The sequence below is a fragment of the uncultured Algibacter sp. genome (genome assembly GCF_947487605.1).
Taxonomy (GTDB): domain Bacteria; phylum Bacteroidota; class Bacteroidia; order Flavobacteriales; family Flavobacteriaceae; genus Algibacter_D.
On record NZ_CANKXK010000004.1, the window covers coordinates 57,672 to 288,357 of the forward strand.

Sequence of the window (230,686 nt, forward strand, 5' to 3'; positions counted from 1 at the left end):
ACCGATTTACAAAAGCGTATTTGGACTATTGAAAAAGAAACTCAACAAGCTGCATTTAATGCTGCTCAACTAGGAGAAACTTGTGCTTCCGTAGATATTGCTTCAAGAAAAACCTTAGAAGCTCATGGTTTAGGACCAGATTATAACTTACCAGGATTACCGCATCGTACAGGACATGGTATTGGTTTGGATATACACGAATGGCCATATATTGTTAGAAACGACACAACTGTTTTAGAGACGGGGATGTGTTTTAGTAACGAGCCTATGATTTGTGTTCCAAATGCATTTGGTATTCGTCATGAAGATCATATTTATATGACAGATGAAGGTCCAAAATGGTTTACAGAGCCTATGCTATCTATTGAAAATCCTTTTGGAGAAGGGATTAAGTAGCTTTGATTATATAGTTAAAGATTAAAACCCTGAAATTTTATTGAAGTTACTATAGTTTCTATAAACTTTTTTGATGCTAATTGATATTTCGAATGGAGTGAGAAATCTCATTATAAATCCGAAATTATGAGATTCCTTTTCGTTCTTCATTCAGAATGACACCGTTCCTATGTTAAATAATTTAAAATTTCGACTGTCAATGTTTTAATATATCTAATTCAAGTTATTTTAAATTTTTAATATCTAGGCGCATATTAATCATATGTTTTTTAAATCCTGTTTTTTCGTAAGCCTTAATAGCTGGTAGATTATCTTGGTAGACATCTAACCTAATTTCAAATACATTCTTGTTTTTGCACCAGTGTAAAAGGGCATCTATAATAAGTTTATTGAGTTGTTTGCCTCGGTGTTTTTCTGATACGTACATGAAGCCTAAATAGCCTTGTTCGGCATGTTTTAAATAATGTCTATCGGGTTTAATCTTTGCATAGCCAGATGCAACAATTTCATCATCAATTTCGGCTACAAAAACTTCAGAGTTTTCATTTGTTATTAATTTAGAAATATCATAGTATGTAATACAACCCGCTTTAATGGTAGGGTCGAAGGGACGTTCTGCTTCAATAACGCCTTGTTCAAAAGACAATAAAGTTGGTAAGTCGTTTAGTGTCGCTATTCTAACAATGGGTACCATAATCTAGCAAGAGGTATCTGCAATAATTTTCCAGATACCATTTATTTTCTTGAATATTATCATAAATATTCCATTGGCATCACCAACATGGCGTTCTAAAAAGAATTCACCCATAACATAGTAAGCGTTATTATTTATTTGATTAATAGCGTTTATCTTAAAATCTAATTTTCCAGTATGATCTTTAGTGGGGTAACCTTTCTTATATCTGGATAAGGTGTTTTTCCAACCGTAAGTGATACCTCCAGCACCATAGAATTTTAGAGAATCATTTTTCCAATAGCCTTCCATAAACGTTTCAATATCACCATTAGACCAGGCGATGCGTTGAGATTCAAGAACAGCTAATATAGCTTCGGAATCTTCTTTGTAATTGCTTTGCGCATATGTAGATAGGTGAAAGAATAAAAAAAACAATAGAATATAAAATTTCATGAAGTATGAGTTAATTAAACCATTTAAAAGTAAAAAAGCTTTAGATATAAAAGGGTTATAAATGCTTTAAATAGAAGAAAAAGATTCTTTATAACCATTTTGATTTTCCGTTTGTCGAAAAAATTCTACAAATACAGAATTTATTTATATATTTACCTGATAGTCAAAATATTAAACTCCCTAAGTCTAATGTTTAACCTTATAATTTATGTTGTATGAATCTTAGAATTACCAGTTACGGAAACTTTTTAAAAATTAAAGGCGCATTAAATAAACGGAACGTACATTTATTTAAGCACGAATTTTACAGTATTCTTGAACGAGAAAATAGTATTGTTGTTAATGTGGAAGGTCTGGAGCATATTGACCGTCATGGTATAAAAGCAGTATTAGAATTACACAAAGAATCTGTAAAAAACAGGAAAAATGTTTCAATAATAGGAAGCGGTCCTACAAGTTTGTATAATAAGTTTAAGTCTGAAACAGCTGCTTAATCTCTAAAGTGCATTTTTTTGTTTCTTAAAAAAAGCATCTGCTTGTAGTTGCATGAGTTCTCTTGCTTTTTTGCGCTTATAATTGTATAAGTCCTCTTCATTTTTAATATCGCCATAAACGCGGTCATTAATAGCGTAATCGGTTTGCAGTAATGCTTCTCTTTGGTTTCTGTTCTGCATTACGTGAGTTTTTACGGCAGTTTCTTGGTCTTCAAGTTTAAAGTCGTATGCGCCCTTTGGGGATAATAATTTTGCAAATATTGGCGATGTTTCAATGGCTAAAAATAATAGGAAAATAAAGAAAGAAGGTAGCCAAGGAAGTTTACTTAAAGCATTTACTCGAGCCATCAAACCGTCAAAGCTGTTTATAATTGGTTGGGTATTTACAACTTCTGTTTCATAATTTCCTTTTAAATTGGCTATTTCGGTTTCAGCTGCTAATATTTTAGCCTTGTTTTCCTGTTTTAAAGCTTCAAGTTCGAGCAATAAGGCATCATGTTTTTCTCTTTTTTCTTTGTAAACAGGGCCTTTTCCTAGTAATTTGGTGCCAGCAGTTCCTTCTGCTTCAGCAATATAAACATCGTAGAACGCATTGACCTCGGCTTCTTTGGTCTCAATTTGTTTGTTTAATGCTATAATTTCATTATTGGCTGCTTCTAAACTAGGATTAAATTGTTCAGCGATTTGCTGTTTATTCGCAAGTGTTAGTTCATTTTTTTGTTCAAGTAGCACTTGATTAATTTCTTTCTCAAAAATTTTAAGTTCTAAAGGTTTTGAAATAACAATGGCTATAATTACTGCTAATACAATTCTAGGAGAAGCCTGAATTAATTCATCAATAACACTACCTGTCTTTTTAATAGTAGAAACAATATAACGGTCTAGATTAAAAATAAGCAAGCCCCAAATAAGTCCGAAAAAAATGGATGAATATAGATTATCGAAAACAGTAAATAGAGCATAACTAGCCGCAATAAATGCCATAACAGCAGTAAAGAAAACGGTGGCTCCAATACCTGCATATTTGTTTTGTTCTCCAATAGAACAGTCTTCTAAAATGTCGGTGTCTGCTCCAGAGCAGATGATGAAAAAGCGCTTTAACATAACGTGATTGTTTTTTGATTGATACTTCGACTGCGCTCAGCACAGGTTGACTATTAGAACGTTAAAGCGGGTGATTTGTTACATTTTTATTAATTATCTTTTCTAGAACGCACACTTTCAACAACTACGGTTGTAATAATTAAAGCCCCACCAATAATAGTGTTTAAGTTTGGGATTTCGTTGAGAAAGATAAAAGCGATTATAATTCCAAAAATAGGTTGGGAACTACCTACAATACTTGCAGTACTTACCGAAAAATATTTTAAGCTATTAATAAATAGTGAATGGCCTATGGCTGTGGTTACTAAAGCAAGTAAAATAATATACGGGTACTGTGTTATAATATTATCAGTCCCTTTTATAAATAGGAAAGGAAGTAAAATAATACTTAAGAATAATGTTTGATACATCATTAATGATGTGCCATCATATCTTGAAGTTTGATTTTTTAGAATTAAATTTCTGAGCGCGTAAAATAATGCTGATATCACACCAAATAGAATTCCTTTTACTTGTGTGCTTTCAAAATTAAATTCTGGGGCTAGAATATAAATACCTAGTAATACTATTAGTGCTAAAAGAATATGAATAGGGTTTAGTTTTGTTTTAGTAAAAAAAGGCTCTAATAAAGCGGTTATTACAGGAAATGTATATAATGATAGCATACCTAATGCAACGTTTGATAGTTTTAATGCGTAGAAATAGGTAATCCAATGGGCTCCTAAAAAAAAAGCGCTTAAGAATATTTTGGTAGCATCTTTTCTTGAATGAATTTTAAGGTTTAATGTTTTGTATTTACAGAATATAAATAGAAAGAGTGCTCCTAATGCGCAACGCCACCAAATGATAACTTCGGTTGGCATGCTGATAAACCTCCCTAAAGCGCCAGATGTACTAATAAGCAGGGTGGCAAATGTGAGTAATAAGAGTTGATTGGTATGTTGGTTTTTCATAGGTGCTGCTAACTTGTGTTAGCGATTGTAATGGCATTCTTTTTTTGCTTTAATAAGTGGCAAAAAAAGATATAATGAAACATTTATGTTCATGAATTCTTTAATTTAAAATAAAAGCGTATGAATAAAAGCGCGACCCTTGTGGTAACACCCAAAAAATTAACTTGATAACTCAGTAAAATATTTATAAAAGTACGGGATGGTTTCGATACCTTTTAGGTAATTCCATACCCCGAAATGCTCGTTTGGCGAATGTATGGCATCACTATCTAAACCAAAGCCCATTAAAATGGTTTTGCTTTTTAATTCTTGTTCAAAAAGCGATACTATAGGAATACTACCGCCGCTTCGCTGTGGGATTGGAGTTTTTCCGAATGAGTTTTGATAGGCTTTACTGGCGGCTTGATAACCAATACTGTCTATTGGCGTTACATAACCTTGTCCGCCATGATGTGGCGTTACTTTTATTTTTACGCCTTTGGGGGCAATATTTTCAAAATGCACCTTAAATAGCTGTGTAATTTCTTCCCAATCTTGGTGTGGCACCAAACGCATAGAAATTTTAGCGTAGGCTTTACTTGCAATTACGGTTTTTGCACCTTCACCTGTGTAGCCTCCCCAAATGCCATTAACATCTAATGTGGGGCGAATGGAGTTACGCTCGTTGGTGGTGTAGCCTGTTTCGCCATAAATAGCCTCAATATCTAAAGCATTTTTATAATCCTCTAAAGAGAAGGGTGCTTTTGCCATTTCTGCGCGTTCTTCTAAAGAAAGTTCTTCAACCTTATCGTAAAACCCAGGAATGTTAATATGATTGTTTTCATCATGTAACGACGCAATCATTTTTGTTAGAATATTGATGGGGTTGGCTACAGCACCGCCGTAAAGCCCTGAGTGTAAATCACGATTCGGTCCAGTAACCTCTACTTCAACATAGCTTAAGCCTCTTAAACCTGTTGTTATTGATGGTACATCGTTAGCAATCATGCCAGTATCTGAAATTAAAATAACATCGTTCTTTAATTTTTCTTGATTATTTTTTACAAAGGTTGCTAGATTTGCGCTTCCTACTTCTTCTTCGCCTTCAATCATGAATTTAACATTGCAGGGGAGTTGGTTAGTGGTAGTCATAAACTCCATAGCTTTCACATGCATGTACATTTGCCCTTTATCATCACATGCGCCTCTAGCGAAAATAGCACCTTCTGGGTGTTTTTCTGTGTTTTTAATTACTGGCTTGAAAGGAGGGGAATGCCATAAATCTAGAGGGTCTGGTGGTTGCACATCGTAATGACCATAAACTAATATGGTTGGTAAATTAGTATCTATTGTTTTTTCGCCATAAACAATGGGATATCCATTGGTTTCACATATTTCGACGGTATCGCAACCTGCTTTTTCTAAGCTAATTTTAATGGCTTTGGCGGTTTTTAATACATCTTTTTCGTAAGCTGAATCCGCACTTATAGATGGAATCTTAAGTAGTTCGATAAGCTCATTTAAAAAACGGTCTTTGTGGGTTTCAATATAAGTTTTAACTTTATTCATAAAGTGATAATATGGTTTCTTTCAAAAGTATAAAAAAGAATGTTTTTAAGGTCTATTAAGTTTGCAATTTAAAAATGTTGTTTATATTTGCAGTCCTTTAGCGGGCGTGGTGGAATTGGTAGACACGCTAGACTTAGGATCTAGTGCCGCGAGGTGTGGGAGTTCGAGTCTCCCCGCCCGCACTGTAAAGGAAAAGCATCTCAAATTTGAGGTGCTTTTTTTATTTATAATATTACTATTAGTTACATTAAAAATTAACATTTCTTATTGTAACATTTTTTGTGTTAGCAAGTCTTCTAAATAACGACTAAACCAATAATTCGTAACTTTGTTCTATAAGCAGTATAATATAATGGATATTAACGATAATATCGAATCGCCAATGACGCTTAAAGTAAGCTTTAATAAGTTACTTGAGCATTATGAAAAATTGGCTAAAAGTAAAGATGAATTTTTGTCTGCTAAGGCAAAACGTGTTTTAAAAACAGCAAAACCATATCCAAAGTTAAGAGAAGGCTTTAGTGACTTTACTATTTTAAAAGAAAGAGAAAAAGAAATTAGTGTAATTCTTCAGGACTCTTTTGCGCCAGTTTTAACTAAAAACGAAATTAAAACGGCTTCTGTACCATTTCATAATTTAATTTTTAATTCTTCTGAAAGGTTTAAGAATATCATTCAAACAGCAGGGGACGATTTTGAACTACAAATTAAAAACATGCCAGAAGATGATAGGTACATTATAGCTTGTACTATCATTTTAAATTTTTGTTATGGTTATACTTTAAACTTCAAGCGTCCATTCTTTTATGAGATTCCAGATGCTAACGGCATATTACGTTATTATAAGATTTTATATAATGCAGATTTTACCGAAATTATAAAGACCGATAATGCTCCAGATATTACTAGAGAAGATTATGAGTTGCTATTAGATAGCTTCGATAATATTGACATTTGGAAAGAAAAATTTCCGCCAAACAGCTATATTTTTAAAGGTTTTGTTATTTCCAATATTTTTGATGTTACAGATGATCAATCAATCTCCAACATTAAATCTAATCTTATAGGGGAAGACAAACGTCAAGATGAGAATTTCATGGAAGAGTTTCATGAGATATTCAGATCGTTACTTAATATTAAAGAATTAAAAGTAGGTTTTTCAATATATAACAAAGAGGAGGACACGCTTGAGAGTGTTTATGGGGTTGGAATGAATAGTTTTTTACTTAACGGTAAAAGCGATAATGCTACAGAAAAGTCATTTTGTAAAAGATCTTATAGTCATATACTTGAAGATAAAAAATTCTATGCTATTTCCGATGTAGATAAATACTATAAGCTCTCTAAAGGTAAAGCGCCACAATATAAATCGTTAAAAGAGCAAGGAATTAAAAGTGCTATTTTGGCTCCAATTGCAAACGATGATGGTTTGCTAGGTATTATGGAGTTGGTTTCAGAAAAACCATATATCCTTAATAGTATAAATGCCAATAAATTGATTGATGTCATGCCGTATATTCTTTCTGCGGTTGAACGCTCTAAGAAAGAAGAAGAAAACTTGATTGAAGCAGTGATTCAAAAAGAATGTACTTCAATTCATCCAAGTGTACATTGGCGTTTCGAAAAGGAAGCTAAAGACTTTATTAAAGCAGAGTTTAATGGAGAAAAGGCTGCGTTTAATAAAATAGCATTCGAAAACATATATCCACTATACGGACAAATTGATATAAAAGGTTCATCTGAAGCTAGAAATACAGCTACTAAGTTGGATTTAACATTGCAGTTAAATGCTATTAAAAATATTTTTACGAAAGCATCCGAAATTGAAATGTTGCCAATTTATGAGCAGTATACTTACCAGATTGATGATTTTTTAAAAGGACTAAGTGAGAATTTTCAAGTAGATAGCGAACAACACATTTCAAACTTTTTTAAGGATGAAATAGAACCAGTATTAAATCATCTTTATGAGTTAAGTGAATTAAAAGAGCATATTGATGCTTATTTTAAAAGTATTGATGATAAGATAAATGTGCTTTACCATCACAGAAAGGATTATGATGATACCATAGCTACTATTAACAAAGAAATGGCTTCGTTATTAGATAGTAAGCAAGTAGAAGCACAAGCCATGTATCCACACTTTTTTGAACGTTTTAAAACCGACGGAGTTGAACATAATATGTATATAGGAGAGTCGATTACTAAAGAAGATTCTTTTAACCTTATATATCTTTATAACTTGAGATTATGGCAGTTGCAAGTTATGTGTGAAATGGAAAACTCCTATTATCAAATGCAAAAGAATTTCCCTATTGCACTAGATGTAGCTTCTATGATTTTAGTTTTCAATCAACCATTATCTATTAGTTTTAGAATGGATGAAAAACAATTTGATGTAGACGGAACGTATAATGCCAGATATGAAATTGTTAAAAAACGTGTAGATAAAGCCTATATAAAAGGGACTAACACAAGAGTTACAGATAAAGGTAAAATCACGATTGTTTATTCTCAAAAACAAGACGAAAGAGAATATTTAAGGTATATAAAATTTTTACAATCGAAAAACTATTTAGATACCGATGTTGAAATTGTTGAATTACAAGATTTACAGGCTGTTACTGGATTAAAAGCAATACGTGTTAGTGTGCTTTATCATAAAAATGAAGAAGATAAAGCCTTTTATACCTACGATGATTTAATGAAAGAAATTAAAGCCTAGGTGTTTGATATTGGAATGCAATGGCAAATGCAATTACGCTAACTATAATACCTATCATAAAAACAGAATAGGTAATCCTGAGAATTTTATATTTTTTATCTAGTACTAATCCTAGAAAGTATAAATCTTTTTTCATTGAAGAATAAAGATAGTTTTTGTCTTGCATCATTTCTCCCATAGCCCATTCAAAATCTTTAAGACTCATTTTATGAAAATTGCCAAAGAATAACAAATTCACTTTTTTGTTAGCAACATCTTCTTTGGTAAATTTACCACTTGTAACATTTGGTCGTGTTGCTAATACCGATAAAATAATTGAAGCTACAGTAACGGTAACAAAAATAATGGTTGGGTAAATAAGGTATTGATTAGATGGATTATCTAACTTAGGAATTAAATTAGCTAAAACTAAAGATACAATTATAGCATTTACAGAGAGTAGAATATTAGCCTTGGTATCGGCAATATTACTTAAAGTTATATGGTTTTTAAGCGTTACCCTAAACATGGTTTCTATACCTCTTTCGGGTAATTCAATTTTATTCTTTTTAAAACTCAACTCCTCTTTTTTCTGTTTTAATTTTTTATTATCAGTATCTAGTTTTTTCTTAATTTTTAATAATTCAGAAAGGTTTTTACCCTTTCTTTTATCCCAATTTAAAGCAGCTTCGGTAGTATTAAAGCTATGCTTGGTAGTTAAAAAATGAATGTTTTCATCTAACCATTCACTTTCAGATAATGTTCTATTACATGTTAATTCCCATTCTTTTCTAAGTAACTCAGAAACCTCTAGATAGCTTTTGCTTCCTATGTGAGCACAATCAGCATCCCTAATAATTTTTTCTAATTTATTTTTAGGAACATAATCCATTTTAGTTGCCAAAATTAAGTTACAAACGGCATCAATATCTTCTTTAGTAAATTTCTGGGAACTTAAAAAATCCTTAGTAATAACAACACTTTCTTCTTCATGATTTTTTATATTTTTTGTATAGCCAGTGTCATGAAACCATGTTGCTAATGTAAGTATGTCTTTTTCAGAATCAGATAATCCACTTTGTTCTGCTAGTTCTTTTGCTTTCTCTACCACGCGTTGGGTATGCGTTAAATTATGATAGAGAAAAGAAGAATCTAACTTTTCGTTTAAAAGATTGGTTGCAAATTTTTCAGCTTCAGCAATAAGATTGTTCATAGAAACAATAATTTTAGTAAAAATACTAAACTTTATTTAACATAAAGTTATAGCACTTAAAACGTAAATATTTGTCGTAAATTTCATGAATGCTTTCAATAATATTTTTGATATTATTATGTGTAAGTTTTTGATTGTTTTTTAGACTAAAATTTGGTTGAAAAGCATATTATAATTAACTAAAAAAGAAAGGAAACATAATTATGCTAACTTGGAAAGAAGTAATCAACTTTTCCGTAAAAGGAAACCCAAACCCAGACAAACGTGTCGAAAAAATTGAAGCAGATTGGAAGGCACAACTCACTCCAGAGCAGTTCAGAATCACAAGATTAAAAGGTACCGAGCGACCCCATAGTGGTGCGCTTTGCAGGATTCATGAGGCTGGAAAATACAACTGCATTTGCTGTAACACGCCTTTATTCGATTCTACTATTAAGTTTGAATCTGGTACAGGGTGGCCTAGTTTTACACAACCAATTAAAGAAAATGCTATTAAGTATCAAAGAGATACCGCTTTTGGTATGGTGCGCGTTGAGGTTATGTGTAATACTTGTGATGCCCATTTAGGTCATGTGTTTCCAGATGGACCAGAACCAAGCGGATTACGATATTGCATTAATTCAGAGTCTATGCAATTAGAGAAAGAATTGAAAGACGGAAAGGAAAAAAATGAATAATAAAAATGTACAAACAGCTACAGTAGGTGGCGGATGCTTTTGGTGTACAGAAGCAGTTTTTAAAGAGGTAAAAGGAGTTGAAAAAGTAGTGTCAGGATACTCTGGAGGTAATGCCCCAGGGCATCCAACATATCGCGAAATTTGTTCTGGTTTAACGGGACATGCTGAAGTGATTCAAATAACTTTTGATGTAAATATTATTTCGTATGAAGATATTTTAATCATTTTCATGACAACCCATGACCCTACAACTTTGAATAGGCAAGGTGCCGATAGAGGTACGCAATACCGTTCGGTTATTTATTATCACGATAATACTCAAAAGGAAATTGCAGAAATTGTTGTAAAGGAAGTTGCTGCGTATTATGATAACCCAATTGTAACCGAAATAAGTACTTTGGATGCTTTTTATGAAGCAGAAAAAGAGCATCAAGATTATTACAGAAATAATCAAGAACAGGGGTATTGTAGTTTTGTAATCACACCAAAATTGGCAAAACTACGCAAACTTCATGCAGATAAATTGAAGTAGATTAAATGAAAATTAAATTTAAAGAAAGGGACAATTATATGTCAAATCAGTTAGGACATGAAAATGTATTTAAAGCTCCAGAATTTGAAGTTAAAGATTGGATAGATGCTAATGGTGTAAAAACAGATAGTATTAAACTTTTTAATTTTAAAGAAAAATTTAAAGTCGTGTATTGTTTTCAAAGCTGGTGCCCAGGGTGTCACAGTAAAGGATTACCAGACCTTAAAAAAATGGTAAATGCTTTAGAAGAGAATAATAATGTGGTATTTCTAGCAGTACAAACCGTTTTTGAAGGGCATCATGAAAATACTTATGAAAAGATGCTTGAAACTCAAAAGCAATACGAATTAAAAATTCCGTTTGGTCATGATGCTGGTGATGACGGGAAGTCTGTGTCCAATATTATGAAAAACTATCAAACAGGAGGCACACCTTGGTTTTTGTTTATAGATAAGTATGATAATGTGGTGTTTTCAGATTTTCATTTGAATCCAGATGCGGCAATCGAGTTGCTAAAAACAATGTAAGTCATGTTAAATGAAATTAAACTTTATGGCACCGAAAGGTGCCATAAAAGTCAATATTATAAAAAGTTTCTAGAACATTTAAATTTGAAATATGAGTTTTTAGATGTTGAATTAGAAGCTGAGCATGCAGAGACATTGCGAAATCTTTATGAAAACAGAAAACTTAATTTTCCAACCATTACAATTGGGGCAAAGAAGTTAAGAAATCCATCTGATAAAGAATTAAATAAGTGGATTGAAAAATTATTGTGATAAATAGATCAAATAAAATAGCGTTGGGTGGTGGTTGTCATTGGTGTACAGAGGCTGTATTTCAATCGTTAAAAGGTGTTTTAAAAGTAAAGCAAGGTTTTGTGGCTTCAATTGGTGCAAACAGTGAATTCTCAGAAGCGGTTATTGTATATTTTGATGAATCTAAAATCCCACTTTCTATTCTTTTAGAAGTTCATTTACATACGCATAAAAGCACCTCAAATCATTCTATGCGAACTAAATACCGTTCTGCGGTTTATACGTTTTCAGAAGATCAAAATAATATAATAAATTCTTATTTGGAGCTATTGCAGTTCCAATTTCAAAATAAACTTATTACACAGGTTTTACCTTTTGATAGGTTTAGAGCCTCGCGAGAGCAAATTCAAAATTATTATTATAACAATCCAGAAAAACCGTTTTGTGAAAGCTTTATCAATCCTAAGCTGCAAATGCTATTGAATAAGTTTTCAAAGTACACAGACCAAAATAAATTAAAGCATTTAAAAGATGAATCGCGAACGACTAAGTATTCAGAATAAAAAAGGGCATAAATTACAGGCATATCTTGAGTTACCTGCAGATCAAAAGCCGCACTATTTTGCCATTTTTGCGCATTGTTTCACTTGCAATAGTAATTTGTCTGCGGTAAAAAATATTAGTCGATCATTAACGTCTCATGGTTTTGGTGTGGTGCGTTTCGATTTTACAGGTTTAGGTAAGAGTGAGGGGGAGTTTGCTGAGAGTTATTTCTCTGCCAATGTAGACGATTTAATAGCAGTAAACGATTATATAACTAAGCAATATAAAGCACCAGGCTTATTAGTTGGGCATTCTTTAGGTGGTGCAGCAGTTATTGTTGCTGCCTCAAAGTTAGAAAACATAAAGGCAGTTGCTACAGTAGGAGCACCATCAACAGTAAATCATGTAACGCACTTATTTTCTCATGGGATTGAAGAAGTGAAAGAAAAAGGTGAAGTTGAGGTGAATATTGGCGGAAGACCCTTCAAAATAGATAATCGTTTTGTTGAAGATTTTGATAAAATAAATTTACCAGAGATTACTAAAAACCTAAGAAAGCCATTGTTGATTATGCATGCACCGTTTGATGGTGTGGTGGGCATAAATAATGCGCATGAATTATATCACAATGCACATCACCCAAAAAGCTTTATTAGTTTGGATAACGCCGACCACCTTTTATCAAATTCTAATGACAGCAAATACGTTGGTAATATTATTGGTGCTTGGGCAGATCGTTATTTTATGCCTCTGGATAACACCATGTTAGACCCCAAAGGAGAACAATTAGTCGCGCATTTAAATTTGGTGGAAGACAATTTTACAACGTCTATTCAAACCAAAAAGCACAATTTTATAGCTGATGAACCAGCAAGTATTGGGGGCGATGATTTTGGACCTTCGCCTTACGATTTTTTAAGTGCAGGATTAGCGGCGTGTACAGTTATGACTTTGAAAATGTATGCAGAACGTAAAAAATGGGATTTACAAGAAGTATATGTCTATATTACTTATTCTAAGAAGCATAGTGACGATTTAATGTTAGACTTAGAAAAACCTAAACGTATAGATCACTTACAAAAACGGTTAAAATTTATTGGTAATTTAGATGAGATTCAAAAAGTAAAACTCAAAGAAATTGCTTCAAAATGTTCAGTACACAGAACCTTAATGTCCGATACTTTAATAGAAACCGAAGTTATAAATTAATGAAAAAAAGTAACACAAAAATAGGTTTAGGGCTAGCGGCTTTGGGACGTCCAGAATATATCAATATAAGGGAAGATGAATCTATAGATAAAACTGAAGTAGCTTTTAAACAGAACACGCTTTCGGTTTTAGATGAAGCTTATACCCTAGGTATTCGTTATTTTGACACGGCACCTTCATATGGAAAAGGTGAGGCATTTTTACAAGAATGGAATGATACCAGAAAACATAAAGATGCTGTTTTAGGAACAAAATGGGGTTACACTTATGTAGCTAATTGGGAGTTAGGTTATTCTGGGAAACACGAAATTAAAGAACATTCGTTAGCGAAGTTGCAGGAGCAATGGGAAGAATCAAAAGCACTAATGCCAAAGCTAAAATATTATCAAGTGCATTCAACTACTTTTGAAAGTGGCATTCTTGAAAACGAAGCTGTTTTAAATCAATTACATCAAATAAAAAAGGCAACAGGGTTAAAAATTGGAATCACCACAAGTGGTGAAAATCAAAAAGAGGTGATTGAATCTGCGTTAAGTATAAAAGTTGAAAATAAATCGCTATTTGATAGTTTTCAAGTAACATTTAATGTGTTTGAACAAGATGCTTTTGAAATTTTGAAAACTGCTTTGTCACAAGAAAAAGTTATCATTATTAAAGAAGCTTTAGCGAATGGAAGGGTTTTTATTAATGAAAAATTCAAACATTACAAAAAGGCTTATCAGGTTTTAAATCAGTTAGCAAAAAAGTATCAAGTGGGGGTTGATGCTATTGCATTACGTTTTGTGATTGATAATTTACAACCTACTTATGTTTTAAGTGGCGCTTCAAATATAATTCAGCTCAAGGAAAACATGAAGGCTTTAGACTTTAGTTTTTCGGAAAATGACATTCTTTTATTGAAGAGTTTAAAGGTGTCTGTAAAAGACTATTGGGAGGAACGTAGTGAGTTAAGTTGGAACTAAATAAATTTCTAATCATTATCTTTATTGAATTAATCCACCAACCAATGAAATTTCAAAAAAGAGCAATATTAGTCGCCCTTATATTTATACTAAATGCCTGCGCTACATATAATCTGCAGTATAAGGATAAGACTGTACAGTCCAATTTTCCAGATAAAACAATTAAGCATTCATTTTATCTCATTGGAGATGCGGGAATAGCAGGAGATTCTAAATCTTCTAGCGCTATAACTAGTTTTAAAGCCGAACTTTCAAAAGCTTCTAAAAATAGCACTGTTATTTTTTTAGGTGATAATATTTACCCCAAGGGCTTACCTAAAAAAGGAGAAGAAGGTCGTGTTCAGGCAGAAAACCAACTCAATACGCAAATTGATGCAGTCAAAGATTTTGAAGGTGAGACAATTTTCATTCCTGGAAATCATGATTGGTATAGCAATGGATTAAAAGGTTTAAAACGTCAAGAAAAATATATTGAAGATGCGCTTGGAAAAAACACCTTTTTACCTGAAGATGGTTGCCCAATTGAAAAAGTTGAGATTGCTAAGAACATTGTTTTGATTATAGTTGATTCAGAATGGTATATGACCAATTGGGATAAACATCCAACTATTAATGACGATTGCGATATAAAAACAAGACAAAAGTTTTTTGATGAGTTGGAAGGTGAAATAAAAAAAGCGCGTGGTAAAACCACCATTATAGCGCTTCATCATCCTATGTTTACAAATGGCTCTCATGGTGGACAATACTCTTTTGGAAGCCATATGTCTCCAATTCCTGTTCTTGGAACTTTAAAGAATTTAATTAGAAAAACGGGTGGCATAATAACAGTAGATGATCAAAATAAGCGTTACAACGAATTTAGAAAACGTGTTATTACATTGTCTCAAGAGAATGATAAAACAATTTTTGTTTCTGGTCACGACCATAACCTGCAATATATTATAGAAGATAATCTACCACAAATTGTAAGTGGATCTGGCTCTAAAACCAACCCTACCAGAAATGTAGGTGGTGGTCAATTTTCGTATGGTGCTCCTGGTTATGCTCGATTAGATGTGTTTAAAGATGGATCGTCTCATGTTCGTTTTTATGCTGATGATAAAGTGGTTTTTCAAACGCAAGTACTTAAAGAAGACGATAAAAAAGTATTTAATACCTATCCAACATCTTACCCAACTAATAAAACCGCTTCAATTTATACAGATGATGAAACTACCAAAGGAGGATTATATAAAATGTTCTGGGGAGATCGATATCGTGAAGATTTTAGCACTAAAGTTAGTGCCCCTACTGTAGATTTAGATACTCTATTTGGCGGACTAAGAGTCATTAGAAAAGGAGGCGGTCATCAATCAAAATCATTACGTTTTAAAGATAAGAAGGGACGGGAATATGTTATGCGCGCATTGCGGAAAAATGCTGTTCAATATTTACAAGCGGTAGCATTTAAGGATCAATATATTGAGGGGCAGTTCAATGATACTTATACAGAAGGGCTGTTGCTAGATGTCTTTACTGGGGCACACCCGTATGCGCCATTCACTATCGGAAAATTATCTGATGCGGTAGGTGTTTATCACACCAATCCAGTGTTGTATTATGTGCCTAAACAAAATGCTTTGGGACATTTCGCTAGTGAGTTTGGAGATGAATTATATATGATTGAAGAACGTACAGATTCAGGTCATGGTGATAAAGCAAGTTTTGGATTTTCAGATGAACTAATTAGTACCGACGATGTCTTAAAAAAGTTAAATAAAGATGAAGATTTTGTGTTAGATGAAGCATCTTATATTCGTGCGCGCTTATTCGATATGCTCATTGGCGATTGGGATAGACATGAAGACCAATGGCGATGGGCAGAATTTAATGAAGATGAAAAAAAGATATACCGACCTGTACCTCGTGATCGCGATCAAGCTTTTTCCATTATGGCCGATGGCGCCTTATTGAGTTTAGCAACTAAAATTGTGCCTTCGCTGCGTTTGATGCAAAGCTATGATGAAGAATTAAAGAGTCCAAAATGGTTTAATTTAGAACCGTACCCTTTAGATATGGCACTTATCAATCAATCAAATAAGCAAGTTTGGGACGCGCAAGTTACACGCATTGTAGAAGGCTTAACGAATAATGTGATAGATGAAGCATTTAAAAATTTTCCGCCAGAAGTGAATCAAAATTCTATTCAAGAAATTAAACGAAAGCTTATTGGAAGACGTGCAAATCTTCAAAAGATATCCGATGCCTATTACGATCACATTAATAAATACGCAGTTGTTAAAGGAACAAATAAAGATGATTGGTTCGATATTGAGCGTTTGCCAAATGGTGCTACTAAAGTAAGTGCTTATAGAATAAAGAAAGGAGAAAAAGCAGATATGTTTCATAGTAGAACATATACCTGCGAGCATACTAAAGAAGTTTGGGTATACGGTTTAGATGATGATGATCGGTTTGAAGTTTTTGGAGTAGGTGATAAACTTATTAAAATACGATTAATAGGTGGACAAAATAAAGACGTTTACAACATTACAAACGGAAAGAAACTTAAAATTTACGATCATAAATCGAAATCTAACGAATTTGTTACTAACAAAGGGAGTAAGAAGCTTACAGATAATTACGAAACCAATGTTTACGATTACAAGAAGTTAAAAAATAGCTCAAATCAGTTTGTGCCATCTTTGGGTGCAAATCCAGATGATGGATTTAAAATTGGTTTTGTAAACACCATTACTAACTATGGTTTTGAACGTAATCCGTTTAGTTCGCAACATACATTATCTGCAGCTTATTATTTTGCTACTAGCGGTTTCGATTTGGGTTATCATGCAGAATTTGCAAATGTTGTTGGACATTGGAATTTAAGTATTGATACTAAATTCACAAGTCCAAATTACGCGGTTAACTTTTTTGGATTTGGTAACGAAACCATCAATCCAGAAGCCGAAGATGGCGATAATTTCGATTTAGACTATAACCGTGTAAAGCTAAGAACTTTTAAAGTATCACCAGCGTTAACCTGCAGAGGTGACTTAGGGTCTACCTTGAGGATAGGACTGTCTTATGAATCGAATGAAGTCGATAAAACATCTGGAAGATTTGTTGATATGCTGGGAGTCTTACCAACATCTGTATTCGATAAACAAGATTTTTATGGTGTAGATGCCAAGTACCAATATGCAAATTCAGATAATGAGGCTTTTCCAACGCTGGGGATGTTGTTTGCAATTCAAACAGGATATAAAAATAATGTAAGCACGTCTAAAGGTTTTGGTTATATTATTCCAGAATTGGCCTTCGATTATAAACTTATACCAAGCGGACAATTGGTGCTAGCAACCAAACTAAAAGGGCATGTTAATTTGGGTGATGATTTCGAGTTTTATCAAGGTGCCAGTTTAGGAGCAAACAATGGTTTACGAGGTTATAGAAATGAGCGTTTTGTAGGTAATTCTGCTTTTGTGCAAAGCACAGATGTACGCATAAATCTTCGTCAGGTTAAAACAGGCCTATTACCACTTAATATAGGTATTTATGGTGGTATAGATTATGGTCGTGTGTGGTTAGATGGCGAAGATTCCGATAAATGGAACAACTCTTTTGGAGGCGGTATTTTTGCCAATGCCGCAGATATGATAACTCTTAATTTATCAGCATTTAATAGTAATGATGGGTTGCGTTTAGCCTTTAGAATGGGGTTTGGGTTTTAAAAAAAGCTTCGTAATATTCAACTACAGTTTAAACTCATACAAATTCCCACCATCGCCTTTGGTTTTTTCATCAGTAATATAAACTGTTTTGGCATCCTTAAAGCAAATGCCTTCTTTTTGAGAATTATGGTCGAATTTTAATTCTTGTATGTTGCCTTTAAAGAAATTATCATCTTTAAACCCTGTAATTTCCCACAGTTTGTTATGATTTAAGAGGACTATGGTTTTACCATTATCGCTTATAGCTGCCGAGGTAATTCTATGGTTCTTACCTTCTAAGTTAAATTTTTTAAGTAACGTTGCTTTGTGTAATCCAATTTCATTGGGTACTTTAAAAACCATACTCGATTTGTTTTCTTTACTAAACAGGTAGAAAAAATCTTTGTAAAGAAAAAAGCTTTCAAAATCTTTTGGTTTAACGCCTTTTGGTAAAACAAAATTTATACGTTCTGCGTTGGTTTTATTTGCCTTCAAATCCGAAACTTTATAAATGGTGAAATCGTCTCTATTTTTACTATTGTTGCCAAAGTCGCCAATGTAGAGATTTCCTTGTTTGTCGGAGGTTAAATCTTCCCAATCAATATTACTGGAATTACTAATATCTACATCTTTTACAATGTTTCCTTTTAAATCTAAACCGTAAATATTGTTTTTGTTTCCAGAATCTTCAATCGTCCAAAGTAAGTTGGAATTCTCAACTTTTTCAATAGCAGAAGCTTCTTTTAAACTAGATGGTAAATCGGCGATAACATGCAATTTTCTAGTGCCGCAACTAGAAATAATTAAAAAAAATAGTGATAGAATTTTATTCATTTTAGGCAATCAAATTTTATAGTGCTAAATTTACACAGATAATATTTACTTTTTTATAATTCATAAATGAATTTACCTGTTTTAAAAATTGGCCACAGAGGCGTAAAAGGGCACGTTGCAGAGAACACTTTAGCATCCATAAAAAAAGCTTTACAATTAGGTGTTGATGGCATCGAGATTGATGTACATCGCTGTGCTTCAGGAGAGTTAGTTGTTTTTCATGATTTTACTTTAGATAGAATGACCGATGGAACTGGAGAAATTTCAAAATTTACCTATAGAGAATTAAAGAAATTGAAGACAAAAGGGAATTATGAAATCCCCACTTTAGCACAAGTTTTAACTTTAGTTGAAAACAAATGTTTGCTTAATGTTGAATTAAAAGGCCATGGTACAGCAAAGGAAGCCGCTAGAATACTAACTTTTTATGTAGAAAAAAAAGGATGGGATTATAGCAATTTGCTAGTTTCCAGTTTTGAAAAAGACTTATTAGAAGCGGTTTTTAGCATAAACAAGAACATACCTCTTGGAGTACTAACAGATAGTAGTATAGAGCGTGCCGTTACCTTTGCAAAAAAGGTTAACGCAGTTGCTATTCATCCAGATTATACCATGCTTACAGCAGAAATTGTAGAAGAACTAAAACAAAATTACAAGGTGTTTGCTTTTACAGTCAATAATTTAAAACCCTTGGCACGAATTAAATCGTATGGTGTAGACGGTATTATCTCCGATTACCCAGATAGAATATGATTCGTAAAGATGTCATCATTATTGGTGGTGGGGCAGCAGGTTTCTTTGCTGCAATTAATATCGCTGAGCAAAACCCTAGTTTAAAAGTTGCGATTCTGGAACGCGGAAAAGAAGGATTAACCAAAGTAAAAATATCTGGTGGCGGTCGTTGTAATGTAACACATGCCGAATTTATTCCGCAAGAATTAATTTTGAATTATCCGCGGGGCGAAAAAGAATTGTTAGGTCCTTTTCATCAATTTATGACAGGAGATACCATTGAATGGTTTGAAAAACGAGGCGTTGCTTTGAAGATTGAAGATGATGGTAGAATGTTTCCTGTTTCTAATTCATCTCAAACCATTATCGATTGTTTTTTAAGTGAAGCTGAAAAATACGGAGTTGAAGTGCTATATAATCATTCCGTTAGAACGGTTGAGAAACCTGATAGCATTTTTAAAATTGAAACAACACAAGGCGACTTTTCTTCTGAAAAACTTTTGGTAGCCACAGGAAGCAACCCTAAAATCTGGAATATTCTGGAACATTTAGGGCATACTATTTCTCAACCCGTGCCTTCTTTGTTTACATTTAATATTCAAGATAATCGAATTAAAGACATTCCAGGAGTTGTAGCAAAAAATATTGAAGTTCAAGTTTTAGACACCAATTTATGGAGCGAAGGACCGTTGCTAATTACACATTGGGGAATGAGTGCACCATCGATTTTAAAACTGTCAGCATTTGGAGCCTTAGAATTAGCAAATAGAGATTACAAGTTTGAAATAGAAATTAATTTTATCAAGCAGTCTTTTGAAAACTGTATGGAAACCTTAAAAGCATTAAAACAAGATTTAGCTAAAAAAACGGTTTATAAATCTACACAATTCGATTTACCGAAAAGACTTTGGCATAAATTGGTTATAGCATCTAGTATGCATGAGGACACCAGATGGGCAGATTTAAATAAAACACAATTAGAAAATTTAGCCAATCAACTTACCCAAGCCGTTTTTAGTGTGGATGGGAAGAGTACTTTTAAGGAAGAGTTTGTAACTGCTGGAGGTGTGAATCTTAAGGAGGTTAATTTTAAAACTTTTGAAAGCAAGAAAATTGAAAACTTATATTTTGCAGGCGAAGTTTTAAATATTGATGCCGTTACAGGCGGATTTAATTTTCAAAATGCTTGGACAGGTGCTTATATTGCAGCTAAAAATATCTCACAACAGTTTGCCCTCTAAAAAGAGGGGATTAAGGGGGTGTGTCGAAAGAACAAATATGAAAATCTACTACAATCCAAAACTTAAGGAACTAGCAAGACAACTTCGAAACAGTTCCACCAAATCGGAGATAAAACTTTGGACGTATTTAAGGAGAGACCAAATGCATGGTTACGATTTTCATCGGCAGAAGCCAATTGATGAATATATTGTTGATTTCTTTTGTAATAAACTACAATTAGTGATTGAATGCGATGGTTATTCTCATGAAATACAAGAGGTTTATGAAAAGGATTTGAAAAAAACGAAGCGTTTAAATGAATTAGGTATTTATGTTTTGAGGTTTTCAGATTTCCAAATAATGAATGATGTTGATAATGTAATTAGAGCTATTGAAGATTATATTTTTAGATTTGAAGCAAATGATTTTACACCTCCCTTACTCCCTCCTTGTTAGGAGGGAAACATATATTTTTTTAAATGAAAAATTAAAATTTAAAGAATATCTCACAACAGTTTCCTCTCTAACAAGAGGGGAGTAAGGGGTGTGTATTTAAAAGATAAAAAGATGAACACATATATCGCACTTTTAAGAGGTATAAATGTAAGTGGGCAAAAGAAAATACCAATGGCTGATCTGCGTGTGGTTCTGGCTGAAATCGGATTGAAAGATGTTCAGACTTATATTCAAAGTGGGAATGTAATATTTGAATCTTCCCAGAGTGATAAATTAAAATTACAATCTAAAATTCATAATGCAATCAAATCTCATTTTGGCTTTGAAGTCCCTATTTTAGTTAAAACACCTCTTGAATTACAGCAAATATTTGATAACTCTCCGTTTCCAGAAGAAAGTAAAATAAACAGTTATTTTATGATGCTGTATACCATTCCAGATAAGGTTTTAGTTGATGAGGTAAATAAAATATCATACCCAAATGAAGAATTTAAAATAGCAAATAGTTGTGTTTATTTTTATAGTTCGGTAGGTTATGGAAAAGCTAAACTTGGTAATAATTTTTTCGAAAGAAAATTAAAAGTTACCGCAACGGCAAGAAACTATAAAACAATGCTAAAGTTATTATCTTTGTCGGCAGAATAATTAGTATGATAGAAAAAGATTTTATTTCAAATCCTTATAAAAAATCAATAGAAAATGGAAGTTTCACTTGGTCTTCGCCAAGTAATATCGCCTTAGTTAAATATTGGGGTAAAAAAGAAAACCAAATTCCAGAGAATCCATCGATAAGCTTTACTCTTAATAATTGCAAAACCACCACAACTGTTAGTTTTTCTAAAAAGCAATTAAATACAGATTTTTCGTTAGAGGTTTTTTTAGATGGACAACTAAAGACCGATTTTAAGCCGAAGATTCTAACTTTCTTTAACCGAATTGAAACCTATTTACCTTTTTTAAAAGACTATCATTTTAAAATAGAAACATCCAATACGTTTCCTCACAGTTCAGGAATAGCTTCTTCTGCTTCGGGTATGAGTGCTTTGGCATTGTGTTTAATGAGTATTGAAAAAGAGTTAATTAAATCTAGTGTCATTCCGAGCGCAGTCGAGGAATCTCACAATGAAGATTTCTTTATAAAAAAAGCATCATTTTTAGCAAGATTAGGTTCAGGAAGTGCATGTAGAAGTTTGGAAGGAGATATAGTGGTTTGGGGAAAGCACGATACCATAGAAGGTAGTTCAGATTTATTTGGAGTTAAATACCCATATGAGATACATAATAATTTTAAAAATTATCAGGATACCATTTTATTAGTAGACAAAGGAGAAAAGCAAGTGAGTAGCAGTGTTGGTCATAATTTAATGTATGGGCATCCGTTCGCACAAAAACGCTTTAAGCAGGCAAATAAAAACCTTTCGAATGTTGTGTCTATTCTAAAAAAAGGTAGTTTAGATGCCTTTATAGCATTGGTTGAAAGCGAAGCATTAACCTTGCACGCTATGATGATGACTAGTATGCCTTATTTTATTTTAATGAAACCAAACACATTAGAAATTATTAATAAAATTTGGTCTTATAGAGAGAAAACAAACTCGAAACTTTGTTTTACATTGGATGCGGGAGCAAATGTACATGTGCTATATCCAGAAAGTGAAACTAAGACATGTCTAGAATTCATTCAAAATGAATTAGTTGCATATTGCCAAAATGGACAGTATATTTGTGACAGAATTGGTTTTGGAGCAAAACAGTTGTAACTTTATATTCCAAATCAAAATTGCTAAATGAAAGGACCGCTTTTTTATTCAAAAATATTACTCTTCGGCGAGTATGGTATTATCAAGGATTCCAAGGGTTTATCAATTCCTTATAACTTTTATAATGGTGCTTTAAAATTAGATGAAAGTTCTTCAGAACGCGTTAAACAATCTAATGAAAGCTTAAAGCAATTTGCGAAATATTTATTGACTATCGATTCAAGTTTGGTTGAGTTTGATAGTAAACAACTTAGCGTAGATGTTAAAAAAGGCATGTACTTTGATTCATCCATACCTCAAGGATATGGAGTTGGAAGTAGTGGTGCTTTAGTCGCAGCTATTTATGATAAGTATGCAAAAAATAAAATTACAGTTTTAGAAAATTTAACTAGAGAAAAACTTCTAAAGTTGAAAAGTATTTTTTCTGCAATGGAATCTTTTTTTCATGGTAAATCTTCTGGTTTAGATCCTTTAAATAGTTACTTGAGTATTCCTATTCTTATTAATTCTAAAGATAATATAGAAGCTACGGGTATTCCATCTCAAAATATTGAAGGGAAAAACGCTGTGTTTTTAATAGATAGCGGTATTATTGGCGAAACAGCACCAATGGTTGGTCTTTTTATGGAAAACATGAAACAGGAAGGGTTTCGTAATATGTTGAAAGACCAGTTTATAAAACATACCGATGCTTGTGTTGAAGACTTTTTAAAGGGCAATATAAAATCGTTGTTTAAAAACACAAAGCAATTGTCTAAAATCGTACTAAGTCATTTTAAGCCTATGATTCCAAAACAGTTTCATGAACTTTGGAAAAAAGGATTAGATACTAACGAGTATTACTTGAAACTTTGTGGATCAGGTGGTGGCGGTTATATTTTAGGTTTTACCGAGGATATAGATAGAGCGAAACTAGCGCTTAAAGATTATAAATTAGAAGTCGTTTATAACTTTTAATCTTCATTTTGTACATTGCTGAAATAGTTTCAGGTTCTGATTAAAATAATATTTTATGTTAAGCAGAAAACACAAGCATGTTCTACTTAAGTTTTTTAGTATGTTTTCTGTGGTTCGGGGATACAACATCTTAATAGTAGTTCTAGCTCAATATCTTACTTCTATTTATATTTTGGCGCACGATAAGCCTTTGAGAGAAGTTCTTTTTGATGTTAATTTATTTATGATTGTACTTGCATCTTCGGCAACTATAGCTGGAGGGTATATTATCAATAATTTTTACGACTCAGAAAAGGATTTAATTAATAGACCAATTAAATCGAGGTTAGATAAATTAGTTAGTCAGAATACTAAGCTTTCATTTTATTTTGTGCTTAACTTTATTGCTGTTGTTATGGCAAGCTATGTGTCATTTAAAGCTGTTATCTTTTTTTCATGCTATATTTTTGGAATATGGTTTTATTCACATAAACTAAAGCGTTTGCCTTTTATTGGTAACTTAACTTCGGCTGTTTTAACCATAACGCCATTTTTTGCCATTTTTATGTATTACAAGAATTTCGAGACAGTTATTTTTGTTCATGCGGTGTTTTTATTTCTCATGATTTCTATGCGAGAACTAACAAAAGATTTAGAAAATATAAAAGGAGATTTAGCACAAGACTATAAAACAATTCCTGTTGTTTATGGAGAGAAGGTTTCTAAAATTATGCTAACAGTTTTATTGCTTTTAACAGTTATACCAACATACTTACTTCTTTTTAATTTTGAAATAGGATATATGTTTATATATTTCTATTTCTGCATTGCTCTATTGTTTGTTTTTATTTTTGTTCTATGGAAATCTAATACAAAAACTCATTATTTAATACTTCATAATATTTTAAAATTCATCATTGTTGCTGGTGTTTTCTGTATCGTTCTTATAAATGTTGATTTGGTGCTAAATAGAATTTAACAAAATTGCTGTTCAAAAACGCCAATCGTAATTTTAACTATATCTTTGCAGCAAAATTAGAGTGATGAGTAAACAACAAGGCGGACAGAGAAAAGGGAAAACTTTAGATAAAGGTTCTAAGAAAAACTTTAAAAAAAGTTTTACTAAAGGTAGTACACCATATAAAAAAGCTGAACCTAAATTAAAAAACCTATCAAATCCAGATGAGATTCGTTTAAATAAATATGTAGCTAATTCGGGGATGTGTTCACGACGCGAAGCAGATGTACATATAGCAACAGGTTTAGTTTCTGTAAACGGAAAAGTGATTACAGAAATGGGTTACAAAGTTAAGTTAGGTGACGAAGTGAGGTATGATGGCGCTAGAATCAATCCTGAAAAGAAAGCATACGTATTACTTAATAAGCCAAAAGGGTTTGCTACAACCACTAGCGAGGGTAAGGGAAGAACCGTTATGGATTTAGTAGCCAATGCTACCAATTCAAAAATAAAACCTATAGGACGCTTAGGTAGAAATTCTAAAGGTTTATTGTTATTTACAAACGATGATGCCATTGCAAATAAGTTTACCAACTCTAAAAATGGTGTAGCACGATTGTTTCATATAGAATTAGATAAAAACCTTAAGCTGGAAGATTTGAAAAAAATCCAAAATGGATTTAAAGTTGAAGGAAAGTTAATTGAAGTTGAAGAAATAAGTTATATCCATGGTGTTAGCAAAAAAGAAATTGGATTAAAAATTAAGAACACCGGAAACACAATTATTCGTACTATTTTCGAATATTTCAAATACGATATTTTAAGTTTAGATTGTGTTGCTATAGGACATCTTACAAAAAAAGATATTCCTCGAGGTAGTTGGAAACATCTTACAGAGCAGGAATTGAATACACTTAAGATGCTTTAATTTTTAAATGTTAGTTTTTTTTTAAATAAAATTTCCCAAATAAACATAATATAAACAATAGCATATTCAATGGCTATTATCCACAAATTTTCAGATTTATCTGCCTTATCAACGTGTATATAAGCTAAATAGCTGAGTATAATTACGCAACTCCAGACTAACGGGAATTTATATTTTGTAAATATCGATAAAATTAATAGCGTTGCTATATACCAAGGATGCACGGTGGTTGCCGTAAAATAATAGAATGTTAATACGAATAACATACCAGTTATAAGTTCGATAGTTGTTTTGTTTTTCCTAAACAAGCTTAGTGCAATAACAAATAGAATGACAATAATTGCTGTTGTTTTTCCAATTATAGCAATCTCGTTATAGCCTCTAAAAGTGTACCCTATTTCTCTTGCTAAATAATAAAGACTACCATTAAATTCAAAATTTTGAAACCACAGAGCCACAGTTGTTGTGTAGTTATTTATGAATTCTGAAGAATAAAATGGAGCGAAAAGTAAGAGTGTGACTGTGCCAACTATTCCATAAAAACCTATTAGTTTTTTCAAATTTATTAGAGTTGGAATCTTTTTACTCTCGTTTTTAGCTTTAACAAACCACTGAAAAAATAGTGGTAGAAAAATTAACGGAATGAGTTTAACTGAAATTGATAATGCCAAAACAACCGCTGCAAATTGCCATTTTCCTATATGAAGTAAATACAAACTCCAAATTAAAAAGAATATCATGACACCTTCAAAATGAAGGTTACCTGTGAGTTCGATAATTATAAAAGGATTTAATAAATACCAGAAAATGTTATAAGCTGGAATTTGTAATTTCTCTAATAATTTTCTACCAAAATGTAGTGTTCCAAAATCGGCTAAAATTATTAATAAACGTAATACAACAGCCGATCCTAAAATACTTTTGCCTGCAAATATGCCTGCAATCGCAAAGCACAATTGATTAATAGGGGGGTAATTGGTAAAATGACTAGCATTAAGAGTTCCCATACCTTCGCGAAGTTCTTGTGCTTGTTCTACTAGAAGTTGACCCTTAGAAATAAAAGATTCAACTGTTTGTAAATAAGGATTAAAACCTTCTAAAATCATTCTACCATCCCAGATAAATCTATAAAAATCTTGGGATAAATTTGGTATAGCCAAAATAAAAATTGCTCGAAATCCAAAAGCTAAGACGGTAAGTATTTTTAAGTTATGCTTAAGTATTTGCACTAGTTTATAGAATAAGAAGAACAAGGCTACATAGAGCGTAATTAACTTTATATAATCTGTACGCAACAAATCATAAGCAAAAGAGAAATAGAATAGTAAACTAGAGAGTACTAATAGAATTGGTGTTCTGTTTAGTTTTAAGAAAGTAGAATTCAAAAGCATGCTTCAAATATAGTTGTTATTTGTTTGTTGGGTTTCTTAACAAATACTTACTTGATAGTCTTAAATAAAACGAGTAAATTCGTTAAGTCTCCTTCTAATTATTTATAATTCAATTTTATGAAAAAGTATCAATTAGTTTTGTTTTTATTTTGTTCAATTTTATTATGTAATGCTCAAGATAGAATAACTGGAGAGCTTTGGTCTACTCGTTCCGAAATTATTGCCCAAAATGGTATGGTAGCTACCAGCCATCCACTAGCTACACAAGTAGGTTTAGATATCCTGAAAAAAGGAGGGAATGCTATTGATGCAGCCGTTGCAGCTAATGCTGCTTTAGGTTTAATGGAACCTGTAGGTTGCGGAATTGGGGGCGATTTATTTGTCATTCTTTGGGATGCTAAAACCAAAAAATTGTATGGACTTAATGCTAGTGGCCGTTCACCTAAGAACTTGACATTAGAATATTTTGAAAAGAATAAATTAACTAAAATACCCTCTTACGGACCTTTGCCAGTAAGCGTTCCTGGAGTAGTAGATGGCTGGTTTGAATTGCACAATAAATTTGGGTCTTTGCCAATGACAGATATTTTGGAGCCTGCTATTAAATATGCCGAAAATGGATTTCCTCTATCAGAACTTATAGCACATTATTTTAGTTTAAGTGTAAAAAGATTTAAAGCGTCTAATTATCCAAACATTGAGGATAATTATATGATTGATGGACAAATACCAAAAGAAGGAGAAATTTTTAAAAACCCATATTTAGCAAATACCTATCGAAAAATAGCAAATGGCGGAAGAGATGTGTTTTACAAAGGAGATATAGCACAAAAGATAGTAGATTTTATAAAATCTCAAGGCGGCTTTTTATCAATGGATGATTTAAAAAATCATAAAAGCGAATGGGTAGATCCTGTTTCAGTTAATTATAGAGGCTATGATGTTTGGGAATTACCACCGAATGGACAAGGAATTGCTGCTTTGCAAATGTTACAAATTTTAGAAGGATTTGATTTTTCAAATATTGAATTTGGAAGTGCCGAACATCTTCATTTGTTTACAGAAGCAAAAAAACTAGCTTTTGAAGATCGCGCTAAGTACTATGCCGATATGGATTTTGCAAAAGTACCTGTGGAGAGACTAATTTCGGATGATTATGCAAATGAAAGACGAAAATTAATAACTGCTAATGCTTCAAAATATGAAGCAGGCGAAATAAGTGCGGGTGAAACTATTTATTTAACCACTGCCGATAAAGAGGGTAACATGGTTTCTTTTATACAAAGCAATTACCGCGGTATGGGCTCTGGAATGGCACCGCCAAAATTAGGTTTTATGCTTCAAAATAGAGGGGAGTTATTTAATTTAAAACGTGGTTATTTTAATACTTATGAGCCAGGTAAGAGACCTTTTCACACTATTATTCCTGCATTCGTAACAAAAGATGATGAGCCATTTTTAAGCTTTGGCGTTATGGGTGGCGATTTTCAACCTATGGGACATACTCAAATAATTATGAACATTGTTGATTTTGGTATGAATATTCAAGAGGCAGGAGATGCACCACGTTGGAATCATTCTGGTACATCAACACCAACAGGAGAACCAGCAGAAGGCACAGGTACCATTCATATTGAATCTAGAATACCTTATAAAACAGTAAGAGGTTTAATGCAGAAACGGCATAAAGTAGGATTTGGTTTAGGAGGTTATGGGGGTTACCAAGCTATTTTATGGGATGCTAGAAATAAAGTATATAGAGGTGCATCTGAGAGCAGAAAAGATGGGCAGGCTGCTGGTTATTAAATAGAATAATTTTAAACTAAACGTTTAAACTTTCGAAGCCAAAGATTTAAAAAACACATAACCAAAACCCACAAAGAGCATTAAATGAAAAGGAAAGAGGCCAAAATCACCTCCTTGATTACCAACAATAAATGCACTATACATTCCAAACCCAAAATAAAGAGTAAGTAAGCCTTCGAAAATAACATGAACTGAAACAGTTTTTTTCATGTATTTATTGTTTTTCCAATTGTCTTTATATTTACTTATGTTGAATTTTGGCGTTCTAACAAACTCACTTTTTTTACCTAAGTGCCCTTCTAATACAGCTATAGAATTATGAAGAGAAAAGCCCATGGCAATTGAGAAAAACACAAAAAACATCCCGACATATTTTATAAAATTTTTAATGCCGCCTCCATAAATATTCTTGTACATAAACCAGTAACATATAAAAAATATTATACTACTTACAACAAAAAAGCTCATGACATAAAAGTATGGCTTCAAGTGTTCGTATTCATTTTTAATGTAGAGCATAGGAATACTAAAAACACCTACAATAAGTACGTTTAAAAACATGGTACTATTCAGTAAATGTAATATGCCATGTAATTTAGTTTTAGTAGAAATATTTTTACTGTTTACTACCCGACCAAGCATTTTTCTAAAGTTTTCAGCGCCTCCTTTATTCCATCTAAATTGTTGCGAACGAGCTGCACTAATAACCACAGGGAGTTCGGCAGGCGTTTCAACATCTTCTAAGTATTTAAACTTCCAATTTTTTAATTGTGCTCGATAACTTAAATCTAAATCTTCAGTAAGTGTGTCACCTTCCCAGTTTCCAGCGTCTATTATACATTCTTTACGCCATAAACCAGCAGTTCCATTAAAATTAATAAAATGTCCTTTACTGTTTCTTCCTGTTTGTTCTAAAGTAAAATGAGCGTCCAGCGCAAAAGCCTGTATTCTAGTTAGGATGGAATAATTACGATTAATATGTCCCCAACGGGTTTGAACAACACCTATAGATTTATCCTTAAAATAAGGAACTGTTTGTTGTAACCAATTTTTTTTTGGAAGAAAATCGGAGTCAAAAATGGCAACAATTTCTCCTTTGGCAATTTTTAACCCTTCCTTTAAAGCTCCTGCTTTAAAACCAGTACGATTAGTTCTTGTAATATGAACTATATCTAGCCCAGTAGCTTGAAGTTTTTCAATATGTTTGAGAGTTGTTACAATAGTTTCATCAGTAGAATCGTCTAGTACTTGAATTTCCAGCTTGTCTTTTGGGTACTCAATTTTGGCAATATTCTCTAACAAACGTTCCATAACGTACATCTCATTATAAACTGGAAGCTGAATGGTAATATATGGTGTTTCGTCTGGATTATTTAAATTAAACTTTGGGCAATTGTCTTTAATTTTTTTTGAAGACAGGTAGTTAAATAGTAAATTTAATTGCGCCAATGCATACATAAATATGAGTACAAGTGCAACAGAATAAATAATTATGACTACTGTTTCTAAAATCATTTTTTAATGCTGTATTTAAAAATCCAACCTAAAATTTTTATGCCAGCAAATATAGCACCTTTTATCGTACCTGACACTTTTGAAACACCAATTCTATTTCTATAATTTACTGGTATTTCGGTATATGTAAATTTTTGTTTAAGTGCTTTTAGCTGCATTTCTACTGTCCAGCCATAGGTTTTGTCTTCCATATTAAGAGCAAGTAATTTTTGGTATTTAATAGCTCTAAATGGCCCGAGATCTGTAAATCTTGCTCCAAAGAATAATTTCATTAAGTTAGTCGCTAGCCAATTGCCAAATATTTGAGGCTTGGTCATTGAGCCTACTTCTCTTAGTTGTTTGACTCTTGAACCTATTACAAAATCAATATTGTCGTTAATAATAGGTGCCACAATTTTGGTTAATTCTTCTGGGTAGTCGCTGTAGTCTCCATCTAGAAACACAATAATATCTGGTTTATCAGGTTGATTTGAGATATAATTCATTCCTTTTAAACAAGCATATCCGTAACCTCTGTTTGATTCAACTAGAACTGTAGCTCCTGCTTTTTTAGCATTTGTTTCGGTGTTGTCGCTAGAATTGTTACTAACAACAATTATTTCTTCTACTATGTTAGGTATATCACGTATAACTTTTGCTATAGAATCAGCTTCGTTATAGGCAGGAATGATGACTTTTATATGGGTCATATCAAGTCGCTAAGTTTGTTTTCTCTTTTAAAAGATACAAAGGTAGTCCATTCTTTTATTTGTTTCCCGTTTTTATATTTTCTTGCTGAAACTAATTTTTCGTTGTTGTACATCAAGCAGTATCCGTTTTTTTGATTGTTTTCAAGCTGGCATTTATGATTTACTTTTTCCATGTCATCATAAAACAACCACCAATTATTTTTTTTGCCATCAATAAAATGCCCTTCACTATGCTTAGTACCATTTTCTCGGTAAAAGTGCCAATAGTTAATTTTCACACCATTTTCAATCCAGCCTTCAGCCTTTAAATGCCCATTAGCATAATAAACTTTTTTGTATGTTTTTTGGGCATTACTAGTTAAAGTGAATAAGAAAATCATACCGGGGATTAAAATAAGTGACTTCAAAATGTATTTATTTTTTGTTTACCAAATCCATCAAATCAACATCGTTCCCTAATAAAATTTCAGTAGGGTTGATTCGTCCTTCCATACTATCGTTCTCAAGTTTTAAAACACCTCTTGGACATACCGCAGAACAAATACCACAACCTACACAACTAGAACGTACAATGTTTTCTCCTTTCTGGGCATAGTGTCTTACATCTATTCCCATCTCACAACTGTTAGAGCAGTTTCCGCATGAAATACATTGCCCGCCATTGGTTGTAATTCTGAATTTTGAAAACAAACGTTGTTGAAATCCTAATATTGAAGCCATCGGGCAACCAAAACGGCACCAAGAGCGGTTTCCTAAAATAGGGTAAAACCCTGTGCCGATAACTCCTGAAAATATGGATCCAATATATAGGCCATAAGCAGCGCGTAAAGTACTTCCTTTAATATAAAAAACATGATTTGTAGTTCCTGTAAAATGCATAATCAATAATACTGCGATGACTATGAAGAAACCTATTGCTCCGTATTTTGCATCTTTCCCTAATTCTTGTCTTTTAAAGAACATAACACCAGCAAAAACTATACTTAAGAAACCAATAACTAAAGCAATAAAAAGCCCTCTTGTTAGCCAAAAATCATTTTTACTATACCCTAAATAGGTGTAAATCATAGCGGTTGTCATCACAACTGAAAACACTAAAACGGTATGAATTAACCAGCGTTCTAATTTCCAAGCGGACATTTTTTTAGAGGATAATTGCCTGAATGCATCACCCGCAGTTTCAGCTAAACCTCCACAGCCACAAACCCAAGAGCAATACCAGCGTTTTCCGTATTTGTAAGTTAAAATTGGAGAAATCACAAAAATGGAAAGAATACCAAAAACAATTAATGCTAAACCTATATTTCCATTTGAAAGAAATCCTTTTACAGACCATTCATCAAAAATATAGTAGTTAAGTGGCCACATCGATTTTAAATCGTAATACGGTAAATCGTTATTCATTACATACATAAATTCTGGAATCAAAAAGGCAAACCCTAATTGAAAAAACATTACAGAACCCGTGCGTAATTGTTGATAGCGATTATGTCTGTATTTTAATATGAATTTATAGCCGAAAGCTAAAATAGCAACCGTATAAAGTGTTCCGTAAACAAACCATTGACTTGCGGGTCTTCCACTTAATAAGTTGCTTAAGGGGTCGAATAAACTTATTAAACCTGTGTTTTCTGCACCATTTGTTCCTAGCCCTAAATATTTTGGGTAAAAGTATAAAACAATATAAAATGTTGTAAGTATAACGCCAACAATCCACCCCCAAATGCCTCTTGAGGAAACAGATTTAAACCAAACACCATCGTTTTTTATGCCTTCTAATTTGGTTAAGTAGGCGTCTCTAGAATAGATTATTGTACCAAGCGTTATTAGTCCTAAGGCTAGCGTTAAGAATAATCCTTTATTTGGAAAATTGGTATTGAAAAGTGCTAGGGTTAATATAAACAACCCAATAATACCAATGGCTAATGCTATTTTTTGTTTGTTTGAAATATCTGTAGCATCTGGTTTTGCTAAAGCCATACTATGATTTATTTTATTGCTCATGCTTATACGATTTGTAATTGTTTGTTGTAAACTGAAAGGATTTCAGCTTCAAAATAACTATAAAATTCAGGGTCGAAATTTGCTTCAGGGAGATGATTCATCACATAATCAACATCACGTTTTTCAGTAAGCCATCTGTCAAATGTTTCATGTCGCATTCTAATCCCGAAGGTGTTAATGCCTAAAAATGCATTCGTGTTTTTATCATAACAAACGGTAATACATTTGGTGTCATCTTCATGTTTCCAATGAAAATGCCTCTCGTTTTCTCGGGGTTTAGAAAACACCCAACCATAGGTTTGGTATTCAATATCTAGAAATTTAGCAGAGTTAAACCAATGTCCAGGGTTGTATTGAATTCTGTTTCCACAAATGGTTTGTGCTAAAGTTTCCCCCATCATACGCCCTGTGTACCAAACGGCTTCAATAGGTCTGCGTCCATTTATACCTTCATGTTGTTCAGCACAATCGCCAATAGCGTAAACATCGGGACTGTTAGTTTCTAAATAACGATTTACTTTTACGCCTCTACCAGTTTCAATATTTGAATCTTTTATAAAATCAATATTAGGAGATACGCCAGCAGTTAATCCAACCACATCACAATCAATTTCTTCGCCAGTTTCCTGAATGATAATCGATTTTACTTTACCGTTTTCATCTGCTTTAATTTCTTTTAAATTCATGCCCAATCGTAAATCAATATGATGATTTTTTATATGCCTGTTAATCATGGCACTTTCACCTTCGGGCAATACCCCATTCCAAAAGCTATCTTCACGTACTAAAAATGTAACGGGAATGTTTCGAGAGTTTAGCATTTCAGCAAGTTCAATACCAATCAAGCCTCCACCAACAATTACAGCACGTTTACAAATACTATTATTTGGAGCGTATTTTTCAAGGCTTTCCAAATCTTGTTTATGATACATGCCCATAACGCCCTCTAAATCTTGCCCTGGCCATCCAAATTTATTCGGTTTGCTTCCTGTGGCAATAATCAATTTATCGTATTTAAGGGTGTCGCCTGCTGCGAAATGAAGTGTTTTAGATTCGGTTTCAACTTGTTTTACATAACCCTTTTTAAGCTCAATCCTATTCTTCTTCCAAAACCAATTTTCATAAGGTTGTGTATGCTCAAATTTCATGTGTCCCATATAAACATACATGAGTGCTGTTCGAGAAAAGAAGTAATCGGTTTCAGCCGAAACAACGGTGATTTTTTTATCCGAAAGTTTTCTAATATGTCTTGCGGCTGTAACACCAGAAATTCCGTTTCCTATAATAACGATATGCTCCATAATTTTGATTGTATGTGATGTTAGGTCGTAGTTAAAGATAAGAACTTAATACCAGAGCTTTAATTTAGAATAGCTTTAAATTGATTTTCCTTTGTAAGGAATAATGTGAATTTCAGACGAGGAATAATTTTTATTCGTTTTGAAAGTATATCGAAATTTAGCAGACTTAAGCTTTTAGTGAATAGAAATTTAATAAATCAATAATGAAAAAAATCATAATTATCATAATCGTTTTTTCAGGAATTGTTTCCGCTAATGCACAAAGTATAGATGCTTTTTTTAATAAATCGGATGCATTTTTTAAAACAAATGTGTCTAATGGAAAAGTGGCCTATTCTAAGATACACCAAAACTCAAATGCATTAAATGCATTATTAAAAATAGCAGAAGGTATTTCGGTTTCAAAAAATGATGCAAATATATATCAAGCCTTTTGGATTAATGCCTATAATTTAGCTGTAATAAAAGGCATTGTTGATGCTTACCCTACCAAATCGCCTTTAGACCAAAAAGGATTTTTTGATAAAACGCTGTATAATCTAGGAGGTGGTGAAATTACTTTAAATACTATTGAAAATAAGATGTTAAGAGCGCAGTTTAAAGACCCTAGATTTCACTTTGTGTTAGTATGTGGTGCAGTAGGTTGCCCGCCATTAATTAGTGGTGCTTATCTTCCAAATACATTGAATAAACAATTAGAAACACAAACCAGAAAAGCAATTAACGGAAGTTTTATTAAACTAAATTCTAAAAATAAGCAGGTTGCTGTTTCTCAAATTATGGAGTGGTATAAAGAAGATTTTACCATGAATGAGGCAACCGAAATCGATTTTATTAATACTTACCGAACAAATAAAATCCCTAACGATTTTAAAGTAAGTTACTTTCCTTATGATTGGAATTTGAATAAGCAGTAAGCACTGTTTTCTTTTAACACAGGTTTAAGAAGTCGCTTTAGTTTTTATAGTAAATTAGGAGTTTTAATATCATAATAGAATGAAATTAAAGCTCTTAATTTTTTTATGTGTATTTAGTATGTTGTCTTGTACCACACAAACGCCTAAAATTAATGGGGTAAGTTTTGTGGCATCTAGTGAGCGGGTAAATGAAACTCATATTAACCCTATTGTAAATGTAAATGCTAATTATGCAGCAATTATGCCTTTTGGGTTTATAAAAAACTTAGCGCACCCTGAAGTAATTTATAATACTGATAGACAATGGTTTGGTGAAACTAAAGCAGGTGCTGAACAATATATTTCAGAGCTTAGAAATAAGCAGATTAAAATCATGATTAAACCTCAAATTTGGGTTTGGCGAGGTGAGTTTACAGGATTAATAGAAATGAAAAATGAAGCCGATTGGAAAACTTTAGAAGATTCTTATGCAAGTTTCATTTTAGAATATGCAGATTTAGCTAATCAGGTTCAAGCGGAACTTTTTTGTATGGGTACCGAGTTGGAAAAGTTTATTGAAAATAGGCCTAAATTTTGGAATTCTTTAATAAAAAAGATAAAAGCAAAATACAAAGGAAAGCTTACTTATGCAGCAAATTGGGATGAGTTTAAACGAACCCCGTTTTGGAATGATTTAGATTATATTGGCATTGATGCTTATTTTCCTGTGAGCGATAGTAAAACACCAACTGTTGATGAATGTTTGGAGGGCTGGAAAAAACATAAACAAGTGGTTAAAGAGGTCTCTGATAAAAATGCTAAACCTATTTTGTTTACAGAATTTGGATATAGAAGTGTTAATTATTCTGGGAAATCGCCATGGGTTAGCGATAGAAGTATGAGTCAAGTAAATTTAGAAGCTCAAACCAATACAACTCAAGCCTTGTTTGAAACCTTTTGGAAAGAAGAATGGTTTGCGGGTGGTTTTCTTTGGAAGTGGTTTCATAATCATGATAAAGCAGGAGGGAATGACAATTTTATGTTTACACCACAAAATAAGCCTGTAGAAGCTTTGATAAAAAAGCAATATAAATCAAAATAATGTTCTTGTTAAGAATAGAGAATATGGAATAATACGCTTGTTTAGAGTGTCTTATAAACTGTCTGTTTATTAAATCATCAAAATTCAGGAATAAAAGTAATTTCAATTAACTTCATACGTCTAATCTCAAAATTAATAAATAGCATGAGATTGAAATACAGGTTGTTAATCGTTTTAGTATTATTTATAACAGGAGTTTTTGCACAAACTAATGTCATTTCACAAGTAAACATAGAAGGCAATAAAAGAACAAAAACCAGTTTTTTAAAACGATTAGCCTTTGTAAAAGATGGCGCGGTTTTAGACTCTACTAAAATTGCTTCAGATATTAGGCGTTTAAAGTTATTACCATCAGTAGCCAATGTAAGCTATAAAGTAGTACCAGCAAACAATTCTAGGTATCATCTAACATATATTATAGAAGAAAATTTTGCCATCATACCAGGTTTAAATATTTCAACAGATAATAATGGCGAGTTTGCTTATAGAACCTCCATATTCGATTTTAATTTTTTAGGCAGAAACCAAATAATAGGCGGTTTTTATAGCAGAAATGTATTCAATTCTTATGCGGCGTTTTGGGAAGCTCCAAACTTATTCACTCGTAAATTAGGTGTCGGTATAAACTATCAAAATTTAGTATCTCAAGAACCCGTATTTTTTGAAAATGATAACGATGTTAATTATAAGTTTAGCACAAAAGCATTCGAAATAAAATTACAATACGAACCCAATTTTCACAACCGTTTAGAGTTAGGTTTAAACTTATCTTCAGAACATTATAATTATTTAGAAGGCAATTTACAAGCGGGAATTCCAGAACAATTAAAAGCCAATAAAACCGCTATTATAGGCGAGTATGAGTATAATAATATCAATATATTTTACCAGTATCAAAGCGGTTTCAGAAGCCTTTTAACCTACAGATTTGTAACAGGAGCAACGGGCGAAAACGATTTGTTAAACAATTTTTTTATAGGCTGGAACGATTTTGAATATTTCAAAAGAATAGGCAATAAAGGCAATTGGGCAAACAGATTACGACTCGCTTATGCCTCTAATGACGATACCCCATTTGCGCCATTTGCCGTAGATAATCAATTAAATATTAGAGGCGTAGGCAACACCATTGATAGAGGTACAGCGTCCATTGTTTTAAATACAGAATACAGACACACATTATATGAAAAAGGCTGGTTTGTTATACAAAGCAATGCCTTTATAGATGCGGGTTCTTGGAGAAATCCAGGAGAAAATTTAAACGAATTATTCGATGGTAGTACCGTTAAGTTTTATCCAGGATTAGGGCTTCGGTTTATACATAAACGCATATTTAATGCCGTTTTCAGGCTAGATTATGGCTTCGGGGTAGGGAGTGATGCTACAAATGGTCTTGTTTTTGGTATAGGTCAATATTTTTAATCTCTTTTTTTGGGTGTTCCCTACGTTCAAACCTACAAGGTTTTTTTAAACCTTGCAGGAATCACTTCGGTCGGGCTTTCGGCAGTCGCTTTTTTGTGTTGCATAGGTGCAACAACACAAAAAGAGCTTCAACAAATGCCTCAATCCCTAACACACAGATCCGCCATCGCAGTTTATAAACTAAAAACGCAAGATTGTTTGCTAAAAACAGTTCATTAGCAACTTCATTTCGAGAAATAAAATACAGATTATAAATTAGTTGTTTTAAACCTGCGAAGTTTAAAAACCTTCTAAGTCTATTTTACTAAATTCTATACCCACAAGGCTAAAACAAGACTTTTCTGAGTATAAATAGTTCTGTTTTGTATTGGTTTTAAGTCGCTTATATTTTATTAATATTTATCTAACACAGATTAATAAGTTAATTTAAACAACTAATTTTGTGAAAAAAATATAAGCATGCGCACATTCGCAATAGGAGATATACACGGGGGATTAAAAGCGTTGATTCAAGTCTTAAATAAAATTGAAGTTAAAGATGAAGATACTTTAATCTTTGTAGGCGATTATGTAGATGGTTGGAGCGAGTCTGCACAAGTTATTCAATTCTTAATCGAGCTTTCAGAAAACATAAACTGTGTATTTATAAAAGGAAATCATGATGTTTGGTGCGAAGAATGGTTAAGAAGCTCAGATGTAAACCCAACGTGGTATATGCACGGAGGAAAGGAAACCATAGAGAGTTACGAAGGGATTTCTGAAAATGACAAAAAAGTACATTTAAACTTTTTTAAAAATATGCCTTTGTATTATTTAGATAATAAGAATCGTTTGTTTTTGCATGCTGGATTTACCTCTATGCATGGAGTAGAAAAGGAAGTGTTCGAAACTACCTTCTATTTCGATAGAACGCTTTGGGAAATGGCATTGACTATGGATAAACAAATTGAAAAAGATTCTGTAATTTATCCAAATAGATTGAAGCATTATAAGGAAATTTATATCGGTCATACACCAACAATAAATTTTAAAGTTGATGTGCCTATGAATGCTATTAATGTTTGGAATATTGATACAGGAGCTGCATTTACAGGAAAGCTTTCAGTAGTTAATGTGGATACTAAGGACGTTTTCCAAAGTGATAATTTGCCAAACTTATACCCTAATGAGCAGGGAAGGAATACGTTCTAATTAGTGCAAATTTTCTTTTTATAATAACGATACAACTCATTGGCATCTGCACCAAACCACCTTTTAACATAAATACTCCAAAAATAATACTGTAGCTTCCAAACACCATGTTTTTTGTATAATCTCGCTGAAGTACGTATTTTTTCATTAATAACTACAAACTCTTTTCTGGCAAATAATTCATTTATTAAAATATTATCTTCATAAATAATATAACTCTCATCATAGCCACCAATTTCATTAAATAATGTTTTTTTTATAAACTGGCTTTGGTCACCACCTCTGCATGCCCGCCAGCTAAATTTTGTAAGCCAACTGGCTAATTGTAACCACCAATGGGCGCTTTCAAATTGCATTCTAAAACAACCTGCGTTATTACCTTTTGTAATTTCATTTAAAATTAATTTATCGAAATTTTTTGGCGGAAAAGAATCGGCGTGTAAAAAATAGAGGATGCCGCCATTTGAAAATTTGGCACCTAAATTCATTTGTTTAGCACGCCCTTTTTCTGAATTTATAAGTTTAATCTTTGTTTTTGAAATTTGCTTTTCTGTAATACTATTTTGCGAAATGTTATTATCTATATAATGGTATGCTTCTTTTGTGGTGTTACGATTAAATGTTGAAAAGGCTTTAACAATGTCTTGTGTATTATCTTTACTTCCTCCGTCAACAACTATAATTTCAGAAATGTTTTGTGTTGACGATTTAGCCAATAAATGTTCTAATAGTTTACCTATGTAAACTTCTTCATTTAAAACAGGTATAACAATAGAAATTTGTTTATTCATTTAGATTCCAGTTGTAATCCATGAATCGCTTTTTTGCATTAGGAGATATTTTAATATCTGAATATAGATTTAAAAAGACTATTAAGCTACCATCTTGTTTGAAATCTTTGGCAAACCACTGAAATATTTTTGATAATTTTATGCTGTTTGCACCTATTTGATTGCGTTTCGAATCGTTCAAGAATTCTTTGGTGGCAGATGTGAGTTGTTTTTCTAAGTTTATTGCGGTAAAGGCTTCGTTTTGTAATTTAGGACAAGAAAATGAAGCACAAACTATAGCAAAATGAATTCTGGGTTCATTCATTTTTCGAAGAATTTGATGCTCTATATCATTAAGATTATACCATTTTTTACCAAATTTCCAAAGGCGTTGATCCCAAGGATCTTTAATATCTTTAATGCTGTTTATGGGATAGTTTCTTAATATCAAATCGATAGTTAGTGCGTTATATGCGTTTATCCAAAAAGCTAATTTTTCTTCTTTAGACCAACTTTCATTTGGAAGATTTTTGCCGAGGCTTACAATATAATCTCTTAGACTTTTTGCATCATCTTTTTTCAATGCGTCGTAGTTTACATTCCCCTCATTAGAAACATATTTATATAGTAATGCGTTATAAGAGCTATGATTGGAAATTTCAGTTTTGTTAACTGTTGTTTTGTCTACTGCTATTATTTCTTCTGTTTCTGGTAGTATAGGATTTTCTTTTATTGCTTTGGTAGAATCGATGTCCGCTACATTATTTTTCTCCTCGATCTGTAATTCGTTTTTAGTAAATGGCTTAGGCACATTTTTTACAACAGTTTTTGTGCCACAGCAAGCGCTAAAAAAACTAATGAATACAATAAAAATTAATAAAATTCTCAAACCATAAATGTTATATCATGTTTGTCTTAAAATTACCTATAACTTACAATATTAACTTTGAATTCGTTTTTACAATTCTATTTTTATTAACTGTTTCCTCATATTGCCTTGTCCCAGATTGAAGATCTTGTTATGATTTGTTTCTATTGATTTTTCGGCAATAAATAATATTTCTGAATCTGAGTTTTTAATAAAAATTTCAGAAGAAATATTTCCCTTTTCAGATATAACCAAGTTGTATAAATTGGTCTTAGAATTTCTCTTATCTTGTTGTATGACTAACTTTTCTTTTGATGGGTTAATATATCCATTCAATAAAATATTTAATTGGTCGTTTTTAAGATATGCAAAATATGATGAGTCTTTTTGATTGAATTTAGATTGTATTTTTTCAGTCTGTTTTAACCCCAAGACCTTATCCCAAATTAAGTTTCCACTAGCGTCTATTTTTGCTATTAAAATGTCGTCATAAACTTTGTAAGTAGTGCTTATTGGGTTGTATGTTATAAAAGCCGCCATACTACCAATTGTGAAAGTAGCTAAAGGAATACCTACTGGAGCATATTGCTTTCGTAATGTGTAAAATTGCCCAACAATAAAGGTATTATTATTTGTATCAATAAAGATGTCCTTTATATCGAGGCTTCTATTAGCTTTAAATAAGCCAATAAAATATTTTTTTGCTTCTTCAGATTTGAATTGAGATAATTTGCTTGATGATATTTCAAACTTAGTAAGATTTATGTTATAATGTGCTAAGCCTTGGAAACCACCTTTCTTTTTTTTCGAATAAAGCCCACATATTGTGTAATTATTGTATTCAATTTTAGAATTTATTAGTTGATAGAATTCTTGTTCTATAGGTATTATTAGTTCTCTTGTTTTTTCATTAGAAATATTAATTAATTTATAATAATTCCCAGCTTCTTCATCTTGAATATTGTATAGAAGATATATGTTCTTGCCATGTAATTTTGTGTTTAAATGGCTGATATTTTTAATTTTAGAGTTGTGGTTTGGTGTAATTTTCTCAGATTTTATTAAATTGAAATTAGAATCAAAAAGTTTCAAATATGAGTATATAGACTCTTTATTTAAAACTTGAAAACTTAGTAAGTAATTTGAGTTATAATCTAGTGATAATGTGTTTTCAGATTTTAAAGCCTTATATAAAACTTTGTCTGTTTCTTTATTAGCCGTAATTAATATTTTAGAGGATTTTTGCTTTTCAAATAAATCGAATAAATCAAACCGGACAGATATTTCTTTACTAGTCGTTTCTCTTATTAAAACATGTATTTTATTGTCTTTAATAAAGAAGTCGAGAATCTCTGTTAAGTTTTTTGTCTCTATTTCTTGTCGTTCTATAAAGTTCAAATCATTAAAAAATTCAATAAAATAATTTCTTAAGCTGCCATTTATTCTATGTGGTCTAAGAGCTACAAAATTTCCTTTGTTATCACATGCAGTCATTTCATTTTTATCAATTAAAAACTGTCTGTCTTTAGTAATTTCTCCTTTTGTTATTTCAATATTTTGTGATAACCCACTAAATTGAATTACCATTAGTAAAATCAGAAATAGTTTTATGTTCATGTTATATTGAATTTGGTAATTATGGATGAAAATAAAAAATCCTATGAGAAAACTCATAGGATTTAAAACATAATTATATTATTTAATTAACAACATCCACCACCATCATAATGAAAAGTAGATTCTGATAAATAAATATCATCTCTATTTAGAGCTTGCAGTGCTCTTGCTGTTTTATCGCAAATTGCTAAGGGTTGATTTTTTAATAATACATGACCAGCATTATCATCAAAATAATCTTCATCACCATAATAAATAGCCGCTTTTCCCGTAAATATACAAGGGCCATCTTCTGGCATGGGGTCTTTTATGGCTGCAACTTCTATAGATTCTATATATATTAATTCATCTGTTGGATAGTTTTTTGGATCCAATATTCTATATGGTTTACGTGCACGAATTTCAATAGTGCCAAAACCAGCATCTGTTAGTGCTTTTATGTATTCTGAAATAGGAAGGCTGCCACTTAAGCATAAAGCTCGTAAGCGCTCGTCATTTCGTAGTTCTTCATTCATTGGCTGCTCACATGTTGGATCACTCATTACTAAACGTCCATGAGGTTTTAAAACGCGATACATTTCGGCTATGGCTTTTTTTAAATCGTCTGCTTTAAAAATATTGAACAAACAATTTTGTGCCGCCACATCTATGCTATTATCTTCGACTGGAAGATTTAAGGCATCACCTTTTTTTAATTCAACAAATTCACTTTTAAACCAATCATTTTGTGCTTCGGCTTCAATAAAGTTTTTACGAGATGCTTCTAACATTTCATCAACAACATCAATACCAACGACACCATTTTTTTGACGATTAAAATAGGAGAATTGTAATAATTCCATGCCGCCACCAACGCCAACATAAAGCATTTTTGGGTTGTTTGTTAAATCGCGTGCATGTACTGTAGAACCACAACCATAGTTCATTTCTTGCATGATTCTAGGGATTTTAAGTCCTGGTAATTCCCAAATAGGATTTGTGGTACAGCAAAGGCCAACATCTGGAGTTAAGGCTGCTTCTTTATATACATCGTGTGTGGTTTCTAAATAGTTATCCATAATGTGATTCTTAAAAATTATTTGAAAGAATAAAGGTAGTTTCTTTAGTCTAAAATGATGTAACAAACATTACACCACTATAAGGTTTTTATTAGTTCTTTAAATAGGGTAATCATGTTTGGTTCAGCCTTTGTTGCCATTTCGATAATTTCTCCAATGTCGACGGCCTTTAAGCTATCTGGGTCGCATTCATCTGTTAAAACTGACACGGCCGCCACTTTTAATTTCAAATGATTTGCAACTATAATTTCTGGAACCGTACTCATACCCACAGCATCGGCTCCAATTACTTTAAGCATACGATATTCTGCTCTAGTCTCTAATTGAGGTCCAACAACACTTGCGTAAACGCCTTCGTGAAGCTTGATGTTATTTTGTTTGGCAATGGCTTTAAAGGTCTCATTTATAGCTTTATCGTAAGGTGCGCTCATATCTGTAAAACGTTCACCTAAAAGTTCGACGCCTTTAAAAGCTAGGGGTGAACTACCTTGAAGATTTATATGATCTTCGATTAGCATTAATTCTCCTTTTTTAAAGTTTAGATTAATGGCTCCAGCTGCATTAGAAACCAACAAAGTTTTAATGCCTAATTTTTCCATGATTCTAACAGGGTAAGTAACATCTTGTAGCGTATATCCTTCGTATAAATGAAAACGCCCCTGCATAACAATTACTTTTTTCCCTTCTAAGACACCATAAATAAGTTTGCCTTTGTGAAACTCAACCGTAGCCGTAGGGAAGTTAGGAATATGGTTATAACTAACTTCTTTTAAAACGTTAACATGGTTTATAAGTTGCCCTAAGCCGGTTCCTAAAACGATTCCTATTTCTGGATTATCGAAACCTTTGTCTTGTAAATATTCAACCGTTTCGTTTATATATTTAATCATGTAATTGTGTTATTTTTTTCTGTAATTCTAAATTGGATTTATAAAATTCTGAAGTTGTTAAATCTTCAAAAGTATCAATATCGTTTAAAGGTTCAAGTAATGTGTAACTAATTTTTTGTAGATCCAATTCTTTCAATGTAATTTCTAATAAGTTTGATTTACTCCATGGTTTATTATTAAAAATTATTTCATGAAATGAGTTTAGACCAATTAAATAATATCCTCCATCTAATGCTGGTCCAAATGTAACCTCATTATCATGTAATAATTTCAATCCTTCTTCAATATGTGTAGCACTTATGTTTGGTAAGTCGGACCCAATGAGTACAATACGCTTATAGCCATCTTCAAACCCTTTTTTAAAGGCGTTTTTCATGCGCTCACCTAAATCTTTTCCTTCTTGAACCATTTTGTGGTTGCCTTTCCATTGAGTTTTTACAATAGCTTCAGAAAAATAAATACGTTTATCTGCTTTAATATTTTTTGTAGCTTCTTGTGTTACTTTAACAAGTTCGCTATACACATTAAAAGCCCCTTGATTACCAATAGTTTTAGCTAACCTAGTTTTTACTTTACCAAGTTTAATATTCTTTACAAAAACGATAACGAGTTCCTTATTCATATACTTTTACGCCTTTTTTTAACCATTTGCTCCAAGTTTTGGAGAACGTGTGAATACTATCAGTTTCTTTTTCTTCAATATTGTAAACTGGAAAATTATTGTTTTTCCATTCAAAAATACCGCCAAATAGGTTTTCAACTTGATTATAACCAGCAAGTTTTAAGCTATCTGCTATGGATTCTGATCGTATTCCGACGGAACAATAAACAACAATTCTTGAATTTTTGTTAGGGATTTTTTTTTGAAGACTGTCAATACTAAAGTTATCATACCCAACATGAATCGCATTTTTTAAATGGCTTGTTTTATATTCGATTAGCTCTCTAGAATCCAAAATTATAGCATTTGTTTTAGGCATAGCTAGTTCTTGAACGGTTATATATGGTACACTATTGTCGTTATATTGTTTCAATAATTTATCAATTGATTTTTGAGCAAACAAAGAACAATGAAACGCAATTAATATTATAGAGAGAGTGTTTTTCATTCAAAAGTTTTAAGCCACTACACCTTGACAGCTACTGCCTGCGCCTGCGGTACAACCGTAGCAATGTTGTGATATAACAACGTTTCTGCCTTCCAATAATTTTTCATTATAATCAGAAATATGTTTCACTTTACTATTTACTGGTAATTCTAACATTTGATTAAAATCGCAGTCGTAAAGATAGCCATCCCAACTAACAGAAAGTGTATTTGTACACATAACGTTAGCAACAGCAGCAGGATTATAAGCATCAACTAAAGAATACATATAATCTTCGTAATTTTCTGATGCAATTAGGTAATCTAAAAACCTTGAGATTGGCAGATTTGTGATAGCAAATAGGTTATGAAATTGAATATCGAAATCTTCTTTTAATGCTTTTTTGAAATCCTTTTCCATGGATGCTTGATCTCCTGGTAAAAATGCTCCCGATGGGTTATAAACTAGGTCTAAACGTAAGTTGCTATTGGGCATGCCATAACCTACAGTGTTTAATTCTTGAAGCGCTTTTATGGACTTATCAAAAACACCATCACCACGTTGCTTGTCTGTTTTACCACGAGTCCAATGTGGCATAGAGCTTACTACGTGAACATTGTGTTTTTTAAAAAACTCGGGTAAATCGTAATATTTTTTATTTGCTCTAATAATTGTGAGATTAGAGCGAACTATAAAATCTTTAATACCTGCCTTAGCAGCTTCTTCAACAAACCATCTAAAATCTGGATTCATTTCTGGAGCACCGCCAGTTAAATCTAGTGTGTGGGCATCAGTATTTTTTATAACCTCCAAGCATTGCTTCATCGTCTCACGTGTCATAATCTCTTTTCGGTCTGGACCTGCATCTACATGACAATGATCGCAGACTTGGTTGCACATGTAGCCGACGTTTATTTGGAGAATTTCTAATTTTCTGGCTTTTAATGGAAATTGATTGCTTTCTGCAATTTTCTTTTTAAAAGTAGGTAGGTCGCCATTTTGAAAAATTCCATTGGATAAAATCTCAAGTTGTCTATTGCTATTTGCTAAATCGCTTTCGCGTTTATGTAGGGACTTTGTTGCCATTAATTGTTTTTACTAATATATATTTCTTGCGGTAAATATTGAGTTCTGGTTTTGCGTTAGGGATTGAGCGGTCTGTTTGAGCTCCCCGACGATAGGAGGGAGCGAGTAGTGAAAGCCCGACCCTTGTGGTAACGCCCAAAATATTATCCGTCTAACTTGTTTACTTTATTCATCATTTGTACCCCATGTACTAGTGTTGCACCACTTTTTATAGCAGCACCAACATGAATGGCTTCCATCATTTCTTCTTTTGTAACACCACGTTGCAATGTGTCTTTAGTGTAAGCATCTATGCAGTATGGGCATTGTTCGGTATGTGAAACGGCTAATGCTATAAGTGCTTTTTCACGAGCCGTAAGTGCGCCTTCTTCAAAAACTTTAGAGTAATACTCGAAGAATTTATTCCCCAATTCTTCATCCCATTCTGTGATATTGCCAAATTTTCTAAGGTCAGCAGGATCGTAGTATGTTTTTTGCATATTATATTTTTTGATAAAGATAAAAATCTAATAGTTGTAGTCGCATAAAAGAGGTTTACTTAACAATAAAATTAACTATTGTTTAAGAATTTTTATGGATATTGAGAATCATTAAAAGTCTGATGATTAAATTTGTTTCAGCTTTACCAATTGGTATTATCTGCATTTTTTTTGCCATCAATAATACTTTGAACCACTTCAGGATTTAATAAGGTGCTAGTGTCGCCTAAATTAGAGATATCGTTATGTGCTATTTTTCTTAAAATGCGTCGCATTATTTTTCCAGAGCGTGTTTTAGGTAGCCCTTCGGTGAATTGAATTTTATCTAACTTAGCAATTGGTCCTATGTGTTCGGTAATTATTTGATTTATTTCTTTTCTTAAGTTATTATGATCTCTGGTTTCACCAACATCCTTTAAAATAACATAACCATAAAGAGCATTACCTTTAACATCATGAGGAAAACCTACAATAGCCGATTCAGCCACTGCTGGATGTTCATTAACTGCATCTTCAATTGGAGCCGTGCCTAAGTTGTGTCCAGAGACAATAATAACATCATCAACACGTCCAGTTATTCTATAATAACCAACTTCATCTCGTAATGCACCATCTCCTGTAAAATATTTGTTTTCATAAGCAGAAAAGTAGGTGTCTTTATAGCGTTTATGATTTCCCCAAATGGTTCGGGCTATACTTGGCCATGGAAATTTAACGCATAAGCGACCACTCACTTGATTGCCTTTAATTTCGTTACCATTTTCATCCATTAAAGTTGGTTGAATTCCAATAAAAGGGAGCGTAGCGTAAGTTGGTTTAGTAGGCGTTACAAATGGGATAGGGGTAATCATAATACCACCTGTTTCGGTTTGCCACCAAGTATCTACAATGGGACTTTGTTTTTTGCCAATATTATCATTGTACCAATGCCAAGCTTCTTCATTTATAGGTTCTCCAACAGAGCCTAAAACTTTAAGTGATGATAAGTCATGTTTTTCAACTACTTCGAGGCCTTGTTTTGCAAGCGCTCTAATAGCAGTAGGAGCCGTATAAAATTGATTTATTTTGTGTTTTTCAACAATCTCCCAGAAGCGTCCGTAATCTGGATAACTAGGTACTCCTTCAAACATAACGGTTGTTGCTCCATTTGCTAATGGTCCATAAACAATATAACTATGTCCAGTAATCCAACCTATATCTGCTGTACACCAATAAATGTCGTCTTCTTTATATTGAAATACATTCTTAAAAGTGTAGGCAGTATAAACCATATAGCCTGCAGTTGTATGTACCATACCTTTAGGTTTCCCTGTAGAACCTGAAGTGTATAGAATGAAAAGAGGATCTTCTGCATCCATGATTTCTGCTTTGCAATCTATTGAAGCTTCATCTAAAAGGGGTTGTAGCCATTTGTCACGTCCATTTTGCATATTTATTCCAGAATGGATTCGTTTAGCTACTAAAACAGAATTGACTCCAGAGCAACTTTCTAGCGCTTCGTCAACGATGCCTTTAAGGTCTATTGTTTTAGGACCTCTGTAAGAGCCATCGCTTGTGATAACCATTTTACAATCTGAATCATTAATTCTTGTAGATAATGCTGTAGCTGAAAACCCTGCGAAAACAACAGAATGTATAGCACCTATTCTAGCACAAGCTAATACAGAAATGGCTAGCTCTGGAATCATGGGTAGATATATGCAAACGCGATCTCCTTTTTTAATTCCTTCTTGTTTTAGCACATTTGCAAATCGATTTACACGTTCGCTAAGTTGTTTGTAAGTAATGTGTTCTGCTAGTTCGGATGGATTGTTAGGTTCAAATAGAATAGCCGTTTTGTTACCACGAGTAGCTAAATGCCTATCTATACAGTTTTCGGTAATATTAAGTTTAGCACCTTCAAACCATTTAATCTCTGGTTTAGAGAAGTCCCAACTCAACACATTGTTCCATTTTTTTTGCCACATAAAATGTTCCTCAGCAATTTCTTCCCAAAAGTGTTCAGGACATCTTATCGATTTTCGGTATACTTGATAGTATTCTTCTAAGTGTTTTATGTGGTAATTACTCATGATTTATTGATTTTTTAATATCTAGTAGAGGTGTAATTAGACTTTTATAAAAATATTTTTTATAAAGTATATATGCTAATATAATATAAAAAAGTTGCTACTACTAAAGCGTATAGCAAAGAAGATAGCTTATTTGTTATTGAGTTATTTTTAATATGAAAGAGATTAAAGTTATAAAGAAAATTAATATTAATCAATCGCCCCCATTTAATTCAATGTAATAAAAATAGTAGTTTGACAATATTAAAGTTAAAAGTGCTTAACAAATTCCGAATGATGTTAAGTTAGTAGAATTAATCGGGTGCCCTGTAAAAACAAAAAATCCCGTAAACAGTAATGTTTCGGGATTTTTTTGTGGTACCTCCAGGAATCGAACCAGGGACACAAGGATTTTCAGTCCTTTGCTCTACCAACTGAGCTAAGGTACCTCGCCAAAGCGGATGCAAATATATTCATTTTTATTATTCACCAAAAGAAAATTATAAAAAATAGTGTAGTTTATTTTGTAATGCACATCTTAAAAATTGTATCTCATTAAATAAGAGCGTTTACAAGGCTTTATTTTTGTAAATTTGACGTTTTCTCGAAAAATGAATTTAATAATAGATGTAGGAAATACGTTTGCTAAACTCGCAGTTTTTAGTGATGGTAAAATTGTAAAGAAAAAAACAGTAAAACCTGCATATATTTTGAAGCATGTTGAAGCCTTAATTGAGGCCTACCCATTAATAGAAAAGGGTATAATTTCTTCGGTTGGTCAAGTGAATAATATTGATTTACAATTAATTAGTAACAAAATCTATCTATTAATTCTAGACACCACAACTAAACTTCCTTTTAAAAATAAATACGAAACCCCGAAAACCTTAGGGAAAGATCGTTTGGCTTTAGTGAGTGCCTCTGTATTAAAATTTCCAGAAGAGAACGTTCTTGTTATTGATGCTGGAAGTTGTATTACTTACGATTTTATTACAATAAAAAATGAATACTTAGGTGGTGCAATTTCACCTGGAATAAGAATGCGCTATAAAGCGTTAAATAATTTAACGGCTAATTTACCATTGTTAGATACAGAAATGCCAAAGAATATTTTTGGCAATTCAACTAAAGAATCTATTAATTCGGGTGTTATTTATGGGGTTCTTAATGAAATTGATGGTGCAATTAATGCTTATAAACTAAAATATTCAGATTTAACAGTAATTTTAACAGGAGGAGATGCTAAATTCTTGTCTAAACAATTAAAAAGTAGCATATTTGCCAACTCTAATTTCCTTTTAGAGGGATTGAACTATATTTTACAATTTAATTCAAATTAATGATTAAAAAACTTGTATTAGTTTTTATTGCTGTTTTTGCAATTCAAAGTTACGCACAAGAGGGTACAGCCTCACCATATTCTTTCTACGGTATTGGAAGCTTAAAATTTAAAGGTACTGTCGAGAATAGAAGTATGGGAGGTATAAGTATTTACAATGATAGTATTCATGTAAACTTGAGAAATCCAGCATCTTATGCAACCAATAATTTAAATTTTTATGGTAACGAAAGTAGACCAGTTAAGTTTTCGGTTGGGGGTAGTTATTCTTCTATAGATTTAAAAAGTAGTTCTTCTGAAGGAACTGCAAACGCTACAACTTTTGATTATTTAGCGCTGTCCATTCCTGTTGGAAAATTTGGATTTGGGTTTGGAATTCTACCATTTACATCGGTAGGTTATAAGTTAGAATCTCTTAATAGTAATGGCGATATTGAAAATAGATTTCAAGGAGAAGGCGGTTTAAATAAAACTTATTTAGGTGTTGGTTATCAAATTGCTAAAGGATTAAGTATTGGTATAGATGCTAATTACAATTTTGGGAATATTCAAAACAGTACTATCGAGATTAATTATGATACAGAAAATGTGCCTTTACAATACCAATCTCGTGAAAACAACAGATCAGATTTAAGTGGTTTAAGTTTTAATTTTGGGTTGTCTTACAAAGCGATGTTAAATGAGAAATTAGAATTTGTTTCTGGACTTACATATACACCAGAAAGTAGTTTGACTTCTATAAACGAACGTTCTTTTTCAACGGTTTCTCTAGGCTCTAACGGTAACGAATTTGTAATAAATACTATTGAAACAGATTTAGAAGCCCAAGGATTATTAGAAACAGATCTTACATTACCATCTAAATTATCCCTTGGCGCAGGAATAGGACAGCCTAGAAAATGGTTTGTAGGTGCAGAGTATACATCTCAAAAAACTAGTAATTTTTCAAATCCATTATATACAAGTAGTGCAACAACTTACGAAGATGGTTCTACATTTTCGTTAGGAGGCTTTTATATTCCGCGATATAATTCGTTTAGTGGTTATTTTAAACGAACTGTTTATAGAGCTGGTTTACGTTACGAAAAAACAGGTTTAATTATAAATAACGAATCTATTAACGAGTTTGGCATATCTTTTGGAGTAGGATTACCAGTTGGTGCAGTAACATCGTTTTCAAATATAAATCTAGGAGTAGAAATTGGAAAACGTGGGACTACCAATAACAACTTAATAGAAGAGAATTTTATAAATTTCCAAATAAGTTTATCTTTGAACGATAGATGGTTTGTTAAAAGGAAATATAACTAACAGCGTTAAATTATTATCATGAAGACGAAAATTACATTATTATTAACAGTATTATTTTTAGCATTTAATATAAGTTTTGCACAACAAGACGAAGAGTGCATGACAAAGCTTTCCATCTTTCACGAATATGTAAAAGCTAAAAATTATGATGCTGCTTATGAGCCTTGGATGGCTGTAAGAAACAAATGCCCTAAGTTTAATAACGCCATTTATATAGATGGGGAAAAAATATTAAAAGATAAAATAGATAAAACTTCGGGTGCAGATCAAATAACCTATATCAACGATCTTTTAAAACTTTGGGAACAACGTGCACAGTATTTTGCTAGTAAAACAGCAAAAGGAGAATATGCGGCAAAAGCTTGTCAATTAATGTATGACAATAAAGAGGTTCTTGGAAAAACAGATTTAGAATTGTACGAGTGCTATGATGCTGCTTATAAACTAGATAAAGCTACGTTTACAAACCCTAAAAGCTTATATACTTATTTCTCTTTAATGGTAGATTTGTTTGATGCTAAAAAGAAATCAGATTCAGATTTATTTAATAAATATGATGATGTAGTTGAAAAAGTTGAAGATGAAGTTAAAAATTATTCAAGTAAAGTAAATAAGTTAATTGCTAAGGAAGATGCTGGAACAGCATTGACAAGCAAGGAAAAAAGATATAAAAAATCTTATGAAAGTTACTTAAAGGCTTACGATAAAATTTCTGGTAGTATCGATTCTAAATTAGGTGATAGAGCAAATTGCGAAAACTTAATTCCTTTATATACTAAAGATTTTGAAGCTAATAAAGGTGATGCTTTGTGGTTACAAAGAGCTGCTGGAAAAATGTCTGAAAAAGAATGTACAGACGATCCATTATTTTTCAAGCTAGTAAATGCATACCATGAGTTAAGTCCTTCTGCAAATTCAGCATATTATTTAGGGATTTTAAAAGATAAAGAAGGAAAACCAAATGAAGCTATTGCATTTTATAAGCAAGCAATTGATTTAGAAACAGACGATTTTAAAAAATCGAAACTTAACAATAGAATAGGTTTAAAATTAAAAGCTAAGCACAGATACGGTCAAGCTAGAGGGTTCTTTAGAGAAGCTTTAAAATTAAATCCTTCTAACGGACGTCCACATTTATCTATAGCAGCTATGTATGCTGCGAGCGCTAAAGATTGTGGAGATACTAACTTTAATAAAAGAGCGGTTTATTGGTTAGCAGCAGACGAAGCTAGAAAAGCAGCACGAGTAGATGCTACATTATCAAAAGCAGCTTCTCAATCTGTAGCAAATTACATGGCTAAGGCACCAAGTAAAGCAGAAATATTTAGTTGTGGATGTTCTGGACAAGTTATTAAAGTTGGATGCTGGATAGGTTTGTCAGTTACAGTTCCTAAAATCTAAATGAAGGTATTTTTAAAATATAATTTTTTAAACATAGTCACCATATTTATGGTGACTATGTTTTTTTCATGTAAGGACAACTTTAACGATGTTCAAAAAATGGGTATTTCAGAAAATGAGCCTATTGGAGTTGCCGAAAACATCAATTTAAAGTATACAGATTCAGGTAAAATAGAAGCAATTTTACTTAGCCCTAAAATGTTAGATTACTCTAATCGAGAGTTTGCATTTAATGAATTTCCCGATGGTATTATTTTAGATGTTTTCGATGATAAAAATCAAAAAAGTGTTATTGTTTCAGATTATGCGATTGTATACAATAAAACAGATTTAATTGATTTGCAAGGTAATGTTAGAATTGCAACACATAGTCAAGACACGTTGTTTGCAGAACAACTATATTTCGATAAAAAGCGAGAATGGCTCTTTACAAACAAACCAGTTACCTTTAGAACAGGTTCCGATGTTATTAATGGAAACGGATTCGATTCTGACACAAAGTTTACAAACGCTAGAGTGCTAGAAGTTACTGGTATTATTAGCGTAGATGAATAACAAGCATTTCTTATTTTATTATCTTTGCAAATAAATATTACCAATGAAATATTCAAAGTTTTTTCAATATGCCTATTTAATATTTGCAGCACTTTTTATTTACGATGCAATAGATAAGTATTTTAACCAGGGTGTTGTTGCTTACACATCTTTATTACTAGGTGCTACGGCAGTATTTATGTTTTTCTTTAAAAGAAAATTTGCTAAAAAGTTTGATAAAAAAGATCCATCAAACTAAATGAGTACCGAGGTTATTGTCATTATTTTATCCTTATTACTTTCAGCTTTTTTCTCAGGTATGGAGATTGCTTATGTGTCTTCAAATAAAATCCATATAGAAATTGAAAAAAAGCAAGAGGGGCTATTAGCTAAAATATTAGGAAAACTTACTACAAAACCATCCAAATTTATTGCAACAATGCTTATTGGTAACAATATAGCATTAGTTATTTATGGATTGTTTATGGGAGACTTATTAATGAATTGGTTTTTGTCTTTGCTTCCAACTTCTTCGGTTTTTATAAATTATATGCTAAGCGATTTAAGCTTATTATCACAAACCATTATTTCTACCATTATAATATTAATTACTGCAGAATTTTTGCCAAAAGTGTTTTTTCAAATTTATTCTAATACGCTTATTAAGGCATTAGCATTACCTGCTTATATTTTTTATGTTTTATTCACGTATGTTTCAGATTTTGTAATGTGGATATCAGATACTGTTTTAAGATTGTTTTTTAAAACAGAAGGCGATCAAATTCAATTAGCATTTACTAAAGTGGAATTAGGAAACTACATTAGTGAACAAATGGAATCTGTTGAAGAGCATGACGAAGTAGATTCCGAGATTCAAATATTTCAAAATGCATTGGAATTTTCAGAAGTTAAAGCTCGGGAGGTTATGGTGCCTAGAACCGAAATTATTGCGGTTGAAATAAATGAATCACTAAAAACGCTTAATGCCATTTTTACAGAGTCTGGCCGTACTAAGATTTTAGTATACAAAGAAACTATTGACGACATTTTGGGTTACGTACATTCATTTGAGCTCTTCAAGAAACCAAAAACGATTAAATCGGCAATGCTTCCTGTTGAGTTTATACCAGAAACTGTACTAATAAAAGATGTGCTAAATGTATTAACTAAAAAGCACAAAAGTATTGCAGTAGTTTTAGACGAATATGGTGGTACTTCAGGAATTATGACGGTTGAAGACATTGTTGAAGAGCTTTTTGGAGAAATTGAAGATGAGCATGATACTGTTGATTTAATAGAAGAGAAAATAGAAGATGATACCTACAATCTTTCAGCACGATTGGAAGTTGATTATATAAATGAAACCTATAAGTTAAATCTTCCAGAAAACGAAAATTACGAAACTTTAGGAGGGTTAATTGTTAATCATACCGAAGAAATACCAGAACAAAACGAGATTGTAATTATTGAAAATTTTCAGTTTACAATTTTAGAAGTTTCAACTACAAAAATTGATCTTGTAGAACTTAAAATTTTAGAAGAAGATTAGATTTTAGTGTTCTGTATGCTTTAATAAGTTGGTGCCCTTAGTGTATATCTTATTTAATAGCTTGAAATCTATGACTTGGTTCAACAATTTTCAGTGAACAAAACCCAGTTAAGCCTTTTATTATTAAATAGAAAATGGTATTTTCGCGCACGATATTTTTGTCAAATCGTAATTTTTGACAAGTAAATTAACAAGCAATTTCCCTTTTGGAATATAAAATTTAAATGACAGATGGCAGTTTTAAATAAAATTAGACAACGTTCACTTTTTTTAATCTTAATTATAGCGTTAGCATTATTTTCTTTTGTGCTAGCAGATTTATTCAAAAACAGTGATGCTTTAACAGCAAAATCGCAAAATGTTGTCGCAACCATAAATGGAAAAGATGTTACTCGAGAAGATTTTTTACAAAAGGTAGAAGCAGCTCAAAGACAAGCTGGACCAAATGCTACAAGCACACAAGTTATGAACCGTGTATGGGATCAAGAAGTTAGAAAAGCGGTTATGGAAACGCAATATGATGCGTTAGGAATTTCTGTTGAGAAAGACCAAATGCGTGATATTTTAAAAACATCTTTAGCAACGAGACCAGAATTTTTAAACGAAGCAGGATTATTTGATGAAAATAAATTAAACGAGTTTATTGCGAATTTAAAAGATGTCTATCCGCAACCAGGTTTTTTTGGAGGACAACCATTGACTTATTCAGATTGGGTAAATTATGAAAAGCAATTAGCGTCAAGTACCTTAAGTCAAAATTATTTTAACTTGGTTAAAGCAGGTTTAACTGGGACTTTAGCTGAAGGCGAATTGGAGCATAAACTACAAGGAAATAAAGTAGATATTAAATATGTACAAATACCTTATTCTTCTATCCCAGATAGTACGGTAACTGTAGGTAAGTCTGATATTTCATCTTACATCAAAAAAAATAGTAAAAAATACGAAGTTGAAGCCTCTAGAGATATAAGATATGTTGACTTTAAAGAAGTAGCTACTGTTGAAGATGAAAATGCTATAAAAGCAGATCTTGAAACATATCTAAATGGTAGGTTAGTAGATGAAACAGGAAGAAAAGATACGATTGTAGCTTTTTCTAAAGTAAAAAATCATGCCGATTATATTAATTTAATTGCAGGTTCTACCGAGAAATTAAATGATCGTTTTGTGTTTAAGGCAAATTTACCTGCGGCACATGCTGATAGTATATTTAAATTAAATGTTGGTGAAGTTTACGGGCCATATAAAGATGCTGGAAGTTTTAAGTTGACAAAAGTTATAGAATTTAAAAAGATAGCAGATTCTGTTCAGTCAAGCCATATAATCGTACCATTCATTGGTTCTAGAGCAGCAACTGCAGAAACTAAAACAACAAAAGAAGAAGCACAGAAGATTGTTGATAGTATATTGCCTCTTGTAAAAAATAGTGAGTCAAAGTTTAACGAAGTTGCTAACGAAATTAATACAGATGGTACCAAAGGGAAAGACGGTAGTATCGGTTGGATTAGATATTCAACTTTTAATCCAGCTAGTTTTGATCCAGATTTTGCAGACTTTTTGTTTGAGAACAAAATTGGAAAGGTAGATGTAGTTTTAACACAATTTGGTTACCATATTATTAGAATAGATGACAAAAAAGCTGTCGAAAATGCTATAAAAATTGGTACGATTGCTAGAAAGATAGAGCCATCAGAAGCTACTATAAACAAAGTTTTTAGAGATGCTTCTAATTTCGAGATTAAAGTTGATAAAGAAGATTTTGAAGCAACAGCAACCGAAAGTAAATACACAGTACGTCCAATAAACGGTATTAAAGCTTTAGATGAGAATATTACGGGTATAGGCAACCAAAGAAGTATTGTACGTTGGGCTTTTGAAGATGCTTCGGAAGAAGGAGATATTAAACGTTTCAATATTCCTAACGGTTATGCTATTGTGCAATTAGTTGCAAAACATAAGGAAGGACTTATGTCTGTTGAAGATGCTTCTATTACAGCACTTCCAGCAATTCGTAAGGAGAAAAAGGCACAAATTATCAAGGATCGTATTTCTGCTACAACTCTCGAAGATGTAGCAGCTGTAGAAAACACTACCGCAAAATCTGCCTCGGCGCTTACAATGAAAACTCCAACTATTTCTGGAGCTGGACGTGAGCCATTAATTGTTGGAACAGCATTTGGACTAAAAGAAGGTGAGACTTCTAAGTTAATAGCAGGAGAAAATGGCGTATATATGGTTGAAGTAACTAAAGTGACTCCAGCAGTAGAATTAGATAACTATCAAGCTTCTGCAAATAGGGTAGCGCAACAAAAAGCAAGTGCAGTAAACACTAAAGTATTTGAAGCATTAAAAGATGCTGCAGATATTGAAGATAACAGAGCTGCTTCTCAAGTTCAATAGAGAAAAATTACAGTTCATATAAACATAAAAGAGCCTCATTAATGAGGCTCTTTTATGTTGTTATAATACCATATCCTTGTAAGGGATAATGGTATTGTACCCTTTATTTTTAAAATAGGAAGCTGGGTTTGCCTTTGAAGTAACTAATATGAAATCGCCTCCCCAAGCTCCTAAGCTTTTAATACCACCCTCAAAATCATTAAAAAAAAGGTCTTTGATGGGTTTTTGCTTTGTTAGTTTACCAATTATATTTTCGTGCTTCGTTATTAAATCTTCAAAAATTGCCAGAGAATTACAAGACGTTATTTGGTTGGTTATAGAATCAATTTCTGTAATAGCCGATTTCGAATTTTCTTTATTAGCGTGATAATGTTTAATGCCATCACGACTATTTTGTTTTCTGTTTAAATAAACAAAGAAGATATGTTCTTTAAATGAAGGGCGAAAATCAACTTCTTTAATATTTCTTTTTGCAAAATCATCTTTAGAGAGAAGCTGATACGATATAGGCATATTATGTTTAGCACATGCGATATCATATCCACTTCCACCAAAAGTTAATTCAAGTAGTTTGTAGGCATCGACCTTAGCCCATTGCGCGATATTATTTATTAAGGTAGAAGAAGTGCCAAGTCCCCAAGTTCTAGGGAAATCTAGTTTTGTAGTAACCTTATATCCGTTCTTTTTATTTAAGAAATTTGGGTTTAAAGCTTTAACGGTACTTAGAATTTGGATTAATCTATTTGAAACATCATTGTTAGGAACGCTTTGCTTAGCCTGCACTAAGCGCAGTTGAAGTGTAGTAATCTCATTAATAGAAATAGAACTCTCAAACCAAACCAAACCTTTTTCATCCAAACTTTCCCAAATTATTTTTGGGTCTTCTATAGTTTCAACTTTTAAAGATTGACCAAATTTAGTTGGAATTGCAAGAGATAAAGCACCATCTAGAACTGCGTATTCTCCAGTGAGTAATAATTTCCCGTTACTTCTGTAAAGCATATTATTTATCACTTACAACTCTTAACTTATTTATAGCTTCAACAACTGCACTATGTGTTACCGTATTTGTTTTAAAGTACTCGGTTAAGAGCTTTTTTTCGTCGTTACTTGCTTCAAACTGATTTAATATATTCATTAAATGCATTTTCATATGTCCTTGTTGAATACCAGTAGTTGTTAGAGATCGTATTGCTGCAAAATTTTGAGCTAAACCAGCAACCGCTACAATTTGCATGAGTTCTTTAGCTGATGGATGATGTAATAATTCTAATGATAATTTAACTAATGGATGCAATTTGGTTAACCCTCCAACGGTGCCAAGTGCCAAAGGAATTTCCATCCAGAAAGTAAAAATACCGTTTTCTATTTTTGCATGCGATAAACTGCTATAACGTCCTTTTCTTGCTGCATAGGCATGTACACCAGCTTCAATAGCTCTAAAGTCATTTCCTGTAGCTAAAACTACAGCGTCAATACCGTTCATAATGCCTTTATTATGTGTTACAGCACGGTATGGTTCTATTTCTGCAATATTAACAGCCTGAACAAACTTGGTAGCGAATTCTTCAGATGAAATAGCATTATTTTCATTCAAATCTTCGACCTTACAATTAACTTCTACACGAACTAAGCAATCGGGAACATAGTTCGATAATATGCTCATTATAATTTCAATGTGCTTTTCGTCTTCTGTAAAAGAAGTAAAATTTAAAGCTTCAGTTTTAAAAGTCTTAGCGAACTGCTCTAAACAAGAATTTATAAAGTTGGCACCCATGGCATCTAATGTTTCAAAAGAAGTATGGAGTTGGTAGTAACCGTCTATATTTTCTGTTTTATCGCGTAATTCAATATCTAATATCCCACCACCTCGCGATTCCATATTTTTTGTAAGATCTTTAGAATCGCTTAAAAGTTTTGGTTTTACTTCCTTGAAGAAGGATTGTAGCTTGCTAAAATCACCTTTAAAAATAAAATGTACTTGACCTATTTTAGTTGTAGAAATCACCTTTGTTTTAAAACCACCTCTATCTAACCAAAATTTAGCCGCTTTACTCGCAGCAGCAACAACAGAGCTTTCTTCAATTGCCATTGGAATAGTATAAAGCTTGTTGTTTATAAGGAAATTAGGAGCTACACCTAATGGTAAATAGTAATTAGTAATGGTGTTTTCTATAAACTCATCATGCAATTGTTGCACCTTTTGGTTGGTATTCCAGTACTGTTTTAAAATATTTCTTGCTTCTTCCGAATCTGAGAAATAGGTGTTAACAATCCAGTCTATTTTTTTTTCTTTAGACAATTTAGAAAAACCAGCAATAGATTTACTCATAAAATTAGTTTATACTGCAAAGATAAGACACTTGGTATGAATATTGAATATCTTGTTTTAGCAAGTTATTTAAGTGTTAATAATTACGGTTTTTTGCAGAATTTTTAGTAAACTTGACATCATTTTGTGAAATAAACACATTTTTTGGCGAAATGCCCTATATTCATTATTTAATTTAAGGATTTTGACTTGCTAACATCTTATATTCAATCATTTAAAAACAGTAGATATCTACAAATGAAATACTTAAATATTTCCCTTATTATTTGCCTTTTTATTTCCACATTAGTATCGGCACAAACAAAAGAAATTAGTTTAGAAGAAATTTGGAATGGAAATTTTAGAACTGAAAGTATGGACGTGTTACACTCCATGAATAACGGTCAGCAATATTCAGTTTTAAATTTTGATAGAACCTCAAGGAGCACATCAATTGAGATTTATGATTACAAAACATTAGAAAAAGTAAAAACTCTAGTTAGTTCTGCTAATCTTGATGCTTTGCCGTATTTTACAGACTATACATTTAGTAAGGATGAGCAAAAAGTAATTTTGGCAATTAATGAAGCATCTATTTTCCGTCGTTCTGTATTAGGTAATTACTATGTTTATAACGTAAGTGATAAGACACTCGAGTTAATTTCGGAAGATAAAATTCAAGAGCCTACCTTTTCACCAGATGGCACTAAAGTGGCATTTGCTAAAGCAAATAATTTATATGTTAAAGATTTAAATTCTGGAGAAACACTTCAATTTACTTTTGATGGCAAAAAAAATGAAATAATTAATGGTATTACCGATTGGGTTTATGAAGAAGAATTTGCTTTTGTTAGAGCTTTTGATTGGAATGCAGATAGCAACAAAATAGCCTTCATAAGATTTGATGAAACTAACGTGCCAGAATTCTCTATGGATGTTTATGGTACAGGATTGTATCAAAGCCAGCAGGTATTCAAATACCCTAAGGCAGGAGAAGCTAATTCTTTGGTGTCACTTCATCTTTATAATCTTGATACTAAAAATACTAATGAAGTAAAGGTTAGTAAAACGTACAACGACTTTTATATCCCACGCATTCAATGGACTAATAATCCAGATGTTTTGAGTGCGCATTACATGAACAGACATCAAAATGAATTGGATTTGTGGATGATTAACGCCAAAACAAACACATCTAATTTAGTGCTTGCAGAAAAAGACAACGCATATATAGATGTAACAGATAATTTAACATTTTTGAAAGATAATAGCTTTATCTGGACAAGTGAAAAAGATGGATATAATCATATTTATCATTACGATAAAAATGGTAAACTCATAAATCAAGTTACAAAAGGCAATTGGGAAGTAACTAATTATTATGGTTATGATGAAAACACGAATAAAATATTTTATCAATCTGTAGAAAATGGCTCTATAAATCGAGATGTGTATTCCATTAAGCTCAACGGTAGAAACAAACAAAGATTAACTAAGAGTGAGGGGACTAATGGTGCATCATTTAGTGCAGATTTCTCATATTTCATAAATACATTTTCTAATGCTTCAACACCACCTGAATATTCTTTAAATAGTGCGGCATCAGGAAATCTTATAAAAAGTATAAAAGACAACGATGTATTGTCTCAAAAACTCTCAAATTATAAAACATCGAAAAAAGAATTCAGTACCATACATGTTAATGGAAACGATTTAAATATGTGGACAATTAAACCTGCAGATTTTAATAGCTCTAAAAAGTATCCTCTATTAATGTTTCAATATTCAGGACCAGGATCTCAAAAAGTAGTTAACAGATGGAATGGTCCAAACGATTATTGGTTTCAGCATTTGGCACAAGAAGGGTATGTAATTGTTTGTATAGATGGTAGAGGTACTGGATTTAAAGGTGCTGAATTTAAAAAAGTGACTCAAAACGAATTAGGTAAATATGAAGTAGAAGACCAAATTACTGCAGCAAAACAATTAGGAGAATTATCTTATATTGATGCTAGCCGAATAGGGATTTGGGGGTGGAGTTATGGAGGTTTTATGAGTAGCAATTGTTTGTTTAAAGGTAATGATGTTTTCAAAATGGCAATAGCCGTGGCACCAGTAACAAGTTGGCGCTTTTATGATACTATTTACACAGAGCGATATATGACCACGCCTCAAGAGAATGCAAGTGGTTATGATGATAATTCACCTATAAATCATGTTGATAAGTTGAAAGGAGATTTTCTTTTAGTACATGGTTCTGCAGACGATAACGTACATTTACAAAATACAATGCGATTAGCAGAGGCCTTAATTCAAGCAGATAAGCCTTTTGATTGGGCTGTGTATCCCGATGATAATCATAGTATTTATGGTGGTAATACAAGGTTGCATTTATATAAAAAAATGACAAGGTTTATACATGATAAACTAGGTGATAAAAGAGATGAAGATGAGAAAATTGAAGTAGAAGAAAAAGTAAAAATTAAAGGATAGAATACTAACTAACAATTATATATATGGCAAATTCAGCTACAATTAAACAAAAAGAATTATTTGGACATCCAGTAGGTCTATATGTCCTGTTTTTTACAGAGATGTGGGAACGCTTTTCTTATTATGGTATGCGCGCTATTTTAGTGCTTTACTTGGTGCAAACTACCTCTGATGTGAACGCAGGATTAGGATGGTCTAATGGAGAAGCTTTAGCACTTTATGGTTGGTATACTATGTTAGTTTATGTGATGTCGATTCCTGGAGGTTGGATTGCAGATAAATTTTTAGGTCAGAAGAAATCTGTTCTCTACGGCGGAATAATCTTAGTTGCTGGACATAGTATTTTAGCTGTTGAACAAATGTGGGCTTTTTATACTGGTTTGGCTTTAATTATAGTTGGAGTGGGGATGCTTAAACCAAATATATCTACTATGGTAGGGGGGTTATATAAGCAAGGAGATATTCGAAGAGATAAAGGGTTTACTATTTTTTATATTGGTATCAATATAGGGGCATTTTTATCAAGTTTAATTGTTGGTTATGTGGGAGAAGTACATGGATGGCATTATGGTTTTGGATTAGCAGGCATAGGAATGACATTAGGGTTAATCCAGTATGTTATTGGACAAAAGCATTTAAAACATGTAGGCAATTTTTTAGGTGCTTCGCAAAGTACAGAAGACAAGGAGCTGATGAGTAGACCTTTAACAAAAATAGAAAAGGATCGTGTCGTTGTTTTATTTATATCATTTTTATTAGTAATTGTTTTTTGGGGTGCATTTGAGCAAGCAGGAGGTTTAATGAACATATATGCTAAAGAGAATACAAATAGAATGCTACTGGGCTGGGAAGTACCTGCGTCTTGGTTCCAATCATTAAATGCCATGTTTATAATTTTCCTCGGAACATCGGTGGCATTATATTGGGCAAATAGAAAATTGAAAGGAAAAGTATCAACTTCTTTATTTAAAATGATTGTTGGATTAATTATTATGGGAACCGGATTTTTCTTTATGTCTGCTGCTGCATCAGAATTTAATAATGCAGGTTCGTCGGCTATGTATTGGTTAGTGTTAGCATACTTGTTTCACACAGTGGGAGAATTATGTATTTCTCCAGTTGCATTATCTTATATCACCAAGCTTGCTCCAGTTAAGTATGCTTCTTTAATGATGGGTGTTTATTTTGCGATGACTGGGTTTGGAAATAAACTTGCAGGATTATTAGGAGAATCGGCTGAAGGTTTAGGGGAGTTGACTGTTTTTACTGGAATAGCTGTTTTTTGTGTTCTTTTTGGAATTTTAGTTATGTTGTTTAGAAAGAAATTGGAAATTTTAACTCATGGAGCTGAAGATAATGAAAGAACAATGCATGAGGAGGCTGAAGGCTTCGAATTAGCAGATAATTAATGAAACTGTAATATAAACCTCATAATACTTTTATGAGGTTTTTCTTTTTTAAAATTTAATACTCATAATATGGCAGAAAACGCAACCGATCATTTTTTTAAGGATAAAGTCTTAGGACATCCATCTGGTTTATTTGTACTATTCTTTACCGAAATGTGGGAGCGCTTTTCCTATTATGGAATGCGTGCTATTTTAGTCATATTCTTAACTGGTGCACTTATTGGTGATAACCCTGGGTGGGAATGGACGTCAGAAGCCGCCTTATCTCTTTTAGGGACTTATGCAATGCTCGTATATCTAACACCTTTAGTTGGAGGTTGGTTGGCCGATAATAAAATTGGCTACAGAATGGCTGTAGTTATTGGCGCATTGTTAATGACTTTAGGACATGCTTCAATGGCTGTAGAAACACCAACCTTTTTATATATTGGGATTGCTTTTTTGATAGTTGGAAATGGCTTTTTTAAACCTAACATGACATCCATAATTTCTAAAATGTATGAAGGTCATGACGAGAAAAAGGATGGCGCATATAATATTTTTTATATGGGCGTAAATGCTGGGGCTTTTATAGGGATAATGCTTTGCGGTTGGGTTGGAGAGAAAATAGGTTGGAGTTATGGTTTTGGTCTTGCTGGAATATTTATGCTTTTAGGGATGCTTCAGTTTTATTATGCACAAGCACTCTTTGGTAATATTGGTGATAAGCCTAAGAATGAGGATGTCGATTTAATAGACGATTTAACCAATAATTCTAGAGAAATTTCAAGCAATGATGTAAAGCTAAATAGGTTTTTAACAATTGATTATTTGCTTATAGGAGTCTTTATTATTTCAGCAATGATTTTTATAATTAATGACCCCTTAAGTAAAATTGGGAATATTTACACTTTTAACTTTACAGTTGCAGGAATGACAGATTCCTTGTTTTTTGCATTATTAGCAGCGATAACTTTTGTTTTACTTCTTATAGTTAGAATACCAAGGTATATACCAATAGAGAGAGATAGAATGATAGCTTTTTCAATATTTTGTCTTTTTACTATATTTTTCTGGGCTGCATTTGAGCAAGCAGCAGGTTCTTTACCAATATATACAAGAGATTATACGAATAGAATTTTGGAAGGAGGTGCAGCAACGACGTTTAAAATTGTTGATCTAATAGTTACGGTAGTGCCGCTTTGTGTTATTACTTATGTGTTGTTTAGTTTATTTAGAAAGACATTTAACAGAATTGGTTTATCAAATATTATTCTTGGGTTTAGTTTTGTTATTGTTTGGGCTATTGTTTTATATAAACTATATATTGAATTTCATTCTACCGAAACAGAAGTTCCAATTACTTGGTTTGCAATATTGAACTCACTTTTTATTATAATGTTTGCACCACTATTTACTAAGTGGTGGGATAGTAAATATAATCCGCCAGCTTCTGTGAAATATTTTTTAGGACTTGCCCTTTTAGGGGTTGGATTTGGCTTTTTAGCATTTGGCGCTAAGGATGTGCCTCTTGGTGCTGAAACTGCAAGCCTAAGTATGGCGTGGTTAGTATTCGCTTATTTATTCCATACGCTAGGTGAGATGTGTTTAAGTCCCATGGGGCTTTCTTATTTAAGTAAACTAGTTCCAGGTCGTATGGTTGCATTTATGTTTGGTGTATATTATTTAGCTATCGCAATTGGTAACAAATTGGCGCACTATGTTGGCGGAGATATTGAAAAGATTACTAGCGAACATGGTCTTTCATTTTTCTTTTTGATTTTTACGTTTATACCAATAGGTTTAGGGCTTGTATCTTTATTACTTCACCCATTACTTAAAAAACTCATGCATGGTGTTCGTTAATCGAATAAATAGTTAAAATTAACTCAAAAAGCTCCTGTTTAGGAGCTTTTTTTGTAAGTTCGGAATAGCTTTTGCAACATAAACGATTATGAAGAAGATATTATTTACATTTTTATTATTGGTTAGTGCTTACCATTTTAGCACAGCTCAAGAAGTAATTTGGCATACAGATATGACCAAAGCTTCCGAAATTGCTATAAATGAAAACAAGCCAGTACTCATGTTTTTTACTGGTTCAGATTGGTGTGGTTGGTGTAAAAGATTGCAACGCGAAGTATTACTTACTAAAGATTTTGAAGCTTGGGCAAAAGACAATGTAGTGCTTATGGAATTAGATTTTCCAAGAAGAACACCTCAAGAGCAATCGGTAAAAGTTCAAAATTATCAATTACAAAAAATATTTAATGTTAGAGGGTATCCAAAAATCTTTTTTGTGAATCCAGAAAAGAAGCCAGATGGTAAAATGAATTTAAATAGCCTTGGTAGTACGGGCTATGTTCGTGGTGGTACTCAAGAATGGTTAGCGGTCGCTAATAACATTATTAAAAATTAAGGCTATGAAAAGAATCATATATTTACTGGTAACATGCTGCTTTATTAGTATGAATTTAGTTGCTCAAGAGATTAATTGGGTGACATTAGATGAGGCAGTTGCGCTTCAAAAGAAAACACCTAAAAAAATAATGATAGATGTTTACACGAATTGGTGTGGACCTTGTAAAATGCTTGATAAAAATACGTTCCATAATAAAGATGTGGTAGACTATGTAAACAAACATTATTATGCGGTTAAGTTTAACGGCGAAGGTAATGATGTCGTTACTTTTGATGGAAAGACTTTTGAAAATCCAAACTATAACCCAGCAAATGCCAATAGACGAAATTCGGCTCATCAATTAACAAGCTATTTTCAGGTTAGTGCCTATCCAACCATTGTGTTTATTGATGAAAAAGGAAAAGTGATTGCGCCTATACGAGGGTATCAAAAGCCTCAAGATTTAGAGCTATATTTAAAATTGTTTAAAGATAACGATTATAAAGATATGGATACGCAAGCAAAATTTACAGCTTATGCTAAAGCGTTTCAACCTGCATTTAAAGGGTAAATTTGTTGCTTTGTACGCAATCGATTGGTTATCTAAATCGAACTAATAATTTATAATAAACGCTCCCTTTTTATTAGTATGATGAAAAGGCAGTTTCTTTTTTTTGCAAATAATTTTCCACTGTTCTATATAAGATTTGTAGTTGCTGCCATCTGCAATAATTTGTTTTGGTTGTAAAGAATCTATCACACGATTCAAATTAATTTTAGGCGATTGTCTTAATAATACATAGTCTGGTTTAAAAGATTTTAAATTGTAAATACCTAGACTATCTATAACTAGAATTTTTTTATCATTCAATACATAAAAAGGCTTTAATGTGTCTTTCTGAATTGTTTTTGTATGACTTTCTACCGCGTAAATTTTAATTATTTTATTTGCTGATGCTGTAATGGTATCAAAATCATGAGCTACGGTTATCCTATTATTAGTAACATGTCCAATAAGGCTATGTCTACTTTTATGAAATATAATAAAGGTATTTGAAGGTTTATTGTATTTAGTTAAAATAAATGCAAATTGAAGCAATAAGATTGAAATTAAAAGGAATCTCAAATTAAAATAATTTCGTTTTATATAAAGGCGTACTATGGAAATTATCAAAATATAACTTGTAATAACATATAAGAGATTAAATGATATGTCTTTAATTAGAAAGTAATCTTGACTAGAAACCCAAGCAATAAATCGATTCATTTTACTAATAATATTTCCATAAAATTCTGCTAAAAAATTTGGTAACAAGTTGATGGATGCCATTACTATAATAAGTAATCCTAGTCCTAAAATGATTCCGAGAACGGGAATAATAACCAAGTTAGAAATGAAGAATAAACTAGGAAATTGATGAAAATAAAATATGCTAATAGGTATTATGCCAAATTGCGCCGATATAGTAACTGTTAGTGTATGCCATAATTTATCAATAATCCAATATTTGCTTTTCCATAAATTGTATAACAGCGGGTCGATGGCAACAATTGAAAAAACAGCTAAATAGCTTAGTTGAAAGCCAACATCAAATAAAAACAAGGGTTTAAATAACAGTATTACAAAAATTGAAATAGCTAACGTGTTGTAAATGTTTGTAGGTCGCTTTAAATTTATAGCTAAAGCTACAATACTAAACATAGTCACTGCTCTTGTAACCGAAGCAGATAATCCAGCTATTACAGCAAAAGCCCAAAGAATAGAAACAAGTAAAATTATTTTTATTGAACGCCCATGTTTTAAGTGCTCGATAGGTTTTAAAACAAAACTTAGTATGAGTAAAATAATACCAATATGAAGACCAGATACAGCCAAAATATGAATAGCTCCAGCATTGGTATAATTGGTGTAAACCTCTTTACTTATATTTTGTCGTTGACCGAGTAAAAGGGCATTTATAATTGCAAGTTCGTCGGGTTGAAAAGGATACGTTTTTAATTTAAAATTAATGTGTCTTCTAATATTATCTGCAATTCCAAATAGTGTTTTACTTTGGGTATCTGTTTTTAAAAGGGAGTTTCTTTGGGCAAAAGATTGGTGGTAGATGTATTGTTTATCTAAATAGTTTTTATAATCGAATTGATAAGGGTTTAATGGATGAATTAAATCCTTAAATTGTGATTTACTTATGTAGATTTCATCGACGCTTAAAGGAGTTTTTAATGAGTCCTTAGCGACGTTTAACAAAGATTTTCCGCTAGTTGGTATGTTGTTAATTTCTAAGACATCAACAATGTATTTATCATAATAATTACCAGATTTAAGCACTTCCCTAATTCGAATAGCGATTTGTTGGGCTGAGTCGTTTTCAACATCAAGATAATTAGAATAATGGTTGGAGAAGTTTTTTTGATTATGAAAGTTTACAGTTAAGATGCCGAAACAAATCATAATTAGGTAGGCTAACATACCAAACCAAATTGTTTTTATAAACTGTTTTCTAGCTAGTAAATATGAAATAAGTAATAAGGAAAATAGTGCAAGTGTAACGTATAAAGTCTTTTCCCATGGAATTGCAAATGAATACCCAATGAGGATGCCAATTATGAGACAAACCGTTAGTTTTACTATGGTAAAATTCAATAAGCGCATGACGCGCTAATATAAGAAATATCTTATAAAATACGACGTGCTTCAGTAAAGCTAGACTTCCAATAATCTTCATTCAAAGAAGAAATAATAACGCCTTTTGAAGTTGTAGAATGAATAAAGTAAATAGCATTGTTTTTTATTGCTATTACTAAGCCTACATGGTTAATAATATTTCTTCTATTTTTTCCTGTTTTAAAAAATAATAAATCTCCTTTTTTTGTTTCCTTTAATTTGATTTTGGTTCCTTTTTTAGCCATATCTCTTGATATCCTTGGGAGATATATATTATGGCTTTTAAAAGTTTCAAACACTAAACCAGAGCAATCCATTCCAGATTTATCTGTGCCACCCCATCTATATCTTACACCTTCGAATGTTTTAGCATAGTCAATAATTTGTTCTTCCAATGATGTTATTTTAGAAGTTTCAGTTGTTCTACTTTTTGAAACATTTCTAGTAGCTGACTTTTTGGTAATTACTTTTGAATTTCTGCCTTTTTTAGAAGATTTACAACTGCTATAACTAGCTATTATAAGAAGTAAAATTAAAATTTTTCGCATTGTTAAGTTAATCTCGAAGAGAGTTAAAAATTAAACGAGCAGTTTTTTTACTAGCACCTTTTCCGCCAAGTTTTTTTTCTAATTCATAATAATTTATAAAGAATTTTGTACGCTCGTAAGGGTCTAGAATAATGTCTAGTTCGTTTTTTAGTTGCTTGGTGTTAAAGTCATTTTGGATGAGCTCGGTAACTACCTTCTTATCCATTATTAAGTTTACTAAAGAGATATATTTTAAGGTGATAATGCGTTTAGCAATTTGGTACGAAATATTACTCCCTTTATAACAAACAACCTGAGGTACTTTAAATAAAGCGGTTTCTAAAGTTGCAGTACCAGATGTTACTATAGCTGCCGAAGAAACACTTAGCAAGTCGTAGGTTTTGTTAGGTACAAATCTAATATTCTGTTTATTTATAAATGTTTTGTAAAATTCATATTCTTGACTCGGTGCCCCTGCAATAACAAATTGATAATTAGGGTAATCATCAACCAAACTTAACATGACCGAAAGGGTTTTTTTTATTTCTTGTTTTCGGCTGCCAGGTAAAAGGGCAATTATGGGTTTGTCGTTAAGTAAATAATCATTTCTAAATTCAAATTCATCAACTTGAGTCCTATCTGCTATGGCATCAATTAAGGGGTGTCCAACAAAGGTAACATCGTAATTAAATTTACTTTTATAAAATTCTTTTTCAAAAGGTAAAATTACATACATAGCATCAATATCTCTTTTTATTGCATGCACCCTTTTAGCACGAGATGCCCAAACCTGTGGAGAAATATAGTAATTTGTTTTATAGCCTTTTTGTTTTGCCCACTTGGCAATACGCAAATTAAATCCAGAGTTATCAATAAAAATCAAGACATCGGGAGAAAAGCTTTCAATGTCTTGTTTGCAAAGAGAAATATCTTTAAAAATCTTTGAAAGATTCATAATCACTTCTATAAAACCCATAAAAGAACGCTCTTTATAGTGTTTTACGAGTGCGCCCCCAACAGCATGCATTAAATCACCACCCCAAAACCTGAAATTAGCGTTTACATCTTCTTTCTGTAAAGCTTTCATAAGGTTTGAGCCATGTAAATCGCCAGATGCTTCTCCAGCAATGATATAATACTTCATTTAGAAGAGTTTAAAAACAAATGTAAAAACAGCAATAAAAACAGTAATTAACAGAACGCCTCTTGCTCGATAATCTTGCTTCTTTTTAATAAAAACAAAAAAAGCAATAAGGTTTAGTATAGCGCCAAGACTTATTAGTTTTCCTAGAAAACCTTCATTAGATGCAGCTTCGATAACTTTTAAAAAATCATCTCCCTGTCCCAACAATGTTGCAGCTAAAAACAGACCGATAGCATTGGCAATAAAACCAACAAATACACCAACAAATATTTCTTTTTTCATTTATACTAAATCTTTATAAATCCCAATTTTTCAATTCTTTAATTACGCCGTGTGCTGTTAAATCAAACTGAACAGGAACCAATGAAACATAGCCATTTTCTAACGCCCATTCATCGGTGTCCTTGCCACCATCTAAATTAACAAATTTTCCAGAAAGCCAATAATAATCTTTTCCTTGTGGATTTACGCGTTTGTCAAACTCTTCAACCCAATTAGCTTTTGCCTGTCTACAAACCTTAATGCCTTTTATTTCTTTTTTAGGAATATCTGGGATATTAACGTTAAGTACAATCCCATTTGGTAATCCTTGTTTCAATACATTTTCGGTTATGGTCTTAACAAAAGATTCGCATGCCTCAAAATTAGCCTGCCATTTATAATTAAGTAAAGAAAAACCAATGGCGGGAATACCTTCGATGCCTGCTTCAAGAGCAGCACTCATGGTGCCAGAATAAATAACATTTATAGATGAATTTGACCCATGGTTAATACCCGAAACACATAAATCGGGTTTTCTATCTAATAATTCTCTAATAGCAAGTTTTACACAATCTGCTGGAGTACCAGAGCAACTGTATTCTTTTAAAGCCCCATGCTTATAATTTACTTGTTCGACATAAAGAGTAGAATCTAAAGTTATGGCATGTCCCATGCCGCTTTGAGGACTATCTGGAGCAACCACCACAACATCACCAATCGTTTTCATAACGGCTATTAAAGTCCGAATGCCTGGAGCATTAATACCATCGTCGTTAGTAACCAGAATTAAGGGTTTTTTTGTCATATTGGTGTAATTATGGCATCGCTAAAATACATAATTTACTCTGCAAACGCTTATTTTCTTTGGTTTAACAAAAAATTAGTAGCAATTAGCTTTATTGGCATAGTTTTTTCTTTATTTTAGTAGAAAATATGCATTGTTTCTTAAGAAATATGAAAAGTAACAGATGAAAAAAATTATGAAGAGGAATTATAAAGTTTTGTTATTAGTCTTGCTATTAGCATTCGCATCATGCAGTTTTACAGCCAAAACATTTGATGACCCAGATAAAGATAAATTATTAATTCGTGTTATAACGTATGTGTTGCAACAAGGGCATTTCGATCCTATAGATATGAATGATGAGTTTTCAGCCGATTTGTATGCAGATTATATTGAAACTATTGACCCAGTAAAGCGTTATTTCTATGAATCGGATATTAAGGATTTCGAAAAATTCAAATTTACATTAGACGATCAACTTAAAGCACACGATATCACATTTTTTAATGTAGTACATGAACGAATGTTGAAACGTATTGAAGAAGCTAAAGAAATATATACCGATGTATTAGCAAACCCATTTGATTATACTATTGATGAAGAGTTCGATACGAACTATGAAAACATGACGTTTGTTAAAAATAAAAAGCAAATGAAAGAGCGTTGGAGAAAACAACTTAAGTTTTCTACACTAACAAACTACGACGATGTATATACAGAAGAAAATAGAGCCAAAGAAAGAGACCCATCTTATGTTGTAAAAACCGATACTGAAATAGAAAAAGAAGCACGTGAGGCTACCCTTAAATCTATTGATATATATTTTAATGATAATATAGACGACTTAAAACGTGAAGATTGGTTTGCAATATATGTAAATGCAATTGTTGAAGAATTCGACCCACACACCTATTATTTAGCACCAAAAGGAAAAGAAGATTTCGATCAACGCATGTCAGGAAAACTTGAAGGAATTGGAGCTAGATTAACCAAACGTATGGATAATATTAAAATAGTAGAATTAATTTCTGGTGGTCCAGCTTGGAGAAGCAAAGAATTAGAAGTAGAAGACATTATTTTAAAAGTTAAACAAGAGGATGAAGAGTTTCCTGTTAATATTGTTGGCATGCGCATAAACGACGCCATAAAATATATTAAAGGGCCAAAGGGTACTAAAGTAACCTTAACCATTAAAAAAATTGACGGCACTATTAAAGATGTGGATATTGTTCGAGATATTGTTGAACTAGGAGAAACCTATGCAAAAGCGTCATTGGTAGAAAAAAACAACAAGAAATTTGGAGTCATTAATTTACCTAAGTTTTATGTAGATTTTAATGATTATAAAAAATTAAATGCTGCTAAAGATGTTAAGCTAGAAATAGAACGCTTGAAGGCAGAAGGAATGGAAGGCTTGGTTTTAGACCTCCGTAATAATGGTGGTGGGTCATTACCAGCAGTTGTTGATATGGCGGGATTATTTATAAAAGATGGACCTGTTGTTCAGGTACGTTCTACAGGAGAATCTAAAGAAGTTTTAAAAGATCGAGATAAATCTATTACATGGGACGGGCCCTTGGTTATTTTAGTTAATGAAATATCGGCTTCAGCTTCCGAAATTATGGCAGCTGCAATGCAGGATTATAAAAGAGCTATTGTTATTGGTAGTAAACAGACTTATGGTAAAGGAACTGTCCAAAATGTATTAAATCTTAATAATTTAGTAAGAAACAATTCCAATGGCGATTTAGGAGCATTAGCTTTAACAACACAAAAATATTATAGAATTAATGGTGGTTCTGTACAATTAGAAGGTGTTAAAAGTGATGTAAAAGTTCCTGGCCGATTTAGTTTTATTGATGTAGGTGAAAAGGATAAAGATAATCCACTACCTTATGATGTTATTGATCCAGCCGATTATACAGTATGGGATAATTATTTTGATTACGACCAAACTATTAAAAATAGTGCTGAGCGTATGAGTAGTAATGAGCAATTAAAACTTATTGAAGAAAACGCTAAATGGGTGAAAAGTAAAATTGATGATACCGTGTTTTCATTAAACTATAATAAATACAAGACGAAGCTAGATTTAAATGAAGAAGAGGCAAAACGTTTTGATGCTTTGTCTGATTATAAAACCAATTTGACCTTTGAGCCTTTAGAGTACGAAAAGCAGCTTTTCGCATCAGACACTACAGATCTAAAAGAAAAGCGTGAGCGTTGGTATACAAGCCTTAGTCAAGATGTTTATATAGAAGAAGCTTTGAATGTTCTTGAGGATTTACGAATGTCTCAGGGTATAAAAAAAGTAGCTTCTTCAGTTAAGGACTAGTAAAATATATGAGTCATAAATCTCACTCACTAAAACAATTAGCGCTCCAAAAGTTCAAAAAGAACAGTTGGGGCGTTTTTAGTTTTTACTTTATTCTTCTAGTTGGGTTTATATCTGTCTTTGCTTATGTATTAGCACCCGACAATTCTATGCATGCCAATCAAATGCATTTGTCTATTCATTCTAAAAAACCTGGGTTTAAGGTACAGATGTTAACCATCCCTTCTCAGATTAACAATGAACAATCATATTTGTTAAAAGTGTTTTTTGGAGAAAAAAATACAAACACCGAGATCCCTGTTTCTAATATTGAAGTTCAAGGAAGTGAATTATTTTACACAGAATATGCTTCTGATGGTCTTGAAGGTGTTTCAAAGCAAATACCATTAAAATCATTTCCAGAGGGAAACTATGAAGCATTTATAAACAATAAAACGTTTCTTTTTGGTACAGATAAATATGGGCGAGATCTGTTAAGTCGTATTTTAGTAGGTGCTAGAATATCATTCTTTATTGGTTTTGTTGCGGTATTTATTTCTTTGATTATAGGAATTTTTATGGGAAGTATAGCTGGATATTTTGGTGGAAAAGTAGATGCCCTTATTATGTGGATTATAAATGTTACGTGGTCAATTCCAACTTTATTACTAGTAATAGCCATAACATTAGCTTTAGGTAAGGGGTTTTGGCAAGTGTTTATTGCTGTTGGTTTAACTATGTGGGTTGAGGTTGCTAGGGTAGTGCGTGGACAAATAATAAGTGCTAAGGAAATGCAATATGTAACAGCCGCAAGAGCTTTAGGCTTTAACGATTTTAGAATCATTACCAAGCATATTTTACCTAATATAATGGCACCAGTTATTGTAATTTCGGCAGCAAATTTTGCAGCAGCAATTTTAATTGAAAGTGGACTTAGCTTCTTAGGTATAGGAGCGCAACCCCCTATGGCAAGTTGGGGTGCTATGATTAAAGATCACTACAATTATATTATTCTTGGAAAACCTTATCTAGCAATTATTCCAGGTCTTTGTATTATGAGTTTGGTAATGGCATTTATGCTTATTGGTAATGCCCTAAGGGATGCTTTGGATGTAAAAAGCTAATCTTTTATAAAAATTATTTTTGCCCTTTTTTAAAACCATACATGTTTTGATGAATAAAATTTTTTGGAAATTTGTCATCACCTTTAAAACCTATTTCTATAGTACCACTATCTTCAGGAATGTAATTTGTTTTAAATATATAATCCCAAAGACTTAAACTAATGCCATAATTTACACCATATTTCCCTTTAGGAAGTACATAGGCATGGTGGTATAAATGCATTACAGGGTTGTTAAAAATATACTTAAGTGGCCCCCATGTTATTTTAATATTCGCATGGTTTAAATGGCCAATAGCAATGGTTATAAAATGAATAATATAAGCTTGTTCGGGTTCAAAACCACCAATTAGCATGACACCAAAAGTTTTTAGTGGCTTATATAGAATATTTTCCATCCAATGGTATCTTAAATGAGCTGCAAATCCCATTTCTTTTACGCTATGGTGTACTTTATGGAATTTCCATAAGAAAGGATATTTATGTAATAATACATGAGTGAACCATTGTACAAAATCAAGAATAATAAAGAATACTAATAATTGGATCCACATGGGCCATAATGAAATATCAAACAGCGCAAAAGTTTTGACGGTTATATTTATATCTGTAAAGAGCAGTCCAAGAATTTTGTAAACACCACTAATAACAATTGAGAAGATGAAAAAATTGAAAAACATATAAAATCCATCTAACCAGAAGTCTTTTCTAATGATAGATTGTTCTTTTCTCCATGGAAATGCAATCTCTAAAATCCATACAAAAAGTGAAATTGCGATAAGTCCCCAAAAATAATTTGTGTACCATGGCACCTCAAAGATTATTGATTTCCATGTCCAACTTAATGTGCCATTGAAAGCACTAATAAAAGCGTCTAAATATTTTTCCATGATTATTTTTTTAACTATTAAACTAATTTCAATTTTATTCTTTTAACTCGTACCAATTTATATTTTGTAAAGGCGCTCTTCTGCCTATATCTTTTGGAGGATAATTTGTAACTAAATAATTGACTATAACCTCTTGATTTTTTCCTAAATCCCAAAGGTTTTGGGTTTCTTGCATCCATTTAATAGTTGTATTCCAGCGTTCGGTGGTCATTCTATTCTGAATAATTAATTTTGATGAATGACAGTTGGTACAATTATTTACTACGGTCATTAATCCCTCGTCGTCAATTAATCCAGTCCTTAAATGAATACCATTTTCTATTCTATCTTCATCTTCATCTATAGGGATATTAATTGTAATATTAGATTCTGTATTATTGTTAAAAAAACTGGGATTAATAGTATAATATACAATCAATCCACCTGTTAACAAAAACAGGCTAAAAAGTACAAATATTAATAGAATTACTTTTTTAATGAGTTTTTTGTAACCTTCTTCTTTAGACATTTAATTTACTTTTACAGCAATTCTATGACAAGCATTATTTAAGTACCCTTTAGGATTCCATCCAGGTAAAAGCATAGGTTGCGCTTTTTCATTTGTATCAGTAGCTTTTGCCCATATTTCATAGTATCCTTTTTTAGGAAAGCTAACCGATGCATTAAAGTGTTGCCATGCCAACCTGTTTGAAGGTTTTTCAATTGTACATGATTTCCAAGTAGATCCAAAATCTATTGAGTATTCCATTTTAGCAACTTCTAATTCTCCAGCCCAAGCATGTCCACGAATATTTAAAGAGCGACCTTCTTTTATTATAGCACCAGATTTTGGATAAGTAATTAACGATTTAACAGGCATAGATTCGATAATACACATGTCTTTATCTTTTACCTTCTCTCCAGGTGCAACAGGATTACAGGGGATTCTATAAGCATCACCTGTCATTTTTGTACCATCATGTACTTTGTCTCTTATGCTAATTCTATTCACCCACTTTCCAGAAACCGAAGCTGGCCAACCTCCAGCGACTAAACGTAAAGGGTAACCATGTATTAAGGGAATATCTTCGCCGTTCATTTTAAATGCTAATAAAGTTTCATCTTGAAGCGCTTTTTGCATAGGGCAACCTCTTGAAATAGGTTCTTTAGTTGGGTCTTGACTTAAATGTACGTCTACTCCATGAAAACCTATATAAACTGCATTTTTTTTAATACCAGCATCATTTAAAACATCTCTTAGACGTACACCTGTCCAGGAAGCACAATGAACAGCACCAACTGTCCATTGATTACCTTTTGCTGTTGGATTGAACTCACTTCGTCCATTACCGCCACATTCAATGGTTAATTGATAAGTGTATTGTTTAAATTTTGATTTTAACTCAGCTAAAGTGTATGTTTTATTTTTTTTAACCGATTCTCCATCAATGGTGAGTGTCCATTTTTTAGCATCAATACCTTCGGGTACTAAACCATTATTTCGAATAAACATACAGGAGTTTGGTGTAATTTTGTCATCTAGTAAGTGTGCTTGTGCTTCAATATTCCAAGGTTTATCATTTAACACAATCATGTCTTTGTGTTTGTTGAATAGTTTAAAAGGATCTGGATTTTGTATGGCTACAGGGGTGTAACCTTCCAGTAAATTTGATCCAAAAATAATGTCTGCACCAATAAGTGTTGCAAATGAGCTTAATGTTGCTTTATTAATAAAATCTCTTCTTTTCAAAATGATTAAATTATAGGTTCTTAAAAGAAAATCTGTGTAAATTACAATTTCTAAAACTTTCGGTTTGTTACTAATGTTACAGTAACTATGCGACATAGTTAAGAATTTAATTGATAACTAATATTGGTTGATTTGTCTAGTTCTGACAATGATATTAGTTAGTTTAAAAAATTGTCTTGAAATTGATGGATATTAGTTTAATCTATTATTAAAAATAATATTTTTTATATAATTATTAATACAAATTTTCCTTTGTGTAACTAATGTTACAAGAAAGCGTTTATAGTGTTAGTAATTTACATAACTACAGCAAAACTATATATTATGAAAAAAGATTTTGAAACAAAATTTACTGGTTGGGTCTTTATAGTTGCTACGATATTATTATGGGGAGGATGGGCGCTTTCACCGCACCATATAGGAGAATATATTGTAGCATCAGATTTTAGTGTTATTAGTGAGGATTTATGGTATTGGATTTGGATGTATCGTTTTCATATTTTTGGATGGGTAACTATGGCAATTTCTATGTTTGCATTGGTGTCTATCACAGCAAGAAAACCGTATCGCGTGTTAATGCTTCCTGGTGCAGGTATGGTTATTGTTGGGACTTTTACTATTGCTATAGCGGCTGCGTATTTTTATAACTACGGCGCTTGGGGTGTTGGGCAAACGGCTGGCAAATCTCCAGATGAAATTCAGGAGTTTATGGATGGCATCCTATTTACTAATCAATATGTAACCTGTTTTGTGCGTTTTGGTCGAATTTTTTCAGGTGTAGGTTTGGTTTTATTGGGCTACGGTTTTATAAAATGGAACATAGTAGGTAAATGGTTGGGTTGGTTTACACTTTTGTTAGGCTTTGTGGCTATGGGAATTATTCTGTCTATACCAGATAATTTCGAAATATACAAACCTGTATTTCATGTTAAGTCACTTTGGTTGTTAGCTATGGGTGTTTCGATATTGCGAAATGGTATTAATATTCCAGAAAGGGTTTCTTAGACTTTAAATTAAGTTTTAGTTTTAATCCAGCAAGGTTATTAAAATCTTGTTGGGTTGTTTAATTTTTATATTTCTAAAACTATTCTTTGTCTGCTTTCCTTAGAATTAAATTAAAAAATATGATTCCCTTTATGGATCTCTTTTAAAAGACTTTTGTTCATCAAAACATAGTTTTTGTTTTTTGGTAACTTTACGTAAACAACATCGTTACAGTTGAAGCCTTCCTTTTTTAGATCGTATTTTTTAATTTTATGTGTATGTGTTAAATTAATTTCTTCTTTTAGCCTTATAAAAATTGGAACTGCATATTTTGGAAGTTCTTTGTAAAGGTGTTTCGCCATCGCATCAATATCAAAATCTAAATTATTGTTTACTACAATAGTTGCCATTCCAGCTCTACCATCGTTATTTGGTATTTCAACACCATAAACGGCACACATTTCAACTGAGTCTAATTGGCTTATAATTCCCTCCACTTCTGCGGTAGCAACATTTTCTCCTTTCCATCGAAACGTGTCTCCAATTCTGTCTATAAACCTTGCATGCCTATATCCCATGTCTTGTAATAGGTCGCCACTATTAAACCATTTATCATTAGGCTTAAAAACATTATAAAGAATTTTATCTTCATTTCTTTTTTTATTAACATAACCTTCGAAGACGGCAGTTTCGGTTATTTCAGAAATTAATAAACCAACCTCTCCTTTTTTTACTGGAATAAGAAAACCATTTGAATCTTTAATTGGTGAATCATTCTCAATATCATATTTTATAATTTTGAATTTTGTCGCGCACCACCCAAGAGTGGAATCAAAATTAAGTGTATTGGTAAACCCAACATTTCCATCGGCAGCACCATAAAACTCGTATATGTTTTTAATTTGAAAGCGATCCTTAAACTCATCCCAAATATCGGGTCTAAGCCCATTTCCCATAATTTTTTTTATTCGATGATTTTTTTCTGAATTAGAAGTTGGTGCATTCAACAAATAGCGACACAACTCACCAATGTAAATAAATGCCGAAACATTATATTTTTTTACATCTGTCCAGAATTGACTAACCGAAAATTTTCTTCTCATTACCATAGTACAAGAAGCTGCTAGGGCAGTAGGCCAACCAACTATAAGCGCATTGGTATGATAAAAAGGAAGCGGAACATACATAACATCATCCTTATTGAGATTCATATTTACTTTCCCAAACCAATAATACGTCATTAACCACCTTTTATTTGTTTGTCGCGAAGCTTTGGGTAAACCGGTGGTACCGGATGTAAACACATAGGCATAAACTTGGTTTGCTTTTATGTGCTTAGTAGTAATTGGATTTTCTGCATTTATGTTTTCTAGTTCGTTTTTTAAATTTATGTAATTATTGGGGCAACTTTTTATCTGTTTATCACTAATCCAATAATATTTGTTTTCTAGAGGTTTTGTGAGTGTATTTTTTACGTTCTCGAAGAATGGAATTAGTTCTTCACCTATAAAAAAGTATTTTGATTTTGCTAGCTCTAACGAATGTATCAGTGTCTTTTCACGATGGTTGGGGTTAATAAGTGAAGCAATAGCTCCTATTTTTGCACAAGCAGAAATTAAAAATAAAAGCTCTGGCCTGTTTTCTAAAAAAGAGATTACTATATCATCCCTTTTTACGCCTTCTTGTAGCAGAAAGTTCGCATATTTATTAACAATCTTATTAAATTCTAAATTAGTGTAACTCTGTTCTTCATACTTAAGAGCTATTAAATTAGGCTTTTCAATAGCTTTAGATTCAATAATTCTCCCAATAGATTGGTTGCTATTTGAGTTGATTGATTTAGCCTTTTTTATATACTTAATAATTCTTGGTAACTGTGGTGTAAGCAAAAATAGCTTTAAAGCAAGTTTGGGTAGTTTGATTGTTTTGTTAGATGAAGTTTTTGGCATTTATTGAAACCTTCAATTATGAATTAATAAAGATAATCATTAAATTAAATTTATTCTAACTCCATATTCCCATTCAATCCATCAATATATTGAAGTACATCGTCTTTCCCAATACCATTTGAAGATGAAGTAATAAAGTAATTGGGCATTTCTTCCCAAGTCTCTAAAAGGGTTGTTTTGTAATCTGCAATATGATTTTCAATAGCTTTTGGTTTTAGCTTATCAGCTTTTGTGAAAATTATAGAAAATGGGATGCCATGTTCTCCTAGCCACTGCATAAATTCTAAATCTATGGGTTGTGCGTTATGTCTAATATCTACTAAAACAAAGGCAGTAACTAGTTGTTCTCGTAAAGCAAAATATTGAGTAATAAATTTTTGAAACACTTTTTTAGCACTTTTTGAAACTCTTGCATATCCGTAACCAGGTAAATCTACTAAATGCCAATTTTTATTAATTAAAAAGTGATTTATAAGTTGTGTTTTTCCGGGTCTTCCAGAGGTTTTTGCTAAACTCTTTCGGCTAGTTAGCATATTTATTAATGAGGATTTACCAACATTACTTCTCCCTATAAAAGCATACTCTGGTAATCTGCTTTTCGGACATTTTGCAACATCAGAATTACTTACAATAAACTCAGCCGACTTAATTTTCATATTTTGTCATTCTCTTGAAGCCGAGAACGTTTTTAATTGAACTTCTATTGAATTACGAGTAAACTACCTTAGGAATAATGGTTTTAAAACGATCTTTTTTCTAACCAAGAATTCATGATTTGGTTGAATTCATCTGGATGCTCCATCATAGCTGCATGTCCACATTTGTCAATCCAAAATAACTCAGAATCTGGAAGTAACTCATTAAATTCTACCGCTACCTCAGGTGGTGTTACATTGTCATTTTTACCCCATATTATACAGGTAGGTGTTTGCATTTTTGGTAAATCCTTAGCCATATTATGTCGTATGGCACTTTTAGCAATAGCAAGTGTTTTTATTAGTTTATTCCGGTCGTTAACGGTTTCGTAAACTTCATCAACTATTTCTTTTGTGGCTACTGCTGGGTCGTAAAACACATCTTGTGCTTTCTTTTTAATAACTTCGTAGTCACTACGTTTCGTGTAGCCACCACCCATTGCGCTTTCGTAAAGCCCAGAACTCCCTGTAATTATAAGAGCTTTAACGCTTTTAGGATATAATTTAGTATGATATAAACCAATATGACCACCCAAAGAATTCCCAAGTAAAATAACTTCTTTGTAGCCTTTAAAAACTATAAAGTCATGCAGGTATTTAGCAAAATTTTTAACGTTAGTTTTTAATAACGACATAGTGTAAATTGGTAATTCTGGAATTAAAACTTTATAGCCTTTTGTACTAAAAAAATTTGTTACAGAATCAAAATTACTAAGCCCTCCCATAAGTCCATGCAGAACAATAATAGGTGTTCCTTCACCAACTTCAATATAGCGGTAATTCTTTTCTTCTTTTAAACGATGCGTCATTAATTAGTTAGTCATTTCGTTAAAAACAAATATAGTTATTTCATTCATATTTCAACTATGTTAAATAAATCTTGGTGGTTAAAGCTATGAATGGAGATGTTAACAATTTACAATATTCAAAAATTTAAAGGTATAAATAATTGACAATGAGTAGTTAGTGGTGTTTTGGTTTTTAATAATCGTCGATAAACAGCATTTAAACGAAAAATTATTAACAAAGTGGTATAAAGTGGTAAAATGTGGTAAAATTTTCGATATATTTGAAACTTAAATACCAAAAAGTCAACCACACCAATTGGATTCATTAATAGGGACATACGAATGTAAAGTCGATGCTAAAGGTCGATTGATGATGCCTGCAGCATTAAAAAAACAATTATCTCCTGTTTTGCAGGAAGGATTTGTGTTGCGTCGTTCAGTGTTTCAAAAGTGTTTGGAGCTATATCCGTTAAATGAGTGGCAAGCATTAATGCAAAAAGTAAATAAGCTAAATAAGTTTAAGAAAAAGAACAACGACTTCATTCGTCGTTTTACGGCTGGAGTTAAAATGGTTGAGGTCGATGTTAATGGGAGATTACTAATTCCTAAGGATTTAACGGTGTTTGCAAGTATTTCGAAAAACATTGTAGTGGCTTCAGCAATTAATATTGTTGAAATATGGGATAAAGATTTATATGAACAGGCTATTAGCGATGCGGCATTAGATTTTGCAGATTTAGCCGAAGAAGTTATGGGGCAAGATGATGACTATGGAATATCATAATCCTGTATTGTTAAAGGAAACTGTTGGTGGTTTAGAAATCAAACCTGATGGTGTTTATGTTGACGTGACTTTTGGTGGAGGCGGACATAGTAAAGAAATACTAAAGCGGCTTAGTGCTACGGGGAAGTTGTTTGCTTTCGATCAAGATCAAGATGCTATTGAGAACGCTATAGATGATGATCGCTTTACTTTAATAAATGAAAATTTTAGATACGTAAAGCGTTTTTTAAGATTTCATGGAGTAAAGCAGGTTGATGGAGTTCTTGCAGATTTTGGAGTATCGTCGCATCAATTCGATGTTGCCGAACGTGGTTTTTCAACACGTTTTGAAGCTAATCTAGATATGCGCATGAATCAGCAGAACAAATTATCGGCTTTTCATGTTGTTAATGAATATGATGAAGAACAATTAAAAAATGTGTTTTTCCAGTATGGCGAATTAAGAGCAGCTCCAGCTATGGCAAGATTAATTGTTGAGCATAGAGAAAATGAGCCAATAGTAACAAGTGAGCAACTAAAGTCTGTTTTGAGAAAATTTTTACCTCCAAGACATGAGAATAAAGTGTTAGCACAAATTTATCAAGCAATAAGAATAGAAGTGAATCAAGAGATAGAAGCTTTAAAAGAGTTTTTGTTACAAACGCCAGAAATATTAAAACAAGGTGGGCGCTTAAGTTTTATATCCTATCACTCACTCGAGGATAGATTGGTAAAACGTTTTATTAGAAATGGGTTGTTTGAAGGAGAGCCAGAGCGAGATATGTTTGGAAATTTTGAAGTGCCTCTAAAAAAAGTTAATGGACTTATTGTGCCAACCAAAGAAGAAATAAATATTAATAGCAGAGCCAGAAGTGCAAAATTACGTATCGCCGAAAAAATTTAGAGTATTAAGTGAAAAAAAGAATTCAGAAAATATTAAAAGGAACATTTCTAGTTAGTGATGACTCTTTTAAGAATTGGAGATTCATCATTTTTATTTCTGGACTCGCAATAGTTATGATTGCAAGTTCGCATAGTGCCGATAAAAAGGTTTATGAAATTGCTAGATTAAATAATGAAGTAAAAGAGTTACGGTCTAATTTTCTAGATGGACGTTCTAGGCTTATGCGGCTTAAAATGGAGTCGGCTGTTATTGCAAAAATGAAAGAGAAAGGGTTGGCACCTTCTGTAATTCCGCCAAAAAAAATTAAAGTTAAATCTCAAAATTAAAGCTAAACTTGGCAGTAAACGAGAAAAGCATATTAAACCGATTGTATTTTATAGCAGGATGTATGTTCGTCTTCGGAATTGCTGTGGTTTTTAAACTAGTAAGCATCCAGTATTTACAAGGCGATAAATATAAAAGTCTTGTTGAAAAGCGTTCTATAAAGAATGTTACAATTCCTGCTAATAGAGGGAATGTATATGCAGATGATGGTAGTTTATTGGCAACCTCAATTCCAAAGTACAATATTGCCATTGATGCTGTAATATCATCATCAAAATTATTTGAAGAAAATATTAGAGGGTTAGCAGATTCACTTTCAAATTATTCAGGAAAATCTTCAAGTTACTACCAACAAGCTATTAGAAGGGCGCGTGCTAACAAAAACCAATACTATTTGCTGGCTAAGAATATTGGTTATTCAGATTATGTGCGCTTGAGAAGTTTCCCGCTATTAAACAAAGGTGCTATCCCTGGAGGGTTAATAGTAGAACAAAATACCAAGCGTGAGTTCCCAATGGGAAGTATTGCAAGAAGAACAATTGGGTATGAGCGCATTGATGAAAAAGGAAATGTAACACGACCAGGAATTGATGGTGCGTTTGGTGTGAAATATTTACGAGGCACAGACGGAAAGCGTTGGAAGCAAAAAATAGGAAAAAACAAATGGAAACCGCTTACCGATTATAATCAAGTAGAGCCGAAAGATGGTTACGATGTATACACGACTATCGATGTTAATATACAAGATATAGCACATCATTCACTTTTACAACAATTAGATAAATATAAAGCAGATCATGGTTGTGTGATTGTAATGGAAACTAAAACAGGTGAAGTAAAAGCGATTTCTAATTTAGGTAGAAGTTCTAAAGGGGTTTATTACGAGCGTTTAAATTATGCTGTTGGAGAAAGTCATGAGCCAGGATCTACATTCAAATTAATGGCATTGGCTGCGGCTTTTGAAGATAAATTAGTCGATACAAGCGATGTTGTTGATACAGAAAAAGGTATTTTGTCTTTCTACGGTAAAAAAGTGCGAGATTCAAAACATGGTGGCTATGGGAAAATAACAGTTTCCAAAGCTTTTGAAGTGTCTTCAAATACGGGAGTTGTTAAAGCTATAGACCAAGCCTATAGCAAAATACCTAGCAAATTTGTCGATCGCCTTAACGCAATGAGCATCAAGCATGATGACTCTTTAGGTATTCCAATAATAGGCGAAGCGAAGTCGATAGTTCCAGATCCAAGAATTAAAAACGGTCGCTGGAGTGGTATTGCTTTGCAATGGATGGCTTATGGTTATGGTGTTTCTTTTACGCCATTGCAAACACTAACATTTTATAATGCTATTGCGAATGATGGTGAAATGGTTAAGCCACAGTTTTTAAAAGAAGTTAAAGAGTTCGATAAGGTCATTGTGCCATTCGAAAAAGAGGTTATTAATAAGCAGGTTTGTTCTAAAGAAACTATTGGAAAGCTTCAAAAGCTGCTAAAGAGTGTAGTTGAGAAGAAACACGGTACAGGACATAGGTTGTATTCCAAAAATTTTTCTATGGCAGGTAAAACAGGTACTTGTCAGAAAGATTATAGAGATAAAGATAAGCTCAATTATATTTCGTCTTTTGCTGGATATTTTCCAGCAGATAACCCCAAATACTCCTGTATTGTAGTTATTCATGAGCCAGATAAAAGTGTAGGTTATTATGGCGCCGATGTATCAGGGCCTGTATTTAAAAGAATTGCACAAAAAATATTTACGGACACGCCAATTATTGATGAAGTGGAAACTTTGGAAGTGAAAAACACAAAAATTGACGCTGAGTTCGAAGGCTATTATAAACTAGCACAGAATTATAAAACAATCATGCCAAATGTAGTTGGTTTACCTGCTATGGACGCTATTGCATTATTAGAAAATATGCAAGTAAAAGTTAAGGTTGAGCTTCTTGGGAGTGGGGTTGTAAAAAAACAGTCTGTAAACGAGAAAGTGAAATTAAATAATAATCAAGTCATTGTTTTAAACGCTTCATGATAGCATTAAAAGACATATTGTATAAGGTTACCTTAAATGCTGTAGTTGGTAGTACTAGTATAGATGTAAATGCAATTGAATTTGATTCAAGAAACGTTGCCACAGGAAATGTATTTGTTGCTATAAAGGGTCATGTTGTTGATGGGCATAAATATATTGATAAGGCTATTGAGCAAGGAGCTTTGGCTATAATTTGTGAAGCACTACCGCCTAATTTACATGAAGGCATTACTTATGTAGAAGTTGATAATTCGGGTAGAGCATTAGCTGTTATGGCATCAAATTTTTACGATGTCCCATCGGAAAACTTGAAGCTTGTTGGTGTAACTGGAACCAACGGAAAAACAACAGTCGCAAGCCTGCTATATCAATTGTTTAAAAAAGCAGGTTTTAAGGTTGGCTTATTATCAACAGTTAAAATATTAGTTGATGAAAAAGCTTATAAAGCAACACATACAACACCAGATTCTTTAACTATTAATAAATATTTAAAGGAAATGAATGAAGCTGGAGTGGAGTTCTGCTTTATGGAGGTTAGTTCGCATGGAATCCATCAAAATAGAACAGAAGGATTGCATTTTGAAGGTGGCATATTTACAAACCTTACGCACGATCATCTAGATTATCATGAGACCTTTGCAGAATACAGGGATGTAAAAAAACAATTTTTCGATCAGCTTTCTTCTAAAGCATTTGCACTAGTTAATGTTGATGATAAAAATGGTTTAGTTATGCTGCAAAATACAGCGGCTCGGAAAGTGACATATGCTTTAAAAAGCTATGCAGATTATAAAGTGCAAATCTTAGAAAATCAATTTGGCGGACTGCTACTTAAATTGAATGATAGTGAAGTTTGGTCGCGCCTTATTGGGAATTTTAATGCTTATAATGTTTTGGCAATTTATGCTACAGCAGAGTTATTAGGGCTTGAAAAAGTAGAAATATTACGCTTGATAAGTGAATTACAAAGTGTAACTGGGCGTTTTCAATATTTAATTTCAGATGAAAAAATAACAGCTATTGTAGACTACGCGCATACACCTGATGCTTTAAAAAACGTATTAGAAACGATTAATAGTATTCGCACTAAAAACGAAGAACTATTCACTGTAGTTGGATGTGGTGGTGATAGAGATAAAACAAAACGACCTAAAATGGGGCATATAGCTTCTGCTTTAAGTACAAAGGTCATTTTTACTAGCGATAATCCCCGAAGCGAAGTACCAGAAACAATTATTGAGGAGATTGAACAAGGAGTAGAGCCTCAAAATTTTAAAAAAGTTCTTTCTATAACAGATAGAAAACAGGCTATAAAAACGGCGTGTCAAATGGCAAAGCCAAACGACATCATTTTAATAGCTGGAAAAGGACATGAAACCTATCAAGAAATTAAAGGAGAACGCTTTGATTTTGATGATTTTAAAATAGTACAAGAATTTTTAAAACAGTTACAAAAATAAATGTCATTCTGAGCTTAGTCGAAGAATCTCAATAAACGAGCAATATGCTGTATTACTTATTTGAATATTTAGAAAAAGAATTTCAATTTCCAGGGGCCTCGCTATTTGGGTTTATAACCTTTAGGGCTGCGGCAGCAATTATTTTATCGTTGCTCATTTCTACCATTTTTGGTAAACGTATTATTCGTTTTCTTCAAGAAAAGCAAATGGGTGAAACAATAAGAGATTTAGGTTTGGCTGGTCAAGCAGAAAAGGCAGGAACGCCAACAATGGGTGGAATTATAATAATTCTAGCTACCCTTGTGCCAGTCTTATTATTAGCCAGATTAGATAATATATATATCATTCTGTTGATTGTTACTACAATTTGGATGGGAATTATAGGGTTCTTAGATGATTATATTAAAAAGTTTAAAAATGACAAAGAAGGCTTAAAAGGACGATTCAAAGTTTTAGGTCAGGTTGGACTAGGTCTTATAATTGGAGCAACGTTGTATTTTCATGACGACGTTACCATTAAGGAAAAATTACCAATAGAGCAACAACAAGAGTTGATTGCTCAGGACGCTAATATTGCACCCTCAAAACTTTTTAAGGAAGAAGCGAAATCAACAAAAACAACCATTCCATTTGTAAAAGGGAATGAGTTTGATTATGCTGATTTAATTACATGGATTAGTCCAGACTTAGAAAAATATGCATGGATCATTTTCATCTTAATTACTATTATTATTATCACAGCAGTTTCAAATGGAGCAAATCTTACCGATGGAATCGATGGTTTAGCCGCAGGAACATCGGCGATAATTGTACTTACATTGGGCATTTTTGCATGGGTTTCAAGTAATATTATTTTCTCAGATTATCTTGATATTATGTACATCCCACGCGTGGAAGAAATTACTATTTATGTTGCAGCTTTTGTTGGTGCGCTTATAGGGTTTTTATGGTATAACACCTATCCAGCTCAAGTGTTTATGGGAGATACAGGAAGCTTAACAATTGGTGGGATTATAGCGGTAATAGCCATTGCGGTACGTAAAGAATGGTTAATTCCTGTATTGTGTGGCATATTTGTAGCGGAAAATGCATCTGTCATTATGCAGGTGAGTTGGTTTAAGTATACCAAGAAAAAATATGGAGAAGGAAGACGCATTTTTAAGATGTCTCCACTGCATCATCATTATCAAAAATCAGGCTATCATGAAAGTAAAATAGTTACAAGGTTTTGGATAATAGGTATTCTATTGGCCATTATATCGATTGTAACCTTGAAGATTAGATAATACTTGTCATGCTAAGAGCAGTCGAAGCATTTCATAAAGAATGAAAAAAGAAAGATTAGTCATATTAGGAGGCGGAGAAAGTGGTATTGGAACCGCTCTTTTGGGAAAAGCAAAAGGATATGAAGTATTTGTTTCCGATAAAGGGGTAATAAAAGAAAAATATAAAGAAGTTCTTATACATAATGAGATTGAATGGGAAGATAATAAGCATTCTGAAGAAAAAATTCTGAATGCTGATGTTATAATGAAAAGTCCTGGTATTCCTCCAAAGGCGGAAATAGTTCAGAGATTAATAGTGGCCCATACTCCCGTGATTTCCGAAATAGAATTTGCTTCTAAATATACAGAAGCAACTATAGTGGGAATTACTGGGAGTAATGGCAAAACAACAACAGCGTCATTAACACATCATATTTTAAAGAATGAATTAAATGTAGGGTTAGCAGGTAATATTGGAGACAGTTTCGCAAAGCAAGTGTTAGAGTCTAATTACAGTAATTATGTGCTTGAAATTAGCAGTTTTCAATTAGATGATATTATTGATTTTAAACCACATATAGCCATTATTACAAATATAACGCCAGATCATTTAGATAGATATGATTACAAGTTTGAAAACTATATCGCTTCAAAGTTTAGAATAGCGATTAATCAAACAAAAGAAGATTATCTCATTTATGATGCAGATGATGAAGTAATAATAAATCATTTAAAAAACAATCCAGTTCAATCAACATTGTTGCCATTTTCATTAACAAAAACAATTGAAAATGGTGCCTATTTAGATAAAGAAAGTATTAAAATAACGATAGATAACGATCAAATAATTATGCCAACAACAAACTTAGCGCTCGAGGGAAAACACAATATTAAAAATGCAATGGCAGCCTCAACTGTTGCTCACTTATTAAAAATAAGAAAACAAACCATTAGAGAAAGTCTAGAAAACTTTCAAGGTGTTGAACATCGCTTGGAAGAGGTATTAAAAATTAACAAAGTTCAGTATATCAACGACTCTAAAGCAACCAATGTAAATGCGACCTACTATGCCTTAGAAAGTATGGATGCGCCAACCGTTTGGATTGTTGGAGGGCAAGATAAAGGTAACGATTACAACGAGCTATTTCAATTTGTAAATGAAAAAGTAAAAGCAATTATTTGCTTGGGTGTAGATAATGAAAAGCTTTTAAAAACATTTGAGGGCATGGTGGATATTATTATTGAAACCCAGTTTATGAGTGAAGCTGTTAAAATAGCCTATAAAGTAGCAGAAATGGGTGATAATGTACTATTGTCTCCTGCTTGTGCAAGTTTTGATTTGTTTGAAAATTATGAAGATAGGGGGCGTCAATTTAAAAACGCAGTTAGAAATTTATAGGTAGTAATAACATTGAATAATCAAGGTGCAACAATTATTTAATAACATAAAAGGAGATAGATTAATTTGGGCAATAGTAGCGCTTTTGGCTATTCTGTCTTTCTTGCCAGTATATAGTGCCGCGAGTAATTTAGCCTATAAAGGGGGTAATGGAAATACTTTCACCTTTTTTGTTAAGCATTTTATGCATCTGTTTTTAGGCTTCGCCATTATGTATGGGGTTCATAAAATACCATACCGATATTTTAGAGGTCTATCTTTAATCATGATTCCAATTGTTTTAGTTCTTTTAGGAATTACCATGTTACAAGGAACTGTTGTTGAAGGTGCGAGTGCAAGCCGTTGGATTCAAATACCTTTAGTAGGCGTGTCTTTTCAAACATCAACGTTTGCATCTGTTGTTTTAATGGTTTATGTGGCAAGGTACATGTCTAAAATTAAAGACAAAGAAGTTACCTTCAAAGGTTCAGTCTTGCCCTTATGGATACCTGTGTTTTTAGTGTTGGCTCTTATACTGCCATCCAATTTTTCTACTGCAGCTATTATTTTTTTGATGGTAATTATACTTGTTTTTTTAGGCGGTTACCCAATTCGTTATTTAGGTATCATTTTTGGGTTAGGGGTCATTGCATTAGTGTTATTTGTAATGGCGGCTAAATTAACTTCTGGACCACTAAATGTAAAAGTAACTACTTGGGAAAACCGAATTAAGAATTATTCGAATGGTGAAGATACCGAAGCCGATTATCAAATAGAAAAAGCAAAAATTGCTATTGCTTCTGGAGGGATAAAAGGTGTTGGTCCAGGTAAGAGTATTCAAAAAAACTTTTTACCACAGTCTTCTTCAGATTTCATTTTCGCAATAATTATAGAAGAATATGGGTTAGTAGGTGGGTTTTTAATTATGATTCTCTATATGTGGTTTTTGTTTAGAATTGTAATAGTAGCCCAAAAATCTGATTCCATATTTGGGAAACTATTAGTCTTGGGAGTCGGGTTGCCAATAGTTTTTCAGGCTTTAATAAATATGGCAGTGGCGGTTGAGTTATTCCCAGTTACAGGACAAACCTTACCCTTAATTAGTAGTGGTGGGACTTCCATTTGGATGACTTGTTTGGCTATTGGTATTATATTAAGTGTAAGTGCAAATAGAGAAAAAATAAAAGAACAATTAGATAAGGAAGATAATCCCTTAGAAATTTTATCTGAAGCGATTTGAAAAAAATAGATAAACAAAGATAGAACCAAGAATAAAGAAAAAAAGAACTCTATGTCACACTGAGCTTGTCGAAGTGTTAGAATGTAGGTTAGAATTTTTTAAATAAACATTCACGAATTAGTGGTAAAAAAAGAAGCATACAAAATTATTCTTTCCGGAGGAGGTACAGGAGGACATATTTATCCTGCTATTGCTATTGCTAACGAGTTAAAAAAGCGTAACCCAGAATCTGAATTTTTATTTGTTGGAGCGAAGGATAGAATGGAAATGGAAAAAGTGCCTCAAGCAGGATATAAAATAAAAGGGCTGTGGATTTCTGGTATTCAACGCAAGTTAACTTTAAAAAACTTGATGTTTCCATTTAAATTAATAAGTAGCTTATTTGTAGCCTACAAAATTATAAAAAAGTTTAAGCCTAATGTGGCTATTGGTACAGGTGGTTTTGCAAGTGGAGCATTGTTGCAAATGGCAACAATGACTGGTATTCCTAGTTTAATCCAAGAGCAAAACTCATATCCTGGTATAACGAATAAGTTATTGGCTAAAAAAGCTAAAAAAATATGTGTGGCCTATGATGGTTTAGAGCGTTTTTTTCCAGAGGATAAAATAATAAAAACGGGCAATCCAGTACGACAAGATTTATTAGATATTGAAGCTAAAACAGTTGAAGCTAAGAATTTTTTTAATTTAAAGCACGGTAAGTATACCCTTTTGATTTTAGGTGGCAGCCTAGGAGCTAGAAGGATTAACGAATTAATAGAAAAAGAATTAGATTTTTTTGATACGCAGAATATTCAAATTATATGGCAGTGTGGGAAACTATATTATCAGCAATACAAAATTTATAACAATACGAATAATGTTCAAGTTTATGAGTTTTTAAATAATATGGATTTTGCTTATGCAGCAGCAGATGTAGTCATTTCAAGAGCTGGAGCTAGCTCGGTGTCAGAGTTATGTATTGTTGGTAAGCCAGTTATTTTTATTCCATCTCCAAATGTAGCAGAAGATCATCAAACAAAAAATGCGATGGCAATTGTTAAAAACGAAGGAGCCATATTAATAAAAGAAGCAGATTTAGATGTAGATTTTGAAAATAAGTTTTCACAATTAATAGCATCGCCAGAAAAGCAAAAAGAATTAGGCGGAAATATAAAAAAATTAGCATTGGAAAATGCAACTAAAGAAATTGTAGATGAAGTAGAAAAACTTCTTATAAAAAACAAATGAACTTAAAAGATATACATAACATATATTTTATTGGTATTGGTGGTATAGGCATGAGTGCTTTAGCAAGATATTTTAAGGCAAATAAAAAGCATGTTGTTGGTTATGATAAGACCCAAACACAAATAACCAATACTTTGATTTCTTTAGGTATAAAGATTCATTTTGAAGATGCGATTGAAAATATTCCTATAGAGTTTTTAAAACCAGAAAACACTTTAGTTGTTTATACACCAGCAGTACCAAAAGCACATAAAGAGTTGACATACTTTAGAAACAATGGATTTAATGTTTTGAAGCGTTCTAGTGTTTTAGGATTGATTACTGAAAGTACTTTCTGTTTGGCGATTGCTGGAACTCATGGAAAAACCACCACAACGAGTATTCTAGGGCATTTAATGTATGAATGTAATGTTGAATTAACAGCCTTTTTAGGAGGAATAAGTGAAAACTATGATTCTAATTTAATTTTAAAAGGAACTAAAGTATCAGTTGTTGAAGCAGATGAGTTTGATCGTTCATTTTTAACCTTATCGCCAAATATGGCTTGTATAACATCAATGGATGCCGATCACTTAGATGTTTATGGAGAAGCAGAAACTCTTAAAGAATCTTTTGTAGCATTTTCGAAATGTTTAAAACCAAATGGTAAACTATTTATTAAAAACGGGTTGCCATTAGAAGGAATAACTTATGGAATAGAAGATGATTCAGATTACAGTATTCATAATATAAAAATTGAAAATGGAACCTATGTTTTTAATGTAAAAACACCAAAAACTGTTCTAGAAAATTTACACTTTAACCTACTTGGTAGACATAATTTGTCGAATGCATTAATAGCCTTGGCGATGGCTGTAGAATATGGTTGCCCTCACTGGCAGCTCGCCAAAGCTTTAGCATCATACAGAGGAGTTAAAAGGCGGTTTACCTATCATATAAAAACGGAAAACTTAGTATTTATTGATGATTATGCACATCATCCAGAGGAGATAAAAGCTGTTCATCAAGCGGTTAGAGAAATGTATCCTAATAAAAAAGTATTGGCAATTTTTCAACCACATTTATATAGTAGAACTCGAGATTTTGTGGACGAATTTGCTATTAGTTTGTCTCAGTTCGACGAGCTTTTACTTTTAGATATATATCCAGCGAGAGAATTGCCAATAGAAGGTGTTACTTCATCTTGGTTATTAGAAAAGGTTAAGAATGATAAGAAACGTTTAGTAAGTAAGCAAGATTTACTAGCCGAAATACACGCAAGTAGTGCTCAAGTTATTTTAACTATTGGAGCTGGCGATATTGGAGAAGAAGTAAAACATATTAAAAAAGAGTTTAGCATTGCGAGTTAATTGGAATTTTATAAAAATGTTCGTGCTACTTGGTATAGTGGTCTTTCTTTTTGCTTTTGCAACAGTAAAAAATGCAGCCCGAGAAGTATCAAACCCGAACATAAAATTTGTGGGAGAGAACAATCTTTTTATAACTAATGAGACTGTTAGTAAATTGTTAATACAAAATCAAGACGGTGTTAAAAATGTGCTTAAAGAAACTTTAGATTTGAATCAATTAGAAGAAGCCCTAAATTCTAATCCGATGATTAAATCGGCGGAAGTGTATATATCTGTAAATGGAGGGCTTAATGCCGAAATAGAGCAAAAAACACCTTTAGCAAGAGTAAGTACAAATGCGTCTTATTATATTGATGACGAAGGTTCATTTATGCCATTGTCAAATAATTATTCGGCTAGAGTGCCACTAGTTACAGGTTATGTAGAAAAAAATAATTTGAAAAATTTATATAAAATAGTAAATAAAATAAAAAATGATGAGTTTTTAAGGAAACATGTTATTGAGATTCATCAAAATATAAATAATACTATTTACTTGAAACTACGGCGTTGTAATTTTATTGTTCAGTTAGGACGTCTAGAGTATTTAGATAAGAAAATTAATAACCTTAAAGTGTTTTATAAAAAGAACCTTAAAGAAAAAACACTTAATAGTTATAGTATAGTTAATTTACAATTTGATAATCAAGTCGTATGTACCAAAATATAAACAATGGAACATAATTTAGCAGTAGGGTTAGATATAGGAACCACAAAAATTGTGGCAATGATAGGTCGTAAAAATGAATACGGCAAAGTTGAGATTTTGGGTATAGGTAAATCTAAAAGCCTAGGTGTTCATAGAGGAGTAGTTAACAATATAACGCAAACAATTCAATCGATACAACAAGCTATTCAAGAAGCAGAGGTATCTGCCGATATGAAAATAGAAGGTGTTACAGTTGGTATTGCTGGACAACATATTAGAAGCTTACAACATAGCGATTATATAACCAGACCAAATTCTGAAACGGTTATAGATGAAGAAGATATAGATAGACTTATCAACCAAGTGCATAAACTAGTAATGCTTCCAGGAGAAGAGATAATTCATGTTTTACCACAAGAATATAAAGTTGATGGGCAAGCAGAAATAAAAGAACCTATTGGTATGTATGGCGGGAGGTTAGAGGCTAATTTCCATGTTGTTGTTGGACAGGTATCATCAATTAGAAATATTGGAAGATGTATACAAAGTGCAGGCTTAGACTTAGAAGGAATCACATTGGAGCCATTGGCATCAGCTAATGCAGTATTAAGTCAGGAAGAAAAAGAGGCCGGTGTAGCATTGATTGATATAGGAGGCGGAACTACCGATTTAGCAATTTTTAGAGACGGAATAATTCGTCATACCGCGGTAATACCATTTGGAGGCAATGTTATTACCGAAGATATAAAAGAAGGCTGTTCCATTATTGAAAAGCAGGCAGAATTATTAAAAATTAAGTTTGGTTCGGCATGGCCAGGAGAAAATAAAGATAACGAGATTGTTTCTATTCCAGGACTTCGAGGAAGAGAGCCTAAAGAAATCACACTTAAGAATCTGTCTAAAATAATTCATGCACGTGTTGTTGAAATAGTTGAGCAAGTTTACGTAGAAATAAAAAATTACGGGCACGAAGAACAAAAGAAAAAGCTTATCGCAGGAATTGTGCTTACAGGTGGTGGCAGTCAATTAAAGCATTTAAAGCAATTAGTTGAATACATTACAGGAATGGATACCAGAATAGGATATCCTAACGAGCATTTGGCAGGAGATAGCGACGAAGATGTAACGAGTCCGTTGTACGCCACAGCAGTAGGTCTTGTACTAGATGGTCTTAAGCGATTAGATAGGAAAAAAATTGAAGAGAACACAATAGAAGATCAAGAAGATATAGAAGAGGAAGTTAACGAAGCACCAGTAAAAGAAAGACGTTCATTTTTAGATAAGTTAACAGAGCGCGTTAAAGATTTTTTAGATAACGCCGAATAGATAGAATCATTAATCCATAGAATTAAAAGTAAAAATTAAGTATTAATACCAGTAAAAAAGAATTTATGAGCAGTAAAAAAGAATTCGAAAGCATCGCATTTGATTTACCCAAGAATCAATCAAATGTCATTAAGGTTATTGGTGTTGGAGGTGGTGGTAGCAATGCCATCAATCACATGTTCCAACAAGGCATTAAAGGAGTAGACTTCTACATTTGTAATACAGATGCACAAGCCCTACAAAGTAGTGGTGTACCTAACAAAATTCAATTAGGTCTTAACTTAACAGAAGGACTTGGTGCAGGGGCCAACCCAGAAATTGGAGAGCAATCTGCCGTAGAAAGCTTTGATGATATTTCTCAAATGCTAGACACCAATACTAAAATGGTATTTATTACTGCTGGCATGGGTGGTGGTACAGGTACAGGTGCGGCACCTATTATTGCTAAAATGGCTAAAGATTTAGATATTTTAACAGTAGGTATTGTTACCATGCCTTTTCAGTTTGAAGGTAAAATGCGTTTAGAACAATCGCAAAAAGGAATTGAAAAATTAAGAAATGTCGTTGATTCGTTAATAGTAATAAATAACAATAAGCTTCGTGAAGTTTATGGGAATCTTGGTTTTAAAGCCGGTTTCTCTAAAGCAGACGAAGTGCTATCAACTGCTGCTCGTGGTATAGCTGAGGTTATTACACACCATTACACACAAAATATCGATTTACGTGATGCTAAAACGGTATTGAGTAATAGTGGAACAGCTATAATGGGGTCATCGTTGGCATCTGGTCAAAATCGTGCTCAAGATGCGATTAGAAAAGCACTCGATTCGCCATTGCTTAACGATAATAAAATTACTGGTGCAAAGAATGTGTTATTGCTTATAGTTTCTGGTTCTCAAGAAATCACTATTGATGAAATAGGAGAAATAAATGATCATATCCAAAATGAAGCAGGACATGGAGCTAATATAATTATGGGTGTAGGTGAAGACGAATCCTTAGAAGAATCAATTGCAGTAACTATTATAGCAACAGGCTTTAATGTAGAGCAACAAGATGAAATTTCTAATACAGAAACTAAAAAAGTTGTTCATTCTCTTGAAGAAGAACAAGATTTGGGGGCTAATGATCGAGATCCTGTTATTATTACGCCAATCATTGAATTTGAAGAGAAAAAAGAAACACCAATTGTTCGTCATACTCTGGAAATAGAAGAAGAGGCTATTGAGGTAGAAAAGAAGCCAGTTAAGGAGCCAAAAAAATTCACTATTTCTAATGACACAGATATTAATCTAATTCCAACTTCAGAGATCTTAAAAGATATAGATGTAATATACGAAGAAGTATATTCTGGTATTCAAGAAGAAGAAGACTTCGTTATAAAACCTGTTACGGTAATTTCAGAGAAAGAAGATGAAGTATTAGAGGAAGAACAACAAATTACATTAACCTTCGATTTGCCATTGTCTTCAACAAATGAAAAGGAAGAGGTTGTTCAAGAGCCTGTAGTAAATAAGGATATTAAAAAAATTCCAGTAAAAGATTATATTGAACTTATTACAGTTACAGAAGCTAATGAAGAAGGAGAAGTGCGTTATGCACTCGACGATTATATTGAATTAGAATCTGCTATGAATACTAAAAAAGTTAAGAAGGCAGAAGTTGTTGAAGAGGAGATAGAGGAAGAAATTGTATTCGAAAAGAAAATTGTAGAGGAAGCAGTTCAAAAAGAGATCCCTTGTGATGAAATCGACCCTATGAATACGCCAATATCGCAAATGCTAAAAGAAAGAGCAGAAGAGCGTAGACGTAAAATGAAAGATTTTAATTATAAGTTTAACAATGCGAAAATTGATGATATTGAAAAAGTTCCAGCCTATAAAAGACAAGGTGTGAATTTAGATGAAGTAAAACATTCTTCAGAAACAGATATATCCAGAACAAGTATTGGGTTGGATGATAATGATGATATTCAATTAAGAAGTAACAATTCGTTTTTACACGACAATGTTGATTAATATAAAACATTACTAAACCTTACTTAGTTATGAACCCGAAAAGTTTCCCTCAGCTTTTTGGGTTTTAATTATTTAGCCTTTTAAGTTTAGTAAAAGATGAAACTTCTTTTTTCTTCAAGCTTCGTTCAACTAACTTTTTTTATCTTCGCAGTCTCTAATAAATATACCTATGAGTTTACAACAAGATGTTATGGTTGCTTTAAAAGAAGCGATGAAAGCAAAAGACCAGACGGCACTTACGGCTTTAAGAGCAGTAAAATCGGCTATATTATTAGCACAAACAGAAAGTGGCGCTAAGGAAGAATTAAGCGAAGAACAGGAGCTTAAAATACTTCAAAAGCAAGTAAAACAACGTAAAGATAGTGCTGCTATTTTCTTAGAACAAGGACGTGAAGATTTAGCAACTCCAGAGTTAGCAGAGGCTGAAGTTATTAGCCAATTTTTACCTGAAGCATTAACTGAAGAAGAAATTGAAAAAGTAGTTGTAATGACCATAGAAAGAATTGGAGCAGAGGGTATGAAAGATATGGGTAAAGTTATGGGAATGGTAAGTAAAGAACTTGCAGGTCAAGCAGATGGTAAAACCATTTCTAATATTGTAAGACAGAAATTGGCTTAAACTAAATCATGGCTGCGTAGTTCAACTGGATAGAATATCAGATTTCGGCTCTGAGGGTTGGGGGTTCGAATCCCTTCGCGGTCACGAATAAATAAAAGTCTAAACTTATAAAGTTAAGTTTGGACTTTTTCTTTTAAAAAACGGAGTTTTAAATGAAATGTAATTCCAAACTAGTAAAATTTTGCAATTCAGCATTATAGAAGTAGTAAACTAAGTACATTGAGGTTATACTATTCAGCCAATCAACTGCCCTAACTTTCAATCTTTTTACAGATTAAATTATTTTATGAGACTATATTAATGTAATTTCGGATAGATAAAATACGTTATTTATTGGTGTTACTATTAATTGTCATAGAAAAGTATAGTTTAGGAAGTAAAATAATACTAGGTATTTTCTTTGCCATTTTAGCTTATATGTTTGTTCATTTTGCAGTTAAAATGATAGAAATGGGTTACGTTTTAAAACGAAAAAAACCTTTTTATGTACACTTTTATTATTTCTTAAGAAAGCTTGATAATCATCAAAAAGCAATTTTAAAAAGTAATTTTTCATTCTATAATAAACTATCTGAGAAACATAAATCTTATTTCGAACACCGCGTTGCATCTTTTATAAAAGATAAAGATTTTATAGCAAGAGGTGGTTCTCCAATTACCGAAGAGATGCGTGTTTTAATTTCTGCAACAGCGGTTATGCTAACCTTTGGTTTTCGCGATTTTTATATTGGATTAATATCAAAAATTGTTGTCTATCCAAAGAAATTTTATTCTAAATCTAATGATTCCTATCACAAAGGAGAATTTAATCCAAAGTTAAAGGCTTTGGTCCTTTCATGGGAAGATTTTAAAAAAGGCTTTGATGTAAATGATGATAATTTAAATCTCGGAATTCACGAATTCACGCATGCTATTCATATAAATAGTATTAAAGAACGAGACATTAGCTCCACTATTTTTAGTGATACTTTCAAAGAGCTTTCTACTTTAATAAATAATAATGATACTTTAAGAAATCAAATAATAGCATCTAAATACTTTCGTAATTACGCCTATACCAATCAATTCGAGTTTTTGGCAGTGGCAATTGAAAATTTTATTGAAACACCCGATAACTTCCAAAATGAGTTTCCCGAAGTATATGATAAAGTAAAGCAAATGCTTAATTTTAATTTTGCTGGGTATTAAATAATTCAGAATGACTTTTATCATACTTTTTTATGTTATAGTTTAATAATTTTAAGGATAACTAAACTTAAAAATGAAAGTCATGATACGTAAAGCACCAATTTCAATGATAATGACGCAACCTGTTATTACATTAAATAAAGAAGACAATTTAGAAACAGCCGAACATCTTTTTAAAAACCGACATATTAGGCATATTCCTATAGTAAGTGGAGATGTAGTAGTAGGTATGCTTAGTTATACAGATTTATTACGACTTAATTTTTCTCAATTAAATGATGAAGAAAATACAGATTCTGATGTTTTTATACATAATATATTTTCTATAGAGCAGGTAATGATTCAGAAGATCGTTTCTGTATCATCATCAAGTTCAATAAAAGAAGTAGCCGAAATATTTGCAACTAGAGAGTTTCATGCCTTACCCGTAGTTGATAATAATAAATTAGTTGGTATAGTTACAACAACAGATTTAATAAAGTATTTACTAAAACAGTTTTAGTTGGCTTTATTTAATTACTCCAATGTTTTAAGTAAGCGACGGCTGATTATTATCATATTTTCCTAAGAGTTTAGTTACTAATTTTACTATACAATTTAAATAATAACATCATGAGAAATAGAACTCCAGTTTCAGAAATAATGTCAAAAGAAATAATAGCTTTAGATAGAACGGATGATTTAATTAGAGCAGAAATGCTTTTTAAAAGGCATAAAATTCGCCACATTCCTGTTGTAAGTGAAGAATCAATTATAGGAATGTTGAGCTATACAGACTTGCTTAAAATTAGCTTTGCAGACGCTACTAATGATGATCGTGATGTTGAAACTATAGTCTATAATATGTATTCGATTGAGCAAGTAATGACTAAAGATTTAATATGTGTTACTAGTAAGACTAGTATACGGGAGGTTGCAGAGATTCTTGCAGAAAAAGAGTTTCATGCACTGCCTGTGGTTGACGATTCTACTTTAGTTGGTATTGTAACAACTACAGATTTAATTAAATATTTGCTTAAACAATACTAAGAATTTGCTAAAGCCTTTAAATTTTTAATGGTTTCTAGCTGGTTGGTACTTTTAAATACATAGCTTCCAGCTACTAAAACGTCTGCTCCAGCATCAACTAATTCTTTGGCATTTTTATTAGTAACGCCACCATCAATTTCAATAAGTGTTGATGCTCCTTTGCGAGTAATTAATTCTTTTAGCTGTTTTACCTTGTTATAGGTGTTTTCTATAAAACTTTGCCCACCAAAACCAGGGTTAACACTCATGATACAAACTAAATCAATATCATTAATAGTGTCTTCTAATAAATTTATATTGGTATGCGGATTCAATGCAACACCAGCTTTCATTCCTTCAACTTTTATAGCTTGAAGCGTTCTGTGTAAATGTGTACATGCTTCGTAATGAACAGTTAAAATATTACTACCTAATTGAGCAAAAGTTTTTATATATCGATCTGGATCAACAATCATTAAGTGTACATCCACCGTTTTTTTTGCATGCTTCGTTATGGCTTGCAAAACAGGCATCCCAAATGAAATGTTCGGTACAAAAACACCATCCATTATATCTATATGAAACCAATCGGCATCACTATTATTTACCATCTCAACATCACGTTGAAGGTTTGCAAAATCGGCAGCTAAAATTGATGGTGCTATTAATTTAGAACTCATTATAAGAATGCTTTATTAAAGTTTCTGCAAATATATAGATAAAAATAGAAGTTTCTTCCCTTTGGGAAGATGGAAGATGTGAGAAAAATAAACCCTCGGTAATCAGCCGAGGGTTCTTTCATCAATCAAAAAACGAACAGTTATGTGTAACTGTTTGTTGTGGTAATTTAGTCGTAATTATATTACTATCCTAAATATGTTTTTAATATTTTACTTCTAGACGTATGTTTTAATCTACGAATAGCTTTTTCTTTTATTTGTCTTACACGCTCACGAGTTAAGTCGAAAGTCTCACCAATTTCTTCTAAAGTCATTGGATGTTGGTTACCTAAACCAAAATATAAACGAATAACATCTGCTTCACGAGGTGTTAAGGTTTCTAGGGCACGCTCAATTTCTGTACGTAGAGATTCGTGTAATAATTCTTTATCTGGATTTGGTGATTCACCGCTATTTAATACGTCGTATAAGTTAGAATCTTCACCTTCAACTAAAGGCGCATCCATACTTACGTGACGTCCAGAATTCTTCATAGACTCTTTAACATCGTTAATAGTCATATCTAACTCTTTTGCAATTTCTTCTGCAGAAGGTGGACGCTCATGACTTTGCTCTAAAAAGGCAAATGTTTTATTAATCTTGTTAATAGAACCAATTTTGTTTAATGGTAAACGCACAATACGCGATTGTTCGGCTAACGCTTGAAGAATCGATTGACGAATCCACCAAACAGCATAAGAGATAAACTTAAACCCACGAGTCTCATCAAAACGTTGTGCAGCTTTAATTAGCCCTAAGTTACCTTCGTTTATTAAATCTGGAAGGGTTAAACCTTGGTTTTGATATTGCTTAGCTACCGATACAACGAAACGTAAATTAGCTTTTGTTAACTTTTCTAAAGCTATTTGATCTCCAGCTTTAATACGTTGTGCTAATTCTACTTCTTCGTCTGCGGTAATTAAGTCAACTTTTCCAATTTCTTGCAGGTATTTATCTAACGAAGCGGTTTCTCTATTGGTTACCTGCTTCGTAATTTTAAGTTGTCTCATGTATTATCTTTTTATTTTAGAGGAATTGCAATTCTTTTCTATAGTTATACGTATGAATATCAAAAAATGTTACAAAACTTCAAAAATAATTTTTTATTCACTCTGTTTTTAAGACACAAATGTCTTTGAAAAGTCACATCGTGAATCGTTTTGTTACTCAAAACTAAAAGGATTATTTGCATTTATTTGATCACGCAGTTTATTAATTTTATGATGCATTCTGTTAAAAAACAGGGTTCTGTCTTTTTCTCCAGTGTTAGCTAGTAATTTAGAGTTATTCATAAATTTTTGATAGTAATCGTACATAAGGTCACAAGTTTCTTGATGTTCTATTTTGAAATAGGATAAAACAGTAAAAGGTGTGAAAAATACTTTTTGAAACGGGGTAACTACCATTATGGTATTACTCATGGAGTGTATTTCGTTTAGATATAAATGATAGCTCGATTTTTTTTTAGAACCGCTATGACTTTGTAATATGGCTTGTTCTTCAATATGCTTGATAACTTCTTCAATATCGTCACAAATTTTTAATGCAAGCTCCTTAGAAACAAAGCCAGATTCGAAATAGTAAATGACTTGTTGTAATGTTCCATTTATGGTAGTATTTGTCCATATTTCTGCAAGATTTATATTTTCATAACATTCAGCAGTTTTATAAGCGCTTTGTAATAATGATTCAGGAATAGTTCTTATAAATTTATCGAAAGTAATTTTGTTTTTGGTCATTTCTATATTATTGTCTTTCAGCCAGACATACATCTTGTAACGAGAAAGATAGGTATCTTTCAAGGTATGAAATACAGGGATATCTTTAGCCGCATATATCATTGATGCATTTTTTAATTGCGTCAAAGGATATAGATTTTCATAAGAAGAATTTAACCAATCTTCTAATCCTTTTTCATCATCAGGTCTAGGAGAAAGTTCAGTTACTATTGTGCTTTTACTGCCAACTTCAAATAACTTATTAAGAGAAATTTTATAGTATTTTGCAAGTTTTACGCTCTCTTCTAGTGATAAATTGGTTTTTAAATTGATACGTCTGTATGCGGCATCATAGCCTATGTCTAAAACATCTGCCATTTCATCTACAAACGAAGCATTTTGGGCTGATTTTTCCTTTAAATACTGGATGAATATTTTTTGCATTTTTTCAAAAATTACAAGTAGGAAAGTAGGTGGTTTTGTGAAAAATAAGAAAAATAAATTATTATTTCAACATTTTGGTCAAATGATTATCAATTAATGCAAAGTAAGTTTGTGCTATAATCTTTTAATAATCAAGTCATGGAAGCTTTAAACACAAATTCGAAACCACACTTAATACTTTTTTGGTCTGTCCCTAGTATTTCTATGGTTAAGGAATATAAAGCCAAATGCGAATTGCTTAGTCAAGCTATTAGAAACTTAAAATCTGTAGAAATATTAACTTATGAAAACAAGATTTTAAAGTTAGAGCAAATAGTTATCGATTCTGGGAAATTCTTCGGAATGGAAAATATTAAAGGCGAGTTTAAAAAACTGCTTTTGAATGTAAACAAAATTAAAAAAATTATCATCCTATAAACCTACCATCATGATTTCTAATAAAAATAAAAAATCAAACTTGTATCAGAAATTAATTTTGAAAACTATAGATACTTATGTTTACCATGTTGTTTTAAAAAAATCGTATAAGCAACAATTAGGAGAAAATTTAGCTTCACCATCAATTCAAAATTATAATTTAGGTTTGGCATCTTAAATTATAGTTTAGTTCTATTAATTAGAAACAAATCTGTTTATCTAGAATTCTAAATAGTTTGAATAGCAAGATGTTATAATAACTCTATTCAAATTTATCATTCAAAATTTTGTCGTTTTTTTATTATCTTCGTTTACGACAAAAAAATCTTACGACTTAAATTCTAACCAACCAACGTTTAAGATTAGATATTTAAATTGTTAGGTAAATTCAATTTTAAACATTTTAGGCTATTCTTTATATGGAATTTGTTTCCATTATTAATTTTTTTCTAATCGCAGGGGTAATACAAGGTTTTGGTTTTAACCTTGTAACCATGTTTGTGAAAAAAAAATGTGATAAAGTTATTGTCTTTCTTAATTTAACTGTTCTTTTTATCTCATTAAATAATTTACAAAGATGGTTAGTTTACACAGGGCATGTTTCAGATTTATTTTTAGTCCAACATTTTGAGGTTCCATGGTATTTAATGATTCTTCCAATGTTTTATGCTTTTGTAACGCATTTTTTACAAGTTGAGGAAAAAGTAAATTATTTTTTAAAATTCTCAATTTTTTTATTTGTTTTCGAACTATTAATTCGTCTTTGTTTTATCTCATACGTTTATTATGATGTGCCAGATAGAAACCCTAGTTTAATTTTAAAATATTCATTGATTGAGGATATGTTTAATTTGGTTTATAGCTTGTTTTTATTTGTTAATGCTAGTATAATCATTTTTAAAAGGCATCATTTAATTGCTTACATACTGTCATATGATGATTTAAATTGGATTAAATGGTTTATAAGAATGGGAGGCTCTGTAATTGGATTTTGGGCAGTAGCTTTAACTATTAAAGTGTTAAATGGAAATGATGATGCATACAAATTTTTAAACCTTAGTACCACTGTATTGCTTTATTGGATAGGCTATCAGGGGTTTTATAAATATAATGTAGTTCGAGATCGTATTTCTTTAAGAACATCTATTGAAACGAATAAGGTTTTAATAAACCCACATAGTAATATTGAGTTAATTAAAAGCTCAAATGATTTTTTTAACGAAAAACATCAAAACGATTTTAATAAAGTTAAAAGCCATATTATTAATAATAAGCTGTATCTAGACCCATTATTAAGTATGGAATCTTTGGCTATAGATTTAGGAATGAGCAAAAGTTATTTTTCAAAACTCATTAATTCATATAGCTCTTATAATTTTTCAGATTTCATTAATTCGTTACGTATAGAACAAGCCAAAAAGTTTTTATCTAATAATGACTTTAGTGAATACACTATTGTTGCCATTGGATTAGAATGTGGTTTTAATTCGAAATCAACCTTTTATTCTGCCTTTAAAAAATTCACTTCAGAAACTCCTTCTTCTTTTAGAGACAAGTTTTAATACATTTTTCATGTCCAGTATTATCGTTGGACATCCTATTTTTTCCAGTTTAGAGCATCTCGGATACTGTTATCACTAGCTTCAAATAGTTTTGGGTTAATCAATAATCTTAAAACTCTGCGAAATGATACCCATGCTAATTGTCTATTTGTTAAAGAAGTCACCATACGGCTCTGCTCTTCTAGTGAAATTAATTTCGATTAAAACCACAATTATCCGCCTGCTAATTTTATTTGCACTACTTGTTGTTACTAGTTCTTATGCTAATGGCAACAATCCTAATAACAAAACTATTGCCTATAAAGTAGTTAAGAATAATAAAAATATTGGCACTATAAAGGTTATTAAAATTTATAAGGACAATGCCATTACATATAAATTAGAAAGTAAAATTGAAGCAAAATATTTATTGAAATTTCATATTGTGGGAAGCGAACAATCCATATATAAAAATGGTGCCTTGGTTTATTCTTCGGTTTATAGAAAGGTAAATAATAAGGTGAAAGTAAATCATACAGTCGCTTTAAAAAACGGACAGTATACCGTGAAAACTAAAAATGAGGAAAAGGCTTTAGAATTAGAAACAATTTATAATAACCTAGTAACATTATATTTTAATGAACCAAAAAGGGTTAAATCTATTTACTGCGATAATATTAAGAAAAATGCACCAGTAGAAGTTTTAGAAAACGGTAAATACAAAGTAGAGTTTACACGTAGTAAGTATAATGTTTTTCATTATAAAGCTGGTAAGTGTATAAAGATTGAAGCTTTTAGTTCTTTGTTTGATGTTACTTTAATACCAATAAACTCATGAGTTATTCACAAATATTATGGGTTTTTATTGGTGTTAGCTTTTTAACCTATTTTTTAATAAGTCTGGTTTATAAAAGTCTAAATATTCAAAATCTAGAGAAAGCCCTGTTGAGTTCTAATGGTTTAAGACTATTAAACCTAAAACACATTCTTGGAATAATCTTTTTTGGTGTCCTGTTTAATATAATTGCTCCAGAGTTACGATTCTTGTTTTTAGGTATTGAGATTCCTAAGTTGCATATACTATTGTTAATTCTAATAGTAATTTTCTTAAGTGCCTATATATCTTATAAAGCAATTACAAACAAACAGATTGAAAATTTAGCAAGTGGGTATTTTAGTTTTCCTAGAATCTGTTGGTATTTCATAATTAGGTTTTTCTTTTTGTTTTGTTACGAATTCTTTTTTAGAGGCGTATTACTCTTCGAATTGTTAGAATTGACGTCTTTGTTTTATGCAATAACAGCCAATACCCTTTTATATGTTATAATTCACATTTTTGATTCTAAAAATGAGATACTTGGAGCCATACCATTCGGAATTATTTTATGCCTAAGCGCTTACTTTACAAACAGTATTTGGTATGCTTTCTTTATTCATTTAACACTTTCGGCTGTTTATGAAATATCAATGTTTTATTATTTAACCTTAAAAACTTCAAAATCATGAGAGTCTTTTTAACCGGCGCTACAGGCTATGTTGGTCATCAATTAGCACTAGAGCTTGCAAACAAAAATTTTACAGTACATGCATTAATTCGAAATATTGAATCTAGGAATATACCCGTACATACTAATATTAAAGTTTTTGAGGGTGATATATGCAACTATTCTTCAATTCGAAGGGCTATGAAAAAATGTGATTTTGTCTTTCATACAGCGGCGTATACTAATTTAAAATGCAGAAATATTGATAATTTTTTTAACACAAATGTATTTGGGACAGAAAATGTGCTTAAGGCAGCGTACATGTTAGACGTTAAAAAAGTTATTTATACCAGTACACTTTCAGTTTTTGGGCCTTCTTATAAAAGTATTCCCATTGAAGAAGCGCAACCTCGATTAGCTTCATTTACTAACGATTATGAGTTGACGAAAAGTATGTCTGAAGAAAAGGTCATGGAATATACAAAGAAAGGATTACCATGTATCATACTTAATGTAACAAGGGTATACGGACCAGGATTAAAAACGTTTTCTAACGGAGTTAATAGACTTATCTCAATGATTATTAAGAACAATATTTTATTAGTACCAAATAATCTTAAAGCGGCATCAAATTATGTGTTTATTGGAGATGTTGTTGATGCCCATGTTTTGGCTATGGAAAGTGATATTAAGAATGCTAAATATATAATTGGAGGAGAAAATATAGATTATGAAAATCTATTTCAAAAAATAAAAATAATAACTAAAAGTTCAACCAAGATTGTTAAAATAAATTTTAGTCTAGTAAAAACAGGACTTACTATTTTAAATGCATTTCGAAATCTTGTTGGTAAATCCTCCTTGATATCAGTAAATATGTTACAATCATTATTCATGAATCGGATTTCAACCTCAAAAAAAGCCATTTCAGAATTAAAATATATGCCTACTTCATTACAGATAGGCTTAATGGAAACTATTAACCAATTATAAAAAATCATGAAATCATATACATTAATAACAGGAGCAAGCACAGGTTTTGGGAAAGCCCTAGCTATAGAATGTGCACAGAAAAAGATGAATTTAATATTGGTTTCACTTCCAAATTCTGGACTTGTAGAACTAGGTAGCTTCTTAAAATCTAATTTTAAAATAAATGTGTTAACGTTCGAGATAGATCTTAGTACTAAAGAGAATTGCCATTTACTTTATAATGAAGTCAAGAAGAGTAAGGGGTCTGTAAAATATCTAATTAATAACGCAGGTGTATTAAGTAATGGATTATTTGAAAATTTAAGTGAAGACTATTTTTTAACACAAATTGATGTGAATATTACAGCTCCAACCTTACTTACCAAATTATTTATAGACGATTTTAAAACGAATTCGCCGTCAGGTATTTTAAATGTAAGTAGTATGGCAAGCTTTTTTCATTTGCCAAAAAAGCAAGTGTATAGTGGTACCAAGGCTTATTTGTTATCTTTTTCAAAAAGCTTAAGAAAAGAACTTAAAAAATACGGAATTTGGGTTTCTATTGTCTGTCCAGGCGGGATGAATACAACTACAGGGTTGTGTTTACAGAACAGAAAACTTGGTTGGGCATCCAGACAATCTATTTTAAATCCAGAAGACGCCGCTCGTGAAACACTTAAAAAATTTTTTAAACAGAAAGAGCTTATCATTCCAGGAACTATTAACAAATTATTTATGTTTCTTGATTCTGTTTTACCCACATCAATTAAAAACAAGCTTACTAATAGAGCTATTTAAGACTTGATAAATATAGTGTCTATTTAATCCATGAATCTGGACAACACGATATTTGGTTTATAAAATTCGGACTTATCTATCAACTTTAATTTAAAAAAAAACTTAACAAAATCAATAATCATGAAACAATTAAATAATCGAATTACAATCATCTCTCTTTGTTTTGCAATGCTTTGTGTATCATTAATGTATTCCCAAAATAAAGTTTCCAATAACCCTCCTTTTGTAAGAGTCTATAATATTGAAGGAAAGAAAATTGCAAAAGGGAAAATAGTTTTTCTTAGCGACTCAACTTTGGGACTTAAAAAATCGAATAAGTTGAAAGAAGTACCTGTAAAACAAATAGGTAAAATTAAGACGAAACATTCTGGAGGACATAATGTGTTAATGGGGTCTTTGTTTGGAGCTTCTTTTGGAGCAATTTTAGGTGTTTCTACAGCCGATCCTGATGCGTTATTAGGATATACAGCAGGAGAAGGTGCATTAGCATTAGGGGCTTTAGGAGCAGTTGGTGGTGCAGCAATTGGAGGGATGACCGCTGGGTTTAAAGAATCTGAAACTTTTATAATTAATGGTGATTATAAGAAAATCGAAAGTATAATTGACTTAATAAAGGAACATTGATTAATATAAATAAAAAGCCCATTAAATGATGACTTTAATGGGCTTTTCAAACTAACTCAAACTAACTAAACTAACTTTAATAATTTTAATCTTGTACCTGTATAGTAATGATACTTTCTATTTTTAATTTTTTTCCTTTTAATCTAGCATCTTTAAAATAGGCCTTTGCATCATGCTTTGCGTCAATAAGTTTTATTATTCTTTCGCTGTCATACTCACAAACATCGCTAGCATTTCCTTCAGTACGAGATAGTCTTTGTAACTTATGAAAATTGATTTTTATATCGAGAACAGAATTGATAACGTCTGCAGCTTCAGAAGCAGTAAAGCACCCATCTATAAGTTTAATTTCTTGATCTAAATTAATTTCTTTGGTTGCTATTGATTGTGTTTCCATAAATGTAAATTAGTTATAATGTGTTTTATATTATATAGCACAAAGATTATACATATATTTCATATATTTTTATTTATATTTATTATGAAATACATAAACAATATTTATGAATTATACATTGCATCAATTAGAAGTGTTTCTTAAAATAGCAGATTTTCAAAGTGTTACCAAGGCGTCTGAAGCGTTATATTTAACGCAACCTGCGGTATCTATTCAGTTAAAAAAATTTCAGGAGCAGTTCAAAATTCCATTATTTGAAGTTGTTGGTAGACGTATTTATATTACAGAGTTTGGAGAAGAAGTAGCTGAAGCTGCAAAAAAAATAATGGAAGAAGTTAAGCAAATAGATTATAAAGCACTGACTTATCAAGGTGAATTGGCTGGAAAATTAAAAATAGCGATTGTTTCAACCGCTAAATATGTAATGCCATATTTTATTTCAGATTTTATAAATGAGCATCGAGGCATTGATCTTACAATGGAAGTTACAAATAAAGCGTCTGTACTAAAAGCTTTGGAAAATAACGAAGTCGATTTTGCCTTAGTTTCTACCATTCCAAAAAAGCTAAAAATTAATAGAATAGAGCTCATGAAAAATCAATTATTCATGGTAGGAGGAAAGGATTATAAAATGAAGGGTGACTACTTATCTAAAGCGGAGTTTCAAAAATTACCACTTATATATCGCGAGCAGGGTTCGGCTACGAGACTAGCCATGGAAAAATTTATAGATTCAAAAAAAGTATCAACTTATAAAAAAATGGAGTTAACATCCAATGAGGCTTTAAAGCAAGCTGTTATTTCTGGATTAGGTTTTTCAATAATGCCATTAATAGGTATAAAAAATGCCGTTGCTATTGGAGATTTGCAAATTATACCAGTAAAAGGACTTCCTATGGTAACCAATTGGAATTTAATTTGGCTTAGTTCTAAAAACATGTCCAACATTGCCAAAAGCTTAATAGACCACGTTAACGAAAATAAAGAAGCTATTATTGCTAAACATTTTGGCTGGTTGAAGCGGCATTAATTTGTTTGCTCAAAATCACTTCGGTCTTTCTCTAAATGATCTAAATATAAAATCCCGTTTAAATGATCTATTTCATGCTGAAAAATAACAGATGTAAATCCATTAATAGTTTCAATTTTGCGGCTACCTTCAAAGGTGTTATAATTAATTTTAATTGTTTGAGATCTTATTTTTAGAGTATCACTTCGGTTGGGAATGGATAAGCAACCTTCTCTAACGGTTTGTCTTTCATTTGAATAGTCAATAATTTTTGGATTCAAATAAACTTCAAAAGGGTAGTTCTCTTTGTCAAAGCGCTGTACCACAATAATATTTTTTAAAATACCTACTTGTGGAGCGGCAATACCAACACCCATAGACATACTGTCTCTTACCGTTGCATAAAGCCGTTTTACCAAATTAAGTAAAATAGGATTTTTTGGGTTTGGTTTTATGTAGCTACTTTTAGTTCTAAGCAACAAAGAATCTGTCTTGTTATTAATCTTATAAACCCGCATAGGCTTTAAGCTATCAGCACTCATGATTAAAGCCTTTTCTTCGGAAGAAAAAGACCTTTTTATTGTGTTTTTAGAATTATGACATCCAAAAACTAAAACCAAACCTAATATCAATATTAAATGTTTTCCCATCATAGTGATATAATTAAGTATCGCTTAGCGACTTACCATTCGTTAATTTTGTTAGAATCAAGTTTAATAAATATAAAAAGTAAAATAGTAAATGCCCAAAGCCCTGAGCCACCATAACTAAACATAGGTAATGGAATACCAATGGTAGGGATTAGCCCCATAACCATGCCTATATTTATTAAGAAGTGCATGAAAATAATTGCAGCTACGCCATAACCATAAACCCTGCTAAACTGCGATTTTTGAAGTTCTGCCAAATGTAAAATACGGATTATAAGCAACACAAAAATAATAACAACTAAGGCACTTCCAAGAAATCCCCATTCTTCACCTACTGTGCTAAAAATGTAGTCTGTATGTTGTTCTGGAACGAATTTCCCCGTTGTTCTTGTGCCTTCTAAAAAGCCTCTACCCGTAACACCACCAGAGCTAATTGCTTTTTCAGACTCATTAAGGTTATAAGCAAATGTTTTTTTCATCTGCTCTAATTTAACAGGATCTTTTTCTAAACGTAACCATAGGCTAATACGGTCTTGCTGATGCGGCTGTAAAATGCTTTGATAGAAAAATTTAACACCAACTGCTAATCCAATACACATTATTAACATAAATAGTGATTGTAAAATAGGAGGTTTTTTTTTGCTTAAAAAATGATAAGCAATTATTAAAATAATGGATACTATGGACGTTATAATTGCACCAAATTTTAATGAAAGAACCGATAATAATATAGCTATAACGACTAGGTTTAAATAGATTTTAGGTAAACCTTCTCTATATAATACAAAAAAGAAAGCTGCATAAACTACAGTGCTTCCAGTATCGTTTTGTAGGAGTACCAAAAAGGCTGGGATAACTATAATGATAAAAGTTTGTATCTGATCTTTTAAGCGTTTAATATCGGTGTTTAAATCGCTAACATATTTTGCAACTGCCAGCGCTGTAGCTGCTTTGGCAAATTCACTAGGTTGTAAGGTCATGCCGCCAATGGCATACCACGATGTAGCGCCGTTAACGTTTTTTCCAAAAAGGAAGAGACCAACTAAAGAAAGCATGGAAATAATATAAATAATACTTGAGAAACGCTCGTAAAACTTTGCTTCAATTGAAAGTATGATAACAATTAATCCAAAGGTTAAGAGTATGAAAATGAGTTGCTTTCCATAAGGTTGTGAAAAATTAAAGTAGTCTATTGTATCTCCGGTATGCGACGCCGATAAAATATTTAGCCAACCAAAGCCAACTAATAATAGAAACAGGATTATGGTAATCCAATCGAACTTAAAATATTTATTGGTCTCTCTAACCATTAATTTTTCTTGTTATTGATTTTGTTTAATTGTTTTTTAAGCCGATTGTATTCTGTCTCATCAACAACTTGAATAGTTGTCTCACCATTTATTCTAAATGGTTCTCCAGTATAAGGTTTTGCATATTCATTTTCTAAACTATGTTTTAAAATCCATTCTTCCAGATCTATTCTTGTTATATCTCCTTTAATATATTTTTCTATTATTAAACTAGCAATTCTTCCTGCAAATCGACTTCCCCAGTAACCATTTTCTACAAATACTGCCAAAGCAATTTTTGGGTTGTCTTTGGGTGCAAAAGCAACAAAAATAGAATGGTCTGTTAATTGTGTTTTTACACCATTAATTTTCATAAAATTTTCAGCAGTACCTGTTTTACCGCAAATATCTATATCTTTTACGCGAAGTGTTGCGGCGGTACCTTTATTATATACATCAAACATGCCTTGTATTACAGGGTCGAAATGACGTTTGTCTATAGTAGTTTGCTTTGGAGTTGTGTAATTTTCGTCTATGGTTTCTCCATCAATATTTTTTATAATATGTGGCGTATAAAAGTACCCCCTATTAGCAATTGCAGCAATCATGTTGGCTAATTGTATAGGTGTAGCTTCAACTTCACCTTGACCAATAGCGTTTGAAATATTATAGGTTGATGCCCATCTATTTTTGCCGTACCATCTATCATAAAAATCGCCGTCTGGGATACGTCCTTTATTACCAATTTTTAAATCGTAGCCTAAATAATTTCCTAAACCGAAACTCTTAACATGGTTACTCCAAGCATTCATGCCGTCATAGGGCTTCTCATATTTATCAATGATGCGTCTGTAGACATTTGCAAAATAAGCATTGCAGGATTGCGCAATGCCATCGGTCATTCCTAAAGGGCTTGAATGATGATGACAACCTGTTAGCCTTCTGCTTCCTAAATAATACCCCATTCTACAACTAAACCTGTCTTGAGTAGTCACAACTTCCTCTTGTAGGCCAATGAGTGCATTTAAAACTTTAAAAGGAGACCCTGGTGGGTATTGAGCCTTCAAACTTCTATCGAATAGAGGTTTTGCAATAGTATCGTTATACAGTTTTGTGAAGTTTCTAGAACGTTCTCTACCCACTAATATATTTGGGTTATAAGAAGGAGCAGAAACCATAGTTAGTATTTCGCCACTGCTAGGTTCTATAGCAATTATACCACCTCGTTTGTTTTGCATTAAAAGCTCGCCGTAAGCCTGCAAAGTTGCATCAATGGTTATAGTAATGTCTTTACCTTGTTCGGGAATGGTGTCGAATATACCTTCTTTGTATGGGCCAATATTTCGGTTAAATCGATCTTTTTGAATGAACTTAATTCCTTTAACGCCTCGTAGCGTATTTTCATAAGATGCTTCAACACCTTGTTTTCCTATAAGGTCACCCATTCTGTAATATGGGTCTTTCTTTATTATAGCATTATTTACCTCACCAATATCGCCCAAAACATTGGCTCCAATGGAAGTTTCGTAGTGTCTTAATGAGCGCTTTTGGATGTAAAATCCTTCATATTTTCGCATTTTTTCCTGAAGAACTGCGTAGTCTTCTTTGGAAAGATGTGAAACAAAAACAGATGGTAATCTGGGCGAATATCGATAGCACTTATTATAGGTTTTAATAAACTTTTCTTTATCAATTTTTAGTAAAGAACAAAATTCTAGTGTGTCTAAAGGTTCTACCTCACGGGGGATAACCATAACATCATAAGATGGTTGGTTGGCCACTAAGAGTTCACCATTTCTATCGTATACAAAACCTCTTTTTGGATAATCATAAACTTTTCTAATAGCATTATCTTCATACAGATTATGTGTATTAGAGGTGTAAACTTGTAAATAAAATAATCTAGCAATAAAAGTAAGCCCAACTATAATGACAGATAAGAAAAGAAGAAGTTTTCTCATTTGTTTTCTCGACTAAAAATAACACTTAATAATAAACACAGTATAATAGTAAATATACTTGAGAATAACGTTTTTTGAAGGACTAAAAGTATTCGAGAGGCACTAAATATTTCCAGAGAAAACAATATTATATGATGCAAAATGGTCATTATAGCAATGTATGTGAACTTAGACCCAAATTCTACAGCATTAAGTTTCATGGTTTGATGCTCATATTGCATACCAAAGGAGAATTTGAGAATTACAGGTCTTGCATAAGCTATACTCAATGCCGCTGCTGCATTAATGCCGCCAGAATCTAAAAATAAGTCGACAGTTAATCCTAATAAGAAACTCAAGAAAATAAAGAGCATTCTATTATTTTTTAGTGGATATAAAATGATGAATAGGATATATATATACGGATTTATATATCCCAAGAAATTAATGTGATTGCAAATTAATACTTGTGTTAGAGCAAGAATTATAAACCTAAAAATATTTAAGGAAACAACATTATTCATCTAGTAATTTTGTTATTTCTGGTTTATCAATATTTTGTATCACGTAGACGTGTTCAAGATTGGTCATATCATTAAACAACCGCACGTTTATTTCGTAAAAATTTTCAGCTTGGTCTAATTTGAAATCTTCAATAACTCCTATTAAAACATTTTTTGGAAAAATAGAAGAACGCCCAGATGTAACAATAGTATCGCCTACTTGTACAGGTGCTATTTTAGGAATATCGATTAATTGAACCAATTCTGGGGATTCAGAATTCCAAGTTAACGTTCCAAAATGGTTGGTTTTTTTTAATTGTGCACTAATTTGACTTGTCGTATTAAGTACCGAAATAACCGTAGCGTAACCATTACTAGTTCTATCAATAATACCAATAATTCCTTTTGAACTAATAACACCAAAATCTTGTTTAATACTGTCTTTTGCCCCTTTATTGAGGGTTAGTAAATTATTAGTAGAAGAGTAGCTATTCTTTATAATATTGGCTGGGGTGAATTTATATAAGCTTGTAAACTGTATGCTGTCAAAATAAACGGAGTCTTTCTTGCTTTCTGAACCGTACAAAACCATCCTTAGCCTATTATTCTCTTCTGCTAATTGCTGATTTTGTGATTTTAAATTGAAATAAGAACTAATATTGTTTATGGAATTATAAACGCCACCTGTTAAAAAGTTTGCCGAGTTTATAAACTTACTTTTATGATATGAATGTGACTGAATTGTAAATAAAATAGAAATAGAAAAGAGTAACAAGAACAACAGAAAGGTTTTGTTTCTTATAATAAAGTTTATAATCTGTTGCATGAATTAAACCTCTTTATGCCTTTATTTTATCAATACACTTTTGTATTTAGGTAAATTTTTAAGTGTTATTCCCGTTCCTCTTACTACAGCACGTAAAGGGTCTTCTGCAATATAAACGGGTAGGTCTGTTTTTTGAGATAGTCTTTTGTCTAATCCGCGTAACATAGATCCTCCACCTGCTAAATAGATACCAGTATTATATATATCTGCTGCTAATTCTGGAGGTGTTTGCGATAACGTTTCCATTACAGCATCTTCAATTCTTAGTATTGATTTATCTAAAGCTTTAGCAATCTCGCGGTATGAAATTGATACTTGTTTTGGTTTTCCAGTTAATAAATCACGCCCTTGAACACTCATGTCTTCTGGAGGTAATTCTAAATCTTCAGTTGCTGCACCAATCTGGATTTTAATTTTTTCAGCAGTACGTTCACCAACATATAAATTGTGTTGTGTTCGCATGTAATAAACAATATCGTTGGTAAATACATCTCCTGCAATTTTAACCGATTTGTCGCATACAATACCACCTAAAGCAATAACAGCAATTTCTGTAGTACCACCACCTATATCAACCACCATGTTTCCTTTAGGTTGCATGATGTCTACACCAATACCAATGGCAGCAGCCATAGGTTCATGTATTAAATAAACTTCTTTACCATTAACACGTTCTGCACTTTCTTTTACGGCACGCATTTCTACTTCAGTAATACCGGATGGAATACAAATAACCATTCTAAGCGCTGGTGTGAAAAACTTTTTCTTTAAAGCAGGTATATTTTTAATAAACATACTTATCATTTGTTCTGAGGCATCAAAATCGGCAATAACACCATCTTTTAACGGGCGAATTGTTTTGATGTTCTCATGAGTTTTTCCTTGCATTAAACTAGCTTCCTGTCCAACTGCAATAATTTTCCCCGTAGCTCTATTTCTTGCTACTATGGAAGGTGCATCTACAACAACCTTGTCGTTATGAATAATAAGTGTGTTTGCAGTACCTAAATCTATTGCAATATCTTCTGTTAGGAAGTCAAAAAAGCCCATGTGCTATAACTGGTTTAAGAGGTTTAAAAACTAATCTTGTAAATGTAATAAAAGTTGATAAATATCTGTGACATTTATGTCTCATATATTTAACAAAATTCATTACTCTTTTATACGTTCAAACATCCTTTTTGGATGGCTTGAAATTATATTAATTCTGAAAGAAATTTTAGTGTTTAAAATGGCGTGTTCCTGTCATTACCATCGCTACATCATTTTCATTGCAATAGTCAATACTAAGCTGGTCTTTAATAGAGCCTCCTGGTTGAATAACAGCGTTAATACCTGCGTTTTTAGCAATCTCAACGCAGTCTGGGAACGGAAAAAAAGCATCGCTTGCCATTGCAGCTCCATTTAAATCAAATTTAAAAGTGCCTGCTTTATGAATAGCTTGCTCTAATGCATCAACACGACTAGTTTGTCCAGTACCACTTGCGCATAATTGTTTGTTTTTTGCTAAAACAATGGTGTTCGATTTAGTATGCTTGCAAATTTTTGATGCAAATAATAAATCTTCAATTTGAGCATTGGTTGGTGCAATATTTGTAACCGTTTTTAAATCTTCTGCTTTATCTGTTATGTTGTTTCTATCTTGAACTAGAACGCCATTTAAACAACTTCTAAGATTTGTTGCAGGCATATCAACATCGTGAATTTCTAATAAAATTCTATTTTTCTTTCCTTTTAAAATTTCTAGTGCTTCTGGATTAAAAGATGGCGCAATAACCACTTCACAGAATAATTTATGAATTTCTTCAGCGGTAGCTTTGTCAATTTCTTTGTTACTAATTAAAACGCCTCCAAATGCAGAAACTGGATCTCCAGCTAAGGCATCTAAATATGCTTGGTGCAATGATTCGCGTTGTGCTAGTCCACATGCATTGTTGTGTTTTAAAATCGCAAATGTTGGTGCGTCGTTTTTAAACTCTAGCATTAAATTAACGGCAGCGTCTACATCTAAAAGATTGTTATAACTTAATTCTTTACCGTGAAGTTTTGTGAATAATTCATCAAAATTACCGAAGAAAAATCCTTTCTGGTGTGGATTCTCACCATAGCGTAAAACCTTACCATTAGTTTCGCTAATTTTTAAAACTGTTTCTTCATTATTTTGGTTGAAATAATTAAAGATAGCAGTATCATAATGAGAAGATACATTAAATGCTTTGCCTGCAAAACGTTTTCTGTCTTCTTCAGAAATAGTGCCATTATTTTCAGAAATTAAGTCTAAAAACTCAGCATAATCATCAACTGAAGAAACACAAATAACATCTGCATAATTTTTAGCAGCTGCTCTAATTAAAGAAATACCACCTATATCTATTTTTTCAATAATATCTTGGTTACTTGCTCCAGAAGCTACAGTTTTTTCAAATGGGTACAAGTCAACAATCACAACATCTATTTGTGGGATTTCATATTCGGCTAATTCGGCAACATCGCCATCATGGTTTTGCCTATTTAAAATACCTCCAAATACTTTTGGATGCAAGGTTTTTACACGTCCGCCAAGTATTGAAGGGTAAGAAGTTACATCTTCAACAGGAACAACGTTAACGCCTAAATCGTTAATAAATTTTTCTGTGCCACCAGTAGAATATATGGTTACACCCTGTTTGTCTAGTTCTTTTACGATAGGTTCTAAACCGTCTTTGCTAAATACAGAGATTAATGCCGATTTAATAGTTTTTTCGTTGCTCATTATTAATTTTGTGTTGTGAATAAAATGCTCTTTTTTGGAATAAATTATGCTTGTTATTCAGCTATTTAAGCTAAAATTTATAAATAATGGCAAAAGTAGTTATTTCCTTTAAAAAACAAGTGTGGAAATCTTAAAAATGGAGTTGATTTTTTAACGAAAATAATGAGTTGTTAACAATGTGAAGTTTTTAGACCTAGCAGTTTTTTAAAACTTATCGGGTCTTTGAGTTTTAGAATTATGAAATTGGATTTTTCAAGAAAGAATTTCAGAAACTTTTTTGCAAACAAACTCTAAAAAACGTTCATCTGCTTGAGTAAATGGGTCAGGTGTATTAGAATCTATATCTATCTGCCCAATGTTTTCTCCATTCACAAAAATAGGTATAACAATTTCTGCTTTAACCGTTATGCTACAGGCAATGTAATTATCTTGAGCAGATACATCTGGAACAACAAAATTTTCATTACTTACAGCTACTTGTCCGCAAATACCTTTACCAAAAGGAATTACTGTATGGTCTGTTGGTTCGCCTACATAAGGCCCTAAAAGTAACTCTTCTTTATCTCCATTTTTAAAATAAAAGCCTACCCAATTATAATAATCTACATGAGCTTCAAGTAATTTGCAGATATTTTTTAAGCGCGTCTCAACTGTTTCGCTAGCATTTGAAACAATAGTTTCTACTTGTGGTTTTAGTTGTTCAAAAATCATAAATGAGAAAGTTTTGGTAAAAGTATTTAAAAAGGTGTAATTTCGATATTGAGTTATTAAAAAAAATAATAATACTTTTTGAAGGCACTCTTTGTAAAATATAAGTCGGTTATTAAATTCATTCTTACATTTTTATTGGTGTATATAATCTTTTCATTGTTGTATCAGTTTTATTTAAAAACTTCTACAGGACTAAGGTTTTATCCAGATTATATTACAAATTTGGTTTCAAAACAAACAGAATTATTAATAAGAATTTTTGGGTATGATGCAGAGGTTATTCCTCATCAAAGCGAGCCTTCCATGAAATTACTAATTAATGGGAAGTATTTAGCACGTGTTATTGAAGGATGTAACTCAATAAGTGTTATTATCTTATTTGCTTCTTTTGTTATTGCTTTTTCAGGCAAATTAAAAGAAACGATAGTCTTTTTGTTATCTGGGAGTGTTTTAATTTATGTAGTTAATTTACTCAGAATTGTTATACTATCAATTGGAATGTATCGCTATCCATGGCGTAGAGAAATTTTACATACCGTAGTTTTTCCAGCTATTATTTATGGTATCGTTTTTATTCTTTGGATAATATGGGTAAATCGTTTTTCTAAAAAGAGGAGAATATGAATAGAAATATAAAATATATGCTTCTGTTTTTATTATTTGGGCTGTTGATATTAATTCGATTTTTTGAAAACGAACTTTTCTACGATCCCTACCTTGTCTTTTTTCAAAACGATTATCTGTACATAGATAATCCTAGAAGAGAAGTTTTTAAGTTGACTTTATTTACATCACTTAGGTATGTGCTTAACAGTATTATTTCTTTAGGTATTTTGTTCGTTATTTTTAAAGATAAGAGCATGATTAAATTTGCGGCGTTTATTTATTTAATGGCATTAATTGTATTGCTTTTTATTTATCTTTATTTTGTTGTAAATCCGCGTCAAGAAGACTATTATATGTTTTTTAACGTGCGTCGTTTTCTTATTCAGCCTATTATTTTAATTATTTTATTGCCTGCTTTTTATTACCATAGGCTTAAAACGTAAATGTTAATCATTTAATAAATTAATCATCATCATTTCGATTTTTTGTACTTTTGTATTGTGATAAAGCAATTGTTTTATAAAAGTTTTTCAATGCTTCTGGCATTACTGGTTTTGTTTTCTACCGTATCTTTTACTGTAGAGAAGCATTTTTGTGGTGATGTTTTAGTAGATGTTTCTGTTTTTGCAGATGTTGAAAAATGTGCCATGGAAGCTATGGAAATGAAGCAAAAGAAATCCTGCTGTAAAGATGAAGTAGAAGTTGTAAAAGGTCAAGATGACTTGAAGTTTAGTTCTTTTGAAGATTTAGATTTTGAACAAGAACAATTTTTAACTGCTTTTGCTTACTCATACATTAATCTATTTGAAGGTTTGCCAAAGCAAATTATTCCTCATAAAGATTATTCTCCTCCTAATTTAATTCAAGACATACAAGTTTTGGATGAAGTCTTTTTAATTTGAATTATTAATTTATGTTAAGTAATTCTTGTGAAAACAGGAATCTATTTCTTTTTACATAACACAAATTAATAATAAAATAATCATGAAACATACATATACAGTTACAGGAATGACCTGTAATGGCTGTAAAACTTCAGTAGAAGAAAAGCTAAGTAATATAGAAGGTATTACCCATGTAACAGTAAATTTAGAAAAAGCTGAAGCTCTAATAGAAATGACTAAACATATTTCTATTGAAACTTTACAAAATGCTATTTCTGGGAAGTATAAAATTTCTGAAAAGAATATTTTTCAAACTACGGTTACATTAGATCAAGAGAAAAAAAGTGAGTTGCAACAATTGTTTCCACTATTTTTAATTTTCTTTTTTATTATAGGGGCTTCAATATTATTAAACTATAATCCTTGGAATAGTGAAGCATTTATGCTTGATTTTATGGGTTTGTTCTACGTTGTTTTTAGTTTTTTTAAATTTTTAGATTTAAAAGGTTTTCCTGAATCTTTTAAAATGTACGATCCTTTGGCTAAGGTAGTTCCTGTTTATGCATGGGGCTATCCATTCATAGAAATTACATTAGGAATTATGTTTTTAATGCGTCTTGAAATTTTAGTAGCTTTAATTATTACTCTTGTTATTTTAGGACTCACAACTATTGGAGTTACCAAAACACTGCTAAGTAAAAAGGATATTCAATGTGCTTGTTTGGGTACTGCATTAAAGCTCCCAATGACAAAAGCGACTTTTATTGAAAATAGTATCATGATTGTTATGGCAATTATTATGCTTATAAAGACCTACAATTAGATGAAATATATATATTACATAATACTAATGCTTCCTTTACTTATGTCTTCTCAAGATAAGATTACAGGTATGATAATGGAAGCGAATGCAAAAAACGAACATATAGGCTTAGTAGGAGCTAATATCTATTGGTTAGATACAACTGTAGGAACAGTTACCAATATTGATGGGAAATTTACGCTCTCATACAAGCCAGAGTATAAAAAATTGGTGATAAGCTATGTTGGATTTAAAACAGATACACTAACCATTAGCGATCCTAAAAAAATGGTACATCATTGGTTACAACCTACAAGTGATTTGGGTCAAGTTACAGTTACTTCTAGAAAACAGACAACAGCAAAATCTTATTTAAAAGCACAAAATGTAATTACAGTTAGTAGCGATGAATTGTTGAAAGCTGCTTGCTGTAATCTATCAGAAAGTTTTGAAACAAATCCGTCAATCGATGTTAATTTTGCCGATGCGGTTTCAGGAACACGCCAGATTAAAATGCTTGGGCTTACAAGTCCCTACATATTAATAGCTACTGAAAATATTCCATCTATTAGAGGGGCATCTCAGGCTTATGGATTGAGTTTTATACCAGGAACTTGGGTGGAAAGTATTCAAATTACTAAAGGTGCTGGTTCTGTAGTGAATGGTTTTGAAAGTATTGCGGGACAAATAAATGCTGAATTGGTTAAGCCTTCAACAGACGACAAGTTGTTTGTTAACCTATATGGAGCAACCAATGAGCGTTTGGAGTTAAATACACACTTCAATACCAAAGTAAACGATAGGTGGCATACTGGTTTATATGTGCACGGAAACACACATAACAAAAAGCATGATGTGAATAGCGATGGGTTTTTAGATATGCCCTTGTTTAACCAAATTAATCTTATGAATCGCTGGCAATATATAGATACTCAAAGTGGATTTGTAAGCTTTGTTAATTTAAAATTTTTAAATGATGAAAAACAAATGGGCGAGCTAAACTTTAATCCAAATACAGATAAGCTTACCATGAATGCTTGGGGTAGTGAAATTGATACAAGGCGTTACGAATTGTCTGGTAAATTTGGTTATGTAAACCCTGAGATTCCTTGGCAAAGCCTTGGTGTTCAAACAGCGTTTAGTAGTCATAAGCAAGACTCGTATTTTGGCTTAAATAGCTACGATATAGTACATAATAGTCTATATGCTAATGCTATTTATAATTCTATAATTAGTGATTCTAGACATAAAATAAAAACAGGAATAAGTTATACTTACGACCATTATGACGAACTAGTAAATACTACAGATTACGAAAGAACCGAAAATTCGATTGGAGGTTTTTTTGAATATAGTTTTGACAATTTGGAACTTTTAAACCTTACTGCAGGAATTAGAATAGACCATCATAATTTGTTAGGAACTTTTATAACGCCACGTGTACATGTGCGATATTCACCTTGGAGTAAATCGGCATTTAGAGCATCCTTTGGAAGAGGGAAGCGTAGTGCTAATATTTTTACTGAAAATCAGCAACTATTTGCTACATCAAGACAAATTAATATTCTAAATTCTGGTGGTGATATTTATGGATTAGATCCAGAAATTGCATGGAATTATGGCGTTTCATATTTGCAAGGATTTAATTTATTTGGAAGTAAAGCAGATATCACTTTAGATTTTTACAAAACCGATTTTACAAATCAAGTAGTTGTAGATTGGGAAAATTCACAGGAAATAAATTTTTATAACCTTGAAGGGAAAAGTTATGCTAATAGTTTTCAAGTAGAGTTTAATTATAATCCATTTGGGCATTTCGATTTAAGAATGGCTTATAAGTATTACGATGTTAAAACAGATTATAACTCTGGACGATTGGAAAGACCCTTAACACCAAAAAATCGTGTGTTTGTTAATGTTGGCTATAAAACACCACAAGATGAAGAGCAACTAGGGCGTTGGAAGTTTGATGCTACTTTTAATTGGTTAAGCGACCAACGTTACACATCGACAATAAATAATCCTGCACAGTATCAATTACCAGAGAGAACGCCAACAGTAGCAACGTTAAATGCGCAAATAACAAAAGTATTTTCTCCAAAATTTGAAGTATATTTAGGAGGTGAAAACATTACAAATGTGAGACAACCAAATCCTATTTTGGGAGCCGATGACCCTTTTGGTGCGAATTTTGATTCTACTTTTGTATATGGTCCAATTTTTGGAAGTATGTATTATATGGGATTACGATTTAGAATAAAATAAAGAATTATATTAACAATCTGTCATTCCTGCAAAGGCAGGAAACTATTAAATTTAAAGCAAATAACTTAAAAGTGGATTCCTGCCTTCACAGGAATGACAAAAATATAAAACAAACAAATATGAAAAACATAATTATTGTAGCATTAATGTTTATTGGAACAGTAACATTTGCTCAAAGTAAAAATGCCAAGGCTTCTATGGAAGTAGATGGTGTTTGTGGGATGTGCAAAGCACGTATTGAAAAAGCATGTTTAAACACTAAAGGTGTTAAGTTTGCAACTTGGGATATTGATACCCATCAATTAGATCTAATCTATGATGCTCGTAAAACAAATTCCGAAATTATTAAAAATCAAGTTTTAGCTGTTGGTCATGATGTTCAAGATACAAAAGCAACCGATGAAGCTTACGCAACAGTTCATGCTTGCTGTAAGTATCGAGATGAAGATGTGCAAGATGATCATAAGGCGGAGGAAAAAGAAGATAACTAGGTATATTAAAATATTATGAAAACGACACCTGAGCATAATGAACGTGTTAGAACGATGAAGTTTTTTTCAGTTTACCCACATTATGTCAATAAAGTGGAGAAAAAAGGAAGAACGAAAGAAGAGTTGCATACGGTAATTAATTGGTTAACAGGATTTACCGATGATAAAATAAAAGAACTCATAGACCGAAAAGTAACATTTGAACAGTTTTTCCAAGAGGCCGAAGTTAATCCAAATGCAGAATTAATTAAAGGTGTTATATGTGGTTATAGAATTGAAGAAATCGATAACCTTTTAACTAAACAATGTAGATATTTGGATAAATTGATTGATGAATTGGCCAGAGGTAGAAAAATGGAAAAGATTTTACGAACTACTTAAAGAATAAAGTTAAGATTTATAATCAAAAAAAAACGCTTCAAAATAAATTGAAGCGTTTTTATTATAATTTGCATGTCGAGGCTCTTCTTACATCATTCCTGGCATACCGCCACCTCCCATTGGAGGCATTGCAGGAGCATCTTCTTTTATGTCTATTAAAGCGCACTCTGTAGTTAGAATCATACCTGCTACAGAAGCAGCATTTTCTAAAGCAATACGTGTTACTTTCTTAGGGTCAATAATACCAGCTTTAAGCATGTCTACATATTGTTCAGATTTCGCATCGTAACCAAAGTCTTTTTTGCCTTCTAATACTTTATTAATAACTACCGATCCTTCACCACCTGCATTTTCAACGATAGTTCTTAAAGGAGACTCAATAGCTTTATTTACTATTTGAACACCTGTAGTTTCGTCTAAGTTTTCTGTAGTGATTTTTTCTAAGATAGCCTTAGCTCTAACCAAAGCAACACCACCACCAGCAACAATGCCTTCTTCTACAGCAGCTCTTGTAGCATGTAAAGCATCATCAACACGATCTTTTTTCTCTTTCATTTCAACCTCAGAAGCAGCACCAACGTAAAGTACAGCAACACCTCCAGCTAATTTAGCTAAACGCTCTTGAAGTTTTTCTTTATCGTAATCTGAAGTTGTTGTTTCAATTTGAGATTTAATTTGATTCACCCTCGCTTTAATATCAGCAGCTTTCCCAGCACCATTTACAATAGTTGTATTATCCTTGTCAATAGTAACAGTTTCGGCTGTACCTAACATGGTTAAATCTGCATTTTCAAGAGTAAATCCGCGTTCTTCAGAAATTACGGTACCTCCAGTTAAGATGGCAATATCTTCTAACATTGCTTTACGTCTGTCTCCAAATCCAGGAGCTTTAACCGCAGCAATTTTTAATCCACCACGTAATTTGTTTACAACTAAAGTAGCTAATGCTTGTCCATCTACATCTTCAGCTATAATTAATAATGGGCGACCAGATTGTGCAACAGGTTCTAATATTGGAAGAATTTCTTGTAAGTTAGAAATCTTTTTGTCGAATAATAAAATGTATGGGTTTTCTAAATCGGCAATCATTTTGTCGGCATCTGTCACAAAATAAGGAGATAAATAACCTCTATCGAATTGCATACCTTCAACAACATCAACGTATGTTTCCATACCTTTTGCTTCTTCAACAGTAATTACGCCTTCTTTACCTACTTTGCTGAATGCTTGAGCAATTAACTCACCAATAGTATCATCGTTATTTGCAGAAATTGCTGCTACTTGTTTTATTTTTTCAGAAGAATTACCAACTTGTTTCGATTGTTTTTCAAGATCGGCAGTAATGGCTTCAACAGCTTTGTCAATGCCTCTTTTTAAATCCATTGGATTTGCGCCAGAAGCTACATTTTTTAAGCCTTCTTTTACAATAGCTTGTGCAAGAACTGTTGCAGTTGTAGTACCATCACCTGCTAAATCGTTTGTTTTTGAAGCGACTTCTTTTACCATTTGTGCACCCATGTTTTCATGAGCATCATCTAGTTCAATTTCCTTAGCTACAGATACACCATCTTTAGTTACTTGAGGTGCGCCAAAACTTTTACTAATAATTACGTTACGACCTTTAGGGCCTAATGTTACTTTTACTGCGTTTGCTAATGCGTCAACACCACGTTTTAATCCGTCGCGCGCATCAATATCGAATTTTATATCTTTTGCCATAATGAAAAATTTTATTTAAAATTTTTAAATCTCAATTTTCAAATACCAAATTTCAAAAAAAGGAAACTGATTATTTGAGTGAGAATTTTTGGGATTTTGTTTTTTTAAGTTTTTTGAGATTTGCAATTAGATAATTGCTAGTATATCACTCTCACGCATGATTAAATAATCATTACCTTCAAGCTTAAGTTCTGTTCCTGCATATTTACCATATAAAACAGTGTCTCCAACTTTTACGGTAATAGGTTCGTCTTTTGTGCCTTTTCCAGCAGCTACTACAGTACCTTTTTGAGGTTTTTCTTTTGCGTTATCTGGAATAATAATTCCTGAAGCTGTTTTTGTTTCAGCAGCAGCGGGTTCAATAAGAACACGATCTGCTAATGGTTTAATGTTTAATGCCATTGTTTATATTTATATTTTAAAATTAAATTTAACGCTTAAGCGTTATGCTAAAAATGTGCCAATAGTTAGTAACTGACAAACTTTCAGACCTGTCTCTAGGATAGCCAAGAACAAAAAATGCCAACTTGTACAAGTTGGCATTTTTTGTTTTTTTATGAAGCACAATTATTGTGCAGAATCTGTTGCTGTAGTTGCTTCTGGTAATGTTGTTGTTCCTGCATCGGTAGGAACTGCTGGTAAAGGTTGTGATGTTGTAGCATCTGGGTCTAATGCTTTAGAATCTATATTTTCAGAGCCTCTATTAATGGCTACATTAGAAAGTAAAATTAAAACTAACAAAAGCGTTGCTAATGTCCAGGTGCTTTTATCTAAAAAGTCTGTTGTTTTCTTTACGCCTCCTAATTGTTGTGTGCCACCACCACCAAAAGACGACGATAATCCACCTCCTTTAGGGTTTTGCACCATCACTACAACTATAAGCAAAAATGCTACTACTACTATAAGTGCTAAAAATATTGTAAACGTACTCATTATTCTTTATTTATTCTGTTCTTGTAATTGTTCTACTGCCTTAATTTGGTTTGCAAAGAAACTACTTTTTTCTGGATATTTCAAACTTAAAATTTTATAAGATTGAATTGCTTTTTTGTAGTTTTTTTGCTCAACATAAATACGCGCTAAAGTCTCTGTCATTAACGCTTCGGGTTGTATCATTTGTGCCTTCGCTAAATTGCCTTTTGGCGATGGCGATTTCGATGGATTTATCTTTGGGTTTTTAGCAATAAATTTATCTATTAGCTGAAATTTTTTTGCCTTTTCAGATACTGGCGAAATTTGCTCTTTTACTTCTGGACTTTCTGGTTTTTTATTTCCTGATCTATCAATGGGTTTAAAACGTGTCAATTTTAGCCATTCGTTAAAAGAATGTGTTTCACTTTTATCAAACTGCAGGGGTTTACCTAAACTTAAAATATCTTCGGCTGTTGCTTCTTGTGTTCTAGTTTCTTCAGTAACGTTTTCAATAAGTTTCGATTCGTCTAAAGTAAAAGCAATTGTTTTTTTAGGAAGCGCATCTTTAGGTTCAAAAAGAGCAGGGTCTAAAACACCTTGAGTTTCTTGAATTTGTTGTTTAAGCGCTTCATCAATAGCAACGCTTTTGTTAATTGAAATGTCTTCAATATTTACATTAATATCTTTTAAATGCGCTGTATTTTGTTTAATAAACTGCGAAATTTCATTTTGTATAAAACTGTCTGATGTTATAAAATCGAATAAAATGCTCCTATCGGTAGTATAAGCAGCGGTCGTTTTAAGTTCTTCATTATATTTAATGCTACTCTGGTTTTTTAAACCTTTAAGGTAAATAGCACGAGCCGATTGAAAATATGGATAGGTATCAATAATAGATTTTACTGCTTCAGTCTGCTCATGCGTTATAGACTGCGGATGCTGAAGTATGTACGTAAAACTATTACTATTTTCTACCATCTAGCTAGGGTTGCATTAAAAATGTCTTGTGTTAGTCTATCTAGTATTTCTTCGTGTGCAGTTGCTTTTTGTGAGCCAATAAGTTGTGCACTTCCTGGATAATCGAAGAAAAATGAAAAGGTCTTATTTTCTAGATTGTCTTCTTCTTTATTTCTATTGTAAAAACTAATTTTTACTGAGATAGTCAACCTATTTTGTGCTGCGGTATTTTGTGATGTAGAGGTGGTTGGTGAAATTCTATATTCGCTAATTTCACCTTCGTATACCAAGTCTGGATTTGATGAAACTAGATTTAAATTGGTTTGATTTTGAATTAAATCTTCAAGTGTTATTTTGAAATCCCTTTCAAGCCCTGGTTCAACTAAAATAGCATTGTTTTCGAAACGAACAACTTGGAAGGTGTCTGCCTCAATTGAATTAGGCTGTGTGAAACCGTATTGAACTTTACAATTAACAAGAATTACTGTCGCTACTAGTAAAAAAAAGAAATATTTTAGTTTGTTCATTTTATTTAACATGTTTCTCACAGAGTTTTAGGATTAACCTAAATAACGATTAACTATAAATCGTATTGTTTTATTTTTCTATATAATGTGCGTTCGCTGATGCCTAATTCTGCAGCTGCTAATTTACGCTTTCCGCTGTGACGTTCAAGCGATTTTTTTATTAATTCTAATTCCTTATCGTGAAGAGATAATGTTTCTTCCTCTTCTATCTCTTCTGCAAAGTGATATTTATCTTGAGAGTTTATAAGGTCTTCATTTGGTGTTGTATGCTCTGGAATTGATAAAACCTCAGGTTCGGTAATATTTTCTTCAAATTCTAATTCATCATCGTTGTTACCACCATAAATCTTTTGAATTAACCCTTCGTTATCTTTCTCAACTTCTTTAACGTTGCCTGTTTTCATAAGCTCCATAGTGAGCTTTTTCAAATCATTTAAGTCGCTTTTCATATCGAAAAGAACTTTGTAAAGTATTTCGCGTTCACTGCTAAAATCGCTTTCAGACTTAGATGTTTTTATAACTGCAGGCAAATTCGTTCCTGCCGAAGCAGGTAAATAGCCTTGAAGTGTTGAAGCGCTTATGGTACGATTTTGCTCTAGGACAGATAGCTGTTCGGCTATGTTACGTAATTGTCTAATATTCCCGCTCCACCTATGTTTAATAAGTAATTGAATGGCATTATCGGTCAATTTAACTGTTGGCATTTTATATTTGAGGGCAAAGTCGCTTGCAAATTTTCTGAATAATAGATGAATATCATCACGTCTTTCCCGTAGCGGCGGTAAATGAATATCTATGGTACTTAATCTATAATAAAGGTCTTCACGAAATTTTTCTTTTTGAATAGCTTCAAGCATATTCACGTTGGTGGCTGCTACAATACGAACATTTGTTTTTTGTACTTTACTTGAGCCTACTTTTATGAATTCACCGTTTTCTAAAACTCTTAATAATCTTACTTGAGTTGTTAATGGAAGTTCACCAACTTCGTCAAGGAAAATAGTACCGCCATCTGCCACTTCAAAATAGCCGTTTCTTGTTTGTGTAGCACCTGTAAAAGCGCCTTTTTCATGTCCAAATAACTCACTATCAATAGTTCCTTCTGGTATAGCGCCACAGTTTACTGCTATATATTTGTTGTGTTTTCTATGTGATATTTGATGAATAATTTTAGGAATACTTTCCTTACCTACGCCGCTTTCTCCGGTTACTAAAACCGAAATATCTGTAGGAGCTACTTGAATAGCTTTTTCGATAGCGCGATTTAGTGTTGGTGTATTCCCAATAATACCAAAACGTTGTTTTATAGCTTGTATTGATTCCATGAAATTAATCTTCTTTTTTATTCCCGTGAAGACGGGAATCTCTTTTAATTCTCAATATATTCTGAAGTTCCCTTTTCATCATTATCACCTAACCATTCCCAGTTTAACTTCAGTTTTATTTTGTTGTGTTTTGTTAAGCTAATTTTAGCAATTGCTTTTCCTGCCTTTAATTCATTTTCTGTTGTTATACATTGGTATAACATATTCAATTTATTATCGTTTAAGTGTCCAATTATTTTTCCAAATTTAATGGTGCCTCCAGAATAATCTGCAGTAACCAAGTCGCCCTCTTGCTTATATCTAAACTGTGTTTCAGAATTTACTTTTCCATTTTCTGAATTCTCTAACAGAGAAAATGTTTTGTTATTAAAGTTGAATTCTGACATTACTTAATTGTTTTCAGAATACCCTACGGCAGTCCCAATCAAGGTAGCCGTTGTACAATCGTGTGTCTGTACATTAACAAAATCGCCTATTTTATAATGTTCTTTTGGAAAAACCACCACGATGTTTTGCGGCGTTCTACCAGACCATTGCTCATTCGATTTTTTTGATTCTTTTTCAATTAATACTTCAACGATACTATTTAAATGCTCTTTGGTTCTTTCGCCACTATGCTTTTGTTGAAGCTCTACCATGTAGGCAAGTCGTCTCTTTTTTATTGACTCAGGGACATCATCTTCCAACTTACGTTCGGCTAAGGTTCCTGGGCGCTCAGAATACGTAAACATATAGCCAAAATTATATTTTACATATTCCATTAAGGATATGGTGTCTTGAAAATCTTCATCAGTTTCAGAAGGAAATCCAACAATCATATCTTGGCTTATAGCACAATCTGGAATTATTTGACGAATGTTATCTATTAACCCCATATATTCAGCTCGTGTATGTAAACGATTCATTTCCTTTAAAATGCGGTCACTACCACTTTGAACTGGTAAATGAATATGATTACATATATTATTAAACTTTACCATAGTTTCAACAACATCTATAGTAAGGTCTTGCGGGTTAGATGTAGAAAAACGAATACGCATTTTTGGTTGTGCTTTTGCACATAACTCTAATAATTTAGAGAAGTTTACCGAAGTTGCTTTTTGGATATCACTAGCTTTATCAAAATCCTTTTTTAATCCGCCACCATACCATAAATAGCTATCTACGTTTTGCCCTAAAAGAGTTATTTCTTTGAAACCTTTGTTCCAAAGGTTGTTAACCTCTTCTAAAATACTCTGTGGGTCTCGACTGCGTTCGCGACCACGTGTAAAAGGGACTACGCAAAAGGTGCACATGTTGTCGCAGCCTCTAGTTATTGATACAAAAGCTGTAACACCGTTTGTGTTTAAACGCACTGGTGATATATCGCCATAGGTTTCTTCTTTTGAGAGAATAACGTTAATAGCGTCTCTGCCTTCATCCACTTCGGCTAGTAAATTTGGTAAATCTTTATAAGCATCTGGTCCTACTACCAAATCAACAATTTTTTCTTCTTCAAGAAATTTATTTTTAAGGCGCTCTGCCATACAACCTAAAACACCAACTTTCATTTTAGGGTTGTGCTGTCTTTTTACAGCATTATATTTCTCTAAACGTTTTCTAACAGTTTGTTCGGCTTTATCACGAATTGAGCACGTGTTCACTAAAACTAAATCGGCTTCTTCTAAATTTTGAGTGGTGTTAAAACCTTCTTTAGTTAATATAGATGCTACAATTTCGCTATCACTAAAATTCATAGCACACCCGTAGCTTTCTATAAAAAGCTTACGTGTATTTTCTTTTTTTTGTTCTAAAACAAGTGATTCGCCTTGTTTGTTTTCGTCAATAATCTTTTCCATAATGTGCTTGAACAAATGCGGGTCAATAAGCATGCAAAGATACAATTTATTTGTGTTTTATGACAAAGTGTCATATTAAATACTAATAATTTTGAAAATCATTTTTAATAGTGTTACTTTGAGAAACAAATCAACTAAATTTTATATTATGAGTACTATTGCGGGGTTATTAAACAAAATTGAAAATGCCAAAGACCTTGATTTTGGAGATATTTTCAATAAATCTATTGAGCTATTTAAAAAAGTATGGCTACAAGGCTTAGTTATGCTATTGTTAACTTTTGTTTTAATGATACCTTTTTATATTATAATGTATTTGCCTTTAATTGCAATGGGTATTCTTGATCCCGATGCTATGGCGAGTGGAGGTCAACCTGAACTAGCTTTTTTAGTTCCATTTTATCTTTTTATGCTGGTATTTTCATTTTTTGCAATGGTAATAGGCTTTGCATTGAAATCTGCATTTTATAGAATTTGCAAATTCAAGGATTTCGATCAAGCTTCTAAAGACGATTATTTTTATTTTTTCAAAAAACCTTATTTAGCAAAAACAATAAAGTTAGCAGCCATGACTTTTGGTATTGCGCTCGTTGCAACATTATTATGTGTTCTTCCAATAATATATGTAATGGTGCCAATAGCTTTAATGAATGTTATTTATGCATTTAACCCAGATTTAGAAGCCTCAGATATTGTTAAAGTTGGATTTAAACTTGGTAATAAAAAGTGGTTATTAACTTTTGGACTTATGATAGTTGCTGGAATTTTGGCGCAATTAGTTGGTATGATAATGTGCTTTATAGGAGTGTTAGTTACAGCTTCATTTGCATACTTGCCTGCGTATTTTATATATAAAGAGTCAATAGGCTTTGATAATACAGACGCCATTGAAGAAATAGGAACACCAGTAGAATAAAAATTTATTTCACACTGTAAAGAGGCTGTCTAAAAAGTCTTTATAATTTTATTTGTCTGGTTGAGCCTGTCGAAACTGATATTGATTATCAGTAAGTTAAAAATATATTGATAAGCTCAATATGACATCGAACTTACTTTTTAGACACCCTCTTTTTTGTTTCAAAATTGAGGAGGAAATGTATTTAATTAGGAAGTTAAACTTTTTTTGATATACATTTGTACCCACAAAAATTCATTTATGGCAAAGAATTTAGTAATTGTTGAGTCACCAGCAAAAGCAAAAACAATAGAGAAATTTTTAGGAAAAGATTTTAAAGTTGAATCGAGCTTTGGACATATCTCCGACCTCCCTTCTAAGGAATTAGGAGTAGATGTAGAAGGTGATTTTAAACCAAAATATGAAGTTTCAAAAGATAAAAAAGCAGTTGTAAAAAAACTGAAAGATTTAGCTAAAAAAGCAGAAATGGTATGGCTTGCTAGTGATGAGGATCGCGAAGGGGAGGCGATTGCATGGCATTTAGCAGAGGCTTTAAAATTGGATAAGGATAAAACAAAACGTATTGTTTTTCACGAAATTACTAAAACAGCCATTCAAAAAGCTATAGAGAATCCAAGAAGTATTGATTACGACTTGGTAGATGCCCAACAAGCACGTCGTGTTTTAGATAGAATTGTTGGTTACGAGTTGTCGCCTGTTTTATGGCGTAAAGTTAAAGGCGGCTTGTCTGCAGGTCGTGTACAATCGGTTTCTGTGCGTTTAATTGTAGAAAAAGAGCGAGAAATACAAAGTTTTACGCCTGTAGCATCATATAGAATAGATGCGGAATTTTCGAATGAAAGGGGACAAACCTTTAGAGCTAAACTTCCTAAGAATTTTTCTTCAAAAGTAGATGCTCAAAAGTTTTTAGAACAAAATATATCGGCTTCATTTAAAGTAGCCGACTTAGAGAAAAAACCAGCAAAAAAATCGCCAGCGGCACCATTTACAACATCTACATTACAGCAAGAAGCAGCTAGAAAATTATATTTTTCAGTAAGTAAAACCATGACTATGGCGCAACGTCTTTATGAGTCTGGTTTAATTACTTATATGAGAACAGATAGTGTTAATCTTTCTGATGAGGCTAGAAAAGGAGCCGAAGCCGAAATTAAAAGTGCTTTTGGTTCAGAATATAGCAATCCTAGAAATTATAAAGGAAAATCTAAAGGAGCTCAAGAAGCACACGAGGCGATAAGACCAACTAATTTTGCCGTACATTCTGTAGATATTGATTATGACCAAGCTCGTTTATACGATTTAATATGGAAGCGTTCAATTGCTTCTCAAATGAGTGAAGCGCAATTAGAAAGGACGAATGTAAAAATTAGCGCTTCTACACATAATAATAATTTTAGTGCAAATGGTGAAGTAATTAAATTCGATGGATTTCTTAAAGTCTATTTAGAAGGAACCGATGATGAAAATGAAGAACAAGAAGGCATGTTGCCTGCTTTAAAAGTAAATGAAGCACTCCTTAATAATTATATAACTGCTACCGAGCGTTATACCAGACCGCCATCGCGTTACACCGAAGCATCTTTAGTGAAAAAATTAGAAGAACTTGGTATTGGTCGTCCATCAACCTATGCACCAACAATTTCAACAATTCAAAATAGAAACTATGTTGAGAAGGGTTCTGTTGATGGAGAGCAAAGAAGTTATTCGCAACTTACATTAAAAGATGGTAAAGTTAAAGATAAGGAATTAACTGAAAAAGTAGGGTCGGATAAAGGAAAGCTCGTGCCAACAGATATTGGTATGATTGTTACCGATTTTTTAGTAAATCATTTCGAATACATTCTTGATTATAATTTTACAGCCAAAGTTGAATCTGATTTTGATGACATCGCAGATGGAAAAGAAGATTGGACAAAAATGATGAAAACTTTCTATCAGGAATTTCACCCTCAAGTTGAAGATGTTAAAGAAAATGCTTCTAGAGAATCTGGCGAACGTGTTTTAGGTACAGACCCAAAGTCTGGTAAACAAGTAAGTGTTCGTTTAGGTAAGTTCGGGCCTATGGTTCAAATTGGAACAGTAGACGATGAAGAAAAGCCACAATTTGCAAGTTTAAGTCCAGACCAACAATTAAATACAATTACTTATGAGGAAGCTATGGATTTATTTCAACTTCCTAAAAGTTTAGGTACTTATGAAGGTGAAGATGTACAAGTTAATAACGGTCGTTTTGGACCTTATGTAAAATTTGGTTCAGCGTTTGTGTCACTCCCTAAAGGAGTCGATCCGTTAAGCATAGAGTTAGATGAAGCTATTGTTTTAATAAAAGAAAAGCAAAAAGCAGATGCTCCTATATATATGTATAAAGATCTACCAGTACAGAAAGGAAAAGGGCGTTTTGGACCATTTATTAAATGGAACAATATGTTTATTAATGTAAACAAAAAATACGACTGGGATAATTTATCAGATGAGGATATTATAGAACTTATTGAAACGAAGATTCAGAAAGAAATTGATAAAGTTATTCATAACTGGGAAGAAGAAGGTATTAGGGTTGAAAAAGCTAGATGGGGTAGGCATAATGTGTTAAAAGGTAAAATAAAAGTCGAGTTGGCAAAAACAGTAGATGTCTCTAAAATGACTTTAGACGAAGCAAAAGCTATTATTGAAGCTAAAACGCCAAAGAAAAAAGCAACTAAGCGCAAACCTGTCGCAAAGAAAAAATAATTAAACTTTTGATTTTAAGTTTGTTATTGGGTTTTATCGAATAAAATATCCAATAATTTAGCAATTTATAAGAATTGCAATGTTATTTTTACGGTAACCATATACAAAAACTCATTATTTCTTTTGATATTTGTGTAAAACCCCAAGAAAGGTGTGGATAAGCATTTTTAGCATAATAATCTTATGAACTTTAATTTTCTCTCACCAGTTTCAGATATGGTTTTGGCTCATAACGAGTTAGTATCATCCCAAGCACTAGGAAGAAAACTTCGTATTCATTCCTCCCAAAACGGTATTCCAGATTTAGACAATGTTAATATTGCCATAGTTGGTGTGCTAGAAAACAGAAATGATGTTAATTATATTGGTGAAGAGTTTCAGTTAAATGAAATAAGAAAAACGTTATATGGCCTTTTTCCAGGTAGTTGGGGAGCTACCGTAGCCGATCTAGGAGATATTAATAAAGGAGAAAGTGTCGAAGATACGTATTTTGCTCTTAAAACCACTGTAAGTATTTTAGTAAAAAAGAATATTATTCCTATTATAATAGGCGGGACACAAGATCTTACATATGCAAACTATCGAGCTTATGATGATATTACTCCTATGGTAAATATTGTTAACGTAGATAGTAAGTTTGATTTAGGAGACTCTGCCAAACCCATAAAGAATAATAGTTTTGTTGGAAAGATTATTTTGGACGAGCCGTATAATCTTTTTAATTATGCAACTATAGGGTATCAAACTTATTTTAATTCACAAGAAGAAATAGATTTAATGGATAAGCTTTATTTTGAAGCTTATAGATTAGGGCAAGTATCTAAAGATGTAACATTTGTTGAACCAATTATGCGAGATGCAAATTTGGTTAGTATTGATTTGGGTTCTGTGAAAGGATCGGAGTTAAGCTTAAATCAAAAAATTTCGCCTAATGGACTAGATGGTAAAGAGATTTGCGCTATTGCTCGTTATGCAGGTATAAGTAATAAAGTGTCTTCTTTTGGTATTTATGAATATAAACCATCAAAAGACGATGAAATGACTTCCATGCTTATTGCACAAATAATATGGTATTTTATCGAAGGGTATAACTTTAGAGTTATGGATGATGATTTTTCCGACGAAACAAGCTACCAAAAATTTATTACCTTAGTAGACTCCCAAGAATTAGTCTTTTATAAAAGTAATAAGACCGGCAGATGGTGGATTGAAATTCCTTTTTTAGCAGAAGTTAATAATAAATTGAAAAGACATACGTTATTACCATGCATGCACCAAGATTATCTTGACGCATGTAATAACAAGGTCCCAGACCGTTGGTATAAAGCGTTTCAAAAGAATAGTATTTAACGAATAAAAGTAGTTAAAAGGTTTATTTCATCGACGAAATGTAATTTTTTAACGACGAAATGTAATTTTTTTTACAAAAAAGTTGTTTTTTAAGAAATATATAAATATGTTTACGCTCTCGAAATTGAAGCTTAAATAATTAACCTCGAGTTTTCTATGGATATGAAGAAGTTTATATTATTAACCGCAGTATTAACATTGTTCGCTAGTTGTGGCTCTAAAGATAGGGGCGAGCTAGTTGGTGTTAAAGGAAAAAAGTGGCATCCAGAAAAGCCATATGGAATGGAACTTGTTCCTGGTGGTGCTTTTATAATGGGTAAAGCAGATGATGATTTAGCTGGTGTTCATGATGCACCTGCCAAAACCGTAACTGTTAGAGCCTTTTATATGGACGAAACAGAAATCACAAATAGTGAGTATCGTCAGTTTGTTAATTGGGTAAGAGATTCTATTATTAGAACAAAACTTGCCATACTAGCAGATGAAGTTGGTTTAACCCAAGAAGATGAAGGTACAATAGGTGAATTTGCATTTAAAAATGCAGATACAGCTAATATGACTGTTTACGAAAAATATATCTACAACAATTATACAGGTTTAGGGCCAACAGGATACGAAGGTTATAAACTTAATAAAGATGTAGATCTATTATTTGATACTTCAGAATATATAGACGAGTATTATGCCGAAGTTATGGATACCATGTATTTACCAGAAGAAGAATCGTATAACGGTCAGCGTACATGGGATGTTTCTAAGTTTAAATTCCAATATACTTATATGGACATCCAAAAAGCAGCTAAGGACAGAAGTCTTAGACGTAAAGATGTTTTAATAAAAGAGGAAGTAGAAGTATATCCAGATACAACAACATGGATTAGAGATTTCGCTTATTCATATAACGAACCAATGCATAATGATTATTTCTGGCATGACGCTTATGGCGAATATCCAGTAGTAGGCGTTACTTGGAAACAAGCAAAAGCATTTTGCCAATGGAGAACGTTATGGAAGAATGCCTACCAAAAAGGAAAAAAAGGAGCACATTTTGTAAACTCTTTCAGATTACCATCTGAAGCAGAGTGGGAGTATGCTGCAAGAGGTGGTTTACGAGCTGCAACTTTTCCATGGGGTGGTCCATATGCTAAAAACGACAGAGGTTGTTTTATGGCAAACTTTAAACCAGTTCGTGGTGATTATGCAGCAGATCAGGCTTTATATACTGTTGAAGCAGATTCTTATGAGCCTAATGATTATAACTTGTATAATATGGCAGGAAACGTTTCAGAATGGGTGAATGCCTCTTACGATCCATCATCTTATGAATATGTTTCAACTGTAAATCCAAGTGTAAACGATAATGAAAATCAACGTAAAGTAGTACGTGGAGGATCTTGGAAAGATGTTGCGTACTTCTTACAAGTGAGTTCAAGAGATTACGAATATGCAGATTCTGCAAGAAGTTATATAGGATTTAGAACCGTTCAAGATTATATGGGGACACAAGTAACAAAAAACGGTAAATAATAAATCAAATCAATAATAAATACTATTAATTAACCTACTTAAGTATTCGTACTTAACATTAAAAATCGAAAATTATGGCACAGTCAAGAGCAAGTAAAAAGTTTATGAATTTAGCTTACGGATTAGGAGCATCAATTGTAATTGTTGGAGCACTATTCAAAATTATTCACTTTGAAATTGGACCACTAACAGGTAACGTCATGTTAACCATTGGTCTGGTAACCGAAGCAATTATTTTTGCTATTTCAGCATTCGAACCAGTAGACGACGATTTAGATTGGTCGTTAGTGTACCCAGAATTAGCTGGAGGGCAAGCTTCAGAAAAAGAAGCAAAAGATCCACAAGGATTATTATCTAAAAAATTAGATGAGTTATTAAAAGACGCTAAAATTGATGGCGAGCTTATGGCAAGTTTAGGAGACAGCATTAAGAATTTTGAAGGTGCTGCTAAAAATATTTCACCAACGGTAGAATCTTTAGAAGCTACTAGAAAATATGGTGAAGAGTTATCTTTAGCTGCAGCTCAAATGGAGTCTTTAAACAGCTTATACAAAGTACAATTAGAAAGTGTAAACAGACAAGCTTCTATTAACGAAGAGTCTGTAGAAAATGCTGCTAAATTAAAAGAGCAAATGCAATCATTAGCATCTAACTTATCATCATTAAATGGTGTTTATGGAGGTATGCTTTCTGCAATGAACAAAAGCTAATTAGGGGTTAACCCAAATTTATATTAATTAACCAAAAACCTAATTAGACATGGCAGGAAATAATTTATCACCAAGGCAGAAAATGATTAATTTGATGTATTTAATATTTATAGCAATGCTTGCTTTAAATATGTCAAAAGAAGTCCTTTCAGCATTTGGATTAATGAACGAGAAATTAACCGAGTCCAATCAAGCGGCGTCGGAACGTAATACAGCTTTTATTGCCAATCTTGAGCAAAAAGCTATTGACCAAAAAGAAAAATATGAACCATTAAAGCTTAAAGCAAGTCAAATAAAAGATTTAGCAACTAACTTTAATTCATATTTAGATGATTTGAAATCTAAAATGTCGGCTACAGTAGACGATCCTACAGATTACGAAATCATGGATAAAGGTGATTATTTAGATGAAAACTTCTTTAAAGGTGATAAGTTAAAGCCCGCTGGAGAAGAATTCATGAACCAAATGAAAACTTTTAGAGATGGTGTAGCAAGCGTTTTAGCCGATCAAAAGGGAATGGAAAGCGTTATAAAAGATGTTCAAGAAAAGTTTAAGACCGAGGATAAAAAAAGAGGAGCAGGTCATCAAAATTGGTTAGAGTATCACTACAAAGGATTTCCTTTAGTAGCATCGCTAACTAAAATGACGCAGCTTCAAGCAGATATTAAAACTACTGAGTCTGAAGTATTGTCAAATATGTTACAAGGGACACTTTCTAGTGAGGTGTCAATGACAAACTATACAACCTTGTTAGAAACAACAAAATCTGCATACTTTAATGGAGAAACCTTTGATGGTCAAATTGTACTTGGTAGAAAAGATGCTACTACAAAACCTAATAGAGTTGAGTTAACTTTAGATGGTAGACCTTTAACCGAAGATCAATATTCTATTGAAGACGGAAAAGTTAAACTGAATGTTGGAACAGGAACACCTGGTGAACATAAAATTGAAGGAAAATTAATTTTTGCTCAAGACGGTGAAGAAGTTGAAGTTGATGTAAATCAATCTTTCGCTACAGTTCCAAAACCAAATTCTGCTACTATTTCTGCAGATAAAATGAACGTAGTATACCGTGGTGTTAAAAACCCAATGACAATTTCTTTCGCTGGTATTTCAGATAATAATGTTAGTGCTAGTGCTCAAGGTTTATCTAGAGCAGGTGGTAGTAAATATGTAATGGACGCGACAAGAATTCAAGGTAGAGAAGTTACTATTAATGTAACTGGTAAATTACCTGATGGACAACCAGTAAGCGATAGAGCTACATTCAGAATTAAAGATTTACCAAAACCAACAGGAACTATTAGAGGTGAAGATGGTGCAGTAAAAATGCAGCGTAGCAGTCTTGAAATATCTACTATTGGTGCTAAGTTCGACGATTTCGATTTCGAACTACCATTACGTGTTACAGGATTTAAATTTAAAGTTCCTGGACAACCAACAATAAATGTTAGTGGAAGTAAGTTAGATAGTAGAGCGAAATCAGCTTTACGTAAAGCTAAGCGTGGTTCTGGTGTTCAAATATTTGATATCCAAGCTAAAGCTGGTGGCGTAAGTGTAATACTTAAAAAAGTATCACCTGTATTCGTTGAGCTTACAAATTAAAATTTAGGGACTAATTAAATTAGGCTTAATAAATAAAATTAAAGAAAGATGAAACATTTATAACCCGAGCTTGAATTACTAATTTAAGCTTGAGTTGAATGTTACATGTGACCGTTGAAGATAACAATAAAAAGAAGCACATGAATTTTAAAAGTTTTTTAATAACCGTTGTAACTGTTTTTTCAGTAGTAAATACATTTGCGCAGGCGAATATATTGAATGCAAAATCTCCAGAGGAGATTGGTGTTAGAACAGAAGCACAAATAGCTATTGATAACGATCAAGCGTTACCATACGGGTATGTTGACGACAGAGATATTTTATTCTCTAAAATGACATGGGAAAAAGTTGTTCTTGACGAGCGTGCTAACTTCCCGTTATACTACCCTATTGATACAAACAATATTGGTAGCGATAGACGATCATTATACGATGTGCTTATGAAAAACATCAAAAATGGTAATATAGAAAACATTTATGATGATTCTTATTTCACAACAAAGCGTACTTTAAAAGATATTGAAGCTGCATTATCTAAAGTTGATACTACCGAGTTAGGTATTGAGCAACTAAATGCTGGTGAAGAATTATCTGGAGAGTATATAGACAGAAGAGACATTACCGCTGCAGATATTACAGAATATCATATAAAAGGACTTTGGTATTTCGATAAGCGTCAAGCTGAAATGAAATACAGACTCCTAGGAATTGCTCCTGTTTCGCCAGATGTGAACTTTATTGACGAAGAAGAACCAGATTTAGTAGAACTATTTTGGGTATTCTTTCCAGACGCAAGAGATGTTTTGCATGAAGCAAAATCGTTTAATAACGAGAATAGTGCTATTCCATTTTCTTTCGACCACGTATTAAATTCAAGACGTTTTCATGGGTATGTTTACCAAGAAGAGAATGTACAAGGCGATAGGAAGATTAATGAATATGTCGCTCAAAACGCTCTTATGCAACTGTTAGAGTCAGATAGAATTAAAACAAAAATTCGAGACTTCGAACTTGACATGTGGACTTATTAATTTACATGATAAATTATAATACAAGAATGCTCACTTTTAAGTGAGCATTTTTTTTATAATCATTTTGAAGCCAAAAACCATTTTCTAATTACCTTCGCATCAAGATGAAAGTAGATTACATTATTGTTGGTATAGGTTTAGCAGGAATAAGTTTCTGCGAGCAATTAATTGCTAATAATAAAACCTTTGTGGTTTTTGATGACGCCTCTCAAAAGTCTTCAACCGTTGCAGGCGGGTTGTATAATCCAGTGGTTTTAAAACGCTTTACACCAGTTTGGAAAAGTAAAGAACAATTGGATCTTGCCTTGAAAATGTATTTTGAAATAGAATTAAGACTCAATACCATACTAGATTATAAAATTCCAGTATATCGTAAGTTTGCATCACTAGAAGAGCAGAACAACTGGTTTGCAGCTTCAGATAAGCCATCTCTTTCTAAATATTTGTCAACTAATATTGTAAAGAATAAAAATGAATCAGTTAATGCACCTTATGGATTTGGTGAAGTTTATGGTACAGGAAGGATTGATGTTAAAACATTAATTAGTGCATATAAATCTAATTTAACAAACGATAACTTATTTGTTGAGAGTGCTTTCAGGTATGAGGATGTTGAGGTATTGGGTAATGGATTTAATTATAAGGGTACAACCTCAAAATATATTGTATTTGCTGAAGGATTCGGAATTACAAAAAACCCGTTTTTCAAACATTTACCACTCGTACCAACAAAAGGCGAGCTGCTTACCATTTATGCTCCCGAATTAAAAATTGATTTTGTATTAAAAGGCCCCGTATTTTTAATTCCATTAAAGAAGCATCACTATTTAGTTGGTGCTACTTATGAATGGAAGAATTTAACGAATAGTGTTACATCAAGCGCTAAAAACAAGCTTTTAACTAAACTAAAAACTCTCATAAATTGTTCTTTCAAAGTTGTTAATCAAGTAGCTGGCGTTCGTCCAACAGTAAAAGATAGACGTCCTTTAGTTGGTGAGCATCCTGATATTAAAAACATGTTTGTTCTTAATGGATTGGGTACACGTGGTGTTATGATTGGTCCGTATGTTTCAGAGCAACTTTATAAGCTTATTGAGACGCAAGTTCCGTTAGAAAAGGAAATTGATATTGCTCGATTTTAATAAGTTTTCTTGAAGCTTATTTTTTAGCTAAAGACTTATCGTAATGCATAAAAAAATTAATCCAAATATTTCTGGAAAGTCTTAAAATAACAGGCATAAAGATTATAAGTGTAGCTACAATTGTAATAAATACAACGTGTATACTTGCATTAAATACAAAAAAAGAAATAACAAAAGCAGCCACCGCAAAAGCAATTCCAACTGGGTAACTTACATACATCGATCCGTAGAAGAATGAAGGTTCAATTTTATATTTAGTACCGCAATTACTACAAGTTTCATTCATAGCAAGCGCTTCAGATAGAATATAAGGATTCTTGTTCTTAAACATAGATTCCTCATGGCATTTAGGGCAGGATCCTGTAAAAATACTGTATAATTTATTCCCTTTTTTAAACATAATAATTGTGTATTTTTGCCAACGCATTAAAGCACTGCAAAGATAACTTATTAAGTATATAAGGTTTGCAATAAAAGTTACAATTCTATGATGAACATTCATAATTTATCGATTTCATTTCAAGGCGAATACTTGTTCGAGGATATTACTTTTAAACTTGGTAATGGAGATAGAATTGGGCTTATTGGTAAAAATGGGGCGGGAAAATCAACAATGCTTAAGATTTTATCTAAGGAAATGGAGCCTGATACTGGGCAGATTGCTGCAGATAAAGAATTAAAAATTGGGTTTTTAAAACAGGATATCGATTTTGATTTTGGACGAACCGTGTTAGAAGAGTCTTATGAAGCATTTACCGAAATAAAGCAACTCGAAGCTCAAATAGAATCTATTAATACACAATTGGCTGAACGCACGGACTATGAAAGCGATAGTTATCATCAGCTAATGATTGATATTAATGATATTCAGCATCAATATGAAATAGCTGGGGGTTATAATTATCAAGGAGATACAGAAAAAATACTTCAGGGTTTAGGGTTTAAGCGAGAAGATTTTAATAAACTAACCGATACATTTTCTGGAGGTTGGCGTATGCGTATCGAACTTGCAAAGCTTCTTCTTCAGAATAATGATATTTTACTTTTAGATGAACCGACAAACCACTTGGATATAGAATCTATAATCTGGTTGGAATCCTTTTTGAAAAATTATTCTGGAGCGGTAGTAATTGTATCACACGATAAAATGTTTTTGGATAATGTAACAAATAGAACAATAGAAATATCCTTGGGGCGTATTTATGATTATCCGAAGCCATATTCTAAATATTTAGTGCTTCGTGAAGAGTTAAGAACGCAGCAATTGGCATCTCAAAAAAATCAACAAAAGCAAATAGAACAAACAGAAAAATTAATTGAAAAGTTTCGAGCTAAAGCCTCTAAAGCTACCATGGCTCAATCGCTAATAAAAAAGTTAGATAAGATAGATCGTATTGAAGTTGATGAAGATGATAATAGTGTAATGACTCTTAACTTTCCAATTTCAATAACTCCTGGAAAGGTTGTAGTAGAAGCCGAAAGAGTTTCAAAGAATTATGGAGACAATCAAGTGCTTAAAAATATTGATCTACTTATAGAGCGCGATAGTAAAACAGCATTTGTAGGACAGAATGGACAAGGAAAATCAACTTTAGCAAAAATTATAGTTGGAGATATTAAGTATGATGGCTATTTAAAACTGGGACATAATGTACAAATAGGATATTTTGCCCAAAACCAAGCAGAATATTTAGATGGTAATAAAACTGTTTTAGATACCATGATTGATGCTGCAAACGAAACCAATAGGAGTAAAGTTCGCGATATATTAGGGTCTTTTCTCTTTAGAGGAGAAGAGGTTGATAAGTATGTTCGTGTATTATCTGGGGGAGAACGTAATAGACTTGCTTTAGCAAAGCTTATGCTTCAGCCGTTTAATGTTTTAATAATGGATGAGCCTACCAACCATTTAGACATTAAATCGAAAAATGTTTTGAAAGAAGCATTATCAAGATTTGAAGGCACTTTAATTTTGGTGTCTCACGATCGTGATTTTCTTCAAGGTCTTACCAATATAGTCTATGAGTTCAAAGATCATAAAATAAAAGAGTATCTAGGGGATATCGATTATTATTTAGATGCTCGTAAGGTGGATAACTTACGTGAAGTTGAAAAACGTACCGTAGTTAAGCAAACCCCAAAAGAAAAGAAGCAACAGTCTTATGAAGACCAGAAAAAAATAAAGTCATTAAACAACAAACTTAGTAACGTAGAATCTAAGATAAACCAACTAGAGCGAGACATAAAAGCTATTGATGTGCAGTTAGAGGTGAATTACGAAGAAGTAACCTCGCAACCAAATTTCTTTGATAATTACCAAAAGAAGAAAGCCGAATTACAAGAGTTAATGCAAAAATGGGAGGACGTTCAACTGGAAATTGAGCAGTTCATCGATTAGTAAATGTTAAAGTTTTGTGTATTTCGTCGAATAAAATAGATTTTAATCTATCTACAAGCTACTTTCGTAGGAGAATTAATCCCAAATTTATTCGACATGAAGACATTAAAACTTATAGTTGCCTGCTTTTTAGTTTCGGCATATTCCTTTGCAAATGTATCGTCTATTGAAAAAGAGGCTTTAATAGCCATTTATAATACAACCAATGGTAGTGAATGGAATGTAACCTGGGATCTTACTACTTCTGTAGATACATGGCATGGTGTTCAAGTTGAGGATAATAAAATTGTTGAAATCAATTTACAATTTAATAATTTACAAGGAACACTTCCTTCAGAAATTGGCAACCTAATTAATCTTAGAAAGTTCAATTTAGGTTTCAATAAAATAACAGGAGAGCTTCCAGTTACCATCCAAAATTTAAAAGAGTTAACTTCATTAGAATTATATATGAATGCTTTAGAAGGTAACATACCTTCAGAATTAGGCACTTTAAAAAACTTAGAATCATTAAAATTATATAGTAATAAGTTTTCTGGAAATATTCCAACTTCACTAATGGAATTAACCAACTTAAAAGAACTTTTATTGGGAAGCAATTTTTTAACAGGAACCATCCCAAATCAGATATATGCTTTAACTAAATTAGAAAAGTTAAGCTTGATGGATAATAAAATGGATGGTGAGATTCCAGTTGAAATTGCTCAGTTAGAAAATTTAGAAGAGTTACTATTATCTACAAATCAATTTTCTGGAGATTTACCAATGGAGTTTTTAAATCTTAAAAAGTTGAATACCATTATGGTAAGTGATAATAATTTAAATAACGATTTCACAACCTTTTCTGGAAACAATCCACCAGATTTAATTTTCATGGAATTACAAAACCAAAGTGCAACAGCAACTATGGATATAGAAAAAGAATAGTAATGTAATAGTTTATCATAAATTAGTTAGTTAGTAAAAAGCAGATAATAATTAATCTGCTTTTTTTTATTTTTGAATTTATGATGGAACATTTTTTTATTTGCCCTCATTGTTGGGAAAACATCTCTATGCTTTTAGATAATTCTATTTCATACCAATCTTATATTGAGGATTGTGAAGTTTGTTGTAACCCTATTCAAATGGTAATTAAATTTGAGAATACCAATTTAGTAAGTTTTCAAGCAGATAGTATTGAGCAATAATTTTTGTTTTTTATGTTTGCTAAAGTTAAAAAGGGTTGTATATTTGCAGTCCGAAATGATTTGGTCGGCATTATGAACCGAGAGTTAAAAGCTAAGACAATCATTTTATATTATATCGCGGGATAGAGCAGTAGGTAGCTCGTCGGGCTCATAACCCGAAGGTCACTGGTTCGAGTCCAGTTCCCGCTACTAGAGAAGAAAAGTCAGCATTTTTGCTGGCTTTTTTTATTTTACAATCTTTTGAATCCATTGATATACTTGAGAGTGATCCCGATTCTCACTTCAATGAGATATCTCGAATTTTATCTTGATTACATTCGAAAAGCTCACAACTTCTCTTTATTTATATAATAAAACATTGTTTATTAGTGATTTTTATTTTTTGTAACTTTTGTTGAACTCACGTTAGTTAAGTAAATATACATTCCTAAGTTTATATAAATAAATTGGTAAAAGACAAAATATATACATATATTTGGTAAACCAAACTGGTAAACCAATTTAGCTTGTAATGCAACCTTTAAACAGAATAGACTTTGTTAAACTAATATCGATAGCAGGAAGATTCGTGCCACTATTAGGCTTCTCAAATTCCCTTCATGGATTTCATAATTACGATGTAAACAAGGAACTATCTGTACATATATTCTCAAAGTATTTACAGTTTTTAGATTATAGGATTAAAGGAGAAGTGGCGGTTCAAATGGGTTTTTCAGGAGTAGATCTAGCAGTTAGACCCAAAGGATATGTATTACCCGAACAGATAAAAATTGATTTGCCTAAAGCAGTGAGTGATATTAATACTGCTGGTTCACATTGCGAAATGATAACCACAAGTATTGAGAATATTAATAATTCATTGGATGTTGATATTATTGAAACAGCTACTAAACAAAAAATAAACTATTATCATGCAAATTGGTTTAACTATATCGCTGGTAAATTATTTCAAGAGCCCATTGCTATATATAAAGAGCAAATAAAAGAATTAAGCATTTTTAATAGTAATTATAATATAATTGGCTGTTATAAAAAACATGAAGGTAAAAAGGAGGGAGTCTCCTTTTGGGAAATAAAACGAATATTAGAGTATTCAGATTTAAATTATTTTGGAACACAAAATGACATTAGACACGCCAAAACAGAAGGTGATCACTCTTGGATAAGTGGCTTCAAACTTTTGTATGAGCATATAAAAGTTATAGTATTAAAAGGTTTTAATGGGGTGTATTTAATGGTAAATGGAAAGCTGTTAACGTACCAATTGATAAGAGTATGCTAGATTTTGATGCATATTTCAAACTTTTGAAAAAGTATAAATTAAACACACTAGTATCACTACATTTAGATTATGAATTGGGAGGTGCTGAAACAGGATATACTAAAATTTTAGTAGATAGAAAAATCGTTTTTGATGCCGTGAAAAAAGACTTGAATATCATTCAGAAAATATGGAAACACGCTTAACAAAAGCTTTAAAAATGATTAAGATATTAAATTAGAAATAACAAAACACATGAAGAAAAGAATATTCATTTTATGCTTAGTCATTTTATCATTTGCTTGTAAGGAGCAAGTAAATACTAACATCATTAAAGTCGCTACTATTGAAGAGTTAAACAGTGCCATCGAAAATAGTAAACTGGCAGATCACATTGTTTTAGCCAATGGCGTTTGGAAAAATGTAGAAATAAAATTTCGAGGACAAGGCACGAAAGAAGCCCCGATATTTTTAAGAGCTGAAACCCCTGGTAAAGTGATTATAGAAGGTGAATCTTATTTAAAGTTTGGAGGCGAATATTTAGTAGTGGAAGGCTTATATTTTAAAAACGGATTTTCCCCATCAAGTTCAGTAATCGACTTTCGAATTAACGAAACCGAGGTAGCAAATAATTGTAAAGTTACCAATTGTGTTATCGAAGATTTTAATAAACCAAAAAGAGATAATAGCGATTTATGGGTAAATTTTTGGGGTAGACATAACGAATTAAGTAACTGTTATATGGCAGGCAAAACGAACCGTGGTCCTACCGTTAGAGTTAACTTGGTAGGTATTGAAAGCATTAATAATCATCATCAAATTATAAACAATCATTTTGGGCCAAGACCTGTAAAGGGAGGTCCAAGTGGAGAAACTATTCAAATAGGAAATAGTTTTACATCTATGACTCCTAGTTATACTATGGTTGCAAATAATTTATTCGAAGAATGTAATGGAGAAGTTGAAGTTATTTCAAGCAAAACCAATTTCAACGAGTTTAGAAATAATGTATTTTATAAAAGCGAAGGTTCTTTAGTTACGCGTCATGGAAACTATTGTACAATTGATGGGAATTATTTTATAGGAGACGCCAAAAACAAAAATATTGGAGGTATTCGTATTATTAATACTGGGCATTGGGTAACAAACAACTACTTTTTTAATATAAAAGGTGAAAATTTTAGAAGCCCTTTAGCTGTTATGAACGGTATTCCTAAATCACCGCAAAACAGATATAATCAGGTAACCGATGTTGTGGTGGCTTATAATACCTATGTAAATTGCAATTCACCATGGCAGTTTGGTGTAGGAACCAATATTGCACAAGCTGATGTTTTACCAAAATCTGAGATACGTTCAGCAAGACCCATAAGAACTATGGTGGCTAATAATATTATTTATAATGATGAGGCAAGCGAATCGATTGTTATGGAGCATGATAAAGTAGACGGTGTTACATTTAAAAATAACATAGTAGAAAATCAAGGAGTAAAGGTTAAAGATTATAATAAGGGAATTACATTAGCTTCATTAGAATTAAAAGAAATATCGGAAAATATTTTAATTCCTACAGGTGTTCTAGATACCATTAGTCTATACCACGGTTTTGATTTTAATACAATTTCAAAAGATATATTTGGAAACTCAAGAGCAGGGAACAACCGTATTGGAGCAGTTGTGAATTCAAATGTTCCGAATCCTAATATTTTGGATAAATCAAAATATGGAGCGGGTTGGTTTTCAAATGAAACAATAGTAAAAGAAGCTGTAACACATATTGTAGATAAAGCATCCGATTTTCAAACTAAAATAAATGAAGCAAACAATGGAGATATTATAGCCTTAAAAGAAGGTGTTTATAATATAAATGAGTCTTTAGAAATAAATAAAACTATCATAGTTCAATCTCAAAAGAATGGCAAAGTACAAATTATTTTTTCTGGAACTAGAGGTAGGTCTTTGTTCGAATTATATCCAAAAGGGAAGTTAACTGTGAAAGGTTTAGTATTAAAAGGAAACACTTTAAATTATGCCTTTTCTAGTTTAAAAGAAAACATGTCTAATCATTTTGGATTAACTGTTTCAGAATGTGAAATCAGTGATTTTAATTATGCTTTAAAAGTTTATAAAGAATCATTTGCCGAACGTATTACATTTGATAGTACATCAATTTCTAACTGTGAAAATGGAATAGAATTATCTGAAGAAATCAATGATAAAGGTGATTATAATACAGAGTATTTAACTATTGATAATTGCAATTTTAATAATGTAAAACAAAATGTTATAGATTATTACAGAGGCGGTTATGATGAATCTACTATCGGCGGAAACCTGTTAGTAATCAATAGTACATTTACTAATTGTGGACCAAAAGAGAAAACCCAAACATTATTAAATCATAGAGGGATTGTAAATGTAAATATTACCAAAAACATATTCAAAAACAATACGGTTAAGTATGTTTCTATTCTTTGGGGAGCAAAAAATAATTCACATTCAGATAATCAAATCTCTAACTCTGGGAAAATTACAGTTGAAGAAAACTTAAAAATGAAATTGATGTATTAATACCACTCAAAAGAAATCAAATTTAATATGGAAAAACCATTATTCATTATAATTATACTATTTACAGTAGTTTCGTGTAAAAATAATTCTAAAGTTACTTCAGTTGAAACTGTTCAAATTAAAAATGAAACAAAATTTCCAAGTGATGTTATTCCGTTTATGGATAAATGGAAGATTCTTTTAGGAGATGGAACCCGATCTGAAAATTTAGTTAATTTCCAAAAAGATGATTTTTTTTATGTAGAAAGGGATGAAGATACAGATTGGGTTGTTTATAAAACACCAAATTCTGGTGTTACTTCAAGAACATCAAGCAATACCAGAACAGAATTAGGCGAAAAGAAACATTGGATTCCAGAAGAAGGTGGGAAATTAACTGGTATTTTAAAAGTAATGCATGTTTCCACGACTGGAAATGCAAATGTATCATCTTCATATTCTGTGGTAATAGGTCAGATTCATAGCGATGAAGGGCATGAAAATGAACCATTAAAAATCTTTTATAAAAAATTTCCAGACCACAAAAAGGGTTCTGTTTTTTGGAATTATGAAATCAATACCGAAGGAGATAATTTTGGAAGATGGGATTTTTCAACAGCAGTCTGGGGTTATGATTTTTCTGTTGTAGGAACAAGTCCAACAGAGTATCCAAAAGAGCCAGAAGATGGCATTGCTTTAGGAGAAGAATTTAGCTACGAAGTAAATGTTTATAAGGGCATTATGTATTTAACATTTATAAGTAAAGGTCATGAAACTATAAAATTCGCAAAGAATTTATTGAAATCAGATTTTGCAAAAAAATCAGATATTCCCCAACAAGTATTAGCTACCTACGCTAAAAGAGGTCGTGATGGTCTTGAACGTAAAAATGCATATGCAGGTGAATTACAGTTTTTTAAGCAAGGTGCTTATAATCAAGCTAACGGGAAGTCTACTAAATCAGAAACATATAATGGTGATATAGAAAAACAATATGCAAATGGGAGCTATGCAGAAGTTTGGTTTAAAGCTGCTACTTTAAGTGAAGGAACTCAAATAACAAGAGAAAATGATTAGTTTTAAACATTATCAAATAATACTATTAACCTTGTTCTTAGTCTTTACATCTTGTAAAGATACTACAGTACAAACAGATTTAAAAGTTTTAGATACTCAACATCCTAGTTTAATTTTAACAAAACAAGGTGTTAAAGATATAAGAGCGCAATTGGGTAATATTCCAATTTTCGATAAAACTTTAGAAAATGTAAAGGCAGAAATTGATGCAGAAATAGAACTAGGAATAGAAACACCAATACCAGTAGATTATTCTGGTGGATACACACATGTTCGTCATAAGCGTAACATGGTAGTACTACAAAAAGCAGGTGTATTGTATCAAATTTTAGATGATGAGAAATATGCTAAGTATGTAAAAGATATGTTAATGCAATATGAGGAAATGTATAAAACATTACCACTGCATCCAAAAACAAGATCATATGCAAGAGGCAAATTATTCTGGCAATGCCTAAACGATTCCAACTGGTTGGTTTATGTAAGTCAGGCTTATGATTGTGTCTATAATTATTTATCTGAAGAAGAACGCAATACGCTAGAAACTAATTTATTTAGACCATTTGCCGATCATATTTCTATAAACAGTCCGCAATTTTACCAAAGAGTGCACAACCATAGTACATGGGGAAATGCCGCTGTTGGTATGATTGGTTTGGTAATGAACGATCAAGAATTAATTGAACGTGCTTTATATGGGATTAAAGATGTAGGTTTAGATAAAACTGCCAAAGATGATGATGGGGGGTTTTTAAACAAAAATGGAAAAGCTGGGTTTTTAGCAAACATAGAAGAACCTTTTTCACCAGATGGTTATTATAATGAAGGGCCATATTACCAACGTTACGCTATGTATCCTTTTTTAATTTTTGCAGAAGGATTACATAATGTAAAACCAGAACTAAAAATATTTGAATACAAAGAAGGTGTATTGTTAAAATCGATTAATACTTTGTTAAATTTATCTGATGCAGATGGTGAATTTTTCACGCTTAACGATGGTCAAAAAGGAATGTCCTATTACAATAATGCTTTAGTTACAGCAGTAGATATTTCGTATCATTTTGGTGCTCAAGATCCAGGTTTGCTATCAATAGCCTCTGCTCAAGACCGTGTTTTATTAGATAATTCTGGTTTAGCAGTAGCACTTGGTATTAAAAATGATAAAGCAAGACCTTTCAATAAAAAATCTATTAACCTATCTGATGGATCAAATGGAAAACAGGGTGGTGTTGCTGTGTTAAGAAATAAAGATATTGAATTAGTTTTTAAATATACAGCCCAAGGATCTAGTCATGGCCATTATGATAAGTTGTCTTATTCTTTATATGAAAACGGCGAAGAGATCCTTCAAGATTATGGTTTATCACGATTTGTAAATATCGAGCAAAAAGGAGGAGGAAATTACCTAAAAGAAAACAAGACTTGGGCAAAACAAACCATTGCACATAATACAGTAATACAAAATGAAACCTCTCATTTTAATGGGAAGTATGAAATAGGAAGTCAGTATCATTCGGTACTAAACTATTTTTCCACAGAAAATGATAACGTTCAAGTTGTAAGTGCAAAAGAAAATAATGCATATCCTGGAACAGAAATGCTCCGTACAATGGCAATTATAAAAGACGAAGATTTCGAAAAGCCATATATGTTAGATATTATGAAGGTAACTTCTAATAAAGCAAACAAATATGATTTCCCCTATTACTTCTTAGGGCAAGTAATACAAACAAACTTTATTTATAAAACGCCTAATACATTAAATACTTTAGGGAACAAAAATGGATATCAACATTTGTATGTTGAAGGAATAGCAAAAGCTTTAAATGAAAACAGTAAATTATTGTGGTTAAATAAGGGTAAGTTTTACACTTTAACCTCAGTAACTAATAGTGAGGATGAGTTAATGTTTACAAGAATAGGAGCAAACGATCCAGAATTTAATCTTAGAAGAGAGGCTGCAATAATGCTAAGAAGAAAAAATACTAAAAACACACTTTTTGTATCTACTATTGAAGCACATGGAGCATACAGCCCAGTTACAGAATCTGCTGTAAACTCAAACAGTAGTATAAAAGAATTAAATATTGTTCTAGATACTGAAGATTACACAGCAATAGAAATTGTAAATGTAAATGGTAATACCAAGCTATTTATTACAGCAAATATAAATACTTCAAAAGAAGCAAAGCATACGTTAAAAATCAATGATAAGAATTATGAGTGGTCAGATTCTTATTATTTTAAATAAATAAAAACGAATAGATTATGAAAACATTTGGAGCAAGCAAAGAATTTTTATTAGATGAAGCCCAAGAATGGGAAACTGTAGGAGAAGGTGTAAAAAGAAAAATTATGGGATATGATGACAAAATCATGCTGGTTAAAGTACACTTTGAAGCAGATGGTATTGGTTATGAACATAAACATTACCACTCTCAAGTAACCTATTGTATAGATGGAGAATGGGAATTTACTATTGGAGGTGTTACTCAAACTGTAAAAGATGGAGATTCAGTATACATCCCACCAAATGTGCTTCATGGAGCAAAATGTACTAAATCAGGTATTTTGATAGATGTTTTCAGTCCTATCCGAGAAGATTTTATGGAATAACACTGTTAAAATTCATAATTAATTTGTTTTAACAAAAAATTAATATATATTTGGGAAACCAATCTGGTAAACCAATTTGGTTTTCCAGATAAATTACTAACTAAATGTATAATGCTAAACAAAATCAAAAATTAATATGAAAAAATAGTACAAAAAAAGGATAGGTGCACGCCTATCCTTTAAAAATCATTTACTTCTTTTAGGAGGGAAGTAAAAACTCAAAACATGCATTACTTTCATAAAACATGTGTTCAACAAAATTACAAAAAATTTTATCAGAACGGTTGTTTTTAATAAAGTGATTTTTTAGCTGTATAATTTCTATAAGCTAAGCAAAAGTAGGAGACTACTAATTAAACTTTAAACAAAAAAAACTAATTATGAATTTAAAAACTAAGCTAACACTAATTGCGATATTGTTCTTCAATATTGTGTTAATTGCACAGAATAGTACTGTGGTTAAAGGAGCGGTTGTGTCTGCTACAGACAACATACCAATTCCTGGTGTAAATGTTATTGTGCTAAATACCACTAAGGGTACTACCACAGATTTTGACGGCGCATATCAAATTCAAGTGAACAAAGGCGAAGTCCTACAATTTTCTTATGTTGGATTTCAATCTCAAACCGTAATAGTAGGAGATCAAAAAACAATTAATGTAGCGCTTACCGAAGATTTAGCGCAATTAGATGAGGTTGTTGTTGTGGGTTATGGAACTCAGAAAAAATCACATCTTACCGGTTCTATTTCTAAAGTGGTGAACGAAAGTTTAGATCAAATAGCTGTAGCAAGGGTTGACGATGCATTAATAGGACAAGTTTCTGGGGTAAACATTTCTGCGTCAAATGCAGAGGCTGGAGGAGCTCCTACTATTAGAATTAGAGGTACGGGCTCGATATCATCTGAATCTGGTCCTGCAGTGGTTGTAGATGGTGTGATTGTAGACCCTGACTTTCTTGGAACTCTAGACATGAATGATGTAGAATCTTTTGAGGTTTTAAAAGATGCAGCTTCTGCTTCTATTTATGGTAGTGAAGGAGCTAATGGGGTAATTATGATTACTACCAAGACGGGGAAAGCAGGAAAAACAAAATTTAGTTATGACACTTACACGGGTTATAAATCAGCTTTCGGGAGTGATGATTATAAGAGAAATGCTACCGATTGGGCAGCTGTAGAATTGGCTGAGACGGAGTCTATTTCTAATGGTAATTTGTACGCACTAAAACTAATAGAGGTAACAGGTATTGATAGAGATTGGCAAGATGTTATCTTTGATGGAGGCTTCATTACAAGTCATTCTCTTTCTGCAAGAGGTGGTACTGAAAACACAAAATTTAGTGTAGCTTTAAGATATCTTCACGATGAAGGCGTTGTAATTTTTGATGATTACAAAGTGTATTCTGCAAAATTAAAAGTAGATTCTAAATTGACCGATAAGCTTAAATTCGGATTGAGTGCTACACCTTCTTATTCAAAACAAAGAACAATACCTTCATCTTCATCTATACATAATTCTATAAGACAATCGCCTTGGTTACCTATTTATCATACAGCAGAAACGCTTCAGTTTATAGATAGAGATGCGTATCCAAATGTTGGGATAGGAGATTATTTTCGAGAAGATCATTTGGATGAATTGGATATAAATGGCGATGGTAGTAATACAACCCCGCGTACTTCAGGAGATCAAAACCCTTATGCACAACATGCTGAAAGAGAACATTATCAGTTTAAGACCAAATTATTAGGGTCTACATATTTAAGTTATGAGATTTTAGAGGGTTTAACAGCAAAAACAAGTTTTGGGGTTACTTTAGAACAAAGTAAAAGAACAAGGTGGGATGGAACACAGCATCACCATGGAGATCCAGCAAGTTATGAGTTGAGAAATAGATTTAGATCTAGATTGATTTCAGACAATACCTTGTCTTATAATAAAACAATTGGTGATCATGAAATAAGTGTATTAGCGGGTACGACAATTCAAAAGAGAAAAACGGAAACGACTACTGTTGAAGGAGGCGGATATTCAAATGATTTGCTTAAAAACTTACAGGGAGCAACAATTATCACCAAAGCACCAGATGCCCAAATAAATCTTAAAATTAGAAAGATTGGTTATTTTGGTAGGGTTACCTATGCTTACGCAAATAAATACTTATTTAATGCTTCAATTAGACGAGATGGTAGCTCTGTTTTTGGTTTAGAATCTAAGTGGGGTAATTTCCCTGCAGTATCTGTAGGGTGGAATGCGCATAATGAAAATTTCTTAAGTGATAGTAATGTTCTAAGCAAATTAAAGTTTAGAGCGAGTTACGGTCTTACAGGTTCTGAAAACTTTAATGTTGGAGACGATTTAACTAATACTTGGCCTTATTTGGCGCTATTACAAAGCACCAATGCGCTTACGGATGAGGGCGCTATCGCCGCAGGTTTTTCACCTAGAAATATTGCCAATGCCTTATTACAATGGGAGTCTTCTAAAGAGTTTAATCCCGGAGTAGATTTTGGTTTTCTTAACAATAAAATAACAGGCTCTTTAGATTACTATAAGAGAACAAGTGATAACTTATTGTTAAATCAAGATGTTTCTTATGTTACTGGGTTTAGTGGAGGAATCGTAAATAAAGGAGAAGTAGAAAATAGAGGTTGGGAACTTGAATTGAGAACAAAAAATATTTCTTCAGAAAATTTTTCTTGGAATACGACCTTAATAGCATCGACCAACACAAACGAATTAATGGATTTTGGTAACGACAATGGAAACCTTGGAGTGGATACATTTGATAGAAATACACAATGGATAAACTTGGTTGGTAATCCGATTTCTTCTTTTTATGGCTATGTTGCAGATAAGGAAATAACAACGCAATATTGGTCTACTCCCTATAATAGAATTAACGGGCAGGCTGAGGATATTATTGTTAAAGATTTAAATGGAGATGGTTTAATTACAGATGATGATAAGACCATTCTAGGAGATCCTTATCCAGATATCACTTGGAGTTTAACCAATGAATTTAAATTTGGGAATTTAGATTTTTCTTTTATGATTCAAGGAAGTCAAGGAGCTCAAGTAAGAAACGTTGGAGATCAATATTTCTATCATTTTAGTGGCGCAACTGTTGACGGTGGTGCAGAACAGTTGGTGGATGATGGGATTATTGATGATGTCTCGTTTCTTCAAGCGAAAATTTTTACAGACGATATTGTCCAAAATGCAGGATATTTTTCATTACGTAATGTAAATATTGGTTATAAATTCCCAGAGGATCTTACATCAAAATTAGGGATGTCATCAATACGGTTATATGCTAGTGGACAGAATTTACTATATATTACTTCTGATGATTATCACGGCTTTAATCCAGAACATATTGACTCTAATGATTCACCTATAACATATGGATCGCAAAGAGCAGGTACACCTTTGTATAGTACTTACTCAATTGGTTTAAATGTTAATTTTTAATTAAAAAAAAGTAATCATGAAATATTTAAAAAATATAAAATATTTAATTATTGCATTAACAGGAGTGATATTTATTTCTTGTGATGTAGATGAGTTTTTAAACCCGCTGCCAGATACTGCTATTGCTGCAGATGGATTCTTTCAATCAGACGCAGATGTTTTAGCTGGGATTATTGGAATTTACGACGCCTTACAAGGGGTAAACGAAAATACAGAATCGAGTAACTCAAATTACAATAGGGGCGTGCAATTTGAGTTTCTTTTGACCGAGCACCGCTCAGACAATACAAGAAGTGCGACTCTCGAAGGCTCAAGAGCAGATTTTCACAGGTATGTAACAGATGCTAACAACATACAATCAGAAGATTATTATCAATCGATGTATGAAATTATTTTTAGAGCAAATAATATTCTTAACTATGTTGATGCAGCAGATGCTTCAAATATTTCTAAATACACAGCAGAAGCCAAATTTTTAAGAGCCTATGCTTATTTTAATTTGGTTAGACTGTATGGAAGTGATAATGATGCTATAGGAGGAGTGCCATTGGTAACTGCCGTGGCAGAGTCCAATGAAGATGAACTACTCTTTACCAGAGCACCTAAAGCAGCAGTTTATGCACAAATTGTTTCAGATCTACAAGATGCAGTTGCCAATTTAGATAATAGTTATAAAGCTAGAGCTTCAAAAGCGGCAGCACAAGGGATTTTAGCTAAAGTGTATTTATCGCAACCAACCCCTAACTATACTGGAGCAAAAGATTTATGTGAGGCTATTATAGTTGATGGGTCGTTTAGTTTACAAACTGATTTTAATGATGTGTTTTACAATGAATTGAATAACGAAGTTATGTTTGTTATTCGATATGAGTTTGGAAATCCAAATGAAAGCCAAGGTTTTACGGCTGAATTCACCTCTTTTAAGCGTCAAGGTAGACAGGATGGTTTAAACATTGTTAACCCTAATTTAGTAGAAGATTTTACTTTAAATGGAGGGAATAGAACAGCAGTTTCTTATGCTGTGTTTGGTGATCCATTAGATCCTTCAATTGAAGTTACAAAGTTTTTACCTGAAGGGACTGATATTACTACAGACCCAGCTGCTCCAACTTATGGTGCTAATCCTAGAGATGCTGGTAATGATTGGATTGTATTACGTTATGCCGATGTATTATTAATGCATGTAGAAGCTATTATGGCAGGCACGGGTAATGCTAATACTCCAGCTGCTTTAAGCTCATTCAACGCTGTTAGAAATCGTGCTGGTTTAGCTAATGATGCTGATGGAATTATAACACAAGAAGAATTGTTACTAGAAAGACGCGTAGAATTGGCTTTTGAAAATCAGCGTTTATTCGATTTGTTAAGATTTGGAGTTGCCGATGCTGTATTGCAAGATCATTCTGCAAGAGATAATGATGAAGATATAACAGTTTATCCTAGCTATAATGCTAGAGCCTTATTGTTACCAATTCCATCTAGAGAAATTAATTTAAGTAAAGGGCTTTTAAAACAAAATCCTGGTTACTAATAACATAAAAAATTAGAAAACATGAAACAGAAATTGAATGCTTTAAAAAACACTATGGGTTTAGTGTTAGCTCTATTAGCTATAACTTTCGTGGTAAGCTGTGAAGAAGCTTTTGAGTTTGATTTACCCGATACAGGTTCTATTCCCGACCTCACTTTGCCAGAAGCAAACTTTAGCTATACTCCAAATCCAGTAGATTTTAAAATAGTTTCATTCACCAATGAATCTAATGAATCTACAAAATATAAATGGGATTTTGGTGAAGGCGTAGTATGTGAAGAAGATACTAATGGTGTTATTGTTTGTGGTACAGAAAATACTTCAACAGAAACAGATGTAGCCTTTGTAAGATTTGATGCTGGAGAAGGTGATTACGAAGTAACACTCACAGCTCTTGATGCAAATGATGCATCAGGAATTATTAAGCAAATAGTAGAAATAAGAGATGTATTTGTGCCTATTAATCCAATAGTTATTAATGGAGATATGGAAGAAGGTTTTAATCCTAGTTGGAAAATTGATGACACTACTGGGATATCTAAGGATACCCCTAATACTTCTAGTGATGGTGCTCCGTTTTTATATGATGGCACTCCTGCTCCTGGTAAAACTCGAGGCATGAAATTTTCAGCTAGTGCTTCTAATCCTGCAAATCAAGGTAGTAGAAGATATGCATATCAAGCTTTAACTGTGTCTCCAACAACAGCCGATCGTACGGTTAAGTATGTTATTGAGTATATGTATGCTATAAAGGTTGCCGCTACTCCTGGTAGTAATATAACAGTGCAAATTTTAGATGGTCACTTTGATGCAGCACTTGATGCTATAGCTAGTGCACCTTTGACAGAGTCAGTTGCTAGTGAACTTAATGGTAAAGGAAACTTTGTAACAGTTAAAAAGGAGTTTACTTCTAATGAGAGTGGTTTAGTTTCAATTTGGATTTCTGGCGAAACAGATCAGGATGCATATATAGACAATATAAATGTGTATCCAAAACCATAATAAAATAATAATAAACAAGTAGAAATTATGAATTTATTAAGAAAAGGAATATTTGCCTTACTAATAACAGGGCTTATAGTCTCATCATGTGAAGATGATGACACGATAGTTGCTCCTAATGAAGGCGACGGAGGTACGGGACTAACAGAGATTACATTTCCAAGTCATGCCATAACTGTTAAAATTGAGGATGGAGACGGAACTATAGTTACTGTGCGCCCACAAGGTCTGGGGGTTACGTCTTATGTAGTAGATTTTGGAGATCCAAATAGTACGGATGATGTTATAACAATTACAGAAGATGCCGGTACAGCTACTTACGATTACCCTAATAATGTTGAAGAAGAAACTTATACAATAACGGTAACCGCAAAATCCAATCAGGGTTTCCCAGATGTTGTTCAGACTAGAAATGTAACAGTGGAGCATAAACTTACTACGTTATCTTCTTCACCTTCATCACCAACTATCCTTGATGAAAATGTATATGCTGTTTTTAGTGATGGTATTGAAATTGATGGTGCTTTTACTGCTTATACAAATAAATTGTCAGGGGCTAATTTTGATAGTGATGATGCAGAATATAATGAAGTAGAAGTTGGGGATATAAAAAATAAAGTAATTCAATATTCTAGGCTACATAATACTATTGCTGCATCTATTACTTTCGACCCTGTAATTGTTATTGCAGATGTTTTTGGAACGGGATCTTCCGCAGATTATCTTCACATGGATCTTCATTCTATTCATGAAATTGGTATTGATAAAGTAAAAATAACAATGGGAGGTAAAACTTTTGAGCAAACCTTAGAAAGTGATACGTGGACAGGTATAGATATTGATTTTGCTGCTGAAGGAATTACTCAAATAGATGAAATAACGTTAGAACTAGCTACAGGAGGCACTGCAAATAATGAGGCAACTCTTAATGTAGATAACATCTATCTTTATAGAGAACCACTTTCAGTTCCCGATTTCACTTTTGATGATGTAGCAAGTGATTTTGATGTTACATTTACAGATGCGTCTTTACTCGCAACCAGTTATAGTTGGGATTTTGGAGATGGTATAGGTAGCTCAACTGATGCAAATCCAACATATAGTTATACTGATGATGGTATGGAAAGAACATATATGGTAACATTAACAACTACAAATTTTATAAATAAACCAACTTCTATTACAAAAGAAGTTACTGTAGGTGGACCAGCAGGTCCTATTAATCCAGAGATTTTATGGGGAGATTTTAATGGGAGCTCTGGTGATGTGTACCCGCCTTGGAAAATAGCCAACACTCCTGGGAATTCAAACCCTTTTAGCGGTTCTTCTGATGGGTCTTGTACAGAATATGACGGAACAGAAACTGGATCTAAAACAAGAGGAGCAAAATGGTCATCTGGTAATAGTGCTGATGATATAAATGGTGCTGCCGACCCTGATGATACTAGATATGCATACCAAGCAGTTACGTTAAGTCCTAATACAGATTATATTTTTGAGTTCGAATATGCTATAAAAACAGGAGGAGCCGAAACTAACAGTGTAGTTGCTGCAATTTTAAATGGTCATTATAGTGACAGTGATGTTGCTCTTGCCAGTAATCCTTTGGTTGAGCATATTGGTACCGAAGCAAAAGGAAAGTTTGCAGACAATTCTTGTTCAGGAGGAACAACAGTGAAACTTCAGTTTAGATCCAACTCTGTTGGTGAAGTATCTATATTTATTTACGCATTTACAGATGTAGATGCTTTTGTAGATAATGTTAAAGTTTATCCAGTAGAATAAATTAGTATCATGAAAAACTTCCGAAGAAATATATTGCTAATTGGATTAATAGCCTTTCTATCTGTTAACGCTACTTCTCAAAACAAGAAAAGTAGTGTTACAGAATCGGATGTGAAAACTGAAAAGAAGAAAAGAAGAAAAAAAAAGAAGGTTAAGCTGCCTAATATAGATTTAAGCCATTGGAAAGTTACCTTACCTGTAGCAAATGATAAGGGCAAACCTATTGAAATAGACCCACCAGAAATATTGAATTTTGCCAATATAGAAGTAGCTAAGCCATATATGTATATAGATTCTACAAAAGGAGCTATAGTATTTCATGCGATGCCAACTGATTCCAAAACTAGGAATACCAAGTATACACGGTCTGAGTTAAGAGAGCAAATGGTACCAGGAGATAATAATGTTAATTGGACGTTTGCTGATGGAGCCTATATGAAAGGTAAAATAGCCATGGAAGCTACAACTAGAGATTCTGATGGCAAGTATCATAGAACTATTATCATGCAAATTCATGGGCGTTTAACCAATGAACAGCGAGATTTAATTGGTGAAGATGACAACAATGCGCCTCCCATTTTAAAAATATATTGGGATAAAGGTAAAATTAGAGTAAAAACTAAAGTGCTTAAAAATTTAAATGCAACCTATGAAGAAATGTTACATGAAGATGCATGGGATAATGATGATGGTTTTAATTTTGAAGAGGAAGTTGGATTTAGAAAATTCACACTAGAAGTAAAAGTTTCTAAGGGTAAAATGGTTATTATTCTAAATGGTAATGAATTCAAAGTTTATGAAAATATTCACATGCGAAGGTGGGGTATTTTTGAAAACTATTTTAAGGCAGGTAATTATTTTCAATCAAGAGACAAAGGGTCATTTTCAAAAGTTAGGTTTTACGAATTAGAAGTAAGTCATTAATTAAAATTTATATAATAAATTATAATGTCAACAATAAACTATATTAAAAAGCTTTTTTTAGGAATGTTTTTAATTCTTATTACTAGCCTAAACTTTAGTTGTATGAATGGAGGTTCAGATGATGTGCCTGTTGCTGTTGGTAATGAGGATGATAATGGCGATGAGGAAATTATTAATGATGAGGAAGAAGTAACTTATAAGCTGCCAGAAATTGATTTAAACAATTGGAAAGTAACGTTGCCTATTGGTAATCCAACAGAAGTAAAACCTCCAGAAATTCTAAATTATGGAACTAACGAAACTTTGAAACCATTTTTTTATAACGATTCTATAAATGGAGCATTAGTATTTTATACATATCCAGGAGCTTCAACAGCAAATTCTTCTTACTCTAGAACAGAGTTAAGAGAGCAAATGGTGTCTGGAAGCAATAATACAAATTGGACGTTTGGACAAGGAGGAAACATGAAGGGAACACTATCAATGGATGAAATATCAAAAGATAGCAATGGTAATTATCATAGAACCATTATTATGCAAATTCATGGTAGGTTAACCAATGCACAACGAGATTTAATTGGACAAAAAGATAATAATGCACCACCAATGCTAAAAATATATTGGAATTATGGGTATATAAGAGTGAAAACAAAAAAGCTTAAAGATATTAATGTGTCAGATGTAGATATTTTGAAAACAAACTCATGGACAGATGATGAAGGGTATAATTTTTCAAAATATGTAGGCTTTGACAAATTTACATTAGAGGTAAAAGTTACAAACGGTCGCATGGAAGTGATTTTAAATGATGAAGAATCTGTTGTTTATAATGATATACATATTCAAAAATGGAACGTTTTTGAAAATTATTTTAAAGCAGGGAATTATTTATCATCAATTGATGCAGGAGCATTTGCAAGGATTAAATATTATAATCTGGAAGTGACTCATTAATATTTATAAAATAATAGACATAAAGAGAATAATATTTTTATTATAGTTTGAGTTTAGTTTAAGTTAAATTTCACTGGTCATTTAATGACCAGTGAAATTTGACAAAAAAATCAAAGAATATTGTGTTGTTTTGTTTAAATTTAGGCAGGTTTTTTGGTTAACCAATTTGTTTGAGTTGTGAGATTGACAATAAAAGGAAATAAATTAATCACTATAGGAATCATTGTATAGAAGTTGTATTAGCATCTTATTGGAGCGTTAAATTAGAGTGTATGAAATTAGAGGTACTTACGGTAAGCGATAATCAGGAAATTCAAAATTCAATAATCGTTAAGATTAAAGAATTAATAAACTATAAAAATCTTGAACCAGGGGATAAACTTCCTTCCGAAAGAATGTTATCCGAAAAATTTGAAGTAAGTAGAAGCAATGTTCGTGATGCCATTCAAAAGTTGGAATTTTATGGCATATTAAAATCGATTCCCCAAAGTGGAACTTTTGTTGCCAACATTGGTGTTATTGCTATGAATGGGATGATTGATGATATTTTAAGATTAGAGTCGCCTAGTTTTAAATCTTTAGTAGAAACAAGAATTTTACTGGAATTAAAAACAGTTAGATTAGCATCCTTGAGACGTACAAATAAAGATTTAAAAAAAATCAAAGAAGCACTAGATGCCTATGAAAAAAAAGCATTATCAGGAGAAGATGCAGTTCAAGAAGATTTATTGTTTCATTTAGCAATTGCAAAGGCAAGTGGGAATAGTACTATGAATACCTTTATGCTTACTATAACGCCACAAATAATTATGAATTTTGAGAAATATCATGTTTGTGATAAAAGATTATCAGTTTTAGGAATTAATGAGCATAAGGAAATTTTTGAAGCTATTAAAATCCAAGACCCTGTTTTAGCAAAACAAAAAATGAAAGACCATTTTAGTATATTATATCAATATTGCTATAATGTGAAATAAAATAAATTGATTTGAAAAATGAGAATGCACGCTCTCATTTTTTGAATAAATATATTAGGAGGGGAGTGTACTACACAATATAGTCAAACTATATTATTATGACATTCAATACGGCACATGTTGTCTTTTCTTAAGCGACGTTCATTCGTTTTAGAAAAACCTTCTATTTAATAATATTAATAAACGAAATAAATGAAAATTAAAGGCTTACGTTGGTGGATTATCACATTAATTTTTATAGCAACTGTTATCAATTACATTGATAGAACAGCTTTTGCTTTGCTTTGGCCAGAAATGGGTAAAGACTTAGGTATGGGTAAGTCTGATTATGCAATTATGTTAAACGTATTTATGGCGTGTTATGCCCTAGGTAAGTTTGCATCGGGTAAGTTATATGATAAAATAGGTACCCGTTTAGGTTTTACAGTTTCAATTATTATATGGTCTCTAGCATCGGCTTTTCATGCATTTGCTAGAGGAATAATAACGCTTTCAATTTTTAGAGGCTTATTAGGTATTGGAGAAGCGGGTAATTGGCCTGGAGCAGTAAAAAGTAATGGTGAATGGTTTCCTGTTAAAGAAAGAGCAATAGCTCAAGGTATATTTAATGCTGGAGCGTCAATAGGAAATGTAATTGCACCATTTGTAATTGTTTTCTTGTACACACAATTTGGGTGGAAAACAACCTATATTATTTTAGGAGCTGTAGGTATGTTATGGGTAATTCCTTGGTTGTTCTTAAACAAATCTACTCCTGAGAAGCATCCATGGGTCACTGAAGAAGAAAGAACTCTAATTGTGGCGGATAGAATAGAAAAGGATGAACTTATTCATAATAAAAAGGTTAAAAGTTTAAGTGTAAGTAAAATATTAAGTTATAAACAATCATGGGGTGTATTATTCTGTCGTTTCTTTATAGAGCCAATTTGGTGGTTTTTTGCAGGTTGGATGCCAATTTATTTAAATGATAAATTTGGATTGAGTATAGAGGAAATAGCTAGCACGATGTGGATATCTTATTTAATGGCTGCTGTAGGGAGTATTTTGGGAGGTATGTTTGCGGGAGAATTAATGAAAAAACGTTCTGTAGATTTCTCTAGAAAAGCAACTATAGCGTTAGGAGGGCTTTTAATTTTAATAGCCTTTGTATGCATAATTACATTTGTAGGAGAAAACAATTTCATGACGTTTATATACTTAGCAGGACTTGCATTATTTGGGTTTCAATTCGCTATAGGTAATATACAAACAATTTCAAGCGACCTCTTTAGAGGGCCGTCTGTAGGTACTTTAGCTGGATTAGCTGGAACTATAGCGGCTGTATCACCAATGATAATGAATTGGTTTGTAGGTCAAATTACAACAAGTTCATATACACCCGCATTTATTGCGATATGTGTCGCAGTGGCGTTAGGAGTTCTTTCAATATTTGTATTTATAAAAAATATAGGACCAGTAAGAAAAACAATAGATTAATATTAATTATCAATAAAAGAATTTAAAAAATTAAATAATATGAGCAATTTAAAAGGTAGAGTGGCAGTAATTACAGGAGCTACAGGTGGTATTGGTTTCCAAGTAGCTAAAAGACTAGGAAAAGATGGATATACTGTAATTTTAAATGGTATCGAAGACGAAGTTGGAGCAAAAAGAGTTGAAGAACTTACTGCAGAAGGAATTACAGCTGAATATTATGGATTTGACGTTACAAAAGAAGATGAAGTAACTTCAAACATTAAAAAAATTGGTGAAAAGTACGGTAAAATAAATGTGCTTGTAAATAACGCAGGAGGATTAGGTGGAAGGTCTAGATTTGAAGACATGACTACTGAATTTTATAGATTTGTTATGGCATTAAATCTTGACTCAACATTTTTTGCTTCCAGAGCTGCTATACCATTTCTTAAAAAAGGAGAAAATGCATCAATAATCAACTATACATCAAATGCTGGATGGAATGCTGGTGGTCCAGGAGCTGGAATCTATGGCACATCTAAGGCAGGAGTTCATACAATTACAAGAGCACTAGCAAAGGATTTAGCTGAATATGGTATCAGAGTAAATGCAGTGTCTCCTGGTACAATTGATACGCCTTTTCATACACAAATTAAATCAACCAAACCAGAAGTTTTTGCTTCATGGAAAAATAATATTATGTTAGGAAGATTAGGACAACCAGAAGAAGTTGCTTCTGTTGTTTCATTCTTAGCTAGTGAAGATGCATCTTTTATAACTGCAGAAACTATTCAAATTGGAGCTGGACAAGGATTAGGAATATAATATTAAATATTCTTTTAAGTAAAATTTCGAATAGTCTATAATTTTATTGTATAAAGAATCAAAAACCCTAAAATGGTAAATTAAAAGGAAAAGTGGCTGACGTAATCCATTAAGAAGAGAAGGGCGTACTCACTAGCTTGCCGATTAAGTTGCTTATTTAAAAGCAATGAGTCATTATTTCTTAATGGAAATAATATAGAAATTAGTGGCGGGTTAGCTTATAAGTAATTTAATATGCCTAGTCCAGAATAATGGCTACAGATTAATAAAAGGATTGAATTTATAAATTAGGGCTGAACAATTAGGTTATTGTTCAGCTTTTTTTAACATGTAAATATTTTAATTTATTCCTTTATGTAATTTAAACAAGTTCTCTAAGGTGTTGTTTTTTACCAAATTAGGTAACGTAACTTTTAAATTAGGCGTACGTTGCATTTCTCTTTTAATAGCAAATAGAGCTTCTTCGTTTCTAGCCCAACTTCTTCTAGAAATACCATTATTAACATCATAAAAGAGCATGCTTTTTAGGCGTTCTTCAGCTTCTCGTGTACCATCGAGTAATAACCCAAAACCACCATTAATAACTTCTCCCCAACCAACACCACCACCATTGTGAATAGAAACCCAAGTTGCGCCTCTAAAGCTATCACCAATCACATTATGAATAGCCATATCTGCTGTAAATTTACTGCCATCATATATGTTTGAAGTCTCTCGGTAGGGAGAGTCGGTTCCGCTTACGTCGTGATGGTCTCTGCCTAAAACCACTGGTCCTATTTTACCTGAGGCTATCGCATTATTAAATGCTTCTGCTATTTTTATACGCCCTTCGGTATCTGCATATAGAATGCGCGCTTGGGAGCCTACCACCATATTATTTTCTTTGGCATTTTTAATCCAGGTGATATTATCTTGCATCTGCAACTTAATCTCTTCTGGTGCAGACTCCATAATACTTTGCATAACTTCTGCTGCGATGGTATCTGTTATATCTAAATCTTGAGATTTTCCAGAGGTACATACCCAACGAAATGGGCCAAATCCATAATCGAAACACATAGGACCTAATATATCTTGAACATAGGATGGATATTTAAAGTCGATGTTGTTTTTTGCCATAACATCTGCTCCAGCACGGGAAGCTTCAAGTAAAAAAGCATTCCCATAATCGAAGAAGTAGGTGCCTTTTGCAACATGCTTGTTAATGGCAGATGCATGTCTTCGAAGTGATTCCTGAACTTTTTCTTTAAAGAGTTCTGGATTTTTACGTAGCATTTGGTTTGCTTTCTCAAATGATACGCCAACAGGATAATAACCCCCAGTCCATGGTATGTGTAGTGATGTTTGATCGGATCCTACATGAATAAAAATACCTTCTTCATCAAAGCGTTCCCAGACATCTACTATATTTCCAATAAAAGCAATGGATACAATTTCATTTTTATTTTGCGCTTCTGTCGTGCGTGTTATGAGGTTGTCTATATTGTCAATTAAAACATCAACCCAACCTTGTTCATGACGTTTTTTAGCTGCTTTTGTATTAATTTCTGCGCAAATAGTAATGCATCCTGCAATGTTACCAGCTTTTGGTTGTGCACCACTCATACCACCCAATCCTGCTGTTAAGAATATTTTTCCTGCAGGAGTTTCTTCTTTTGATAAAATCTTTCTAAAAGCATTCATAACAGTTATAGTTGTGCCATGAACAATACCTTGTGGGCCGATATACATAAATGATCCTGCCGTCATTTGTCCATACTGTGTAACACCTAATGCATTAAATTTTTCCCAGTCATCTGGTTGCGAATAATTTGGAATCATCATACCATTTGTAACAACTACTCTAGGCGCATTTTTAGATGATGGAAATAATCCCATAGGATGCCCAGAGTACATATGCAACGTTTGCTCGTCTGTCATAGTAGCTAAGTATTGCATAGTGATTAGATATTGTGCCCAATTCTGAAAAACACTTCCATTTCCGCCATAGGTTATTAGCTCTTCAGGGTGCTGAGCCACGGCAGGATTCAGGTTGTTTTGAATCATCAACATGATGGATGCGGCTTGCAATGATTTTGCTGGATAATCATTTATAGGTCTTGCATAAAAATCGTAATCAGGTTTAAAACGATACATATAAATACGTCCAAAATTTTTTAGTTCTTGAGCGAATTCTTCAGCCAATATTTTATGCCATTTACTCGGAAAATATCTTAGTGCATTTCGAATTGCTAATTGCTTTTCTTCTATGGAAAGAATGTCTTTTCTTTTGGGTGCCCTATTTATGTTTAGAGGATAAGCTTTTTTATTGGGCAATTCTTGTGGTATACCTTGTATAATCTGTTCTTGAAATGTCATTTTATTATATTTTTTGTCATTACGATGATCCTATAAGTGCGAAGTGTCAATCTGTTGCTAGAATGATGAGATTACTTCACTATGTTAGTAATGATGTTAATGAAACTTTATTTAACTATTAAAGATTGTTCTTTTACTAAAAGAATCATATTATATATGTCATCTTTTAAAAGTCTATCGTCTTCTAATTTTTTGACTTTATTTCGTATTATTTTGTGATTATCTTCTAATATTTCTGAAAATTTATTTGGTCTTCTAAATTCCATCGCTTGAGCTGCATACATAAGTTCTATCGCTAGAATCTTTTCAATGTTTTCTAGAATCTGATTAAATTTTCGACTTGAAATACTTCCCATAGATACATGATCTTCTTGCCCTAATGATGTAGGAATGCTATCGGCAGAAGGCGGAAAGCATAAGGACTTATTTTCGGTAACTAAAGCGGCTGTTGTGTATTGTGGAATCATAAACCCTGAGTTTAATCCACCTCCAGTCGTTAATAAACGAGGTAAGCCGTATTTACCTTCAATTAGTAAATAACAGCGTCTGTCTGAAATATTCCCAAGTTCTGATGCTGCTATAGAAGCATAGTCTAATGCCATAGCTAATGGTTGACCGTGAAAATTACCTCCCGAAATAGCTTCTGTGTCACTTAAAACGATAGGGTTGTCGGTAACGGAATTCATTTCTATTTCGGCTAATTCTTTTAAGTGATAGTAGGCATTCCTTGATGCTCCATGTACTTGTGGAATACATCGCATGGAGTAAGGATCTTGCACACGTTCGCAATCTTCATGAGACATAATGTTTTTAGAACCTACAAAGAGCTTGCGCATGCGTTTGGCTACTTTCAAATTCCCTTTAAAAGGTCTTATTGTATGAAGCGCTTTTTTAAATGGTGAAGCGCTACCTTTATAGCCTTCAATACTCATGGCGCCAGCAACATCAGCTAAATTAAGCAGGTATTTCATTTTGTTTAAACCAATAATGGTATGGGCTAGAATAAATTGTGTGCCATTTATTAAACCTAAACCTTCTTTAGCTTGAAGTTGTATAGGATTTAAGTTATAATCTTTTAGCACTTTTTTCGCAGGATGAATAGTGTCGTTTATCCAAAACTCACCTTCTCCTAGTAATGGTAAAAACAGATGCGATAACGGTGCCAAATCGCCAGATGCGCCAACAGATCCTTGTTCTGGAACAACAGGTATTAAATCATTATCAATAAAGTATAGAATTCGTTCTATTAGTTCTAAACGAACTCCAGAAAAACCTTGGCATAAAGCATGTACTTTACAAATCATCATGATTTTAGAAAGTTGTTTGTCAATTGGCTTTCCAACACCAACAGCATGTGTAATTAGTAAGTTTTCTTGTAGCTTATTCGTTTCATTTGGTGTTATTTGTACATCACATAAAGGACCAAAACCAGTATTTATACCATATATTGCTTTGTTAGAGTTGGCCATAGTCTCAACTTTCTTTCTACAGGCATTTACCTTGTCTGTTGTTTCTTGTGTAATTATAGCTTGCATTTTGCTTTTTGCAATAGCCATTACTTTGTCTGTAGTGAGTGTATCTATTCCGTATTTAAATACCATAAGTTTTTTAGTTTGAACTTAACAAAGTTATCTGTATTTTTGATTCACAATAAGACCATTATTTTTATTAATTAATAACTATGAGTTATCAAATAGAATTAAGACATTTGCGGTATTTTTTGGCAGTTGCCGAAGATTTACATTTTAGAAAGGCCTCAGAGAAACTATTTATATCCCAGCCAGGACTTAGTAGACAAATAAAACAAATGGAGGATGATTTAGGGATTCAATTGTTTGAACGCCATAATAGAAAAGTGAAATTAACAAAAGTTGGTCTGTATTTAAAAACAGAAATAGCTAGAAACTTAAAAAGTTTGGATCACATTTTAAGTCATGCTAAACTTTTAAATAAAGGTATTGTTGGCGATCTTAAATTTGGATATGTAGGATCTGCAATGCAAGAAATTATACCTAATTCCTTAATCAAGTTTCAAAAAGAAAATCCAAAAGCATTATTCGGTTTAAAGGAAATGGATAACCAAAGACAAATAGAAGGTCTATTATTAGAAGATATTGATATTGGTTTCGTTCGATTGGATCGTGTCCCTAAGGGTATTAAAGTGAAAACCATATTAACAGAGAATTTTTGTTTGGTTTTGCCTAAAAATCATGTAATTAATGCAAGAAATTTTAAAAGTTTAAATCAACTTAAGGACGATTCATTTATCTTATTCGATCCTACCTATAGCTCCAGTTATTATGAGAAAGTCATGCAAATCTTTGATGATGCTGGATTTTCACCTATTATAACTCATAATACAATTCATGCAGGTTCAATTTTTAAGTTGGTCGAAAACAATTTTGGAATATCAATTGTTCCAAAATCTTTGCAATCTAGTAATGAAGAAGGTGTTAAATTCATTGAGTTAAAAAATATTACTCAAAAAACAACTTTGTCGGCTGTATGGAATCAAGAAAATAGAAATCCTATGTTAAAAGAATTCTTAAAACATATACAATACTACAAAATAGGTTGTTAACTTGCTTTTATTCTGGACTAAAATTCCCTACTTTTGGCATCATTAAAAAATAAACTATAAAGAATGAAAGCAATTAAATTATTAAGTATTGTACTAGTGGCTACGATTTTTGTGTCGTGCAATAAAAAAGCAGTAACTGTAGATGCATTAAAAACAGAGATTGATTCTGTTAGTTATGCGATTGGAATGGATGTTGGAAGAAATGTACAAATGAGTTTTGATGAAATAAATAACGATTTATTTATGGAAGGTTATTTGAATACTATTGATTCTGCTGATGTTTTAATTGATAAAACAGCCGCTCAAGGCCTTGTTCAAGCTTATTTCCAGAAAAATCGTGCAAAAATTCAAGAAAAGCAACGTGAAGCTGCTTTGAAAAAAGCTGAAGCAGAAAATGCAGAGGGGAAATTAGCTAGTGAAAACTTTTTAGAAGAAAATAAATCTAAAGAAGGTGTACAAACAACAGCTAGCGGGCTTCAATATCTTGTATTAAAAGAAGGTGAAGGTGAATTGCCAACTGCTACATCGAAAGTTAAAGTGCATTATCATGGAACTTTAATAGATGGTACTGTATTTGATAGTTCTGTAGATAGAGGAGAACCTTCTACATTTGGTGTAGGGCAAGTAATAAAAGGATGGACAGAAGGGCTACAACTTATGAAAGTTGGGTCTAAATACAAATTTTTCATACCTCAAGATTTAGCATATGGTGCAACTCCAAGAGGTGGTAAAATCAAGCCATTTGATGCCTTAGTTTTTGAAGTTGAACTTTTAGAGATAGTAGAATAATTTAGTTATTTTATTTATAATAAATGAAAGCAGGAAGTTTAACTTCCTGCTTTTTTACTTTAAAAAGGTTGTAACTTTGCAACTTAAAGGAATGTGTATATGAGTCATAAAGCAGGTTTTGTAAATATTATTGGTAACCCCAATGTAGGTAAGTCAACTTTGATGAATGCTTTTGTAGGTGAAAAGTTGTCAATTATTACCTCTAAGGCGCAAACAACACGTCACAGGATTTTGGGTATTGTAAACGGAGATGATTTTCAAGTGGTTCTTAGTGATACACCTGGAATTATTAAACCAGCTTACGAGCTTCAAGAATCTATGATGGGCTTCGTTAAATCTGCTTTTGAAGATGCAGACGTTTTAATATACATGGTTGAAATTGGTGAACAGGCATTAAAGGATGAGGCATTTTTTAATAAAATTACCAATTCAAAAATTCCAGTCCTGTTACTTCTTAATAAAATAGATACATCAAACCAAGAACAATTAGAGGTGCAGGTACAACTTTGGGCTAGTAAAGTTCCAAATGCAGAAATTTTTCCAGTTTCTGCACTTCAAGGGTTTAATGTTAAAGAGGTTTTTAATCGTATTATAGAATTGCTTCCAGAATCACCACCATTTTATCCTAAAGACCAGCTAACGGATAAACCAGAGCGATTTTTTATAAACGAAACTATTCGTGAAAAAATATTAATTCACTACAAAAAGGAAATACCTTATGCAGTTGAAATAGATACCGAAGAGTTTTTCGAAGAAGAAAAGATTATTAGAGTTCGATCTGTAATTATGGTAGAGCGCGAAACACAGAAAGGTATTATCATTGGTCACAAAGGAAGCGCACTTAAGCGTGTAGGCGTCGAAGCTAGAAAAGATTTAGAGAAATTCTTCGCAAAACAGATTCATTTAGAACTATATGTTAAGGTGAATAAGAATTGGCGTAGTAATCAGAAACAGCTGAAACGTTTTGGTTACAATCAGTAAGATTTGCTAAACTTTCCTTCAATTTCCGTTAACACTTAAGTTACATTGGGTTATTAGTTTTGAGAAAACTAAAAATCCAAAAATGAAACTATTAAGTAAAATTTCACTATCAATTTTTTTAATTGTGGCATTATCATGCCATAAAAATGAAGAAGCGTTTGAGTCCGAATTGTCTAATTCGGCAAAATCAACTAACTCTAAATCATCAAATTTTCATGTTAATTTTCAGTATAAATCAACAATAAAAGTTGGAGGAGAAGGGGCGTCAGAAATATCGGCATTCGATTCAAAAAACAACAAGCTTTTTGTAGTTAATGTTGCGAGTACCCAAGTTTCAGTTTTTGATATTTCAGATATTAATAATCCCATTGAAGAAGCACCAATAGCAATTTCTTTAGGATCACCAAATAGTATTGCGGTAAGTAAGGGTAGACTAGCTATTGCATTAGAAGCAGAAGTTAAACAAGACCCTGGCTTTATTTTGCTTTATGATACAAAATCATTGACTTTGTTACAGTCGTATCAAGTAGGTGCATTGCCAGATATGGTGGCATTTTCACCAAATGGTAAATTTATTATTTCTGCTAACGAAGGGGAGCCAGACGATTTATATTTAAATGATCCTAAAGGAACTATTAGTATTATTGATTTAGAATCTAATACAATATCTACCCTCGATTTTGAACCGTTTAATACCATGCAAGCAAGCTTAGAAGCAAATGGTTTTAGAGTATTTGGCCCAAATGCTACATTAGCTCAAGATGTAGAACCAGAATATGTAGCAGTTTCTAATAACTCTGAAACAGCTTGGGTAACACTTCAAGAAAACAATGGCGTTGCAAAAGTTAATCTGCTAACTAAAAGTATTGAGGCAATTTATCCATTAGGTTATAAAGATTTTAATGCAGCAGGCAATGAAATTGACCCAAGTGATAAAGATGGGGTTAAGGCCTTGGGTAATGTTCCAGTTTATGGTATATATCAACCAGACGCTATTGCTTATGTGAAAATAAGAGGTGTAGATTACATAATTACAGCAAATGAAGGGGATGCGCGTGATTATGATGGATTTAGTGAGGAAGAGCGTGTGGCTGATTTAATTTTAGACCCAAGCATTTTTCCTAACAGAGAAGAATTACAAAAAGATGAAAACATAGGACGCTTAAAAATTACAACCACATTAGGAGATCTAGATGGTGATGGCGATTATGATGCCATCTATAATTACGGAGCAAGATCATTTACTATTTGGACTGGTAATGGAAATATGGTTTACGACAGTGGTAATAGTATAGCTACCGAAACATTAAGTGCAACGCCCACTAGGTTTAATGATAATGACAAAAGAAGTGATGATAAGGGAGCAGAGCCAGAAACTGTAGAAGTTCTAAACATTCAAGGCAATAAACACATTTTATTTGTTGGACTGGAAAGAAACGATCAAGTTTTAGTTTATGATATTTCTAACCCTGCATCTCCTAAGTTTTTGCAGATTCTTTCTCATGCTGGAGATGAGGCACCAGAGGGTCTCTTAGCAATTTCAGAAAAAGATAGCCCTAATGGTAAAGATTTACTTCTAGTATCAAACGAAGATAGTGGCACTGTTTCTATTTATGAAAATAAGTAAATAAAAGCACGATTCATACTTGCTTTACGGCAAAAGGACTCTTAAAATTAATAAGTTAGAGTCCTTTTGTTGTAAATAAAATCTAGCATAAACTTATTTGTTGTTTATAAGCTTTAGATTACTTTCTTCAATCAAAGGTTTTTTTGAAATATTGTATCATTCATAAAATCTCTTAAAGCAAACATGTCCTTTTTACTAGTGTCTCGTCCAATTCTACCTCCAAAATAAAGAACAAACCAAAGTAAAATCATTAAAATCATTATGCTTATTTGTATCGTATACTCAGTATTTAATTTATAATTGGTGTAGGCCCATATTCCAAAAGCAATAAAGAGACCCGCAACCATAAAATGCAAGAACATAAACATGGTCCAGACCGTAGGATTTGGTCCGTACAATCCATGAAGTAAGCTAGAATTTTCATCAATCGAATCTATTTCCAAATGTAGTTGCGGTGACCAAAAATGTTGTTTTTCTTTAGGGAATTTAATAAAAACATGATTGTCAACACAGGTTGTAATAAATTCAGATTTATCATTTTTAGAAATCTTAAACCGTTTTAATATGGATTTATTATTCTCGTTTATTTCCAATTTAAAACGTGGTCTTAAAACAATGTCATTTGTAGTTGCCATTAAGTGAAATTTAGTGTCAATTAAAGTACTATTTTTTATTCATATTTTAAACTTTATCAATCTTTACTTAAAAAGGGTTTTACGTGGGGATATTTCCTATTTTTGCAAAATATTTGAAAAGCAAAAAAAATAATCAATCAGTCTTAGGCTGTTCTAGATAATTAAAACATTATGAGTAACATAGTTGCTATTGTAGGAAGACCAAATGTTGGAAAATCGACGTTTTTTAATCGTTTAATTCAACGAAGAGAAGCCATTGTTGATGCCGTAAGTGGAGTTACAAGAGACCGTCATTATGGAAAAAGTGATTGGAACGGAAAAGAGTTTTCTTTAATTGATACTGGTGGTTATGTAAAAGGGAGTGATGATGTTTTTGAAACAGAAATTGATAAACAAGTAGAATTAGCTATTGATGAAGCCGATGCTATTATTTTTATGGTAGATGTGGAGTCTGGTGTAACAGGCATGGATGAAGATGTTGCTAAACTACTCCATAAGGTTAATAAACCTGTGTTTCTTGTAGTAAATAAAGTCGATAATGGAAAGCGTGCAGAAGATGCTGTAGAGTTTTATTCGTTAGGTTTAGGAGATTATTATACAGTTGCTAGTATAAATGGAAGTGGTACTGGTGAATTGTTGGATGCATTGGTTGAAGCTTTACCAGAGAAAGAGGAGGTTGTAGAAGAAGAATTACCAAGATTTGCTGTTGTTGGTCGTCCAAACGCGGGAAAATCATCGTTTATTAATGCTCTTATTGGAGAAGATAGATATATAGTTACAGATATTGCAGGGACAACACGAGATTCAATTGATACAAAATACAACCGATTTGGATTTGAATTCAACTTAGTTGATACTGCTGGAATTAGAAGAAAATCTAAAGTAAAAGAAGATTTAGAGTTCTATTCTGTAATGCGAAGTGTTAGAGCTATAGAACATGCCGATGTATGTTTGGTTGTTTTAGATGCAACCCGAGGTTTTGATGGACAGGTACAAAACATATTTTGGTTAGCAGAACGAAATAGAAAGGGCATTGTGATATTGGTTAATAAATGGGATTTAGTAGAAAAAGACCATAAATCTGTTAAAGAGTTTGAAAGAGTCATAAGGCAACAAATGGAACCTTTTACAGATGTTCCTATTGTTTTTATTTCAGCTTTAACCAAACAACGCATTTTTAAAGCTATTGAAACGGCAGTAGAAGTTTATAAAAACCGTTCTAAAAAAATTAAAACTAGCCAGCTTAATGATGTTTTATTACCTATAATAGAAAACTATCCACCACCAGCATACAAGGCTAAGTTTGTTAAAATTAAATACATTATGCAATTGCCTACACCACAACCGCAGTTTGCTTTTTTCTGTAATCTTCCGCAGTATGTAAAAGAACCGTACAAGCGTTTTTTAGAAAACAAATTGCGTGAGAATTTTGGTTTTAATGGGGTACCAATTAGTGTTTATATGCGGAAAAAGTAACATTTCATTTGTAAAGATTTAAGTTAATTTTAAGAAAAATCACACGATAATTGAATTATTTTCGTTGAATAGTTTGTATCAATTAAATATGTGTCCAAGGCTCTATATTTTGGTATAACAATTGATACAAATAAAAGCTATTAACCATCAATCAATCAAATGAAAACATTTTTTTTGTTTTTAGTGTGTTCGTTCACATTTTGTGTTTTTAGTCAATCTAAAGACTTTAAGATTTCTGGAACTGTTATTTCGGAAGAAGAAAAGTCTCCTCTAGAGTCTGCAACTGTTTACTTAGAGAGAATAAAAGATAGCACTTTAGTTACCTATACAATTACAGATAGAGATGGCAGATTTTCTTTAGAAAATAAAACGACGAATAATGAATTAAGGCTTTTAATTTCATATGTTGGTTATCAAACATATTTAAAAACAATAAAAGTTAATCAGTCTGAAATAGATTTAGATTCTATTAAAATGCAAATTGATGCAAATGGACTTGATGCTGTTTTAGTTAAATCTAGAGCGCCAATTACAATAAAAAAAGATACACTAGAATTCAACGTAAAGTCCTTTAAAACTAAGAAAAATGCAAATGTAGAAGATTTATTAAAGTTATTGCCAGGTGTTGAAGTAGATGAAGAAGGTAAGATTAAAGTCAATGGTAAGGATGTTAATAAAATTCTGGTTAATGGTAAACCCTTCTTTGGAAATGATCCGACTATTACAACAAGAAACCTTACTAAGGATATTATTGAAAAAGTACAGGTTTTAGATACGAAGACGAAGGCAGAAGCTTTTTCTGGTGAAGAAGGAGATGATGACAGTAAAACAATAAATCTAACAATAAAGGAAGAAAATAATAAAGGTGTTTTTGGTCGTGCATCAGCTGGTGGAGGGACTAATAAAATATACGAGTACGCAGGAATGTTTAATCGATTTGATAATGATCAAAGAATAAGTGTGCTCGTTGGTGGAAATAATCATAATTCTCCAGGGTTTAGCTTTGGTGAAATTAGAAAAATGTATGGCGGTGCAAATTCTGTTAGGTTTAATAGCGATGGTTCATTTCAAATAGATGGGCGATCATTTGGCGGTGGTGAAGGTATAACAACATCTAAAAACGCTGGTGTTAATTTTGCTGATGAATTCGGTAAAGGAGTCGATATTTCTACAGATTATTTTTATAGTGGAAGTGATTCAGAAAATAAATCAACTACTCAGAGAGAAAATATTTTACCAAATTCACGTTTTTTTACAGATTCTGAATCTAATTCATTTAATTCTAACGATAGTCATAGTGCGAATTTAGAATTTGATATTGAAATTGATTCGACATTATTAATTAATATTGAACCATCTCTAAGATATTCTAAAAACCGAACTGATTTTTTTAGAAAAGAATCTTCAAATGATCCAGATAATATATTAACTAACGATTCTGAGACGAAATCTGTAGTGGAAACATTTGGGCGAAATTTTAGCAATGAAATAGACATTACAAAAAAATTAGGTTCTAAAGGGGCTTATGTTAAGTTTAGTGTTGAAAATGAAATTATTTCGAGAGATAGAGAAGATTTTTTAAATTCCGAAACGAATGTTTATGGAATAAATCCTGAAAACATTGTGAGGGATCAATATACTAATGGGAAAAATGAGTCTAATAATTTCAATACAAGGGTGAATTATAATGTTCCGCTTATTGCTAAAAAGTTTTTTTTAAACTTTGAATATCGATATTCAAGAAATAAGCAAGAAGATAATCAAAGCACTTTCGAGCTTGATACAAATAATGAATATACAGTTTTTAATCCTGAATTAAGTACAGATTTCGAATATATTAATGAAGTTCAGAAACCTGCTATTTCGTTAAACTTTAGAAACAAAAAATGGTCAGCTCGTTTTAAAACAAGTTATGTGTTTAGAACCCTAGAAAACAATGATTTTTTAAGGCCAGGAACAAGTATTAATCGTCGTTTTGAAGCAATTGAACTTAGGTCCCGATTTTCTTATAGATTTAGCCCGAAATCTTCACTTTATGCTAGCTATCGTCTTAATAATAATCCGCCTCAATTGTCTCAATTACAGCTCTTTAAAAATGTGTCAAACCCTCTTAATACATTAGTTGGAAACCCAAATTTAAGCCCTGTTAATTCGCATTGGTTTTATGCAGGATATAATGCATACGATTTTCAAAAGAGAACAGGGTTTAATAGTTGGTTAAATGGTTCTATAGATAATAATCAAGTAGTATCTAATACAACTATAGATGAGAATTTTGTCCGAACTACTACTTATGCTAATGTCGATGGTAATTATAGGTTGTCAGGTGGTTTTAATTATAGTAATAATGTAAAAATAGACACCCTTAGAACCATTAAAGTTGGAGTGGGAGTTTATAGCAATTTAAACAGAATTATAAACTTTAATAATGGAATCAAATATTCTAGTAATGTAAAATCTTTATCACCAAATATTAATTTCTTGTTTACATGGAAAGACGTTTTAGAATTTAGACCGAGATATTCAATTTCTTTCACCAAAAATTCTTATAATTTAGATTCATTTCAAAATAGAGAGTTTTTATTTCATTCATTAAAATTAAGTACAGCAACCTTTATCCCTAAAAACTTTGAATGGAGAAATGAAATAAATTTCACTTACAATCCTAATATTGCAGATGGTTTTCAAAAAAGTGCTTGGTTTTGGAATTCAACATTAGCATATTCATTTATGAAGGATAAAGCAGCTCTTACATTAAAAGCATACGACTTGCTTAATCAAAATACGAATGCTAGACGTATTGCTACCGAAAATTATATTCAAGATTCTCAAAGTACAGTTTTGCAACAGTATTTTATGTTGAGTTTTAGTTGGAAATTTAATAGTCTAGGTCAGAAAGGAGAAATAAACGACAGAGGTTTTCATCGTTTTTAATTAATTAGTCATTATTTTAGGTGTAGTTTTATTCTTGTCATATACAGGGTTTAGATGCATAAAAATAAATTTTCAGTCTACCAACTACCACCTGCACCACCACCAGAGAAACCGCCGCCGCCGCCAAAACCTCCAAATCCGCCACTACTGCCAGAGCTTCCCCATCCGTTGGATGAGCCTCTTCTGTAATTTCCGCGTCCCATGTTGCTTAGTATGATGGCGTCTAGTAAGTCTCTACTATCTAATCTTTTACCTCTATTTCTATTATTCTTACCACCACCACGTCTGTTTTTCGAAATAGAAATTATAATAATAATGAAAATAAAAATTAGCATAATTAAAAGACCAATTGGAAATTGCTCTTTATTTCGCTCTTTCGTGTTTTGATATTCACCACTTAAAACTTGAAAAATGGCATCGGTGCCTTTATCTAAACCACTATAATAATCGTTACGTTTAAACTCTGGAATAATAATATTACGAATTAATTCTCCTGTAATACCAGCTGTAAGCCTATGTTCTAAACCATAACCTGGAGAAATCCATATTTTACGATCGTTTTTTGCTAGTAAAACAAAAACTCCGTTATCTTCCTTAGCCTGTCCAATCCTCCATTTATGTCCCCAACGTGGAGCTAATAACCCAATGTTTTCTCCTTTTGTTGTTGGGATAATTACAATTAAAACCTCTGTAGATGTACTATCATTATAATGCTTTAGTTTTTCATAAAGAGCTTTGTATTCAATGCTGTTAAGTGTTTTAGTACTATCAATAACGGGTGGTATGAAATTGGGTTTGTCAGGAATATTATATTGTGCAAATGTCAGACTAATGGAGAAAACCCCAATTAAAAATGAAATGATAGAGTTTCTTCTTTTTTCGATGTTTTGTATATTAGATATTGAATACGACATACTTTCTTAATTTTTAGAAATCTCGTTAGAAAGTTCATCAATATCACCATGATGCCAAGGGAAATGTTTTTGTAATTCTTCACCTGCTTTTAGAACACCGTCAATTAACCCTTGCTTGTAATCACCTTTTTTAAAGTAGGATTGTATAACGTCTTTCGTGCTATCCCAAAAGCTGGAAGGTACAACGCTATTAATGCCTTTGTCTCCATAAATAACGAATGTTTTATCTTCTACAGCAACATAAATTAAAACACCATTTTCGTCTTTAGTATTATCCATTTTTAGATAATGAAAAACTTCTAAAGCTCGATTAAAGGCGTCAATTTCTGATGTTTTTTCAATATGAACACGGATTTCTCCAGAAGTATTTTTCTCAGATATTCGAATAGCTTCAACGATTTCCTGTTCTTCTTCAGCAGAAAGAAAATCTTCTATTTTAGACATGATTTTTAGTTGAAATCAAATTCTACGTCTACTGGCTTATCACTACCCGCTTCAGAATCAAAATAGGGTTTGTCATCAAAATTAAGTATTCCAGCTATAATTGAATTAGGGAATGTTTTAACATGAATGTTATAAGGTTTTATTGCTTCATTATAGCGTGTTCTTGCAGTCTGAATTGTGTTTTCGGTACTTGTTAATTCATCTTGAAGTTTCAAAAAATTCTGATTGGCTTTTAAATCTGGATAGCGCTCGACAGTAACCAATAAACTTTTTAATGCGCCACTTAAACCACCTTGTACTTGGTTGTATTGTGCTAATTGCTCTGGGGTAACGTTTGAGGGGTCTATGCTTATAGAAGTTGCTTTAGCACGAGCATTTATTACAGTTTCAAGAGTACTCTTTTCAAAGTCTGCAGCACCTTTTACGGTATTTACTAAGTTGCCTATTAAATCATTTCTGCGCTGGTAAGATGTTTGCACATTTCCCCAGGCTTCACTTACGCTTTCATTAAGTGTAACAGCAGTATTATTAAATCCTTTTCCCCAAGAATAAAGACCTATTACAACGATTCCAATAATAATCCATGGTAAAAATTTCTTCATGATAAAATAGTTTTAAGATGTTTTAATTGTTATTTGTTTGACACAAAAAACTGTTAAAAGTTACTTGAAATTTAATGTTTTTAGAAAAATTTAATTTTAATGCAAATATTGGTTTTAAACCAACTTTTATAAATGTTGTTTAATTTTAATAAGCTGCGTTTTCACGTCTTCAAGTTTACTTATAATTTCAAAATTACTTAATGCTTGTTTTTTTTCTTCTTTTAAATGAGTTTTCGCGCCTTCAAGAGTAAAGCCTCTTTCTTTTACCAGATGATAAATAAATTTAAGATTTTTTATGTCTTCTGGTGTAAACTTACGGTTGCCTTTAGCATTTTTCTTTGGTTTAAGTACATCGAATTCTTTTTCCCAAAAACGAATTAAAGAAGTGTTAACACCAAATGCTTTGGCGACTTCGCCTATGCCATAATATCGTTTTTCTGGTAATTCAATATACATTAGTCTAAAGATTGATTTTCTAAGGAAGCATTTTCCAAAAGTACAGCAAATTCTTCAGCTGTTAAACTTCCATAGTAAAAGTTTATAGGATTAATTCGTGTACCATCTTTAAAAATTTCGTAGTGTAAATGAGGCGCTTGAGATCTGCCTGTACTTCCAACAAAACCTATTAAATCGCCACGTTTTACTTTTTGGTTTTTCTTGACATTATATTTGTATAAATGGGCGTATAGACTAACATAGCCATAACCATGATCTATTCTAATATGTCGCCCATAACCAGCAGCTCCAGCATCTGCACGTTTAACAACACCATCACCTGTAGCATATACTGGCGTGCCACGTGGAGCTGTAAAGTCCATTCCCCAATGCATTTTTCTTGCTTTTGTAAACGGATCCGATCGCATGCCATAACCAGATGCCATTCGAGATAAATCTTTGTTGTTTACTGGTTGTATTGCAGGAATTGCAACCATTAATTTTTCTTTTTCTTCGGCAAGTTTGGCTATTTCATCTAAAGACCGCGATTGTACAACTATCTGTTTTTGCAGAATATCTAAGCGCTTACTACTTTCTATAATTAATTTAGAATTGTCATAACCTTCTAAGTCTTTATATCTGTTAATACCACCAAAACCAGCTTTACGCTGCTCTTCTGGAATAGGGTTTGCTTCAAAATAAACACGATAAATGTTATTATCTCTATCTTCTATATTAGATAGAACCGCTTCTGCATGTTCCATTTTTTTATTTAGAAGGCTATATTGCAACTGCATGTTCTGCAATTCTCTTTTTAAAGCTTTTTCTTTAGGAGATTCAATATATTGGCTCGAAATAAAAACGAAGATAAAACCAAACATAGCAGAGGCAATAATAAACATTGAGGTGTACTTTAAGGTAGTCCTTTTTTTGCGCTCAATTTTTCTATAAGAAAGCGATTCTGGATCGTAATAATATTTTACCTTACTCATTACCTAATTTATGCTATTTTTGCATCTAAATTTAAACAAGTTTAGACTGCATGCTATATGCAAACGAACAAACCTACAAAATATTTTTAGCAAAACTAAATCATAGAAATGAAATGTAGGGCTAGTAAGTTCTAAATTTAAAAATAGATTAACAAAGAAAATATAAAATCACTTCAGTGTAAAATATATAATTGAAGCAAGTTTTTTGATAAATAAATGAAGTCACAAGAAATTCGATCCAAGTTTTTAAGTTTTTTTGAAGACAAGAAACATAGCATTGTACCATCGGCACCTATGGTTTTAAAGGATGATCCCACATTGATGTTTGTAAACTCTGGTATGGCACCCTTTAAAGAGTATTTTTTAGGTAATGCACAGCCTAAGAATAACCGAATTGCAGATTCTCAAAAATGTTTACGTGTTTCTGGAAAGCATAACGATTTAGAAGAAGTTGGTTACGACACATACCATCATACATTATTTGAAATGCTTGGAAATTGGAGTTTTGGCGATTACTTTAAAGAAGAAGCTATTGCTTGGGCATGGGAGTTGTTAACCAAAGTTTACGGTATAGACAAAGATATTTTATACGTTACAGTGTTTGAAGGTAGTGATGATGCCGATAATCTTGATATGGACACCGAAGCTTACAATTTTTGGAAAGCCCATATTTCTGAAGACCGTATATTAAAAGGAGATAAAAAGGATAATTTTTGGGAAATGGGCGATCAAGGACCTTGTGGACCTTGTAGTGAAATTCATGTCGATATTCGTTCTGCCGAAGAAAAAGCTAAAATATCTGGTAAAGAATTGGTAAATAAAGACCATCCTCAAGTAGTTGAGATTTGGAATTTGGTATTCATGCAATACAACCGAAAAGCCAATGGAACATTAGAAACTTTGCCAAATAAGCATATAGATACTGGAATGGGCTTTGAGCGCCTTTGTATGGTTTTACAGAATGTTCAATCTAATTATGATACCGATGTTTTTACGCCCATAATTAGAGAAATAGAAACCATTACCAATAAAAACTACGGTAAAGATGATAAGATGGATGTCGCTATCCGTGTCATTTCGGACCATTTACGTGCTGTTGCATTTTCAATTGCAGATGGGCAACTACCAAGTAATACAGGCGCTGGTTATGTAATTCGTAGAATTTTGCGTCGTGCAGTACGTTATGGATTTACTTTTCTTGATAAAAAAGAACCATTTATTTATAGACTGGTTGATGTTTTATGTAAAAGAATGGGAAATGCTTTTCCAGAATTAAAAGCCCAAAAACAACTTATTGAAAATGTTATAAAAGAAGAAGAGCACTCTTTTTTAAGAACGCTAGATCAGGGGTTAGTATTGCTTAATAGAATTGTTGACGAAACAAAAGGCGATACAGTTTCTGGTGAAAAAGCCTTTGAGTTATATGATACTTACGGATTTCCAATAGATTTAACGGCTTTAATTCTTTCGGAAAAAGGTCTAAACCTTGATGAAAAAGGTTTTAATGAAGAGTTGCAGAAACAAAAAACACGTTCACGTGCAGCTAGCCAAATGTCTACTGATGATTGGACGATTTTAGTAGATGATGCCGAAGAAGAATTTGTAGGTTATGATACTTTAGAGGTAAATGTTAAGTTAACTAGGTATAGAAAAGTTACTTCTAAAAAAGACGGTAATATGTATCAATTAGTCTTCAATTTAACACCTTTTTATCCTGAAGGAGGAGGACAAGTTGGAGATAAAGGCTATCTTGAAGATGCGCATGGCGATGTGGTTTATATTCTAGATACTAAGAAAGAGAATAATGTTATTATTCATTTTACTAAGAATTTACCAGAGCATATAAATGAAACTTTTAAAGCTGTTGTTGATGCCAAACAACGCCACAGAACAGAATGTAATCATACAGCGACACATTTACTACATCAGGCTTTAAGAGAGGTTTTAGGAACGCATGTTGAGCAGAAGGGAAGTGCTGTACATTCTAAATATTTACGTTTCGACTTTTCTCATTTTTCTAAAATGACAGTTGAAGAATTACGAGATGTAGAAAATTTTGTAAATCGAAGAATTGAAGGGAAATTACCTCTTGAAGAAAAACGTAATATCCCAAAAGAAGAAGCAATTGCTGAGGGCGCTATGAGTTTGTTTGGTGAAAAGTACGGCGATACTGTTAGAGCAATTCGGTTTGGGCAATCAATCGAGCTTTGTGGAGGTACTCATGTTAAAAATACTGCAGATATTTGGCATTTCAAAATAGTGTCTGAAGGCGCAGTTGCAGCAGGTATTAGACGAATTGAAGCTATTACCAGTGATGCAGTAAAAGATTTTTATTTTGATAACAATAGAGCTTATTTTGAAATGAAAGACTTACTCAATAATGCAAAAGAGCCAGTTAAAGCTTTGCAGAATTTGCAAGACGAAAATACGAGTCTTAAAAAGCAAATAGAAATCCTTTTAAAAGATAAAGCCAAAAATATTAAGGGAGCGCTTAAAAATGAATTAACTGAAATTAATGGGATTCAATTTTTAGCTAAAAAACTCGATTTGGATGCTGGTGGGTTAAAAGACGTTGCTTTTGAAATTGGAAGCCAATTTGATAACTTGTTCCTATTGTTTGCAACAGAGCAAAATGGGAAAGCTTTGTTGTCTTGTTACATTTCGAAAGAATTAGTTGCCAGTAAAGGGTTAAATGCAGGGTTAGTGGTTAGAGAACTTGGTAAATTTATTCAAGGCGGCGGTGGCGGACAGCCATTTTTTGCAACCGCTGGAGGTAAGAATCCAGATGGGATTGATGAGGCTTTAAACCAAGCAAAACAGTATCTGAATTAGTAGTGCCTTTGCGCGAAACCTATGCAAGATGAAATTACAAACCAAAATACCTTTAGAAAAACAGTCTAATAACTTAATCGACTATAATTCTAACATCCTTTTAATTGGTTCTTGTTTTTCAGAAAATATAGGAAATAAGCTAGAGTATTTTAAGTTTCAAAATCTTCAAAACCCTTTTGGAATTCTATTTCATCCTAAAGCAATAGAACGTTTATTCGAAAATGCAATTTCTAAAAAAAAATATACTAAAGCAGACGTCTTTTTCCTTAACGAACAATGGCATTGTTTTGATGGACATTCAAAATTAAGTAAACCTTCAAAGGATGATTTATTAAATTTTTTAAATGAGCAACTAGAAATAACAAACACTCAAATTTATAATTCAAGCCATGTAATTGTTACTCTGGGTACTGCTTGGGTATATAGGAATATAGACTCTAATACAATAGTTGCTAATTGTCATAAAGTTCCTCAAAAACAATTTGATAAAGAATTATTATCGGTTGAATTAATTTGTCAATCATTAAAAAATATAATAGACCTTATTCAAAGTAAAAACCCAAAGGTTTCAGTAATTTTTACAGTTTCTCCTGTAAGACATTTAAAGGATGGGTTTATTGAAAACATGCAAAGTAAGGCACATTTAATTGCTGCTGTTCATCAATTGTTATCAAACTCAGCAGAATCTAGGAATCTTAATTACTTTCCTTCTTATGAAATCATGATGGACGAACTTCGCGATTATCGTTTTTATAATGAAGATATGATTCACCCAAGCGAGCTAGCTATAAATTATATTTGGGAAGCCTTTAAAACGGTTTGGGTTTCAGAAGAAGTTTCAAAAATTATGGACGATGTCGATTATATTCAAAAAGGACTTCAGCATAAACCTTTTAATCAAAATTCTGAGGCACATATACAATTTCTTGAAAAGTTAGAATCTAGAAAACAAATATTAGCTTCTAAATTACCTCATATTAAATTTTCATAACGACTGCATTCTTAAAAATGCCACTTCATCAGCATTAAGTGTCATTTTGACCACTTGTTTCTTTAAATATACGTAATTCGTCGTATTGATTTCCCCTTCATTAATTGACATTTTTGTGAAGCTATTAATTATAAAATAATTCAATAATGAGAAATTTAAACAAACTTATGTTATTCGTAATGATGGGATCATTACTAACCTTATCATCATGCTCAAGTAGCGATGATGGTGGCAGTGCTGGAACTGCAGGATCAGGTACTATTACAGCTAAGGTAGACGGCACAACTGTTACGTCTATTGATATTGCCTCTCAGGCTACTTTTACTGCTAATGGCGGTGGTGTATTAATATTACAAGGCACCGATTCTAGTGGTAAAGGATTTGTTTTAACCATTAATGGATATAATGGTACTGGAACTTATGATATTTCAGATTCGAATGTATTCATTTCAGCTATCTATATTGAAGCAAATGCGACTAACCCAAGTGCGACTCAAAGTTGGTCTGCTCCTTATGCAAACTCTGGCGTTATTGGTGAAATTAAAGTAGCAGAAGAAACTGATGATAACGTAAAAGGGACATTCTCTTTCACTGGAAAGAATGCTAACGATGACACTACTAAAGTGATTACAGAAGGTTCATTTAATCTTTCGAAACAAACACTTTAAATTTTATAAAAATGGAGTTGTGTGAAATTCACGTAGCTCCATTACCATTATTAACCCTAACAAAATTCAACAATGAGAAATTTAAAACTATTTGTTTTTCTATTAGCTGGTACGCTAATGTTAAACGCACAGAAAGCTGAGGCTCCTAATTTTACCTATAATATTGAAGGTAAAGTAGAAAAAATGACACTTACAACTTCTGGTGTTATGCTAATTATGCATGGAAAAGGATTAGCAGGAATTAAACCAGGTCAAGAAGGATTAGTATTTAATTTTGAGGATTACGGAAAAGTTAAAGAAGAAGAAGTTTTTATAGTTCCAAATACACCATATGTAATGGTTGGACAAGCAGGTTTTGGTGGAATTGCTGCTAAACAAAGCGTTATTGACGTAGTATCTGGAAAACGTTTATTTGACACAAAAGCTAATGGATGGAAAGCAGCAGGAAGACCAACGCTAATTATGCCAGAAAACAAATTAATTGTTTCTGGGCAACGTACAGCTAAAGAAAAGTATACACAAGCAGTTGGTATTTATGATATGAGTACTGGTAATGAAGTAAAACTCTTTAAATTAAAAGGTTCAAATTCGTTAACGGGAAGACCAAGTATTATTGATGGTGGTGTAATATTGCCAACTTTTAAAGGTATTTACAGAATAGATATGAATACAGGCGCAGAAAGTTGGGTGGTAGATTTAAAGAATGTTGCTTATGTTATTCCTGATAACGATGGCAAGTCCATGTTCGCTGTTCAAGGAAAAGGAAAAAATCATGTAATTCATAAGATAAGTGCTTCTGGGTCTCAAATATGGGGCGAAGGAAAAAAACTTAAAGGAGTCGTTTCAAACTTCGAAGTAACTTCAAAAGGATTAGCCATTGTTAGTAATGTAGCAGACACTGGCAAAAAAGGTTTGGCAAAATTGGCTGCTGCAAAAGCACAAAGTAATATTTCTTTTTTATCGGCGAGTACAGGAGAGGATTTATGGGAGAAAGCACCAAAAACAAAAGGGTATGTGCAGCATTTTTATATTATGGATGATGGTATCTTATTTGGTATAGGTGAAGGTGGAATTAACAAGATTTCTTATGAAGGTATTCCATTATTCAAAAAGCCTTTAAAAACAGGTGAAAACATTCACACTATGGCATTGACTAAACAAGGAATGATTTATATTACAGATAGCGATGCCAATATTGTTAATTTAGATACTGGGGAGTCTATTTGGAATAAACCAATAAAATATAAACGGGCGAAAGCAGTAACTAGCGTTTATGACGAGGCGCATTCTAGATACTTAATTAGTACTGGCGAAGAAATGATTGCTATAGACGAGAATAACGGCGATATTAGTACTTTGGCAACCTATGACTTTGAAGAAAAAGAAAACCCAACTGGTCTTGAAGTTAGAGATAGTGGGTTGTTACTAACTTCCGATCAAAACTTAATGATGCTTGATTTTGACGGATCAAGTAAATTTCATGAATATTATCGCTCACCGGGGAAAAGTGCTTTTGCAATAGTTGCTTTAAGCGCATTGGCATTGGCATCTACTGCAGCTATGGCAGATGCAAGTTTTCAAGCTGGAGCCAATAGAAACTATATTGGGCAATACAATCAATATGGCGCTCAAAAGAAGAGAGAGGCCGATGCTTTTGCTGCAATAGCTTCAGCATCTTTTAATGAAATGGCAAAACGATTTAATGCCACAGCTGCTACTGAAAATGCACAGTTTATTTTAACAAAACTTGATAGCGGTGTTGGGTTGGTAAAAGTAAACAAGGATAGCGGTAAAGTTGATAAAGAAATTCTCTTGAAAGATAAGAAGCCAACTTATGAAGTAGATGAGTTTGGGGGGTATTTATATTATTTAGCAAATAACAACACAGTCTATGCTTACGATCTTAAGAAATAAATCTTGTTGTTGAGATTTGTTTGATTGGGCGTGATATTTTTATATTGCGCTTAATCTTTTTTTCTTGGCACTTTATCGATTTTTTAGATTCAATCTCACATTTAATCGTAAATTAGAAATGCTATTAATCAGTTCATATAGAAAACATTAGTTCCAAAATTCACGAAAGTGGTTTTGAGCTAATGTTTTTTTTTGAATTAATATGAACTAAACTCATTTTTATTACTTGTAAATTAATATTTTGTTATGATTGCTTTTGATGTTTTTAGCATTATTATTGGTTTGTTTTTAGTCGTTCTTTTGGTGTTTATAATCAAAATATTTTATAACACAACAAGATATAGGAATCAAATTTACTTGAGCGAAATATCGCTTTGCAACCTGTTTGTAAAGGAAACAGAAAAGTCTCAAATAGTAAATAATAACTTTAAATTGGTAGATGATTTAAACGAATCTTTAATTTGTCGCTTACTAAAAATTACCAAAGAACTCCTTTCAATTCAAAATCTTATATTTGAGAAACCCTTCTAATTTACTCCCATGTACAAAGGTTTTCTCTCAATCCTATTATTTGTTTTCAGTTTTTGCTGTTTTTCTCAAAACAAGTTAAAAATAATTGACAGTCTAAAACTTGTAATAGCCAAAAATCCTTCAGATTCTATTAGAATAAATGCGTATAGTGATATTTGCTGGTATTATAGAAATATATCAATCGATTCTGCATTTGCTTATGGCGATCTTGCTTTACAATTGTCCAAAAAGATAAATAATAAGTTAGGTGAAGCCCAAGCATATAATGATATTGGTATTCTTCATTATGACTTGGCCGAATATCGTAAATCTATGGATTATTACAAGAAGTCTTTGGTAATTAGGTCTAAGTTAAGAGATACAATGGGCATAGCCGCGCTTTATAATAAAATAGGATTAGTGCATCAAAATACTTTTAAAATGGATTCTGCCATTTTTTTTGCAACGAAAGCCTTAAAAATTTATGAGATTAAAAATCATACAAGATATGTAACGTTCGTTAAAAACAACATCGCTAATATATACAAAGGCTTAAAGCAATATAAAAAGGCTCTAAATACTCATTTGGAGATTGCTCAAGAGAACGAACGAAATAAAGATTACTTACAACTTACAAGATCTTATAACAATATTGCCAATGCTTACTTGTTCCTTAAAGATACTGTTAGAAGTATAGAATATTATAAAAAGAGTATAACGCTAGCCGAAAAGTTTGATTATAAAAGAGAATTGGCAGCTCTCTATAATAATTATGGAAGCGTTTTGTTAGGTAAAAAGCAATATAAAGAAGCTATTGATTTAACATCTCAATCTCTAAAACTAAGAAAAGAATTAGAAGACAACTATGGTATTGCTAGTACTTCTCTTCATTTAGCAGGATTACACCTTAATAAAAGGGACTTCAATAAAGCAAAAAACCACTTGTATTTTGGAGCAAAGTTATCGAAAAACATAGATGCCAATGAGCTTAAAATAGACGCTTATGATAAATTATCATCGTATCATGCATTTAAGAATAATCCTGATAGTGTTATATATTATAAGGAACTTTTTAAAACGCTTAAAGATACCATTTATAGTAATCAGGTTATAAAAGAAGTAGCTGAGGTACAAGAGAAGTATGATACTGCAGAGCGTGAAAGGCAAATTCTTTCTCAAAGAGCTGATATCGCTGAAAATGAATTGAATTTAAATAAGAAAAACACCCAACTTATAGGTTTGGTTTTAGCAATTGTGTTATTATGTATACTTACATATTTAATTTATAATCAGCAGCGATTAAAAAACTTACAGCTAAAGAAGGAAAGCGAACTAAAACAAGCACTTATTAGAATAGAAACTCAAAACCGACTTCAGAAGCAAAGATTGCAAATCTCTCGAGACCTTCATGATAATATAGGCGCGCAACTTACATTTATTATATCGTCTATAGAAAGTTTGCAGTATGGTTTTAAAATAACTAATAATAAGATTACTAGTAAATTATATCACATTAGTGCTTTTACAAAAGAAACTATTTATGAGTTGCGAGACACCATTTGGGCAATGAATAAAAGTGATATTACACTTGATGATTTACAAAGTAGAATTTCCAATTTTGTTAAAAAAGCGAATATTCATTCAAATGGTATAGATTTTAAATTTATAGTTGATACTAATATTTCAAAAGAGATAAAGTTTACCTCAGTAAAGGGGATGAATATTTATAGAATAGTTCAAGAAGCTATAAATAATTCAATAAAATATTCAGAAGCCGAGCTTATATCTGTTGAGATTTCAAATAATAACAACCTTGAAATAGATATTAATGATGACGGTAAGGGTTTCGATGAAAATAAAACACAATATGGGAATGGACTTAATAATATGAAGAAAAGAGCCCAAGAAATAGGTGCAGATTTAAACCTGAAATCGAAAGTAGGTATTGGCACATCAATAAAATTAAAAATAATAACTTAAATTTAAGTTGGTATTTATTTAATAGCTATTAGCATTACATGTTTCAGTCTAAAACCATCATTTGTTTAGTTTTCTGTTTGAATTTTTTTTTGGCGATTTTAGCACAGAACGATTCAGATATAAATATTCTTGAAGGTAATTTTGATGAAATAACTATTTCAAAACACTATACCTATAGTAGTAATGATAAACCTCTAGATATTAATCTGGTTTTAGAGACAGATTCATTGTTTGAGTTTCATGAAAAAACATTTCTAAATTCTGGTGTGTTTCATCCATATAATTGGGTAAAGATTAAAGTCTGTAATAAATCGAACTTAACAGACTTTGTTTTCGAGTTTAATCAAACATATATAGATTCTATTAGTTTTTATAAAGCAAAAGACAATCAATTAATTGAGACTTTTCCTAAAAAAGGATTGTATTTTGAAGAAGGAAATAGAGCTTCTTTTTTATCTAATAAATATGCCTATATCTACCCAATATCAATAAATAAAAACGATACCGTAAGCTTCTATATAAATGCTATTGTAAATGATGGAGCATTTAGAGCCATGAATAAAATTTGGAGTGTTTCTGGATACAGTCAAAGAGAAAAAGATATTAAGGTTCGCACGTCCTATTTAGAGTTTTTTGGAGGTTTTACATTTTTGGTAGTTATTATATCTATTGCAATGTTTTTCTTTTCCAGTCAAAGCTTATATTTTTATTATGCTGGATTTGTTACGGTAATTTTTTTAAACCTTTTAGGGCTGCGTTATTTTGTGTCACCAATTTACTTTGAGAAGTATTTGTTCTTTGGTAATAATTTTTTGGAAATGTTTACGCTGTTACAAACATTTTTTGTGGTACAATATTTAAAACATTTCTTATCAATTAAAATGTACTACCCCAAATTGTTTGTTATTTTAGAGCGAGCTGCCTGGTTTGTATTGTTGTTTTTTGTTGCCGCTTTATTTTTAAGACAATTCCTATGGTTTTACGCAGTATCATACTATTTCGCAAAATTACTCTTGTTAGTAGTAACAATAAGTTTTTATACGATTGCTATTAAGCTATGTTTCAAAAAAGTAATTATGGCATATTACTTTGTTGTAGCCTATTTTCCGCTTATGTTTTTTGTTGTTTATTACTTGCTTACAGCATTAAAACTTACTTCTGGGTATAGCCCTTTGGAGTGGGAGTTTGTTATTTTCTTTGAAATTTTTGTGCTTAGTATAGCGATGGCGCATCGCTACTATTTACTTATTCAAGAAAACCTTGCCTATCAGAAGAAGCTATATGAACAGCGTTTAAAAATATCACGCGATTTACATGATAATATTGGTGCACAACTAACATTCATAATTTCTTCAATAGAAAATTTGCCGTATGCTTTTAATATTAAAAATAAAAGATTAACCAACAAATTGCAAAACATAAGCACGTTTACAAAAGATACTATTTACGAGTTGCGTGATACCATTTGGGCAATGAATAAAAGTAAAATTTCATTGGAAGATTTACAATCACGAATATCTAATTTTGTTGAGAAAGCCAATTTGCATTCTCAGAATATTCGTTTTGCTTTCAACTTAGACGATTCTATTCCTAAAAATACTGAGTTTTCTTCAATTGTTGGAATGAATATATATCGCATAATACAGGAGGCAATAAATAATGCTTTTAAATATGCAGATGCTAAAGAAGTTTCAGTAAGAATTCTTAATACGAAAGCCAAAATAGAAGTACAAATAGAAGATGATGGTAAAGGTTTTGATATACAGGAAATAGATAGTGGTAATGGATTAAACAATATGAAGAAACGTGCAAAAGATATTGGAGCAGATATTAAAATTGAAAGTAAATTAACGCAAGGAACACAAATTATACTTTCTTTAAACTAATAGAATACGAAGTTGTACGTATTGTTTTATTGCAATAAAATGATAACTTTTACATTTATAAGCTAAGTTCATGAATATAAAAACAGCCATAGCAGACGATAATTCTTTTTTAATAACTGCGGTTAAAGAAAAACTGTCATTTTTTGAAGATATAAATGTGAGGTTTTCTGCTATGAACGGTCAAGATTTAATTGAAAAAATTGAAGACAATCATAATATAGATATTGTTTTAATGGATATTGAAATGCCTATTCTAAATGGCATACAAGCAACCGAAATTATCAAACAAAAATATCCGCAAATCAAGATAATCATGCTTACAGTTTTCGATGACGACGAAAACATATTTAATGCTATAAAAGCTGGAGCAGATGGCTACTTATTAAAAGAAGTTAACCCAAGAGACCTCTATAATGGTATTAATGAAACCTTAGAAGGAGGAGCAGCAATGACGCCTTCAATTGCAATGAAAACTTTAAAGCTATTAAGAAACCCTTTAGCGATTAAAAATATTGAAGAGCAAGAGTCCATTGTATTAACCCCAAGAGAAGTTGAGGTTTTAGAGCAACTTAGTAAAGGACTTAGCTATAGTTTAATAGCTGAAAATCTGTTTCTTTCTGTGGGTACAATTAGAAAGCACATTGAAAATATCTATAAAAAATTACAGGTACATAACAAGCTAGAAGCAGTACAGAAAGCTAGAAAGAATAACCTAATATAATATTACAATAACATTCATTTAATATAACGGGTATATTTATAGCATATATTTGTCATGCTATTAATCAAGGGAATTACATTAGTTAGACTTCTTATGTCGAAGGAAACTGATGTTTTTTTTTGCGCTAAATTCATGCTATTAGTTTTTAAATATTACCTAAATTAGTGCATGCGTAAAATTCTATTTGGTGTCTTTGTTACTTTAGTTATCCTATTTACATTTAAGTATTGTGATAAAGAAAGAGCAGATAAAGTGCGACTTCAAGAAAGTTCTATGCTCATTCAAAAGCAAATTGAGCAAGTTGGAAAACTAATTGTTACCGAAGGTCATTTTAGCGAGGTTTTCAATTATAAAAACTCAAAAGATGTTTTTGGTGATTTTTTTACTTCAGAAAAAAAAGCTTTAGTAGTCGTTAATGCCGATGTCTCCATTGGTTACGATTTAAGTAATATTGAATACGATATTGATGAAGCTAATAAAACCCTAACAATAACGAGTATTCCTGATGAAGAGATTAAAATTAATCCAGATTTGGAATATTACGATATTCAATCAGATTTTTTAAACCCATTTGAAGCAAAAGATTATAACGATATAAAGAATATTGTAAAAAAGTCTTTAATGAAAAAAATTGAGGCTTCCGATTTAAAATCAAACGCAAAAAATAGATTAATCAGTGAGCTTTCTAAATTTTATATTCTAACCAATTCACTAGGATGGACATTGAAATATCATGAAAACTCCATGCAATCAATAGACGATTTAAAGACACTAAAGTTATAGTTTGCTATTTAAACTCATCCAGCCACCTCCATTAATTACTTCAATTCCATGATTTTTTAAAATAGTAGCAGCAGTACCAGAGCGCATACCGCTTACGCAACAGGTTATTACTGGTTTATTATACTTTTTAATCTCATTAATTTGAGTTTTAATGTTTTGCAGCGGAAAATTTTTAGAATTAACAATTGCACCTTGATTGTATTCCTTAACTGTACGTACATCAATAATAACGGCTCCTCTTGATTGAAAATCTTTAATCTTGTTGTCTTTGTTACCAAATAATAAATCTAATAATCCCATAATCTAATTTTTTAGCAAATTACTTTAAATAATTTTAAATCATTGGTAACAAAAGTTGCATGATGGTTCATTAAAATTTTATGTATATTCAACTTTTGTAACAATAAGTTAATATGGAGCCATACGTAACACTTACAATTGAAAATAGTATTGGGTATATAGAGTTTTTTCATCCAGATCATAATGCAATGCCTAGCGACAATCTTAAAAAATTAGAAGAAATTATAGTCAAAGCAGACAATGATGATGATATAAAAGTTATTGTACTTAAAAGTGGAGGAGATAGAACATTTTGTGCAGGCGCAAGTTTTAAAGAGCTTATAAGTATTGATAATGAAGAAGATGGTAAACAGTTTTTTTTAGGCTTTGCCAATTTAATTAATACCATGCGAAAATGCTCAAAATTAATTATTGGACGTGTTCAAGGAAAAGCTGTAGGTGGAGGTGTTGGTTTAGCTGCCGCTACAGATTATTGTTTAGCAACAAAATATGCTTCAATAAAGCTAAGTGAATTAAGTATAGGTATTGGTCCATTTGTAATAGAACCAGCGGTTTCTAGGAAAATGGGAAAAACTACCATGTCTCAGATGACTATTGATGCAGAATCTTTTTTTTCGGCTGAATTCGCTAATGATAAAGGCTTGTATGCCAATGTTTACAAATCTATGGATGCTTTGGATAATGCCGTCAGAGACTTAGCTAATAAATTAGTTAGCTATAACCCTGAAGCATTAAAAGAAATGAAAACTGTTTTCTGGAAAGGAACAGAAAATTGGGATGCCTTATTAGATGAACGTGCTAAAATTAGTGGCAATTTAGTTTTAAGTGCATTTACTAAAGAAACCTTGAAGCGGTTTAACCAATAACGCCCTTTTTTGTAATAATAACTAATCCATCATCTATTAATTGTCCTACTTCTGGTCGATTTTGCTTTATAGATTCTAAATGCTGCAAGATACGATCGCACAGAATGGTTTCATTTCCTTCAAATGCTAATTCGTATAGTTCTATAGGTAATAGCCAATCATTTGGGTGTTTATTAATGAGCTCTTCTAAAACTTTTGTTCTAGAAATTGTTCTGTTTTTATACTCCCTATAATCTCTAACTTGTTGGTATAAAGTCTCAAGTTCAAGCTGCTCTTCAGATTTATCAGGATGAATGGTTTTTGACGATGGTATATGGGTAATTAAATCAAAACTATGTAAATCGGCAGGTCCAGAAAACGCCGAAATAATTTCTTTTCCAACCGCCATGTCGTAGGTTCCCCATTCGGGTTTAAATAACACCCTATCTCTATGTGTAACTGTGCAGTTTTTAAAACTTATAAGTATAATTTTACCCTGAAGATTTCTCTTTCCAGTAATAATTTCACCAGATACTCTAATACCGCCTTCAAATTCAAGAGTTATGCTTTGTTCTTCATAAATATTATAGGCAGCAAGGTCACGTGGACTCATATCTTCAATGGCAATATTAATGCCTTTAAGTTTCCCTATTGGCGAACCAAAACCTTTACTATGGGTGTCTGTGCCATGGCCTACGAGTTCTTTTTCTCTATAGGCTAGAGCACTTTTTCCAGTAGTTTGTATGTAGATAGGTTTTCCTTTGTTTTCAATAATATCTGTAAATACTCCAGATATTTGTAACCCTGTAGTTAGCTCAATTGTGCCTAAAGCATTCGAATTTATAAGTTTATTAACCCCAGTAAGTCCGCCACATCTTAACGCCATGGTATTTGCAAACTCTTCAAGTACTAAGCTTAAGTGAGCAAAATCTGGTGTTACAAATAATTGAGGTTGTGGTTTGGTAATATCAAAGTTTTTAAAGGTTGCATCAATATTGTATGGTAGTTTTTTAACTTCATCAGTCATACACCAAGCGCTTTCGCCTATGGAAGATAATAAGCCTGCACCATATATTTTCGGATTTTCAAGACTGCCAATTAGACCATATTCAACGGTCCACCAGTGCAAATTTCTAATTAAGGCCATCTCACTCGGTTCACCCATATTGCGTTGCAGGTCTTCAACCTTTTTTTCAGCTAAGGCAATAGCCTCATCATTAGAATTTGGAGCTTCTTTGATAATAGATAAATGCCTTACGGCTTCATACAACTCGTAATCTTTAGCCGATGAAATAGCTTTGCATCCAACCTCTCCAAAACGTCGCAAATATTCGGCGTATTCTGGATTTGCTATTATGGGGGCATGCCCAGCACCTTCGTGAATAATATCTGGGGCAGGAGTGTATTCAATATGTTCTAATTGTCTTATATCACTAGCAATTACCAAAACATTATACGCCTGAAATTCCATGAAAGCATTTGGAGGAATAAACCCATCTACAGCAACTGCAGCCCAACCAATATCTTTTAAAATACGATTCATCCCATACATATTAGGGATGCTATCTATTGAAATACCTGTTTGTTTTAACCCTTCTAGGTAAGATTTATGAGCTACAGAGCTTAAAAAATCTACATTTTTGCGCATCACATATCGCCAAACAGCTTGATCTATAGCTGAATAATCAGTATAGTTCTGGGGCTTTATAAACTGTCTTAAATGCCTAGGAAGCTTGCTTAATATTTCATTAGACTCAAAATTATCCGACATTGTTTGTTTTTCTTTGTAAATCACAAGTAAAAATACGAATTCTTTAACAGAAAGCATTATTTAAACTAAATAATTATGAATATCGTAATGTTTATGAAATGGTTAGTTATTTAAAGATTTCCATATATTTATAAAACTAAAAATTTCTAACCAAACATGTATATAAGAAGAATATTTCCAGTTTTAGCAGTCTTAAAATGGACGCGGCGCCATATTTTTTTATTCCTATTTTTAGCATTAATCCCTGTTTTTTTATTCGATGTTTTGGGATTAAAATGGTTACATATCCCATGGTTGCCTTTAGGTGTATTAGGGACAGCAGTGGCATTTATTGTTAGTTTTAAAAACAACGCATCATACGATCGACTCTGGGAAGCTCGTAAAATTTGGGGAGGTATTGTTAATGCCTCACGTTCGTGGACTATTATGGTGAAAGATTTTGTTAATAACGACCATGCTAAAGAGTCGCTTTCTCAAGGTGAGTTATCTTTAGTACATCGTGAGTTAGTGCATCGTCATGTTGCTTGGTTAACAGCATTACGTTACCAGCTACGAAAAGATAAACCTTGGGAAATGCATCTTAAATCTAAACGGTCTAATATAGAATTTAGAGCTGCAAAATTTAGAGTTTGTGAAGATGAAATCCCAATTGAAGAAGCTATCAAGCCTTATATTTCTGAAGAAGAATCTAAAGAATTATTCGCTAAAGGGAATCAAGCATCTCAAATTTTGGGGATTCAATCTAAACGATTAAAGGAGTTAATGAATCAAGGGTTAATTGAAGATTTTAGGCATATGGAAATGGCGAATATGTTGGTTGAATTTTACACGCTTCAAGGTAAAAGCGAGCGTATAAAAAATTTCCCATATCCAAGACAGTTTGCAACTTTAAATTATCTTTTTGTGTGGATTTTTATTATCCTTTTACCCTTCGGAATAATGGAAGGGTTCGAATCTATTGGAGATCATATTCTAGAAGATTTAGCTATTCATGAATCACAAACGTCTTTAGGGCATTTGGTTCAAGAGTTTATTGCGAAACATTTTGTCTGGTTTTCTATTCCATTTAGTGCTTTAATTTCTTGGGTATTTCATACCATGGAGGCTATTGGAGAAAATACTGAAAATCCATTTGAAGGAGGGCCAAACGACATACCAATTACAGATATGAGTCGAGGAATTGAAATTGATATTAGACAGTTAATTGACGATACAGATATTCCAGAACCTTATGTGTGGAAAAATGATATTGTAATGTAATAAAAAAGAGGCTGTCTAAAAAGTAAGTTCAATGTCATATTGAGCCTGTCGAAATATTTTTAGTTTATTGAAAACCAATATTAGTTTCGACAGGCTCAACTTGACAAAACGTATTACAATGACTTTTTAGACAGCCTCTTTTTCTTTGAGTTCATTATTGCTGTGCTCCCGGAGGATATTTAGACATGATTTCTGTGACAAATTCTTTTATACGGGCTTCTTTCTTTTCTATGTTTCTGCTTAAATAGCCAGTTCCCATACCTTGCCAAACAAGTTCTTTTTTATTGGCATCAATAAGATCTATATAAAGTGTTCCTTGTGTGCTTGTAGAAACTGTAGGTTGATTCCAGCCCCAGCCCCAACCAGGACCAAAGCCTCCCCAACCACCCCAACCCCAAGCGCCCATGCCCCAAGAATTGTTGTAAACATCTACGCGTTGTTGAGATTTAGTAAAAAGACTCACTAATAAATCTGGGTTTTCAGATTTTGAATAGCCTTTGGCTAACAACTCAGCTTCAATAGCTCGTAGTATTCTACGTTTGTCTAAATCGCTAATTTCGGCTTTATCAATACCAGTTTTAAAGAATGCAAAGGTTTTGTATTCACCAAAGTTTGCACCTTTATCATAATCTGCTGCAACTCTAACAGAGGTACAGGATGTTACTACCATTACTAACAATAATAGCGACAAAGTTTTAAATAATTTATTCATAATGCAATTTTTTACGGTTATAATAGTTGTAAAAAGCTAGAGTAAACCTGTATTCTATAAAGATAATTAATTTACAGAAACTTTCTTTTTTTTACTTTTAATAGCATCAAGAATCATACCAAGTATTAATCTAAAAATGAGTGAGAAAGGCTATTTTTTGGTTGAATTTGTTCGTTTGTCATAGCCGTATGGACAATGTCTACAACCGCTTTCACAACAATATCCTCTTTTTAAATGGTACCGCTCTGTAAAACAACGATATCCTTCTGGGGTAAGATAGTAGTCGCCTTCCTCAATGGGGATGATTTTTTTCATAGCACACAAAGTTAATATAATTTGGACTGATTTTTGAAATTAAAAGAATATGATACTCATTTCAAAATATTTAATTCCGAAGGGATATAACGGATTAACATTGTTTCCATTTGTGCTTTTAAGGTCAAAACGGTTAAAGCAAAATAGTGTATTGTTAAATCATGAAAGAATACACCTTAGGCAACAAATAGAACTATTGGTTTTGCCTTTTTATCTTATTTATGTTTTTGAGTTTATCTTTAGAATCATTCAGTTTAAAAATTGGAATACAGCTTATCGAAATATTTCATTTGAGCGAGAGTCTTATGCGAATGAATGTAACTTAGAATATCTCAAACATAGAAAGTTTTGGAGTTTTTTAAAGTATATTCGCAGGCATGATGTTTAGGCTCGAAAATAGTGTTAATCAACAAATAAAATTGCCTCATGAAGCAGGAGTTGAGTTGTTTCTAAAACGTGAAGATGGAATACATCCCTATGTCTCAGGTAACAAATATAGGAAGCTAAAATATAATTTAATCGAGGCTCAAAAAGAAGGTTTTGAAACATTATTGACTTTTGGAGGAGCTTATTCAAATCATATTGCTGCAGTAGCTGCAGCTGGCAAACAGATTGGATTTAAAACTATTGGTGTTATAAGGGGAGATGAGTTATTGGGGAAGGAATATGAGAATGCAACACTTAGTTTTGCAAAACAATGTGGTATGCAGTTTAAATATATCTCGCGCGAAGATTACAGAAATAAAACAAATGATTTATTTATTGAAAGCCTTCAAAATGAATTCGGTAGATTTTATTTAATTCCAGAAGGGGGTACAAACGATTTGGCAATAAAGGGTTGCGAAGAAATTTTAAACCAAGATGATACTTGTTTCGATTATATCTGTTGTTCCGTTGGAACAGGAGGTACTATCTCTGGACTTATAAATTGTTCAAAACCTAGTCAACAAGTTTTGGGTTTTCCGGCGTTAAAAGGTTCTTTTTTACATGAAGATATTAGTAAATTTGCAACAAAACCGAATTGGAAACTAATATCGGGTTATCATTTTGGAGGTTACGCTAAAATAAATGAAGAATTGGTGTCGTTTATAAACGAGTTTAAGTCTCTTTATAAAGTACCTCTTGATCCTGTTTACACAGGTAAAATGATGTTTGGTGTTTTTGATTTAATCGAAAAAAATTACTTTCCTAAAGGGTCTAGAATATTAGGAATTCATACAGGTGGATTGCAGGGAATTACAGGTATGAATAACGTTTTAAAAAGTAAAGGTTTATCTTTAATTGATATATAAATGAGTCGATTAGTTGTTATAGTTTTTATAAGTTTTTTAGCATTTAGTTGTGGCTCAAAGAAGGGTGTGGTCACTAAAAAAAATAAGTCGGAACCAGTTATTGAGCGCAAAGAACCAGTTTTAGCTGAAACATCTCCTAAAAAACCAGTACTAGTTAAAGAAACTTCAAAAGTATATGCCAATGCCACTGAAAAGTATATAGATACTTACAAAGAAATTGCTCAGAACGAAATGAAACTTTATGGAATTCCTGCTAGTATAACTTTGGCTCAAGGTATTTTAGAATCAGGTTCTGGTAAAGGTAGATTGTCGGTTAAGGCAAATAATCATTTTGGTATTAAATGTCATGATTGGACTGGTAAAAAGATATATCATGATGATGATAAAAAAGGAGAATGTTTTAGGAAGTATAATGATGCGAAATATTCATTTAGAGACCATTCGTTATTTTTATCTGAAAGAAAACGGTATGCTTTTTTATTTGATTTAAAGCAACATGACTATAAACGATGGGCTAAAGGTTTAAAATCTGCTGGATATGCCACAGATAGAAAATATCCAGAGAAACTTATAAGTTTAATTGAACGCTATAAACTTTATGAGTATGATAGAGCGTTGTTAGGTTTGGAAAATAATATTGCAAAAGATAATGAGTCGAGTAAATTATTATATACGGTTTCTAAAGGAGACACATTGTATTCGATTTCTAAAAAGTATAATACAACCGTACAAGAACTTCAACAAATAAATGGGTTAAAGGGTAACGACTTAGATATTGGTCAAATCTTATTGGTTCAACAATAACAATAAAAATTCATGATTTATCAAAGAAGCAGTGCCTTATTCTCTGAGGCAGAAAAAGTAATTCCTGGAGGTGTAAACTCACCTGTTAGAGCTTTTAAAGGAGTAGGAGGGACTCCTATTTTTGTAAAAGAAGCTAAAGGAGCTTATTTATACGATGAAGATGGCAATAGACTAATCGATTACATTAACTCTTGGGGGCCTATGATTTTAGGTCATGCTTTTGAGCCTGTTGTAAATGCAGTAGTTAGTAAAGCAAAAAAGGGAACTTCGTTTGGAATGCCTACAGAGATTGAAACTAAAATAGCAGAATTAGCGGTTTCAATGGTGCCTAATATTGATAAAATAAGGTTTGTTAATTCGGGAACAGAGGCTTGTATGAGTGCCGTAAGGTTGGCACGCGGTTTTACAGGAAAAGATAAAATTATAAAATTTAAGGGGTGTTATCATGGCCATAGCGATTCTTTTTTAATTCAAGCAGGTAGTGGGGCTAGTACTTTTGGTGTTCCTAATAGTCCTGGTGTGACTCAAGGGACAGCTAAAGATACTTTGCTGGCATCATATAATAACATTGAAGATGTTAAGCAATTAGTGACTTCTAATCAAAATGAAATAGCTTGTATTATTATTGAGCCTGTTGCTGGTAATATGGGATGTATACCACCACAGGATAATTTCCTGCAAGCATTAAGAACTATTTGTAATGAAAATGGTATTCTATTGATTTTTGATGAGGTAATGACTGGTTTTAGATTGGCTAGAGGTGGAGCGCAAGAATTGTTTAATATTAATGCAGATATTGTTTGTTTTGGAAAAGTAATTGGGGGTGGTTTACCTGTTGGTGCATTTGCAGCGAGAAATGAAATTATGAATCATTTAGCGCCACTAGGGCCAGTGTATCAAGCAGGAACTTTAAGTGGAAACCCGTTGGCAATGGCAGCTGGTTTGGCTATGTTAACAGAGTTAAATAATAATACTGAAATCTTTAATCGCTTAGCCGAAAAGACTGCCTATTTGCATAAAGGGATTTCGAAAGTTTTAAGAGAGAACAATATAGACCACACTATTAATAGACTAGGATCGATGATTTCCGTCCATTTTGATGAAGGCAAAGTAATAGATTTCGATTCGGCAGCTAAAGGCAATAACGATAGGTTTAAAAAATTCTTTCATGGCATGCTTGATGAAGGTGTTTATATTGCACCAAGTGCTTTTGAAACATGGTTTATAACAGATGCCTTATCTTATGAGGATTTAGATTTTACAATTGAAGCAGTTAGTAAAGTTGCTAAAATTTTATAGAAAAAGAAAAGAGGAATATTTCTAATGAAATACTCCTCTCTAACAAAAACTATAATCATCAAACTAAACTAAACCAATCTATTCTTGTTTTTTCTTTTTGTGCGGTTTTTTCTTGCCTTTCTGTTTTGCATTTGCTCTGGCTTGCGCTTTTTCCCATTTTGCAAATTGTTCTTCATTTAAAATCTCTTTCATTTTTGCTTTCATAGCAATTTTATGATCCAATAGAGCATTAGCCATCTTTAATCGATCTTCTTTCGAAGGTTTTTGAGCATCACCACTTTCTTTTTTTGCTTTACGACTTTCCATATGTGCTTTTCTAGTGGTAGCATTAGCTAAATTGATGTCATAAATTTCTTTTTGCTGTGATTCATTTAATTCTAAATGAAGTGTCATCTTTTTCGTTTTAAGATTAGCGATTTCTTCGGCACTTAAATTTTTCATTGCTTGCCCTTTCTTATGGCCATCTCTTTTAGGTTCTTGTGCCCCAACTTGAATGGCTAATAAGGCAACGATTATTAAAACAAGTTTTTTCATTTCTATAAATTTTATTGTTCAAGGTTTTGACTAAGTAATAATAGAAAGGTTTAACGCTAGTTCAATTTTAACGTTATATTAACATCATTCTAAGGTGAAGTGAGTTCCGAGAAAATTTATTTAGAGATAGGAATTTGAACGCTTAGCCCTGTTTGAAAATCGGGAGCGTTATTAACCGAAAAGTCTTCTTTGAAATAAAGAGATAGCTTAAATTTTGGACGGCCATATGTATAGATAAATGTCCAATCGGAAAGTGGATTATATAGAGTTTGCACGCCATGTTGCCAGCCACCATTTATTTCTCTCCATAAACCTCGCAGATGATAGTAACCAGCTTCTTCTTTTTTTCCATATCTGGATTGAATGTGGAAATTCACACTAAAGGCATGATAATTTTTTTGTTCAGTATATTTTGTGAATTCAACATCACTTTGCAAGCTTGCTAAGTATTTGTTTGTTCCTAAATCAATAAGATTGTCTCTAAAGTTTGCAAAGTTTTTTCGCAATAAACTAGCTCCTAAGCCAATATTAAATTCGTTGCCACTTTTTAGTTCAATTTTTTTGACAGCATTTGTGGAAATACCAATATCTACAGAAGCATTAAATTTAGAGGTATTAACACCTATATGACTTCCTATATTAAAAAACAAATTCCTAGTTTTATTAACTTTTAAAGTTGGATAATAAAAATGATTTAGTTCAATACCGCCCAAAAAGAAATCATTATTATTTAATTTAAGTGTTCTCCCGTTTCTATCAATATATTCAAAATTCACCTGGTTTAGCCCATAAAAACGTCTGCCGTAGGGATCTTCACCTCCAAAAACATTACTGTGAAACCACTCAATACTTTCATCGCTAGTAAAAAGAGAAAAGGGGTGTTTTCCTTTGGTAATTAGATACGATCTTAAAGTAATGCCCAACTCATGTTTTTTTGCTAAAGGAATATTTAGGTTGGCTCTAAACTCTTTAATAACCGCGTCGATAACAATATTAAGATAATCTGCAGGCGTTGTTTCTTGGTCAATAAAATTAAAACGGCGATCATGCCAAATGGTATTGCTTAATTTTTCTCTTACAGCAGGATCTTTTGGGTAATAAGCTTCCACAAAAGGATGAAAGTTGTTTCCGCTAGTATAGTTAAATGAAAGCATTTTTTGTTTAGGTGGAGCAATTTTGAAATTATTGTTTATTCTCGAACTAAAAATCCCAAAATGATGCGTTGCTAAAATGCTAGGCTTATCAATACCGTTTTTAAAAGTTAAACTATCCTTTTCTTGTCCAAGTAAGATAAAACTTGAAAAGCAGAATACAATAAGAAGCATTTTTTTAAGCATTGGGCAAAAATAGGTAAAGTTTAAAGAAATAATAATTATGCGTTTGTTAATTCTTTTTGAGCTTGTTTTATTAGGTCTAAAGTGGTTTTGTATAAATCTATTTTGTTCATTTTACTTTTTAACCAACTGTAAAAACTAATAACAAAAATATCTTCACGATGAGTTTCCTTCCAATGGAATGCGTTTTCTACCGTTTCTTTAAACTTGTTAGAGGTTATTAGTTCTGGGTTTTTATAATAATGTTCTACGAAACCTAAGTACGTTATTACGCGTTGTTGGTTGATGCTTCTTAGGTATGGATAATGGGTTCTTTTAAAACTTCGGAGTCTAGATTCTACTAAATCAATATTTTTGAGTTCAATGTGTAGTAAAATTTCTGTTAGGTTCTTTTTAATAACCCATTCTTTGCCTGCTTTTTCTATATACCATTTGTCTGTATGGTATAAGCTTGAAAGTATTTGATTCGCATTTTTAAAATTTCCTTTTTGAAAATAAAACATAATCAAACTTAAATATATATCTAATAGAGCTTCAGTATCTGCGTGCTTTTTTGTTATTAACGGCTCTAAAGTGTTAATTGCTAAATCTTGTTTATTACTGTAGTTTAAGTTTAATGCTATTAATAAATGGTATTTAAGATTGAAAGCATTGAAGTGTTTTTTCTTCTGAGATTGCATAAGGTCATACATTATTTCTAAGTATTCCTGAGACTCATTGAATTTTTTATTCCGAAATAAAGTATTTGCAATAGCATACAAAATATGAATATGATAATAAAGCTGTTTATCCCGATGTTTATGTTTTAGTATAGAATAATATGTATTAATTAAAAAGGGTTCTATTTTTAAATAATCTTTAGTTACAAAAGCAGAAATACTAGCAATTGTGATTAATTGATACAAAGATTTAAACGACATAGTGTCACTCAAGTTAATGTTATAATCTTGTAGTGTCTTGTTGAGTATGGTTTGAAAATCTAAAACTTCTCCTTTATATGAAATGTTGTTTAAGGTTTGTCTAATTTTTGCATACACAATATTAAGGTCGTCTTCTAATTGAATATTTTTTTGATTGCTTTTGAATTTTGAAATAAGTAAATCGATTTCTACTGAAGGATTTGCGTAAGCATATTGAATTTTGGTGTGGTAAATTTCGTTTAGAAGCGGAAATAAGTCGTGTTCAGTAGCTAATTTTTCGGCTTTATTTAAAACTTTATATGCGACTTTGTTTTGATTTTGTTGTAAAAATGATTTTGCAGCTAGTATGTATTTAATGATTAGCATATCAACAGAATTCTCTTCTTGTAAGCTTTGGTTTGCTGTAAAATCTATTAAAGATTGGTGTAACCGTTTCCTTAAAGCATGATAGGCATCTTTTTTTTGATTGCTGTAAAGTCTTGCGCAAATAGCGTTTGAGTTTAATTCATCTTTTAATAGTAGATTGAATAGCTTGGTGTTTTTAGTGTCGTTGCGTTTGTTCTTTTTTTCTAAATATGCGATAAATTGATGCTGTTCTTCAATTGATAATGTAGAAACTATATCTTTTAAATCATTCATTTAGTCGTCATTAAAAATTTTATTTTATCAATAAATATAGTAATAATTATATATAATGTATAAATTATATCGTCAGTATTGTTAAATATTTAAATTCCAAAATTGTTCTAAGTATTGCAATTTTGTCTTGTAATCATTAAAACAAATATTATGAATTATCAAACAACAGTTTCTATTGATGAAAAGTCAAAAGAAACAAAAATTAAAAAAGAAGCTGAAGTATATGATCAAAAGCCAACAGCGGCTTTTATAGGAGCGTCATGGTCTGCCTTGTTAATTGGTATGACCTCTTATTGTATTGGTTTATGGAATGCCGATATGATGCTGAATGAAAAAGGGTATTACTTTACTATACTGCTTTTTGGACTGTTTTCTGTTATTTCTGTTCAGAAGGCTGTAAGAGATAAGTTAGAAGATATTCCAGTTACCGAAATTTATTATAGCATAAGTTGGTTTACAACGGTAGCATCAATAACACTTCTTGTTATAGGATTATGGAATGCCGATTTGCTTTTAAGTGAAAAAGGTTTTTATGGTATGTCTTTTCTTTTGAGTCTGTTTTCAGCAATTGCAGTACAGAAAAATACGAGAGATGTACAATATATAGATAGAGCAAAAGTCGAAGACAAATAGGAGTTATATGACTAGAATCAAAACAAAAAAGATCTATGGGTTGTTTTGATGATTGGTTAGTTAATTAACCCAAAACCTCGTGGTAATGCTGCGAGGTTTTAAATAATTATCTTTAACAGATTAATAATAAAAACATGAATTCAAAAATTCTAAACGATATAAAAGAACTTGTTGAAGAGCAAGTCATTTCAAATAAAGTAGCCGCCAATATCGAAAACTATTATAAGTCTAAAAAAGCAGATTCACCAAATCGATTATTTACTGTTTTTGCCGTTTTAGGATCTACACTAGTTGGTCTTGGTATTATTTTAATTCTAGCTCATAATTGGGATGATTTTTCAAGAAGTATAAAAACAATTTTTGCTTTTGCGCCATTAATTATTGGGCAACTAATAGTAGGCTATACTATTTTAAAGAAGAAGAATACAACATGGCGAGAAGCCTCAGGAGTATTCTTGTTTTTTGCTGTAGGTGCTAGTATGGCTTTGGTGAGTCAAATTTATAATATCCCAGGAAATTTTAGCAGTTATATGCTAACGTGGATTTTACTCTGCGCACCATTAATTTATCTTTTAAAATCTAATGCATTAGCAATTCTACATATTGTTTTTACAACAAATTACGCTTGTGCTTTTGGGTATTTTAATGGTAACCAAACACCTTGGTTGTACATATTGCTATTAGCTATATTAATACCACATTACTATCTATTATTAAAAAACAAAAAGACACATAACATTACTTCAATTTTTAATTGGCTAATACCTTTAAGTGTTATTATTGTGTTAGGTGCTTTTGTTGATAGAACCGAAGAACTCGGTTTTTTAATGTATGTTATATTATTCGGGTTGTTATATAATATTGGGAAACTACCGTTTTTCGATAATCAAAAATTAAGACGAAATGGCCATTTAGTCTTAGGTTCTTTAGGAACTATTTATATGTTATTGTTAACAAGCTTCGAATGGCTCTGGAAAGATATTTTAAGACATGATATGGTATTTGGTACTCAAGAAATGTATGTGTCATTAATACTTTTTATAAGTACAATAGGTGTTTTGATTTTTTCATATTCAAAAAAATGGATTCAAAACTTCAACTTATTTCAATATGTATTTATACTTTTTTCAATCATCTTTTTTATTGGAATGTCAGGTAGTTTTGCTTCAATAGCACTAATAAATTTTTTAATACTAGCTCTAGGAATTCTTGCTATAAAGATTGGTGCAGATAAATTTCACTTTGGTATTTTAAATTATGGTTTACTAATAATAACAGCACTTATTGCTTGTCGATTTTTCGATACTAATATGAGTTTCGTAATAAGAGGTTTATTATTTGTAGGTGTTGGTGTTGGTTTCTTTTTTACCAATTATATCATGCTGAAAAGACAAAAATTGAATAAATAAAAGAAGATATATGAAAACAATACACATATTTATACTATTTATTGGCCTAGCAATAGCACAACTATTCGTGCCAGCACAAATGATTTTTAATAAAGAATCTATTATAAGCAACGGGGCAGCCTATAAGTTTAAAACGCAGCCAGTAGATCCTAGCGATCCTTATAGAGGTAAGTACATAAATTTAAATTATGATGTTAGAGCTTATAAAACTACAGACAGCATTTGGGAAAGAAAAGATAAAGTTTATGTTTATTTAGAAACAGATAGTTTAGGTTTTGCAAAAGTGTCTGAAGTTAGTAAAGAACCCTTAAACACATCTAAAGATTTTATTATTGCAGAAGTTGGCTGGTATAGTAAAATAGAACAAGAACTAAATTTTAACTTACCTTTTAATCGCTATTATATGGAGGAAACCAAAGCATATGATGCCGAGGTTGCTGTAAGAAATAATCAACGCGATTCATTGCCTAATAATACATATGCATTAGTGTATATTAAAAATGGAGAAGCGGTATTAAACGATGTTGTTATTAATGAAATTTCTATTAAAGATTATGTTGATAAAGTTGACTAAAATCAATAGAGTGAATTATTGTATATTAGTAATCTAAGGGTTTTATTATATGTCTTATTGGTTGCACATTATTATTGTAATTCTTATTGTTTATGTAATAATAAGCATTGCATTATACTACTTACAGGATTATTTATTATTCAAACCAGAAAAACTTTCTAAGGATTTTCAGTTTTATTATGAGAATCAAAATATAGAGGAACATAATTTAGAAACTAGAGATGGAGCTATTATAAATGGTATTCTATTTAAGCCAAAAAGCGAATCAAAAGGCATTGTTTTATACTTAAAGGGGAACTCTAAAAGTATTAAGGGCTGGGGTAAATTTGCTGTAGATTTTACCAGACATGGTTATAATGTCCTTATGGTAGATTATCGTGGGTTTGGTAAAAGCACAGGCAGACGCTCACAGAAAGCTATTAAAAGAGACTTGCAAGTTGTTTATAACAAGATAAAAGAGAAAACAACCGAAGACAGAATTGTATTATATGGACGTTCATTAGGCTCAGGGTTTGCTGCTAAATTAGCTTCAATGAATAACCCTAAAATGCTTATCCTAGATGCGCCGTATTACAGCTTAACTAAAGTTACTGCGCGATATGCTCCTTTTATGCCATTGTCGTTATTAATAAAATATCCGCTACCAACTTACAAATGGTTAAAGTATGTACAATGCCCTATCCATATTATTCATGGCACTAATGACAGTTTGATACCATATAAAACTAGTGTAAAATTATCGAAAGTAAATCCAAAACGCACTAAATTACACACCGTAATAGGGGGCGGACATAAGAACTTAAATAATTTTGAGTCCTATCATGAAATGATACATGATATCCTAAATTCTAAACCAGAACAAATAGATTTATCTACAACAAGTATTCATGTTAAACACAGTTCCAAGGCATCTAAAGCAAAAGCTTAAAAAGCTAGTTTTAATTATAGTAAGTCTATATGTTATGATTTCTGCATCCTTATATTTTATACAAGAAAGACTTTTGTTTTTACCAACGGTATTAGAAAAAGATTATAAGTTTAGTTTTAATTATAATTTTGAAGAAATAAATCTTGAAGCAACCGATGGGGCTAAGCTAAACGCACTTCATTTTAAAGTTGAAAACCCTAAAGGAGTTATCTTATATTTTCATGGTAATTCAGGCGATCTATCTCGTTGGGGAACTGTAGCAGAATTTTTTGTAGAAAAACAGTATAACGTCCTGATTATGGATTACAGAACCTATGGAAAAAGTAAGGGTAAACTTAATCAAGATGTATTCTATGAAGATGCAGAGATGTTTTATAGTTATTTGAAGAGTCAATACAAAGAAAGCCAAATTGCTGTGTATGGTCGTTCCTTAGGAACAGGTATAGCTACATATGTAGCTTCTAGAAATAATCCAAGTAAGTTGGTTTTAGAAACTCCTTATTATAGTATAGAAGATGTGGCACAATCTAGATTTCCTATGTTTCCAGTTAGGCTATTTCTTAAATATAAATTTCCAACCTATCAATTTATTGGTAGCGTAACTTGTCCTATTACCATGTTTCATGGAACAGAAGATATTATTATTCCTTATAGATCTGCTCAAAAATTCTACGAAGAGGCACCAAAAGACTTTACAGAGTTTGTGAAAATTGAAAGTGGAAATCATAATAATTTATCCAATTTCAGTTTGTATCAGCATCATATAAAAATACTATTTCCATAGTAACTCTTAAAAACCTTAACACTTCAGTTTATATATCTTAAAGAATTGATAATTATGTGTTAAACATATCTAAATCTTAGTAACCATTTTACTAAATAAGCGTCAATTTGTATTGAAATTAATTTATAAGATTATGGTACGATTAGCATTTATTTTAAGTTTGTTTGTTACTGCTAGTGCTTCTGCAACTATTAGTGAAATGACGCATGATTACGACACAATTCCAGAATACGAATTATCTTGTATTTTAGAAGATTCGATTTGTGATCAAGCCGATGAATTTGTAATAGAACTTGTTGAGTTTGAAGAGGACGTTACAATACCTTTTGATACAAAATTGTATTTACCAAAAGGGTTTAATCCTCTAAAAGGTAAGCACGATTTAGATTGGAATATAATTGAATTGGTTACCATAGATGAAGAAGTAGAAGTTTTAATCGATACAGAAAAATACCTTCCAAAAAACTTTAATCCATTAAAAGGATTACACGATATAGATTGGAATACAGTTGGACTTATTGAAATTGAAGAAGAAGTCGAATTAAATTTTAATACGAAAGATTATTTGCCTAAAAATTTCTGTGCATACTCTGGTATGGTCTAGAATTATTAGGTTAGTTAAGTTGTTAGTTTAGTTAGTTTAGTTAGTTAAAAAAATCCAGTAATTAATTTTACTGGATTTTTTTGTTAACCTAAATTTACTATTACTTTGTTAAGAAACGACTTCAACAAACAATCCATCGTCTGTTTTTTCTACTTTAGCTAGACTGTTTTTAGTTAGCTCCTTAATGGTTTTGTCCCATTTTTTATTTGACAAACCAGATTGAGCTTTTAAATCATTCAATCCTAATCGCTCAGCTTTTTTAAGTAACTCTAACAATGCTTTTCCTTCTTCACTAATTGCAGGGGCTTTTTTCTCTGGTCTCATTTGAGGAAAGAATAATACTTCTTGTATTGATTGATTATTGGTTAAAAACATAATAAGTCTATCCATGCCAATTCCCATACCAGATGTTGGAGGCATACCATATTCTAAAGCTCGTAAAAAATCGTGATCTATAAACTCGGTTGCCTCATCATCTCCTTTAGCAGCAAGTTTCAATTGATGCTCAAAACGTTCACGCTGGTCTATTGGGTCATTTAGTTCAGAATAAGCATTAGCAATTTCTTTACCACATACCATAAGTTCGAAACGTTCGGTTAGTTCTGGGTTTTCTCTGTGCTCTTTGCACAACGGACTCATCTCTTTAGGGTAATCTGTGATGTAGGTTGGCTGTATATAGTTACCTTCACATTTTTCACCAAAAATTTCATCAATCAATTTTCCTTTACCCATGGTAGCATCAACTTCTACACCTAAGTCTTTAGCGGCTTGCCTTATTTCATTTTCGCTCTTGCCTGTAATGTCAAATCCTGTAAAATGCTTTATAGAATCTGCCATTGTAACACGGGCATACGGTGCTTTAAAATCTATTTCATGCTCCCCAAAAGTAGCTTTTGTACTCCCATTTACAGCTACAGCACAATGTTCTAGTAAGCGTTCACAGAAATCCATCATCCAGTTGTAATCTTTGTAAGCTACATATATTTCCATGGCTGTGAATTCTGGATTATGTGTTCTATCCATACCTTCATTTCTAAAGTTTTTAGAAAACTCATAGACACCATCAAAACCTCCAACAATCAATCTTTTTAAATACAACTCATTCGCAATTCGCATATATAAAGGCACATCTAAAGCGTTGTGATGTGTTATAAACGGACGCGCCGCAGCACCACCTGGGATGGGTTGTAATACAGGAGTTTCTACTTCAAAATAACCAGCATCATTAAAAAATGAACGCATGGCATTAAATAATTTGGTTCGCTTAACAAATACTTCTTTTACTTGAGGGTTTACCACTAAATCGGCATAACGCTGTCTGTAGCGTTGCTCAGGATCGGTAAAAGCATCATACACCACACCGTCTTTTTCTTTTGGTAATGGAAGTGGTTTTAATGACTTACTTAATACTGTAAAATCTTTGACTTTAACTGTTTTTTCACCAACTTGCGTGGTAAATAATTCACCTTCAACACCAACAAAATCACCAAAGTCTAATAGTTTTTTAAAAACATCATTGTATTTGGTTTTGTCTTCATTTGGGCAAATTTCATCACGATTAAAATACACTTGAATTTTTCCTTCTGCATCTTGTAGTTGTGCAAAACTTGCTTTACCTTGAATTTTTATCATCATTAATCTTCCAGCAACAACAACCTGTTTGCCTTCTTCAAACTGTTCTTTTATCTGTTTTGAACTATGACTTACAGGATACAAATCTGCTGGGTAGGGATTAATCCCTAACTCGCGTAATTTCATTAACTTCTCTCTTCTAACAAGTTCTTGTTCCGATAATTGCGACATATTCTAAATGCTGTGTAAATTTTAATGTGCAAAGATAATCATTTGATTTACGATTTACGATTATTGATTTGGGATTTTTGATGACTATATCTATCTTAGATTTGTAACAAATGATTTGTTTTAGCGTCAAACTGGTAATCATCAATCATTAAAAAATCAATATGAGTTTTTGGAGAGTTTTACTGTCTATTATTTGTCCACCTTTAGCTGTTATAGATAAAGGTTGTGGGTCTATTTTTATTGTCTTCCTATTATGGCTTTGTGGCTGGGTGCCAGGTGTTATTGCAGCTTTAGTTATACTTAATAATCCTAAGAATTAAACCATTAAAATGTCGTAATTTTGCTGTCTATGAATAAGCAAATTGAGCTGCAAGATTTAGGTTTAAAAGACTACAAACAAACCTGGGATTACCAGGAACATTTGTTTAAAGGTATTGTTCAAACTAAAATTAAAAATAGGAGAGAAGAAGCTAATTTGCAGACAAGAAATTATTTCTTGTTTGTAGAACATCCACATGTTTATACTTTAGGTAAAAGTGGCGATATTTCGAATTTACTTGTTGATGAAGATCAATTGAAAGCCAAAAATGCAAGCTTTTATAAAGTGAATAGAGGAGGCGATATAACCTATCATGGGCCTGGACAAATTGTTGGTTATCCTATCTTAGACTTAGATAATTTTTTTACCGATATACATAAATATCTCCGGTTTCTTGAAGAAATGATTATTCTCACGCTGGCTGAATATGGTTTAAAAGCACAGCGTAGCGATGGAGAAACGGGGGTTTGGTTGGATGTAGGTACACCATTTGCAAGAAAAATATGTGCTATGGGAGTTCGTGCCAGTCGTTGGGTAACAATGCATGGTTTTGCTCTTAATGTTAATGCTAATTTAGGATATTTTGATTTAATGATTCCTTGTGGTATTAAAGGAAAAGCAGTTACTTCTCTTAATGTTGAATTAGGGGTTAAGCAAGTTGATGAAGCTGAGGTTAAAGAGAAATTACTAAAACATTTTAAAACCCTTTTTGAAGCAGAGTTTTATTAAAATTAAATGGTTCTCAATACTTCTCAGGTACGAAGGTCTGGTAGTTCATTGGTGGTCGCACATACGCCTTGTAATCTGGTAATTCTGGAAGTTCAATTGATTTTATATTCATCCTTTCATAAGGAATCTGGCTTAGAACATGACTTATGCAGTTTAAACGTGCTTTTTTCTTGTTGTCTGAGTTTACCACGTACCACGGGACTTGCTTAGTATCGGTATGTGCAAACATATTATCTTTTGCTTTAGAGTATTCTAACCAACGCGAACGCGATTCTAAATCCATTGGGCTAAATTTCCAACGTTTTAAAGGATTACTTATACGGTTTTTAAAACGCTTTTCTTGTTCTTCATCACTAACTGAAAACCAATATTTTAAAACGATAATGCCAGAACGTACAAGCATCCGCTCAAATTCTGGGCAAGAACGTAAAAATTCATTGTATTCCTCTTCTGTGCAAAACCCCATCACTTTTTCTACTCCAGCACGATTATACCAACTTCGGTCGAAAAGAGCAATCTCTCCTGCTGCAGGTAAATAATGAACATATCGCTGGAAATACCATTGTGTTTTTTCTCTTTCGGTGGGTACGCCTAAGGCAACCACTTTACAAATTCTTGGGTTGAGAGGTTCGGTAAAGCGTTTTATGGTGCCTCCTTTGCCAGAGGCATCTCTGCCTTCAAAAAGGATAACAACTTTTAACCCTTGCTTTTTAACCCACTCCTGAAGATGTACTAGTTCTGTATGTAATTTTGCTAATTCCTCGTCGTAGTTAAATTGGTTGTTTTTAGACATATATAAGGTATGTTAAAGGGAAATGACAAGTTAATAAAAAAATGAAAATCTAGCAGTCTAAATTTGCTAAAAACGAATATTTATATGGGTGTATATGTAGTTGTTTTTAACTATTTTCTGTATAGAAAATAGTCTTTTACAAGTGCTATATAAGCTTGCTTTGCCTTGTCTTGAGAGATGTTTTCAACTTGAAATAGGGCGTTTGTTTTAAAAGCATTTATTATAGGTTTTTTACTTTTAGGTCTACGGTAATTATTAGTGGCTTTTTTATAGTAGGCATATAGTTTAAGCAATGTGTCTGCAGGAAATGGATCAATATGAGCATTCACACGCTCAACAGCTTCATTAAATTCTATGTCTAAATCGGTACTATCCATTTGCTTCGGCAATAACACTCTCTCCGCCTTTTACTTTTTGATTAAGCTGTACTTTTATTTTTGTGCCTAAAGGTAAAAATAAATCGACTCTCGAACCAAATTTAATAAAACCAGAGTCATCGCCTTGCGTGGCTTTATCATTTTGTTTGGCATAGTTAACTATTCGTTTTGCTAATGCTCCAGCAATTTGCCTGTATAAAACTTTTCCGTAAGACTCATTTTCTACTACAACCGTTGTGCGCTCATTTTCTTCACTTGCTTTAGGATGCCATGCAACCAGATATTTCCCAGGATGATACTTGCTAAAAATAACATGACCTCCTATAGGGTAACGTGTTACGTGAACATTTAGTGGAGACATAAAAACACTTACTTGTAGGCGTTTGTCTTTAAAATATTCCTTTTCGAAAACTTCTTCAATTACTACCACTTTACCATCTACTGGAGAAACCACATGTTTATCGTTAAAAGCTGTATGACGTTTAGGGTTTCTAAAAAACTGCAGAATAAGCACTAGGAATATCAAGAGTGTAATCATGATTAATATTTGTAACCATTGAATAGTAATGAACCTATCTGCTAATAAAAATCCAGCTAAAATAGCTACAAATGTTATGGTAATGATTTTATGTCCTTCTTTATGAAACATACTTGAGTATTCTTAAAAATAAATAAATAAAAGGTGCTGCAAAAATAATACTATCTAACCTATCAAGCAATCCTCCATGCCCTGGCATAATAACACCACTATCTTTTACACTTGCTTGACGTTTAAATTTAGATTCTATTAAATCGCCAATTGTACCAAAAACACTAACAATGATAGCAATTATAAGCCAATTTGTAAAGCCTAAATTTTGAGTAAAGTTAGCAATAAAATAACTTGCTATACAAGAAAAGAATAAACCACCTAGAAAACCTTCAACAGTTTTTTTGGGTGAAATTTTCTCAAAGAGTTTTTGCTTACCAAAATTTTTACCAACAAAATAAGCAAACGAGTCATTAACCCAAACTAATATAAAAGCACCTAATAAAATACTTGGGTTATAGACTTCATAATAATTTGCTATTAATACCAAGAATACAAATCCACTGGAAAGATAAAAAGTTGTAAGAATGAAACGTTTTGATATAAAAAGCGGTATCCTTTTTTCTGAAAACAAATCTTTTATTAAAAAAAGCTCAACAAAAATGGTTAAAACCATTAGGATTTGTATAGCTTCATCAAAACCTTGATCGTAGTTTAAAACGAATTGCCAATAACCAAATACGGGATAAAGAATAACAAATATAAAAAAGGGTATAATGCTTTTAAGTTGAATAAGCTTATTGAATTCGACCAAACAAATGATTCCAAAAACAAAAAAAAGAATTAATGAGGCATGTTCGAAATTTAGACACACTATCAATAATGAAATATAAAGTAAACCTGATAGTCCTCTAATAAGAAATTCTTTCATTCTATAAGTCTTCTAAAAGTAGTAGGTAGAGGTTTTTAGCACTACTTCCATAACTTAAGAAATCTTTTTCGTCTCCAGATTTAAAATGTTTTATGGTAGTAATATTGGTAGGTATTTTTTTTCTATTGTTAGATTTAATACCTCGTAAGCCTTCACCAATACTTTCAACAATTTGACTAGTTGTGGCGAATACTATAAAGTTAAAAGGAAGTTCAGGGAGTTTTTTTTCAAAAATTTGTCTAGATGAAATAAGTAATGAACCATCATTTGCGATTAGATTTTCGCATGTAGTTAAAAAAAACGAGGAGTCACTTATTCTGTTTGTTATCTTTAAATTAGAATTTTGAAATTTACTTTCTAATTGGTTATCAATAATTAATACATTCTTCTCTTGCCAACCATTTTCGTTTATAATACTCTGTAAATTTTGGAATATTTCATTTAGGTCTTCACAGTACAAAAATTTACCACCATTAGCTTTAAAGTTTATAGTAAACCTTTCGTCTATTGGTAATTTAATTTCAGGCATGTATTTGCCTCTGTCATTTGATTTTAGTTCTTCATCTTTGTTTTCAGATTTCAAACCAAAAATTTTTCTAAAAAGACTCATTTAGATACTGCTATTAACACAATTTAATCTGGTGTTTATCAAATATAAAAAATCTTAAATTAACCTAACGATTAATTTAAGATTTTTACTAAAAGCTTAACAAATATATACGTTTCAACTATTTGTCTAGGATTTCTCGCTCTTCTTTTTCAAAAGCACGTTTCCCAAATATTTTTTCAAGATTATCTTTAAAAATAACCTCTTTTTCAAGTAATACCTCGGCAAGTTCTGTTAGCTTGTCTTTATTTTCTTCAAGTAGCTTTATTGCTCTTTCGTATTGCTCTTCAATGATATTAGAAATTTCTTTATCGATAAGCTCTGCTGTTTGCTCGCTATAAGGTTTATTGAAGCCAAATTCATTTTGACCAGACGAGTCATAATATGTTAAGTTTCCTATTTTATCACTCAAACCATAAATGGTAACCATAGCCCGAGCTTGTTTAGTAACCTTTTCTAAATCACTTAAAGCGCCTGTAGATATTTTATCGAAAATAACTTTTTCTGCAGCTCGTCCACCTAATGCTGCACACATTTCGTCAAGCATTTGTTCTGGTCTAACTATTAAACGTTCTTCTGGTAAATACCAAGCAGCACCTAAAGATCTTCCTCTTGGCACTATGGTAACTTTTACTAATGGAGCAGCATGTTCTAGCATCCAACTTACAGTGGCATGACCAGCTTCATGGAATGCAACTGCTTTTTTCTCACTAGGCGTTATAATTTTATTTTTCTTTTCTAACCCACCAATTATTCTATCTACGGCATCAAGAAAATCTTGCTTGTCTACCTCTTTTTTGCCATTTCTAGCAGCAATTAATGCTGCTTCATTACATACATTGGCTATATCTGCACCTGAAAAACCAGGTGTTTGCTTAGATAAGAAATCTGTGTCTAAATCTTTAGCTTTTTTAAGCGGACGAAGATGTACTTCAAATATTTCTTTACGCTCACGTACATCTGGAAGGTCTACAAAAATTTGTCTATCAAAACGTCCTGCACGCATTAAGGCTTTATCAAGTATATCTGCTCTATTAGTTGCTGCAAGTACAATAACGTTAGCATTGGTACCAAAACCATCCATTTCGGTTAGTAATTGATTTAGGGTGTTTTCGCGTTCATCATTACTTCCTGACATTGCGTTTTTACCTCTTGCGCGTCCAATAGCATCAATTTCATCTATAAAAATAATTGATGGCGATTTTTCTTTTGCTTGCTTAAATAAGTCACGAACTCTTGAAGCTCCTACACCAACAAACATCTCAACAAAATCTGAACCAGATAGCGAGAAGAACGGTACTTTAGCTTCGCCAGCCACGGCTCTTGCTAATAATGTTTTTCCTGTTCCTGGAGGTCCTACAAGTAAAGCTCCTTTTGGAATTTTCCCGCCTAATGTGGTGTATTTTTCAGGAAACTTAAGAAAATCTACAATTTCTTGAACTTCTTCTTTAGCACCTTCTAAACCTGCAACATCCTTAAAAGTTGTTTTAACTTCGGTATTTTGATCGAATAATTTCGCTTTCGATTTTCCTATATTAAATATTTGCCCACCAGCACCTCCACCAGCACCACCAGACATACGGCGCATAATGAAAATCCAAACACCAATAAGTAATACAAAAGGTAAAATACCTAAAAGGAAATCGCCTAGAAAATTTTCTTCTGTTATGTAAACAGGTTCTAAGTCTAAATTATTAGACTTTATAACTTCATTTAATTCATTTTGAAAAATCTCTAATTCTCCAAATTCGAATTTGTAATTAGGTAATTGGGTAGCAGTTGGAATTAAAGTAGTTGGTTTAGAACTTCTATGAATTTCTTTAGTTGCCGCATCTTTTGTAAGATATACTTTTGCTATACGTTTGTTAACAATTTCGACCTTTGCTACATCGCCATCTTCTACAAATTGCAAAAATTGTGTTGGGTTGGTTTCTTTACCTTCTTGAAAACCACTATTGCTAAATACCGAAGTCCCAATAAAAATAGCTATTACAATACCGTAAATCCAATACGGACTAAACTTTGGTTTTTTGTCTTTTATGTTTTTTTTGTCGTTTGCCATGTTTTTTCTAGTAACTAGTTTCTATTACTGTTGTTTTTGCATCTCCCCAAAGGCTCTCAATGTCGTAATAGTCTCTTATCTGTTTCTGAAACACATGTACCACCACATTAACATAATCTATTAAAACCCATTCGGCATTATCAAGACCTTCGGTATGCCAAGGGTTATCTTTAAGTTCTTTACTTACTTTCTTTTGTATGGAATTTACTATGGCGTTAACTTGTGTGTTTGAAGTACCTTCGCAAATTATGAAGTAATCGCAAACCGTATTTTCAATATCTCTTAAATCTAGAATATTTATCTCTTTACCTTTAACATCTTCAATGCCACTAATTATTACAGATATTAGCTGGTCTGCGCTTATTTTTTCTTTCGCCATTAATTTTTTTTAATTTATGCAAAGTTATTATTTTTTTAGTTCTTTATACTTTAAATTAATCATAAGATTTTCTAACTTATAATAACCTTTAAATGCGTATAATCAAACTTGATGCCACCGATTCCACAAATAGCTATTTGCGGGACTTAATTGCATTAGAAACACTAGATGATTATACTGTGGTAACTGCTAAAAAACAAAACCAAGGAAGAGGACAAATGGGAGCAGTTTGGAGTTCTCAAACTTCTAAAAGCCTTACGTTTAGTGTCTTTAAAGATGTTTCTGGTTTAGATATTGATGCCTCTTTTAGCATAAGTATGATAAGCGCGTTAGCTATAATTAAGGCATTGCAAAGTTTCTCAATCCCTAAACTACGTATAAAATGGCCAAACGACATTTTGTCAGGAGACAAGAAAATTTGTGGGATTCTTATTGAAAATGTCATAAAACAGAACAATCTTAATGCATCGATAATTGGTGTAGGACTCAATGTGAATGAAACAGAATTTAAAAATTTACCGAGAGCGACATCATTAAAATTAATTTCTGGTAATAATTTTAATTTAGAAGAAGTATTATTGGCAATATTAGAAAGTTTGAAGAGTCACTTCAGCATCTTTCATAAAGGAAATTATGCTTTGTTAAAGGAAGAATACGAGAGCCATTTGTTCAGAAAAAACATACCATCTACATTTAAGAATTGCAATAATTTAACGTTTTCTGGATTTATCCAAGGGGTTTCTAATTCTGGAAATCTTCAAATCTTGTTAGAAGATAACATTATTAAAGAATTTAATTTAAAAGAGATTACACTGTTGTATTAAATAGCGTTTGGAATACTAGTAACAAGGGTTTCTATAAATTTTTTAATAGGGCCTTTTATCATCATTGCCATCATTGGGTTAAACTCACCAGTAAATTCTAATTGAACTTCACTAGATGATGCAGTAATATCTTTTATGTTACCTATAAGAGAGAAATCTATTTTTCCACCTGCTGCTCCTAATACAATTTTGTTAGGAGGTATAACTTCTTTCTTTTGAAGAGTTATCTCTGGCATACCTTTAAGCGCAAATAAAAATTTATCGTCTTCTAATAGTTCAAACTTACTTATGTTTTCTGGCATTAAAGATTCGAAATTTTTGAAATCTGTTAAAAAATCAAAAACTTCTTGTGAAGATTTACTAACTGTAATATTTGGTGATTCTAAATTCATTTTGTTGTAATTTGTTTTTTGTTGAGTTGTTAAGGTGCCTTATTTTTTTCTGACTAAATGCCTTAAAGACTAACAATTTCACTTTTACATATCAATTAGCGTTCCATTCACTTGGATTAGAATTCCATTCCGATAAAGTTTTTACTTCTTTTTCAGAAATGTAATTCGTGTAAACTGCCTGTTCCAGTAGGCTTTCATAATTACCAAGCGTTTGTAGTTTGACTTGTTGCTTTTCAAAATTTTCTTTTGCAACATCAAATCCATAGGTGAAAATAGCAATCATGCCTTTTACATTTACGCCTGCTTCACGAAGTGCTTTTACCGCATTCAAACTACTTTTGCCAGTACTAATTAAATCTTCAACTACAACAACATTTTGTCCGCTTTCAATAAAGCCTTCAACTTGGTTTTTACGCCCATGCCCTTTAGCGTCTGGTCTTACATAAATAAACGGTAGTCCTAAATATTCTGCCACTAGTATACCTATACCAATAGCGCCAGTAGCTACACCAGCAATAGCATCTGGCTTACCATACTGTTTTTCAATTTGTTTTCCCATAGTTTCTCGTATGTAATTACGAATTGGAGGAAAAGATAAAATAATTCGGTTATCACAGTAAATTGGTGATTTCCAGCCTGATGCCCATGTAAATGGTTCTTTAGGACTCAATTTTATAGCCTTAATTTGCAATAAAACTTCGGCTGTTTTTCTAGCGGTATGTTTGTTGAAAATCATAGTTGCAAAATTACACATAAATTTAGTTCTACATAGTGCTTAAAACTGAATTAAAATATTTTTTTCAACAATGTTAGAAGTGTTACTAAAAATGATATTTTTACCAACTAGAGAACTATTAAAGATAACATGTATCAAGTTTTTGTTGGAGATAAACCAATTGTATTAACAAATAAGGTTGAATTGGAGAATGGTTTTAGGAATTATTTGTTAGATACGGCAAATATGGCTAAAGTTATTAAACGACTTAATACGACTTCTTTAAGCGAAGTTCGCTTGATTCATAAAAATAAAGATAAGCTTCTTAAAAAATTTTTAAAAAAACTTCCAAATGTCATTGCTGGAGGAGGAAAAGTTTATAATGATGAAGGTGCTGTTTTGTTTATTTATAGAAACGATAAATGGGATTTGCCAAAAGGGAAAACTGAAGGCAATGAAACTATCGAAAAGACAGCATTACGGGAAGTTATGGAAGAAACGGGCGTTGCTGGATTAGAAATAACAAAACCTATAGAAACGACTTATCATATTTTTAAACGTAATGGTCGTTATAAAATTAAAATCACTTATTGGTTTGAAATGAAGACTAGTTTTAAAGGTGATTTATTTGCACAAGAAGAAGAAGGGATTACTAAAGTGTCTTGGCTTGGTGAAACAGAAATTAAAGAGGCATTGAAAAACTCTTATGCCAATATTAGAAGGCTAGTTTAGTTATTCAATTGATTCTGTAAACAGGGTATTGTAAATGTGCCTTTTCATAATGTATACTTTGTTTATGTAACCAGTCCAGTTGTGCATACCAATTATTTCTAAACACTGTTAAATCTTTTTTACGGTGTTCGAAAGTCGCTTCTAATTCTGGGTTGTTTTCTAGTAATTTCAATGCTTTGTCTTCCCATACATAAGGAGAAAATCCTTCTTTCTGTTGTAAAATAGTATCAAAGAAATTCCAATTAAAAAATGAATCTGGTCCTTGTGGTTCCAAGGTTTCTAAAATATATCTTATTGAAGGCTGATTTGTATTAATTAGATAGTCACCTTTTATAAATTTAATACTTTCATCTAATTTTGATAGAAATACATCATAGTGTTGATAATGTCCTTCATAAGGTTGTTGCCGAGTTTTGTAATCTCTAATTCGATAAGACTCAACCTCTATAAGTGTATCTTTTTCAATTTGAATCATTTCCACATCATTTAGTTTTAGTAAATCAATAATACGATGCCATCCTTGTGGTATAATATAAGCTTTAGGGATTTCTACTTTTAAACTAGGTTTAAAATAATTTTGATAGGCAACTTCTTTTGTGAATGGCTTTGTTTGGTCATATTTCAACCTGTTAAATCCTGTAATCTCACTGGTGGTTTTTTCAGCATTATAGCCTTTAAATTTTATAGTTGAAACTTTCGTGGTGTCAACTACCCAGTTAAGAATATAAGATTTGCCTCCATATAGTTTTAATAACATATTTTTTCTAATGCTTGATATCTCCTTGCCATCTTCTTCAGTGATATCTATCATGCTTTTCATAAGGGCATAGGTGCCTTCAACACGTTGTTTGTATGGTTTAAGCATATGGGTTTCAACAGTAATGCCCAACGTATTGAATAGTGCGGTGTAACCAACAGAATATCTGGGGTAGTCTAAAAATTGAGCAAACCCTTCTTCTGGAACTTGATTAAAAACATTTACATATGGTGTTATATCCCATTTCTTTTCGGCTAGTTTTTGTTCTAGTTTAGTCGCCATTTGGGTATGTAAATAATTACCTAAATCCTCTCCAAGTTTATTATGTTGTGTAAATAAATGTGTTAATGTATATTGATAATCAGCACCGTTGCTTACATGATTGTCGATAAAAACATCTGGTTTTACCATGTGAAAAATTTGCGTAAAGGTTCTAGTATTTTTTGTATCACATTTAATAAAATCTCGATTAAGGTCATAATTTCTAGCATTTCCTCTAAAGCCATATTCTTTTGGGCCATTTTGATTGGTTCTGGTAGTAGAATTTCTATTTAAACTCCCGCCAATATTATAAATAGGAATAGTTGCTAATACCGTGTTTTTTGGTATTTCAATGTTGTTATTAACAAAATCTCTAAAGAGCATCATAGTAGCATCAATACCATCAGACTCTCCTGGGTGGATACCATTCATAATTAATAGAATGCGTTTTTCGTTATTTCTTATTTCTGAAAAATTAAACTCTAAGTCCTTATTTAGTATAACAAGATGTAAAGGTTTTCCAGAATCGGTTTCACCAATAGAATCAATAAAAATTTCAGGATAAACTTCAGCTAGGTTTTCATAAAATTGAATTGTTTGCTCGTAGGTAGCAGTTTCTAATCCTTTTGATTTCTCGAAATGAGTTTCAAAATCATAATACGGTTTATTATTGTTTGGATTACAGGAAACAAAGACGATTAAAATAACAAGAATAGCTTTCATTCAATAAAATTTTTATAAAGCTACAATTATATTGTTTTATTTCTCAAACGTTTTAGTATTTCAATTTTCAAAATATACTAATACAACTTGCGCTTCAACATTTTAACTGTAAATTTGCAGCTTCAAAATACAAATCATGACGGAATTTATTAGAAAGCGAGCTGCAAATGCCAAGAATGATATTTTAAGTGGGATTACTGTTGCATTGGCATTAGTTCCAGAAGCAGTGGCTTTTGCGTTCGTTGCTGGTGTAGATCCGTTAGTAGGGTTATATGCTGCTTTTATGATTGGTTTAATTACCTCTATTTTTGGAGGTCGACCAGGTATGATTAGTGGGGCTACAGGTGCATTAGCTGTGGTGATGGTAAGTTTGGTTGCAGAAGGAAATGCCATGGGAGAAGCTAGTGAACAATTAGGTTTATACTACTTATTTGCCACCGTAATATTAATGGGTGTTATCCAAATGCTAGCTGGTGTTTTAAAGCTTGGTAAATTTGTTAGATTGATTCCGCATCCAGTAATGATGGGGTTTGTAAACGGTTTAGCGATTGTTATATTCTTATCGCAATTGGGCATGTTTAAAGATGTGAATGGCGATTGGTTTTCTGGTAATTCACTTTGGGTTATGGTTTCTTTAGTCGCTTTAACCATGGGAATTATGTTTGGTTTACCCAAGCTTACAAAAAAACTACCAGAGGCTCTAGTAGCCATTTTAGTGGTATCTGCTATTGTTATTTTTGGAAATTTAGATGTAGCTACGGTTGGTAGTTTTATAACTGATGGGGGCGGGGAAGGTTTAAAAGGTGGACTTCCTCAATTTCAAACAGATATTTTTAGTAAAGTACCTTTTAACCTGCAAACACTCTGGTTTATTGGGCCATATGCTTTAATTCTTGCTGCCATTGGTCTAATTGAATCATTAATGACACTTAATTTAATTGACGAATTAACAGAAACAAGAGGCAATGCTAATAGAGAATGTATGGCACAAGGTGGTGCTAACATTGTAACTGGCTTTTTTGGAGGTATGGGCGGTTGTGCTATGATTGGTCAGTCATTAATTAATATAAAGTCGGGGGGTAGAACACGGTTGTCTGGAATTGTGGCTGCAGTACTATTATTAATGTTTATTCTTTTTGCGTCTAGTTATATTGAACAAATTCCAATTGCAGCCTTAGTAGGTGTTATGTTTATGGTAGTTATTGGAACTTTTGCATGGAGTAGTTTTAGAATTTTAAACAAAATTCCATTTAGCGATGTTATTGTATTAGTTGCTGTATCTTCATTAACCGTTATTTTCGATTTGGCTATTGCGGTAATTGCGGGAGTTATTATTAGCGCTTTGGTATTCTCTTGGGAGAATGCTAAACGTATTCGAGCACGTAAGCGTATGCGCGATGATGGAACAAAAATCTATGAAATCTGGGGGCCATTATTTTTTGGTTCTATTATTGCTTTTAATGAAAAATTTGATGTTAAGAATGACCCTGAAAAGGTGGAAGTTGATTTTGTTGAATCTAGAATTAGCGATCATTCTGCCATTGAAGCAATATTTAGTTTGGTTAATAAATATGAAGCTGCTGGCAAGCAAATTAAATTGAAACACTTGAGTGAAGACTGTAAAATATTACTTTATAAATCTAGCCCTAAGTTTAGAGAAGTTATTGTTGAAGATATAGACGACCCACGTTATCACTTAGCCGAAAACCCTGAAGCTTTCACTAAAGGGCTATCGGAGTATAAGTTGTAATTTAGCTATTAGCTATTAGCTATTAGCCATTAGCTATCGCATAGGTCTTTTTAGTTGTTCTTTTACTCGATCAAAAGACTTCTTGCTAGCGCGTTCCCATCTATAGATTTTGTGCTTTTTATTCCTATTTTCTTGATATTTTGTATCCTTTTCGCGTGTTTCTTTATCCCAAATAAAACGCTTTCTTATAACGTTTTTTACTATTTCTTCTGAAGGATTTATACGCTCAAGAGCATTTAAGCAAGCCAAAGAAACATTATGTACTTTGTCATATATGCAATTAAGAAGTGCAGGAATTGATGATGGTTTACCTACATGCTCTAAAGCTTCAGCCGCTAACTTTCTAGTTTTATAATTCCCGTGTTTTAGGGCGTATTCTAGCTTATCAACCTGCTCGGTTTGTTCCCAAAGAATTATCGTCTTTTCAGAAGGCTGAATAAGTCTTAATTTAAAAAGAAAGAAAATAATTTGATGTAGCATAATAAGTTGGAATAACCCTTACTTATTAGTATAAAATAAACAAGAAATGTTACATTAATTTCATTCTAGGTTGATGTAATTTTTAAATATAAAATGAACTTTCATCGACTAAAATAGTAGTAAGTTCTACTGTATGATTATCAGGATCTTTGAGATAGATAGAGTGAAAGTAATAATGATCTTGAAATTGAAAAGGTTCGTTTATAGAATTGAAATATTCTTGTGCTTTTTTAAAATCACTATTTGAAATGTTAAAGGCAAAATGGTCTATCTTAACATTTTTAGATAATAAATTAACTTTTTCATCATTAAGATTTGCTGGAAAAATAGCTACTCCAGTTTTACCAGAAAGCATAAATACAGGGAACTCACCCCATTTTTCGAGTTGGTATTTTTTTAAGCCCATAACTTTTGTATACCATTCAATAGAGATATTCATGTTTTTAGCACGAATAGCAACGTGGTCTAGAAAGTTAATGTTAAATGCAGACATTATTTAACTCTTACACTATCTGGCACCAATTTGGTGTAATCTCCATTATTTCTAATAACATCGCGTACTATCGAAGAAGCAATGTAAGATGTTTGTGCAGATGTTAAAAGAAAAATAGTTTCAATAGGAGCGAGGTCCCGATTGGTATGTGCAATAGCTTTTTCAAATTCAAAATCTGCGGGGTTTCTCAATCCCCGTAAAATAAATTCAACGCCAATTTCTTTACAGTAATCAACAGTCAAACCTTCATAAGTTGCTACTTTTACTTTTGGTTCATCGGCAAATGCTTTTTTAATAAATGCTTTTCGTTCTTCAAGTGAGAACATATATTTTTTACTTCCATTAACACCTATAGCGACAATAATTTCGTCAAAAAGCGTAATGCCACGTTTTATAATGTCGTAGTGTCCTAAAGTTAAAGGATCAAATGATCCTGGAAATAATGCGCGTTTCATTTTCTGCTTTTGTCATTCCTGAGAAGGCAGGAATTTTTTAAACTTATTCTATTTTTGATGGATTCCGTATCAAGTACAGAATGACAAGTAATTTCAATGCTTATCAAATATAGTATTTTTTGATGACTACTGGTGCTTTAAACCAAACACTATTTTAAAGCTTCTTGTATTGCATTGTCAAACAGGTCACTAAGACTAATTCCTGCTGCTGCCGCTTGCTGAGGTAAAATACTTTCTCTAGTAAGACCTGGAACGGTATTCATTTCTAACAAATAAGGTTCACCATCTTTAAATATAAATTCGCTTCTTGAGAAGCCTTTCATTTTTAATACTTCATATACTTTTTTAGCTTCAGTAATCACTTTGTCTTCTAGCTCTTTGCTTAACCGAGCAGGAGTTATTTCTTGAGATTTCCCTAAGTATTTAGCTTCATAATCGAAAAAATCGTTTTCAGAAACTATTTCTGTAATGGGTAACACTTTGGTTTTTCCTTTATAAGTTATAACACCAACCGAGACTTCGGTGCCATCTAGATAAGATTCAATAATAATTTCGTCATCTTCTTTAAAAGCTACGTCAATGGCATTTTGTAAGTTCTCTCTTTTATGCACTTTGGTTACTCCAAAACTACTACCTGCTTTATTAGCTTTTACAAAACAGGGCAATCCTACTTTATTAATAATATTGTCTTCATTAATAGTATCACCAAGATTTACATAAAAGGATTCAGCAGTTTTTATGCCATAAGGTTTTAAAACACTTAGGCAATCACGTTTGTTAAAAGTTAAGCTTGCTTGGTACATATCGCAACTTGTGTGAGGAATATTTAATAAATCGAAATAACCTTGCATAAAACCATCTTCTCCAGGAGACCCATGAATGGCGTTAAATACGCAGTCAAAACGTATAACCTGATTGGCAACTCTTACAGAGAAATCATTTTTATCAACAGGAAATTCTGCATTATTGGAATCTACATATACCCATTTGTCTTTAAAAATATGGATGCGATAACCATTGTATTTCGAGCTGTCTAACGTTTCAAAAACAACGTTGCCACTTTTTAAAGAAATCTGATATTCGCTAGAATATCCGCCCATAATAATGGCTATATTTTTTCTTGTAAGCATATTTTATCTATTTCTGTGAAGGCTGAAATCTTTTAATTAAAATTTCTATCAGTCCAAACCCAACAATAAAACGTATCTAAATTAGGTATAGCTAAAATATCATATAAATAGCAAAAGAAAAAACAGTTCGGTTTTTATATATTTGCCTAATTGAAAA

Annotated in this window: 215 protein-coding genes and 4 tRNA genes (1 of these 219 running past the window's edge); 131 read left to right on the forward strand and 88 right to left on the reverse strand. The window is 32.2% G+C overall.

Annotated features, from left to right (window positions below; genetic code table 11):
- Positions 1 to 396, forward strand: partial view of a Xaa-Pro peptidase family protein gene (locus Q0739_RS05730; protein WP_298237752.1) — the final stretch only. It extends 828 nt beyond the left edge of the window; 396 of the gene's 1,224 nt are visible here — the last part of the coding sequence; its start codon lies beyond the left edge, outside the window; it ends in the stop codon at positions 394 to 396.
- A gap of 223 nt (positions 397 to 619) precedes the next feature.
- On the opposite strand, the gene Q0739_RS05735 is transcribed toward Q0739_RS05730, so the two are convergent.
- Together Q0739_RS05735 and Q0739_RS05740 are read right to left on the reverse strand one after the other, a co-directional pair.
- Positions 620 to 1,090 (reverse strand): GNAT family N-acetyltransferase, encoded by a 471-nt coding sequence (locus Q0739_RS05735; protein WP_298237753.1) that lies wholly within the window; start codon positions 1,088 to 1,090, stop codon positions 620 to 622.
- Positions 1,091 to 1,093: 3 nt separating this feature from the next.
- Entirely contained in the window at positions 1,094 to 1,525 is a 432-nt protein-coding gene (locus Q0739_RS05740; protein ID WP_298237754.1) for a DUF4440 domain-containing protein, read from the reverse strand.
- Positions 1,526 to 1,740: 215 nt separating this feature from the next.
- On the opposite strand from Q0739_RS05740, the gene Q0739_RS05745 reads away from it, so the two are divergent.
- Positions 1,741 to 2,019 carry an STAS domain-containing protein gene (locus Q0739_RS05745; RefSeq protein WP_298237755.1) on the forward strand — a complete coding sequence of 93 codons (279 nt, stop codon included), beginning with the start codon at positions 1,741 to 1,743 and terminating at the stop codon, positions 2,017 to 2,019.
- Between the two features lie 3 nt (positions 2,020 to 2,022).
- On the opposite strand, the gene Q0739_RS05750 is transcribed toward Q0739_RS05745, so the two are convergent.
- From Q0739_RS05750 to Q0739_RS05760, 3 genes are all read right to left on the reverse strand, one after another.
- Entirely contained in the window at positions 2,023 to 3,123 is a 1,101-nt protein-coding gene (locus Q0739_RS05750) for a DUF4407 domain-containing protein (RefSeq protein WP_298237756.1), read from the reverse strand.
- Positions 3,124 to 3,212: 89 nt separating this feature from the next.
- A complete protein-coding gene (locus Q0739_RS05755) occupies positions 3,213 to 4,076 on the reverse strand; it encodes a DMT family transporter (RefSeq protein WP_298237757.1) in 864 nt (287 codons plus the stop codon).
- A 159-nt stretch (positions 4,077 to 4,235) separates the two neighbouring features.
- Entirely contained in the window at positions 4,236 to 5,624 is a 1,389-nt protein-coding gene (locus Q0739_RS05760) for a dipeptidase (RefSeq protein WP_298237758.1), read from the reverse strand.
- A gap of 100 nt (positions 5,625 to 5,724) precedes the next feature.
- Here Q0739_RS05760 and Q0739_RS05765 point away from each other — a divergent pair.
- Both Q0739_RS05765 and Q0739_RS05770 read left to right on the forward strand, forming a co-directional pair.
- Positions 5,725 to 5,806 (forward strand) — tRNA-Leu (locus Q0739_RS05765).
- Positions 5,807 to 5,976: 170 nt separating this feature from the next.
- Positions 5,977 to 8,349: a GAF domain-containing protein gene (locus Q0739_RS05770; RefSeq protein ID WP_298237759.1), complete on the forward strand. Its 2,373-nt coding sequence runs from the start codon at positions 5,977 to 5,979 to the stop codon at positions 8,347 to 8,349.
- Here the strand turns inward: Q0739_RS05770 and Q0739_RS05775 are convergent.
- A complete protein-coding gene (locus Q0739_RS05775; RefSeq protein WP_298237760.1) occupies positions 8,339 to 9,541 on the reverse strand; it encodes a Pycsar system effector family protein in 1,203 nt (400 codons plus the stop codon). The two genes, Q0739_RS05770 and Q0739_RS05775, sit on opposite strands and share 11 nt — an antisense overlap.
- A gap of 203 nt (positions 9,542 to 9,744) precedes the next feature.
- Here Q0739_RS05775 and msrB point away from each other — a divergent pair, with 203 nt between their 5' ends.
- Genes msrB through Q0739_RS05815 form a run of 8 tightly spaced genes read left to right on the forward strand, consistent with a single transcriptional unit; the run spans position 9,745 to position 17,938 of the window.
- Complete coding sequence (gene msrB / locus Q0739_RS05780) at positions 9,745 to 10,218, forward strand: peptide-methionine (R)-S-oxide reductase MsrB (protein ID WP_298237761.1); 474 nt, start codon at positions 9,745 to 9,747, stop codon at positions 10,216 to 10,218.
- The gene (msrA, locus tag Q0739_RS05785; protein WP_298237762.1) at positions 10,211 to 10,750 is read left to right on the forward strand and encodes a peptide-methionine (S)-S-oxide reductase MsrA; all 540 of its coding nucleotides are present in this window, start codon (positions 10,211 to 10,213) and stop codon (positions 10,748 to 10,750) included. Before msrB ends, msrA begins: the two co-directional genes overlap by 8 nt.
- A 5-nt stretch (positions 10,751 to 10,755) precedes the next feature.
- Complete coding sequence (locus tag Q0739_RS05790; protein ID WP_298237763.1) at positions 10,756 to 11,277, forward strand: redoxin domain-containing protein; 522 nt, start codon at positions 10,756 to 10,758, stop codon at positions 11,275 to 11,277.
- A 3-nt stretch (positions 11,278 to 11,280) separates the two neighbouring features.
- Positions 11,281 to 11,529 carry a glutaredoxin domain-containing protein gene (locus tag Q0739_RS05795; RefSeq protein ID WP_298237764.1) on the forward strand — a complete coding sequence of 83 codons (249 nt, stop codon included), beginning with the start codon at positions 11,281 to 11,283 and terminating at the stop codon, positions 11,527 to 11,529.
- Positions 11,529 to 12,071: a peptide-methionine (S)-S-oxide reductase gene (locus Q0739_RS05800; RefSeq protein ID WP_298237972.1), complete on the forward strand. Its 543-nt coding sequence runs from the start codon at positions 11,529 to 11,531 to the stop codon at positions 12,069 to 12,071. Before Q0739_RS05795 ends, Q0739_RS05800 begins: the two co-directional genes overlap by 1 nt.
- Positions 12,040 to 13,260 carry a bifunctional alpha/beta hydrolase/OsmC family protein gene (locus Q0739_RS05805; RefSeq protein ID WP_298237765.1) on the forward strand — a complete coding sequence of 407 codons (1,221 nt, stop codon included), beginning with the start codon at positions 12,040 to 12,042 and terminating at the stop codon, positions 13,258 to 13,260. Before Q0739_RS05800 ends, Q0739_RS05805 begins: the two co-directional genes overlap by 32 nt.
- Positions 13,260 to 14,222 carry an aldo/keto reductase gene (locus tag Q0739_RS05810; protein ID WP_298237766.1) on the forward strand — a complete coding sequence of 321 codons (963 nt, stop codon included), beginning with the start codon at positions 13,260 to 13,262 and terminating at the stop codon, positions 14,220 to 14,222. Before Q0739_RS05805 ends, Q0739_RS05810 begins: the two co-directional genes overlap by 1 nt.
- Before the next feature lie 44 nt (positions 14,223 to 14,266).
- On the forward strand, positions 14,267 to 17,938 hold the full coding sequence (locus Q0739_RS05815) for a metallophosphoesterase (protein ID WP_298237767.1): 3,672 nt from the start codon (positions 14,267 to 14,269) through the stop codon (positions 17,936 to 17,938).
- A 21-nt stretch (positions 17,939 to 17,959) separates the two neighbouring features.
- On the opposite strand, the gene Q0739_RS05820 is transcribed toward Q0739_RS05815, so the two are convergent.
- The gene (locus Q0739_RS05820; RefSeq protein ID WP_298237768.1) at positions 17,960 to 18,751 is read right to left on the reverse strand and encodes a hypothetical protein; all 792 of its coding nucleotides are present in this window, start codon (positions 18,749 to 18,751) and stop codon (positions 17,960 to 17,962) included.
- Between the two features lie 66 nt (positions 18,752 to 18,817).
- Between Q0739_RS05820 and Q0739_RS05825 the strand changes: the two genes are divergently transcribed.
- The 8 genes from Q0739_RS05825 to Q0739_RS05860 all read left to right on the forward strand — a co-directional run bounded on the left by Q0739_RS05825 (position 18,818) and on the right by Q0739_RS05860 (position 25,742).
- Positions 18,818 to 19,504 (forward strand): glycerophosphodiester phosphodiesterase family protein, encoded by a 687-nt coding sequence (locus Q0739_RS05825; protein ID WP_298237769.1) that lies wholly within the window; start codon positions 18,818 to 18,820, stop codon positions 19,502 to 19,504.
- Positions 19,501 to 20,724 carry an NAD(P)/FAD-dependent oxidoreductase gene (locus Q0739_RS05830; protein ID WP_298237770.1) on the forward strand — a complete coding sequence of 408 codons (1,224 nt, stop codon included), beginning with the start codon at positions 19,501 to 19,503 and terminating at the stop codon, positions 20,722 to 20,724. Before Q0739_RS05825 ends, Q0739_RS05830 begins: the two co-directional genes overlap by 4 nt.
- A gap of 37 nt (positions 20,725 to 20,761) precedes the next feature.
- A complete protein-coding gene (locus tag Q0739_RS05835; protein WP_298237771.1) occupies positions 20,762 to 21,160 on the forward strand; it encodes an endonuclease domain-containing protein in 399 nt (132 codons plus the stop codon).
- A gap of 111 nt (positions 21,161 to 21,271) precedes the next feature.
- A complete protein-coding gene (locus Q0739_RS05840) occupies positions 21,272 to 21,805 on the forward strand; it encodes a DUF1697 domain-containing protein (protein ID WP_298237772.1) in 534 nt (177 codons plus the stop codon).
- 5 nt (positions 21,806 to 21,810) lie between these two features.
- Positions 21,811 to 22,920 carry a diphosphomevalonate decarboxylase gene (locus tag Q0739_RS05845; RefSeq protein ID WP_298237773.1) on the forward strand — a complete coding sequence of 370 codons (1,110 nt, stop codon included), beginning with the start codon at positions 21,811 to 21,813 and terminating at the stop codon, positions 22,918 to 22,920.
- Positions 22,921 to 22,947: 27 nt separating this feature from the next.
- Positions 22,948 to 23,877 carry a mevalonate kinase gene (locus Q0739_RS05850; protein WP_298237774.1) on the forward strand — a complete coding sequence of 310 codons (930 nt, stop codon included), beginning with the start codon at positions 22,948 to 22,950 and terminating at the stop codon, positions 23,875 to 23,877.
- A 55-nt stretch (positions 23,878 to 23,932) separates the two neighbouring features.
- Positions 23,933 to 24,835, forward strand: coding sequence for a geranylgeranylglycerol-phosphate geranylgeranyltransferase (locus tag Q0739_RS05855; RefSeq protein WP_298237775.1), 903 nt, complete (start codon positions 23,933 to 23,935; stop codon positions 24,833 to 24,835).
- A gap of 64 nt (positions 24,836 to 24,899) precedes the next feature.
- The gene (locus Q0739_RS05860) at positions 24,900 to 25,742 is read left to right on the forward strand and encodes a pseudouridine synthase (RefSeq protein WP_298237776.1); all 843 of its coding nucleotides are present in this window, start codon (positions 24,900 to 24,902) and stop codon (positions 25,740 to 25,742) included.
- Here the strand turns inward: Q0739_RS05860 and Q0739_RS05865 are convergent.
- The gene (locus tag Q0739_RS05865) at positions 25,739 to 27,133 is read right to left on the reverse strand and encodes a mannosyltransferase (protein WP_298237777.1); all 1,395 of its coding nucleotides are present in this window, start codon (positions 27,131 to 27,133) and stop codon (positions 25,739 to 25,741) included. The two genes, Q0739_RS05860 and Q0739_RS05865, sit on opposite strands and share 4 nt — an antisense overlap.
- A gap of 117 nt (positions 27,134 to 27,250) precedes the next feature.
- Here Q0739_RS05865 and ggt point away from each other — a divergent pair, with 117 nt between their 5' ends.
- Positions 27,251 to 28,939 carry a gamma-glutamyltransferase gene (ggt, locus tag Q0739_RS05870; RefSeq protein ID WP_298237778.1) on the forward strand — a complete coding sequence of 563 codons (1,689 nt, stop codon included), beginning with the start codon at positions 27,251 to 27,253 and terminating at the stop codon, positions 28,937 to 28,939.
- 24 nt (positions 28,940 to 28,963) lie between these two features.
- Here ggt and Q0739_RS05875 read toward each other — a convergent pair whose 3' ends face one another.
- Genes Q0739_RS05875 through Q0739_RS05895 form a run of 5 tightly spaced genes read right to left on the reverse strand, consistent with a single transcriptional unit; the run spans position 28,964 to position 34,448 of the window.
- Positions 28,964 to 30,454, reverse strand: coding sequence for a cellulose synthase family protein (locus Q0739_RS05875; RefSeq protein WP_298237779.1), 1,491 nt, complete (start codon positions 30,452 to 30,454; stop codon positions 28,964 to 28,966).
- Complete coding sequence (locus Q0739_RS05880; RefSeq protein ID WP_298237780.1) at positions 30,451 to 31,143, reverse strand: glycosyltransferase family 2 protein; 693 nt, start codon at positions 31,141 to 31,143, stop codon at positions 30,451 to 30,453. Before Q0739_RS05880 ends, Q0739_RS05875 begins: the two co-directional genes overlap by 4 nt.
- Complete coding sequence (locus tag Q0739_RS05885; protein ID WP_298237781.1) at positions 31,140 to 31,523, reverse strand: hypothetical protein; 384 nt, start codon at positions 31,521 to 31,523, stop codon at positions 31,140 to 31,142. Before Q0739_RS05885 ends, Q0739_RS05880 begins: the two co-directional genes overlap by 4 nt.
- Positions 31,524 to 31,557: 34 nt before the next feature.
- Positions 31,558 to 33,147, reverse strand: a complete 1,590-nt coding sequence (locus tag Q0739_RS05890; protein WP_298237782.1) for a 4Fe-4S dicluster domain-containing protein — start codon at positions 33,145 to 33,147, stop codon at positions 31,558 to 31,560.
- Between the two features lie 2 nt (positions 33,148 to 33,149).
- A complete protein-coding gene (locus tag Q0739_RS05895) occupies positions 33,150 to 34,448 on the reverse strand; it encodes an FAD-dependent oxidoreductase (protein WP_298237783.1) in 1,299 nt (432 codons plus the stop codon).
- Between the two features lie 203 nt (positions 34,449 to 34,651).
- Between Q0739_RS05895 and Q0739_RS05900 the strand changes: the two genes are divergently transcribed.
- From Q0739_RS05900 to Q0739_RS05915, 4 genes are all read left to right on the forward strand, one after another.
- Positions 34,652 to 35,365, forward strand: a complete 714-nt coding sequence (locus Q0739_RS05900; RefSeq protein WP_298237784.1) for a DUF547 domain-containing protein — start codon at positions 34,652 to 34,654, stop codon at positions 35,363 to 35,365.
- Positions 35,366 to 35,444: 79 nt separating this feature from the next.
- Entirely contained in the window at positions 35,445 to 36,446 is a 1,002-nt protein-coding gene (locus Q0739_RS05905; RefSeq protein ID WP_298237785.1) for a glycoside hydrolase, read from the forward strand.
- A 144-nt stretch (positions 36,447 to 36,590) separates the two neighbouring features.
- Positions 36,591 to 37,868: a POTRA domain-containing protein gene (locus Q0739_RS05910; protein ID WP_298237786.1), complete on the forward strand. Its 1,278-nt coding sequence runs from the start codon at positions 36,591 to 36,593 to the stop codon at positions 37,866 to 37,868.
- A 459-nt stretch (positions 37,869 to 38,327) separates the two neighbouring features.
- On the forward strand, positions 38,328 to 39,059 hold the full coding sequence (locus tag Q0739_RS05915) for a metallophosphoesterase family protein (RefSeq protein ID WP_298237787.1): 732 nt from the start codon (positions 38,328 to 38,330) through the stop codon (positions 39,057 to 39,059).
- On the opposite strand, the gene Q0739_RS05920 is transcribed toward Q0739_RS05915, so the two are convergent.
- The 11 genes from Q0739_RS05920 to Q0739_RS05970 form a co-directional block, all read right to left on the reverse strand.
- Complete coding sequence (locus Q0739_RS05920) at positions 39,056 to 39,850, reverse strand: TIGR04283 family arsenosugar biosynthesis glycosyltransferase (protein WP_298237788.1); 795 nt, start codon at positions 39,848 to 39,850, stop codon at positions 39,056 to 39,058. The genes Q0739_RS05915 and Q0739_RS05920 overlap by 4 nt on opposite strands.
- Positions 39,843 to 40,718, reverse strand: a complete 876-nt coding sequence (locus Q0739_RS05925) for a DUF547 domain-containing protein (RefSeq protein ID WP_298237789.1) — start codon at positions 40,716 to 40,718, stop codon at positions 39,843 to 39,845. Before Q0739_RS05925 ends, Q0739_RS05920 begins: the two co-directional genes overlap by 8 nt.
- 69 nt (positions 40,719 to 40,787) lie before the next feature.
- The gene (locus Q0739_RS05930) at positions 40,788 to 42,314 is read right to left on the reverse strand and encodes a hypothetical protein (protein WP_298237790.1); all 1,527 of its coding nucleotides are present in this window, start codon (positions 42,312 to 42,314) and stop codon (positions 40,788 to 40,790) included.
- 86 nt (positions 42,315 to 42,400) lie between these two features.
- Positions 42,401 to 43,372: an arsenosugar biosynthesis arsenite methyltransferase ArsM gene (gene arsM / locus Q0739_RS05935; protein WP_298237791.1), complete on the reverse strand. Its 972-nt coding sequence runs from the start codon at positions 43,370 to 43,372 to the stop codon at positions 42,401 to 42,403.
- Between the two features lie 77 nt (positions 43,373 to 43,449).
- A complete protein-coding gene (locus Q0739_RS05940; RefSeq protein WP_298237792.1) occupies positions 43,450 to 44,262 on the reverse strand; it encodes a purine-nucleoside phosphorylase in 813 nt (270 codons plus the stop codon).
- On the reverse strand, positions 44,255 to 44,884 hold the full coding sequence (locus tag Q0739_RS05945) for a TIGR04282 family arsenosugar biosynthesis glycosyltransferase (RefSeq protein WP_298237793.1): 630 nt from the start codon (positions 44,882 to 44,884) through the stop codon (positions 44,255 to 44,257). The genes Q0739_RS05940 and Q0739_RS05945 overlap by 8 nt, the downstream gene beginning before the upstream one ends.
- The gene (locus Q0739_RS05950; protein WP_298237794.1) at positions 44,877 to 45,371 is read right to left on the reverse strand and encodes a rhodanese-like domain-containing protein; all 495 of its coding nucleotides are present in this window, start codon (positions 45,369 to 45,371) and stop codon (positions 44,877 to 44,879) included. The genes Q0739_RS05945 and Q0739_RS05950 overlap by 8 nt, the downstream gene beginning before the upstream one ends.
- A gap of 9 nt (positions 45,372 to 45,380) precedes the next feature.
- On the reverse strand, positions 45,381 to 46,436 hold the full coding sequence (arsS, locus tag Q0739_RS05955) for an arsenosugar biosynthesis radical SAM (seleno)protein ArsS (RefSeq protein ID WP_298237795.1): 1,056 nt from the start codon (positions 46,434 to 46,436) through the stop codon (positions 45,381 to 45,383).
- Between the two features lie 143 nt (positions 46,437 to 46,579).
- Positions 46,580 to 46,915 (reverse strand): arsenosugar biosynthesis-associated peroxidase-like protein, encoded by a 336-nt coding sequence (locus Q0739_RS05960; protein WP_298237796.1) that lies wholly within the window; start codon positions 46,913 to 46,915, stop codon positions 46,580 to 46,582.
- A gap of 143 nt (positions 46,916 to 47,058) precedes the next feature.
- Positions 47,059 to 48,987, reverse strand: a complete 1,929-nt coding sequence (gene acs / locus Q0739_RS05965; protein WP_298237797.1) for an acetate--CoA ligase — start codon at positions 48,985 to 48,987, stop codon at positions 47,059 to 47,061.
- A gap of 355 nt (positions 48,988 to 49,342) precedes the next feature.
- Positions 49,343 to 49,415 (reverse strand) — tRNA-Phe (locus Q0739_RS05970).
- Positions 49,416 to 49,577: 162 nt separating this feature from the next.
- Between Q0739_RS05970 and Q0739_RS05975 the strand changes: the two genes are divergently transcribed.
- From Q0739_RS05975 to Q0739_RS06005, 7 genes are all read left to right on the forward strand, one after another.
- Entirely contained in the window at positions 49,578 to 50,306 is a 729-nt protein-coding gene (locus Q0739_RS05975; RefSeq protein ID WP_298237798.1) for a type III pantothenate kinase, read from the forward strand.
- Positions 50,306 to 51,616 carry a hypothetical protein gene (locus Q0739_RS05980; RefSeq protein WP_298237799.1) on the forward strand — a complete coding sequence of 437 codons (1,311 nt, stop codon included), beginning with the start codon at positions 50,306 to 50,308 and terminating at the stop codon, positions 51,614 to 51,616. The genes Q0739_RS05975 and Q0739_RS05980 overlap by 1 nt, the downstream gene beginning before the upstream one ends.
- A gap of 18 nt (positions 51,617 to 51,634) precedes the next feature.
- The gene (locus tag Q0739_RS05985; RefSeq protein WP_298237800.1) at positions 51,635 to 53,017 is read left to right on the forward strand and encodes a hypothetical protein; all 1,383 of its coding nucleotides are present in this window, start codon (positions 51,635 to 51,637) and stop codon (positions 53,015 to 53,017) included.
- The gene (gene lptC, locus Q0739_RS05990) at positions 53,018 to 53,572 is read left to right on the forward strand and encodes an LPS export ABC transporter periplasmic protein LptC (RefSeq protein ID WP_298237801.1); all 555 of its coding nucleotides are present in this window, start codon (positions 53,018 to 53,020) and stop codon (positions 53,570 to 53,572) included.
- A 43-nt stretch (positions 53,573 to 53,615) separates the two neighbouring features.
- On the forward strand, positions 53,616 to 53,810 hold the full coding sequence (locus Q0739_RS05995; protein ID WP_298237802.1) for a hypothetical protein: 195 nt from the start codon (positions 53,616 to 53,618) through the stop codon (positions 53,808 to 53,810).
- Entirely contained in the window at positions 53,811 to 55,100 is a 1,290-nt protein-coding gene (locus Q0739_RS06000) for a hemolysin family protein (protein ID WP_298237803.1), read from the forward strand.
- A 231-nt stretch (positions 55,101 to 55,331) separates the two neighbouring features.
- The gene (locus tag Q0739_RS06005; RefSeq protein ID WP_298237804.1) at positions 55,332 to 57,500 is read left to right on the forward strand and encodes a SurA N-terminal domain-containing protein; all 2,169 of its coding nucleotides are present in this window, start codon (positions 55,332 to 55,334) and stop codon (positions 57,498 to 57,500) included.
- 60 nt (positions 57,501 to 57,560) lie between these two features.
- On the opposite strand, the gene Q0739_RS06010 is transcribed toward Q0739_RS06005, so the two are convergent.
- Complete coding sequence (locus Q0739_RS06010) at positions 57,561 to 58,502, reverse strand: GYDIA family GHMP kinase (protein ID WP_298237805.1); 942 nt, start codon at positions 58,500 to 58,502, stop codon at positions 57,561 to 57,563.
- Between the two features lies 1 nt (position 58,503).
- The gene (locus Q0739_RS06015; protein WP_298237806.1) at positions 58,504 to 59,832 is read right to left on the reverse strand and encodes a hydroxymethylglutaryl-CoA reductase, degradative; all 1,329 of its coding nucleotides are present in this window, start codon (positions 59,830 to 59,832) and stop codon (positions 58,504 to 58,506) included.
- Positions 59,833 to 60,069: 237 nt separating this feature from the next.
- Here Q0739_RS06015 and Q0739_RS06020 point away from each other — a divergent pair, with 237 nt between their 5' ends.
- The 5 genes from Q0739_RS06020 (at position 60,070) to Q0739_RS06040 (ending at position 66,664) form a co-directional block, all read left to right on the forward strand.
- Positions 60,070 to 62,304, forward strand: a complete 2,235-nt coding sequence (locus tag Q0739_RS06020) for a S9 family peptidase (protein ID WP_298237807.1) — start codon at positions 60,070 to 60,072, stop codon at positions 62,302 to 62,304.
- 23 nt (positions 62,305 to 62,327) lie between these two features.
- Positions 62,328 to 63,713, forward strand: coding sequence for a peptide MFS transporter (locus Q0739_RS06025; protein WP_298237808.1), 1,386 nt, complete (start codon positions 62,328 to 62,330; stop codon positions 63,711 to 63,713).
- A 69-nt stretch (positions 63,714 to 63,782) separates the two neighbouring features.
- Positions 63,783 to 65,558, forward strand: a complete 1,776-nt coding sequence (locus Q0739_RS06030) for a peptide MFS transporter (protein WP_298237809.1) — start codon at positions 63,783 to 63,785, stop codon at positions 65,556 to 65,558.
- 88 nt (positions 65,559 to 65,646) lie between these two features.
- Entirely contained in the window at positions 65,647 to 66,111 is a 465-nt protein-coding gene (locus Q0739_RS06035) for a thioredoxin family protein (RefSeq protein WP_298237810.1), read from the forward strand.
- Positions 66,112 to 66,115: 4 nt separating this feature from the next.
- The gene (locus Q0739_RS06040) at positions 66,116 to 66,664 is read left to right on the forward strand and encodes a thioredoxin fold domain-containing protein (RefSeq protein ID WP_298237811.1); all 549 of its coding nucleotides are present in this window, start codon (positions 66,116 to 66,118) and stop codon (positions 66,662 to 66,664) included.
- A gap of 42 nt (positions 66,665 to 66,706) precedes the next feature.
- Here the strand turns inward: Q0739_RS06040 and Q0739_RS06045 are convergent, their stop codons facing one another.
- From Q0739_RS06045 to surE, 5 genes are read right to left on the reverse strand one after another with little or no spacing between them, the layout of a single operon-like run.
- A complete protein-coding gene (locus Q0739_RS06045; RefSeq protein WP_298237812.1) occupies positions 66,707 to 68,746 on the reverse strand; it encodes a ComEC/Rec2 family competence protein in 2,040 nt (679 codons plus the stop codon).
- 23 nt (positions 68,747 to 68,769) lie between these two features.
- On the reverse strand, positions 68,770 to 69,306 hold the full coding sequence (locus Q0739_RS06050; RefSeq protein WP_298237813.1) for a C40 family peptidase: 537 nt from the start codon (positions 69,304 to 69,306) through the stop codon (positions 68,770 to 68,772).
- 7 nt (positions 69,307 to 69,313) lie between these two features.
- A complete protein-coding gene (lpxB, locus tag Q0739_RS06055; RefSeq protein ID WP_298237814.1) occupies positions 69,314 to 70,429 on the reverse strand; it encodes a lipid-A-disaccharide synthase in 1,116 nt (371 codons plus the stop codon).
- Complete coding sequence (locus Q0739_RS06060) at positions 70,430 to 70,711, reverse strand: hypothetical protein (protein WP_298237815.1); 282 nt, start codon at positions 70,709 to 70,711, stop codon at positions 70,430 to 70,432.
- Positions 70,712 to 70,724: 13 nt separating this feature from the next.
- A complete protein-coding gene (gene surE / locus Q0739_RS06065) occupies positions 70,725 to 71,495 on the reverse strand; it encodes a 5'/3'-nucleotidase SurE (RefSeq protein WP_298237816.1) in 771 nt (256 codons plus the stop codon).
- Positions 71,496 to 71,670: 175 nt separating this feature from the next.
- Here surE and Q0739_RS06070 point away from each other — a divergent pair, with 175 nt between their 5' ends.
- Both Q0739_RS06070 and Q0739_RS06075 read left to right on the forward strand, forming a co-directional pair.
- The gene (locus Q0739_RS06070) at positions 71,671 to 73,809 is read left to right on the forward strand and encodes a carboxy terminal-processing peptidase (RefSeq protein ID WP_298237973.1); all 2,139 of its coding nucleotides are present in this window, start codon (positions 71,671 to 71,673) and stop codon (positions 73,807 to 73,809) included.
- Between the two features lie 8 nt (positions 73,810 to 73,817).
- Positions 73,818 to 74,912, forward strand: a complete 1,095-nt coding sequence (locus Q0739_RS06075) for an ABC transporter permease (protein ID WP_298237817.1) — start codon at positions 73,818 to 73,820, stop codon at positions 74,910 to 74,912.
- Positions 74,913 to 74,925: 13 nt separating this feature from the next.
- Here Q0739_RS06075 and Q0739_RS06080 read toward each other — a convergent pair whose 3' ends face one another.
- From Q0739_RS06080 to Q0739_RS06090, 3 genes are read right to left on the reverse strand one after another with little or no spacing between them, the layout of a single operon-like run.
- Entirely contained in the window at positions 74,926 to 75,801 is an 876-nt protein-coding gene (locus tag Q0739_RS06080; RefSeq protein WP_298237818.1) for a sterol desaturase family protein, read from the reverse strand.
- A 34-nt stretch (positions 75,802 to 75,835) separates the two neighbouring features.
- A complete protein-coding gene (locus Q0739_RS06085; RefSeq protein ID WP_298237819.1) occupies positions 75,836 to 76,309 on the reverse strand; it encodes a monoheme cytochrome C in 474 nt (157 codons plus the stop codon).
- Complete coding sequence (locus Q0739_RS06090) at positions 76,310 to 77,530, reverse strand: sulfite oxidase (protein ID WP_298237974.1); 1,221 nt, start codon at positions 77,528 to 77,530, stop codon at positions 76,310 to 76,312.
- 324 nt (positions 77,531 to 77,854) lie between these two features.
- On the opposite strand from Q0739_RS06090, the gene Q0739_RS06095 reads away from it, so the two are divergent.
- Entirely contained in the window at positions 77,855 to 78,535 is a 681-nt protein-coding gene (locus tag Q0739_RS06095) for a hypothetical protein (protein WP_298237820.1), read from the forward strand.
- Between the two features lie 110 nt (positions 78,536 to 78,645).
- Here the strand turns inward: Q0739_RS06095 and Q0739_RS06100 are convergent, their stop codons facing one another.
- From Q0739_RS06100 to Q0739_RS06110, 3 genes are all read right to left on the reverse strand, one after another.
- A complete protein-coding gene (locus tag Q0739_RS06100) occupies positions 78,646 to 80,463 on the reverse strand; it encodes a long-chain-acyl-CoA synthetase (protein ID WP_298237821.1) in 1,818 nt (605 codons plus the stop codon).
- A 50-nt stretch (positions 80,464 to 80,513) separates the two neighbouring features.
- A complete protein-coding gene (gene yihA / locus Q0739_RS06105) occupies positions 80,514 to 81,119 on the reverse strand; it encodes a ribosome biogenesis GTP-binding protein YihA/YsxC (protein WP_298237822.1) in 606 nt (201 codons plus the stop codon).
- An 83-nt stretch (positions 81,120 to 81,202) separates the two neighbouring features.
- A complete protein-coding gene (locus Q0739_RS06110; RefSeq protein WP_298237823.1) occupies positions 81,203 to 81,967 on the reverse strand; it encodes an alpha/beta hydrolase in 765 nt (254 codons plus the stop codon).
- Positions 81,968 to 82,262: 295 nt separating this feature from the next.
- On the opposite strand from Q0739_RS06110, the gene mraZ reads away from it, so the two are divergent.
- The 18 genes from mraZ (at position 82,263) to Q0739_RS06200 (ending at position 100,759) form a co-directional block, all read left to right on the forward strand.
- Entirely contained in the window at positions 82,263 to 82,730 is a 468-nt protein-coding gene (gene mraZ / locus Q0739_RS06115; protein WP_298237824.1) for a division/cell wall cluster transcriptional repressor MraZ, read from the forward strand.
- The gene (rsmH, locus tag Q0739_RS06120) at positions 82,717 to 83,613 is read left to right on the forward strand and encodes a 16S rRNA (cytosine(1402)-N(4))-methyltransferase RsmH (RefSeq protein ID WP_298237825.1); all 897 of its coding nucleotides are present in this window, start codon (positions 82,717 to 82,719) and stop codon (positions 83,611 to 83,613) included. The genes mraZ and rsmH overlap by 14 nt, the downstream gene beginning before the upstream one ends.
- 8 nt (positions 83,614 to 83,621) lie before the next feature.
- Positions 83,622 to 83,939, forward strand: a complete 318-nt coding sequence (locus Q0739_RS06125) for an FtsL-like putative cell division protein (RefSeq protein ID WP_298237826.1) — start codon at positions 83,622 to 83,624, stop codon at positions 83,937 to 83,939.
- A gap of 62 nt (positions 83,940 to 84,001) precedes the next feature.
- Complete coding sequence (locus Q0739_RS06130) at positions 84,002 to 85,969, forward strand: penicillin-binding protein (protein WP_298237975.1); 1,968 nt, start codon at positions 84,002 to 84,004, stop codon at positions 85,967 to 85,969.
- Entirely contained in the window at positions 85,966 to 87,429 is a 1,464-nt protein-coding gene (locus Q0739_RS06135) for a UDP-N-acetylmuramoyl-L-alanyl-D-glutamate--2,6-diaminopimelate ligase (RefSeq protein ID WP_298237827.1), read from the forward strand. Before Q0739_RS06130 ends, Q0739_RS06135 begins: the two co-directional genes overlap by 4 nt.
- A 44-nt stretch (positions 87,430 to 87,473) precedes the next feature.
- A complete protein-coding gene (gene mraY, locus Q0739_RS06140) occupies positions 87,474 to 88,715 on the forward strand; it encodes a phospho-N-acetylmuramoyl-pentapeptide-transferase (RefSeq protein ID WP_298237828.1) in 1,242 nt (413 codons plus the stop codon).
- A 40-nt stretch (positions 88,716 to 88,755) separates the two neighbouring features.
- Positions 88,756 to 90,093, forward strand: a complete 1,338-nt coding sequence (gene murD / locus Q0739_RS06145; protein WP_298237829.1) for a UDP-N-acetylmuramoyl-L-alanine--D-glutamate ligase — start codon at positions 88,756 to 88,758, stop codon at positions 90,091 to 90,093.
- Between the two features lie 25 nt (positions 90,094 to 90,118).
- On the forward strand, positions 90,119 to 91,312 hold the full coding sequence (locus tag Q0739_RS06150) for an FtsW/RodA/SpoVE family cell cycle protein (protein WP_298237830.1): 1,194 nt from the start codon (positions 90,119 to 90,121) through the stop codon (positions 91,310 to 91,312).
- A gap of 120 nt (positions 91,313 to 91,432) precedes the next feature.
- Positions 91,433 to 92,542, forward strand: coding sequence for an undecaprenyldiphospho-muramoylpentapeptide beta-N-acetylglucosaminyltransferase (gene murG, locus Q0739_RS06155; RefSeq protein ID WP_298237831.1), 1,110 nt, complete (start codon positions 91,433 to 91,435; stop codon positions 92,540 to 92,542).
- Positions 92,539 to 93,891, forward strand: a complete 1,353-nt coding sequence (gene murC / locus Q0739_RS06160; protein ID WP_298237832.1) for a UDP-N-acetylmuramate--L-alanine ligase — start codon at positions 92,539 to 92,541, stop codon at positions 93,889 to 93,891. Before murG ends, murC begins: the two co-directional genes overlap by 4 nt.
- 16 nt (positions 93,892 to 93,907) lie before the next feature.
- Positions 93,908 to 94,600 (forward strand): hypothetical protein, encoded by a 693-nt coding sequence (locus Q0739_RS06165; RefSeq protein WP_366140773.1) that lies wholly within the window; start codon positions 93,908 to 93,910, stop codon positions 94,598 to 94,600.
- A gap of 3 nt (positions 94,601 to 94,603) precedes the next feature.
- The gene (gene ftsA / locus Q0739_RS06170; protein ID WP_298237834.1) at positions 94,604 to 95,905 is read left to right on the forward strand and encodes a cell division protein FtsA; all 1,302 of its coding nucleotides are present in this window, start codon (positions 94,604 to 94,606) and stop codon (positions 95,903 to 95,905) included.
- Between the two features lie 65 nt (positions 95,906 to 95,970).
- Complete coding sequence (ftsZ, locus tag Q0739_RS06175) at positions 95,971 to 97,923, forward strand: cell division protein FtsZ (RefSeq protein ID WP_298237835.1); 1,953 nt, start codon at positions 95,971 to 95,973, stop codon at positions 97,921 to 97,923.
- A gap of 169 nt (positions 97,924 to 98,092) precedes the next feature.
- On the forward strand, positions 98,093 to 98,542 hold the full coding sequence (locus tag Q0739_RS06180; protein WP_298237836.1) for a GatB/YqeY domain-containing protein: 450 nt from the start codon (positions 98,093 to 98,095) through the stop codon (positions 98,540 to 98,542).
- Positions 98,543 to 98,552: 10 nt separating this feature from the next.
- Positions 98,553 to 98,626 (forward strand) — tRNA-Arg (locus Q0739_RS06185).
- A 252-nt stretch (positions 98,627 to 98,878) separates the two neighbouring features.
- Entirely contained in the window at positions 98,879 to 99,730 is an 852-nt protein-coding gene (locus Q0739_RS06190; RefSeq protein ID WP_298237976.1) for a zinc-dependent peptidase, read from the forward strand.
- Positions 99,731 to 99,812: 82 nt separating this feature from the next.
- The gene (locus Q0739_RS06195; protein WP_298237837.1) at positions 99,813 to 100,232 is read left to right on the forward strand and encodes a CBS domain-containing protein; all 420 of its coding nucleotides are present in this window, start codon (positions 99,813 to 99,815) and stop codon (positions 100,230 to 100,232) included.
- A 110-nt stretch (positions 100,233 to 100,342) separates the two neighbouring features.
- Positions 100,343 to 100,759 (forward strand): CBS domain-containing protein, encoded by a 417-nt coding sequence (locus tag Q0739_RS06200; protein ID WP_298237838.1) that lies wholly within the window; start codon positions 100,343 to 100,345, stop codon positions 100,757 to 100,759.
- Here the strand turns inward: Q0739_RS06200 and rpe are convergent.
- From rpe to Q0739_RS06215, 3 genes are all read right to left on the reverse strand, one after another.
- Positions 100,756 to 101,418, reverse strand: coding sequence for a ribulose-phosphate 3-epimerase (gene rpe / locus Q0739_RS06205; RefSeq protein WP_298237839.1), 663 nt, complete (start codon positions 101,416 to 101,418; stop codon positions 100,756 to 100,758). The genes Q0739_RS06200 and rpe overlap by 4 nt on opposite strands.
- Positions 101,419 to 101,603: 185 nt before the next feature.
- Entirely contained in the window at positions 101,604 to 102,467 is an 864-nt protein-coding gene (locus Q0739_RS06210) for a sigma-70 family RNA polymerase sigma factor (protein ID WP_019387909.1), read from the reverse strand.
- 153 nt (positions 102,468 to 102,620) lie between these two features.
- Positions 102,621 to 103,619 carry a hypothetical protein gene (locus Q0739_RS06215; RefSeq protein ID WP_298237840.1) on the reverse strand — a complete coding sequence of 333 codons (999 nt, stop codon included), beginning with the start codon at positions 103,617 to 103,619 and terminating at the stop codon, positions 102,621 to 102,623.
- Positions 103,620 to 103,757: 138 nt separating this feature from the next.
- Here Q0739_RS06215 and Q0739_RS06220 point away from each other — a divergent pair, with 138 nt between their 5' ends.
- From Q0739_RS06220 to Q0739_RS06255, 8 genes are all read left to right on the forward strand, one after another.
- The gene (locus Q0739_RS06220) at positions 103,758 to 104,036 is read left to right on the forward strand and encodes a hypothetical protein (protein ID WP_298237841.1); all 279 of its coding nucleotides are present in this window, start codon (positions 103,758 to 103,760) and stop codon (positions 104,034 to 104,036) included.
- A 10-nt stretch (positions 104,037 to 104,046) separates the two neighbouring features.
- Positions 104,047 to 104,214 carry a hypothetical protein gene (locus tag Q0739_RS06225; RefSeq protein WP_298237842.1) on the forward strand — a complete coding sequence of 56 codons (168 nt, stop codon included), beginning with the start codon at positions 104,047 to 104,049 and terminating at the stop codon, positions 104,212 to 104,214.
- Between the two features lie 316 nt (positions 104,215 to 104,530).
- Positions 104,531 to 105,598, forward strand: a complete 1,068-nt coding sequence (locus Q0739_RS06230; protein ID WP_298237843.1) for a helix-turn-helix transcriptional regulator — start codon at positions 104,531 to 104,533, stop codon at positions 105,596 to 105,598.
- 124 nt (positions 105,599 to 105,722) lie between these two features.
- Entirely contained in the window at positions 105,723 to 106,415 is a 693-nt protein-coding gene (locus tag Q0739_RS06235) for a DUF6134 family protein (protein ID WP_298237844.1), read from the forward strand.
- Entirely contained in the window at positions 106,412 to 107,083 is a 672-nt protein-coding gene (locus tag Q0739_RS06240) for a CPBP family intramembrane glutamic endopeptidase (protein WP_298237845.1), read from the forward strand. The genes Q0739_RS06235 and Q0739_RS06240 overlap by 4 nt, the downstream gene beginning before the upstream one ends.
- Entirely contained in the window at positions 107,080 to 108,054 is a 975-nt protein-coding gene (locus Q0739_RS06245; protein ID WP_298237846.1) for an NAD-dependent epimerase/dehydratase family protein, read from the forward strand. Before Q0739_RS06240 ends, Q0739_RS06245 begins: the two co-directional genes overlap by 4 nt.
- Before the next feature lie 6 nt (positions 108,055 to 108,060).
- On the forward strand, positions 108,061 to 108,831 hold the full coding sequence (locus tag Q0739_RS06250; RefSeq protein ID WP_298237847.1) for an SDR family NAD(P)-dependent oxidoreductase: 771 nt from the start codon (positions 108,061 to 108,063) through the stop codon (positions 108,829 to 108,831).
- Between the two features lie 120 nt (positions 108,832 to 108,951).
- Positions 108,952 to 109,455, forward strand: a complete 504-nt coding sequence (locus tag Q0739_RS06255) for a hypothetical protein (protein WP_298237848.1) — start codon at positions 108,952 to 108,954, stop codon at positions 109,453 to 109,455.
- An 85-nt stretch (positions 109,456 to 109,540) separates the two neighbouring features.
- On the opposite strand, the gene Q0739_RS06260 is transcribed toward Q0739_RS06255, so the two are convergent.
- Entirely contained in the window at positions 109,541 to 109,852 is a 312-nt protein-coding gene (locus Q0739_RS06260) for a hypothetical protein (RefSeq protein ID WP_298237849.1), read from the reverse strand.
- 106 nt (positions 109,853 to 109,958) lie between these two features.
- Here Q0739_RS06260 and Q0739_RS06265 point away from each other — a divergent pair, with 106 nt between their 5' ends.
- Positions 109,959 to 110,882, forward strand: a complete 924-nt coding sequence (locus tag Q0739_RS06265) for a LysR family transcriptional regulator (RefSeq protein WP_298237850.1) — start codon at positions 109,959 to 109,961, stop codon at positions 110,880 to 110,882.
- Here the strand turns inward: Q0739_RS06265 and def are convergent.
- From def to Q0739_RS06305, 8 genes are all read right to left on the reverse strand, one after another.
- The gene (gene def, locus Q0739_RS06270; protein WP_298237851.1) at positions 110,879 to 111,514 is read right to left on the reverse strand and encodes a peptide deformylase; all 636 of its coding nucleotides are present in this window, start codon (positions 111,512 to 111,514) and stop codon (positions 110,879 to 110,881) included. The two genes, Q0739_RS06265 and def, sit on opposite strands and share 4 nt — an antisense overlap.
- Before the next feature lie 29 nt (positions 111,515 to 111,543).
- Complete coding sequence (gene rodA, locus Q0739_RS06275; protein ID WP_298237852.1) at positions 111,544 to 112,821, reverse strand: rod shape-determining protein RodA; 1,278 nt, start codon at positions 112,819 to 112,821, stop codon at positions 111,544 to 111,546.
- The gene (gene mrdA, locus Q0739_RS06280; protein WP_298237853.1) at positions 112,821 to 114,761 is read right to left on the reverse strand and encodes a penicillin-binding protein 2; all 1,941 of its coding nucleotides are present in this window, start codon (positions 114,759 to 114,761) and stop codon (positions 112,821 to 112,823) included. The genes rodA and mrdA overlap by 1 nt, the downstream gene beginning before the upstream one ends.
- A complete protein-coding gene (locus Q0739_RS06285) occupies positions 114,758 to 115,114 on the reverse strand; it encodes a rod shape-determining protein MreD (protein ID WP_366140775.1) in 357 nt (118 codons plus the stop codon). Before Q0739_RS06285 ends, mrdA begins: the two co-directional genes overlap by 4 nt.
- Before the next feature lie 142 nt (positions 115,115 to 115,256).
- The gene (mreC, locus tag Q0739_RS06290) at positions 115,257 to 116,069 is read right to left on the reverse strand and encodes a rod shape-determining protein MreC (protein WP_298237855.1); all 813 of its coding nucleotides are present in this window, start codon (positions 116,067 to 116,069) and stop codon (positions 115,257 to 115,259) included.
- 21 nt (positions 116,070 to 116,090) lie between these two features.
- The gene (locus Q0739_RS06295; protein ID WP_298237856.1) at positions 116,091 to 117,119 is read right to left on the reverse strand and encodes a rod shape-determining protein; all 1,029 of its coding nucleotides are present in this window, start codon (positions 117,117 to 117,119) and stop codon (positions 116,091 to 116,093) included.
- A 169-nt stretch (positions 117,120 to 117,288) separates the two neighbouring features.
- Complete coding sequence (gene purH, locus Q0739_RS06300) at positions 117,289 to 118,821, reverse strand: bifunctional phosphoribosylaminoimidazolecarboxamide formyltransferase/IMP cyclohydrolase (RefSeq protein WP_298237857.1); 1,533 nt, start codon at positions 118,819 to 118,821, stop codon at positions 117,289 to 117,291.
- Between the two features lie 252 nt (positions 118,822 to 119,073).
- On the reverse strand, positions 119,074 to 119,532 hold the full coding sequence (locus Q0739_RS06305; protein ID WP_298237858.1) for a GAF domain-containing protein: 459 nt from the start codon (positions 119,530 to 119,532) through the stop codon (positions 119,074 to 119,076).
- Between the two features lie 78 nt (positions 119,533 to 119,610).
- Here Q0739_RS06305 and xrtF point away from each other — a divergent pair, with 78 nt between their 5' ends.
- The 7 genes from xrtF to Q0739_RS06340 all read left to right on the forward strand — a co-directional run bounded on the left by xrtF (position 119,611) and on the right by Q0739_RS06340 (position 124,961).
- Complete coding sequence (gene xrtF, locus Q0739_RS06310) at positions 119,611 to 120,156, forward strand: exosortase family protein XrtF (protein WP_298237859.1); 546 nt, start codon at positions 119,611 to 119,613, stop codon at positions 120,154 to 120,156.
- Positions 120,153 to 120,581 (forward strand): exosortase F system-associated protein, encoded by a 429-nt coding sequence (locus Q0739_RS06315; protein WP_298237860.1) that lies wholly within the window; start codon positions 120,153 to 120,155, stop codon positions 120,579 to 120,581. Before xrtF ends, Q0739_RS06315 begins: the two co-directional genes overlap by 4 nt.
- 90 nt (positions 120,582 to 120,671) lie before the next feature.
- Positions 120,672 to 121,040, forward strand: a complete 369-nt coding sequence (locus Q0739_RS06320; protein WP_298237861.1) for a hypothetical protein — start codon at positions 120,672 to 120,674, stop codon at positions 121,038 to 121,040.
- 82 nt (positions 121,041 to 121,122) lie between these two features.
- On the forward strand, positions 121,123 to 121,845 hold the full coding sequence (locus tag Q0739_RS06325) for a MauE/DoxX family redox-associated membrane protein (protein WP_298237862.1): 723 nt from the start codon (positions 121,123 to 121,125) through the stop codon (positions 121,843 to 121,845).
- Entirely contained in the window at positions 121,846 to 124,089 is a 2,244-nt protein-coding gene (locus Q0739_RS06330) for a TonB-dependent receptor (RefSeq protein ID WP_298237863.1), read from the forward strand. It abuts the gene before it with no gap.
- A gap of 119 nt (positions 124,090 to 124,208) precedes the next feature.
- The gene (locus Q0739_RS06335) at positions 124,209 to 124,580 is read left to right on the forward strand and encodes a heavy-metal-associated domain-containing protein (RefSeq protein ID WP_298237864.1); all 372 of its coding nucleotides are present in this window, start codon (positions 124,209 to 124,211) and stop codon (positions 124,578 to 124,580) included.
- Between the two features lie 15 nt (positions 124,581 to 124,595).
- The gene (locus Q0739_RS06340; protein WP_298237865.1) at positions 124,596 to 124,961 is read left to right on the forward strand and encodes a DUF2200 domain-containing protein; all 366 of its coding nucleotides are present in this window, start codon (positions 124,596 to 124,598) and stop codon (positions 124,959 to 124,961) included.
- A gap of 87 nt (positions 124,962 to 125,048) precedes the next feature.
- Here Q0739_RS06340 and groL read toward each other — a convergent pair whose 3' ends face one another.
- From groL to miaB, 8 genes are all read right to left on the reverse strand, one after another.
- Positions 125,049 to 126,680 (reverse strand): chaperonin GroEL, encoded by a 1,632-nt coding sequence (gene groL, locus Q0739_RS06345; RefSeq protein ID WP_298237866.1) that lies wholly within the window; start codon positions 126,678 to 126,680, stop codon positions 125,049 to 125,051.
- 126 nt (positions 126,681 to 126,806) lie between these two features.
- Entirely contained in the window at positions 126,807 to 127,082 is a 276-nt protein-coding gene (locus Q0739_RS06350) for a co-chaperone GroES (RefSeq protein WP_298237867.1), read from the reverse strand.
- 165 nt (positions 127,083 to 127,247) lie between these two features.
- Entirely contained in the window at positions 127,248 to 127,613 is a 366-nt protein-coding gene (secG, locus tag Q0739_RS06355; RefSeq protein WP_298237868.1) for a preprotein translocase subunit SecG, read from the reverse strand.
- Between the two features lie 6 nt (positions 127,614 to 127,619).
- On the reverse strand, positions 127,620 to 128,570 hold the full coding sequence (locus Q0739_RS06360) for a hypothetical protein (protein WP_298237869.1): 951 nt from the start codon (positions 128,568 to 128,570) through the stop codon (positions 127,620 to 127,622).
- Positions 128,564 to 129,076, reverse strand: a complete 513-nt coding sequence (locus Q0739_RS06365) for an LptE family protein (RefSeq protein WP_298237870.1) — start codon at positions 129,074 to 129,076, stop codon at positions 128,564 to 128,566. Before Q0739_RS06365 ends, Q0739_RS06360 begins: the two co-directional genes overlap by 7 nt.
- A gap of 53 nt (positions 129,077 to 129,129) precedes the next feature.
- Positions 129,130 to 130,401, reverse strand: coding sequence for a sigma-54 dependent transcriptional regulator (locus Q0739_RS06370; RefSeq protein WP_298237871.1), 1,272 nt, complete (start codon positions 130,399 to 130,401; stop codon positions 129,130 to 129,132).
- Positions 130,402 to 130,445: 44 nt separating this feature from the next.
- Complete coding sequence (locus Q0739_RS06375) at positions 130,446 to 130,787, reverse strand: hypothetical protein (protein ID WP_298237872.1); 342 nt, start codon at positions 130,785 to 130,787, stop codon at positions 130,446 to 130,448.
- A 3-nt stretch (positions 130,788 to 130,790) separates the two neighbouring features.
- Positions 130,791 to 132,239: a tRNA (N6-isopentenyl adenosine(37)-C2)-methylthiotransferase MiaB gene (gene miaB, locus Q0739_RS06380; RefSeq protein WP_298237873.1), complete on the reverse strand. Its 1,449-nt coding sequence runs from the start codon at positions 132,237 to 132,239 to the stop codon at positions 130,791 to 130,793.
- A 148-nt stretch (positions 132,240 to 132,387) separates the two neighbouring features.
- On the opposite strand from miaB, the gene Q0739_RS06385 reads away from it, so the two are divergent.
- The 8 genes from Q0739_RS06385 to Q0739_RS06420 all read left to right on the forward strand — a co-directional run bounded on the left by Q0739_RS06385 (position 132,388) and on the right by Q0739_RS06420 (position 143,254).
- Positions 132,388 to 133,155, forward strand: coding sequence for a hypothetical protein (locus Q0739_RS06385; RefSeq protein ID WP_298237874.1), 768 nt, complete (start codon positions 132,388 to 132,390; stop codon positions 133,153 to 133,155).
- A 240-nt stretch (positions 133,156 to 133,395) separates the two neighbouring features.
- Positions 133,396 to 135,885 carry a type I DNA topoisomerase gene (gene topA / locus Q0739_RS06390; RefSeq protein ID WP_298237875.1) on the forward strand — a complete coding sequence of 830 codons (2,490 nt, stop codon included), beginning with the start codon at positions 133,396 to 133,398 and terminating at the stop codon, positions 135,883 to 135,885.
- Between the two features lie 183 nt (positions 135,886 to 136,068).
- Positions 136,069 to 137,235 (forward strand): formimidoylglutamase, encoded by a 1,167-nt coding sequence (locus tag Q0739_RS06395; protein WP_298237876.1) that lies wholly within the window; start codon positions 136,069 to 136,071, stop codon positions 137,233 to 137,235.
- A gap of 162 nt (positions 137,236 to 137,397) precedes the next feature.
- A complete protein-coding gene (gldK, locus tag Q0739_RS06400) occupies positions 137,398 to 138,762 on the forward strand; it encodes a gliding motility lipoprotein GldK (RefSeq protein ID WP_298237877.1) in 1,365 nt (454 codons plus the stop codon).
- 74 nt (positions 138,763 to 138,836) lie between these two features.
- On the forward strand, positions 138,837 to 139,472 hold the full coding sequence (gene gldL / locus Q0739_RS06405; protein WP_139000774.1) for a gliding motility protein GldL: 636 nt from the start codon (positions 138,837 to 138,839) through the stop codon (positions 139,470 to 139,472).
- Positions 139,473 to 139,521: 49 nt separating this feature from the next.
- Positions 139,522 to 141,081 carry a gliding motility protein GldM gene (gene gldM / locus Q0739_RS06410; RefSeq protein WP_298237878.1) on the forward strand — a complete coding sequence of 520 codons (1,560 nt, stop codon included), beginning with the start codon at positions 139,522 to 139,524 and terminating at the stop codon, positions 141,079 to 141,081.
- Between the two features lie 140 nt (positions 141,082 to 141,221).
- Positions 141,222 to 142,112, forward strand: a complete 891-nt coding sequence (gene gldN, locus Q0739_RS06415) for a gliding motility protein GldN (RefSeq protein ID WP_298237977.1) — start codon at positions 141,222 to 141,224, stop codon at positions 142,110 to 142,112.
- 104 nt (positions 142,113 to 142,216) lie between these two features.
- Positions 142,217 to 143,254: an FAD-dependent oxidoreductase gene (locus Q0739_RS06420; protein WP_298237879.1), complete on the forward strand. Its 1,038-nt coding sequence runs from the start codon at positions 142,217 to 142,219 to the stop codon at positions 143,252 to 143,254.
- Between the two features lie 16 nt (positions 143,255 to 143,270).
- On the opposite strand, the gene Q0739_RS06425 is transcribed toward Q0739_RS06420, so the two are convergent.
- Positions 143,271 to 143,654 carry a DUF983 domain-containing protein gene (locus tag Q0739_RS06425; protein ID WP_298237978.1) on the reverse strand — a complete coding sequence of 128 codons (384 nt, stop codon included), beginning with the start codon at positions 143,652 to 143,654 and terminating at the stop codon, positions 143,271 to 143,273.
- Between the two features lie 87 nt (positions 143,655 to 143,741).
- On the opposite strand from Q0739_RS06425, the gene Q0739_RS06430 reads away from it, so the two are divergent.
- The 19 genes from Q0739_RS06430 (at position 143,742) to Q0739_RS06520 (ending at position 167,278) form a co-directional block, all read left to right on the forward strand.
- Positions 143,742 to 145,652 (forward strand): ABC-F family ATP-binding cassette domain-containing protein, encoded by a 1,911-nt coding sequence (locus tag Q0739_RS06430; RefSeq protein ID WP_298237880.1) that lies wholly within the window; start codon positions 143,742 to 143,744, stop codon positions 145,650 to 145,652.
- A gap of 96 nt (positions 145,653 to 145,748) precedes the next feature.
- Positions 145,749 to 146,579, forward strand: coding sequence for a Two component regulator three Y domain protein (locus Q0739_RS06435; RefSeq protein ID WP_298237881.1), 831 nt, complete (start codon positions 145,749 to 145,751; stop codon positions 146,577 to 146,579).
- An 80-nt stretch (positions 146,580 to 146,659) separates the two neighbouring features.
- The gene (locus Q0739_RS06440; RefSeq protein WP_298237882.1) at positions 146,660 to 146,842 is read left to right on the forward strand and encodes a CPXCG motif-containing cysteine-rich protein; all 183 of its coding nucleotides are present in this window, start codon (positions 146,660 to 146,662) and stop codon (positions 146,840 to 146,842) included.
- Between the two features lie 116 nt (positions 146,843 to 146,958).
- Positions 146,959 to 147,031, forward strand: a tRNA-Met gene (locus tag Q0739_RS06445).
- A 322-nt stretch (positions 147,032 to 147,353) separates the two neighbouring features.
- The gene (locus tag Q0739_RS06450) at positions 147,354 to 148,124 is read left to right on the forward strand and encodes a sugar phosphate isomerase/epimerase (protein WP_298237883.1); all 771 of its coding nucleotides are present in this window, start codon (positions 147,354 to 147,356) and stop codon (positions 148,122 to 148,124) included.
- Between the two features lie 23 nt (positions 148,125 to 148,147).
- Positions 148,148 to 148,309: a hypothetical protein gene (locus Q0739_RS06455; protein ID WP_298237884.1), complete on the forward strand. Its 162-nt coding sequence runs from the start codon at positions 148,148 to 148,150 to the stop codon at positions 148,307 to 148,309.
- 49 nt (positions 148,310 to 148,358) lie between these two features.
- Entirely contained in the window at positions 148,359 to 150,674 is a 2,316-nt protein-coding gene (locus Q0739_RS06460; protein ID WP_298237885.1) for a chondroitinase-B domain-containing protein, read from the forward strand.
- 27 nt (positions 150,675 to 150,701) lie between these two features.
- The gene (locus tag Q0739_RS06465; protein ID WP_298237886.1) at positions 150,702 to 151,730 is read left to right on the forward strand and encodes a polysaccharide lyase family 7 protein; all 1,029 of its coding nucleotides are present in this window, start codon (positions 150,702 to 150,704) and stop codon (positions 151,728 to 151,730) included.
- A complete protein-coding gene (locus Q0739_RS06470; protein ID WP_298237887.1) occupies positions 151,723 to 153,984 on the forward strand; it encodes an alginate lyase family protein in 2,262 nt (753 codons plus the stop codon). The genes Q0739_RS06465 and Q0739_RS06470 overlap by 8 nt, the downstream gene beginning before the upstream one ends.
- Before the next feature lie 17 nt (positions 153,985 to 154,001).
- Positions 154,002 to 154,349: a cupin domain-containing protein gene (locus tag Q0739_RS06475; RefSeq protein ID WP_298237888.1), complete on the forward strand. Its 348-nt coding sequence runs from the start codon at positions 154,002 to 154,004 to the stop codon at positions 154,347 to 154,349.
- A 380-nt stretch (positions 154,350 to 154,729) separates the two neighbouring features.
- Positions 154,730 to 157,825: a TonB-dependent receptor gene (locus Q0739_RS06480; protein ID WP_298237889.1), complete on the forward strand. Its 3,096-nt coding sequence runs from the start codon at positions 154,730 to 154,732 to the stop codon at positions 157,823 to 157,825.
- A gap of 16 nt (positions 157,826 to 157,841) precedes the next feature.
- Positions 157,842 to 159,356: a RagB/SusD family nutrient uptake outer membrane protein gene (locus Q0739_RS06485; RefSeq protein ID WP_298237890.1), complete on the forward strand. Its 1,515-nt coding sequence runs from the start codon at positions 157,842 to 157,844 to the stop codon at positions 159,354 to 159,356.
- Positions 159,357 to 159,377: 21 nt separating this feature from the next.
- Positions 159,378 to 160,358, forward strand: coding sequence for a hypothetical protein (locus Q0739_RS06490; protein WP_298237891.1), 981 nt, complete (start codon positions 159,378 to 159,380; stop codon positions 160,356 to 160,358).
- Between the two features lie 27 nt (positions 160,359 to 160,385).
- Complete coding sequence (locus tag Q0739_RS06495) at positions 160,386 to 162,143, forward strand: PKD domain-containing protein (RefSeq protein ID WP_298237892.1); 1,758 nt, start codon at positions 160,386 to 160,388, stop codon at positions 162,141 to 162,143.
- Between the two features lie 9 nt (positions 162,144 to 162,152).
- A complete protein-coding gene (locus tag Q0739_RS06500) occupies positions 162,153 to 163,067 on the forward strand; it encodes a polysaccharide lyase family 7 protein (RefSeq protein ID WP_298237893.1) in 915 nt (304 codons plus the stop codon).
- A 24-nt stretch (positions 163,068 to 163,091) separates the two neighbouring features.
- Complete coding sequence (locus tag Q0739_RS06505; RefSeq protein ID WP_298237894.1) at positions 163,092 to 164,021, forward strand: polysaccharide lyase family 7 protein; 930 nt, start codon at positions 163,092 to 163,094, stop codon at positions 164,019 to 164,021.
- Positions 164,022 to 164,293: 272 nt separating this feature from the next.
- Positions 164,294 to 164,998 carry a FadR/GntR family transcriptional regulator gene (locus tag Q0739_RS06510; RefSeq protein ID WP_298237895.1) on the forward strand — a complete coding sequence of 235 codons (705 nt, stop codon included), beginning with the start codon at positions 164,294 to 164,296 and terminating at the stop codon, positions 164,996 to 164,998.
- Positions 164,999 to 165,190: 192 nt separating this feature from the next.
- Positions 165,191 to 166,474 carry an MFS transporter gene (locus Q0739_RS06515; RefSeq protein WP_298237896.1) on the forward strand — a complete coding sequence of 428 codons (1,284 nt, stop codon included), beginning with the start codon at positions 165,191 to 165,193 and terminating at the stop codon, positions 166,472 to 166,474.
- 39 nt (positions 166,475 to 166,513) lie between these two features.
- Positions 166,514 to 167,278, forward strand: a complete 765-nt coding sequence (locus Q0739_RS06520; protein ID WP_298237897.1) for an SDR family NAD(P)-dependent oxidoreductase — start codon at positions 166,514 to 166,516, stop codon at positions 167,276 to 167,278.
- 339 nt (positions 167,279 to 167,617) lie between these two features.
- On the opposite strand, the gene Q0739_RS06525 is transcribed toward Q0739_RS06520, so the two are convergent.
- Both Q0739_RS06525 and hutH read right to left on the reverse strand, forming a co-directional pair.
- On the reverse strand, positions 167,618 to 169,636 hold the full coding sequence (locus Q0739_RS06525; RefSeq protein ID WP_298237898.1) for a urocanate hydratase: 2,019 nt from the start codon (positions 169,634 to 169,636) through the stop codon (positions 167,618 to 167,620).
- Between the two features lie 107 nt (positions 169,637 to 169,743).
- A complete protein-coding gene (hutH, locus tag Q0739_RS06530; protein ID WP_298237899.1) occupies positions 169,744 to 171,237 on the reverse strand; it encodes a histidine ammonia-lyase in 1,494 nt (497 codons plus the stop codon).
- Between the two features lie 80 nt (positions 171,238 to 171,317).
- Here hutH and Q0739_RS06535 point away from each other — a divergent pair, with 80 nt between their 5' ends.
- The 4 genes from Q0739_RS06535 (at position 171,318) to Q0739_RS06550 (ending at position 175,614) form a co-directional block, all read left to right on the forward strand.
- A complete protein-coding gene (locus Q0739_RS06535; RefSeq protein ID WP_298237900.1) occupies positions 171,318 to 172,217 on the forward strand; it encodes a LysR family transcriptional regulator in 900 nt (299 codons plus the stop codon).
- Positions 172,218 to 172,280: 63 nt separating this feature from the next.
- On the forward strand, positions 172,281 to 173,006 hold the full coding sequence (locus Q0739_RS06540) for an FKBP-type peptidyl-prolyl cis-trans isomerase (RefSeq protein WP_298237901.1): 726 nt from the start codon (positions 172,281 to 172,283) through the stop codon (positions 173,004 to 173,006).
- Between the two features lie 99 nt (positions 173,007 to 173,105).
- Entirely contained in the window at positions 173,106 to 173,987 is an 882-nt protein-coding gene (era, locus tag Q0739_RS06545; protein WP_298237902.1) for a GTPase Era, read from the forward strand.
- An 82-nt stretch (positions 173,988 to 174,069) separates the two neighbouring features.
- A complete protein-coding gene (locus tag Q0739_RS06550) occupies positions 174,070 to 175,614 on the forward strand; it encodes a choice-of-anchor I family protein (protein WP_298237903.1) in 1,545 nt (514 codons plus the stop codon).
- Between the two features lie 131 nt (positions 175,615 to 175,745).
- On the opposite strand, the gene Q0739_RS06555 is transcribed toward Q0739_RS06550, so the two are convergent.
- Positions 175,746 to 176,249 (reverse strand): GTP-binding protein, encoded by a 504-nt coding sequence (locus Q0739_RS06555; RefSeq protein ID WP_298237904.1) that lies wholly within the window; start codon positions 176,247 to 176,249, stop codon positions 175,746 to 175,748.
- 171 nt (positions 176,250 to 176,420) lie between these two features.
- Here Q0739_RS06555 and der point away from each other — a divergent pair, with 171 nt between their 5' ends.
- Positions 176,421 to 177,725: a ribosome biogenesis GTPase Der gene (gene der, locus Q0739_RS06560; protein ID WP_298237905.1), complete on the forward strand. Its 1,305-nt coding sequence runs from the start codon at positions 176,421 to 176,423 to the stop codon at positions 177,723 to 177,725.
- Positions 177,726 to 177,884: 159 nt separating this feature from the next.
- Positions 177,885 to 180,659, forward strand: coding sequence for a TonB-dependent receptor (locus Q0739_RS06565; protein WP_298237906.1), 2,775 nt, complete (start codon positions 177,885 to 177,887; stop codon positions 180,657 to 180,659).
- Between the two features lie 77 nt (positions 180,660 to 180,736).
- Here the strand turns inward: Q0739_RS06565 and Q0739_RS06570 are convergent, their stop codons facing one another.
- From Q0739_RS06570 to Q0739_RS06590, 5 genes are all read right to left on the reverse strand, one after another.
- Positions 180,737 to 181,573 carry a YgcG family protein gene (locus tag Q0739_RS06570; RefSeq protein ID WP_298237907.1) on the reverse strand — a complete coding sequence of 279 codons (837 nt, stop codon included), beginning with the start codon at positions 181,571 to 181,573 and terminating at the stop codon, positions 180,737 to 180,739.
- Between the two features lie 6 nt (positions 181,574 to 181,579).
- Positions 181,580 to 182,017, reverse strand: a complete 438-nt coding sequence (locus tag Q0739_RS06575; protein ID WP_298237908.1) for a TPM domain-containing protein — start codon at positions 182,015 to 182,017, stop codon at positions 181,580 to 181,582.
- 5 nt (positions 182,018 to 182,022) lie between these two features.
- Positions 182,023 to 182,619, reverse strand: a complete 597-nt coding sequence (locus Q0739_RS06580; RefSeq protein WP_298237909.1) for a LemA family protein — start codon at positions 182,617 to 182,619, stop codon at positions 182,023 to 182,025.
- 126 nt (positions 182,620 to 182,745) lie between these two features.
- On the reverse strand, positions 182,746 to 183,075 hold the full coding sequence (locus tag Q0739_RS06585; RefSeq protein WP_298237910.1) for a MerR family transcriptional regulator: 330 nt from the start codon (positions 183,073 to 183,075) through the stop codon (positions 182,746 to 182,748).
- Positions 183,075 to 184,046 carry a M23 family metallopeptidase gene (locus tag Q0739_RS06590; RefSeq protein ID WP_298237911.1) on the reverse strand — a complete coding sequence of 324 codons (972 nt, stop codon included), beginning with the start codon at positions 184,044 to 184,046 and terminating at the stop codon, positions 183,075 to 183,077. Before Q0739_RS06590 ends, Q0739_RS06585 begins: the two co-directional genes overlap by 1 nt.
- 216 nt (positions 184,047 to 184,262) lie before the next feature.
- Between Q0739_RS06590 and alaS the strand changes: the two genes are divergently transcribed.
- The 8 genes from alaS to Q0739_RS06630 all read left to right on the forward strand — a co-directional run bounded on the left by alaS (position 184,263) and on the right by Q0739_RS06630 (position 196,331).
- Positions 184,263 to 186,878 (forward strand): alanine--tRNA ligase, encoded by a 2,616-nt coding sequence (alaS, locus tag Q0739_RS06595; RefSeq protein ID WP_298237912.1) that lies wholly within the window; start codon positions 184,263 to 184,265, stop codon positions 186,876 to 186,878.
- Positions 186,879 to 186,906: 28 nt separating this feature from the next.
- Complete coding sequence (locus Q0739_RS06600) at positions 186,907 to 187,869, forward strand: GSCFA domain-containing protein (protein WP_298237913.1); 963 nt, start codon at positions 186,907 to 186,909, stop codon at positions 187,867 to 187,869.
- A 146-nt stretch (positions 187,870 to 188,015) separates the two neighbouring features.
- Positions 188,016 to 188,537 carry a DUF6252 family protein gene (locus tag Q0739_RS06605; RefSeq protein ID WP_298237914.1) on the forward strand — a complete coding sequence of 174 codons (522 nt, stop codon included), beginning with the start codon at positions 188,016 to 188,018 and terminating at the stop codon, positions 188,535 to 188,537.
- Positions 188,538 to 188,609: 72 nt separating this feature from the next.
- Positions 188,610 to 190,451 (forward strand): PQQ-binding-like beta-propeller repeat protein, encoded by a 1,842-nt coding sequence (locus Q0739_RS06610; RefSeq protein WP_298237915.1) that lies wholly within the window; start codon positions 188,610 to 188,612, stop codon positions 190,449 to 190,451.
- Between the two features lie 540 nt (positions 190,452 to 190,991).
- Positions 190,992 to 192,941, forward strand: a complete 1,950-nt coding sequence (locus Q0739_RS06615; RefSeq protein ID WP_298237916.1) for a tetratricopeptide repeat-containing sensor histidine kinase — start codon at positions 190,992 to 190,994, stop codon at positions 192,939 to 192,941.
- 89 nt (positions 192,942 to 193,030) lie between these two features.
- Positions 193,031 to 194,827 carry an ATP-binding protein gene (locus Q0739_RS06620; RefSeq protein ID WP_298237917.1) on the forward strand — a complete coding sequence of 599 codons (1,797 nt, stop codon included), beginning with the start codon at positions 193,031 to 193,033 and terminating at the stop codon, positions 194,825 to 194,827.
- Positions 194,828 to 194,897: 70 nt separating this feature from the next.
- On the forward strand, positions 194,898 to 195,548 hold the full coding sequence (locus Q0739_RS06625) for a response regulator transcription factor (protein WP_298237918.1): 651 nt from the start codon (positions 194,898 to 194,900) through the stop codon (positions 195,546 to 195,548).
- A gap of 168 nt (positions 195,549 to 195,716) precedes the next feature.
- Positions 195,717 to 196,331, forward strand: coding sequence for a DUF4230 domain-containing protein (locus tag Q0739_RS06630; protein ID WP_298237919.1), 615 nt, complete (start codon positions 195,717 to 195,719; stop codon positions 196,329 to 196,331).
- On the opposite strand, the gene Q0739_RS06635 is transcribed toward Q0739_RS06630, so the two are convergent.
- Entirely contained in the window at positions 196,326 to 196,631 is a 306-nt protein-coding gene (locus Q0739_RS06635; RefSeq protein ID WP_298237920.1) for a rhodanese-like domain-containing protein, read from the reverse strand. The two genes, Q0739_RS06630 and Q0739_RS06635, sit on opposite strands and share 6 nt — an antisense overlap.
- A 113-nt stretch (positions 196,632 to 196,744) precedes the next feature.
- Between Q0739_RS06635 and Q0739_RS06640 the strand changes: the two genes are divergently transcribed.
- A complete protein-coding gene (locus Q0739_RS06640) occupies positions 196,745 to 197,497 on the forward strand; it encodes an enoyl-CoA hydratase/isomerase family protein (RefSeq protein WP_298237921.1) in 753 nt (250 codons plus the stop codon).
- Here Q0739_RS06640 and Q0739_RS06645 read toward each other — a convergent pair.
- Positions 197,487 to 199,247, reverse strand: a complete 1,761-nt coding sequence (locus Q0739_RS06645; RefSeq protein ID WP_298237922.1) for an aromatic amino acid hydroxylase — start codon at positions 199,245 to 199,247, stop codon at positions 197,487 to 197,489. The genes Q0739_RS06640 and Q0739_RS06645 overlap by 11 nt on opposite strands.
- Positions 199,248 to 199,403: 156 nt before the next feature.
- Here Q0739_RS06645 and Q0739_RS06650 point away from each other — a divergent pair, with 156 nt between their 5' ends.
- The gene (locus Q0739_RS06650) at positions 199,404 to 200,507 is read left to right on the forward strand and encodes a bestrophin family ion channel (RefSeq protein ID WP_298237923.1); all 1,104 of its coding nucleotides are present in this window, start codon (positions 199,404 to 199,406) and stop codon (positions 200,505 to 200,507) included.
- 154 nt (positions 200,508 to 200,661) lie between these two features.
- Here the strand turns inward: Q0739_RS06650 and Q0739_RS06655 are convergent, their stop codons facing one another.
- Positions 200,662 to 201,219, reverse strand: coding sequence for a DUF4136 domain-containing protein (locus Q0739_RS06655; RefSeq protein ID WP_298237924.1), 558 nt, complete (start codon positions 201,217 to 201,219; stop codon positions 200,662 to 200,664).
- Positions 201,220 to 201,369: 150 nt separating this feature from the next.
- Positions 201,370 to 201,534: a DUF5522 domain-containing protein gene (locus Q0739_RS06660; RefSeq protein WP_298237925.1), complete on the reverse strand. Its 165-nt coding sequence runs from the start codon at positions 201,532 to 201,534 to the stop codon at positions 201,370 to 201,372.
- Positions 201,535 to 201,911: 377 nt separating this feature from the next.
- Here Q0739_RS06660 and Q0739_RS06670 point away from each other — a divergent pair, with 377 nt between their 5' ends.
- Genes Q0739_RS06670 through hemL form a run of 3 tightly spaced genes read left to right on the forward strand, consistent with a single transcriptional unit; the run spans position 201,912 to position 204,929 of the window.
- The gene (locus Q0739_RS06670; protein WP_298237927.1) at positions 201,912 to 202,826 is read left to right on the forward strand and encodes a pyridoxal-phosphate dependent enzyme; all 915 of its coding nucleotides are present in this window, start codon (positions 201,912 to 201,914) and stop codon (positions 202,824 to 202,826) included.
- Positions 202,827 to 203,630, forward strand: coding sequence for a glucosaminidase domain-containing protein (locus Q0739_RS06675; protein WP_298237928.1), 804 nt, complete (start codon positions 202,827 to 202,829; stop codon positions 203,628 to 203,630).
- 12 nt (positions 203,631 to 203,642) lie between these two features.
- Positions 203,643 to 204,929: a glutamate-1-semialdehyde 2,1-aminomutase gene (hemL, locus tag Q0739_RS06680; protein WP_298237929.1), complete on the forward strand. Its 1,287-nt coding sequence runs from the start codon at positions 203,643 to 203,645 to the stop codon at positions 204,927 to 204,929.
- A gap of 78 nt (positions 204,930 to 205,007) precedes the next feature.
- Here hemL and Q0739_RS06685 read toward each other — a convergent pair whose 3' ends face one another.
- The 3 genes from Q0739_RS06685 to Q0739_RS06695 all read right to left on the reverse strand — a co-directional run bounded on the left by Q0739_RS06685 (position 205,008) and on the right by Q0739_RS06695 (position 208,356).
- Positions 205,008 to 205,463, reverse strand: coding sequence for a DUF4890 domain-containing protein (locus Q0739_RS06685; RefSeq protein WP_298237930.1), 456 nt, complete (start codon positions 205,461 to 205,463; stop codon positions 205,008 to 205,010).
- A 116-nt stretch (positions 205,464 to 205,579) separates the two neighbouring features.
- The gene (locus Q0739_RS06690) at positions 205,580 to 206,788 is read right to left on the reverse strand and encodes a hypothetical protein (RefSeq protein WP_298237931.1); all 1,209 of its coding nucleotides are present in this window, start codon (positions 206,786 to 206,788) and stop codon (positions 205,580 to 205,582) included.
- A gap of 47 nt (positions 206,789 to 206,835) precedes the next feature.
- Positions 206,836 to 208,356 (reverse strand): hypothetical protein, encoded by a 1,521-nt coding sequence (locus Q0739_RS06695; RefSeq protein ID WP_298237932.1) that lies wholly within the window; start codon positions 208,354 to 208,356, stop codon positions 206,836 to 206,838.
- Between the two features lie 150 nt (positions 208,357 to 208,506).
- On the opposite strand from Q0739_RS06695, the gene yiaA reads away from it, so the two are divergent.
- The 6 genes from yiaA to Q0739_RS06725 all read left to right on the forward strand — a co-directional run bounded on the left by yiaA (position 208,507) and on the right by Q0739_RS06725 (position 213,288).
- A complete protein-coding gene (gene yiaA, locus Q0739_RS06700) occupies positions 208,507 to 208,989 on the forward strand; it encodes an inner membrane protein YiaA (RefSeq protein ID WP_298237933.1) in 483 nt (160 codons plus the stop codon).
- 134 nt (positions 208,990 to 209,123) lie between these two features.
- Positions 209,124 to 210,398: a DUF2157 domain-containing protein gene (locus Q0739_RS06705; protein ID WP_298237934.1), complete on the forward strand. Its 1,275-nt coding sequence runs from the start codon at positions 209,124 to 209,126 to the stop codon at positions 210,396 to 210,398.
- 10 nt (positions 210,399 to 210,408) lie between these two features.
- Positions 210,409 to 210,972: a GDYXXLXY domain-containing protein gene (locus Q0739_RS06710; RefSeq protein WP_298237935.1), complete on the forward strand. Its 564-nt coding sequence runs from the start codon at positions 210,409 to 210,411 to the stop codon at positions 210,970 to 210,972.
- A gap of 49 nt (positions 210,973 to 211,021) precedes the next feature.
- On the forward strand, positions 211,022 to 211,900 hold the full coding sequence (locus tag Q0739_RS06715) for an alpha/beta fold hydrolase (RefSeq protein ID WP_298237936.1): 879 nt from the start codon (positions 211,022 to 211,024) through the stop codon (positions 211,898 to 211,900).
- A complete protein-coding gene (locus tag Q0739_RS06720) occupies positions 211,860 to 212,684 on the forward strand; it encodes an alpha/beta hydrolase (RefSeq protein WP_298237937.1) in 825 nt (274 codons plus the stop codon). Before Q0739_RS06715 ends, Q0739_RS06720 begins: the two co-directional genes overlap by 41 nt.
- A gap of 133 nt (positions 212,685 to 212,817) precedes the next feature.
- Positions 212,818 to 213,288 carry a hypothetical protein gene (locus Q0739_RS06725; protein WP_298237938.1) on the forward strand — a complete coding sequence of 157 codons (471 nt, stop codon included), beginning with the start codon at positions 212,818 to 212,820 and terminating at the stop codon, positions 213,286 to 213,288.
- Positions 213,289 to 213,396: 108 nt separating this feature from the next.
- Here the strand turns inward: Q0739_RS06725 and lysS are convergent, their stop codons facing one another.
- Entirely contained in the window at positions 213,397 to 215,091 is a 1,695-nt protein-coding gene (lysS, locus tag Q0739_RS06730; protein WP_298237939.1) for a lysine--tRNA ligase, read from the reverse strand.
- A 161-nt stretch (positions 215,092 to 215,252) separates the two neighbouring features.
- Between lysS and Q0739_RS06735 the strand changes: the two genes are divergently transcribed.
- Positions 215,253 to 215,411, forward strand: a complete 159-nt coding sequence (locus Q0739_RS06735; protein ID WP_209653349.1) for a YqaE/Pmp3 family membrane protein — start codon at positions 215,253 to 215,255, stop codon at positions 215,409 to 215,411.
- Positions 215,412 to 215,440: 29 nt separating this feature from the next.
- Positions 215,441 to 216,139, forward strand: a complete 699-nt coding sequence (gene lipB, locus Q0739_RS06740; RefSeq protein ID WP_298237940.1) for a lipoyl(octanoyl) transferase LipB — start codon at positions 215,441 to 215,443, stop codon at positions 216,137 to 216,139.
- Between the two features lie 13 nt (positions 216,140 to 216,152).
- On the opposite strand, the gene ppk2 is transcribed toward lipB, so the two are convergent.
- From ppk2 to rsfS, 7 genes are all read right to left on the reverse strand, one after another.
- Positions 216,153 to 216,932, reverse strand: coding sequence for a polyphosphate kinase 2 (gene ppk2, locus Q0739_RS06745; RefSeq protein ID WP_298237941.1), 780 nt, complete (start codon positions 216,930 to 216,932; stop codon positions 216,153 to 216,155).
- 110 nt (positions 216,933 to 217,042) lie between these two features.
- Complete coding sequence (locus Q0739_RS06750) at positions 217,043 to 217,309, reverse strand: acyl-CoA-binding protein (protein WP_298237942.1); 267 nt, start codon at positions 217,307 to 217,309, stop codon at positions 217,043 to 217,045.
- Complete coding sequence (locus Q0739_RS06755) at positions 217,302 to 217,958, reverse strand: phosphatidylserine decarboxylase family protein (protein WP_298237943.1); 657 nt, start codon at positions 217,956 to 217,958, stop codon at positions 217,302 to 217,304. The genes Q0739_RS06750 and Q0739_RS06755 overlap by 8 nt, the downstream gene beginning before the upstream one ends.
- Positions 217,948 to 218,769: a phosphatidate cytidylyltransferase gene (locus Q0739_RS06760; RefSeq protein ID WP_298237944.1), complete on the reverse strand. Its 822-nt coding sequence runs from the start codon at positions 218,767 to 218,769 to the stop codon at positions 217,948 to 217,950. Before Q0739_RS06760 ends, Q0739_RS06755 begins: the two co-directional genes overlap by 11 nt.
- Position 218,770: 1 nt before the next feature.
- A complete protein-coding gene (locus Q0739_RS06765; RefSeq protein ID WP_298237945.1) occupies positions 218,771 to 219,379 on the reverse strand; it encodes an LUD domain-containing protein in 609 nt (202 codons plus the stop codon).
- 118 nt (positions 219,380 to 219,497) lie between these two features.
- Positions 219,498 to 221,438 (reverse strand): ATP-dependent zinc metalloprotease FtsH, encoded by a 1,941-nt coding sequence (gene ftsH, locus Q0739_RS06770; protein WP_298237946.1) that lies wholly within the window; start codon positions 221,436 to 221,438, stop codon positions 219,498 to 219,500.
- 7 nt (positions 221,439 to 221,445) lie between these two features.
- Positions 221,446 to 221,817 carry a ribosome silencing factor gene (rsfS, locus tag Q0739_RS06775; RefSeq protein ID WP_298237947.1) on the reverse strand — a complete coding sequence of 124 codons (372 nt, stop codon included), beginning with the start codon at positions 221,815 to 221,817 and terminating at the stop codon, positions 221,446 to 221,448.
- Positions 221,818 to 221,909: 92 nt separating this feature from the next.
- Between rsfS and Q0739_RS06780 the strand changes: the two genes are divergently transcribed.
- Positions 221,910 to 222,641: a biotin--[acetyl-CoA-carboxylase] ligase gene (locus Q0739_RS06780; protein ID WP_298237948.1), complete on the forward strand. Its 732-nt coding sequence runs from the start codon at positions 221,910 to 221,912 to the stop codon at positions 222,639 to 222,641.
- Here the strand turns inward: Q0739_RS06780 and Q0739_RS06785 are convergent.
- On the reverse strand, positions 222,638 to 223,033 hold the full coding sequence (locus Q0739_RS06785) for an SRPBCC family protein (RefSeq protein ID WP_298237949.1): 396 nt from the start codon (positions 223,031 to 223,033) through the stop codon (positions 222,638 to 222,640). The genes Q0739_RS06780 and Q0739_RS06785 overlap by 4 nt on opposite strands.
- Before the next feature lie 91 nt (positions 223,034 to 223,124).
- Positions 223,125 to 223,769 carry an orotate phosphoribosyltransferase gene (gene pyrE / locus Q0739_RS06790; RefSeq protein ID WP_298237950.1) on the reverse strand — a complete coding sequence of 215 codons (645 nt, stop codon included), beginning with the start codon at positions 223,767 to 223,769 and terminating at the stop codon, positions 223,125 to 223,127.
- A 129-nt stretch (positions 223,770 to 223,898) separates the two neighbouring features.
- Between pyrE and Q0739_RS06795 the strand changes: the two genes are divergently transcribed.
- Positions 223,899 to 224,480 carry an NUDIX domain-containing protein gene (locus Q0739_RS06795; protein WP_298237951.1) on the forward strand — a complete coding sequence of 194 codons (582 nt, stop codon included), beginning with the start codon at positions 223,899 to 223,901 and terminating at the stop codon, positions 224,478 to 224,480.
- Between the two features lie 4 nt (positions 224,481 to 224,484).
- On the opposite strand, the gene Q0739_RS06800 is transcribed toward Q0739_RS06795, so the two are convergent.
- Complete coding sequence (locus Q0739_RS06800) at positions 224,485 to 226,221, reverse strand: M14 family metallopeptidase (RefSeq protein WP_298237952.1); 1,737 nt, start codon at positions 226,219 to 226,221, stop codon at positions 224,485 to 224,487.
- A 136-nt stretch (positions 226,222 to 226,357) separates the two neighbouring features.
- Between Q0739_RS06800 and Q0739_RS06805 the strand changes: the two genes are divergently transcribed.
- Positions 226,358 to 227,971 (forward strand): SulP family inorganic anion transporter, encoded by a 1,614-nt coding sequence (locus tag Q0739_RS06805; protein WP_298237953.1) that lies wholly within the window; start codon positions 226,358 to 226,360, stop codon positions 227,969 to 227,971.
- A 33-nt stretch (positions 227,972 to 228,004) separates the two neighbouring features.
- On the opposite strand, the gene Q0739_RS06810 is transcribed toward Q0739_RS06805, so the two are convergent.
- From Q0739_RS06810 to Q0739_RS06825, 4 genes are all read right to left on the reverse strand, one after another.
- Positions 228,005 to 228,451: a HEAT repeat domain-containing protein gene (locus Q0739_RS06810; RefSeq protein ID WP_298237954.1), complete on the reverse strand. Its 447-nt coding sequence runs from the start codon at positions 228,449 to 228,451 to the stop codon at positions 228,005 to 228,007.
- An 82-nt stretch (positions 228,452 to 228,533) separates the two neighbouring features.
- On the reverse strand, positions 228,534 to 228,944 hold the full coding sequence (locus tag Q0739_RS06815; RefSeq protein ID WP_298237955.1) for a VOC family protein: 411 nt from the start codon (positions 228,942 to 228,944) through the stop codon (positions 228,534 to 228,536).
- Positions 228,944 to 229,399: a pantetheine-phosphate adenylyltransferase gene (gene coaD, locus Q0739_RS06820; protein WP_298237956.1), complete on the reverse strand. Its 456-nt coding sequence runs from the start codon at positions 229,397 to 229,399 to the stop codon at positions 228,944 to 228,946. Before coaD ends, Q0739_RS06815 begins: the two co-directional genes overlap by 1 nt.
- 149 nt (positions 229,400 to 229,548) lie before the next feature.
- Positions 229,549 to 230,529, reverse strand: coding sequence for a D-alanine--D-alanine ligase (locus Q0739_RS06825; RefSeq protein ID WP_298237957.1), 981 nt, complete (start codon positions 230,527 to 230,529; stop codon positions 229,549 to 229,551).
- Positions 230,530 to 230,686: the final 157 nt, after the last annotated feature.

Coding starts and splice junctions, on each gene's coding strand:
- Q0739_RS05735 (WP_298237753.1), bottom strand. CDS start 1,090: ATGGTACCCATTGTTAGAATAGCGACACTAAACGACTTACCAACTTTA.
- Q0739_RS05740 (WP_298237754.1), bottom strand. CDS start 1,525: ATGAAATTTTATATTCTATTGTTTTTTTTATTCTTTCACCTATCTACA.
- Q0739_RS05745 (WP_298237755.1), top strand. CDS start 1,741: ATGAATCTTAGAATTACCAGTTACGGAAACTTTTTAAAAATTAAAGGC.
- Q0739_RS05750 (WP_298237756.1), bottom strand. CDS start 3,123: ATGTTAAAGCGCTTTTTCATCATCTGCTCTGGAGCAGACACCGACATT.
- Q0739_RS05755 (WP_298237757.1), bottom strand. CDS start 4,076: ATGAAAAACCAACATACCAATCAACTCTTATTACTCACATTTGCCACC.
- Q0739_RS05760 (WP_298237758.1), bottom strand. CDS start 5,624: ATGAATAAAGTTAAAACTTATATTGAAACCCACAAAGACCGTTTTTTA.
- Q0739_RS05770 (WP_298237759.1), top strand. CDS start 5,977: ATGGATATTAACGATAATATCGAATCGCCAATGACGCTTAAAGTAAGC.
- Q0739_RS05775 (WP_298237760.1), bottom strand. CDS start 9,541: ATGAACAATCTTATTGCTGAAGCTGAAAAATTTGCAACCAATCTTTTA.
- msrB (WP_298237761.1), top strand. CDS start 9,745: ATGCTAACTTGGAAAGAAGTAATCAACTTTTCCGTAAAAGGAAACCCA.
- msrA (WP_298237762.1), top strand. CDS start 10,211: ATGAATAATAAAAATGTACAAACAGCTACAGTAGGTGGCGGATGCTTT.
- Q0739_RS05790 (WP_298237763.1), top strand. CDS start 10,756: ATGAAAATTAAATTTAAAGAAAGGGACAATTATATGTCAAATCAGTTA.
- Q0739_RS05795 (WP_298237764.1), top strand. CDS start 11,281: ATGTTAAATGAAATTAAACTTTATGGCACCGAAAGGTGCCATAAAAGT.
- Q0739_RS05805 (WP_298237765.1), top strand. CDS start 12,040: ATGAATCGCGAACGACTAAGTATTCAGAATAAAAAAGGGCATAAATTA.
- Q0739_RS05810 (WP_298237766.1), top strand. CDS start 13,260: ATGAAAAAAAGTAACACAAAAATAGGTTTAGGGCTAGCGGCTTTGGGA.
- Q0739_RS05815 (WP_298237767.1), top strand. CDS start 14,267: ATGAAATTTCAAAAAAGAGCAATATTAGTCGCCCTTATATTTATACTA.
- Q0739_RS05820 (WP_298237768.1), bottom strand. CDS start 18,751: ATGAATAAAATTCTATCACTATTTTTTTTAATTATTTCTAGTTGCGGC.
- Q0739_RS05825 (WP_298237769.1), top strand. CDS start 18,818: ATGAATTTACCTGTTTTAAAAATTGGCCACAGAGGCGTAAAAGGGCAC.
- Q0739_RS05830 (WP_298237770.1), top strand. CDS start 19,501: ATGATTCGTAAAGATGTCATCATTATTGGTGGTGGGGCAGCAGGTTTC.
- Q0739_RS05835 (WP_298237771.1), top strand. CDS start 20,762: ATGAAAATCTACTACAATCCAAAACTTAAGGAACTAGCAAGACAACTT.
- Q0739_RS05840 (WP_298237772.1), top strand. CDS start 21,272: ATGAACACATATATCGCACTTTTAAGAGGTATAAATGTAAGTGGGCAA.
- Q0739_RS05845 (WP_298237773.1), top strand. CDS start 21,811: ATGATAGAAAAAGATTTTATTTCAAATCCTTATAAAAAATCAATAGAA.
- Q0739_RS05850 (WP_298237774.1), top strand. CDS start 22,948: ATGAAAGGACCGCTTTTTTATTCAAAAATATTACTCTTCGGCGAGTAT.
- Q0739_RS05855 (WP_298237775.1), top strand. CDS start 23,933: ATGTTAAGCAGAAAACACAAGCATGTTCTACTTAAGTTTTTTAGTATG.
- Q0739_RS05860 (WP_298237776.1), top strand. CDS start 24,900: ATGAGTAAACAACAAGGCGGACAGAGAAAAGGGAAAACTTTAGATAAA.
- Q0739_RS05865 (WP_298237777.1), bottom strand. CDS start 27,133: ATGCTTTTGAATTCTACTTTCTTAAAACTAAACAGAACACCAATTCTA.
- ggt (WP_298237778.1), top strand. CDS start 27,251: ATGAAAAAGTATCAATTAGTTTTGTTTTTATTTTGTTCAATTTTATTA.
- Q0739_RS05875 (WP_298237779.1), bottom strand. CDS start 30,454: ATGATTTTAGAAACAGTAGTCATAATTATTTATTCTGTTGCACTTGTA.
- Q0739_RS05880 (WP_298237780.1), bottom strand. CDS start 31,143: ATGACCCATATAAAAGTCATCATTCCTGCCTATAACGAAGCTGATTCT.
- Q0739_RS05885 (WP_298237781.1), bottom strand. CDS start 31,523: ATGATTTTCTTATTCACTTTAACTAGTAATGCCCAAAAAACATACAAA.
- Q0739_RS05890 (WP_298237782.1), bottom strand. CDS start 33,147: ATGAGCAATAAAATAAATCATAGTATGGCTTTAGCAAAACCAGATGCT.
- Q0739_RS05895 (WP_298237783.1), bottom strand. CDS start 34,448: ATGGAGCATATCGTTATTATAGGAAACGGAATTTCTGGTGTTACAGCC.
- Q0739_RS05900 (WP_298237784.1), top strand. CDS start 34,652: ATGAAAAAAATCATAATTATCATAATCGTTTTTTCAGGAATTGTTTCC.
- Q0739_RS05905 (WP_298237785.1), top strand. CDS start 35,445: ATGAAATTAAAGCTCTTAATTTTTTTATGTGTATTTAGTATGTTGTCT.
- Q0739_RS05910 (WP_298237786.1), top strand. CDS start 36,591: ATGAGATTGAAATACAGGTTGTTAATCGTTTTAGTATTATTTATAACA.
- Q0739_RS05915 (WP_298237787.1), top strand. CDS start 38,328: ATGCGCACATTCGCAATAGGAGATATACACGGGGGATTAAAAGCGTTG.
- Q0739_RS05920 (WP_298237788.1), bottom strand. CDS start 39,850: ATGAATAAACAAATTTCTATTGTTATACCTGTTTTAAATGAAGAAGTT.
- Q0739_RS05930 (WP_298237790.1), bottom strand. CDS start 42,314: ATGAACATAAAACTATTTCTGATTTTACTAATGGTAATTCAATTTAGT.
- arsM (WP_298237791.1), bottom strand. CDS start 43,372: ATGGATAACTATTTAGAAACCACACACGATGTATATAAAGAAGCAGCC.
- Q0739_RS05940 (WP_298237792.1), bottom strand. CDS start 44,262: ATGATTAAATATATAAACGAAACGGTTGAATATTTACAAGACAAAGGT.
- Q0739_RS05945 (WP_298237793.1), bottom strand. CDS start 44,884: ATGAATAAGGAACTCGTTATCGTTTTTGTAAAGAATATTAAACTTGGT.
- Q0739_RS05950 (WP_298237794.1), bottom strand. CDS start 45,371: ATGAAAAACACTCTCTCTATAATATTAATTGCGTTTCATTGTTCTTTG.
- arsS (WP_298237795.1), bottom strand. CDS start 46,436: ATGGCAACAAAGTCCCTACATAAACGCGAAAGCGATTTAGCAAATAGC.
- Q0739_RS05960 (WP_298237796.1), bottom strand. CDS start 46,915: ATGCAAAAAACATACTACGATCCTGCTGACCTTAGAAAATTTGGCAAT.
- acs (WP_298237797.1), bottom strand. CDS start 48,987: ATGAGTAATTACCACATAAAACACTTAGAAGAATACTATCAAGTATAC.
- Q0739_RS05975 (WP_298237798.1), top strand. CDS start 49,578: ATGAATTTAATAATAGATGTAGGAAATACGTTTGCTAAACTCGCAGTT.
- Q0739_RS05980 (WP_298237799.1), top strand. CDS start 50,306: ATGATTAAAAAACTTGTATTAGTTTTTATTGCTGTTTTTGCAATTCAA.
- Q0739_RS05985 (WP_298237800.1), top strand. CDS start 51,635: ATGAAGACGAAAATTACATTATTATTAACAGTATTATTTTTAGCATTT.
- lptC (WP_298237801.1), top strand. CDS start 53,018: ATGAAGGTATTTTTAAAATATAATTTTTTAAACATAGTCACCATATTT.
- Q0739_RS05995 (WP_298237802.1), top strand. CDS start 53,616: ATGAAATATTCAAAGTTTTTTCAATATGCCTATTTAATATTTGCAGCA.
- Q0739_RS06000 (WP_298237803.1), top strand. CDS start 53,811: ATGAGTACCGAGGTTATTGTCATTATTTTATCCTTATTACTTTCAGCT.
- Q0739_RS06005 (WP_298237804.1), top strand. CDS start 55,332: ATGGCAGTTTTAAATAAAATTAGACAACGTTCACTTTTTTTAATCTTA.
- Q0739_RS06010 (WP_298237805.1), bottom strand. CDS start 58,502: ATGCTTTACAGAAGTAACGGGAAATTATTACTCACTGGAGAATACGCA.
- Q0739_RS06015 (WP_298237806.1), bottom strand. CDS start 59,832: ATGAGTAAATCTATTGCTGGTTTTTCTAAATTGTCTAAAGAAAAAAAA.
- Q0739_RS06020 (WP_298237807.1), top strand. CDS start 60,070: ATGAAATACTTAAATATTTCCCTTATTATTTGCCTTTTTATTTCCACA.
- Q0739_RS06025 (WP_298237808.1), top strand. CDS start 62,328: ATGGCAAATTCAGCTACAATTAAACAAAAAGAATTATTTGGACATCCA.
- Q0739_RS06030 (WP_298237809.1), top strand. CDS start 63,783: ATGGCAGAAAACGCAACCGATCATTTTTTTAAGGATAAAGTCTTAGGA.
- Q0739_RS06035 (WP_298237810.1), top strand. CDS start 65,647: ATGAAGAAGATATTATTTACATTTTTATTATTGGTTAGTGCTTACCAT.
- Q0739_RS06040 (WP_298237811.1), top strand. CDS start 66,116: ATGAAAAGAATCATATATTTACTGGTAACATGCTGCTTTATTAGTATG.
- Q0739_RS06045 (WP_298237812.1), bottom strand. CDS start 68,746: ATGCGCTTATTGAATTTTACCATAGTAAAACTAACGGTTTGTCTCATA.
- Q0739_RS06050 (WP_298237813.1), bottom strand. CDS start 69,306: ATGCGAAAAATTTTAATTTTACTTCTTATAATAGCTAGTTATAGCAGT.
- lpxB (WP_298237814.1), bottom strand. CDS start 70,429: ATGAAGTATTATATCATTGCTGGAGAAGCATCTGGCGATTTACATGGC.
- Q0739_RS06060 (WP_298237815.1), bottom strand. CDS start 70,711: ATGAAAAAAGAAATATTTGTTGGTGTATTTGTTGGTTTTATTGCCAAT.
- surE (WP_298237816.1), bottom strand. CDS start 71,495: ATGACAAAAAAACCCTTAATTCTGGTTACTAACGACGATGGTATTAAT.
- Q0739_RS06070 (WP_298237973.1), top strand. CDS start 71,671: ATGAAGAGGAATTATAAAGTTTTGTTATTAGTCTTGCTATTAGCATTC.
- Q0739_RS06075 (WP_298237817.1), top strand. CDS start 73,818: ATGAGTCATAAATCTCACTCACTAAAACAATTAGCGCTCCAAAAGTTC.
- Q0739_RS06080 (WP_298237818.1), bottom strand. CDS start 75,801: ATGGAAAAATATTTAGACGCTTTTATTAGTGCTTTCAATGGCACATTA.
- Q0739_RS06085 (WP_298237819.1), bottom strand. CDS start 76,309: ATGTCTAAAGAAGAAGGTTACAAAAAACTCATTAAAAAAGTAATTCTA.
- Q0739_RS06095 (WP_298237820.1), top strand. CDS start 77,855: ATGAAAAAAGATTTTGAAACAAAATTTACTGGTTGGGTCTTTATAGTT.
- Q0739_RS06100 (WP_298237821.1), bottom strand. CDS start 80,463: ATGCCAAAAACTTCATCTAACAAAACAATCAAACTACCCAAACTTGCT.
- yihA (WP_298237822.1), bottom strand. CDS start 81,119: ATGAAAATTAAGTCGGCTGAGTTTATTGTAAGTAATTCTGATGTTGCA.
- Q0739_RS06110 (WP_298237823.1), bottom strand. CDS start 81,967: ATGACGCATCGTTTAAAAGAAGAAAAGAATTACCGCTATATTGAAGTT.
- rsmH (WP_298237825.1), top strand. CDS start 82,717: ATGGAATATCATAATCCTGTATTGTTAAAGGAAACTGTTGGTGGTTTA.
- Q0739_RS06130 (WP_298237975.1), top strand. CDS start 84,002: ATGTTCGTCTTCGGAATTGCTGTGGTTTTTAAACTAGTAAGCATCCAG.
- Q0739_RS06135 (WP_298237827.1), top strand. CDS start 85,966: ATGATAGCATTAAAAGACATATTGTATAAGGTTACCTTAAATGCTGTA.
- mraY (WP_298237828.1), top strand. CDS start 87,474: ATGCTGTATTACTTATTTGAATATTTAGAAAAAGAATTTCAATTTCCA.
- murD (WP_298237829.1), top strand. CDS start 88,756: ATGAAAAAAGAAAGATTAGTCATATTAGGAGGCGGAGAAAGTGGTATT.
- murC (WP_298237832.1), top strand. CDS start 92,539: ATGAACTTAAAAGATATACATAACATATATTTTATTGGTATTGGTGGT.
- Q0739_RS06165 (WP_366140773.1), top strand. CDS start 93,908: ATGTTCGTGCTACTTGGTATAGTGGTCTTTCTTTTTGCTTTTGCAACA.
- ftsA (WP_298237834.1), top strand. CDS start 94,604: ATGGAACATAATTTAGCAGTAGGGTTAGATATAGGAACCACAAAAATT.
- ftsZ (WP_298237835.1), top strand. CDS start 95,971: ATGAGCAGTAAAAAAGAATTCGAAAGCATCGCATTTGATTTACCCAAG.
- Q0739_RS06180 (WP_298237836.1), top strand. CDS start 98,093: ATGAGTTTACAACAAGATGTTATGGTTGCTTTAAAAGAAGCGATGAAA.
- Q0739_RS06195 (WP_298237837.1), top strand. CDS start 99,813: ATGATACGTAAAGCACCAATTTCAATGATAATGACGCAACCTGTTATT.
- Q0739_RS06200 (WP_298237838.1), top strand. CDS start 100,343: ATGAGAAATAGAACTCCAGTTTCAGAAATAATGTCAAAAGAAATAATA.
- rpe (WP_298237839.1), bottom strand. CDS start 101,418: ATGAGTTCTAAATTAATAGCACCATCAATTTTAGCTGCCGATTTTGCA.
- Q0739_RS06210 (WP_019387909.1), bottom strand. CDS start 102,467: ATGAGACAACTTAAAATTACGAAGCAGGTAACCAATAGAGAAACCGCT.
- Q0739_RS06215 (WP_298237840.1), bottom strand. CDS start 103,619: ATGCAAAAAATATTCATCCAGTATTTAAAGGAAAAATCAGCCCAAAAT.
- Q0739_RS06220 (WP_298237841.1), top strand. CDS start 103,758: ATGGAAGCTTTAAACACAAATTCGAAACCACACTTAATACTTTTTTGG.
- Q0739_RS06225 (WP_298237842.1), top strand. CDS start 104,047: ATGATTTCTAATAAAAATAAAAAATCAAACTTGTATCAGAAATTAATT.
- Q0739_RS06230 (WP_298237843.1), top strand. CDS start 104,531: ATGTTTGTGAAAAAAAAATGTGATAAAGTTATTGTCTTTCTTAATTTA.
- Q0739_RS06235 (WP_298237844.1), top strand. CDS start 105,723: ATGATACCCATGCTAATTGTCTATTTGTTAAAGAAGTCACCATACGGC.
- Q0739_RS06240 (WP_298237845.1), top strand. CDS start 106,412: ATGAGTTATTCACAAATATTATGGGTTTTTATTGGTGTTAGCTTTTTA.
- Q0739_RS06245 (WP_298237846.1), top strand. CDS start 107,080: ATGAGAGTCTTTTTAACCGGCGCTACAGGCTATGTTGGTCATCAATTA.
- Q0739_RS06250 (WP_298237847.1), top strand. CDS start 108,061: ATGAAATCATATACATTAATAACAGGAGCAAGCACAGGTTTTGGGAAA.
- Q0739_RS06255 (WP_298237848.1), top strand. CDS start 108,952: ATGAAACAATTAAATAATCGAATTACAATCATCTCTCTTTGTTTTGCA.
- Q0739_RS06260 (WP_298237849.1), bottom strand. CDS start 109,852: ATGGAAACACAATCAATAGCAACCAAAGAAATTAATTTAGATCAAGAA.
- Q0739_RS06265 (WP_298237850.1), top strand. CDS start 109,959: ATGAATTATACATTGCATCAATTAGAAGTGTTTCTTAAAATAGCAGAT.
- def (WP_298237851.1), bottom strand. CDS start 111,514: ATGATGGGAAAACATTTAATATTGATATTAGGTTTGGTTTTAGTTTTT.
- rodA (WP_298237852.1), bottom strand. CDS start 112,821: ATGGTTAGAGAGACCAATAAATATTTTAAGTTCGATTGGATTACCATA.
- mrdA (WP_298237853.1), bottom strand. CDS start 114,761: ATGAGAAAACTTCTTCTTTTCTTATCTGTCATTATAGTTGGGCTTACT.
- Q0739_RS06285 (WP_366140775.1), bottom strand. CDS start 115,114: ATGCTCTTTATTTTCTTGAGTTTCTTATTAGGATTAACTGTCGACTTA.
- mreC (WP_298237855.1), bottom strand. CDS start 116,069: ATGCAACAGATTATAAACTTTATTATAAGAAACAAAACCTTTCTGTTG.
- Q0739_RS06295 (WP_298237856.1), bottom strand. CDS start 117,119: ATGGGCTTTTTTGACTTCCTAACAGAAGATATTGCAATAGATTTAGGT.
- purH (WP_298237857.1), bottom strand. CDS start 118,821: ATGAGCAACGAAAAAACTATTAAATCGGCATTAATCTCTGTATTTAGC.
- Q0739_RS06305 (WP_298237858.1), bottom strand. CDS start 119,532: ATGATTTTTGAACAACTAAAACCACAAGTAGAAACTATTGTTTCAAAT.
- Q0739_RS06315 (WP_298237860.1), top strand. CDS start 120,153: ATGAATAGAAATATAAAATATATGCTTCTGTTTTTATTATTTGGGCTG.
- Q0739_RS06320 (WP_298237861.1), top strand. CDS start 120,672: ATGCTTCTGGCATTACTGGTTTTGTTTTCTACCGTATCTTTTACTGTA.
- Q0739_RS06325 (WP_298237862.1), top strand. CDS start 121,123: ATGAAACATACATATACAGTTACAGGAATGACCTGTAATGGCTGTAAA.
- Q0739_RS06330 (WP_298237863.1), top strand. CDS start 121,846: ATGAAATATATATATTACATAATACTAATGCTTCCTTTACTTATGTCT.
- Q0739_RS06335 (WP_298237864.1), top strand. CDS start 124,209: ATGAAAAACATAATTATTGTAGCATTAATGTTTATTGGAACAGTAACA.
- Q0739_RS06340 (WP_298237865.1), top strand. CDS start 124,596: ATGAAAACGACACCTGAGCATAATGAACGTGTTAGAACGATGAAGTTT.
- groL (WP_298237866.1), bottom strand. CDS start 126,680: ATGGCAAAAGATATAAAATTCGATATTGATGCGCGCGACGGATTAAAA.
- Q0739_RS06350 (WP_298237867.1), bottom strand. CDS start 127,082: ATGGCATTAAACATTAAACCATTAGCAGATCGTGTTCTTATTGAACCC.
- secG (WP_298237868.1), bottom strand. CDS start 127,613: ATGAGTACGTTTACAATATTTTTAGCACTTATAGTAGTAGTAGCATTT.
- Q0739_RS06360 (WP_298237869.1), bottom strand. CDS start 128,570: ATGGTAGAAAATAGTAATAGTTTTACGTACATACTTCAGCATCCGCAG.
- Q0739_RS06365 (WP_298237870.1), bottom strand. CDS start 129,076: ATGAACAAACTAAAATATTTCTTTTTTTTACTAGTAGCGACAGTAATT.
- Q0739_RS06370 (WP_298237871.1), bottom strand. CDS start 130,401: ATGGAATCAATACAAGCTATAAAACAACGTTTTGGTATTATTGGGAAT.
- Q0739_RS06375 (WP_298237872.1), bottom strand. CDS start 130,787: ATGTCAGAATTCAACTTTAATAACAAAACATTTTCTCTGTTAGAGAAT.
- miaB (WP_298237873.1), bottom strand. CDS start 132,239: ATGGAAAAGATTATTGACGAAAACAAACAAGGCGAATCACTTGTTTTA.
- Q0739_RS06385 (WP_298237874.1), top strand. CDS start 132,388: ATGAGTACTATTGCGGGGTTATTAAACAAAATTGAAAATGCCAAAGAC.
- topA (WP_298237875.1), top strand. CDS start 133,396: ATGGCAAAGAATTTAGTAATTGTTGAGTCACCAGCAAAAGCAAAAACA.
- Q0739_RS06395 (WP_298237876.1), top strand. CDS start 136,069: ATGAACTTTAATTTTCTCTCACCAGTTTCAGATATGGTTTTGGCTCAT.
- gldK (WP_298237877.1), top strand. CDS start 137,398: ATGAAGAAGTTTATATTATTAACCGCAGTATTAACATTGTTCGCTAGT.
- gldL (WP_139000774.1), top strand. CDS start 138,837: ATGGCACAGTCAAGAGCAAGTAAAAAGTTTATGAATTTAGCTTACGGA.
- gldM (WP_298237878.1), top strand. CDS start 139,522: ATGGCAGGAAATAATTTATCACCAAGGCAGAAAATGATTAATTTGATG.
- gldN (WP_298237977.1), top strand. CDS start 141,222: ATGAATTTTAAAAGTTTTTTAATAACCGTTGTAACTGTTTTTTCAGTA.
- Q0739_RS06420 (WP_298237879.1), top strand. CDS start 142,217: ATGAAAGTAGATTACATTATTGTTGGTATAGGTTTAGCAGGAATAAGT.
- Q0739_RS06425 (WP_298237978.1), bottom strand. CDS start 143,654: ATGTTTAAAAAAGGGAATAAATTATACAGTATTTTTACAGGATCCTGC.
- Q0739_RS06430 (WP_298237880.1), top strand. CDS start 143,742: ATGATGAACATTCATAATTTATCGATTTCATTTCAAGGCGAATACTTG.
- Q0739_RS06435 (WP_298237881.1), top strand. CDS start 145,749: ATGAAGACATTAAAACTTATAGTTGCCTGCTTTTTAGTTTCGGCATAT.
- Q0739_RS06440 (WP_298237882.1), top strand. CDS start 146,660: ATGATGGAACATTTTTTTATTTGCCCTCATTGTTGGGAAAACATCTCT.
- Q0739_RS06450 (WP_298237883.1), top strand. CDS start 147,354: ATGCAACCTTTAAACAGAATAGACTTTGTTAAACTAATATCGATAGCA.
- Q0739_RS06460 (WP_298237885.1), top strand. CDS start 148,359: ATGAAGAAAAGAATATTCATTTTATGCTTAGTCATTTTATCATTTGCT.
- Q0739_RS06465 (WP_298237886.1), top strand. CDS start 150,702: ATGGAAAAACCATTATTCATTATAATTATACTATTTACAGTAGTTTCG.
- Q0739_RS06470 (WP_298237887.1), top strand. CDS start 151,723: ATGATTAGTTTTAAACATTATCAAATAATACTATTAACCTTGTTCTTA.
- Q0739_RS06475 (WP_298237888.1), top strand. CDS start 154,002: ATGAAAACATTTGGAGCAAGCAAAGAATTTTTATTAGATGAAGCCCAA.
- Q0739_RS06480 (WP_298237889.1), top strand. CDS start 154,730: ATGAATTTAAAAACTAAGCTAACACTAATTGCGATATTGTTCTTCAAT.
- Q0739_RS06485 (WP_298237890.1), top strand. CDS start 157,842: ATGAAATATTTAAAAAATATAAAATATTTAATTATTGCATTAACAGGA.
- Q0739_RS06490 (WP_298237891.1), top strand. CDS start 159,378: ATGAAACAGAAATTGAATGCTTTAAAAAACACTATGGGTTTAGTGTTA.
- Q0739_RS06495 (WP_298237892.1), top strand. CDS start 160,386: ATGAATTTATTAAGAAAAGGAATATTTGCCTTACTAATAACAGGGCTT.
- Q0739_RS06500 (WP_298237893.1), top strand. CDS start 162,153: ATGAAAAACTTCCGAAGAAATATATTGCTAATTGGATTAATAGCCTTT.
- Q0739_RS06505 (WP_298237894.1), top strand. CDS start 163,092: ATGTCAACAATAAACTATATTAAAAAGCTTTTTTTAGGAATGTTTTTA.
- Q0739_RS06510 (WP_298237895.1), top strand. CDS start 164,294: ATGAAATTAGAGGTACTTACGGTAAGCGATAATCAGGAAATTCAAAAT.
- Q0739_RS06515 (WP_298237896.1), top strand. CDS start 165,191: ATGAAAATTAAAGGCTTACGTTGGTGGATTATCACATTAATTTTTATA.
- Q0739_RS06520 (WP_298237897.1), top strand. CDS start 166,514: ATGAGCAATTTAAAAGGTAGAGTGGCAGTAATTACAGGAGCTACAGGT.
- Q0739_RS06525 (WP_298237898.1), bottom strand. CDS start 169,636: ATGACATTTCAAGAACAGATTATACAAGGTATACCACAAGAATTGCCC.
- hutH (WP_298237899.1), bottom strand. CDS start 171,237: ATGGTATTTAAATACGGAATAGATACACTCACTACAGACAAAGTAATG.
- Q0739_RS06535 (WP_298237900.1), top strand. CDS start 171,318: ATGAGTTATCAAATAGAATTAAGACATTTGCGGTATTTTTTGGCAGTT.
- Q0739_RS06540 (WP_298237901.1), top strand. CDS start 172,281: ATGAAAGCAATTAAATTATTAAGTATTGTACTAGTGGCTACGATTTTT.
- era (WP_298237902.1), top strand. CDS start 173,106: ATGAGTCATAAAGCAGGTTTTGTAAATATTATTGGTAACCCCAATGTA.
- Q0739_RS06550 (WP_298237903.1), top strand. CDS start 174,070: ATGAAACTATTAAGTAAAATTTCACTATCAATTTTTTTAATTGTGGCA.
- Q0739_RS06555 (WP_298237904.1), bottom strand. CDS start 176,249: ATGGCAACTACAAATGACATTGTTTTAAGACCACGTTTTAAATTGGAA.
- der (WP_298237905.1), top strand. CDS start 176,421: ATGAGTAACATAGTTGCTATTGTAGGAAGACCAAATGTTGGAAAATCG.
- Q0739_RS06565 (WP_298237906.1), top strand. CDS start 177,885: ATGAAAACATTTTTTTTGTTTTTAGTGTGTTCGTTCACATTTTGTGTT.
- Q0739_RS06570 (WP_298237907.1), bottom strand. CDS start 181,573: ATGTCGTATTCAATATCTAATATACAAAACATCGAAAAAAGAAGAAAC.
- Q0739_RS06575 (WP_298237908.1), bottom strand. CDS start 182,017: ATGTCTAAAATAGAAGATTTTCTTTCTGCTGAAGAAGAACAGGAAATC.
- Q0739_RS06580 (WP_298237909.1), bottom strand. CDS start 182,619: ATGAAGAAATTTTTACCATGGATTATTATTGGAATCGTTGTAATAGGT.
- Q0739_RS06585 (WP_298237910.1), bottom strand. CDS start 183,075: ATGTATATTGAATTACCAGAAAAACGATATTATGGCATAGGCGAAGTC.
- Q0739_RS06590 (WP_298237911.1), bottom strand. CDS start 184,046: ATGAGTAAGGTAAAATATTATTACGATCCAGAATCGCTTTCTTATAGA.
- alaS (WP_298237912.1), top strand. CDS start 184,263: ATGAAGTCACAAGAAATTCGATCCAAGTTTTTAAGTTTTTTTGAAGAC.
- Q0739_RS06600 (WP_298237913.1), top strand. CDS start 186,907: ATGAAATTACAAACCAAAATACCTTTAGAAAAACAGTCTAATAACTTA.
- Q0739_RS06605 (WP_298237914.1), top strand. CDS start 188,016: ATGAGAAATTTAAACAAACTTATGTTATTCGTAATGATGGGATCATTA.
- Q0739_RS06610 (WP_298237915.1), top strand. CDS start 188,610: ATGAGAAATTTAAAACTATTTGTTTTTCTATTAGCTGGTACGCTAATG.
- Q0739_RS06615 (WP_298237916.1), top strand. CDS start 190,992: ATGTACAAAGGTTTTCTCTCAATCCTATTATTTGTTTTCAGTTTTTGC.
- Q0739_RS06625 (WP_298237918.1), top strand. CDS start 194,898: ATGAATATAAAAACAGCCATAGCAGACGATAATTCTTTTTTAATAACT.
- Q0739_RS06630 (WP_298237919.1), top strand. CDS start 195,717: ATGCGTAAAATTCTATTTGGTGTCTTTGTTACTTTAGTTATCCTATTT.
- Q0739_RS06635 (WP_298237920.1), bottom strand. CDS start 196,631: ATGGGATTATTAGATTTATTATTTGGTAACAAAGACAACAAGATTAAA.
- Q0739_RS06640 (WP_298237921.1), top strand. CDS start 196,745: ATGGAGCCATACGTAACACTTACAATTGAAAATAGTATTGGGTATATA.
- Q0739_RS06645 (WP_298237922.1), bottom strand. CDS start 199,247: ATGTCGGATAATTTTGAGTCTAATGAAATATTAAGCAAGCTTCCTAGG.
- Q0739_RS06650 (WP_298237923.1), top strand. CDS start 199,404: ATGTATATAAGAAGAATATTTCCAGTTTTAGCAGTCTTAAAATGGACG.
- Q0739_RS06655 (WP_298237924.1), bottom strand. CDS start 201,219: ATGAATAAATTATTTAAAACTTTGTCGCTATTATTGTTAGTAATGGTA.
- Q0739_RS06660 (WP_298237925.1), bottom strand. CDS start 201,534: ATGAAAAAAATCATCCCCATTGAGGAAGGCGACTACTATCTTACCCCA.
- Q0739_RS06670 (WP_298237927.1), top strand. CDS start 201,912: ATGATGTTTAGGCTCGAAAATAGTGTTAATCAACAAATAAAATTGCCT.
- Q0739_RS06675 (WP_298237928.1), top strand. CDS start 202,827: ATGAGTCGATTAGTTGTTATAGTTTTTATAAGTTTTTTAGCATTTAGT.
- hemL (WP_298237929.1), top strand. CDS start 203,643: ATGATTTATCAAAGAAGCAGTGCCTTATTCTCTGAGGCAGAAAAAGTA.
- Q0739_RS06685 (WP_298237930.1), bottom strand. CDS start 205,463: ATGAAAAAACTTGTTTTAATAATCGTTGCCTTATTAGCCATTCAAGTT.
- Q0739_RS06690 (WP_298237931.1), bottom strand. CDS start 206,788: ATGCTTCTTATTGTATTCTGCTTTTCAAGTTTTATCTTACTTGGACAA.
- Q0739_RS06695 (WP_298237932.1), bottom strand. CDS start 208,356: ATGAATGATTTAAAAGATATAGTTTCTACATTATCAATTGAAGAACAG.
- yiaA (WP_298237933.1), top strand. CDS start 208,507: ATGAATTATCAAACAACAGTTTCTATTGATGAAAAGTCAAAAGAAACA.
- Q0739_RS06705 (WP_298237934.1), top strand. CDS start 209,124: ATGAATTCAAAAATTCTAAACGATATAAAAGAACTTGTTGAAGAGCAA.
- Q0739_RS06710 (WP_298237935.1), top strand. CDS start 210,409: ATGAAAACAATACACATATTTATACTATTTATTGGCCTAGCAATAGCA.
- Q0739_RS06715 (WP_298237936.1), top strand. CDS start 211,022: ATGTCTTATTGGTTGCACATTATTATTGTAATTCTTATTGTTTATGTA.
- Q0739_RS06720 (WP_298237937.1), top strand. CDS start 211,860: ATGTTAAACACAGTTCCAAGGCATCTAAAGCAAAAGCTTAAAAAGCTA.
- Q0739_RS06725 (WP_298237938.1), top strand. CDS start 212,818: ATGGTACGATTAGCATTTATTTTAAGTTTGTTTGTTACTGCTAGTGCT.
- lysS (WP_298237939.1), bottom strand. CDS start 215,091: ATGTCGCAATTATCGGAACAAGAACTTGTTAGAAGAGAGAAGTTAATG.
- Q0739_RS06735 (WP_209653349.1), top strand. CDS start 215,253: ATGAGTTTTTGGAGAGTTTTACTGTCTATTATTTGTCCACCTTTAGCT.
- lipB (WP_298237940.1), top strand. CDS start 215,441: ATGAATAAGCAAATTGAGCTGCAAGATTTAGGTTTAAAAGACTACAAA.
- ppk2 (WP_298237941.1), bottom strand. CDS start 216,932: ATGTCTAAAAACAACCAATTTAACTACGACGAGGAATTAGCAAAATTA.
- Q0739_RS06750 (WP_298237942.1), bottom strand. CDS start 217,309: ATGGATAGTACCGATTTAGACATAGAATTTAATGAAGCTGTTGAGCGT.
- Q0739_RS06755 (WP_298237943.1), bottom strand. CDS start 217,958: ATGTTTCATAAAGAAGGACATAAAATCATTACCATAACATTTGTAGCT.
- Q0739_RS06760 (WP_298237944.1), bottom strand. CDS start 218,769: ATGAAAGAATTTCTTATTAGAGGACTATCAGGTTTACTTTATATTTCA.
- Q0739_RS06765 (WP_298237945.1), bottom strand. CDS start 219,379: ATGAGTCTTTTTAGAAAAATTTTTGGTTTGAAATCTGAAAACAAAGAT.
- ftsH (WP_298237946.1), bottom strand. CDS start 221,438: ATGGCAAACGACAAAAAAAACATAAAAGACAAAAAACCAAAGTTTAGT.
- rsfS (WP_298237947.1), bottom strand. CDS start 221,817: ATGGCGAAAGAAAAAATAAGCGCAGACCAGCTAATATCTGTAATAATT.
- Q0739_RS06780 (WP_298237948.1), top strand. CDS start 221,910: ATGCGTATAATCAAACTTGATGCCACCGATTCCACAAATAGCTATTTG.
- Q0739_RS06785 (WP_298237949.1), bottom strand. CDS start 223,033: ATGAATTTAGAATCACCAAATATTACAGTTAGTAAATCTTCACAAGAA.
- pyrE (WP_298237950.1), bottom strand. CDS start 223,769: ATGATTTTCAACAAACATACCGCTAGAAAAACAGCCGAAGTTTTATTG.
- Q0739_RS06795 (WP_298237951.1), top strand. CDS start 223,899: ATGTATCAAGTTTTTGTTGGAGATAAACCAATTGTATTAACAAATAAG.
- Q0739_RS06800 (WP_298237952.1), bottom strand. CDS start 226,221: ATGAAAGCTATTCTTGTTATTTTAATCGTCTTTGTTTCCTGTAATCCA.
- Q0739_RS06805 (WP_298237953.1), top strand. CDS start 226,358: ATGACGGAATTTATTAGAAAGCGAGCTGCAAATGCCAAGAATGATATT.
- Q0739_RS06810 (WP_298237954.1), bottom strand. CDS start 228,451: ATGCTACATCAAATTATTTTCTTTCTTTTTAAATTAAGACTTATTCAG.
- Q0739_RS06815 (WP_298237955.1), bottom strand. CDS start 228,944: ATGTCTGCATTTAACATTAACTTTCTAGACCACGTTGCTATTCGTGCT.
- coaD (WP_298237956.1), bottom strand. CDS start 229,399: ATGAAACGCGCATTATTTCCAGGATCATTTGATCCTTTAACTTTAGGA.
- Q0739_RS06825 (WP_298237957.1), bottom strand. CDS start 230,529: ATGCTTACAAGAAAAAATATAGCCATTATTATGGGCGGATATTCTAGC.